185 protein-coding genes (1 of these 185 cut by a window edge) are annotated in these 230,686 nt (G+C 49.5%); 150 read left to right on the top strand and 35 right to left on the bottom strand.

Annotated elements, in window-relative coordinates; translation table 11 throughout:
• The 7 genes in view from ruvX to H8S80_RS14655 are tightly spaced (at most 47 nt apart) and all read left to right on the top strand, a layout consistent with a single transcriptional unit that may run on beyond the window.
• On the top strand, positions 1-100 hold the 3' portion of the coding sequence (gene ruvX / locus H8S80_RS14685) for a Holliday junction resolvase RuvX (RefSeq protein WP_029466884.1). Its footprint begins 341 nt before the window's first position; only the last 100 of its 441 coding nucleotides appear in the window; its start codon lies beyond the left edge, outside the window; it ends in the stop codon at positions 98-100.
• Between the two features lie 6 nt (positions 101-106).
• Positions 107-385, top strand: a complete 279-nt coding sequence (locus H8S80_RS14680; RefSeq protein WP_002602487.1) for a DUF1292 domain-containing protein — start codon at positions 107-109, stop codon at positions 383-385.
• Positions 386-430: 45 nt separating this feature from the next.
• The gene (locus H8S80_RS14675; protein ID WP_002602488.1) at positions 431-898 is read left to right on the top strand and encodes a Fur family transcriptional regulator; all 468 of its coding nucleotides are present in this window, start codon (positions 431-433) and stop codon (positions 896-898) included.
• A 22-nt stretch (positions 899-920) separates the two neighbouring features.
• Entirely contained in the window at positions 921-2,588 is a 1,668-nt protein-coding gene (locus H8S80_RS14670) for a ribonuclease J (RefSeq protein WP_002602489.1), read from the top strand.
• A 47-nt stretch (positions 2,589-2,635) separates the two neighbouring features.
• Complete coding sequence (locus H8S80_RS14665; RefSeq protein ID WP_002602490.1) at positions 2,636-3,031, top strand: MltG/YceG/YrrL family protein; 396 nt, start codon at positions 2,636-2,638, stop codon at positions 3,029-3,031.
• Entirely contained in the window at positions 3,028-3,687 is a 660-nt protein-coding gene (locus H8S80_RS14660; protein ID WP_002602491.1) for an O-methyltransferase, read from the top strand. The genes H8S80_RS14665 and H8S80_RS14660 overlap by 4 nt, the downstream gene beginning before the upstream one ends.
• Positions 3,684-4,919 carry a peptidase U32 family protein gene (locus H8S80_RS14655; RefSeq protein WP_002602492.1) on the top strand — a complete coding sequence of 412 codons (1,236 nt, stop codon included), beginning with the start codon at positions 3,684-3,686 and terminating at the stop codon, positions 4,917-4,919. Before H8S80_RS14660 ends, H8S80_RS14655 begins: the two co-directional genes overlap by 4 nt.
• A 98-nt stretch (positions 4,920-5,017) precedes the next feature.
• On the opposite strand, the gene H8S80_RS14650 is transcribed toward H8S80_RS14655, so the two are convergent.
• Positions 5,018-6,907, bottom strand: a complete 1,890-nt coding sequence (locus tag H8S80_RS14650; protein WP_181987943.1) for a sensor histidine kinase — start codon at positions 6,905-6,907, stop codon at positions 5,018-5,020.
• Positions 6,908-7,081: 174 nt separating this feature from the next.
• On the opposite strand from H8S80_RS14650, the gene H8S80_RS14645 reads away from it, so the two are divergent.
• Entirely contained in the window at positions 7,082-7,384 is a 303-nt protein-coding gene (locus H8S80_RS14645; protein WP_117631879.1) for a helix-turn-helix domain-containing protein, read from the top strand.
• Positions 7,314-7,811, top strand: a complete 498-nt coding sequence (locus tag H8S80_RS14640) for an RNA-guided endonuclease TnpB family protein (protein WP_051446869.1) — start codon at positions 7,314-7,316, stop codon at positions 7,809-7,811. Before H8S80_RS14645 ends, H8S80_RS14640 begins: the two co-directional genes overlap by 71 nt.
• Positions 7,812-7,945: 134 nt before the next feature.
• On the opposite strand, the gene H8S80_RS14635 is transcribed toward H8S80_RS14640, so the two are convergent.
• Both H8S80_RS14635 and H8S80_RS14630 read right to left on the bottom strand, forming a co-directional pair.
• Positions 7,946-10,399, bottom strand: a complete 2,454-nt coding sequence (locus tag H8S80_RS14635; protein ID WP_117631882.1) for a hypothetical protein — start codon at positions 10,397-10,399, stop codon at positions 7,946-7,948.
• Complete coding sequence (locus H8S80_RS14630; RefSeq protein WP_117631884.1) at positions 10,396-11,118, bottom strand: LytR/AlgR family response regulator transcription factor; 723 nt, start codon at positions 11,116-11,118, stop codon at positions 10,396-10,398. Before H8S80_RS14630 ends, H8S80_RS14635 begins: the two co-directional genes overlap by 4 nt.
• Before the next feature lie 255 nt (positions 11,119-11,373).
• On the opposite strand from H8S80_RS14630, the gene H8S80_RS14625 reads away from it, so the two are divergent.
• From H8S80_RS14625 to H8S80_RS14575, 11 genes are all read left to right on the top strand, one after another.
• Positions 11,374-12,087, top strand: coding sequence for a LytR/AlgR family response regulator transcription factor (locus tag H8S80_RS14625; RefSeq protein ID WP_117631888.1), 714 nt, complete (start codon positions 11,374-11,376; stop codon positions 12,085-12,087).
• Positions 12,088-12,410: 323 nt separating this feature from the next.
• Entirely contained in the window at positions 12,411-13,235 is an 825-nt protein-coding gene (locus H8S80_RS14620; protein WP_002602499.1) for a YdcF family protein, read from the top strand.
• A gap of 324 nt (positions 13,236-13,559) precedes the next feature.
• Positions 13,560-16,484: an insulinase family protein gene (locus H8S80_RS14615; protein WP_117632100.1), complete on the top strand. Its 2,925-nt coding sequence runs from the start codon at positions 13,560-13,562 to the stop codon at positions 16,482-16,484.
• Between the two features lie 62 nt (positions 16,485-16,546).
• Positions 16,547-17,452, top strand: a complete 906-nt coding sequence (gene era / locus H8S80_RS14610; RefSeq protein WP_117631892.1) for a GTPase Era — start codon at positions 16,547-16,549, stop codon at positions 17,450-17,452.
• A gap of 15 nt (positions 17,453-17,467) precedes the next feature.
• The gene (recO, locus tag H8S80_RS14605) at positions 17,468-18,130 is read left to right on the top strand and encodes a DNA repair protein RecO (protein ID WP_029466872.1); all 663 of its coding nucleotides are present in this window, start codon (positions 17,468-17,470) and stop codon (positions 18,128-18,130) included.
• Positions 18,131-18,686: 556 nt separating this feature from the next.
• Positions 18,687-19,451: an ATP-binding protein gene (locus tag H8S80_RS34275; RefSeq protein WP_243010358.1), complete on the top strand. Its 765-nt coding sequence runs from the start codon at positions 18,687-18,689 to the stop codon at positions 19,449-19,451.
• Positions 19,452-19,524: 73 nt separating this feature from the next.
• Positions 19,525-20,151 (top strand): hypothetical protein, encoded by a 627-nt coding sequence (locus H8S80_RS14595; protein ID WP_002602504.1) that lies wholly within the window; start codon positions 19,525-19,527, stop codon positions 20,149-20,151.
• A gap of 43 nt (positions 20,152-20,194) precedes the next feature.
• Positions 20,195-21,583: a glycine--tRNA ligase gene (locus H8S80_RS14590; protein ID WP_002602505.1), complete on the top strand. Its 1,389-nt coding sequence runs from the start codon at positions 20,195-20,197 to the stop codon at positions 21,581-21,583.
• Positions 21,584-21,683: 100 nt separating this feature from the next.
• Entirely contained in the window at positions 21,684-22,577 is an 894-nt protein-coding gene (locus tag H8S80_RS14585) for a MurR/RpiR family transcriptional regulator (protein ID WP_002602506.1), read from the top strand.
• 161 nt (positions 22,578-22,738) lie between these two features.
• Complete coding sequence (locus H8S80_RS14580) at positions 22,739-24,616, top strand: beta-glucoside-specific PTS transporter subunit IIABC (protein ID WP_117631896.1); 1,878 nt, start codon at positions 22,739-22,741, stop codon at positions 24,614-24,616.
• An 11-nt stretch (positions 24,617-24,627) separates the two neighbouring features.
• Positions 24,628-26,034, top strand: coding sequence for a glycoside hydrolase family 1 protein (locus H8S80_RS14575; protein WP_117631898.1), 1,407 nt, complete (start codon positions 24,628-24,630; stop codon positions 26,032-26,034).
• A gap of 29 nt (positions 26,035-26,063) precedes the next feature.
• Here H8S80_RS14575 and H8S80_RS14570 read toward each other — a convergent pair whose 3' ends face one another.
• The 5 genes from H8S80_RS14570 to H8S80_RS14550 form a co-directional block, all read right to left on the bottom strand.
• Positions 26,064-26,591 carry a Fic family protein gene (locus H8S80_RS14570; protein ID WP_117631900.1) on the bottom strand — a complete coding sequence of 176 codons (528 nt, stop codon included), beginning with the start codon at positions 26,589-26,591 and terminating at the stop codon, positions 26,064-26,066.
• Positions 26,592-26,751: 160 nt separating this feature from the next.
• Positions 26,752-27,705 (bottom strand): ABC transporter permease, encoded by a 954-nt coding sequence (locus tag H8S80_RS14565; RefSeq protein ID WP_029466867.1) that lies wholly within the window; start codon positions 27,703-27,705, stop codon positions 26,752-26,754.
• Positions 27,702-28,811 carry an ABC transporter permease gene (locus H8S80_RS14560; protein WP_025531635.1) on the bottom strand — a complete coding sequence of 370 codons (1,110 nt, stop codon included), beginning with the start codon at positions 28,809-28,811 and terminating at the stop codon, positions 27,702-27,704. The genes H8S80_RS14565 and H8S80_RS14560 overlap by 4 nt, the downstream gene beginning before the upstream one ends.
• Positions 28,808-30,346 (bottom strand): ABC transporter ATP-binding protein, encoded by a 1,539-nt coding sequence (locus H8S80_RS14555; protein ID WP_002602512.1) that lies wholly within the window; start codon positions 30,344-30,346, stop codon positions 28,808-28,810. The genes H8S80_RS14560 and H8S80_RS14555 overlap by 4 nt, the downstream gene beginning before the upstream one ends.
• A gap of 100 nt (positions 30,347-30,446) precedes the next feature.
• Positions 30,447-31,631 carry a BMP family lipoprotein gene (locus H8S80_RS14550; protein ID WP_002602513.1) on the bottom strand — a complete coding sequence of 395 codons (1,185 nt, stop codon included), beginning with the start codon at positions 31,629-31,631 and terminating at the stop codon, positions 30,447-30,449.
• A gap of 179 nt (positions 31,632-31,810) precedes the next feature.
• On the opposite strand from H8S80_RS14550, the gene H8S80_RS14545 reads away from it, so the two are divergent.
• The gene (locus tag H8S80_RS14545; protein ID WP_117631902.1) at positions 31,811-33,154 is read left to right on the top strand and encodes an MATE family efflux transporter; all 1,344 of its coding nucleotides are present in this window, start codon (positions 31,811-31,813) and stop codon (positions 33,152-33,154) included.
• Here H8S80_RS14545 and H8S80_RS14540 read toward each other — a convergent pair.
• Positions 33,132-34,514 carry a B12-binding domain-containing radical SAM protein gene (locus H8S80_RS14540; RefSeq protein ID WP_117631904.1) on the bottom strand — a complete coding sequence of 461 codons (1,383 nt, stop codon included), beginning with the start codon at positions 34,512-34,514 and terminating at the stop codon, positions 33,132-33,134. The two genes, H8S80_RS14545 and H8S80_RS14540, sit on opposite strands and share 23 nt — an antisense overlap.
• A 79-nt stretch (positions 34,515-34,593) precedes the next feature.
• Here H8S80_RS14540 and H8S80_RS14535 point away from each other — a divergent pair, with 79 nt between their 5' ends.
• The 6 genes from H8S80_RS14535 (at position 34,594) to H8S80_RS14510 (ending at position 42,912) form a co-directional block, all read left to right on the top strand.
• Positions 34,594-35,274: a hypothetical protein gene (locus H8S80_RS14535; RefSeq protein WP_117631906.1), complete on the top strand. Its 681-nt coding sequence runs from the start codon at positions 34,594-34,596 to the stop codon at positions 35,272-35,274.
• A gap of 279 nt (positions 35,275-35,553) precedes the next feature.
• Positions 35,554-38,178 (top strand): pyruvate, phosphate dikinase, encoded by a 2,625-nt coding sequence (gene ppdK, locus H8S80_RS14530; protein WP_002602517.1) that lies wholly within the window; start codon positions 35,554-35,556, stop codon positions 38,176-38,178.
• An 810-nt stretch (positions 38,179-38,988) separates the two neighbouring features.
• Positions 38,989-39,642, top strand: coding sequence for a hypothetical protein (locus H8S80_RS14525; protein ID WP_243007896.1), 654 nt, complete (start codon positions 38,989-38,991; stop codon positions 39,640-39,642).
• A gap of 178 nt (positions 39,643-39,820) precedes the next feature.
• A complete protein-coding gene (locus H8S80_RS14520; protein ID WP_117631910.1) occupies positions 39,821-40,885 on the top strand; it encodes an LCP family protein in 1,065 nt (354 codons plus the stop codon).
• A 9-nt stretch (positions 40,886-40,894) separates the two neighbouring features.
• Positions 40,895-41,611, top strand: coding sequence for a LytR/AlgR family response regulator transcription factor (locus H8S80_RS14515; RefSeq protein WP_117631912.1), 717 nt, complete (start codon positions 40,895-40,897; stop codon positions 41,609-41,611).
• Entirely contained in the window at positions 41,608-42,912 is a 1,305-nt protein-coding gene (locus H8S80_RS14510; RefSeq protein WP_117631914.1) for a sensor histidine kinase, read from the top strand. Before H8S80_RS14515 ends, H8S80_RS14510 begins: the two co-directional genes overlap by 4 nt.
• On the opposite strand, the gene H8S80_RS14505 is transcribed toward H8S80_RS14510, so the two are convergent.
• From H8S80_RS14505 to H8S80_RS14485, 5 genes are all read right to left on the bottom strand, one after another.
• The gene (locus H8S80_RS14505) at positions 42,866-43,783 is read right to left on the bottom strand and encodes a PHP domain-containing protein (RefSeq protein WP_117631916.1); all 918 of its coding nucleotides are present in this window, start codon (positions 43,781-43,783) and stop codon (positions 42,866-42,868) included. The genes H8S80_RS14510 and H8S80_RS14505 overlap by 47 nt on opposite strands.
• An 80-nt stretch (positions 43,784-43,863) precedes the next feature.
• Positions 43,864-45,186, bottom strand: a complete 1,323-nt coding sequence (locus H8S80_RS14500; RefSeq protein ID WP_117631917.1) for an MFS transporter — start codon at positions 45,184-45,186, stop codon at positions 43,864-43,866.
• Positions 45,183-46,229 carry an ROK family transcriptional regulator gene (locus H8S80_RS14495; RefSeq protein ID WP_117631919.1) on the bottom strand — a complete coding sequence of 349 codons (1,047 nt, stop codon included), beginning with the start codon at positions 46,227-46,229 and terminating at the stop codon, positions 45,183-45,185. Before H8S80_RS14495 ends, H8S80_RS14500 begins: the two co-directional genes overlap by 4 nt.
• 145 nt (positions 46,230-46,374) lie before the next feature.
• Complete coding sequence (locus H8S80_RS14490; RefSeq protein WP_117631921.1) at positions 46,375-47,640, bottom strand: Gfo/Idh/MocA family protein; 1,266 nt, start codon at positions 47,638-47,640, stop codon at positions 46,375-46,377.
• A gap of 16 nt (positions 47,641-47,656) precedes the next feature.
• On the bottom strand, positions 47,657-49,360 hold the full coding sequence (locus H8S80_RS14485; protein WP_117631923.1) for a sensor histidine kinase: 1,704 nt from the start codon (positions 49,358-49,360) through the stop codon (positions 47,657-47,659).
• Positions 49,361-49,548: 188 nt separating this feature from the next.
• Here H8S80_RS14485 and H8S80_RS14480 point away from each other — a divergent pair, with 188 nt between their 5' ends.
• The 35 genes from H8S80_RS14480 to H8S80_RS14310 all read left to right on the top strand — a co-directional run bounded on the left by H8S80_RS14480 (position 49,549) and on the right by H8S80_RS14310 (position 87,239).
• Entirely contained in the window at positions 49,549-50,910 is a 1,362-nt protein-coding gene (locus tag H8S80_RS14480) for an ABC transporter substrate-binding protein (RefSeq protein WP_117631925.1), read from the top strand.
• An 80-nt stretch (positions 50,911-50,990) separates the two neighbouring features.
• Positions 50,991-51,869 (top strand): carbohydrate ABC transporter permease, encoded by an 879-nt coding sequence (locus H8S80_RS14475; RefSeq protein WP_117631927.1) that lies wholly within the window; start codon positions 50,991-50,993, stop codon positions 51,867-51,869.
• A 23-nt stretch (positions 51,870-51,892) separates the two neighbouring features.
• Entirely contained in the window at positions 51,893-52,723 is an 831-nt protein-coding gene (locus H8S80_RS14470) for a carbohydrate ABC transporter permease (protein WP_117631929.1), read from the top strand.
• A 13-nt stretch (positions 52,724-52,736) separates the two neighbouring features.
• Positions 52,737-54,326 carry a glycoside hydrolase family 43 protein gene (locus H8S80_RS14465; RefSeq protein ID WP_117631931.1) on the top strand — a complete coding sequence of 530 codons (1,590 nt, stop codon included), beginning with the start codon at positions 52,737-52,739 and terminating at the stop codon, positions 54,324-54,326.
• Between the two features lie 28 nt (positions 54,327-54,354).
• Positions 54,355-55,131: a response regulator transcription factor gene (locus tag H8S80_RS14460; protein ID WP_117631933.1), complete on the top strand. Its 777-nt coding sequence runs from the start codon at positions 54,355-54,357 to the stop codon at positions 55,129-55,131.
• 209 nt (positions 55,132-55,340) lie between these two features.
• Positions 55,341-56,945, top strand: a complete 1,605-nt coding sequence (pckA, locus tag H8S80_RS14455; RefSeq protein WP_002602533.1) for a phosphoenolpyruvate carboxykinase (ATP) — start codon at positions 55,341-55,343, stop codon at positions 56,943-56,945.
• Positions 56,946-57,267: 322 nt separating this feature from the next.
• Complete coding sequence (locus tag H8S80_RS14450) at positions 57,268-58,062, top strand: transketolase (protein ID WP_117632102.1); 795 nt, start codon at positions 57,268-57,270, stop codon at positions 58,060-58,062.
• A 1-nt stretch (position 58,063) separates the two neighbouring features.
• Positions 58,064-58,999, top strand: coding sequence for a transketolase family protein (locus H8S80_RS14445; RefSeq protein WP_025531508.1), 936 nt, complete (start codon positions 58,064-58,066; stop codon positions 58,997-58,999).
• Positions 58,996-59,979 (top strand): nucleoside hydrolase, encoded by a 984-nt coding sequence (locus tag H8S80_RS14440; RefSeq protein WP_117631935.1) that lies wholly within the window; start codon positions 58,996-58,998, stop codon positions 59,977-59,979. The genes H8S80_RS14445 and H8S80_RS14440 overlap by 4 nt, the downstream gene beginning before the upstream one ends.
• Positions 59,972-60,934 (top strand): nucleoside hydrolase, encoded by a 963-nt coding sequence (locus H8S80_RS14435; protein WP_117631937.1) that lies wholly within the window; start codon positions 59,972-59,974, stop codon positions 60,932-60,934. The genes H8S80_RS14440 and H8S80_RS14435 overlap by 8 nt, the downstream gene beginning before the upstream one ends.
• A gap of 110 nt (positions 60,935-61,044) precedes the next feature.
• A complete protein-coding gene (locus tag H8S80_RS14430; RefSeq protein ID WP_117631940.1) occupies positions 61,045-61,734 on the top strand; it encodes a ribulose-phosphate 3-epimerase in 690 nt (229 codons plus the stop codon).
• Positions 61,735-61,781: 47 nt separating this feature from the next.
• Complete coding sequence (locus H8S80_RS14425) at positions 61,782-62,813, top strand: LacI family DNA-binding transcriptional regulator (RefSeq protein ID WP_117631942.1); 1,032 nt, start codon at positions 61,782-61,784, stop codon at positions 62,811-62,813.
• A gap of 86 nt (positions 62,814-62,899) precedes the next feature.
• Positions 62,900-63,337: a ribose 5-phosphate isomerase B gene (gene rpiB / locus H8S80_RS14420; protein WP_117631944.1), complete on the top strand. Its 438-nt coding sequence runs from the start codon at positions 62,900-62,902 to the stop codon at positions 63,335-63,337.
• A 197-nt stretch (positions 63,338-63,534) separates the two neighbouring features.
• Complete coding sequence (locus tag H8S80_RS14415) at positions 63,535-65,340, top strand: sensor histidine kinase (protein ID WP_181987944.1); 1,806 nt, start codon at positions 63,535-63,537, stop codon at positions 65,338-65,340.
• A complete protein-coding gene (locus H8S80_RS14410) occupies positions 65,333-66,916 on the top strand; it encodes a response regulator transcription factor (RefSeq protein ID WP_117631948.1) in 1,584 nt (527 codons plus the stop codon). Before H8S80_RS14415 ends, H8S80_RS14410 begins: the two co-directional genes overlap by 8 nt.
• A 247-nt stretch (positions 66,917-67,163) precedes the next feature.
• Positions 67,164-68,645, top strand: a complete 1,482-nt coding sequence (locus tag H8S80_RS14405; protein ID WP_117631950.1) for a sugar ABC transporter ATP-binding protein — start codon at positions 67,164-67,166, stop codon at positions 68,643-68,645.
• Between the two features lie 19 nt (positions 68,646-68,664).
• A complete protein-coding gene (locus H8S80_RS14400) occupies positions 68,665-69,621 on the top strand; it encodes an ABC transporter permease (protein WP_034534724.1) in 957 nt (318 codons plus the stop codon).
• A gap of 26 nt (positions 69,622-69,647) precedes the next feature.
• Positions 69,648-70,664, top strand: coding sequence for a substrate-binding domain-containing protein (locus H8S80_RS14395; RefSeq protein WP_117631952.1), 1,017 nt, complete (start codon positions 69,648-69,650; stop codon positions 70,662-70,664).
• A 65-nt stretch (positions 70,665-70,729) separates the two neighbouring features.
• Entirely contained in the window at positions 70,730-71,497 is a 768-nt protein-coding gene (locus H8S80_RS14390; protein WP_029466855.1) for a GolD/DthD family dehydrogenase, read from the top strand.
• A 17-nt stretch (positions 71,498-71,514) separates the two neighbouring features.
• Entirely contained in the window at positions 71,515-72,522 is a 1,008-nt protein-coding gene (locus tag H8S80_RS14385; protein ID WP_117631954.1) for a dihydroxyacetone kinase subunit DhaK, read from the top strand.
• 2 nt (positions 72,523-72,524) lie between these two features.
• Positions 72,525-73,166: a dihydroxyacetone kinase subunit DhaL gene (gene dhaL / locus H8S80_RS14380; protein WP_029466853.1), complete on the top strand. Its 642-nt coding sequence runs from the start codon at positions 72,525-72,527 to the stop codon at positions 73,164-73,166.
• A 48-nt stretch (positions 73,167-73,214) separates the two neighbouring features.
• Entirely contained in the window at positions 73,215-73,676 is a 462-nt protein-coding gene (gene rpiB / locus H8S80_RS14375; protein ID WP_025531519.1) for a ribose 5-phosphate isomerase B, read from the top strand.
• A gap of 36 nt (positions 73,677-73,712) precedes the next feature.
• Positions 73,713-74,975: a 6-phosphofructokinase gene (locus tag H8S80_RS14370; protein WP_117631956.1), complete on the top strand. Its 1,263-nt coding sequence runs from the start codon at positions 73,713-73,715 to the stop codon at positions 74,973-74,975.
• 329 nt (positions 74,976-75,304) lie between these two features.
• Positions 75,305-76,207, top strand: coding sequence for a carbohydrate ABC transporter permease (locus H8S80_RS14365; protein ID WP_117632104.1), 903 nt, complete (start codon positions 75,305-75,307; stop codon positions 76,205-76,207).
• A 15-nt stretch (positions 76,208-76,222) separates the two neighbouring features.
• On the top strand, positions 76,223-77,098 hold the full coding sequence (locus H8S80_RS14360; RefSeq protein WP_002602556.1) for a carbohydrate ABC transporter permease: 876 nt from the start codon (positions 76,223-76,225) through the stop codon (positions 77,096-77,098).
• A gap of 35 nt (positions 77,099-77,133) precedes the next feature.
• Positions 77,134-78,423: an ABC transporter substrate-binding protein gene (locus H8S80_RS14355; RefSeq protein WP_117631958.1), complete on the top strand. Its 1,290-nt coding sequence runs from the start codon at positions 77,134-77,136 to the stop codon at positions 78,421-78,423.
• A gap of 33 nt (positions 78,424-78,456) precedes the next feature.
• Positions 78,457-79,470 carry a glycoside hydrolase family 76 protein gene (locus H8S80_RS14350; RefSeq protein WP_117631960.1) on the top strand — a complete coding sequence of 338 codons (1,014 nt, stop codon included), beginning with the start codon at positions 78,457-78,459 and terminating at the stop codon, positions 79,468-79,470.
• Positions 79,471-79,655: 185 nt separating this feature from the next.
• Positions 79,656-80,756 (top strand): GntR family transcriptional regulator, encoded by a 1,101-nt coding sequence (locus tag H8S80_RS14345; RefSeq protein WP_025531359.1) that lies wholly within the window; start codon positions 79,656-79,658, stop codon positions 80,754-80,756.
• Positions 80,757-80,865: 109 nt separating this feature from the next.
• Positions 80,866-82,158, top strand: a complete 1,293-nt coding sequence (locus tag H8S80_RS14340) for a glycoside hydrolase family 125 protein (protein ID WP_117631962.1) — start codon at positions 80,866-80,868, stop codon at positions 82,156-82,158.
• 63 nt (positions 82,159-82,221) lie between these two features.
• Positions 82,222-82,434, top strand: a complete 213-nt coding sequence (locus H8S80_RS14335; protein ID WP_117631964.1) for a phosphotransferase — start codon at positions 82,222-82,224, stop codon at positions 82,432-82,434.
• Between the two features lie 192 nt (positions 82,435-82,626).
• Entirely contained in the window at positions 82,627-84,033 is a 1,407-nt protein-coding gene (locus tag H8S80_RS14330) for a sulfatase-like hydrolase/transferase (protein ID WP_117631966.1), read from the top strand.
• A gap of 70 nt (positions 84,034-84,103) precedes the next feature.
• Positions 84,104-85,483: an MATE family efflux transporter gene (locus H8S80_RS14325; protein WP_082196296.1), complete on the top strand. Its 1,380-nt coding sequence runs from the start codon at positions 84,104-84,106 to the stop codon at positions 85,481-85,483.
• A gap of 92 nt (positions 85,484-85,575) precedes the next feature.
• Positions 85,576-85,776, top strand: coding sequence for a hypothetical protein (locus H8S80_RS14320; protein WP_002602563.1), 201 nt, complete (start codon positions 85,576-85,578; stop codon positions 85,774-85,776).
• Positions 85,777-86,119: 343 nt separating this feature from the next.
• A complete protein-coding gene (locus H8S80_RS14315) occupies positions 86,120-86,665 on the top strand; it encodes a PadR family transcriptional regulator (RefSeq protein ID WP_117631968.1) in 546 nt (181 codons plus the stop codon).
• A 205-nt stretch (positions 86,666-86,870) separates the two neighbouring features.
• Complete coding sequence (locus tag H8S80_RS14310; protein ID WP_117631970.1) at positions 86,871-87,239, top strand: DUF4180 domain-containing protein; 369 nt, start codon at positions 86,871-86,873, stop codon at positions 87,237-87,239.
• Positions 87,240-87,256: 17 nt separating this feature from the next.
• Here H8S80_RS14310 and H8S80_RS14305 read toward each other — a convergent pair whose 3' ends face one another.
• Positions 87,257-87,883 carry an acetyltransferase gene (locus H8S80_RS14305; protein ID WP_117631973.1) on the bottom strand — a complete coding sequence of 209 codons (627 nt, stop codon included), beginning with the start codon at positions 87,881-87,883 and terminating at the stop codon, positions 87,257-87,259.
• A gap of 479 nt (positions 87,884-88,362) precedes the next feature.
• On the opposite strand from H8S80_RS14305, the gene H8S80_RS14300 reads away from it, so the two are divergent.
• From H8S80_RS14300 to H8S80_RS34630, 11 genes are all read left to right on the top strand, one after another.
• Positions 88,363-89,106, top strand: a complete 744-nt coding sequence (locus H8S80_RS14300) for a hypothetical protein (RefSeq protein WP_147338543.1) — start codon at positions 88,363-88,365, stop codon at positions 89,104-89,106.
• Complete coding sequence (locus H8S80_RS14295; RefSeq protein ID WP_002602568.1) at positions 89,081-89,752, top strand: response regulator transcription factor; 672 nt, start codon at positions 89,081-89,083, stop codon at positions 89,750-89,752. Before H8S80_RS14300 ends, H8S80_RS14295 begins: the two co-directional genes overlap by 26 nt.
• Entirely contained in the window at positions 89,749-90,846 is a 1,098-nt protein-coding gene (locus H8S80_RS14290; RefSeq protein ID WP_117631978.1) for a sensor histidine kinase, read from the top strand. The genes H8S80_RS14295 and H8S80_RS14290 overlap by 4 nt, the downstream gene beginning before the upstream one ends.
• Positions 90,843-91,391 (top strand): hypothetical protein, encoded by a 549-nt coding sequence (locus H8S80_RS14285; RefSeq protein ID WP_025531369.1) that lies wholly within the window; start codon positions 90,843-90,845, stop codon positions 91,389-91,391. Before H8S80_RS14290 ends, H8S80_RS14285 begins: the two co-directional genes overlap by 4 nt.
• A gap of 143 nt (positions 91,392-91,534) precedes the next feature.
• Complete coding sequence (locus H8S80_RS14280; protein WP_029466839.1) at positions 91,535-92,107, top strand: putative ABC transporter permease; 573 nt, start codon at positions 91,535-91,537, stop codon at positions 92,105-92,107.
• A gap of 107 nt (positions 92,108-92,214) precedes the next feature.
• Positions 92,215-92,493, top strand: coding sequence for a hypothetical protein (locus tag H8S80_RS14275; protein ID WP_002602572.1), 279 nt, complete (start codon positions 92,215-92,217; stop codon positions 92,491-92,493).
• Between the two features lie 112 nt (positions 92,494-92,605).
• On the top strand, positions 92,606-93,100 hold the full coding sequence (locus tag H8S80_RS14270; RefSeq protein WP_025531370.1) for a hypothetical protein: 495 nt from the start codon (positions 92,606-92,608) through the stop codon (positions 93,098-93,100).
• 47 nt (positions 93,101-93,147) lie between these two features.
• A complete protein-coding gene (locus H8S80_RS14265) occupies positions 93,148-93,519 on the top strand; it encodes a hypothetical protein (protein ID WP_002602575.1) in 372 nt (123 codons plus the stop codon).
• A gap of 183 nt (positions 93,520-93,702) precedes the next feature.
• Positions 93,703-94,242, top strand: coding sequence for a PadR family transcriptional regulator (locus tag H8S80_RS14260; RefSeq protein WP_117631980.1), 540 nt, complete (start codon positions 93,703-93,705; stop codon positions 94,240-94,242).
• Positions 94,243-94,303: 61 nt separating this feature from the next.
• Complete coding sequence (locus H8S80_RS14255) at positions 94,304-94,699, top strand: hypothetical protein (RefSeq protein ID WP_117631983.1); 396 nt, start codon at positions 94,304-94,306, stop codon at positions 94,697-94,699.
• Positions 94,680-94,805, top strand: coding sequence for a hypothetical protein (locus tag H8S80_RS34630; RefSeq protein WP_278321543.1), 126 nt, complete (start codon positions 94,680-94,682; stop codon positions 94,803-94,805). Before H8S80_RS14255 ends, H8S80_RS34630 begins: the two co-directional genes overlap by 20 nt.
• Before the next feature lie 77 nt (positions 94,806-94,882).
• On the opposite strand, the gene H8S80_RS14250 is transcribed toward H8S80_RS34630, so the two are convergent.
• The 3 genes from H8S80_RS14250 to H8S80_RS34270 form a co-directional block, all read right to left on the bottom strand.
• Positions 94,883-95,071, bottom strand: coding sequence for a cysteine-rich KTR domain-containing protein (locus H8S80_RS14250; RefSeq protein ID WP_002602578.1), 189 nt, complete (start codon positions 95,069-95,071; stop codon positions 94,883-94,885).
• A 38-nt stretch (positions 95,072-95,109) separates the two neighbouring features.
• Positions 95,110-96,090 carry a serine hydrolase domain-containing protein gene (locus tag H8S80_RS14245; RefSeq protein ID WP_117631985.1) on the bottom strand — a complete coding sequence of 327 codons (981 nt, stop codon included), beginning with the start codon at positions 96,088-96,090 and terminating at the stop codon, positions 95,110-95,112.
• A gap of 901 nt (positions 96,091-96,991) precedes the next feature.
• Positions 96,992-97,042, bottom strand: coding sequence for a hypothetical protein (locus H8S80_RS34270; protein ID WP_235622266.1), 51 nt, complete (start codon positions 97,040-97,042; stop codon positions 96,992-96,994).
• Positions 97,043-97,447: 405 nt separating this feature from the next.
• Here H8S80_RS34270 and H8S80_RS14240 point away from each other — a divergent pair, with 405 nt between their 5' ends.
• The 21 genes from H8S80_RS14240 (at position 97,448) to H8S80_RS14140 (ending at position 127,570) form a co-directional block, all read left to right on the top strand.
• Positions 97,448-98,488, top strand: coding sequence for a PDDEXK nuclease domain-containing protein (locus tag H8S80_RS14240; protein ID WP_181987946.1), 1,041 nt, complete (start codon positions 97,448-97,450; stop codon positions 98,486-98,488).
• Positions 98,489-98,508: 20 nt separating this feature from the next.
• Entirely contained in the window at positions 98,509-102,117 is a 3,609-nt protein-coding gene (locus tag H8S80_RS14235) for a hypothetical protein (RefSeq protein ID WP_117631989.1), read from the top strand.
• Between the two features lie 365 nt (positions 102,118-102,482).
• Positions 102,483-102,617 (top strand): hypothetical protein, encoded by a 135-nt coding sequence (locus tag H8S80_RS35115; protein ID WP_412313586.1) that lies wholly within the window; start codon positions 102,483-102,485, stop codon positions 102,615-102,617.
• Between the two features lie 174 nt (positions 102,618-102,791).
• Positions 102,792-103,262: a low molecular weight protein-tyrosine-phosphatase gene (locus H8S80_RS14225; RefSeq protein ID WP_117632108.1), complete on the top strand. Its 471-nt coding sequence runs from the start codon at positions 102,792-102,794 to the stop codon at positions 103,260-103,262.
• Positions 103,263-103,430: 168 nt separating this feature from the next.
• Positions 103,431-105,035, top strand: coding sequence for an FAD-dependent oxidoreductase (locus tag H8S80_RS14220; protein ID WP_117631990.1), 1,605 nt, complete (start codon positions 103,431-103,433; stop codon positions 105,033-105,035).
• Positions 105,036-105,171: 136 nt separating this feature from the next.
• Entirely contained in the window at positions 105,172-106,533 is a 1,362-nt protein-coding gene (locus H8S80_RS14215) for an ABC transporter substrate-binding protein (protein WP_117631992.1), read from the top strand.
• Positions 106,534-106,619: 86 nt separating this feature from the next.
• The gene (locus tag H8S80_RS14210; RefSeq protein WP_002602583.1) at positions 106,620-107,486 is read left to right on the top strand and encodes a carbohydrate ABC transporter permease; all 867 of its coding nucleotides are present in this window, start codon (positions 106,620-106,622) and stop codon (positions 107,484-107,486) included.
• A gap of 11 nt (positions 107,487-107,497) precedes the next feature.
• Positions 107,498-108,337, top strand: coding sequence for a carbohydrate ABC transporter permease (locus tag H8S80_RS14205; protein WP_002602584.1), 840 nt, complete (start codon positions 107,498-107,500; stop codon positions 108,335-108,337).
• Positions 108,338-108,369: 32 nt separating this feature from the next.
• The gene (locus H8S80_RS14200; RefSeq protein WP_117631993.1) at positions 108,370-110,109 is read left to right on the top strand and encodes a glycoside hydrolase family 9 protein; all 1,740 of its coding nucleotides are present in this window, start codon (positions 108,370-108,372) and stop codon (positions 110,107-110,109) included.
• 1 nt (position 110,110) lies between these two features.
• A complete protein-coding gene (locus H8S80_RS34265) occupies positions 110,111-112,576 on the top strand; it encodes a helix-turn-helix transcriptional regulator (RefSeq protein WP_117631995.1) in 2,466 nt (821 codons plus the stop codon).
• Positions 112,577-112,593: 17 nt separating this feature from the next.
• Entirely contained in the window at positions 112,594-113,670 is a 1,077-nt protein-coding gene (locus tag H8S80_RS14190; protein WP_002602588.1) for an SIS domain-containing protein, read from the top strand.
• Positions 113,671-113,679: 9 nt separating this feature from the next.
• The gene (locus tag H8S80_RS14185; protein WP_117631997.1) at positions 113,680-114,630 is read left to right on the top strand and encodes a BadF/BadG/BcrA/BcrD ATPase family protein; all 951 of its coding nucleotides are present in this window, start codon (positions 113,680-113,682) and stop codon (positions 114,628-114,630) included.
• 9 nt (positions 114,631-114,639) lie between these two features.
• Positions 114,640-115,935, top strand: coding sequence for an MFS transporter (locus H8S80_RS14180; RefSeq protein WP_117631999.1), 1,296 nt, complete (start codon positions 114,640-114,642; stop codon positions 115,933-115,935).
• Positions 115,936-116,185: 250 nt separating this feature from the next.
• Positions 116,186-117,613: a deoxyguanosinetriphosphate triphosphohydrolase gene (locus H8S80_RS14175; protein WP_117632001.1), complete on the top strand. Its 1,428-nt coding sequence runs from the start codon at positions 116,186-116,188 to the stop codon at positions 117,611-117,613.
• A 452-nt stretch (positions 117,614-118,065) separates the two neighbouring features.
• Positions 118,066-119,811 carry a ribosome small subunit-dependent GTPase A gene (rsgA, locus tag H8S80_RS14170; RefSeq protein ID WP_117632110.1) on the top strand — a complete coding sequence of 582 codons (1,746 nt, stop codon included), beginning with the start codon at positions 118,066-118,068 and terminating at the stop codon, positions 119,809-119,811.
• A 250-nt stretch (positions 119,812-120,061) separates the two neighbouring features.
• The gene (locus tag H8S80_RS14165; protein WP_002602594.1) at positions 120,062-120,916 is read left to right on the top strand and encodes a MerR family transcriptional regulator; all 855 of its coding nucleotides are present in this window, start codon (positions 120,062-120,064) and stop codon (positions 120,914-120,916) included.
• 157 nt (positions 120,917-121,073) lie between these two features.
• Positions 121,074-122,114 carry an NAD(P)H-dependent amine dehydrogenase family protein gene (locus H8S80_RS14160; protein ID WP_117632003.1) on the top strand — a complete coding sequence of 347 codons (1,041 nt, stop codon included), beginning with the start codon at positions 121,074-121,076 and terminating at the stop codon, positions 122,112-122,114.
• Between the two features lie 151 nt (positions 122,115-122,265).
• Entirely contained in the window at positions 122,266-122,544 is a 279-nt protein-coding gene (locus H8S80_RS14155; protein WP_117632005.1) for a hypothetical protein, read from the top strand.
• Positions 122,495-123,985 carry a sulfatase gene (locus H8S80_RS14150; RefSeq protein WP_117632007.1) on the top strand — a complete coding sequence of 497 codons (1,491 nt, stop codon included), beginning with the start codon at positions 122,495-122,497 and terminating at the stop codon, positions 123,983-123,985. Before H8S80_RS14155 ends, H8S80_RS14150 begins: the two co-directional genes overlap by 50 nt.
• A gap of 20 nt (positions 123,986-124,005) precedes the next feature.
• Entirely contained in the window at positions 124,006-125,001 is a 996-nt protein-coding gene (locus H8S80_RS14145) for a DMT family transporter (RefSeq protein WP_117632009.1), read from the top strand.
• A gap of 79 nt (positions 125,002-125,080) precedes the next feature.
• Positions 125,081-127,570, top strand: coding sequence for an FAD-dependent oxidoreductase (locus tag H8S80_RS14140; RefSeq protein WP_117632011.1), 2,490 nt, complete (start codon positions 125,081-125,083; stop codon positions 127,568-127,570).
• 93 nt (positions 127,571-127,663) lie between these two features.
• Here the strand turns inward: H8S80_RS14140 and H8S80_RS14135 are convergent, their stop codons facing one another.
• The 3 genes from H8S80_RS14135 to H8S80_RS14125 are packed head-to-tail and all read right to left on the bottom strand — an operon-like array spanning position 127,664 to position 132,052.
• Positions 127,664-129,040 (bottom strand): sulfatase family protein, encoded by a 1,377-nt coding sequence (locus H8S80_RS14135; protein ID WP_117632013.1) that lies wholly within the window; start codon positions 129,038-129,040, stop codon positions 127,664-127,666.
• A gap of 34 nt (positions 129,041-129,074) precedes the next feature.
• Positions 129,075-130,670, bottom strand: coding sequence for a sulfatase family protein (locus tag H8S80_RS14130; protein WP_117632015.1), 1,596 nt, complete (start codon positions 130,668-130,670; stop codon positions 129,075-129,077).
• A gap of 14 nt (positions 130,671-130,684) precedes the next feature.
• Positions 130,685-132,052: an MFS transporter gene (locus H8S80_RS14125; RefSeq protein ID WP_002602601.1), complete on the bottom strand. Its 1,368-nt coding sequence runs from the start codon at positions 132,050-132,052 to the stop codon at positions 130,685-130,687.
• Between the two features lie 267 nt (positions 132,053-132,319).
• Between H8S80_RS14125 and H8S80_RS14120 the strand changes: the two genes are divergently transcribed.
• The 18 genes from H8S80_RS14120 (at position 132,320) to H8S80_RS14035 (ending at position 149,294) form a co-directional block, all read left to right on the top strand.
• Complete coding sequence (locus H8S80_RS14120; protein WP_117632017.1) at positions 132,320-133,084, top strand: Crp/Fnr family transcriptional regulator; 765 nt, start codon at positions 132,320-132,322, stop codon at positions 133,082-133,084.
• Between the two features lie 104 nt (positions 133,085-133,188).
• The gene (locus H8S80_RS14115; protein WP_117632020.1) at positions 133,189-134,211 is read left to right on the top strand and encodes an aldo/keto reductase; all 1,023 of its coding nucleotides are present in this window, start codon (positions 133,189-133,191) and stop codon (positions 134,209-134,211) included.
• A gap of 254 nt (positions 134,212-134,465) precedes the next feature.
• Positions 134,466-135,164, top strand: coding sequence for a peptidylprolyl isomerase (locus H8S80_RS14110; RefSeq protein ID WP_025529971.1), 699 nt, complete (start codon positions 134,466-134,468; stop codon positions 135,162-135,164).
• A gap of 314 nt (positions 135,165-135,478) precedes the next feature.
• Positions 135,479-135,625, top strand: a complete 147-nt coding sequence (locus H8S80_RS14105; RefSeq protein WP_118033198.1) for a helix-turn-helix domain-containing protein — start codon at positions 135,479-135,481, stop codon at positions 135,623-135,625.
• Between the two features lie 340 nt (positions 135,626-135,965).
• The gene (locus H8S80_RS14100; protein WP_009243658.1) at positions 135,966-136,490 is read left to right on the top strand and encodes a cysteine hydrolase family protein; all 525 of its coding nucleotides are present in this window, start codon (positions 135,966-135,968) and stop codon (positions 136,488-136,490) included.
• Between the two features lie 27 nt (positions 136,491-136,517).
• Positions 136,518-136,886: a VOC family protein gene (locus H8S80_RS14095; RefSeq protein WP_009243659.1), complete on the top strand. Its 369-nt coding sequence runs from the start codon at positions 136,518-136,520 to the stop codon at positions 136,884-136,886.
• A 52-nt stretch (positions 136,887-136,938) separates the two neighbouring features.
• Positions 136,939-137,220, top strand: a complete 282-nt coding sequence (locus tag H8S80_RS14090; RefSeq protein WP_009243660.1) for a DUF5963 family protein — start codon at positions 136,939-136,941, stop codon at positions 137,218-137,220.
• A gap of 26 nt (positions 137,221-137,246) precedes the next feature.
• Positions 137,247-137,417: a hypothetical protein gene (locus H8S80_RS14085; protein ID WP_009243661.1), complete on the top strand. Its 171-nt coding sequence runs from the start codon at positions 137,247-137,249 to the stop codon at positions 137,415-137,417.
• Between the two features lie 377 nt (positions 137,418-137,794).
• Positions 137,795-138,961: an XRE family transcriptional regulator gene (locus H8S80_RS14080; protein WP_004614023.1), complete on the top strand. Its 1,167-nt coding sequence runs from the start codon at positions 137,795-137,797 to the stop codon at positions 138,959-138,961.
• Positions 138,962-139,614: 653 nt separating this feature from the next.
• Positions 139,615-139,842, top strand: a complete 228-nt coding sequence (locus H8S80_RS14075) for a hypothetical protein (RefSeq protein WP_042741427.1) — start codon at positions 139,615-139,617, stop codon at positions 139,840-139,842.
• Positions 139,843-139,953: 111 nt separating this feature from the next.
• Positions 139,954-141,567 carry a recombinase family protein gene (locus H8S80_RS14070; protein ID WP_117518367.1) on the top strand — a complete coding sequence of 538 codons (1,614 nt, stop codon included), beginning with the start codon at positions 139,954-139,956 and terminating at the stop codon, positions 141,565-141,567.
• A 58-nt stretch (positions 141,568-141,625) separates the two neighbouring features.
• Positions 141,626-143,029, top strand: a complete 1,404-nt coding sequence (locus tag H8S80_RS14065) for a hypothetical protein (RefSeq protein ID WP_118033304.1) — start codon at positions 141,626-141,628, stop codon at positions 143,027-143,029.
• A 135-nt stretch (positions 143,030-143,164) separates the two neighbouring features.
• The gene (locus H8S80_RS14060) at positions 143,165-144,577 is read left to right on the top strand and encodes a L,D-transpeptidase family protein (RefSeq protein ID WP_243007901.1); all 1,413 of its coding nucleotides are present in this window, start codon (positions 143,165-143,167) and stop codon (positions 144,575-144,577) included.
• A gap of 311 nt (positions 144,578-144,888) precedes the next feature.
• Entirely contained in the window at positions 144,889-145,653 is a 765-nt protein-coding gene (locus H8S80_RS14055; protein WP_117632112.1) for a nucleoside phosphorylase, read from the top strand.
• The gene (locus H8S80_RS14050) at positions 145,646-146,248 is read left to right on the top strand and encodes an ECF transporter S component (RefSeq protein WP_117632025.1); all 603 of its coding nucleotides are present in this window, start codon (positions 145,646-145,648) and stop codon (positions 146,246-146,248) included. The genes H8S80_RS14055 and H8S80_RS14050 overlap by 8 nt, the downstream gene beginning before the upstream one ends.
• A gap of 33 nt (positions 146,249-146,281) precedes the next feature.
• Positions 146,282-147,055: an energy-coupling factor transporter transmembrane component T family protein gene (locus tag H8S80_RS14045; protein WP_025529967.1), complete on the top strand. Its 774-nt coding sequence runs from the start codon at positions 146,282-146,284 to the stop codon at positions 147,053-147,055.
• A complete protein-coding gene (locus H8S80_RS14040; protein ID WP_117632027.1) occupies positions 147,046-148,767 on the top strand; it encodes an ABC transporter ATP-binding protein in 1,722 nt (573 codons plus the stop codon). The genes H8S80_RS14045 and H8S80_RS14040 overlap by 10 nt, the downstream gene beginning before the upstream one ends.
• Positions 148,767-149,294 (top strand): transcription repressor NadR, encoded by a 528-nt coding sequence (locus H8S80_RS14035; RefSeq protein ID WP_117632029.1) that lies wholly within the window; start codon positions 148,767-148,769, stop codon positions 149,292-149,294. The genes H8S80_RS14040 and H8S80_RS14035 overlap by 1 nt, the downstream gene beginning before the upstream one ends.
• 40 nt (positions 149,295-149,334) lie before the next feature.
• On the opposite strand, the gene H8S80_RS14030 is transcribed toward H8S80_RS14035, so the two are convergent.
• Positions 149,335-149,832 (bottom strand): hypothetical protein, encoded by a 498-nt coding sequence (locus H8S80_RS14030; RefSeq protein ID WP_002602612.1) that lies wholly within the window; start codon positions 149,830-149,832, stop codon positions 149,335-149,337.
• A gap of 269 nt (positions 149,833-150,101) precedes the next feature.
• Between H8S80_RS14030 and H8S80_RS14025 the strand changes: the two genes are divergently transcribed.
• The 5 genes from H8S80_RS14025 to H8S80_RS14005 all read left to right on the top strand — a co-directional run bounded on the left by H8S80_RS14025 (position 150,102) and on the right by H8S80_RS14005 (position 158,174).
• Positions 150,102-151,022, top strand: coding sequence for a DegV family protein (locus tag H8S80_RS14025; RefSeq protein ID WP_117632031.1), 921 nt, complete (start codon positions 150,102-150,104; stop codon positions 151,020-151,022).
• The gene (locus H8S80_RS14020) at positions 151,019-151,609 is read left to right on the top strand and encodes a hypothetical protein (RefSeq protein WP_117632033.1); all 591 of its coding nucleotides are present in this window, start codon (positions 151,019-151,021) and stop codon (positions 151,607-151,609) included. The genes H8S80_RS14025 and H8S80_RS14020 overlap by 4 nt, the downstream gene beginning before the upstream one ends.
• The gene (locus tag H8S80_RS14015) at positions 151,599-153,257 is read left to right on the top strand and encodes a GH3 family acyl-acid amido synthetase (protein ID WP_117632035.1); all 1,659 of its coding nucleotides are present in this window, start codon (positions 151,599-151,601) and stop codon (positions 153,255-153,257) included. The genes H8S80_RS14020 and H8S80_RS14015 overlap by 11 nt, the downstream gene beginning before the upstream one ends.
• The gene (locus H8S80_RS14010; RefSeq protein WP_117632037.1) at positions 153,250-155,769 is read left to right on the top strand and encodes an HD domain-containing phosphohydrolase; all 2,520 of its coding nucleotides are present in this window, start codon (positions 153,250-153,252) and stop codon (positions 155,767-155,769) included. Before H8S80_RS14015 ends, H8S80_RS14010 begins: the two co-directional genes overlap by 8 nt.
• A 665-nt stretch (positions 155,770-156,434) precedes the next feature.
• Positions 156,435-158,174, top strand: a complete 1,740-nt coding sequence (locus H8S80_RS14005; RefSeq protein WP_117632041.1) for a L,D-transpeptidase family protein — start codon at positions 156,435-156,437, stop codon at positions 158,172-158,174.
• 229 nt (positions 158,175-158,403) lie between these two features.
• Here H8S80_RS14005 and guaA read toward each other — a convergent pair whose 3' ends face one another.
• Positions 158,404-159,711: a glutamine-hydrolyzing GMP synthase gene (gene guaA / locus H8S80_RS14000; RefSeq protein WP_002602618.1), complete on the bottom strand. Its 1,308-nt coding sequence runs from the start codon at positions 159,709-159,711 to the stop codon at positions 158,404-158,406.
• 242 nt (positions 159,712-159,953) lie between these two features.
• Here guaA and H8S80_RS13995 point away from each other — a divergent pair, with 242 nt between their 5' ends.
• From H8S80_RS13995 to H8S80_RS13960, 8 genes are all read left to right on the top strand, one after another.
• Complete coding sequence (locus H8S80_RS13995; protein ID WP_117632043.1) at positions 159,954-161,681, top strand: ABC transporter ATP-binding protein; 1,728 nt, start codon at positions 159,954-159,956, stop codon at positions 161,679-161,681.
• The gene (locus H8S80_RS13990; RefSeq protein ID WP_117632045.1) at positions 161,681-163,543 is read left to right on the top strand and encodes an ABC transporter ATP-binding protein; all 1,863 of its coding nucleotides are present in this window, start codon (positions 161,681-161,683) and stop codon (positions 163,541-163,543) included. The genes H8S80_RS13995 and H8S80_RS13990 overlap by 1 nt, the downstream gene beginning before the upstream one ends.
• Positions 163,544-163,695: 152 nt before the next feature.
• Entirely contained in the window at positions 163,696-164,139 is a 444-nt protein-coding gene (locus H8S80_RS13985; RefSeq protein WP_002602621.1) for a MarR family winged helix-turn-helix transcriptional regulator, read from the top strand.
• Between the two features lie 3 nt (positions 164,140-164,142).
• Entirely contained in the window at positions 164,143-164,424 is a 282-nt protein-coding gene (locus H8S80_RS13980) for a GNAT family acetyltransferase (RefSeq protein WP_117632047.1), read from the top strand.
• A 438-nt stretch (positions 164,425-164,862) separates the two neighbouring features.
• A complete protein-coding gene (locus tag H8S80_RS13975) occupies positions 164,863-166,560 on the top strand; it encodes a glutamine--tRNA ligase/YqeY domain fusion protein (protein ID WP_002602623.1) in 1,698 nt (565 codons plus the stop codon).
• Between the two features lie 207 nt (positions 166,561-166,767).
• Positions 166,768-168,228, top strand: a complete 1,461-nt coding sequence (gene pdxR / locus H8S80_RS13970; protein WP_117632049.1) for a MocR-like pyridoxine biosynthesis transcription factor PdxR — start codon at positions 166,768-166,770, stop codon at positions 168,226-168,228.
• A gap of 3 nt (positions 168,229-168,231) precedes the next feature.
• Positions 168,232-169,161, top strand: coding sequence for an MORN repeat-containing protein (locus H8S80_RS13965; RefSeq protein ID WP_002602626.1), 930 nt, complete (start codon positions 168,232-168,234; stop codon positions 169,159-169,161).
• 183 nt (positions 169,162-169,344) lie between these two features.
• Positions 169,345-170,349 carry an AraC family transcriptional regulator gene (locus H8S80_RS13960; RefSeq protein WP_029466814.1) on the top strand — a complete coding sequence of 335 codons (1,005 nt, stop codon included), beginning with the start codon at positions 169,345-169,347 and terminating at the stop codon, positions 170,347-170,349.
• Between the two features lie 169 nt (positions 170,350-170,518).
• On the opposite strand, the gene H8S80_RS13955 is transcribed toward H8S80_RS13960, so the two are convergent.
• Positions 170,519-171,133, bottom strand: a complete 615-nt coding sequence (locus H8S80_RS13955) for a YesL family protein (RefSeq protein ID WP_117632051.1) — start codon at positions 171,131-171,133, stop codon at positions 170,519-170,521.
• Positions 171,134-171,147: 14 nt separating this feature from the next.
• Positions 171,148-173,244 (bottom strand): heparinase II/III domain-containing protein, encoded by a 2,097-nt coding sequence (locus H8S80_RS13950; RefSeq protein ID WP_117632053.1) that lies wholly within the window; start codon positions 173,242-173,244, stop codon positions 171,148-171,150.
• A 353-nt stretch (positions 173,245-173,597) separates the two neighbouring features.
• Between H8S80_RS13950 and H8S80_RS13945 the strand changes: the two genes are divergently transcribed.
• From H8S80_RS13945 to H8S80_RS13915, 7 genes are all read left to right on the top strand, one after another.
• The gene (locus H8S80_RS13945) at positions 173,598-175,250 is read left to right on the top strand and encodes an extracellular solute-binding protein (RefSeq protein ID WP_117632055.1); all 1,653 of its coding nucleotides are present in this window, start codon (positions 173,598-173,600) and stop codon (positions 175,248-175,250) included.
• Positions 175,251-175,259: 9 nt separating this feature from the next.
• Positions 175,260-176,216, top strand: coding sequence for an ABC transporter permease (locus tag H8S80_RS13940; RefSeq protein WP_207662633.1), 957 nt, complete (start codon positions 175,260-175,262; stop codon positions 176,214-176,216).
• An 11-nt stretch (positions 176,217-176,227) separates the two neighbouring features.
• Positions 176,228-177,112 carry a carbohydrate ABC transporter permease gene (locus H8S80_RS13935; protein ID WP_117632060.1) on the top strand — a complete coding sequence of 295 codons (885 nt, stop codon included), beginning with the start codon at positions 176,228-176,230 and terminating at the stop codon, positions 177,110-177,112.
• Positions 177,113-177,173: 61 nt separating this feature from the next.
• Complete coding sequence (locus H8S80_RS13930; protein ID WP_117632062.1) at positions 177,174-179,438, top strand: helix-turn-helix domain-containing protein; 2,265 nt, start codon at positions 177,174-177,176, stop codon at positions 179,436-179,438.
• A gap of 2 nt (positions 179,439-179,440) precedes the next feature.
• Complete coding sequence (locus H8S80_RS13925) at positions 179,441-180,562, top strand: glycoside hydrolase family 88 protein (RefSeq protein ID WP_117632064.1); 1,122 nt, start codon at positions 179,441-179,443, stop codon at positions 180,560-180,562.
• A 43-nt stretch (positions 180,563-180,605) separates the two neighbouring features.
• A complete protein-coding gene (locus H8S80_RS13920; RefSeq protein WP_117632066.1) occupies positions 180,606-182,024 on the top strand; it encodes a sulfatase-like hydrolase/transferase in 1,419 nt (472 codons plus the stop codon).
• 142 nt (positions 182,025-182,166) lie between these two features.
• Positions 182,167-183,297, top strand: coding sequence for a glycoside hydrolase family 88 protein (locus tag H8S80_RS13915; RefSeq protein ID WP_117632068.1), 1,131 nt, complete (start codon positions 182,167-182,169; stop codon positions 183,295-183,297).
• A gap of 83 nt (positions 183,298-183,380) precedes the next feature.
• Here the strand turns inward: H8S80_RS13915 and H8S80_RS13910 are convergent, their stop codons facing one another.
• The 8 genes from H8S80_RS13910 to H8S80_RS13875 all read right to left on the bottom strand — a co-directional run bounded on the left by H8S80_RS13910 (position 183,381) and on the right by H8S80_RS13875 (position 192,012).
• Entirely contained in the window at positions 183,381-184,052 is a 672-nt protein-coding gene (locus H8S80_RS13910) for a hypothetical protein (protein WP_117632070.1), read from the bottom strand.
• Positions 184,045-184,761 (bottom strand): ATP-binding cassette domain-containing protein, encoded by a 717-nt coding sequence (locus tag H8S80_RS13905; RefSeq protein ID WP_063828863.1) that lies wholly within the window; start codon positions 184,759-184,761, stop codon positions 184,045-184,047. The genes H8S80_RS13910 and H8S80_RS13905 overlap by 8 nt, the downstream gene beginning before the upstream one ends.
• A gap of 71 nt (positions 184,762-184,832) precedes the next feature.
• Positions 184,833-185,192 (bottom strand): GntR family transcriptional regulator, encoded by a 360-nt coding sequence (locus H8S80_RS13900; protein WP_025529957.1) that lies wholly within the window; start codon positions 185,190-185,192, stop codon positions 184,833-184,835.
• Between the two features lie 313 nt (positions 185,193-185,505).
• Complete coding sequence (locus H8S80_RS13895) at positions 185,506-187,161, bottom strand: ABC transporter permease (RefSeq protein WP_002602631.1); 1,656 nt, start codon at positions 187,159-187,161, stop codon at positions 185,506-185,508.
• Entirely contained in the window at positions 187,151-188,242 is a 1,092-nt protein-coding gene (locus H8S80_RS13890) for an ABC transporter ATP-binding protein (RefSeq protein ID WP_117632072.1), read from the bottom strand. Before H8S80_RS13890 ends, H8S80_RS13895 begins: the two co-directional genes overlap by 11 nt.
• A gap of 27 nt (positions 188,243-188,269) precedes the next feature.
• Positions 188,270-189,376 (bottom strand): ABC transporter substrate-binding protein, encoded by a 1,107-nt coding sequence (locus tag H8S80_RS13885; RefSeq protein ID WP_025529956.1) that lies wholly within the window; start codon positions 189,374-189,376, stop codon positions 188,270-188,272.
• 159 nt (positions 189,377-189,535) lie between these two features.
• A complete protein-coding gene (locus tag H8S80_RS13880; protein WP_117632073.1) occupies positions 189,536-190,312 on the bottom strand; it encodes a response regulator transcription factor in 777 nt (258 codons plus the stop codon).
• Positions 190,300-192,012, bottom strand: coding sequence for a sensor histidine kinase (locus H8S80_RS13875; protein WP_117632074.1), 1,713 nt, complete (start codon positions 192,010-192,012; stop codon positions 190,300-190,302). The genes H8S80_RS13880 and H8S80_RS13875 overlap by 13 nt, the downstream gene beginning before the upstream one ends.
• 229 nt (positions 192,013-192,241) lie before the next feature.
• Here H8S80_RS13875 and H8S80_RS13870 point away from each other — a divergent pair, with 229 nt between their 5' ends.
• The 5 genes from H8S80_RS13870 to rhaD all read left to right on the top strand — a co-directional run bounded on the left by H8S80_RS13870 (position 192,242) and on the right by rhaD (position 201,129).
• The gene (locus H8S80_RS13870) at positions 192,242-196,783 is read left to right on the top strand and encodes a doubled motif LPXTG anchor domain-containing protein (protein WP_117632076.1); all 4,542 of its coding nucleotides are present in this window, start codon (positions 192,242-192,244) and stop codon (positions 196,781-196,783) included.
• Positions 196,784-197,140: 357 nt separating this feature from the next.
• Positions 197,141-198,595 (top strand): rhamnulokinase, encoded by a 1,455-nt coding sequence (gene rhaB, locus H8S80_RS13865; protein ID WP_117632078.1) that lies wholly within the window; start codon positions 197,141-197,143, stop codon positions 198,593-198,595.
• A gap of 14 nt (positions 198,596-198,609) precedes the next feature.
• Positions 198,610-198,924, top strand: a complete 315-nt coding sequence (gene rhaM / locus H8S80_RS13860; protein WP_002602638.1) for an L-rhamnose mutarotase — start codon at positions 198,610-198,612, stop codon at positions 198,922-198,924.
• 40 nt (positions 198,925-198,964) lie between these two features.
• Positions 198,965-200,215, top strand: a complete 1,251-nt coding sequence (locus H8S80_RS13855; RefSeq protein WP_117632080.1) for an L-rhamnose isomerase — start codon at positions 198,965-198,967, stop codon at positions 200,213-200,215.
• Positions 200,216-200,301: 86 nt separating this feature from the next.
• Positions 200,302-201,129: a rhamnulose-1-phosphate aldolase gene (gene rhaD, locus H8S80_RS13850; RefSeq protein ID WP_055654392.1), complete on the top strand. Its 828-nt coding sequence runs from the start codon at positions 200,302-200,304 to the stop codon at positions 201,127-201,129.
• Here rhaD and H8S80_RS13845 read toward each other — a convergent pair.
• On the bottom strand, positions 201,089-202,003 hold the full coding sequence (locus H8S80_RS13845) for an aldose 1-epimerase family protein (RefSeq protein ID WP_117632082.1): 915 nt from the start codon (positions 202,001-202,003) through the stop codon (positions 201,089-201,091). The genes rhaD and H8S80_RS13845 overlap by 41 nt on opposite strands.
• A 134-nt stretch (positions 202,004-202,137) precedes the next feature.
• Between H8S80_RS13845 and H8S80_RS13840 the strand changes: the two genes are divergently transcribed.
• The 5 genes from H8S80_RS13840 (at position 202,138) to H8S80_RS13820 (ending at position 208,049) form a co-directional block, all read left to right on the top strand.
• Positions 202,138-203,301 (top strand): ROK family transcriptional regulator, encoded by a 1,164-nt coding sequence (locus tag H8S80_RS13840; RefSeq protein ID WP_117632084.1) that lies wholly within the window; start codon positions 202,138-202,140, stop codon positions 203,299-203,301.
• A 135-nt stretch (positions 203,302-203,436) separates the two neighbouring features.
• Complete coding sequence (locus H8S80_RS13835) at positions 203,437-204,501, top strand: tripartite tricarboxylate transporter substrate-binding protein (RefSeq protein ID WP_117632086.1); 1,065 nt, start codon at positions 203,437-203,439, stop codon at positions 204,499-204,501.
• Positions 204,502-204,521: 20 nt separating this feature from the next.
• Positions 204,522-204,965 carry a tripartite tricarboxylate transporter TctB family protein gene (locus H8S80_RS13830; RefSeq protein WP_002602644.1) on the top strand — a complete coding sequence of 148 codons (444 nt, stop codon included), beginning with the start codon at positions 204,522-204,524 and terminating at the stop codon, positions 204,963-204,965.
• A 10-nt stretch (positions 204,966-204,975) separates the two neighbouring features.
• Positions 204,976-206,505 carry a tripartite tricarboxylate transporter permease gene (locus H8S80_RS13825; protein ID WP_002602645.1) on the top strand — a complete coding sequence of 510 codons (1,530 nt, stop codon included), beginning with the start codon at positions 204,976-204,978 and terminating at the stop codon, positions 206,503-206,505.
• A 14-nt stretch (positions 206,506-206,519) separates the two neighbouring features.
• On the top strand, positions 206,520-208,049 hold the full coding sequence (locus tag H8S80_RS13820) for a PHP domain-containing protein (protein ID WP_117632088.1): 1,530 nt from the start codon (positions 206,520-206,522) through the stop codon (positions 208,047-208,049).
• A gap of 215 nt (positions 208,050-208,264) precedes the next feature.
• On the opposite strand, the gene H8S80_RS13815 is transcribed toward H8S80_RS13820, so the two are convergent.
• Positions 208,265-208,879, bottom strand: a complete 615-nt coding sequence (locus H8S80_RS13815; protein WP_002602647.1) for a hypothetical protein — start codon at positions 208,877-208,879, stop codon at positions 208,265-208,267.
• Positions 208,880-209,143: 264 nt separating this feature from the next.
• Here H8S80_RS13815 and H8S80_RS13810 point away from each other — a divergent pair, with 264 nt between their 5' ends.
• The 8 genes from H8S80_RS13810 (at position 209,144) to H8S80_RS13775 (ending at position 230,605) form a co-directional block, all read left to right on the top strand.
• Positions 209,144-209,434 carry a co-chaperone GroES gene (locus H8S80_RS13810; RefSeq protein WP_002602648.1) on the top strand — a complete coding sequence of 97 codons (291 nt, stop codon included), beginning with the start codon at positions 209,144-209,146 and terminating at the stop codon, positions 209,432-209,434.
• A gap of 71 nt (positions 209,435-209,505) precedes the next feature.
• Positions 209,506-211,125: a chaperonin GroEL gene (gene groL, locus H8S80_RS13805; RefSeq protein ID WP_002602649.1), complete on the top strand. Its 1,620-nt coding sequence runs from the start codon at positions 209,506-209,508 to the stop codon at positions 211,123-211,125.
• A gap of 289 nt (positions 211,126-211,414) precedes the next feature.
• On the top strand, positions 211,415-211,924 hold the full coding sequence (locus H8S80_RS13800; protein ID WP_002602650.1) for a DUF6106 family protein: 510 nt from the start codon (positions 211,415-211,417) through the stop codon (positions 211,922-211,924).
• A 517-nt stretch (positions 211,925-212,441) separates the two neighbouring features.
• On the top strand, positions 212,442-213,461 hold the full coding sequence (locus H8S80_RS13795; RefSeq protein WP_187049055.1) for a coiled-coil domain-containing protein: 1,020 nt from the start codon (positions 212,442-212,444) through the stop codon (positions 213,459-213,461).
• Positions 213,462-213,936: 475 nt separating this feature from the next.
• Positions 213,937-214,794 carry a CPBP family intramembrane glutamic endopeptidase gene (locus tag H8S80_RS13790; RefSeq protein WP_117632092.1) on the top strand — a complete coding sequence of 286 codons (858 nt, stop codon included), beginning with the start codon at positions 213,937-213,939 and terminating at the stop codon, positions 214,792-214,794.
• Positions 214,795-215,346: 552 nt separating this feature from the next.
• Entirely contained in the window at positions 215,347-216,801 is a 1,455-nt protein-coding gene (gene guaB, locus H8S80_RS13785; RefSeq protein ID WP_025529642.1) for an IMP dehydrogenase, read from the top strand.
• A gap of 1,117 nt (positions 216,802-217,918) precedes the next feature.
• A complete protein-coding gene (locus H8S80_RS13780) occupies positions 217,919-218,725 on the top strand; it encodes a hypothetical protein (protein ID WP_243007903.1) in 807 nt (268 codons plus the stop codon).
• Positions 218,726-218,740: 15 nt separating this feature from the next.
• Complete coding sequence (locus H8S80_RS13775; protein WP_187049054.1) at positions 218,741-230,605, top strand: doubled motif LPXTG anchor domain-containing protein; 11,865 nt, start codon at positions 218,741-218,743, stop codon at positions 230,603-230,605.
• Positions 230,606-230,686: the final 81 nt, after the last annotated feature.

Raw genomic sequence — 230,686 nt, 5'->3', positions numbered from 1 at the left:
ACGGGAAAACCGGAAGGCGGTCATCGACAAAGTGGCGGCCGGATTGATTCTGCAGGGCTATTTGGACAGTCTGCCAGGCGGCACGACCAGAGGAGAATGACGAACGATGAGCAACGAAGAAAAGAAGATCACATTGGTGACAGATGACGGCGGAGCCGTGGATTTTTACGTTCTGGAAGAGACCAGAATTAATGGAATGAGTTATCTGCTGGTGACAGATGCGGCGGATGACGAAGAAGGAGAATGTTACATTCTGAAGGACTTATCGGAGAGCGACGATGCGGATGCTCTTTACGAGTTCGTAGAGGATGATAACGAGATAGATTATTTATTTAAAATATTTTCCGAACTGCTGGAAGACGCGGACGTGGATATTGAAAAGTGATGAAGATTTCATGTTAGGAAATAACGGATTTTGAGGGACTCGTATATGGAACAGGAAGTTTTTAAAGACATGCTTCGTAAAAAGGGACTCAAAGTGACAAATCAGCGCATGCTGGTACTGGAAATCATGGCGGAGCGCCCGGGTGAACATTTAACGGCGGAGGACATCTATGACCTCGCGAAAAAGAAATGCCCGGAGATCGGACTGGCCACGATATACAGGACCGTGCAGGTACTGGTGGATCTGTCGGTAATCGATAAGGTGAGCTTTGACGACGGTTTTGCCCGCTATGAATTAGGGGGCCTTGAAAGTGAGTCCAGACATCACCATCATCACGCAATATGCAGCCGCTGCGGCAGAGTATTTTCATTTGAAGGAGACCTCCTTGATACACTGGAGCAGACCATTTCCGATACCATGGGATTTAAGGTGACGGATCATGAGGTAAAGCTCTACGGGTACTGCAGGGATTGTCAGAAAATCATGGAAAAAGAAAAACAGGACGGAAAATAGATAGAAAAATGGAGGTAACAGATTGAAGAAACAGGACAGTAATGCAAAAATTAAGATCATTCCCCTAGGTGGAATGGAACAGATTGGTATGAATATTACCGCGTTTGAATACGAGGACAGCATCATCGTAGTGGACTGCGGACTTGCTTTCCCCAGCGACGACATGCTGGGCATCGACTTAGTCATTCCGGACGTAACGTATTTAAAACAGAACATCGACAAGGTGAAGGGATTTGTGATCACCCACGGCCATGAGGACCATATCGGGGCCCTGCCATACATTTTGAAAGAGGTCAACGTGCCGGTCTACGGTACGAAGCTGACCATTGCACTGATCGAGAATAAGTTAAAAGAGCACAATTTATTAAAGAATACGAAGAGGAAAGTAATCAAGCACGGACAGTCCATCAACCTTGGATGCTTCCGTATTGAATTTATAAAGACAAACCACAGTATCGCAGACGCTTCCGCACTGGCCATCTATTCACCGGCGGGCGTGATCCTGCACACCGGCGACTTTAAGATCGACTACACGCCGGTCTTCGGTGAACCGGCCGATTTAGAGCGTTTCGCGGAGCTGGGCAAGAAGGGCGTTCTGGCTCTGATGTGCGACAGCACCAACGCCATCCGCCCGGGATTTACCCCATCGGAAAAGACGGTGGGAAAGACATTTGACAATATCTTTGCAGATCATAAATTTAACCGTATTATCGTTGCCTCTTTTGCCTCCAATGTGGACCGTGTGCAGCAGGTGATCAACTCAGCGGCCAAATACGGACGCAAGGTCGTGGTAGAGGGACGAAGCATGGTGAACGTCATCGGAACGGCCAGCGAGCTGGGCTATATCGACATCCCGGAGGGAACCTTAATTGATATCGACCAGCTGAAGAATTATCCGGACGAGCAGACCGTGCTCATCACCACAGGAAGCCAGGGAGAATCCATGGCGGCCCTTTCCCGTATGGCGGGAAGCACCCACAAAAAGGTATCGATTAAACCGACCGATGTGATAGTGCTCAGCTCCACTCCGATTCCCGGCAATGAGAAGGCCGTGTCCAAGGTTATCAACGAACTGGCCATGAAGGGCGCCGAAGTAATCAATCAGGATACCCACGTATCCGGCCATGCATGTCAGGAAGAGATCAAGCTGATCTACGCTCTGGTGCGTCCGAAATACGCGATTCCGGTTCATGGAGAGTACCGCCATTTAATGGCTCAGAAGAATCTGGTACAGGCTATGGGTATTCCGAAGGACAACATCGTTATCATGTCCTCTGGAGACGTGGTGGAACTGGGACAGGAGTCCTGGGGCATCGTGGATCACGTTTCAGCAGGCGGAATCCTGGTAGACGGACTGGGTGTCGGCGACGTCGGCAATATCGTGCTGCGTGACAGACAGAACCTGGCTCAGAACGGTATCATCATCGTCGTGCTGACGCTGGAGAAATACAGCAATCAGCTGCTGGCCGGCCCGGACATCGTGTCCAGAGGCTTCGTCTATGTGAGAGAATCCGAGGATCTGATGGAGGACGCAAGAGCGGTCGTGAATGACGCCGTGATGGACTGCCTCGACCGCCATGTCAACGACTGGGGCAAGATCAAGAATATTATCCGCGACAGCTTAAGCGATTTCTTATGGAAACGGATGAAGCGGAATCCGATGATTCTGCCGATTATTATGGAAGTATAGGATAAGCATCAAAGAATCAGGACTTTCGTGTTGAAAGGGATGACAGTATGAGCCGTGCTACAAAAGAGATCAACAGAATAACGGGAGCCATCATCGGGATATCCGGAAGGCTGATTGTCTGCGCACTGGTCGTGCTGCTTCTTTACGAAGGCGTGACAAAGGGCTATGAATTCGGCCATGAAATTTTTTACGCCACGTCTGTGGAAGCTGCGCCGGGAAGAGACAGGAGTATCACCGTGGAGGAGGGAACCTCCATCACGGATGCAGCGAAGCTCCTTAAGTCGTACGGGCTGATTGCGAATGAATATTCATTTGTCATACAGGCCATCTTTTTCGACTACGAAGTGAACCCCGGGACGTACACCGTGAACACCTCTATGACCTCCAAGGAGATTCTTCAGATGATGAACGAAAATACCGGAGAAGAGGAAGAGAAGGAATGATAGGGAACGACAGAGTCACGGACTACATCAATTCGCTGGAGAGAAGCCGGGGAACGCTCCTTTCGGAGCTTGCGTCAAAGGCCCGGAAGGAACGGGTGCCGGTCATCCGCGAGGAGACCGCCTCATTCCTGATCTCTCTGGTGGAGGCGAAGCGGCCGGCGGCTATCCTGGAGGTCGGCACCGCGGTGGGCTACTCGACACTTTTAATGGCGGGGGCCATGCCGGAGAACTGCCGCATAACAACGATTGAAAAATATGAAAAACGGATACCAGAAGCCCTGGAAAACTTCGAGAGAGCGGGGGAGAGTGAACGAATCACCCTGCTCCCCGGCGATGCCGGAGAGATCTTGAAGAAACTTACCGGTCCCTATGATTTTATATTCATGGACGCGGCGAAGGGCCAGTATCTTGTATGGCTTCCCGAAATCATGAGACTCATGGTTCCGGGAAGTATGCTTGTCTCGGACAATGTGCTGCAGGATGGCGATATCATCGAATCGCGCTATGCGGTGGAACGGCGCAACAGGACGATCCATGCGCGCATGCGGGAATATTTATACGAATTGAAACATACGGACAGCCTGGCCACGTCGATCATACCCATCGGGGACGGCGTTGCATTAAGCGTTTTTAGAGAAAGAGATGTAAAAAGATGAGAAAGACAGAACTGCTTATTCCGGCTGGAAGTCTCGAGGTGCTGAAGACCGCCGTGATTTACGGTGCGGATGCGGTCTATATCGGCGGTGAGGCCTTCGGTCTGAGAGCGAAAGCAAAGAATTTTACGAATGAAGAGATCAAAGAGGGAATCGCCTTTGCCCATGAACACGGTGTAAAGGTCTATATAACAGCCAATATTCTGGCTCACAACGATGATTTAGCGGGTGTGGAGGCGTATTTTGGAGAACTGAAGGAGATCGGTCCGGATGCGCTGATTATCTCAGATCCGGGAGTATTCGCCATCGCCAGGCGGGTGATACCCGATATGGAGATCCATATCAGCACCCAGGCTAATAATACGAACTACGGAACGTACCGTTTCTGGTATGATCTGGGGGCAAAGCGCGTGGTAACGGCGCGTGAGCTTTCTTTAAAGGAGATTAAGGAGATCAGAGAACACATTCCGGAGGATATGGAGATCGAGAGCTTCATTCACGGAGCCATGTGCATCTCCTACTCAGGGCGGTGTCTTCTGAGCAATTTTATGACGGGCCGGGACGCCAACCAGGGGGCCTGTACCCATCCCTGCCGCTGGAAGTATTCCATCGTCGAGGAGAAGCGTCCGGGTGAGTACATGCCGGTTTATGAGAATGAGCGGGGCACGTTTATCTTTAACTCCAAGGACTTATGTATGGTCGATCACATACCGGAGATGATCGATGCCGGGATCGACAGCTTTAAGATCGAAGGGCGCATGAAGACGGCGCTCTATGTGGCGACGGTGGCAAGGGCTTACCGAAGGGCCATCGATGATTACCAGAGGGACCCGAAGCTTTATGAGGCGAATTTAGACTGGTATCGGGAAGAGATCGCCAAGTGTGTCAACCGGGAGTTTACCACAGGCTTCTATTTCGGAAAGCCGGACGCATCGTCCCAGATCTACGAGAACAGTACGTATGTGAAGGATTACACGTATTTGGGAACGGTTGCTTCGGTGGATGACCGGGGCTATGCGAGAATCGAACAGAAGAATAAGTTTTCGGTGGGGGAAACCATCGAGGTGATGAAGCCGGACGGAACGAACAGCGAGATAGTCGTCAAAGCGATTTACGCGGAAGACGGAACCCCGCAGGAGAGCGCACCCCATGCGCGCCAGATGGTTGATGTGGATCTGGGGATTGCGATGGATCCGTATGATATACTCCGGCGTTGTGAGGTTGGAGGGGAATAGACAGAAGCGGCCAAAGCAATGGCAAAAGCGTATCAGTAAGATGTGACGCTTTTGCCATTTTTGCTGTCCAAGAAAGCGCATAAACCGGCTATATGCTCTTAGACCTGCTTCCACAACACAAGAGAAACTTCAAATTCATCTTCATCAGGAGTCAGATAGAACTGGCCCCCGTTTGCCTCTGCCATGCTGCGGACACTGGAGAGGCCGATTCCGGCTCCTTCGTGTTTGGTAGAGTAAATCCGGCCTTCAAGGACGGTAAATTCTCCATTCCAGTGGTTTTTCACGGTGATCAGCAGGTTGCCCTTTGCAATCTTTGCGTATATTTTTACGGAGCGGAGCTCCTGGGGCAGCTTTTCAGAGGCTTCGAAGGCATTTTCCAGGAGATTGCCAAGCAGAACTCCGAGGTTCCAGGCTTCCAGCTTTAATTCCGCCGGGAGAGAAACATGAATGGAAAGTGGTATCTGCTTCTGTAATGCGCGCTGCCGGTAGTAGGTGAGAACCGCGTTAGCTGCGTGGTTATCGCAGAGAACCGGCCATTCGGTCTGCTCAGAACTGTTCTCGTAGCCTTCCAGATAGTCCTCCAGCGCATCATACTGCTTCTGGTTGGTAAGTTCCTTGATTGCCGTGATATGGTGGCGCAGGTCATGCCGCATCTTACGTGTCTCTTCTATGCTTTTTGACAGGATCCGATAGTTTTCTTCCTGGAGGGCGAACTGTCCCTTCATCAGCCGCATATTCTCAGCGAGTGCGGTACGTTCCGCATAGGCCCGGATCGTATCAAACCAGAGTCCGCCGGCCAGGAGAAGGATAAAGAGGAATCCTGCATTTTCTGTCTGCCATCCAAAACGTACTGGCTCAAAGACCGGAGCGGCCGCCTGAACCAGAAGGGCGACGGCGATTGTACAGAGACCCGCCAGGAGCAGGCTTCGCATGGTCTCCGTCTGTTCCCTGTTAAAGAATGCAGTGGTAATGAGCCAGCTGAAAAGAACGAGTTTGAAGCCGTCTAAGAAGACTGAGTAGAGCAGCATAGCAGTTAAGCTTCCGTTTAACAGCAGAGCGGGAACCACAAGAGAAGCCAGAGCTGCAGCTGCACAGACGAAAACGGCAAATCGCTGCGGCCTGCCTTTGATACCGCAGAGACTGCAGTGCAGCGCACAGATTGCGGTAAGAAACAGGTAAAAGCTTAAATCTTCCAGATAATAGGTCCAGTATCCGGCGCCAAATAAATGAAAGAGCGGATACATGACATGCATGGTGAAGAACAGGCATACAAGAGAAAACAGTATCATGCGTCTCCGTTCCCCGCCGGTTTTGATGCCAATGAAAAGATACAGGATTCCGATGGTCAGTGATGCAATGACCATGATACATGTGCGCAGAAATCGGAGGGAAATTAAATCGGATACTGCATCTGTTGATCCGAACGCCGGAGGATAGACCATGCCGCTGTAATAGTGACGTGTATCCGCGGCCTGTACGACCAGCTCTGCCTTTCCAGCCGCGGAGAAGGTAATCATACCTGTGCGGATGGAGGGGGACGGATTGACGGAGGTTACATCACCTAAGATGCTGACAGGCCGGCCATTTACCCAGATTCGTGAGGCGGAATAGATTTCAGGCAGCTCCAGCGCATATTCGTTTACTTCCGGAGGAAGCAGGATGGTCAGCCGATACGTGGCGCAGCCATGAGGATTGCCGTTTTGATCACCGGCTTCAAAACCTCCGTACTGTCCCAGATAGATAAAATGAGGCTTCTGCCCGTTAAATTCGCCGGGGGCAATCAGCTTTTGCGGATAGATTTCCCAGCCATAGGTCAGAACAGATAATGGCTGCCTGTCTGACCGCAGATCAAGAATCCCCTGCTCTCCCTGTATTCCGGGAAAATGATATTTGTTGTCATACCGGTATTGCAGGAAAAACAGAAGGATCGTGCATAGTACGACGAGCAGAAGCAGGCAGAGCCGCTTAAGGTAAATGTTTTTCTTCATAAACTGCACATGGAGACTCGTGCCTTTAGACATGAGAGGAATTGTGCCCCTCCTGACTCTTTCGCAAGCTCCTTCTCCTTTTTGTTTTTTAACTTCTCGAACGTTTGTTTGATTTTTACTTCTGATTGTGGTAAAATATATTCAGTCCATAATCTATTATGAGGTATAAAATCTATGAAATCTATTACTATTACTGCTAAAGTCAAACTATACCCTACATCAGAGCAGATGATTATTTTGAATAAGACACTGTCCGTTATCCGGGATGTGCTGAACTTTGTCTCCGCATTCGTTTTTGGACAGGAAGGCATCCGCTATCTCGAATTAAACCATGCCTTATACTACCCGGTCAGACAACAGTTTGGACTCCGCTCTCAGATGACACAGAGTGTATTTAAGACCGTCCTTGCAACGTGCAAAAGCCCTTGCCCTGCGCAAGCGCCTGCAGACATGTGGAACAAAATCAGCAAAGCGTAAGCTTAAAAAGCTCCGTGAGAAAGAAAACCGTTACGTAACCGCGGTAAACCATGCGGTTACGAAGGCACTTATCTCACAGTATGGAGCAGGTACGCTTTTTATTATAGAAGATTTAACCGGGATTCGTACTGTCACGGAGCACGTCCGTTTCAAATCCCGATACGTAATAGTCTCCTGGGCGTTTTACCAGTTCCGAGAGATGCTGGAATACAAAGCAGCGCTGTCGTATTCAGAAGTCCTTGCGATAGACCCGAAGTACACCAGCCAGAGCTGTCCGGTCTGCGGTAATACAACAAAGGCTAACCGTAACAGAAAGAAGCATGAATTTTGCTGCACTGTCTGTGGTTACCGGAGTAATGACGACCGTACCGGAGCCATAAACATTTACCGTAAAGGATGTAACACTCTGTTCGCAGAGGCCTGTTAGGCAGAACCGAAGCAGGCGGGCTGCCGTCAATCAGCCTGTTGTAGCCAATGTTTGAGGTAGGAGACATGAATCACATGTCGTACTACGTGTAGTTGAGTTACAAGCCCGTGCCTTTAGACATGGGTAATTGACGATTATCTTTTCCTTATCATTCGCAGGCCTGCGAATGCACCGCCTGAGACTGCCGCGATTCCCACGAGCAGACGCAGAGGGAGAAAGAGAGAACGCGGTGACGCGGTATGAATTTCATCTGTTTTGTCAGGAACCGTCTCTTTCACCGTGTTAGCCGGGGCATTAGCCGGTATATCGGAGACGGATTCAGTAGGATCAGACACGTTCTCCGACTGGGAAACTGGTGCTGGGGGCTTGAGTACGGCAGTTTGGTATGGATTGTCGTCATGTTTGTTTGGAACAGTGAAGATGGTGCCGGATTCTGAAGTATTATCTTTTCCGCCCCCGGATTTGGAGGCATTCCTTTCGGTAGTTTTCGTGGGAGGAGCAGTCGGTGTCCCGTTGGGAGGAACCGTCGGTGTTCCGTTAGGTGGATCAGCGGGTGTATTCGTGGGTGGAATCGTCGGTGCTTCAGTGGGAGGAGCAGCCGATGTATTCGTGGGAGGAACCGTCGGTGTTCCGCTGGGAGGAGCAGTCGGTGTATTCGTGGGAGGAGCAGTCGGCGCTTCAGTGGGAGGAGCAGTCGGTGCTTCCGTGGGTGGAATCGTCGGTGCTTCCGTGGGCGGAACCGTCGGTGCTTCCGTCGTCGGCTCTGTTGGATTGGAATCAGGTCTATCCCCCTCATCGTTCTTGTCAAACAATCCTTCCGGTGGTTTCTCAAACCGCTTTCCGCCGCCGCGGTCACCTCCAATATCGGTAGAGTATTCAAACCGTCCTGTTGCTGCATTGTGGGTAACCGTTACGTAAGCAGAGTAGCGCTCCAGATCGGAAGCCTCCGCCTGCTCAATTTGAAAGGAATAGCCCATATGATCCAAGGAGGTATCTTTTAAATAGGAGACGGAGAGAGAATCGTTACGAAGCGCCGTGCTGCTGCTGTCTGTAATGTCATACCAATTTTCGCCCCAGTCGGTGGAACACCAGACAGTCAGACTGGTAAGATCGTCAAATGTCAGAGGGATTGTGTCTTTCTCAGTCACGGAGAAGAAATTCAGCTTCACCTGATTCTTTCCCTCGGGAGTATCTTCCGATGGGGATAAAACAAAATCACAGTTTTCCGAATAAATCGAAATCGTCAGCGTAAGCTCAGGCATGGATTCAAACTTCAGAAGATAACCGTACTCCTCTTTCATTTCGTCAGAGAACTCTCCATGTATGATCGTATCGCCTTTCCGATTCCAATCAACGGCGTCCAGCTCATCCTGATTCCATTCCACCGGAATCAATTTTTTTGCTTTCCACAGGCCGTTCGGTTTGTCCCCATAGAAAACCGAGATTGTATTATAAAAGCCCCAGGCGATATCTTCCTGGCAGCCGATGGCAGCCCGGGCGATGAGCGGCAGGGGATCGTAAACATAAGGGTTGCCAATCCGGTAATCCAGAATCTGGTAAGGACCGTTTTCGCTGGGATCGTCATCCCAGTTACTGTTTCCCCAGTCCGCTCCGCCCATTTCGCCGTCAGACGGAATGATGGAGACGGTTTCAATCATTCCGTCGCCTCCGATATCGGCCTTCACAATGTCGGAATGGTATGACAAAACACCGCCAAGGCGAAGGTCCGTGACCTGGAATAAGCTGTCTTCCTCCACACCGGAAATCGTAAGATGGTCTTCCTCCGCCCATACCCGGTTGTCTCTGGTAATATTGCGCCAGTTTGTTCCGCCGTCACGGCTTTCGTAAAGCTCATAGTTTAAATCGGATATGGTATAGGGGTCTCCATTCATGACATAGGAGAGTGTCAGGATATTCCCGTCTGTTTCAGGAGTAAAGCTCAGCGTGCCTCCCTGGTCCACTTTGATGATAAACGAAAGGAGCGGCGCATGATCCCAGTCGACCGGAACTTCACAGGAAGCGGTATCCAGAATGCCCGTTACCCTGTATTCTCCCTCACGGTTAAAATCCACGCCAGACAGGTCCCAATCTACAGCCAGCCAGAGCGGATCATAAAGAAAACCGTCAGGCCCCTCTAAGTATACGTCGATACAGATTGGAAGCTGTTCTGCATCAGGATTAAATTCGGCCCCCATTTTGACAAGCATCGGCTGAGATAGGCACCAAAAATCATAGGAAGAGACGGTGTAGAGGATGCCGTCTGATTCTGCGGGGGATTCCGCTCCCTTTCCGTCTCCCCGGTCTGGGTCGGAGGCCGCGTTACCTGGAGTGGCCCGATTCTGGTCAGTACTGTCTCCGGTTTCCGTTTCCGTCCCTTTCTCTGTATCTGATGCGGTTTCTGTATCTGTATCTGAGGAGGCGTTGCCTGTATCTGAGGAGGCGTTGCCTGGAGTAGCCGGATTACCGTTTACTGTAGTACGTTTGACTTCCGCCGAGTTGGCGAGAGCACTTACAAAAGTTCCCGCCATGGCGGAGAACAGTACGGTGGCGGTCATCACGGCGTATACTGCAAAACGATGCTTTCTCATGTTTTATCCCCTGTTATAGTAACGGTCAGGTAACGGCCGTATTCTCTCTCAAATGTTTTTTCACAGGTCCGGCTTAAGGGGACCTTATCACCTGAACTTAAGTACAGATCATTTCCATTCCTTTTTGTAATGTAATCCATGTTTACCAGATAACTGCGGTGGGTGCGCAGAAAACGGCTGTCAGAGAGCTGATGCATCACTGCATCCAGTGTGGAGCGGAGCGTGATGTCGGAATCAGCATGAATCACGGTTTGATTCCGGAATACTTCTACAAATCGGATTTCTCTGAGGGGGAGGCGAATTTCCTTCCCTCCCGCAGAAAAGAAGGCAAATTTAGAAGAAGCTGTTAGCACTTGTTGACACCGGTCCAGTGCCATTTTCACCCGGCCATAGGTGACCGGTTTTACCAGGTAATGCGCGGCATCGACCTCGTAGCTTCTGGCGTAATGCTCGGTACTGACAGTGACGAAGATAATAGCGCAGTCATTACCATTTGCCCTCAGAATTTCTGCTAAATCCATGCCGGACAGAGGAGACATATAGATATCCAGAAATAGTATTTTGATATCCGGATCCTGACTGGCCGCTTCCAAAAGCCTCTCACTTTTATTAAATTCTAAAATTGTATAATCGAAAAGATTATCAAGAGCATATTGATTGATGAATTTGCGCAATTGATTGAGAACAGGCTGCTCATCGTCACATATTGCTATTTTCATACAAAAATCCCCTCTCTGTTTCCACATATTACAGTCTATTTAATCATAGTAGCAGGATTGCCGCAAGATAAAAATTACCAATTGTCCCTTTTTCCTGCCAATTGTCCCATTTTTATTTCTAAAAAAGTAATTTGGATTTATTTTTAAAGAAATATTATAAAAATATGTTTAAAACAAGTGAATAAAATATGTTTTAAACGATAAAACAAAGGAATTTGATAAGACCTGAAAACGGACAGGTATGGAGGGGCAGCTATGCAGGTGGCAATTTGCGATGATGATGTGACAGACCGCGTAAAGGTCGGGGAGTTGCTGGCACAAAAGATGAGGAAACGGGGAGAATCGTTGGAGATCACCTATTTTGACTGTGGAGAGGATTTGGTGGATCAGTTTGAGAGCGGAGAAGGGCGTTACGACCTGATATTTTTGGATATTTATATGAAATTTATGAATGGTATGGAGGCGGCACGGCAGATTCGGCGCTGGGACCAGCGGGTTGCACTTATATTTCTCACAGCCAGTCGGGAGTTTGCCGTTGAGGGGTATTCTGTCGGTGCCAGCGGCTATCTGCTCAAACCGGTCGAGCAGGAAACGTTTGAGGAAGCCCTCAACCGGTTCTTTGCAGAACGCTATCCCAGGCTGCGTAGGAGCCTTCTGGTGGTCAACGGAAGCGCAGGCAGACGAATTGCCTATGATGATATCATGTATATTGAAAGCCGGAGGATGAATGTACGGATAGTGTGCTGCCATGGTACAGAGCATTCAATACGGAAGAAACTGGATGAAGTGCAGGAAGAACTGTCCGGCTGCCGGTTTTTAAGATGCAACAGGAGTTATATAGTCAACATGGATTACATTACTGATGCCGATGAAGATTTTACAATGGAAAACGGGGACAGGATTCCGATTAAGGTGAGGGAGAAGAAGCAGATTAGAAAGCGGTATTTTGACTATATGATGAAAAATTGAAAAGGATTTTTCTGTTAATGGAGCCTGGAGCTACAGGCTCCATTGAATTAAAAGAGGGCTGTGACATAACTATGGAAATGGCCGGAGGAATCTATGCAGCCGTCCGTAAATAAAAGAAGGACTGAAACTGGAGAGAAGTATTTTGCCGGGTTCGGTCCTTTTACTTTTCTGGTCTCTTACAATCAATTCTTTTTGCAGGAAGCCGAACATGATACTGCTTTTTCTTGTGGAAAATCTTCGGTTATGGTATACTATGAGCACTTAGTGAGGTATTCCACGAACTTAGCGGGTTCTGAACTCTGATGGAAGCGGAGGTTTCAATCATGACATGGATTTTATGGCTTTTGGCGGCTGCCTGTGTCATATACTATGTAGTTATCGTCATTTATTCAGGTTTTACCACTTCATTTTCCTTTATCTGGATGGTATTTGCAGCAGCCTGTCTGCTGCTGGCGCTGGGCTGGGAATACTATATGAAGCATAAGGACCGGGTGCCGCTCTGGCTGCCCGTGTCGGTTATCACATTCTGCTGCACGGGGATTCTGGTGTTTTCCATGGTAGAGATCCTGATCTTTACCGGTGTGGCCAGCCGGGATACGTCGCATCTCGACTATCTTATCGTGCTGGGAGCCAGAGTAAAAGAAGACGGGCTCAGCAAATCGTTAAAGAGCCGTCTCGATAAAGCGATCGATTATCTGGAGGAGAATCCGGGAACCGTGCTCGTACTCTCCGGCGGGCAGGGCGAGGATGAGCCGGTCAGCGAAGCGGCTGCGATGCGGGACTATCTCCTGTTTAACGGTGTGAACGAGCGTCAGCTGATTCTGGAGACGCGTTCCTTCAGTACTGTGGAGAATATTGCCTACAGCAGAGTCGCGATCGAGGAAGATCAGTTGAGGAGAAAAGCGCATCATGCCAGGTCAGACATCTCGATGGATCCGGGAACCTATGAGGTGATCGAGGATAAGCCCTTGAAGATTGGCGTTCTGACCAGTGATTATCATGTGTTCCGAGCGGAGCAGATTGCAAAAAAGTGGGGAATACCGGATATTTATGGAGTTTCCTGTGAAACCGACCCGGTGCTTTTGGTACATTTTTGCGTACGGGAATGCGCGGCGATATTAAAAGATAAACTGGTAGGCAACATGTAATTATGGAAATATGAACAGAAGAGTATGTAATTTGTACCGGGCGGAAGCACCGGCTGCCGCAGGCGGGGATATTTCCCCGCTGTTTTGCTACAGTTAAGGGGTGCACACCGCCCGTCATTTTATACAATAAGGATGGAAAAAAATGGTAATATGTCTGCAGAACGCCATATTTCCATTCTGTTGTAGAACCGCCCTACTTGTGGTATGCTATATTGGACTGGAAAAGTAAAGTTCCGTTCTTCTTTTACACATAATAATGAAAACGCCAGAGAATGGGCAAGATGGTAATAAAGAGAAAATGTTAAGGAAGGAATGAAGAAATATATGAGACAGTTAGAAAATTTGGCAGCCTATGAGGTTGTGGAAGAAAGACAGTTGGATGAGATGAAAGCCACAGGAACCGTGCTGCGCCACAAGAAAAGCGGAGCGCGGATTTTTGCTGTATCATGTGACGATGAGAATAAGGTATTTTCCATTGGATTCCGCACGCCTCCGGAGGACAGCACCGGCGTGGCGCATATTCTGGAGCACAGCACCTTATGCGGTTCTGAGAAGTTTCCGGTAAAGGATCCGTTTGTGGAGCTGGTAAAGGGATCCTTAAACACGTTTTTAAATGCCATGACGTATCCCGATAAGACGGTTTATCCTGTGGCGAGCTGCAATGAAAAGGACTTCCAGAACCTGATGGATGTCTATATGGATGCCGTTTTTAATCCCAATATTTATAAGGAACCGAATATTTTCATGCAGGAGGGCTGGCATTACGAGCTGGAGAGTCCCGAAGCAGATTTAATCTATAACGGCGTCGTCTATAATGAGATGAAGGGGGCGTTTTCCTCCCCGGAGGAGGTCCTGGACCGTTATACGAGAAAGGTTCTGTTCCCGGATAACTGCTATGGGCAGGAATCGGGCGGAGATCCCGCGTTTATTCCGGATCTGACGTACGATCAGTTCCTGAATTTTCATAAGAGATATTACCATCCCTCCAACAGCTATATCTATCTGTACGGTGACATGGATATGGCAGAGAAGCTGGAATGGCTGAATGACCAGTATCTCTCCAAATACGATATCGCTGAGATCGACTCCAGGATTCTGCCGCAGGAGCCGTTTGACCGGCCGGTGGAGGAAGAGACCCATTACTCCATTACTGACGGAGAGTCCGAGGAGCAGGCCACCTATCTTTCCATCAATACCGTGGTTGGCAATGACTTGGATCCGCAGCTTTACGTGGCGTTCCAGGTTCTGGAATACACCCTTTTGGATGCGCCGGGAGCACCGCTTAAGCAGGCGCTCATCGATGCCGGAATCGGCCAGGATATTCTGGGCGGATATCAGAACGGCATCCTTCAGCCCTATTTCTCCGTAATCGCAAAGAATGCGGATAAGGAGCAGAAAGGGGAGTTCCTCGCAGTAGTAAAGGGAACACTCCGCAAGCTGGCCGATCAGGGAATCAACAAAAAGAGCTTAAAGGCCGGATTGAATTTCTATGAATTCCGTTACCGCGAGGCAGACTACGGTTCCGCGCCCAAAGGGCTGATGTACGGCCTTCAGTGCATGGACAGCTGGCTCTATGACGGAGATCCGATGATGCACCTGACCTATCAGAAGACCTTCAGTTATTTGAAAACTGTGGTGGATGAGGGCTATTTCGAGCAGCTGATCCGTGATTATCTGCTGGATAATCCGTTTGAAGCCGTATTGGTGGTCAGCCCGGAGAAGAATCTGACGGCTAAGGAAGACGAGAAGACGGCCAGACGCCTGGCTGCCTACAAGGCCTCGCTTTCGGAGGAAGAGATCGATGCTCTCGTCGAGCAGACCAGGGCGCTTAGGGAGTACCAGGAGACGCCGTCTTTGCAGGAGGAATTAAAGAAGATTCCCATGCTTTCCAGAGAGGATATCGGCAGAGAGCCGGAGGAGATTATCTGGGAAGAGAAAGAGGTCGAAGGCGTGAAGGTGATTCATCACGAGATGTTTACCTCGGGCATCGGCTATCTGAAACTGCTGTTTGACACCTCCCGTGTGCCGGAAGAAGACTTATGTTATGTCGGCCTGCTCAAATCCGTGCTGGGATTCGTAGACACGGAGCATTACACGTATGGGGATCTGACGAGTGAGATCCATTTAAACAGCGGCGGCATTAATTTAAGTGTTACGTCCTATCCGAATTTAAAGAACAGCGCTGATTTCAAAGGCGTATTTATCGCCAGCGTCAGAGTGCTGTATGACAAGCTGGACTTCGGTTTCTCCATTCTCGGTGAGATTCTGAAGAATTCCATTCTGGACGATGAGAAACGGCTGGGAGAGGTAATCAGTGAGACCAGATCCAGAGGCAGGATGAAGCTGGAGGGAGCATGCCATTCGGCGGCTGTAGCCAGAGCAACCTCCTATTTCTCACCGACCTCCTATTATAATGACAACACCGGAGGAATCGGATATTACCAGTTCCTGGAGCAGTTAGACCGGGATTACGCGGATCGCAAGAAGGAGATTATCGCCAGATTAAAGCAGGTGATGGAGCGCCTTTTTACCGTGGAAAACCTGCTGGTCAGCTACACGGCTGATGAGGAAGGCTTCCGGCAGCTTCCCGCGGCGCTTCGGAAATTAAAGGAAATGCTTCCGGAAGGCAGCAAAGAGACGTATCCATTTGCGTTTCCTGCCGGCAACCGGAACGAAGGCTTTAAGACGGCCTCCCAGGTCAATTACGTGGCCAGATGCGGCACCTTTGCCGGAAGCGGATACGGCTATACAGGCGCGCTGCGCATCTTAAAGGTCATCTTAAGCTATGATTACCTGTGGATCAATTTAAGGGTAAAGGGCGGCGCCTACGGCTGTATGAGCGGCTTCGGACGTTCCGGTGAAGGGTATTTGACCTCCTACCGCGACCCGAACTTAAAAGAGACGAATGAGATCTATGAGGGCATTGTGGAGTATCTGGAGCATTTCGAAGTGGATGACCGTGACATGACGAAGTATGTCATCGGCACCATCAGCGATATGGACGTACCGTATCCGCCTTCTACGAAGGGAAGCCGCGGCCTGTCCGCATACTTGTCCGGCGTGGATGAGGGTATGATGCAGCAGGAGCGGGACGAGATATTAAATGCAACAAAGGACGATATCCGTGCGCTGGCGCCGATCGTGAAGGCGGTCCTTGCCACCGGAAGCTTATGCGTGATCGGCAACGAGGAGAAGATAGAAGCGAATAAGGCGCTGTTCCACGAGACAGAGACCTTGTTCCACTCATAAAGATGAGCCGTCTGAACTGTTGCAAAAGAATGAAAACTGACATCGACTACGAAGGAGAACGAATGGACAATCAATATAAATCGGGTTTTGTAACAATGATCGGACGCCCCAATGTGGGAAAATCTACGCTGATGAACCATCTGATCGGCCAGAAGATCGCCATCACATCAGATAAGCCCCAGACCACCAGAAACCGCATTCAGACCGTCTTTACGGACGAGAGGGGACAAATCATCTTTCTGGACACTCCGGGGATCCACAAGGCCAAGAACAAGCTTGGCGAGTATATGGTGAGTGTGGCGGAGCATACCCTGAAGGAAGTGGACGTGGTGCTGTGGCTGGTGGAGCCGACCACGTTTATCGGAGCTGGAGAGCGTCATATCGCGGAGCAGCTTCAGAACGTGAAGACACCGGTGATCCTGGTTATCAACAAGATCGACACCATAAAGAATCAGGACGAGATTCTGGAATTTATCTCCGCCTACAAGGATGTATGCAGCTTTGCGGAGATCGTTCCGGTATCGGCGCTGAAGGATAAAAACACGGATCTGATGCTGGATTTGATCTACAAATATCTGCCCTGCGGACCTCAGTACTACGATGAGGACACCGTTACGGACCAGCCCATGCGCCAGATCGCTGCGGAGCTGATCCGTGAAAAAGCGCTGCGGCTGCTGAGTGACGAGATTCCCCACGGAATTGCCGTCACCATCGAGAAGATGACAGAGCGGAAAAACGGCATGATGGACATCGAGGCCACGATTATCTGTGAGCGCGACTCCCACAAGGGAATCATTATAGGCAAGGGCGGCGCCATGTTAAAGAGAATCGGCAGCGCGGCGCGCCGGGAGATCGAGGATCTGATGGACACCCAGGTGAACTTACAGATCTGGGTCAAGGTCCGGAAGGAATGGCGTGACAGCGAACTGTATATGAAAAACTACGGATACAATGAAAAAGAAATTTAGAAACGGGTGATCGAAGTGAGAGAGGCTGTCAGGCTTACAGGGATGGTGTTAAAGGCCGTTCCGTCCGGGGAGATGGACAAACGTCTGGTGATCCTTACGAAGGAGCGCGGTAAAATCACGGCGTTTGCCAGGGGCGCCAGAAGGCCGGGCAGCATGCTCATGGCCTGCGGCCGTCCCTTTGCCTTCGGGCAGTTTACGTTATATGAAGGGCGGGATGCCTATTCCCTGCAGTCGGCGGAAATCTCCAATTACTTTGATGAGCTTTCCACGGACGTGGAGGGAACGTGCTACGGCTCCTATTTCCTGGAGTTTACGGACTACTACACAAGGGAGAATATGGACGGTACGGCCATGCTGAAACTGCTATACCAGTCGGTGAGGGCCCTTTTAAAGCCGGCGGTTCCCAATGAGCTGGTCCGGCGCGTGTACGAACTGAAGGCCATGGCCATCAACGGGGAGTACACGGAGAAGCCCCCCAGAGAGGTCAGCGACTCGGCCAATTACGCATGGGAATTCGTCGTGCTGTCGCCGATCGAGCATCTCTATACCTTTGCGCTGACCGACGCCGTCTCCCAGGAATTTGGGCGGTGCGTGGAGATTAATAAGAAGCGCTTTATCGACCGGGAATTTCATTCCCTGGAAATTCTGGAGGCGATGACGGGGCGGCGGCCTCTGTGAAAAGTGCTGTCTGATCTATTGGAAAGGTATGGCGGAGGGACTCGGCTGTGCCTTTTCTTTAAAAAGAAAAGGGGAATGCGGGTGAATATAAAAGAACTGATAGGTGAGACAAATGTTTATGATAAAAAGCAGGATAGACCCAATCCCCAAGTTTGATCTGGTTATTCAAACTGTAGACAATAAAGAAATTATCATTCTGGAAATCAGCAGAGGACTGGAGACTCCTTATTATTATGTGAGTGAAGGGACCCGCACTGCGTATCAGCGGGTGGGAAATGAGAGTATACCGGTTGATGCCAGGGGTCTTAAGGAACTGATATTACGGGGAATTGATTCTACTTATGACAGCAGCATTTCACGATACGAATTTGAAAATTATTCGTTTACTAAACTGAAGGCGGCCTATAAACAAAGAACTGGAGAAAACTTTGACGAGGACGATTTTATTTCTTTTGGCATTGTTTCGGAGGATGGAAAATTGACAAATGCCGGGGCATTGCTGGCGGATGAATCCCCGATCAGACACTCTCGCTTATTCTGTACGAGATGGAACGGAGTGGATAAAGCGGCAGGAACTATGGATGCGCTGGATGATAAGGAATTTACAGGAAGTCTGGTGGTGCTCCTGGAAAATGGGCTGGACTTTGTAAGGACTAATTCAAAAGTGAAATGGAAAAAGACTGGGGAAGAGAGAATTGAACTGCCGGACTATCCAAGAAGAAGTGTTTTGGAGGGACTGGTAAACGCATTGATTCATCGCCAGTATTTGGATTTGGGGAGTGAAGTACACATTGATATTTTTGATGACCGGCTGGAAATTTACTCGCCGGGTGGAATGTGCGATGGTTCGTTTATACAGGAGCGGGATATTAATAAAATTCCATCAAAGCGCAGAAATCCGGTTATTGCAGATATTTTTAACCGTTTGAAGTATATGGAAAGAAGAGGAAGTGGATTTAAGAAAATCCAAAGTGTATATCAGTCTCAATATTTATATACGGATAGGCTGAGTCCCCAATTTTATTCAGATAAAGAAAATTTTATTCTGACGTTGAAGAATCTTAATTATGAAGGAGCCGAAAAAGGAGCCGAAAAAGGAGCCGAAAAAGGAGCCGAAAAAATGAAGATTCAAAAAATGGAGGAGCGAAAAGAAAAAATACTGTCATTGATAAAAGCAAATCCCAGTATCACACAGGGTGAAATTATGGAAAAATTAAATCTGTCCAGAAAGCAGGTACAAAGTTTAATGAAATTATTAAACAATCAGGGACAGATCCGAAGGATTGGCTCTAACAGGAATGGTTATTGGGAGGTTTCTTGACTATAAACTATTGAAATGACGGAATGCATTTGGTATAATGCTTTCATATGCGCCAAATGCAGGAGGATGATGAATGAAAAAAATGAAAGCGGTCCTGGCGGTTCTCATCACAGCGGGGATACTCGCCGGATGTGCCGGAAGAGGGGGAACAAGTACCTTTGAGCCTAAGAGCAGCGGCATTTTCGTGACGGATGCGGGAACATTTTCGACGGCTACCGTTGAGACGTATGACAACCAGGATTATTATAATGAAGAGGAATGGAAGAACTTCCTTGAAGAAAACGTGGCGGCGTATAACGCGGAACACGGAGAGGGAGCGGTTACCTTACAGACATGCAGTTTAAAGGAAGGCACTGCCAGCATGATCTTTGATTATGCGACAGGAAGCGACTTAGCCCAGTTTACGGCCCTTTATGAGGACACAGCCAACCAGGTGAACTCCATCGATATCATTCCCGTGGCTCAGGCCCTGGAAGAAGCGGGGGCGGCCGGAACGATCTTTGTTAAGACGGCGGACGGCAAGACGGCATCTACGGATGAGATCGCAAAGAAGACCGATTACCACGTCGTAGCCGTGGACGGCGGACCGATAAAGCTTCAGACAGAAGGAAAGATTATGTACACCTCCGACGGAGTAAAATTAAACAGCAGCTTCATCGCAGAGATCTCCGAAGGAAAGAATTACATCATATTCAAATAAAGAATCCGGATTGGATGGAATAAAAGAAGAGAGGTTTGAGGACATGGAAAAGACAATGGAAAAAATTGTAGCGCTGGCAAAATCGAGAGGATTCGTTTATCCGGGTTCTGAGATTTACGGCGGCCTTGCGAATACCTGGGATTACGGCAACTTAGGTGTGGAGCTGAAGAACAATGTAAAGAAGGCATGGTGGCAGAAATTTGTCCAGGAAAGCCCGTACAACGTGGGCGTGGACTGTGCGATCTTAATGAACTCACAGACCTGGGTGGCATCCGGCCATTTAGGCGGCTTCTCCGATCCTTTAATGGACTGCAAGGCCTGCAAGGAGCGTTTCCGCGCAGATAAGCTGATTGAGGATTACATGGCCGAGCACGGCATCACGATCGAAGGCTCTGTAGATGCCTGGTCTCAGGAAGAGATGAAAAAGTACATCGATGACAACAATATCTGCTGCCCCAGCTGCGGAAAGCATGATTTCACTGACATCCGCCAGTTCAACTTAATGTTTAAGACCTTCCAGGGCGTTACGGAAGACGCTAAGAATACAGTATACTTAAGACCTGAGACAGCACAGGGAATCTTTGTAAACTTTAAGAACGTTCAGAGAACCTCCAGAAAGAAAATTCCGTTCGGCATCGGACAGGTCGGTAAATCCTTCCGTAACGAGATTACGCCGGGCAACTTTACCTTCCGTACCAGAGAGTTTGAGCAGATGGAGCTGGAATTCTTCTGTGAGCCGGGCACCGACTTAGAGTGGTTCTCCTACTGGAAACAGTTCTGTATCGACTGGCTGAAGGCGCTGGGCATGAAGGAAGACGAGATGCGCGCCCGTGACCACGCTCCGGAAGAGCTCTGCTTCTACAGCAAGGCTACCACGGACATCGAGTTCCTGTTCCCATTTGGCTGGGGCGAGCTTTGGGGTGTTGCGGACAGAACGGATTACGACTTGACGCAGCATCAGAACACATCCGGCCAGGATATGTCCTATTTTGATGATGAGAAGAAAGAAAAATATATTCCATACGTAATCGAGCCGTCTCTCGGCGCCGACCGTGTGACACTGGCATTCTTATGTTCAGCGTACGATGAGGAAGAGATCGGCGAGGGCGATGTGCGTACCGTTCTCCATTTCCACCCGGCTATTGCGCCGGTGAAGATCGGTGTGCTTCCGCTTTCCAAGAAGCTGAACGAGGGTGCAGAGAAGGTTTACTCCGAGCTTTCCAAGTATTACAACTGTGAATTCGACGACAGAGGCAACATCGGCAAGCGTTACAGAAGACAGGATGAGATCGGAACTCCGTTCTGTGTAACGTACGACTTCGATTCCGAGGAAGATCATGCAGTTACGGTTCGTGACCGCGATACCATGGAGCAGGTGAGAGTTCCGATCACCGAACTGAAGAACTACTTTGAGGATAAATTCCGTTTTTAACGTGGATTCCTTGTGACTGAGCCGGGCCGACCGTCTCCGGATAAGAATACAGATCCGGGGCGGCCGGCCTTTTCTCTTTACTTTCGGAGGGAGTGATCGGATGATTCTTGAAAAATTAAAACGCATGGAGGACTTTACCCACCAGGAGCAGGCGGTGGCGCGGTACATCCTGGACCACGTGGAGGAAATCCAGCAGATGTCCACCGAGGAACTGGCCAGGGTATCCTATACCAGCAAGGCCACGGTGGTCCGGCTGTGCAAAAAGCTGGAGGTGGAGGGCTATCAGGAGCTGAAATTAAAGCTGGTCTCGGAGATGGTGCAGAACATAAGGGTCAATCAGCTCCTGAGCAAGGAGCCGATCACGGAGAAGAGCACGTTTCCGGATATCATCCACACGCTGCCGAAGCTGTACGACAAGGCCATCACCGACACGGAGCTGTGCATGGACAGAAACGTCATGATCCGCATCTGCAACCGGATAAAGGCGGCGGACCGGATCGATATCTATGGCAGCGGGATCAGCTATATCCTGGCTCAGTCGGCGGCGTTTAAGTTTGCCACTCTCGGAATGGAGTGCGCGGCGTACGAGAGCGTCAACGCTCATTATCTGTCCGCGGGAAAAAAGAAGAAAACGGTGTCCTTCGTTATCACATTTACCGGGGCCAACAAGAACATGATCGAAACCGCCCGGTATTTGAAGGAGACGACGGAGACGTACGTCGTGGGAATCGTAGGCCGTCACAACGAGGAGATCCGCAAATGGTGCCACGAGATCGTGGAAATCCCCTCCAGGGACTCCCTGCTCAGCTTAAAGGTGATCACCTCCTTTACGGCCACCACCTATGTCCTGGATATCTTCTTTTCCATGCTCCTGGCCCAGACGTATGAAAAGCATGTGAAGTCCTCTCTCGAGATGGTTTGCCATGAGACGCTCCGGATCGGTGTGGACTACTGGAATCTGAAGGAACCGCCGGAGGACGGGGGAAACTCTTGATGAAAGGCACGATAAGAATCTGTTTTGAACCGCTGTTTCAAAAAAACAGCGGTTTTTTTGATGATTTTTGAAACGGCGAACCATTTCCCGTTTTCCGTAGTGAAGAAATGGGTATGATGTGTTACGATGAGTCCATCAAAAGAAAAGAGGGGACCGAGTAAATGGATTATAAAAAACTTGCAGAAGAAATCCTTATAAAAATCGGCGGAGAAGAAAATATCTCCGGGCTTACCCACTGTGCCACCAGACTCCGTTTTAATTTAAAGGACGAGGGAAAGGCGCAGACGGAGGCCTTAAAGAAAGTGAACGGCGTCATGGGCGTCATCAGCAAAGGCGGCCAGTATCAGGTCGTAATCGGCAGCGACGTGGCCAGCGTATACAAGCCGCTGACGGAGATGTGCGAGCACACGGCGGAAGACGAGAGCGGATCAGGGAAAGAAAAGAAGGACGACAGGAAGATCGTAGCGCGGATGGTGGACACACTTTCCGGCATTTTCACACCGATTCTTCCGGCCATCACCGCGGCCGGTATGATCAAGGCGATCCTGGCGCTTTTAACGGCGTTCAGCCTCGTGGACAAGACGGGCACCACCTACCAGACCCTGAATTTTATGGCGGACGCGGCGTTCTATTTCCTGCCGATTCTGCTGGCAAATTCCGCGGCTAAAAAGTTCAAATGCAATCCTTACCTGGCGATGATGCTGGGCGGTATGCTGCTCCATCCGGATTTTATCAATATGGTGGCGGCCTCGAAGGAGAGCGGGGAAGCGATCCGAATCTTCCTGCTTCCAATCACCAATGCGGGATATTCATCCTCCGTACTTCCGATTATCCTGATCGTATGGTTCATGTCCTATGTAGAGCCGATCGCAGACCGGATTTCTCCGAAACCTGTGAAATTCTTTACAAAGCCTCTGATCACAGCCATCGTGACGGGAATCGTGGGCCTGGTGGTCATCGGACCGATCGGGACCATTATCAGCAACTTAATCGCCTCCGGCGTACACAGCTTAAACAATTACTGCAGCTGGCTGGTACCGGCCCTGGTAGGTGCATTTACACCGCTTTTAGTCATGACAGGAACCCATTACGGACTGATCCCTATCGGCATCAACAACCGTATGACCATGGGCTACGATACCCTGATCTATCCGGGTATGCTTGGCTCCAATGTGGCGCAGGGCGGCGCGGCTCTGGCGGTAGCATTCAAGAGCAAAAAATCTGAGATCAAGCAGCTGGCCTCCTCGGCCGGAATCACGGCAGTCTGCGGAATTACAGAGCCTGCACTTTACGGTATCAACATCCGCTTCAAGACACCGCTGTACGCAGCCATGATCGGCGGCGGTGTGGGCGGCTTTCTGATGGGAATCTTAAATGTTAAGAACTATTCAGGCGGTTCCCCGGGATTTTTGACACTGCCCAGCTATTTAGGCGGCGACACACTCACCAGCTTTTACTTTGCCTGTGCAGGCGCGGCGGTCAGTGTCGTGATTGCGTTCATCATTTCTTATGTACTGTATAAGGATCCGCAGGACGAGGACGGCAAAACGAGTGCCAAAGACCAGCCTCAGGCTTCCTCAAATACGAAGACGGTTTTGGTTGCTGCTCCGCTTACCGGCGAGGCCGTATCTCTGGAAAGAGTCAATGATCCCACATTTGCGGAAGGCATTCTGGGAAAAGGCATTGCGATACAGCCGTCGGAGGGGCGCGTGGTATCTCCGGTGAACGGAACCATTGCCACGATCTTTGAAACCGGCCACGCCATGGGGCTTGTGTCGGAGGACGGGGCGGAGATTCTGATCCACGTGGGCCTGGACACGGTAAATTTAAAGGGAAAACATTTTCATGTAAAAATGAAGTCCGGCGACACGGTAAAAGTTGGAGACTGCATTCTGGAATTTGATTTAGAAGCGATAAAAGCAGAAGGATACGATGTGATCACACCTGTCATCATATCCAATCATTTTAACTACAGTTTTGTCGACGCGGCGGCTGAAGGCCATGTGAAGACGGGAGAACCGCTTTTGAGGCTGCATTGATGGAGGGACGAATGATGACATTTCCGGAAAACTTTTTATGGGGCGGCGCGGTTTCCGCCAATCAGTGTGAGGGAGCGTATAACGAAGACGGGAAAGGTCTTTCTGTCCAGGATGTTCTTCCCCACGGCCTGCGGGGAGAGCGGACGGAGGGTCCCACCGCAGATAATCTGAAGCTGGAAGCGATCGATTTCTATCACAGCTACGAAGAAGACATCCGTCTCTTTGCAGAGATGGGATTCAAGGTGTTCCGAACCTCCATCGCCTGGTCGAGAATCTTTCCGGAGGGAGACGAGGAGACGCCCAATGAGAAAGGGCTGGAATTTTATGACCGCCTGTTTGACGAATGCTTAAAATACGGGATAGAACCGCTGGTTACCATATCCCATTATGAGACTCCGCTGGGGCTGGCGGAAAAGTACGACGGCTGGAGAAGCCGGAAGCTGATCGGATTTTTCGAACGGTACTGCCGCACCATTTTCACCAGATATAAGGATAAGGTGAAGTACTGGCTGACCTTTAACGAGATCAATTCCCTACTTCACGCCCCGTTTATGAGCGGGGGCATTAAGACGCCGGCGGAACAGCTGACGGAACAGGATTTGTACCAGGCCATGCACCACGAGCTGGTAGCCAGCGCCATGGCTGTAAAGCTGGGCCATGAGCTGATGCCCGGTGCGAAGATCGGCTGTATGATTCTGGGAATTACGGTCTATCCCCTGACTCCCGATCCGGACGATATCATTGCGACCATGGAAAAAGACAGGGAAACGCTCCTGTTCGCAGATATTCACGCCCGCGGAACGTATCCGAAGTATCTCTTAAACTATTTTAAGGCTCATGGAATTGAGATCCGTATGGAGCCGGAGGATCAGAAAATCCTGAAAAACACAGTGGATTTCATCTCCTTCAGCTACTATTCCAGCGTCTGCGCAACCACGCATACAGAGCTGGGCGAGCCGACCGGCGGCAACTTGTCAAAGGGATATAAGAATCCGTATTTAAAGGCCACCGCCTGGGGCTGGCAGATCGATCCCAAGGGGCTTCGCTACACGCTGAACCGCCTCTATGACAGGTATCAGCTTCCGCTGTTTATCGTGGAAAACGGCATCGGCGCCGAGGATCAGCTGGTGACTCTGGAAAATGGGGAAAAGACGGTGCTCGACGACTACCGGATCGACTACCTGCGGCAGCATCTGATCCAGGTGCGCGAAGCCATATGCGACGGCGTGGAGATCATGGGCTATACCTCCTGGGGCTGTATCGACCTGGTGAGCGCCTCCACGGCCGAGATGAGAAAACGGTACGGCTACATCTACGTGGACCGGAATGATGACGGCACCGGAAGCCTGAAGCGGTACCGCAAGAAGTCGTTCTGGTGGTATCGGGACGTGATCGCAGGCAACGGTGCCAGTTTATAGATCATAGAATGGTGATTTGGTCTGCTTTATCAGAGGGGCTGTGAATCGAACTTCTTCCCCTCGTCCAGTATACACTCGGCAATCAGGCGGGAGAATGGCTCCATGTCGTACTCTTTTCTGGAAATGGTGAGCGCCTGCTGATACGCTTCCCGGCGTTCGGTACCGATGGTGATGGGGCGGTAGCCCTCGGAAACCAGTATCCGGTTCATGAGAAGAAACGCGGTCTCTTCATTGGCGCTGGTAAAGGGCTGAATATCGATCAGCCGTTTGCCGGCCATAGCCGCCAGCTCAATGGGATGGAGCGAGGATTTCGACGAACGGATCTGATCGGCTAAATGGCCGGTCAGCCTCGGGACGTCCTCCGGATGTGGCGGCTGGTATCCATAATCATCAATGGCCGACATACCGGTACGGTAGGAATCCGCTGGTGTCGTGCCGCCGCCTGTCAGTACTGTTCTGTGAAGCTCTTTTATGGTGTCTTCCGTAATGGTTATATCCTGATGGCGGCTGGTTTTCAATTGATCCGCCTGCTGTAAAAGTTCCTTTAATGGTGTCATGATAAATTCCTCCTTCGTGTATTATACCACAGAGAAAGAAAAGGGTGCAACGGGGGAGCACAATGATTCCGGTATGGACAAAGGAAGAAGTCCTCCCAGCCACGGCTGCGTCTGAAAGCGCCATGGCTGGGAGGACTTCTTTGATTTCTGTATAATCCGTTTATCTCTGTCCCTTGTCGTAAGGCACGCCCTCCGCCTTCGGAGCCTGGGAGTTCTTCGATGTGAATACCAGCACGATCAATGTGATGATATACGGCACCATCTTGTAAAAATAGCTGGGTATTCCGAGGCTGCTTAAGAACGGAATTCCGGAGTAGGCGGCGGCCACTGCCTTCATCAGTCCGAAGAACAGGGAGGCCAGCATGATTTTCACCGGTTTCCACTGGCCGAAGATCAGGACGGCCAAAGCCAGGAAGCCGTATCCGGCGACATCGGCGTTAAAGTTGGTGGAGGTCGGAACGACGAATACCAGTCCGCCTAAGCCTCCGAGAGCTCCTGAGATCAGGACGCCCGCGTACTGCATATGGTAGACGTTGATGCCCGCCGCGTCGGCCGCCTGGGGATGCTCGCCGCAGGAGCGCAGGCGCAGTCCAAACCGCGTCTTGTAGAGCACGACGGTGGAGAGCACGAAGATTGCGATACCGATGTAGGTGGTAATGTAGGCGTTCTGGAACAGCAGTGGTCCGATAAACGGTATTCTGCCGAGTATGGGAACCGAGGTGATCCGGAAGGTATTGGTAAACTGTACCTGCTGTACGCCCTGAATGACGCGGGCCACGAAGATGGCGAACGCGGGGGCGAACATGTTTAAGGCGGTACCGCTGATAACCTGGTTCGCCTTCATATTGATGGAGGCGTATCCATGGAACAGGGAGAAGAACATGCCCGTCGCCATGGAGATTAAGACTGCCAGAATCAGCTGCATCTGGCCGCTCATGGTGCCTCCCGTGAAATGGATAAACAGGATCCCGGTAAATGCGCCCATGGTCATGATTCCTTCCAGCGCGATATTGATGATACCGCTCCGTTCCGAGAACATGGCGCCCAGAGCCACGATCATAAGAGGAATCATGAAATACATGGTCTGCTGAAAGATAAAATAAATAACACTCATGCGTCTCCTCCCCCTTTCGTCTGTGCCTCTTCTTTTTCATGGCGCGCCTTCTGCACCTTTCCGATCAGCATCTTTACCATGAGGGCAAAGGCGCTGAAGTAGATGATAACCGCGACAATGATATCAATGATTTCCGTTGAAAATTCAAACAGCTGCAGATAAAATCCGCCCGCCGTTAAGTAAGCGATAAAGATGCCGGAGAACAGTACCCCGATCGGATTGCTTAAGCCCAGCAGGGCGACGGAGATACCGGTAAAGCCTTCGGAAGCCAGAACATCCTTGATCTCGATGTGCTTTCCGGTTCCGGCCAGATAGAGGAGGCCGCCGGCCAGTCCGGCGATGGCGCCAGCGATCATCATGGACATGATGATGCTTTTCTTCTCATTGATGCCGGCGTACTTGCTGGCATCGCGGTTGAAGCCAACCGCCTTCAGCTCATAACCGAAGGTAGTCTTGTTTAACAGCAGGTAAATCAGGATAACGACGATAATGGCGATGATGATGCCTCCGTTGACGCTGGAGCCGGGGAAAATCTTATCCAGTCCCATCTTCGGGATATTTGCGGTAGCCGCCACGTTTCTCGATTCATTTCTCAGATTGTTAAACAGGGGCTTGCTGCTCTTTACGGTCCAGTTGACGAGATACATGCCGATGTAGTTCATCATGATGGAGGCGATAACCTCATTGACGTTATAGTATGCCTTTAAGAGGCCGGGAACGAGTCCCCACACGGCGCCCGTGACGACGCTGGCCAGCAGCGCCACAAGCCAGTGCGCCGGCCCCAGGGAGGTCCACAGGATCCCTACGTAGACGGCTCCGAAGCCGCCCATGATGAACTGGCCCGGCGTCCCGATGTTGAAGAGTCCCGTCTTAAAGGCGAAACCAACGGAGAGACCGGTTAAAATGATGGGGGTCGCATAGTAGAATACCTGTCCGATGCCCTTGGCCCCGTGAGTAAATGCACCCGTCAGGATGGTTGCAAACCCCGGCAGTGCCTGGGACGGATTACAGAGAAACAGGATGATCAGGCCGACGATCAGTCCCAGCACGATGGCAAAGATGGAAGACAGGATGCCATTGTAATCCCGCGGTTGTTTCTGTTTCATGAGTTGCCACCTTCTTTCTTCGAACCGGCCATGTAAAGGCCTAATTCCTGTACTGTAACCTTCTTGGGATCTAAATCAGCCACAATGGAGCCCTCAAACATGACGAGAATCCTGTCGCTTAAGTTCATGACCTCGTCCAGCTCCAGCGATACCAGCAGAATCGCGGCTCCCGCGTCACGCTGCTTGATTAACTCCCTGTGGATATATTCAATGGCGCCCACGTCGAGACCTCTCGTGGGCTGTACGGCCAGCAGAATGTCGTGATCTCTGGAAACCTCTCTGGCCACGATCGCCTTCTGCTGGTTGCCGCCGGACATGCTTCTGGCGCTGGTGTAAGCCCCCTCACTGCTTCGGATGTCGTAATTTTCAATCAGCTTATCCGAATAGTCGTAGATGCTGTCATTCTTTAAGAAGGAATACTTCTGGAAGTCCTTCTCAAAGTACTGCTGGAGCACCAGGTTGTAGCCCAGATTATAGTCAAGCACAAGTCCGTGTTTGTGGCGGTCCTCCGGGATATGGGAGAGACCGTGGGTGTTTTTATAGCGGATGCTCTTTTTCGTCACATCCTCGCCGTTTAACAGGACGGTTCCCTCACTCATCTCGGCCAGTCCGGTGATGGCGTGGATCAGCTCTGTCTGGCCGTTTCCGTCGATACCGGCGACACAGACGATCTCACCCTTCCGGACCTGGAAGGTGACATTGCTTACCAGATTCTTCGTGTGGCCCTCTTTGGTGGCCTTGACGGACAGATTCTTTACCTCCAGCACCACGTCCTTGGGGGTGGCGGGGCCTTTTTCCACGGTCAGATTCACCTTGCGGCCTACCATCATCTCGGACATTTCTTCCGGCGTGGTGTCCTTTACCTCTACGGTTCCGATATATTTTCCACGGCGCAGGACCGTGCACCGGTCGGCAACCGCCTTGATTTCGTTAAGCTTATGCGTGATAAAGAGGATGGATTTCCCCTCCTTCACCAGATCCCTCATGATCTGCATCAGTTCGTCGATTTCCTGAGGCGTTAAGACGGCCGTGGGCTCATCGAAGATCATGATCTCATTGTCGCGGTAAAGCATCTTCAGAATCTCGACTCTCTGCTGCATGCCGACCGTGATGTCGGAGATGAGCGCGTCGGGATCGATGGTGAGCTGGTATTTCTCACTCAAATCCATGATTTTTTTCCGTGCGTCGTCCATTTTCAAAAAGCCGTGTTTCGTGGTCTCCATGCCGAGGACGATATTCTGGAGAACCGTAAAATTATGTACCAGTTTGAAATGCTGATGTACCATGCCGATGCCCAGCGCGTTGGCATCCAGCGGCCCGGTAATCTTTTCTTCTTTTCCTCTGACTTTAATGACGCCCGCTTCCGGCTGATAGAGGCCGAACAGCACGCTCATGAGCGTCGATTTCCCTGCGCCGTTTTCGCCGAGAAGGGCGTGAATCTCACCCTTTTTCAGCTGCAGAGTGATGTTGTCGTTGGCGATGATGCCGGGAAATTCCTTCGTAATATTCAGCATCTCGATAATATAATCATCCATGAGAACCCCCTTGCAGTGCAAAAAAGGAGATGCCGTAAGATACCCGTCTTCAGTTGTGACTGGGGAATCAAACGACATCTCCTTTCTTATGTAGACTCGATTATTCTACGAAGTTGATAGTTGTCTTTTCAAGCTTTAAGTCCTTGGTCGGATCGTTGTTGTCTTCAGACGGCTGTACGAGAGTGATCTTGCCATCCTTTAACTGGGCATAGACCGCGTCGTAATCTGCCTGTGTGAATTTCGTAAACTTGGAGGTCTCCATCGGAAGGCCGATGCCGTCGTTCTTCGCGGAGAAGATACTGGTCTTGCCGCCCGGGAAGCTGCCTGCATAGAAATCTCTTACGCCGTCGTAAACAGATACGGAAAGCTGTTTCATAGCGGAGGTGACCACGGTGTCGGATTCGTAACTCTGGTCAACGTCAACGCCGATTACCTTGGCGCTCTTTTCTTCTGCTGCCGCCATAACGGAGTTTCCAACTGCGCCGCCGCATCCGAAGATGACTTCCGTGCCGTTCTGATACCAGGATGCAGCCATGGACTGCGCTTCCGGTGTCGCGGCAAATGCGCCTGTGTAGTTGTACATAATCTCGATGCCGTCCACGCCCATCTCATTGGCCGCGTAGTCAGCGCCTTCTGCAAAGCCGTAGCCGTAACGGATTACGGCCGGAACTGCCATACCGCCTAAGAATCCCAGCTTGGTATAGCCGTCTTTTACTGCCGCATAGCCTGCGAGGAAACCAGGCTCATCTTCCTGGAACAGAATCGGCATCACATTGGCTTCGGTTCTGTATTCCGAGTAGTCGCCGCTGTGAGGCTCGCCATCCAGAAGAATGAAATGTACGTCCTTGTACTGGTCCTGTGCCAGATAAACAGGCTCTTCAAATAAGAATCCAGGGCATACGACCAGTTTTGCACCGCCTTCAATTGCCAGACCGATGGTCTCTAAATAAGAGTCCGTCGTTCCTTCCTGAGGCTGGTAGTACTTGTAGGAAATACCGTTTTCTTCCGCGTATTTCTTCATGCCTTCCCATGCGCCCTGGTTGAAGGATTTGTCGTCGATAGTACCGAGGTCGGTAACAAGAGCCAGTTCATAACCATCGGAAGTTTCCGATTTTACTGCGGTATCGGCTGTCGTCTCGGCCTCTGTCGCTTTGGCTTCAGCGGCAGTCGTCGTCTCAGCGGGAGCGGCTGTCGTGCTGCCCGAACCGGAATTCGAAGAACCGCATGCGCTTAAGGATGCAGCCATCATGACCGCCAGTGTTACTGCTAATGCTCTCTTTTTCATAATACGTAATTCCTCCTATCGTTTTGAAAGATTGTTATTAGAGCTAATTCTACTTTACCATATTTTGGTAACAGAAACAATGTAAAGTAGGGCAATTTTACAGAATTATTATAAAGTAGCTTGTTATTTAAAGAAAAAATGGTAAACTGATAAAGGATTTAAACAGAAGGAGGAATATTGTGCAGAAACTAAATCTCTTGGAAGAGCCGGTACAAAAGCTGTTTATCAAGTATCTGATGCCGTCCATCAGTGCTACACTGGTTACTTCTATTTATATTTTGGCCGATACGCTGATGATCGGCCGGGGCGTGGGGCCTGTGGGAATCGCGGCCTTAAACCTGCTGCTTCCCTTATTCAGCCTGTTCTTTGGAACGGGCATGCTCTTCGGCGTCGGAGGCGGCGTTCTCCTCTCAATCTCGAAGGGACGCCGGGACGAGCAGGCGGCAAAGGAGTATTTTACGGTGGCACTCTGGCTGGCCGTGGCCTTTGCGGTCTTTTACATTGCAGGCGGTCACCTGCTTTTTAAGCCTGTGACGGAATTTCTGGGCAGAAATGATACCATGGGCAATTATGTCGACGAGTACGGCCGCGTTCTGGTTACGGGCGCTCCGGTCTTCCTGTTTTCGGCCTTTTTACAGGCATTTGTCAGGAACGACAGGGCGCCGAAGGTATCCATGGTGGCGGTCGTGTCCGGCGGTGTGACCAATGTGGTACTGGATTATATTTTTATATTTCCAATGAAAATGGGAATGGCCGGGGCAGCGATCGCCTCGGTGATCGGTTCCCTCCTGACGGTTGGAATCCTGCTGACCCATCTTTCCTCCCCGGACAACACGCTGAAGGTGGTGGCCCGCCCCGAGTGGAAGAAGGCGTGGGAGGTCGTGGTCAACGGATTTGCCAGCTTCCTGCTGGAGATGTGCAACGGCGTGGTGACCTTTTTATTCAACCGCCAGCTCCTTGTCTACGTGGGCGATTTGGGGGTGGTCGTGTACGGAATTATCTCCAACAGCGCGCTGATCGTGGCATCCATCAGCAACGGCATCTCCCAGGCCGTACAGCCGATACTCGCCACCAATTACGGTGCAGGCAGAAAGTCCAGATTAAAAGAGACGCGCCATATGGGAGAGATGGCAGTGACCATATCGGGCATTCTGTTTACGGGAATCGGCCTTCTTCTGCCGGCCCTGGTGACCGCGGCCTTCGTGAAGCCGACGGCGGAGATCCTGGCCATGTCGGTTCCGGCCGTGCGGATCTATTTCCTGTCATTCTTCGCCATGGGCTTTAATATCCTGTACGGCACCTATTTCCAGTCCGTGATGAAGCCGGGATACTCCCTGTTCATCTGCATGATGAGGGGGATGGTGATAAACGGAATTCTCGTGTTCCTTCTGCCGGTCGCTTTCGGCGTTACCGGAATCTGGTCCGTCATGCCTGTGACGGAATTTGTAACGCTGATCATCTGCCGGTTTCTGCTGGCAGGCCAGAATAAAAAACTGCCGTCTACCGGCGTGTCCGGTGCTTAAAGCTGTCTGTAAAGAGCAGCTTCAGAAAAATATTCTTATAGTCTTCTAATCGCAGAAAGCTGTATATCCCGGCTTTCTGCGCAATTCGGAACAAATCCATAACGAGAAGATAGTATTCAAAATAAAAATGGAAGCGGCTCATGCATTCCGGTTTGACCACCAGATGCATGAAGTCCCATTTTTCACAGTTCTCCGTGGTCAGTCTGTCCCGGTATTCGTTAAACAGCGCCGTGCCCGGTATGGGCGTGAAAATGGAGACTCCCGTATAGGTAATCCGGTGCGTGTGGATAAAACGCCGCATATTCCGGAAATCCTCTTTCTTGAAACGGCTGTCGATGATGAAGAGCCCCACCAGATGAATGCTGTATTTTTGAAGCATCCGGATGGTCTTAATGTTGAGAGACTGGGAGGAATGCTTCTGATAGGAGTCCAGAAAGCTGTCGGAAACCGCCTCCAGGCCGACCATGATGTAACGGAAGCCGGCCTCCGCCAGTTCCCGGATCAAGTCCTCATGAACGGCGATAAAATCCGAGCGTCCGTAGCAGATAAAGGTCTTCTTGATATTCCGCTCCCGGAGCAGCCGCATAAATTCTTTCAGCCTCGGAACATCGTACAGGAAGTCGTCATCGGCGATCTGGATATTGCCGCAGGGGATGGTCTCCAGCTCCTCGATGATCTTTTCCAAGTCCCGCTGGCAGTAGGTGCCGCAGTTGAGCTCCCGGCCATAGCAGAAGGCACAGTGGTAGGGACAGGAAGATGAGGTCTTTAAAAGGGCTACAGGGGAGACGTCTAAGTAGCGGTAGTGGTCCTGATAGGTGGAAAAGGCACTTCGGTCGGGGATTGGGAGTTTGTTTAAATCAAACGGTTTCATGGGATTTTTGTGCCAGCCCCCATTCTCCGGATAACAAAGTCCGTCAATCACAGACAGCTCCGGCGGATAAAAACCATTTTCCGGCGGAATGAGCCCCTCCGCCTTCAGTGCCTCCGCAACCGCATAGATATTGTCGGAACGGCATATGTAGGACACGGCGGGATCGAAGAAACGCTCCGGGTTCAGCTGGGCATGGGAGCCGCCGATGATGGTGACGCAGCCGGGGCGCAGCGCCTTCGCACGCCGGGCGTAGGAGAGCATTAATTTTTCCTGCGTGATATAGCCGGTGACGGCCACCGCGTCGGGGGTGTATTCATTAAAAATTTCATCAAAGCTGCGCCTGTCGAAGGAGGCTTCATAGATCATGCTTTCCACATTATATTCCTTCAGCATGGCTTTTATATACTCCAGTTCCAGCGGCTCCGTCTTAAGAGCCATATCCAGGCTGAAGCCGTTGTCTGCGGCCTCCGGTTTTACCAGCAGTATCATACCATCCCTCCTTCCAATTGCGCTGTCCTCTGATCAAATTATATGGTAGAATAGGGAAAAAGGCAAGAAAGGAACTCCGATGGAATACATCTATATTCTTCTGCTCTACCTCCCCTCCGGCTTCGGCCGCCTGACACAGCGGGCGACGGGCTACCAGTACACCCATGCGGCGGTGTCGCTGGACGATACGTACACCCATTTTTATGCATTTTCCAGGCTCCGGGCAAAGACGCCTCCCATCTCCGGATATATTGAGGAGAAGAGGATCTATTATACGCTGGGGGAGGATGTGCCCATTTACACGAAGATTTTCCGGGTGCCGGTCACCAAAGAGGGATACCGGAACGCTATCCGATACATGGAAGACGTGAAAAATGATCCCGAGATCATGTACAATTTAATCCATATGCTTCTGATCCCGGTCTTCGGAGGTCATTCGCTCTATAAGGCGTTTCACTGCGGCGAGTTTGTCGCGAAGGTTCTGGAGGCGGCGGGAATCAAACTCCACCAGCCTTATTACCGTTATACGCCAAAGCTGTTTTCCGAACTGCTGGAGCCGTATTTCTTATACGAGGGAACTCTGGATAATTCCAGCCGCGACGGAATGGAGGACGACTTTTTCCGGGAAACGCCGAAAAAGGAATACCTTGCAAAAACGCTGTATATTATAAAGGAACTGCTTTTCCGCCAGGTCTTTCACCGCGCCTCCGGACACTTCCGTCCTGAAAAGGTGCGTTTTCGTGTCACGGACAAAGTGTGAGATTATATAAGAGGAAGAAATGGGATATCTGATAATAGCAGGGACATGTCAGATAATGGAAAATCGTATATACGAATAAAAATCGCATATCAGAAAATGACAGAATTTGAAAGTGCTTTCATAAAATTGTACTGAAAAAAGAGCGAATTTTTGCCGGTAAATCAAGAAAACCTCTTTACTAGAAATTGAATTATGATATAATATTGACAGGTCTTTTGCGCGTTTTTTTTATTCCGGCGCGAAAGCGAACCGATAACTTTATTTGAGGAGGAAATACTTATGGCAACAAAATGGGTTTATTTGTTCAAAGAAGGCAGTGCCGACATGAAGAACCTGTTAGGCGGTAAGGGAGCTAACTTAGCGGAGATGACTAATTTAGGTCTTCCGATTCCACAGGGCTTTACTGTAACGACAGAAGCTTGTACAGACTATTATACCAGCGGCAAGAAGATTACTGATGAGATTCAGGGACAGATTTTTGACGCTCTGAAGACATTAGAGGAAATTCAGGGTAAAAAATTCGGTGATACCGAAGATCCGTTATTAGTATCTGTACGTTCCGGCGCAAGAGCATCCATGCCTGGTATGATGGATACAATCTTAAACCTGGGACTTAACGACGTTGCAGTGGAAGGCTTTGCCAAGAAGACAGGCAACCCAAGATTTGCATACGATTCTTACAGAAGATTTATCCAGATGTTCTCCGACGTTGTTATGGAGATGAGCAAGACTTTCTTCGAAGGCATCCTTGATGAAGTAAAGGAAGCTAAGGGCGCTAAGTACGATACAGACTTAACTGCCGATGATTTAAAGGAAGTTATCGCAAAATACAAATCCATCTACAAAGAGAAAATGGGCGAAGAGTTCCCGCAGGATCCGAAGGTTCAGTTAATGGAAGCTGTTAAGGCTGTTTTCCGTTCCTGGGACAACCCTCGTGCGATCGTTTACAGACGTATGAACGATATTCCTGGCGACTGGGGCACCGCTGTCAACGTACAGGCCATGGTATTCGGAAACATGGGCAATACCTCCGGTACAGGCGTTGCATTTACACGTAACCCATCTACTGGTGAGAATGGCATCTACGGCGAGTATTTAATCAATGCTCAGGGCGAGGACGTTGTTGCTGGTATCCGTACACCACAGCCGATCACAAAGCTGGAGCAGGATTTACCGGAATGCTACAAAGAATTCATGGCAATCGCTCATAAGCTGGAAGACCATTACCGCGATATGCAGGATATGGAATTCACGATCCAGGAAGGCAAATTATACTTCTTACAGACACGTAACGGCAAGAGAACTGCTCCGGCAGCCATCAAGATTGCCTGCGATTTAGTAGACGAAGGAAAGATCACACCACAGGAAGCAGTTTTAAGAATCGAAGCAAAATCCCTCGATCAGTTACTGCATCCGACATTCGATACCGCTGCATTAAAGGCAGGCGAAGTAATCGGTTCCGCTCTTCCGGCATCTCCTGGTGCTGCAGCTGGTAAGGTTTACTTCACAGCTGAGGACGCAAAGGCTCATCATGAGGCAGGCGAGAGAGTTGTTCTCGTTCGTCTTGAGACCTCCCCTGAGGATATCGAAGGAATGCACGCAGCAGAAGGTATCTTAACCGTTCGCGGCGGCATGACCTCTCACGCAGCAGTTGTTGCACGTGGTATGGGTACCGCTTGTGTATCCGGCTGCGGCGAGATCAAGATTGATGAAGCAGCTAAGTACTTCGAACTTGGCGGACATACCATCAAAGAAGGCGATTACATCTCCTTAGACGGTTCCACAGGTAAAATCTACCTTGGCGATATCGCTACTGTAGAAGCTACCGTAAGCGGTGACTTCGGCAGAATCATGGGATGGGCTGATGAGTTCAGAACACTCCATGTAAGAACAAACGCGGATACTCCTGCGGATACATTAAACGCAGTGAAGTTAGGCGCAGAAGGTATCGGCCTCTGCCGTACCGAGCATATGTTCTTCGAAGAAGACAGAATCCCGAAGATCAGAAAGATGATTCTTTCCGATACGGTTGAAGCAAGAGAAGAAGCATTAAATGAACTGATTCCGTTCCAGAAGGGCGACTTCAAGGCGATGTACAAGGCTCTGGAAGGCAGACCAATGACCGTTCGTTACTTAGATCCGCCGTTACATGAGTTCCTTCCGACAAAGGAAGAGGACATCGAAGCTTTAGCTGCTGATATGGGAATCACTGTAGAAGCAATTAAAGAAAAATGCGATGGCTTACATGAATTCAACCCAATGATGGGCCACAGAGGCTGCCGTCTGGCAGTTACTTATCCTGAGATTGCCAAGATGCAGACAAGAGCCGTTATGGAAGCTGCAATCGAAGTAAAGGCAGAAGAAGGATACGACATCATTCCTGAGATCATGATTCCACTCGTAGGCGAGAAGAAGGAATTAAAGTTTGTAAAAGATATCGTAGTTGAGACTGCAGAAGCAGTTAAGGCAGAAAAAGGCTCTGACATCCAGTACCACATCGGTACCATGATCGAGATCCCGAGAGCTGCATTAACAGCAGACGCTGTTGCGGAAGAAGCAGAATTCTTCTCCTTCGGTACCAACGACTTAACACAGATGACATTCGGATTCTCCCGTGATGACGCTGGCAAGTTCTTAGATTCCTACTACAAGGCTAAGATCTACGAGTCTGATCCATTTGCAAGACTTGACCAGACCGGTGTTGGACAGCTTGTAGCTATGGCTGCTGAAAAGGGCAGAAAGACAAGACCTGACATCAAGCTTGGTATCTGCGGCGAGCATGGCGGCGATCCGTCCTCCATCGAGTTCTGCCACAAGGTAGGCTTAAACTACGTATCCTGTTCTCCATTCCGTGTGCCGATCGCAAGACTGGCTGCGGCTCAGGCGGCTCTGAACAATAAATAGTGACCGTTTGTTCGGTGAAAAACCATACTTGATTTTGCAAGTAATGTTTGATATAATGGTAGCAGGCAAAAGAGAGAAGTTCTAGATGTATGTACAAAGCGAAAACCCCAGGAGTACCAGTCCTGGGGTTTTCATTAGGCTAATTGTCGCGATTATCTTCTATCTAGCCATTTGCAAATGAAGTAGGCAACGACACTTGCTGTGATAGAGAGAATAAAAGAGAAAAGTTCCATTATGTATGCACCCCCTTCCTGTTGCCAGTGTAGGGTGCGACAACAAATAAGCAGTTAAGTATTGGTGTTTGATACAGGAAATTAATATGGACGAGTTATTTGATATTTTATCAAATAGCTCGTTTTATTGTGCGCGATTAACAGTAGAATACGAGAAATTCCGATTGTTGAATATTAAATAAATTTAGGTTCTGAATAAAAGTGAAAACCTCAGAGGCGCTGATCAGAGGTTTTCTTTTAATACCGTTTTAAATTTGAAACATATCCGTATGATATTTAAGATCAGGAACAGGTATAAAATCATAGAGAAAGTTCGAAAGATGTTACCGTAACAAGTTAAATGTATGGTAAATAGTGGAAAATATATTTGCTTACAAGAAGCAAAATAACGGAAAAGCTGCCTGAAACCATGGAAATATCGAAGGATGAAGGCCTATGGCATACCTTTTCAGCAATTGGACCGGGATTCCAGGGTCTGTGTTGGCGGTTGTGTAATACCATTTGATCGAGTATAATAGTTTAGAAGAAGCAGTATGACAAATGAGGCAGCGATGCCGGAAAACGGGGGATAAAGAGGATGAGGAGAAGAGGGGCAAGGCGTTTGGTATTGAGATATGGAATCGTTGGTCTTTTGGCTGCGGGGCTGCTGTCCGGGTGCTCCGGCACGGGGGAACTGGAGGCTCAGAACCAGGAGCTGAAGTCGCAGGTGGAGAGCCTGTCAGTGGTAAAGGAGAGTCTCGAAGGCGAGAAGGAAAGCCTTTCCTCCGAACTGGCATCGGCGAAGGAGCAGAAGGAAGAGGCCGGGAAGAAAGCCGCGGCGCTGCAGGCGACGATCGATGAGATGGCTAAGGAAGCGGAAATCCAGGCTGGGGATGTCGTCGTCAGACTGATTGGGAAAGAGGACGTGGAGAAAGACTCCTCCAAATGGATCTTTAACAGCTACAGCAATTTGAAGTTTGAGATTACAAACAATACGGACAAAGATATACAGGGAATCGAGGGAAAATTAAAGATCATGGATCTGTTCGGTAAAGAGATTTTAACAGCCGGATGTGATTTTACCGGACATACCATACCGGCGGGGGAGACTGTGGTCAACGATGATCTGAGCTTTGAAATCAATGAGTTTATCGACGAGCATATGAATCTGTATACGACAGCGTATGAAGACTTAAAATCAGAGTATACGGTGACACAGATCGTATTTACAGACGGGACAGTAAAGGAATAGGTGAGCAGCCGCACTGGTGTCTGCGCGATTACATAGAAAACCTCGGGCTGGTCCTGAGGTTTTTCGCTGTCTGCATAAATTACGGCAAAAAAATGGTCATTCGCGGTCAGATCATACGGCCCTCGCCGGAAAAGACTATAATAAAACCATCAAATGACCCGGAAAGGAATGACAGTTTATGTATGAACTCAGAGAAAAGAAAGAAGAAGGAACAAAGAAACCCGTATGGAAGAAGGCGGCGGCATGTATTCTGGCGCTGTTGTTATTTTTTGCCTGCTCCGCGCTGCTTTATGTGACGAAGCTGGCGACATCCACACAGAAAATCCCGGATGCGGACATCAAGGCGATCAGCAATGATTATCTGAATGAAGCGACGGAGAAGCAGATGGACGATTACTGGACAGTGGCTATTTTCGGCGTGGACAGCCGCAACGGCAACATTGGAAAAGGAACCAGCGCGGACACGCAGATGCTTCTCACGCTTAACCGCGCCAATGGAGAAATCCGGCTGGTATCCGTTTACCGCGATACGCTGCTGATGAGCAATGTGAAGGAAGGAAAGTGCCGGAAGATAAACTCCAGTTATACGGAAGGCGGGCCGGAGCAGGCCGTCACGGCATTAAATGAAAATCTGGATTTGAAAATCGGGGATTACGTTTCCTTTTCCTGGAAGGCGGCTGCCGACGCGGTCAACCTGCTGGGGGGAATCGATATGGATATCACAAAGGCGGAGTATGCGTATATCAATGCCTTTATCACAGAAACCGTGGATAGTACGGGAATCCCTTCGGTACATTTAACGGGCCCGGGGCCGGCTCATCTCGATGGAGTCCAGGCCGTCGCCTACAGCCGGCTGCGTCTGATGGACACCGACATGAACCGGACGGAGAGACAGCGGAAGGTGATCGAGGCCGTATTGGAGAAGCTGAAGCAGGCGGATCTTCCGACGATCAACCGTCTTCTGGAGACGGTGCTGCCACAGGTTGCAACCAGCATAGACGCAGGCGACTTTCTGGAACTGGGAAAGAACGCCGGAAATTACCATATTGTAAAAACCGAAGGCTTTCCGACCGTATACAAGGCGGCCACGCTTGGAAAGCTGGGAAGCTGTCTGATTCCCAACACGCTGGAATCCAATGTGACGGCGCTTCATGAATTCCTATACGAAGATCAGGACTATCAGAACTCAGACCGGGTGAAAGAGATCGGGGGAGAAATTATTAAACAGGCATTGGGAGAGTGAGGTGACACTATGATTCGGATAGCAGTTTGTGATGATGAGCCTGCGTTTGCAGAGCGGGTGAAGACGCTCATTGAAGCAGAGTGCCGCGCGCTTTCCGTTTCGTCGGAGACGGTTCTTTATACCGACAGCGGCATGCTGGCCTATGACATCGGGGAGAAGCGGTATTTCGATATGCTTTTCCTCGATATCGAGATGCCTGGTTTCTCCGGCATGGAGCTGGCGGATTTAATAAAGGATTCGCTGCCCCAGGCGCTTGTCTCCTTTATAACCTCCCATACAAAGTACGCGGTCAAGTCCTTTGAGCTCTCCATCTTCCGCTATATACCGAAGGCGGAGGTGGAAAGCTGCTTATCCATGGCGGTTTCGGATGGGATCCGGCTGCTTTCCTGGAAGGTGAAGGAGTGTTACGTGGTGGAAACACCGCGCCAGATCATGAAGGTGGCGATGAGCGACATTCTCTATATCTATAAAAAACAGAAATACTCTTGTCTGGTTTTGCCTGGGGAGGAGGTGCCGGTCCGAAAGGCGCTGGGACAGGTAAAAGAGGAGCTTGGCAGAGAGGAGTTCCTGACGATTGAGAGAGGCTACATGATTAACCTTTACCATGTCAGAAAAATGGAAGGCACATCTGTGGTTATGGACGATGGGACCGTGCTGCCGGTGAGCCAGAGCCATGTAAAAGAAGTGAGAGAGACCATTACCGGTTTCTTCCGGAGGCATCTATGAATACCATATTTCAGCTTTGTGAACTTGCGGCCTATTTTTTGGAGGCATTGATCTGCTATTTTTTTATTCAGCTGTTTTTCCCTGAGAAAGCGAAGGGGAAACTCAGCTTTTTCCTGTTGTCCGGTGTTCTGCTTCTGACGCTGCAGCTTGCGGATTCTCTCCATGTGTATCCATTTCTGGTTACCCTGTGGTTTGTCTTTTATATCTGTATGACGACGGTTCTCATTTTCCACGTGGATGTGTTTTATGCCGTCTCCCTGGTGAGCTTCTATATTCTGTGTGTCTATATTATTGATTTCTTCTGTATTTCGGTGATGGGGGTATTTTTGAAGAACCAGCAGTTCGCACAGATGGTCATCGCACAGCTGTCGCAGTGGCGTCTGGTGTATCAGGCTGCGGACAAGCTGCTGCTGACCGGAGCGTATTTTCTGGCGAGGAAAGCATTTCGCCGGGAGCTGGCCTATAATCCCCGGATGATGTTCCTGACCTCGGGGCTGGGGCTGTGCGGCGTCGGATTTCTGTCATGGCTCACGATTCAGGAGACGAGCCTTCATGCGCTGTTCGGATGGAGCATGTGCATTATCTTGCTGTTTCTCATCTATTTCCTTCTGTTATTTTACTCGAAATACGTGGGAGAGCAGAAGCAGCGCCTCGCCCTGGAAATGAAGGAGCAGATGATCGACAGGGAGTACGATCTGATGGTCCGGCAGCAGCAGGAGCAGGAAGAGCTGTCGCATGACATGAAAAATCATTTGCTTGTGCTTTCTTCCATGATCGGAGAGGGGAAAATGACAGAGGCGGAAACGTATCTGGAGCGAATGGGAGAGCCTCTGCGCCAGCTGGAGATGATGGTGTGGACGGGCAATCCGGTGCTGGATGTGCTGTTGAACAATGCCAGAAACAGCGCGGCAAAGAAAAAAATCCGCTTTACCATTCAGGCGGATGCGCTGACGCTGGGAGATATGGAAGACCGGGAGACGTGCAGCCTGTTTTCCAATCTTCTGGACAACGCCGTGGAGGCAGCAGACCGGGTGGAGGAGGGAGATCGCTGGATTACCGTTAAAATGCGAAAGGCGGGAGACATGATATTCATCGAACTCTCCAACTCCATGACCGGCAGGCCCTCCGTCAAGGACAACCGCCTGGTGACGACGAAACGGGAGGGAACCGGCCATGGGCTGGGACTTAAGAGCGCGGAGCGCGTGGTGGAAAAGTACGGCGGCAGTCTGGTCTGCGAATACGGAGACGGTGTTTTTACGGTTCTGGTGTCCTTCCTGGAAGGGCTGCGAGACCTCTCATAATCCGGCCGTCATCCCAGAAGGCGCCGTGGCCACCGAGACGGATTGCAGGCTTGTGTTTGCCGTGAAAGTCACTGCCGCAGGTGATAAGAAGTCGGTTTTTCTCAGCGACCTCCACGTAATAGGCCGCTGTCTCCTCATCGTGATAGGAGGAAAATGCCTCGATTCCGTCAATTTCGCGAAAGAGCAGACTCTCCAGCAGCTCGGTTTCGCCGCGGTCGAGATTCTGACCGGGGTGGGCCAGGACGCTGATTCCTCCGGCATCGTGGATCAGAGACACGGCGTCGGCAAGGGAAATGTAGTGGACCGGTACATAGGCGGCCTTACCTTCTGAGAAGAAATCCCAATAAAACCGCACATTTGGCATGTCGCTTTTTGCTCCGCCCGGAAGATATGGGCGGAGTATTTCATATTGCGGGGCTTCTTTTTTGGCGAGGAGAATATCCGCGATCAATTCGCCTGGAACGACGCCGTCGCTGGAGGCCGCCAGGACCTCATCCTCATCGACCGGGATTCCTGTGGCGCTCTGAAATAATCGGATTTTCTCTCTGGCCGCCATTTTCTCCTGCTCCAGAATATCCTGTTCAATCTGCGCGAATTCCTTTCGCGTATGGTCGAAGCAGTATCCAAGCAGGTGGAAGTTCCTGCCTTTATGGGTGCAGTCCAGCTCGACTCCGGAGATGACGCGAAGGCCGGAGGCGGCACAGGCCGAAAGGGCTTCTGACTGGGCCGCGGCGACGCTGCGGACTGAGTTGTGATCCGTTATGGCGATTAACTCCATGCCCTGTGCCCTGGACATTGCAACGATTTCCTGCGGTGTGTATTCTCCGTCGTCACTGGCGGCTGAATGGATGTGTAAATCAAGCTTTGACATTGAAGATCTCCCTTCTGTTTCTTTGATGGATGTATTATCTGGTATGGCTGGGACTCTGTGAAGGTTAAAACCGAGGCGGTTTAATGTTTCTGCGATTCCCGAATTTTCTGCCGCCTGCGGAAATAAAAGTAAGTAAACTGCAGGAGAAGAATTCCTGCGGTTGAAATCAGGTAGAGCACCCGGATACCGGTAAATGCGGCGGAACCGGCCACTGCGGATCCAATCGCAGCAGAACCGGCCGCTGCGGTGCGGGCGTCGATCAATCCTTTGACTGCGCCTCCGGTCAGCGGGCCGAGGATGGAGCCGAGACCGATGGCTGCCGTATAAAAATTATCATAGACAATCCGGTTATCCGCTGGCATCAGTTCGTATCTGCGGTTAAATACGGAGATCACAAATCCGGCGTTGGCGGCCGAGGATATGAGAAACGCGGCCGGAATAAAAAGGTACCAGTTCTGAGCGTTGGCGAAGGACATGAACAGAGTCTCTCCTGCAAAGAACCATATGGACATTTTTAAAGTGAATTCATGGCCGCAGCGGTCGCTTAACCTTCCCCAGAAACTGAGCAGAACGATCTGCGGCAGAGAGATGATCATGTATAGTCCGGTCACGATCTGATAGGGGAGCGCCAGATATTTCATCATGTAAACCATGGTATAGCTGTCGGAAATGGTAAGCAGCAGATAAAAGATAAAGATGTAAGCCACAAAGCCTGTAAAGCATCGGTTTTTGAGAGGCAGTCCGGCGATGTCCCGGAAGCGGCAGCCTCTGCTGGAGGACTGGTACGGTTCCCCGTCGGGTGTTCCTGCCAGGAGAATCACTTCAAAGATTCCCATTAGGGCCGCAGCGGCAAACAGGATGGCGAAACCGATGTATTTTCCTCCCATGAGATCCATAAAACGGCCGCCAGCCAGCGACAGAACCACTGTGACCGTGAGCGTCAGCGTCTGTCTTAGGGAAATGTACCGGCCGCTCCTTTTTTCATCGATAAAACCCAGCATCCACTGGTTCAGCACCACTGTCGTCTGGGCCTGAAGTGCGAAGGCAGCGACAACGGTGGGAACGAATACGTAAAGCTGCATCCTGGCTGGAAACAGAACCGGTATGGTGACAAGGAAAAGTGTTGCCAGGCGGGAGAGGATCGTGAGTGCTACCGTCATCCTTTTGCGGCTGGTGAATCGCTCCAGAAATGCCGGGAATATGAGGATCAGCACACCGCAGATATTGACGATAACGCTTAAATAACTGACCAGAATGTCACCGGCTCCCATAAGAATCGCGAGGCCGCTTAAGAAAACGCCGCTGGTCAGATACGTGAACGCTGTGCCGAATCCGGCCTGGACGAGAAAGCAGGTACGGGGACGGGAGTCCGGCAGGCCCTCACCCCCGGGCCGGGGGTTCATGGCTGCTCCTTTATAAACTGAACGTCTTCAAAGATTTTCCCGGCTGTTAAGTACGCCATGCCGTCGTGATAGTCGTGCCAGAGATCGGCCGAATACAGAATCTCCGCGGACATGTGTCTCGGAAGAAGAGCGGAGAAGCCGTCGCTGATGGGACCGATACAGCCTTTGCGCAGATCGGGGCCGCCCAGGACGACATACTGGGGATTTAAAATGCCGCAGATCCAGCCGATGATACGGATCATCAGATTGGTGTAAGCTTTGTCATCCACTGCTTCCATCAGCCACTCGTCGAGAATCCGGCCATCCTCCATGGGAACCAGTCCCAGCTCCCCGGCAAAATTGCGAAAGCCGCGGACGACCCGCCCGCCGACGATGAAACCGGCGCTGACACACGTTTTTTCCAGGTGAAGATACGCCATATTCGTGAGATCCGGGGCCTCGCAGGGAAATTCCCTGGCATAGCAGCGGCCGAAGCCGATGGCTGTGGCATTTAAGTCATTCTCCATAACAATGGGAATGTGATACCGCCCGGCGAGGCGGTCTCCTAAGTCATGGCGGCATAATTCGTCGCTGCTGCCGCTCCCTTTCCAGAACGAACCGTCTTCGACGATGCCCGGAACGCCGATTCCGATGGACTTGATATCCTTTCGCGCCATGAGTTCATCGAGGTATGCGGTGATGGCTGGCTCGTAGTCGTCGCCCGTAAACTCCAGTCTGCAAGTCTCTAAAATCTCTCCACAGATTCCTACAAGCAGCCCGTGCATCTCACTGCCCGAGATGCAGATCGCTGCGCCGTAGTACTTATCCGGCTTAAAGCGGTACCGTTCCGCCTTTCGTCCACCGCTGGATTCGTCGTGTCCAATGCTTTCGATTTCCCCGTTTTCCATCATCTCGGCCAGGAGAGAGCGGACCGTCGTAGAGCTGATCTGTGTCTCACCGGCGATTTCCGCCCTGGTCGCAGTGCCTCTGTTTTTGATCACTCTGCGGATCAGCGAAAGATTCGCCTGTTTTAAAAGCCGTGGTCTGGCGGTTAATGTATCCATAAGAACGCCTCCTTGAAACTTTTGTTGGAAACTTTTATAAGTTTATAATAAAAGTATATGCGGGAACGAAAGAACTGTCAATAGAGAAAAAATATTTTTCTCTGTTGACAGTTCTGGAGATCAGTAAAATACTGAGGTTATTTTTCTAAATTTCAATCACTTTCCCCTTGGAAAGTCTCGACTCTTCCGCCGCAAATGCGACGAGGTGGCTGCCTACGGACTGCTCCAGCGAGGTGATCCCCTCCGGTTCTTTTCCGGTCTGAAGCATGTCGAGGAATTCTTCCAGCATGCGGTTGTCGCCGCCGGCGTGGCCGCTGAAATCCTCGGCCAGCTGGGAGATGTCGATAATCTGACGCGGTTTTCCAAAGAGACCGATCTCGATGGTGTTTTTGTACATGTCGCCGGTGAGATCGCCTTTGGTGCCCATGATCTTGCAGTATCGGGAAGCGCCGTCACTGGTAAAGCCGCTCATGGTGAAATTAATGGTGCTCCCGTCGGTGTTTTCGATGTTGGTCACCTGATGGTCCACCACATTGTTGTCACAGTGGTAGACACAGCGGCCGTAAGGACCTGTCTTTATGGCTTCGTAGATCGTGTCCATCGTCGGATGGAGAGCTAAAATGTCCACCGGCCATTCGGTGTGGCCGCAGGCGATTCCGGTCTTTTCGTTGGTAACGTAGATTTTTTCCGCGTCGAAGGGACAGGAGTCTTTGGCGGCACAGCCGTCGAGGCAGCGATGCGCAGCGCCTTCCGGGGCACAGGATTCCTTGAATAAATAGGTGCTGCCCATGGACGTAACGCGGAGCGGCGTCTTGTCCGCCAGCCATAAGTAGAGGTCGAAATCGTGGCACGTCTTCTGAAGGCACATGGGACTGGTCGTCTCGCTGTTTCTCCAGTTTCCGCGGACAAAGCTGTGTGCCTGATGCCAGTAGCCCACGTTCTCGATGGCCTGGATGGTGACGACGTCACCGATGATGCCGGAAGCAATCAGTTCCTTCATCTTCGAGAAAAATGGCGTATAGCGGAGCACGTGACAGACAACGATTTTCCGGTCGTATTTTTTCGACGCTTCCAGGAGCTGACGGCACTCAGTGGGATCGGGGGAGATGGGTTTTTCCATCAAAATGTGGTATCCTCTTTCCAGAGCGGTAAGCGCCTGGGAGACGTGATCGCGGTCCTGGGTGCAGATAAAGACGGCATCGGCCATCTTGGGCTGGGCCAGCAGCTCCTCCGCACTGGCAAAGCAGCGCTCCTCTGGAATGTGGTACGTCTCGGCGGTCTCCCGAAGAGCGCCGGGATCGATATCCGCGGCTGCGGTAATCTCCATTTTGTCCGGGTGAAGCGAGGCAAATGGCGCATAGGTGATTCTTCCCCGGCTTCCAAGGCCGACGATGGCTACGGTTGTTTTCATGTGAATTCCTCCTGTTTTATGATAAATTGTTTGTATGAATACGCATGGTTACGGTGGTACGGCGGCTTCCCGGTTCTGACTCGATGGTGAGCTCCGACGACTTTTCAAAATAGAGCTTGATCCGCTTATAGAGGTTGGCCAGGCCGTAGCTCCCCGAGACTGAGCCTACCGGATTCGTATTTTTAAAGGATTCCTGGATCCGCTCCATGGTCTCCTGATCGATGCCGGGGCCGTTGTCGGTGACAGATATGACACAGCCATTGCCATTTTCCACAATGCGAATGACGATGTGAACCGGTGAAGAGGTGGTTTCTACCGCGTATTTCATGGAATTTTCTACTAACGGGTGAATAAGCAGCTTGGGAATCTGTATGGAGCGCACCTCCGGCTCCACCTGGTATTCCCAGGTCAGACGGTCCCCGAACCGGAACTTCTCCACCTGCAAGTACTGTTCCACAAAGGTCAGCTCCTGATCAATGGTGATGCGGTCGCTCCCCTTTAAAATGTACTGAAACAGCTTGGCCATGGCCATGAGAATTCCGGCGTTGTCCATGTCATTTTTCTGGATCAGGCTCCAGTAGACCGATTCCAGGGCATTGATGATGAAATGAGGGTTGACCTGGGACTGCAGCGCGGTGATTTCCGCTTTGGTCCGCAAAATCTCTTTTTCAAATACCTGCTCGATCAGACAGTTGTTCTTTTCCACCAGAGCATTGTAATGGATGTTCAGTTCGTTGATGTCGGAATTGGAGTAATGCCGGTCGTTGGCCTGCAGCTTTCCATCGGCAATCACCATGGACTTTCTCATGTCCGACAATGGCTTTGAGATCATACGCGCAATGAAGAGACTGCAGATCAGGAATACGCCGGTCCCGATGAGAAAGCCATAGATCACGATGCCGCTCATCCAGGAGATATCATTGGAGGTCAGTTCCTTCGGAATATAGATGGAAAATGTCCAGCCGGAGTACGAGGAAGTGGAATCGGCCAGCTGGTAATTCCGTTCGAAGGCTTCCGGGTTCATGTCCTTTAGCGTCTTTCCATAGGAAACACGGGCGCCGGCGCAGTCGGTCAGCTCCAGCGTGCAGTCGCCCAGCGCGTTTAAATCCTGGGCGATGGAGTCCATCAAATCCGGCTTCAAATGAACCACGACGTATCCGCCGTGTTCAAAGGCGTAGTCCGCCAGGAGAATCCGCTTGACCGCCATGATGGTATGGCCCCCTCCGGACTCCGATTCGGACAGCAGCCATACGGCCTTTCCGTTGTATTCGTCGGCCAGGGCGAGGGCAGTCTCCGGGATAGCGGCAGAGAGCGGCTCCTTGGTGTAAGGATAGATCTGGGCCTTTTTACTGTAGAGTTCGATGGATTCTAAGTTGTCCGCGTAATTGATCGTATTCATGGTCTTTAACCGGAGAGTGGAAAAACTCTCCGAGGAAAATGACGCATTCTGATTATAGTCGTTTAAAATGGTCTGAACCGCCAGGTCGTTGCAGAGACGCTGAAGAGATGAATCCATCTCGGTCAGCGAGGAGTTAAAACGCTCCTGAGCCTGCTTGACTGTGATTTCTATATATTTGGAAGACTGCTGAAGGATGTAGCCGGACATATTTTTATATAAGTAACCGCCGATGCAGAGAAAGGCGATGGCCATCACCAGCATGGAGGAGATGAAGATCTGCCCCGATGTGGTGTTTCCCAATAATTTCAGTTTCTGTTTCATGGCACCTCCGGTTGCGTATGGACCATCGTATGTTTGTGTTACAGCATCATCATACCAAATTCATATGGTAAAATCAAAAGATATGCATCAAGAAGAAAAAATAGTGGAATTTTACAAAAAAATAGTGTGGTTTCTTTCTTTGTTGTCTATTATATACTAAATGTATCTTATAAAGGAGGGATTTACAGATGAAAAAAAGATTAGCAGCAATCGTCTGTGCAGCCGCGCTGGGGGTTACAGCACTCACTGGCTGTGCATCAGGAAAGCAGGAGACTACGGCAGCAGGTACGGAGACGACCGCAGCGGCGGCCACGGAGAAGGCGGCAGGCGAGGAGAGTAAGGCGGAGACGACCGGGGAAACAGCGGCCAGCCAGGAAGCCGCGGAGATTACATATTGGGATACGGTCGGCAGCGTGTCGGACCGTGAGGCCAAGCTGGCCATGATCGGGCGGTTCGAAGCACAGAACCCGGGAATCAAGGTAAAATATGAGGGAATGGAAGGCGAGGCCTACAAGACTAAGATTAAGACTGTGGTAAGCGCCAACAATCTGCCGGATATCTTCGGATACTGGGTGGGAGAGCAGTTTAAGACGCTTGTAAACTCCGGAAATGTGGAAGATTTGTCTTCCGTTTTTGAGGAGGACACGGCATTTCGCGATACCTTTGTGCCGGGCAGCTTAGACGCGGTATCCTATGACGGCAAGGTCTACGGCGCGCCGACCTCCATTACCTGTATGGCAGTCTGGTACAACAAGGCCATCTTCGAGGAGAACGGAGTGGAAGTTCCGAAGACATATGAGGACTTAAAGGGCGTGATCAACACACTGTCCGATAAGGGCGTGACACCGATCATCGTGGGAGCCAAGGACCGCTGGCCGCTTCTCGGCTGGTATTCCTACCTGGCACAGAGAATCGGCGGTGTCGATCTGTACAATGAGGTGTGCTCCGGAGATAAGAATTTCACGGAAGACGCATATGTACAGGCTGGCGAGGAAATCAAGGCTCTGGCGAAAAAGGGCTTTATCAATGGCTGCATGTCCGTAGACGCCACGACGGCGGAAGCCTTGTTCGCGGCAGGCAAGGGCGCAATCTTAATTACCGGTTCCTGGTCGATTCCGACCTTTACGGAAGACCCGGAGCGCGCAAAGGATTTCTCCTATTTCCCATTCCCTGTGGCAGAGGGCGGAAAAGAGGACGAGGCCGGCTACTTATACGGCGGCGTTGCCAATACCCTGGCAATCAGCAGGTCAACGAAGAACAAAGACGCGGTTGTGAAGTTCTTAAAGTACATGATGAGTGAGGAAGAGCAGACCTTAAGTGTAGAGCGCACAGGAACCTTCTCGACTGTGAAGGTATCCCCGAAGGAAGAGAACATGGATCCTCTGGCATACCAGTTCAGCCAGTACGTATCCGACGGTGTGGAAGGCTTCATTCCGTATACGGATCAGGCCCTGCCTCCGGAACAGGCGGAGAACTTATTAAACGCTTTAACCGCTATCGTTGCGGAAGACAACGCCGACGTTAAGGCGGAGCTTGCAAAGATCAAATAGATTTCACTAATTGGTACAACATTGGGGCCGCGCACGGAACACCTCCGAATACGCGGCCCCGAAAGGAATAGGTGCAGAGTATGAAAAAAATACATCCTGCGGTGCGGTGCCTCTTCATATTGCCTGCGGTCCTGTGGTTTTTTGCGGCGGTGATCGTACCGGTCCTGATGGCGGTCTATTACAGCTTCTTCAGCTGGGACGGGGTGACTGCCAAGGTGTTTATCCGCTTCGATAATTACAGGGAACTGTTTAAGGATCCGGTCGTCTGGAAGTCCCTTACCAATTCCCTGAAGATGGTATTCTGGTGCGTTCTGCTTCAGCTGCCCATCGGCATGGCGTTTTCCGTCATTCTTTTTAACCGGAAGCTGAAGGGACGGGGATTTTTCCGGACCGTGTACTTCCTTCCGGTGGTGCTGTCCTCCTCCATGATCGGTATCTTATGGGGACAGATCTACGATCCCAACTTCGGACTGTTAAACGGTCTTCTGGAGGCGGTGGGATTAAAACAGCTGCAGCAGATCTGGCTGGGGGACATGAAGCTGGCGCTGGGCTGTATCATTGCGGTGGTGGTCTGGCAGTTTATCGGCAATTATATTCTGATCTACTATACGGCCCTGCATAATATTTCCGAGGATGTGCTGGAGTCGGCCAGGCTGGATGGAGCCGGTGTCCTAAAGCTGTTCCGTTATATTGAACTGCCTCTGATGTGGCCGGTGATCCGTCTGACCCTGATACTGGCCACGGTCAACTCCTTAAAATACTTTGACTTAGTCTACATCATGTCAAACGGAGGACCGAACCACGCCAGCGAGGTTCTGGCTTCCTATGTGGTAAAGAATGCGTTCAATTCCATGAGGATCGGCTATGCGAACACGGTGGCGGTGCTTCTGCTGGTTCTGGGAATCTTCTTTATTGTTCTTTATAACAAAATACTGGCTCCGTCATCGGCCAGCGATTAAATATCACCGAAGGAGGTTTCCTAATGAAAAAAAGCAGTATATCACCAGGCAAATGGATTCTGTACCTCATTCTGGCAATTCAGGCGGCAGTCACCACGTACCCGCTGATCTGGATGATCGTGTCCTCTTTAAAGGACAACGTATCCTTTTTTGCAGATCCGTGGTCCATACCCAAGAATCCCCAGTTTGTCAATTACGTGACGGCCTGGAAAGAAGGAATCCAGGACTATATGATAAACAGCATTGTGATCACCATCGCAACGCTTTTTATCGTCATTATTCTAAGCTGTGCGTTCTCCTTCATGGTCGCCCGTTTTCCGTTTAAGGGGGGCGGACTTCTGGTTGGAATGTTTTTTGCAGGCATGATGATTCCGGTTCACTGTACTCTCGTTCCTCTATACAGTATGATGAACGGACTGGGATGGCTGGACAGCTTATGGGCCCTGCTCTTTCCCTATGTGGCGTCGGGACTGCCGCTGGCCATCTTCCTGACTTACGGCCACTACCAGCAGATTCCCATGGAACTGGAGGAGGCGGCGAGAATGGATGGATGCGGTGTCATCCGGATGTTTCTCTACATCTTTCTGCCGCTGGCCAAGCCGGTGATTTCCACCATCGGGATCCTGACGGCCATCAGCGTGTGGAACGAGTTCATATTTGCCAATATCATCATCTCTGACCCGCTTAAGAAGACGCTGCCGGTAGGCCTTCTGGCGTTAAAGGGAACGTACAATACGAACTACGCTGCGGTCAGTGCGGCGTTGACTATTTCCGCGATACCGATTATCATAGTCTATATCCTGATGTCAGGAAAGATTCAGGCTGGTATGGTCTCGGGCGCGGTGAAGAGCTGAACGGGGGAATACGATGGAAAATTATATTGTTAATCCGGTTTTACCCGGATTTCATCCGGATCCATCCATCATTCGGGTGGGGGCGTATTACTATATGGCCGTATCCACGTTTGAGTGGTTTCCGGGTGTCTGTATCTACCATTCCACAGATTTACAGAACTGGGAGCTGGCGGCCAGGCCTCTGGACCGTGTCTCCCAGCTGGATATGAAGGGCAATGATGCCTCCGGCGGAGTGTTTGCCCCCTGCCTTTCCTATGACAACGGCGTGTTCTACCTGGTTTACACCAATGTGAGGACACACTGGTACGAATTTATGGACTGCCACAATTATCTGGTAACGGCCGCGGATATCCGGGGAGAGTGGTCGGAACCCGTCTATCTGCACAGCCTGGGCTTTGATCCGTCGCTGTTTCACGATGATGACGGGAGAAAATGGGTGGTCAGCATTGTGAGGCATTACCGGAAGATGCGCGTTCAGAAGATCGCCCTGCAGGAATACGACCCTGTTTTAAAGAAAATGACGGGGCCGCTGACGGAGATCTTCGGGGGCAGCGGGCTGACGGCTCCGGAAGGACCTCACCTCTACCGGAAGGATGGCTTTTACTATATCATGACTGCGGAAGGCGGGACGGAATACGGCCACGCGGTCACCATGGGCCGGTCGGAGAAGATCGGCGGTCCCTACGAGCTGTCGCCCTATAATCCGGTTTTAACGTCGCGGAATGATCTGACACTTCCCTTACAGAAGGCCGGGCACGCTGATCTCGTGGAGGCGCCGGACGGGGAGTGGTATATGGTGCATTTATGCGGCCGGCCGCTGCCGCCGTTTCGCCGGTGCATTCTCGGGAGAGAGACGGCGGTCCAGCATGTGAGATGGACAGAGGACGGATGGCTCTGTCTTGCAGACGGGGGAAAGGAACCGCGTGTACGCGTTCCGGTATCGTGGCCGGTGGAACGGAAACTGGAGGAGGAGATCCGGTATTTGTTTCAGGGACCGGATTTAAGCCCGGATTTCTTTTCACTCCGAGTGCCCCTGGGGGAGGCTTTATCACTCACAGAACGTCCGGGCTGGCTGCGGCTGACGGGAAAGGATTCGCCCAATTCCAGGTTTGAACAGAGCCTGGTTGCGCGGAGACAGGAGGACTTCGCGTTCAGCTTTGAGACCGAACTGGATTTTGAACCATCCTCGGAGCGGCAGATGGCGGGAATTCTGTATTTTTATGACGAGTGTGATTTTTACTACCTTCGTGTGACCTGCGGACAGAGCGGACAGAAGATCCTCGATGTGATGCGGATGAACCGGGGAAAGACGGAGTATGTGCCTGACTGCGGTATTGCGGTGCCGGAGGGGCGTAGCATCCGGCTTAAGCTGGTGGTGCGCCGGACAGAGGCTTCCTGCTACTACAGCCTGGAGGAGGGGGTGTGGCAGCAGGCGGGAAATACGCTGGATGCCTCGCTGCTTTCTGACGAGTATCCGGAGGAAGGGGCTTACACGGGAGCCATGGTTGGCCTGGGATGCCATGACATGGCGTACCGCAGCGCCAGGGCGTATTTCAAGTATGCAGTGTACCGCAGAGAAGGGACCGGAATGGGAACAGACTGATAAAGACGGACGGAGAAGGGGGGAAACCATGGAACGGACCTATACACTAATGCTGGTGGAGGATGAGCGGAATATTCTGTATGGCATGAAGAATGCCATCCTCTGCTACAAGCCCCAGGTTTCTGATATTCTGACCGCTGAAAATGGCCGGGAGGCGCTGGAGCTTCTGGAGGAACGGGTTCCGGATATCATCATTACGGATATCCGCATGCCGGAGGTAGACGGTACCGAGATGGTCCGCCGGATTCGTGAACAGGGGTATGAGATGCCTGTGATCATCCTGACGGCCATGACGGACTTTGCCATTGCCAGGGATTTGATCCATTACCAGATTCAGAATTACATCGTGAAGCCATTTTCGATTGAGGAGATCTTAAAGGAGACGGAGGTGGCCATCGAAGAACTGAAGAAGCGCAGCCAGATGAAGATGGCGCAGAAGATCGTGAAGGAGTTTCCGGAACTGGTGGAAACTCCGCCCTCCAGCGAAAACCAGCTGATATCCCAGGCCGTGGAATACATAAGCAGCCACTTGGATGGCGCAGCCTCTTTAAATGACATTTCCGGGGCGCTCCATGTGAGCAAGGCGTATCTGTCCACGCTGTTTAAGCGGGAGATGAATACGACCGTGACGGATTTTGTGACGAAGCAGCGGATGAAGGAGGCGAAAAAGCTTCTTCTGGAGACCGATATGCTGGTATCAGAGATCTATTTAAAGGTAGGCTATCAGAGCGATAAGTACTTTATCAAGGTGTTTAAGGAGATGGAGGGGGTGACACCTCTGGCCTACCGGAAACGGTGGAAATGAAAATCACTATCAGATTTGCCTCATTTTCACGGATGAAGCTGGAAGATTGTAAAAAAAATAACAAAAGAAATGAAATGGATTATTGACTATTTCGATTATTTGTAATAAAGTAAGTATTAGCCTATGGCATGTAACTTACAAGGTATAGGTAATATCAAATAAACTATTTGGTTACTATACACTAATACAGAAAAGAGAGGTTGAATAAAATGGCAGAAATCGATTTAAGTCAGTATGGTATCAACGGAACAACAGAAATCGTCTACAACCCTTCATTTGAAACATTATTTGAAGAAGAGACGAAACCAGAACTGGAAGGCTATGAAAAAGGCCAGGTAAGTGAACTTGGTGCAGTTAATGTTATGACGGGTATTTATACAGGACGTTCACCTAAAGATAAGTACATTGTCATGGATGAGAATTCAAAGGACACTGTATGGTGGACCTCTGATGAATATAAGAATGATAATCACCCGGCCAGCCAGGAAGCCTGGGATACAGTAAAGAAAATTGCTCAGGAAGAGCTTTCCGGCAAGAGACTTTTCGTTGTAGACGCATTCTGCGGAGCGAATAAAGATACACGTATGGCAATCCGTTTCATCGTTGAGGTTGCCTGGCAGGCTCATTTCGTAAAGAACATGTTCATCCAGCCTACAGCAGAAGAACTTGAGAACTTTACACCGGATTTCGTTGTATACAATGCTTCCAAAGCAAAAGTAGAAAATTACAAAGAGTTAGGTCTGAACTCTGAGACCACTTCCATGTTCAACATCACCAGCCGCGAGCAGGTAATCGTAAATACATGGTACGGCGGAGAGATGAAGAAGGGTATGTTCTCCATGATGAACTACTATCTGCCGTTAAAGGGCATTGCTTCCATGCACTGTTCTGCCAACACAGATTTAAACGGCGAGAATACCGCTATCTTCTTCGGTCTTTCCGGAACAGGCAAGACCACACTTTCCACAGACCCGAAGCGTCTTCTGATCGGTGATGACGAGCACGGCTGGGACGACAACGGCGTATTCAACTTCGAAGGCGGCTGCTACGCTAAGGTTATCAACCTGGATAAAGAATCCGAGCCGGATATCTACAATGCAATCAGGCGCAACGCTCTGTTAGAGAACGTTACCCTTGATTCTGAAGGCAAGATCGATTTCGACGATAAGAGCGTGACAGAGAATACCCGTGTATCCTACCCGATCGACCATATCGAGAAGATCGTTCGCCCGGTTTCCGCAGCTCCTGCAGCAAAAGATGTAATCTTCCTGTCAGCAGATGCGTTCGGCGTACTTCCTCCAGTATCGATCCTGACACCAGAGCAGACTCAGTATTACTTCCTGTCTGGATTTACAGCAAAGCTTGCTGGTACAGAGCGTGGAATTACAGAGCCTACACCTACCTTCTCCGCTTGCTTCGGCCAGGCTTTCTTAGAGCTGCACCCGACAAAGTATGCAGAGGAGCTTGTTAAGAAGATGGAGAAGAGCGGCGCAAAGGCTTACCTTGTCAACACCGGATGGAACGGTACCGGCAAGCGTATCTCTATCAAGGATACCCGCGGCATCATCGACGCGATCCTGGATGGTTCTATTGCAAACGCACCGACAAAGCAGCTTCCGTACTTCAACTTTGAGATTCCGACAGAGCTTCCGGGCGTAGATCCTAAGATTCTTGATCCTCGCGATACATATGCTGAAGTTTCCGAGTGGGAGACAAAGGCAAAAGATCTGTCCCAGCGTTTCGTTAAGAACTTCGCAAAATATGAGGGTAATGAAGCAGGAAAAGCTTTAGTTTCCGCAGGTCCTCAGTTATAAGAATAAGATGTGTCAGATTGGCCCCCGGCAGTTGCTGCCGGGGGCTTTTTTCGCTGCCTTACTTTTTAAGGGATTGCGTATCAGAGCGTGTTTGATGTAACAAAAACATACAGGTTGCATAAAAATCATTTCACAAATGCTCCGAAAAGAATAGGATTGCTGTCAGAATTTACAAAAAAAATAGAATCTATTGATTTAAACGTTTAAATGAGTTATAATGTGCCCATAGGAAAATAGTAGTTATGGGATAACAGAAGTTTCATTGGAAGCAGATAATGCAGCATATTTATGAGGAGGTCGCGAATTGAAATCTTATGAAGCAATGGAAGAAGAAGCTCTGGCAGTGCGCAGAGACATTGTTGAAATGCTTTACCGGGCGGGAAGCGGTCATCCCGGCGGATCCCTGTCGGTGACTGATATTCTGGTGTGTCTTTACAACCGGATCCGCGTGGATGCAGAGCATCCGGACATGGAGGACCGGGACCGGGTGGTGCTCAGTAAGGGACATGCAGCCCCTGCGCTGTATGCCGTGCTCGCGGAACACGGCTTTTTTTCAAAGGAAGCGTTTAAACGTTTAAGAAGATTAGGCGGAATGCTCCAGGGGCATCCGGATATGAATAAGACGCCGGGGATCGATGTCTGCACCGGGTCTCTGGGGCTTGGGGTATCGACCGCATGCGGGATTGCGCTGGCCGGGAAGGTGAGAAAGAAAGACTACCGCGTGTATGCGGTCCTGGGAGACGGGGAGCTGCAGGAGGGCATCGTGTGGGAAGCCATGGCGGCAGCGGTTCACCATAAGCTGGATAACTTGACGGTGATTGTGGATTTAAACGGGCTTCAAATCGATGGTCCGGTGGAAAAAGTAATGGGCTCCGGCAACTTAAAGGGGAAATTTCTGGATTACGGTTTTAAAGTGGCAGAGGTGGACGGCCATGATTTTGAGGCTTTGGACGCGGCCATCGCGCTTAGGGCGGACAGCGTTCCGGTCTGCATTCTGGCGAAGACAGTAAAGGGAAAAGGCGTTTCCTTCATGGAAAATCAGGCCGGATGGCATGGACAGAAGATCAGCGGAGATGACTATAAGTCAGCAATGGAAGATTTGAAAGGAGGAAGATGAGATGGCTGAACCAGCAATGAGAGAGGCTTATGGAGACGCCCTGTTAAAGATGGGAGAGGACGAACGCGTAGTGGTTCTGGACGCAGATTTGGCGAAGGCCACTTCCTCCTGTAAATTTGCCGCCAGGTATCCGGAGCGGTTTTTCGATATGGGAATCGCGGAGCAGAATCTGATGGGAACGGCGGCGGGGATGGCGATCAGCGGGCTGAAGCCATTTGCATCGACCTTCGCTTTGTTTGCGGCAGGACGCGCCTATGAGCCGATCCGCAATGCAGTCTGTTACGCAAAGGCTCCGGTGAAGATTGTGGCTACCCACGCGGGACTTTCACCGAATTCCGACGGAGGAAGCCATGAGACGATCGAGGATATCGCGCTGATGCGGGTGCTCCCGGGAATGACGGTTTTAAGTCCCTGTGATTACAGACAGGCGTTTGACATGGTTTTACAGATGAAAGAGATGGATCACCCGGTCTATATCCGGATGTCGAGACACCCGGTGGAGACGGTGACGGCGGAAGGAAGCCGCACAGAGATCGGTAAGATCGACGTGCTCCGCGAGGGCGGGGACGTGTGTTTCGCAGCCACGGGCATTATGACAGCAGAAGCGCTGCATGCGGCGGAGATCCTGGAGACTAAAGGAATACACGCAGCGGTGTTAAATGTACATACCATCAAGCCTCTGGATAAAGAGACTCTGATCCGTTACGGAAAATCCTGCAAACGGATGGTGACGGCGGAGGAGCACTCGGTAATCGGCGGTTTAGGATCAGCGGTGGCGGAGGTTCTCGCCGAAAGCGGCGGATGCCGTTTGAAACGCGTCGGCATCCAGGATCGATTCGGACAGTCCGGCGATCTGGCTGAACTGATGGAATGCTATGGGCTGACAGCGGGAAATCTGGTGGAGACCGCTTTGAAAATAATGGAGGAAGACGTATGAGAAAGATCCCGGTAATCATAGACTGCGACACAGGAATCGACGATATGATATCCTTCGCCGTGACACTCACCTCAGACAAGTTAAATATTCTGGGGATCACCACGGCGGCTGGAAATCAGGTGGTGGATATCACCACACAGAACACATTGAACGGAGTGACCATCATGGGAAGATGCGGCATTCCGGTGGCGAGGGGAGCGGAAAAGCCACTCTCGAGACCGCTTCGGGATGCCGGTTACATACACGGTGAAAATGGCCTGGGGACGTACCAGTTTGCTGAAATGACATCGAAACAGCCGGAAGATATTGATGCAGTGGAGCTGATGAGAAGCCTGCTGGCCGCGTCGGAGGAAAAGGTCGTGATTCTCGCAATTGCTCCGCTGACCAATGCAGCCAGACTGCTGATGGAACACCCGGAGGCGGGAGCGAAGATCGAGAAGATCGTGTTTATGGGAGGCTCTCTGCGGACCGGCAATCCGACACCGGTTTCCACCTTCAACGTGCTGGCCGATCCGGAAGCCGCAAGATATGTGATGAAGAGCGGTGTTCCCTTCCATATGTGCCCTCTGGATACGACGAGAGATTTATATTTGACCATGGACGATATCGAATTCATCGGAACGATCCTGAATCCGGTTGCTCAGATGAATTACGAGATGTGCCGTTTTTACAACGATGCTGTGAATAAGAACAACAACGCGGCCAGGCGTTTTAAGGGGCTGTGTATCCACGATCTCTGCGCGGCTGCGTACGTGACGAATCCTGAGCTTTTTACTACTGTGAAATACCAGGGGGACGTGGAGACAGAGGGAGAACTGACTCTGGGATTTACGGTTCTGGACTATGAGAATATCAGACAGGTGCCGGAGGAAGAGAGAAATGTAACCTTTATCAATTCCGTGGACCGGGACGGCGTTCTGAAGATCTATTTCGAGGCTCTGAAAAGCTTTGGAGAACAGGGGGAAGAGATAAATGGATAAAATACCGGTAATCATAGACTGCGATACTGGAATTGACGATATGATATCTTTTGTATTGACACTCGCGTCAAAACAGCTGGATATCCGGGGAGTGACCACTGTGGCGGGAAATGTCTCCCTGCCGCACACGACGTACAATACCGTCAACGGCCTGGCGTTTATGGGCAGAGGCGAGATCCTGGTGGCGGCTGGAGAAGCGGCTCCGCTTGAGCGTCCGTACCGCGACGCAAGCGAGATTCACGGGGACAGCGGGCTGGGAGCATTTTCGTTTGAATATCCCGTGGACTATGGGCCAGTGGAGACCGGCGGGGTGGAATTTTTATATGAGAAGCTGATGGAATCGGAGGAGAAGATTACGATTCTGGCTCTGGCGCCGCTGACAAATATTGCGAAGCTGTTTCTGGAACACCCGGACTGTAAGGAAAAGATTGAGAAGATCGTGTTTATGGGCGGATCCATTTTCAGCGGAAATCCGACGCCGGTTGCCACGTTTAATGTGTGGGTGGATCCCGAGGCGGCAAGGATCGTCATGAAGGGCGGCGTCCCATTCTTTATGTGCCCGCTGGATACCACCAGGGAGGCCTATTTGACAGAAGAAGAGCTGGAAGTCATCGGAACCATCGATAATCCGGTGGCGGCCATGGTTTATACCATGTTAAGCTTCTATTGGAGCCAGGAGAAAAAGAATGTGAACGGACATAAGCGGTTTAAGGGATTGTGCATCCATGACCTGTGCACGGCGGCCTATGTGACGAACCCGGAGCTGTTTCATTCGGTGAAATACTACGGAGACGTGGAGACGAAAGGGCCGCTGACAGAGGGCTTCACCATGATCGACTATGAGGAGATCTTAAAAAAGAGGGAAGAAGAGAAAAATATCGACTACATTGATTCCGTTGACAGAGACGGTGTGATGAAGGTTTTCTTTGAGGCTCTGAAATCTTATTCAAAATAATAATAAGCGGGCCGGCAGCGCCCGCTTATGTGCTTAATGCTGCGGTATGTTACGGTATGTAACGGTAAATCGCGCGTAAAGCGAACGACCGTTAGAAGGAGGTAGCTGTTATGAGACAAGGGGAGCTGATCGTCAATCCCACACTGGCCTGCGGGAATCCCTTGAATTTTAAGAAGGATTTAGATATACTTGAGAATACAGGAATTAAGATTCTGCATATTGACATTATGGATGGCCATTATGTGCCGAATCTCTGCTTCGACACCGGGATGGTGGGGCTGATCCGGAAAAACTATTCGTTTCTTCTGGACGTCCACTTAATGGTGACGAACCCGGCGGACTATATTCTGCCGCTGGCCGCCGCCGGGGCGGATTATGTGAGCTTCCATCTGGACGCGACCCATTTTCCGGTCCGCACGCTGAACCAGATCAGAGAGAACGGCATGAAGGGCGGCGTGGTGCTGAATCCGGCACAGTCTCCCGAGCTGCTTCGGGAGACGCTTCCCTACCTGGATTTTGTGCTGGTGATGGGCGTGGAACCCGGATTTTCCGGTCAGAGGTTTCTGGAAGGAACGGTGGAAAAGGTGAGCAGACTGCGGGATATGCGGGAGCAGCTGGGCCTCTCCTATCTGATCGAGGCCGACGGCGGCGTGGACAGGGAGAATACCGTAACCCTGCTGGAAAACGGGGCGGACATCCTGGTGTCAGGCGCGTTTGGTGTGTTTGAGGGCAGAAATGGTCTTGAACAGGATTGCAAGGAGTATCAGGAACTGGCGCTTCGGGCGGCCGGGGAGCGGTAGGCAGCCGGAACAGAACAAGCAGCAGATTGACGAAGGGGGGAAATGGTGTGGCGACAATTAAAGATATCGCAAGACTGGCGGGCGTGTCCACCGCGACGGTGTCCATGGTCTTAAACGGAAAAGACTGCATTACCAAAAAGACGAAAGAGAAGGTGATGGCGGCCGCCAGGGAAGTAGACTACATACCGAGTATTGCGGCCAAAACACTGAAGACGAAGCGCAGCTATACCATAGCCCTGTTTGTGGGAGATATCGCAAATCCATTTTTCCCGGAAATCATCAAAGGGGTGGAGGGCGCTGCCAAAGACAGGAATTACAGCGTCATTATCTATGACCTGTCCGGGCAGGATCAGGACTTTGTGGAGCAGATCGACAAGGCGGCGAGCCAGAAGGTGGACGGCTTTTTTATCACCGGCAGCACGCAGATTTCCGAGGAGGCGAGGAAGCGCCTTTTGATGATTGCGGACTCGGGGATCAAGATGATTTCCTGCAACCGGTTTATGAACTGGGGCGAATTTCCGCTGATCTGTACCTCCGAGGAAGAGCAGGTGGATGGCCTGCTGAGCAAGCTGGCGGCGTTGGGACATAAGCACATCGGCTGCATCTCCGGTTATCCGGAATACTGGGTGGCGGAGCGCAGGGAAGGCTTTTACCGGAAGACACTGGAGCAGTACGGCCTGTACCACCCGGAGTATATCGTAAACGGCGGATTCTCCATAGAAGACGGGATCCGCATTACAAAGAAACTTTTAAAGAAACAGCCGCAGATTACCGCGGTGATGTGTGTGAATGATACGCTGGCGATCGGCTGCAACGCGGCGGCCAGGGAACTGGGACTTTCAGTCCCGGAGGACTTGTCCATATTCGGCGTGGACGGTGTGGAATGTCTGAAATATTTCGCCCCGCAGATTACAACCGTGGATACCCACCGGTATGAGTACGGCTACAGGGGGACCGTCAGGCTGATTGACCTGATCGAGGATGACGGAAGCAGGAAGCAGGAGCTTTTAGAGACTATGGTATGCCCCTGTTCTATACGGCAGGGTGATACGATCGCCCCGCCCGTTAATGGAAAATAAAAAATAGAAAAGTAAAGAAATAGAAATAGAACTAGAAGCAGAACTAGAAACAGAAACAAAAATAGAAATAGAAAGGCTGGATAAAAATGAGAATCGGAATTGGATGTGACCACGGCGGATACGAGATGAAGGAAGAACTGAAAAGGCGGCTGACCGCCGCCGGCCATACGGTTGCAGATAAAGGTATTTACAGTGTCCACGAGGTGGACTATCCGGACGTGGCCGTGGTAGTGGCAAAGGGAGTCGTGGCGGATGAGTATGACTGCGCGATTCTGGTATGCGGAACGGGAATTGGCATGAGTATCGCGGCAAACAAGGTGGAGGGTATCCGCGCCGCACTGGTGACGGATACGTTTTCCGCCAGGATGGCGAGAGAGCATAACAATGCGAACATGATCACGCTGGGAGCCAGGACCGTGGGAATCGAGCTGGCGTGGGAGCTGGTGAACGCGTATCTGGGAGCAGAGTTCCTTGGGGGCAAGCATCTGGTGCGGGTTGAGAAGATTATGGGGCTGGAGAGATGACCGGGGGAAGATAAAGAATCCTGACGGTGCAAATGAAAATCATTTGCACCGCCAGGATCTTTTTTTTCGATTAATTTTTGCATATAATGAATATTGTTAAAAAATAAACTAAAAACAGGAAAATATTTCCTTGAATTATTGTGCACAATGCTGTAACATAAACGCTGTAACAATTTATGAGAAAGGGATGCAGCCGTATGAGATGGATGAAAAACAGGGGCGTAATAACGAAAATTACATGGATGATCGCCGTGGTCCTGATTATTCCTACAGCCGTGGTCGGGATTTTTTATTATAATTCCTATAAAAAGACGCTGCTGAAAGATGCGGGCATCCAGATGGAAAGAGAGCTGGAAGGGCTTAAGACCACCATGGACAACAACCTGGATGCCATACACGCCGTGATTAATGAGCTGAGCTACCGTCAGGAATTTGCTTATTATCTGGATGGGAAGAACATCCTGAGCGAAAGAGAAAGGCAGCATTACGCATCCGGGATGGAGGAGGAGCTGATCAATATCCGGTACCTCTATCCAAACCTGTTTTATCAGATTGTGGTATACGGGGATAATGAGTCTCTTGATTTAAACAATGACTGGCAGTTCAGCATGGACATCCTGAAGAAAAAGGCGTATTACGATGAAATTCTGCACTCTGACAGCGATCTCGTATACGGGAGCGTGAGAAAAGCGGATTTTTTGATCTCGACTCTGGATGTAGATAACTTAAATATTGTTAAAGATGGGAAATTGATCCTTCCCGTTTATTTGAAAATCAGAAATTTAAGTACGAAAGATGTGGTCGGCATTCTGGAGGTGGACATGTCTGTGGAAAAGCTGGCGGGGAACCTTTTTCAGAAGCAGGACAGGGATACGGATTATCTGATCTTTGACAGAGACGGGACGCTGCTTCACCAGACCGGGACGTATGAAACTGCGGATTTCGAGCAGTGCCTGTTTAAAGAAAACGAAGGAAAAGAGAGTGTCTCTGTGGCGGAGGAGCCCTACCTTCTTACCTACAGCCGTTCGAACCGCTGCGGCCTGATCAATGTAGTCCTGAAATCCCGGAAAGGGGTGCTGGAATTCGCCTCCGAGATGATGCTCCGTGTCGTTGTGGTGGCGATTGTCTGCGGCGCGTGTGTGATTGGGCTGACGTATCTGCTGCTGAAGCGGATGTTAAAACGGCTGGTGGTTCTGGACGACATGATGAGCCAGGTGGAAAGCGGTCACTTCGATTTTGCGATCCGGGAGGAAGGCCCTGATGACGAGATCACCAGGATTATCCGGCGGTTTAACCAGATGGCTTCTCATTTGCAGGCCGTGATCAACTCCGCGGTGGAGAAGGAGCAGGCGCAGAAGGCGGCGGAACTCAGTGCACTTCAGGCGCAGATCAATCCTCATTTTCTCTACAATACCCTGGAAAATATGCGGATGCAGTGTGAGATCGACGGATATTACGCCATCGGGGACAGTCTGGCGGCGTTGGGGGATCTGTTCCGTTACAGCATAAAATGGGGCAGCAATGAGGTGCCGTTTCGCCTGGAGTGGGACAATCTGAAAAACTATATTTCCATCATGAACATGAGGTATCAGGAAGATTTAAAATGCATCATGGAGATTGGCGAGGGCGTGGGAGACGTCATGGTTCCAAAGATGCTGCTGCAGCCTCTGGTGGAAAACAGCTTCAGCCATGGATTTAAGCAGGTGCTCCCGCCGTGGCTGATCGTGATCCGCGCGTTTCGGAAACGGGACATGCTGGTCATCATGATTGAAGATAACGGAAGCGGCATTGAACAGGAGCGGCTTTTAGAGATCCGGCAGTGCTTAAAGAATGATACGCCCTTAAGGGGGGAGAAGAAGAAACGGTCCATAGGGCTTATTAATGTAAAGCAGCGGCTTTTGCATATCTGCCGGGGAGGGGCAGAGATTTTTATTGACAGCCAGCCCGACCGTGGCGTGAAGATTGTGATTGAAATCAAAATGGAGGAGGAGTCAGATGTTTAAAATATTGATCGCTGACGACGAAAGATTCATCCGGAAAGGAATTATTGCGATCCTGGAACGGGGGCTGGAGGAAGAAATTCAGTTTGTGGAGGCGGGAAATGGAATCGAGGCCATTGACCTGGCGCAGAAGGAGCACTTTCACCTGGTTATCTCCGACATCAGCATGCCGGGCAGCAGCGGGCTGGAATTTATCAAAGCCCTGAAGGACTCGGGACAGACCGCCACGGTCATTATCCTGTCCGGCTATGAGAATTTTGAGTACGCGAGGGAGGCGGTCCGGCTGGGGGTTCGGGAGTATGTGATGAAACCCGTGAAAAAACCGGAATTTCTGGAACTGGTCCGCACCTGCCTGGAGGAGACCAGGCAGAAGCAGGAGCAGTCGGTGAAGGAGGCCAGGGAATCCATCGCAAATGAGAAAATATTAAATCAGGTGAAGGAAGAGGTACTGGTCCAGCTTCTCAACGAGAACAGGAAGGAAGTGGTCGCCCAGTGTCTGGAACGGCTGGAGAAGTTCGGGATCACCTTTCATTCGTCCCTCTTCATCTGTGCGGTCATCGAATATGAGGTTACGGACAGCAACCGGGAGTACATAGATTTTGTGGCAAAGAACATGGTGGACGAATTTTTTAAGGACTCCTTCTTTCCTGCGGTGACGGTGGAGTACAGCGAGGGAAGGCTGGCTGTCATTATGGAGTTTCAGGACCAGAACCGTTTTAAAGAAGAGAAGGCGACCGCCCTGCGCAGTGTCACGGGACTGATTAAAAAATACTGCAAGGTGCGTGCGGTTACGGGCGTCGGTGATATCGCCTTTGACGCATACTGCTTAAACAAATCCCTGCGCCACGCCATCAAGGCGGCAGAATTTAAGATCTATGATACGGGGAACGACCTGTTTTTCTACAGCGATTTGGCCAGAGGGCATGATTATGATCCGGTGCCGGCGGAGTCCCTTTTAAAAGAATTCGATGAGGAGCATGCGGTGATGCTTCTCAACGCCTTAGAACCGCTGATCGCAGCGCCATGCTCCAGGCATTCTCTGGAGGCGGTCAGAAAATGCTACGAGGAGGTATGCGGTTTGCTGAACGAGCGGACACAAAAAGCGGCAGGCCTCTCTCCAGAGCCGCCTGTCCGCTATCAGGAGTTCCGCTATTTCTGGAATTTTATCCAGATGAAGCAGGAATTAAAAAAGATGATCCGCCAGGCAGGAGAGCTGATGCAGCAGGGGGAGGAATCCTTAAATTATAAGCTGATTCACGATATTCTTCAGTATCTGGAAGAAAATATTACGAAGGATATCGATCTAAACACGGTGGCAGAACAGTTTTCCAGGACGCCGGGCTATATCAGCACCCTGTTTAAGAAATCGATGAACTGCGGGTTCAATACCTATGTGACGGAGCAGCGTATGAGTATAGCCAGAAAACTGCTGGAGGACAGCAGCATTCCAATCCAGAAGGTAGGAGAGCTGTGCGGCTATCCCAATTCCAAGTATTTCTCTGTCGTTTTCAAAAAGAGCACGGGAGAAAATCCCAAGCGGTATCGGGAAAAGATAGAAAAGCATCCAGGGAAGGATTAAAGGCACCAGAAAAAGAGTAAAACGTACCAGGAAAAGAGTAAAATGTACCAGAAAAAAGAGTAAAACGTACCAGGAAAAGATGAAAAACGCATCCAACAAAAGAGAAAAATGCAGGCCGGAGCATCGGTCTGCATTTTTGAATTCATAAAAATCAAACCTTTTTCAACTTTTTTGAACCTCCGCGGTCTGATTATTTTTTTATAATAGAATTACAGACGACAAACAGAGAGGAAAGGAGTTGAAGACATTGAGTTTACTGGATATGAAGCAGATAATCAAGAGCTTTAACGGCGTGGAAGTGCTTCATGGGATTGATTTTTCACTGCGGGCCGGTACCGTCCACGCGCTGATGGGAGAGAACGGAGCGGGCAAGTCCACGTTGATGAAGGTTCTTGCCGGTGTACATAAATGTGACGACGGGGAAATATGGCTGAAGGGAAAAAAGACAGAAATCCAGTCTCCGAGGCACGCACAGGAGCTGGGAATCGCCATGATTCATCAGGAGCTGTCGCCGGTGCCGGAGATGACCGTAGCCGAGAACATCTTTCTGGGGCGGGAACCGAGAAAAGGGCTGTTCGTGGATTACAAAAAGATGTACGCGGATACGGAAAAGCTGCTGGGTGAAATGAAGGTCCGGGTAAGTCCCAGGGCGAAGATCGGACGATTAAAGGTAGCGGACCAGCAGCTGATCGAGATATCAAAGGCCATTTCCCTAAATGCGGATATCATCGTAATGGATGAGCCGACCTCCGCCATTACGGATCAGGAGGTGGAGATCCTGTTCAAAACCATTGCGGATTTGAAGAAAAAGGGGACCGGCATCATTTACATTTCTCACAAAATGGATGAGATATTCCGAATCGCAGATGATATCACGGTTCTGCGGGACGGAACGTATGTAAACAGCTGGGAGGCAAAGGACATCGACAACAATACCCTGATTAAGAACATGGTAGGCCGGGAGTTAAATGAAATCTTCCCAAAGATCAAGGTTCCGGCGAAGGACGTGGTGATGGAGGTCAGGCATTTCACGAAGGAAAACCAGTTTGAAGATATCAGCTTTTTAGTGCGGGAGGGAGAGATCCTGGGGATCGCCGGGCTGATCGGAGCGGGAAGAACGGAGTTGATGAACGCCATCTTCGGTCTGGAAAAACCGGATTCGGGTGAAGTGTTCTTCGAAGGAAGGAAAGTGGAGATCAGGCGGCCTTCCGATGCCATCCGCCACGGAATCGCTTACGTGACAGAGGACCGGAAGAATGAGGGCCTGGTGCTGGAGATGGGAGTGGGACAGAACATTACCATCGCCTCCATGAAGACGCTTAGCAGCGGCATGTTCATCAAACGCCAGGAAGAAAAGAAGACGATCGACGATCAGATCAGGGCATTGAGGATCAAGGTGCATTCACCGAGACAGCTGGTCGGAAAGCTGTCGGGCGGGAACCAGCAGAAGGTGGTTCTGGCTAAGTGGATGATGAAAAATCCCAAGCTGTTAATCCTGGATGAACCGACGAGGGGGATCGATATTGGAGCCAAGTCGGAGATTTATAAGCTGATGGGAGAATTTGTGGAGAAGGGCAACTCCATCATCATGATTTCCTCGGAAATGCCGGAGGCCATGGGAATGTCCGACCGGATCCTGGTTCTCAGCAACGGACGGTTAAGCGGAGAGCTGAGCCGGGAGGAATTTGCCCAGGAGGATATCATGAAAATGGCGGTCTCCTATATCTGATAACGAAAAGGTGAATGAAATGATAAAAACAGAGAAAAAAATAAATATAAAAAGCTTTATTGCTCAATACGGTGTTATCGTTGGTCTGGCGGCGATCCTGATATTCTTTACGGTCATGAAGGCAAAGTTTATGACCGTGGATAACATCGTTAATATGCTCCGCCAGACGTCGATTAACGGGCTCCTGGCAATCGGCATGACTTTTGTGGTGCTGACCGGCGGCATTGACTTATCCGTGGGTTCCATCGTCGGAGCGGCCGGCATGTTCTCCGCTCTGGCAGCCAGGGCGGAAACCGGAATCCCATGGCCAATCGCCGTACTGATCGGCCTGGGAGTAGGACTGCTGCTTGGTGCAGTCAACGGGATTGTGGTCTCTTACTTAAAGGTCCCTGCATTTATCGCTACGCTGGGAATGCTGAGTATTGCCAGAGGCGTAACCTTCATGGCCAGTGACGCCAAGCCGGTTCCGGGACTCAGCAAGGGATTTTTAAAGATCGGCGGTGGAAGCGTCGGAATCCTTCCATACCCCGTACTGATCTTAATCGTGGTTCTGGTCATCTGTTTCATCGTGCTGTATAAGACGAGGTTTGGGCGGTATGTGTTTGCCACAGGCGGCAACCCGTCATCGGCCAGGGTTTCAGGAATCAACGTAAAACGCATTATCTGCTCTGTCTATATGATCTCCGGTCTCCTGGCGGGTCTGGCGGGAATCATCTTAACCTCCCGCGTTACTTCGGGTCTGGCACAGAGCGGCAACGGATATGAGGTAGACGCTATTGCGGCCGCGGTTATCGGCGGTACCAGTTTATCGGGCGGGCGCGGCAGACTATGGGGAACCATTGTCGGTTTCCTGATTATGGGAGTTATGAACAACGGTCTTGATATGATGGCGGTCTCTTCTTACTGGCAGCTGGTTATCAAGGGGTTGATCATTATCGGCGCCGTCATGCTGGATTCTTTAAATGGCGGGAAATAGAAAATCTTAAATTCAGGAGGAATAAAATGAAAAAGAACAAAAAAGTATTGGGAATCGTGTTATGTATGGCAATGGCAGTCACCGCCCTTGCAGGCTGCGGAGCGGCAGACACCAGCGCAAAAAAATCGGATGACACAAAGGCGGCAGACGGCGGCAAGACCACGGACGGAAGCCAGACAGCAGACAGCGGAAAGAAACTGAAGCTGGGTATCACCTTATACAGCTTAAAGAATGAATACACTGTCCGTCTTGCCAATGCGGCGCAGAGGAAGGCGGATGAGATGGGCGCGGAGCTGATGGTTTACGACGGCAACTACGATCCCAGCACACAGATCAGCCAGGTGGAGACCATGATTTCCGACGGATGTGACGGTATTATTTTAAATCCGCAGGATTCCGACGCGTGCTCCCCGTGCGTAGACAAGGCAGTGGAAGCAGGGATTCCCATCGTGGCGGTCAATACCCGCGTCAACAACGATAAGATAACCAGCTACATCGGCTCCCAGGATGTCATTGCCGGGGAGATGATCATGCAGAAGATCGCGGATACGTTAGGCGGAAAAGGCAAGATTGTCATTATCGAAGGCCCTATGGGACAGTCCGCTCAGATCGAGAGACGGCAGGGAATCCAGAATATCCTGGATAAGTATCCGGATATCGAGGTGCTGGCTGAAAAGACAGCCAACTGGTCCCGCTCAGAGTCCATGACCGTTATGGAGACCTGGATGCAGGCATTTGACCAGATCGATGCCATTGTAGCGGAAAATGACGAGATGGCTCTTGGTGCAAGGGAAGCCGTCAAGGCGGCAGGCAAGGATATTCCGGCAGTGGGTGTGGATGGGATTAATGACGCACTCGCGGCAGTGGAGGAAGGCAATATGCTGATCAGCGTATTCCAGGACGCAGCCGGACAGGGAAGCAAAGCGGTTGAGGTGGTAATCGATGCCATCGATAAGAAACCGGTAGAGAAGGATTACTGGATCGATTTTGAAGAAGTCAACAAAGAGAATGTAGCGGAGTTTAAGCAGAGAGCACAGCAGTAAATATAGCAGTTAATATAGCAGTAAATATAGCCGTAAGTACAAAGCAATTAAGGAGGAAGATCATCATGTTACAATATTACGGAGCAGACCCGGAATTTTCATTAGAAGGAAAGACCGCTGTTATTACAGGCGGAGCAGCAGGAATTGGTTATGAAACAGCGAAGTTTTTCGCAAAAAAGGGTGTGAATCTGGTCCTGGCAGACTTAAATCCGGGGGTGGATGAAATCGCTAAGGAACTGGATCCGAAGGCCGTTGGAATCGCAGGCGATGTGACGAACGGTGCTTACCGCCAGTCTGTGGTGGATCTGGGAGTGAAGCAGTTTGGACAGATCGACATTCTGGTCAACTGTGCGGGGATTGTCGCGCTGGAAAAAGCAGAGCTGATCAGTGAGTCCGACTGGGACCGTACCATGAACATCAATCTGAAGTCCTCATTTATGATGGCGCAGCTTCTTGGAAAGTATTTCATTGACAACCATGTGAACGGCTCCATTGTCAACATTGCCTCCCAGGCCGGCGTGATCGCCCTGGATAAACATGTGGCCTACTGTGCGGCAAAGGGCGGAATTATTGCCATGACGAAGGTGATGGCTCTGGAATGGGGAAAATACGGCATTCGCGTCAATGCGGTGGCGCCGACCGTTGTGCTCACGGAACTGGGACACAAAGCCTGGGACGGCCCGGCTGGGGACGCCTTCAAGAAGGAGATGCCGTCAGAGCGCTTTGCAGAGCCGGATGAGGTTGCTGGTGTTATTGCATTCCTTTGCAGCAATGCGGCGGGTATGATTACGGGACACAATCTGCTGATCGACGGCGGATACACCATTAAATAGAGCGGGAGGTTTTGGAAATGCAGAGAATACTGAATAATCCGGATGATATTGTAGATGAGATGCTGAAAGGTTTTTTGAAAGTGCACGCAGATATCGTGGAGGCCACAGATAATGGACGTGTGGTAAAGGCCAGAAACATTCCGGCAGATAAGGTAGGCGTGGTAACCGGAGGCGGTTCCGGCCATAAACCGGCATTTATCGGCTACATAGGCGAGAATATGTGTGATGCGGTGGCAGTCGGGGAGATCTGTTCTTCCCCCACCGCGGCTGCGTTCTTAGATGCGTTTAAGGCAGCAGACCAGGGCAAAGGTGTGGCGTGTCTCTACGGCAATTATTCCGGAGACAACATGAACGTGAAGATGGCTGTAAAAATGGCAAAGAAGCAGGGAATCGAAGTGAAGACCGTGGCAGCCAATGACGACGCGGCATCTGCGCCCAGAGACCAGAGGGAGAAACGGCGCGGCGTGGCAGGCGAGATCCTGATGTGGAAGGTGGGCGGTGCTAAGGCGGCCATGGGCGGCAGCTTGGACGAGGTGATCGAGGCGGCCAGAAAGGCCATAGATAACACAAGAAGTGTGGGAATCGGCCTGACGCCGTGTACCCTTCCGGCCGTAGGCCACCCGAATTTTGAGATAAAAGACGGGACCATGGAAGTGGGAATCGGCCATCACGGAGAGCCTGGAATCGAGGTATGTGAGCTGGAAACAGCCGCTCAGATGGCGAAACGCATGGTTGACGTCGTGATACCCGATTATCCGTTCCAGTCCGGAGATGAGGTGGTCGTGCTGGTATCCGGACTGGGGGCAACTCCGGTCATGGAACTGTACGTCTTATATGATGAAATCGACCGGCTGCTGGCTGATCAGGGGATAAAGACGCACAAGGCATACGTGGGCAATTACTTTACCTCCCTGGATATGATGGGGGCGACCCTGACCGTGATGAAGCTGGATGAGGAGCTGAAGGAACTGATTGATATGGCGGCATACAGCATGGGCTTAAAAGAGAAGCAGAAGGGAGCATGAATATGGACACTTTCAGGAACGGGGACGGTAAATCCATCCTGCTTAAGATGGTAAAAGCCATTCAGGACAACAAGGCGTATCTGGGTGAGGTGGACGGTCTGATCGGAGACGGCGACCACGGCATGAATATGAATAAAGGATTTACGGTATTTGAGACCAGATTTGCGGATAAAGAGTTTTCCTTTACAGACGGCCTCTATGAGCTGGGAACCATTTTGCTGAATGAAATCGGCGGTTCCATGGGCCCTATCTATGGAACCATCCTGATGGATATGGCGGAAGCCGGGGAGGAGTTAGACGAAATCTCCCTGGAGGACATGGGTAATATGATGGAAGCCGGACTGAACGGCCTGTGCGGCATTGTAGACGCCAGAGTGGGTGACAAGACTCTGGTGGATACGCTTTCCCCGGCGGCAGACACGCTGAAAAAAGGAGCCGCGGAGCACGCGGGATTCGCGGAAACGCTGGAGGCGATGAAGGAGGCTGCGGCCGCGGGCAGGGATTCCACAAGAGAGATGACGGCTAAATTCGGCCGCTCCAGCCGTCTGGGAGAGCGCTCCAGAGGAGTCCTTGACGCAGGGGCAACTTCCTGCTGCATCATTCTGACAGCCATGGCGGATGGGATTCTGGAAAAACTGGGTTGATCGTCGTTTTGGGGATTTTTGTCTGTGTCTGAAAAGGAGAAAAATGTCATGAAGATAGCAATTGGCTGCGATGAGGCAGCATATTCCTTAAAAGTAGAAATTATGAAGCATCTGGACAGCAAAGGGATCGAATACCACGATTTCGGAGCAGATAAGGGGGAAATTGTGCTGTACCCCGATGTGGCCGTAAAGGTGGCGGAAGCGGTAGCCGCGGGCGCGTATGAACGGGGAATCCTGGTCTGCGGGACAGGGATCGGCATGGCCATCACGGCAAACAAAGTCCCGGGAATTCGGGCAGCTGTATGCCACGATCCATTTTCCACTGAGAGGTCCAGGAAGAGCAACGATGCCCAGATCATGTGTATGGGAGAGCGGGTTATCGGTGTAGAACTGGCCAAGTATCTGGTGGATATCTGGCTGGGGTGTGATTTTTCCGGCGGCGGCTCCGCACCAAAGGTGGACCGCATCATGGAGATCGAAAAAGAGTATAAAGACAAGAAAATATCCTGAAACTGAAAACAGAGGATATTAAAAACGGAGGAAATTATGGGGAATTTACTTGCAGCCCAGTCCGGCGGCCCTACCACGGCTATAAACGCCACCTTGAGAGGAATTTTGGAGGAAGCTATGGTATGCGGCCGTTATGACCGTGTCTACGGAGGGCTTTACGGAATCAAGGGAATCCTTGAGGAACAGCTGGTGGAGTTATCGGATGTATTTTTAAGTCCCATGGATCTGGACCTCCTTTCCAGAACTCCGTCGTCGGCGCTGGGGTCCTGCCGGTATAAGCTGGGAGATATAAAGACGGATGAAACGGTCTATGCGAAGCTGGTCTCCATCTTTCGTAAATATGATATTACCGGTTTTATTTACATTGGCGGCAACGATTCGATGGACACGGTGAATAAGCTGTCCCGGTATTTAGAGCAGCGCGGGATCACGGATATCTGCGCAGCGGGCGCACCGAAGACGGTAGACAACGATCTGACGGAGACAGACCACTGCCCGGGATTCGGCTCGGCAGCAAAATATATCGCTACCACATTTTCTCAGCTGGAGCGGGACCTGGCGGTCTACGATACGTTTGGAGTGACCATTGTGGAGATCATGGGGCGTAATTCCGGCTGGCTGACTGCCGCCTCCGCGCTGGCGAGACAGAACGGAGACCGCGGGCCTGACTTCATCTATCTGTGTGAAAAGCCGTTTTCTGTGGAACGGTTTCTGGAGGATATCAGAAGCCGGCAGTCAGAGAGGCGCGGCATTCTCATCGCCGTCAGCGAGGGTGTCCGGGATGAAGACGGGAAGTACGTAACGGAGATCCGGAAGGACAGCCGGACCGATGTCTTCGGCCATAGGGATATCGCCGGGACGGGAAAGGTTCTGGAGGAGATCGTCAGGCAGGAGATTGGCTGCAAGGTGCGTTCCATCGAGCTGAATCTGATGCAGCGATGCGCCTCCCAGGCGGCCAGCAGTACGGACCTTCTGGAGTCGCGGCTGCTGGGAGCCATGGCGGTTCAGTGTATCCTTCAGGGAAAAAATGGCCATATGGCCGTTGTTAAACGGGTGAAGAATCACCCTTACCGTGTCGCCTACACGTCTGTACCCGTAAGTCTTGTGGCAAATAAAGAGAAGACGGTTCCGCTGGAGTGGATCAATGAGCAGGGAAATGATATTGAACAGCCGCTCATGGATTACTTGCAGCCATTGATTGCAGGGGAGGTTCCGCTTAGTCTTAGCAATGGGCTTCCTGTGTATTTTAAGATTGGTGCGGTGAGCCGTGTGGATGGAAATGTCGGAAACGCTTTGTAAAAGTGCGAAAGTAAGAAAAAGTAAAAGACAGCAGTAAAAAACTAAAAAGAGCAGTGAAAGGTTCTGGCCTGACAAATTTTTTTGTTTGTTGGGGCAGGGCCTTTTTTGGATTGGTGATATTCTTTTTGTGTTTTTGTAAGAGGTTTGAAGTACTGCAGAGATAAGATTTGATACAGAAAATGATATAAATGATATAAAAAACATAAACGATATAATAAATGTTGACTTTGATATATGACAATGCTATATTGTATTTAAATGAAACAGCTGCTGTACAGAAATATACCATCTATTTGGAACATTTTACCATGAGAGAAGGGGGAGGTATTTTGAATTACATAAAAAATGATGAAAGAAGAAGGAACAGGCACGGATTTGGAAATCAGAATGTTATGGGAAGAGTCTTTACTGCACCGCCGGTTTTTCTGTTTTTTTTATTCACCTTTATTCCGATTATTATGGCGGTGGTGATCAGCTTTACCGACTACGATATTGTGAACGCGCCCCAGTTTGTGGGGCTGTACAATTACAGGAAGATGATAAATGATGAATTTTTCTGGATTGCCCTCAAGAACACGTGCGTATATACGCTTCTGTATGTGCCGGGCGGCCTGCTCCTCTCTCTGGGAGCAGCCCTGTACTTAAATGTAAACCGGAAGTTCGTGAGTGTCTTCCGAACGCTGTTTTATCTGCCGGTGCTTTCCTCCACGGTGGCGACCGCCACGCTGTGGTTCTGGATCCTGAATCCGCAGCTGGGCCTGTTGAACGGAGTTCTGGAGTTGTTTGGCATTTCGGGGCCTGCCTGGCTCTACGACAGCCGGTGGGCTATGCTGGCCGTGGTTATGATGAGTCTCTGGGCGGGATTCGGGACAAATATGATGATCTTCTTATCCGGTTTGAAGGGGGTATCCCAGTCTCTGTATGAGGCCGCCAGAGTAGAAGGCGCCAACCGGTGGCAGATTTTTACGCATATCACATGGCCGTCCATCTCCAAGACCACGTTTCTGGTGACGACGATGCTGATTATCTCCAGCTTTCAGGTGTTTGACCAGGCGTTTATCCTGACGAGAGGAGGCCCTGGCAATGCCACGATCACACTGGTCTATTACATTTATAACAATGGCTTCAATAATCTGAACATGGGCTACGCCTCCAGCATTTCCATGGTCCTGTTTCTGATTATCCTGGTGTTTTCCGTATTGAATACCAGGCTGAACAATGCTGATATTTAAGAGAGGAGGAAGAAGATGAACAGCCGTGAAGTGAAAAGACGTACAAAGAGTATTTTATGGTATACGGGAGCGGTCCTGATATCTCTTGCCACCGTATATCCGTTCCTGTGGATGGTATCCACATCGTTTAAGCCGGAGGCGGAGATTTACTCCAACTCCCTGTCCCTGCTGTCCTCGAAGTTTACACTGGCCAATTATGCGAAGGTGTTCAGAACCATGCCGTTTGCCAGGTATTTTATGAATTCCTTTATCCTGGCGGCCAGCGGTGTGGCGACAAACTTATTCTTCGGTGCGCTGGCGGGATACGGGTTTGCAAAGCTTAAATTTCAGGGAAGAAAGGTGTCGTTTTTGATCCTGCTGTCGTCGATGATGATCCCGGCGGTCGCCACCATGATTCCCCAGTTCCTTGTCTTAAAATTCTTCCCTCTGGTGGGAGGCAACAACTTATTCGGACAGGGCGGAAACGGTTTTATCAACAGCTACTTTGCCATCATCATTCCGGGCGCGGTAGGGGCATTTGCAGTATTTTTTATGAAGCAGTTCTTCGAGACGCTGCCGGACGAGCTGGCCGAGGCTGCCAGAGTCGATGGCTGCGGAGAGTTTAAGATATTTACGAAGATTTACTTTCCGCTGATCAAGCCTGCGGCTATTACGCTGGCGATCATGACATTCCAGTCGGGCTGGAACAGCTTTATGTGGCCTCTCATCGTGCTGAACTCCGATAAGATGAAGACGGTTCAGGTGGGGCTGGCCACGTTTCAGTACCAGTATGACACCCAGTACGGCCCGCTGATGGCAGGCACGGTGATCGCCACCCTGCCTATGGTCCTGCTGTTCTTATTTGCACAGAAATACTACGTGGAAGGAATTGCCTTCAGCGGAGGAAAATAAATAATATTCAAACAAGAAAAAAGGAGAAAACAAATATGAAAAAGTTAATGGCGGCCGTTCTGACGGCCACGGTAGCAACAGGTCTGCTGGCCGGATGCAGCACGGGCAATGGCGGAAATGGTGAGAAGGGCTCTGAGGCGGCTGGAAAGCAGGAAGTGACCATGTGGGGCTCCATGAGCGGCGACGCAGTGGAATACATCAACCAGATGACTGAGAATTACAACAATTCCCAGGAGAAGTACTACGTGACATACGCGGTACAGGACAGCATGGAGGAGAAGTTAGTCACCGCCATCGCCGGAGGGGACGTGCCGGACATCGTCATGTGGGACCGTTTTACCACGGCCACATACGCCGCAAAGGGAGCGTTTATGCCGCTGGATGACTACATAGCAGGCGACAAGGTGGATATGGACCAGTTTTACCAGCCCACAGTCGAAGAAATGAAAGGAAACGACGGCAAACAGTATGGCGTTCCCCTGACGGTGGATACGAGAATTCTCTTCTATAATAAAGACCTTTTAAAGGAAGCCGGAGTGAATCCGGAGGAAATCAGTACGTGGGATGCCTTAAAGACCGCCGCAGCGGCACTTACAAAGAGAGATGCAGGCGGAAAGCTGGAACAGTCCGGTTTTTCCCTGTCGGATCCGGGGCTTTTCAATAACTGGATTCTCCAGGCGGGCGGAAAGATGGTGGATGATACGGTGACGCCACCGGTTACCGCATTCAATTCTGAGGCGGGACTGGCTGTGCTGAATTACTGGGATGAACTGCTGAATCAGGAGAAGGTCTATGAGCTGGGCTTCGAGGATGGCTTCGGAGGAAACGGCTTTAAGGCAGGCAAGGTAGCCATCTGCTTCAACGGGCCGTGGGCGCTCAAATCCTTAGATGAGTCGGGAATCTCCTACGGTGTACTGGAACAGCCCGAGGGGCCCGGAGGAGTGCGGTCCGCAATCATGGGCGGATTCGGCCTGGTAATTCCGAGCAAGGCAAAGAATCCGGACGCTGCCTGGGACTTCATCAAATGGTGGACGACACAGCCGGAAAACGGTGTGGAATTTGCGAAGCTCAGTGCCAATCTTCCAGCCAATAAAAACGCGGCGGCAGACGATTACTTCATGAACGACGAGATTTTATCCGTATTTTCCAGGACCATGCTGTATGCTACGACGAGAATGCCGGTTCCGGGATACTCCGATGTGGAAGGTCTGGCACTTCGGCCGCAGCTGGATCTGTTTGTGGGCGGAACGCTCTCCGCAGAGGAGGCTCTGGCCACGGCTCAGAAACAGGGCGATAAGATTTTGGCGGAAGCAGCTTCCAAATAACGCTTCCTGCGAGAATAAAGAGGAGACAGAACGATGGCAAACTTGAACGATGCATTAAACCTGGCCCAGGAAGCGCTGGAGCGCTGTTACTGGGATGAAGAGAAGCAGTATTATGAGCACCATTTTCCGAGAAAAGAGGAGGAAGCCTTTGTATACTGGTGGCATGCCCATACGGTGGACGCCCTGCTGGACGGATACCTGCGCACCGGGGATGGCGTCTACATGGAACGGATCAGGAAGGAGCTGACCGGCACCTGGAACGCCAATCACCAGACCTTTCTCCACAACTGGTATGATGACATGGAGTGGATTGCCCTTGCGCTTCTACGTCTCTGGGATGTGACGGAAAACGACGCATGCAGAGACCAGGTATTTACGATCTGGGAAGACGTGAAGACGGCCTGGAATGACCACATGGGCGGCGGACTGGCCTGGCAGAAAAAGCAGCTGGATTATAAAAATACGCCGGCCAACGCACCGGCTGCGATCCTGGCATTCCGTTTATACCAGAGATTTGGAAGGCCAGAGGATTTGGAGTGGGGCGAGCGGATCTTTCAGTGGAACTTACGCCATCTGGTGGATCCTGACAATGGATTTGTCTGGGACGGGATCAACCGGCTGGGCGACGGAAAAGTAGACTATGAGTGGGAGTTTACGTACTGTCAGGGCGTATTTATGCAGGCAGCTCTGGAGTACTACCATATTACAAAGGATGAGGCATATTACGAGATGGCGCTTGCCACCTTTCGGGAGGCGAAACGGAGGCTGGCCGACAGCCACGGCGGTTTAATCCCATATGAGGGACCGGATGACTGCGGGCTGTTCCGGGGAATTTTCTTCCGTTACTGCCGTGAGCTCTATGGGGAGAAGAAAAATGAGCCCGAGATCCGGGAGATGATTCACTTCCACGCGGATACTGTGGCGAGCCGGGGAATGAACCGGGAGGGGCTGATCGGCGGCAGCTGGGATAAGCCGGAGACAGGCACTGTGGATCTGGCCCAGCATCTGAGCGGAATCATGGTGATGGAGATGGCGGCAAGGTGCTGACCAGGGAACGGGAGCCGTTTGACTCCTGTAAGGACACATGGTATTATATAAATGATATATCATTTATATAATACCATGCAGTCTGGATGAAACGATAGAAAACGGCGGGGCTGAAAGAGAAGGAAGGGGAGCTTTCTTCTCCTTGGCCCGTCTGCGCACAGGTTGTGTGAAGAATGGAGGAAGTCATGAAGGGAAAGCCATTATATGAAAGAATTTATCTGGAGATATTAAATGACATACGGTCAGGGAAGTATGAGACCGGTGTGCGGCTCCCTTCTGAGAAAGAACTGTGTGGAATCTATAATGTGAGCAGGATAACAGGAAAAAAGGCGATGGATATGCTGGCGGAGCGGAACATTATCATCCGGATGCCGGGGAAGGGATCGTTTGTCAATGACTCCTGGGAGCAGGCGGCAGAGTCGCTTCCGCAGGAGACAAAGACGGATTCTCCGGTGATCGGTGTGATCATGGACGGTTTTGGCGGCAGCTACGGGTATAAGCTGATTCTGGGAATTGAGAAGACCTGCAGGGAACTGGGATATTACATGGTGCTTCACTGTACCAATGGCAGCAGGGAAGAGGAGAGCCGGGCAGTGGACCGGATGCTTTCCCTGGGCGCACAGGGAATCATCATCATGTGTGTGCACGGAGAGAATTTTAACTCGACTGTGCTGAAACTGGCGGTGGAGGAGTACCCCATCGTACTTTTAGACCGGAGGCTGAAAGGCGTTCCGGTATCGTACGTGGGGACGGACAACCAGAAAGCGGCCAGGGAACTGACGGACTGGCTCCTGGACCAGGGCCACCGGAATATCTGCTTTGCGTCCCACTGCGGAGTGGACACCCCTACGATCGCAGACCGTCATCTGGGCTTTCTGGACAGCCATTTAGAACACGGTCTGACCACGAATGAGTCCATGTGGCTGACGGATTTAAAGGCGACGCTGCCGTCCCACCGCACGGAGGAATCGCTCCGCGAGGACTATGATAAGGTGAAGGCATTTATCGGAAGCCATCCGGATATCACGGCATTTTTCGCGGTGGAATACGATATTGCCAGAATCATCCGGAGTTCTCTCGTGCAGCTGGGCGTGGAGGAGAAGTATACGATTGTATGCTTCGACGGCTATGACAATATAACCGGGGAAGAGGAATTTACCCATATCAGCCAGGACGAGATCGCCATGGGACAGACGAGTGTATCCCTTGTGAGAGATCAGTTAAATGGCAGCCGGAATATCGAGCCGGTGCTGATTCCGTATAAGATTATTCCTGCGAGCAGTTAGTACAGCGTTGCGTAATGCTGTACCAGGAATTTGACTGAGACAGTTTAGCAGCCACTAAGATGGGTGTAAGAAAATTTTCAAGAGCACTCACAGGCTGAATGGAGGAAAAATGATAGAGAGACCGGAAATACTGACAGAGACAGCTGACGAGCTGGAAAATTACTATAAGAAAGCGTACCCGCCGCTGGCGCCGCTTGTGAAACCATGTTTTTTAAATACCATTGATACGACAGTAAAGAAGCTGGGGGAAGAGGAGTATTTCGTAATCACCGGAGATATCGAGGCCATGTGGCTCCGCGACTCCTCTTTTCAGGTGATGCACTACGTGCCGTTTGCAGCAAAGGACGAGAAGCTGCGGGCAATTCTGCGTGGCATTATAGGAAAACAGGCGAGTCAGATTTTGACGGACCCGTATGCCAACGCGTTTAACGAGGTTCCGGACGGCAGAGGCCACCAGGATAAAACGCAGTTAAACGACTGGGTATGGGAGCGGAAATACGAGCTGGATTCCCTCTGTGCGCCCCTTTATCTGGCACATGCCTACTGGAAGGAGACTGGCTGCGCCGATATCTTTACAGAAGAATTTGAGCGGATGATGGCCGTACTCTTAACGGTGGTAAAAACCGAGCAGGACCATGATAATTCATCCTATACCTTTGAGCGGTCCGACTGCCCGGAGACCGACACCCTTCCGTGCGGCGGACTGGGGAATCCGGTGGGACGTACGGGAATGTCCTGGTCTGGCTTTCGCCCATCCGATGACTGCTGCACGTATGGCTATCTGATTCCTTCCAATATGATGGCAGTGGTTGCGCTGGGGTATGGGGAGGAGATTCTCCGGAAGGTATTAAAGAACATTTCCCTGGCAGAGGAATGTGCGAAGACGAGGAAGCAGATCCAGGAGGGAATTGAAGCGTTTGGAATGGTGGAGCATCCGCGCTGCGGGAAGATGTACGCCTACGAGACAGACGGACTGGGCCATTATAATTTGATGGATGACGCCAACTCTCCCAGCCTTTTAGCCATGCCGTACTTAAATTACTGCGGCTGTGAGGATGAATTTTATGTCAATACGAGAAAATTCATACTGTCCGGGGATAACCCGTTTTACTATCGCGGCGCCTGTGCGGATGGTGTGGGAAGCCCCCATACGCCGGAGGATTACATATGGCATATTGCCATCGTCATGCGCGCGCTGACCTCGGCTGACCGGGAGGAGATACTGGCCTGCCTGGAGCAGCTGGCCGGAACGCACGCGGGGCTGAACTTTATGCATGAGAGCTTCCACAAAGATGATCCCACCCAGTTTACCCGCTCCTGGTTTGCCTGGGCCAACAGCCTGTTTTCCGCGTTGATGCTGAAACTGAAGGAAGAAGAGTTTTTCGCGTTTGGAGAGAAATAGGATCGAAATATCAACAGAGTTAGTTCGTAAATGAATTGACACGCAGTTTCCCCAGAGAATCTTCTGGTAAAGGACGAAAGCCTTTGCGGTGTGATTGATTTCGGCATTATGGGGACAGGCGATCCCGCCTGTGATTACGCAATGGCCTGGACGTTTTTTGACAGCCGCAGCAGAAAGCGTTTTTTGCAGGGACTGCACAGCGATACGATTGACAGAGCGAGAGGATGGGCGCTGTGGAAGGCGCTTATCACCTTGAATGCAATTTTAGAGGAATAGATTCGCGGATGTTTTTATGAGGAGAGACCGGGACAAAGGCGGAGGCAGACCGGAATTTTGCGGCGAAGGCGTACAGATTTCAGCAATGGCTGGGAACGAAATCTGTGCGCTTTTCTGATTGACGCGGCGGCTTGTGCAGAGTGTGTGCGGGAGATCGTTAAAACTGTTTGACACTATTTATGGAGGGGAAAGATGGGATTATCAGTTGGAGAGGAAACGAGATTCGGAATGAATCACGCGGCCGAAGAGGGGCCGAAGGAGAGACGGAAAAATGTTATCTGGTTCATCAGCGACCAGCACAGGGGGCAGGCGATGGGAATTCACGGTGATCCCAATGTGTCAACGCCCAACATGGACTGGCTGGCCCGCACCGGCTGTGACTTTGAAATGGCGTATTCCGGCATGCCGCTGTGCAGCCCGTTTCGGGGTTCCATGCTGACAAGCCGCTATCCGCACCACTGTGTGCCGGGCCATGAATATCCGCTGGATCCGAAGCTGCCGACGGTTGCCAGTGTATTCCGGGAACATGGTTACGAGACTCTTTACCTGGGAAAATGGCATCTGGATGGATTTCACGAGAGCGAGGGCAGGGCGGCATTCCATCTCATCCCGAAAGAGCGGAGAGGCGGTTTTGAAAAGTGGCTGGGATATGAGAATAACAACAGTCCATGGGATTCCTATGTACACGGAGACATGGGGGAGGGCGAGGTGATGAAGAAGCTGGAGGGCTATGAGACCGACGCCCTTACGGCTCTTTTGCTCCAATATCTGGACGAAGACAGGGAACGGCCATTTTTTGCAGTGATCTCGGTTCAGCCGCCCCACGATCCATTTATTGCGCCGCCTGAATTTATGGGAGGCAGGAGCAGAGGAAGCGTTGAATTCAGGCAGAATGTACCGTCGCTGCAAAAGGTCAGGGACCGGGCGGCCGAAGATCTGGCCGGGTACTATGGAATGATTGAAAATGTGGACTGGAATCTGGGACGGGTGATCCGCAAGCTTCGTGACAGGAAGCTGTTGGAACAGACACATGTCATGTACTTCAGCGATCACGGAGACATGATGGGATCCCACGGACAGTTCCGAAAGATGACGCCTTACGAGGAAGCGGTGAGAATTCCGTTTTTGATTGGTGGAGAGATTCCGATGGATTACGGTACAAGGGGCTGCAAGGCGGTGAAGCGGGTGATGATAAACCATGTGGATATCGCCCCGACCACGCTGGGATTGTGCGGCATTGAGAAGCCAGACTGGATGGAGGGCTTTGATTACTCCTTCTGCCGGTTAAACCGGAGCGAAACGCACGACGATATTCCGGATTCCGTATATCTCCAGTCGGTGGCGCCCAACGGGGGACCGGACAGCGTGGATCAGCCGTGGCGTGGAATCGTGACCATGGATGGCTGGAAGTATGTGAGATTTCACGGAATGCCGTGGCTTCTGTACCACCTAACGGAAGATCCGCTGGAAGAGGTGAACCTGGCACACAACGGGGAATTTCGGGAAAAACGTCTGGAGCTGGAGGCACGGCTCCGGGAGTGGGAGGAAAAGACCGGGGATTTCGAGAGCTCCCGCATTGTAAGAGAGGAAAAAGTATGATATACTTTGGAGACAATTAAGAGACTGTTATAAGGGGGGACTGCGGACGCGGATTCCGCAGCATATACGGATGAAAAAATATATTGGAAACAGGGCTTTTTATCGGATGATACTTGCGATCGCGGTGCCGATCATGGTTCAGAACGGCATCACGAACTTTGTGGGGCTTCTGGATAATATTATGGTCGGAATGGTGGGAACGGAGCAGATGTCCGGCGTGGCCATCGTGAATCAGCTGATGTTTGTGTTTAATATCAGCATTTTCGGGGCGATTTCCGGCGCGGGTATTTTCAGCGCGCAGTTTTATGGCAGTGGAAATCATGAGGGCGTGCGCCATACGTTCCGCTTTAAGCTTATCTTCAGCGTCCTGATTATCATCGTGGCGGGCCTTCTGTTTCTGGTATGGGGAGAAGGTTTTATATCCATGTATCTTCACGGTGAAGAGGATGCGGCGGGGCTGGCTCTGGCGCTGGATCAGGGGCGCAAGTATATGCTGGTCATGATTCTGGGGATGATTCCGTTTGGCATCGAGCAGGTTTACACCAGCACCTTGAGGGAGTGCGGTGAGACGGTTATCCCCATGAAAGCGGGAATCGTGGCCGTTCTTGTGAATCTCGTCTTAAACTATATCCTTATTTTTGGAAAGCTCGGCGCACCGGTGCTGGGCGTAGTAGGCGCGGCGGTAGCTACCGTGATATCCAGATTTATCGAGGCAGGGATTGTCATTCGGTGGACGCACTGCCATAAAAAGAAGAATCCATTTATCACAGGGGCGTATCGCAGCCTGTACATACCCGGAAGTCTGGTGAGGCAGATCGTTATCAAGGGGATGCCCCTGATGGTCAACGAGGTTCTGTGGGCCGGCGGCATGGCGACGTTAATGCAGTGTTACTCTGTGCGCGGACTGGCGGCAGTGGCGGGAATCAATATTTCCTCCACCATCGGAAATGTATTCAATGTGGTGTATCTCGCCTTAGGCAACTCGGTGGCCATCATCATCGGCCAGCTGCTGGGGGCAGGAAAGATGGACGAAGCACGGGATACGGATACGAAGCTGATTGCATTTTCCGTGTGTCTCTGCCTTGGAATCGGCGCTGTGCTGGCGCTTCTGGCCCCTCTGTTCCCGATGATTTACAATACGACGGATGAAGTGAAGGCGCTGGCGACGGCATTTATCCGGGTGATTGCGCTGTATATGCCGATGGGGGCATTTCTGCACGCGTCGTATTTTACCCTGCGTTCCGGCGGGAAGACGATTGTGACCTTTGTCTTTGACAGCGTGTTCATGTGGGTGGTCAGCATTCCGTGCGCCTACGTGCTGAGCCGCTACACGGCGGTGCCGATCGTTCCCCTCTATTTCGCATGCCAGATGATCGAGATTATTAAATGCGTGATCGGGTATGTGCTGGTGAAAAAGGGGATATGGCTGCAGAATATTGTGGAGGCGTAGAGCGCGTCTAAAATTGCTTTCCGTCAGCTGCGCTCCAGGCTGAGGAGGCAGAAACGGCGTGCCGGACACGGTGCCCGGGTCAGGAGGTCAGGATGAAAAAGAGGAGAGGTGCGGTAACTTTAATCGGAAGCGGCAGGCCGGAAGTGAAGGTGTGCGATATCATAAATGGAATACCGAAGGTGAAACGGGTGGAAAAGGGGGAGTATATTGAGTTCCGTCTGAGGTATTCCCTGTTTCACAGAGAGATCAAGCGGTATGATAAGGAGACTTTTGAGGAAATAAAGAGGCGGTAGCGGTAGAGGCTATTGCAGAGCAAGTAATGCAGCTGGACGGTTTTCTGTCATTGGGACGGAGGGCGTTTGGCTGTTTTTTTCTTGACACGTGTGTGGGAGAGGGGGAGATAAAAATAAAAGGGGTTGACATAGTAAATAGTTATATGTTATAAATAACATAGATAAAAGGTAACATAGATGAAAGATAACATACAAATGGGATGATATATAAAGAGATGACATATAAAGAGATGACATATGGGAGCATTGATGGGTGAACCCAACAATACCCGTCCCCAACCCCAACGATAAGCGGCTAAAATGCCGAAAGACCGTTTCATCATCACAAAGGAGGCTTATTACCATGGTAACAATCGATTACACAATTTTAGGAATGCTGAGCTGGAAGCCGATGACTGGCTACGACATGAAGCGAATGATGCAGGATTCGCCGGTCATGTACTGGTCGGGGAATAACAATCAGATCTATAAAGCATTGGTACAGCTTCTTGATATGGGCTATGTTACAAACGAGCTACAGTACCAGGAAAGCGCGCCCAACAAGAAGGTTTATTCGATCACGGACAGTGGGAAGGCGGCCCTGGAAGCATGGATTCTGGAGACAGAGCCGGAAATTCCGGAGTTTAAGAAGGCGTTTCTGATTCAGATTTCCTGGGCCGGACTGATGGAAAAAGAAAAGATTGACCAACTGCTTGCCCGGTATGAGGAACAGGTCAGAGAGCAGATTGCAATGCGGCAGGAGGAGAAGCGGCGTCAGAAATATTTTCCAAACCGGTCTGAGCAGGAGCACTATGTATGGGACCAGATCTATGATAATCTCTGCCAGTCCTATGAGGCTGAACTTCAATGGACTGTCCAGTTCCGCGAAGGACTGAAGGCATTGAAATGACGACTGAAAAATGCGTGAAAATGAAGTAATGAGGAAAATACCAGGCCCCATCAGTTGTTTGTCAGGGAGTCAACCGTTATGTATCAAGTAGTTATCGGACAGTCGCTTCCGAAATAATTAATTACCTGGTAATAGATCTCTGCATTTAATGAACAAACAAGTAATGAATCACCACAATAAATCAAAAGAAAGGTAGAAATATGGTATGCAGACAGAAATTATAACGATGAATCAGGCAAAAGCCGCAGTCATTTACAGCGAAGAGTGCATTCTCAAGGACGCACAGTCGGCGTTGGACTTCATTATGAGTATCAAATATGAGACTGATTGTGAAAGGATTGCGCTGAATAAGAAGGCGATCGCAGAAGAATTTTTCATTCTCAGCACAGGGCTGGCAGGCGAAATCTTGCAGAAGTTTATAAATTATGGGATAAAGTTCGCGTTCTACGGAGATTTTTCCAGATATACAAGCAAGCCCCTGAAGGATTTCATATACGAGAGTAATCATGGAAAGGATGTGTTCTTTACCAGCGACCGGGAAGAGGCGGTAAAAAGGCTTACCGAAATACGGTAAGCCCGGAGAAGCCCGGTCTATCGGATTGCCTTTGCCGGAACGCCTGCAACAACCGCATGATCCGGAATATCCCGGATGACAACGGCGCCGGCCCCCACTATGGTTTCGGTCCCTACCCTGATATCGTCGATGATCGTACATCCGATCCCTAAATATGCTTTTCGGCCGATCTCTGTGTGCCCTGCCATGGCGGCTCTGGGACAGATATTGACAAAGTCTCCGATCACACAGTCGTGTTCGATGACAGCTCCGGTATTTACAATGCATCCGATGCCAACAGAAGCGTTTGTATTAATGACGGCTCCGGCCAGCACGGTACAGCCTTCCGAGATTACGGCGGAGGGACTGATCACCGCTGTGGGGTGGAGGAGGGATGCCGGGTGAAGCCCTAAAGAAGCCAGCTTCGCAAGCTTTGCCTCGCGAAGGTCATTGCTGCCGGTTGCGACGATCACTTCATTATAAGCGCTGAGAATATCAAAGAGATTCTCGTCTGTTTCCTCATAGATTTTGTGGCCGGGTATCTGCCGGGTTTCCTTTTCACGGATCGTTAAAAAATCAATCACGTCATATCGTTTCATTGCCAGAGCGCATTCTGCTGTTACCGTTCCCTGGTCTCCGGCTCCCCAAATCAATAATCTCTTCATTCCAAATCCCCCTTTGACGTCTGCCAGACAGCAGGAATACAGTTCTTAAGCGTCTGCGCAAATCTGGATTCACACTCTTTGCACCTGGTATCGGCCCAGGGGCTTATTCAAAATAACCATCTGTCCTATGTAGGTTATCGTTTGATTTTAGCAGTGATGGTAATAGATTTATACCTCATAATAGATTTACTATCTGAGTATATTTTACCATAAATAAAAGTAAAAAGCAAACAAATGTTTGACAATCGGCCGCTGTCTCTCTGAATTACTTTGGAATGGACCGGGGCATGGTCTGTGATCGATCGGATTTCAGGCTTGCAGCAGCCTGAAGATGGGATTTGTGGTCTGCAGCAAGGATCGGGATGCTTGTGCACGGTATGTGACGGTAAAATTTTAAGGATAATTGCAAGAATACCTCAAACTCAAACAAAACTGAAACAAAACTATGCTATAATAAGAAAAAAAGTCGGAAAAGGAGGATGAAGATGCGCATCCTGTACCAGTGGATTGGGGACGGAAGCCAGAGAATCAGGGAAAATTATAACGCGTCCGACAGCAGGTCCCTGCACATTACGGGGGCGGCGGGCGCTTTTTGCATGCTGCTGGGGCTGGGGAAAATTATCTCCGGCGCGCTGTCGCTTTCGGTGTTTGCCTGCATGAACGGCTGTTATACCCTGGGTATGACGGCAGCAAGGTACTGCGCCCTGGCAGGAACTGTGCGGTCTAAGGAACGGAAGAATCAGTATTTCTATTACCGTCTTGCCGGCGCCGCCATGGTAGCCGCCAGCCTGTTGTATGTTGCATATTCCCTTTGGACAATCCGCCATCCGAAAACAGTCAATTATGGAAAGATCACGGCTATCACCATTGCAACGATCACCTTTACGGAGATCGGTGTCAATGTATGGGGCGTAATAAAATACCGGAAGTACCATTCCCCTCTGCTTCACGCGCTGAAGATTATCAGCCTGGGGACTTCGCTGATCTCGCTGGTGCTGACCCAGTCAGCGATTCTTGCGTTTGCAGATGAGGCTCAGGATCCGTCGGTCAACGGTTTTCTGGGAACGGTAACCGGAATCTGTGCGGCCCTGCTCGGTGTTTATATGATCCGGCGCATCAACCGGATTGAGGCTGAGGACCTGTATAGAGAGGACTCTTATAAGGAAAACACTTATAATATGAAGGGAGACGATCTTTATGATTCACATACTGGTGGTAGATGATGACGAGAAACTGACGCAGAGTATCTGCAGTTACTTAAATAACTGCGGTTATGAGGCGAAAGGAATGCTGTCTGCGGAAAGTGCCTATGACGAGATGTACAGCAGTCTTTATGATCTGATTATTTCTGATATCATGATGCCTGGAACGGACGGCTTTGCATTTGCCGAAACGATTCGCAGGCTGAATAAAAGAATCCCAATTCTGTTTGTCAGTGCCAGAGACGATCTGTCCTTTAAACAGAGGGGGTTCGATCTGGGGATCGACGATTATATGGTCAAACCTCTGGACTTAAGCGAACTGCTGATGCGGGTGCGGGCGCTGCTCCGCAGGGCTAATATCGAGGCCAGCCGCAGACTGACGGTGGGAAGTCTGGTTCTGGACGCCGATGCCATGGAGATCACACAGGGCGAACAGGAGATTCCGGTGACCACGCGGGAGTTTAACATCATGTTCAAACTGCTGTCGTACCCCAATCATACATTTTCCCGCTCCCAGCTGATGGATGAGTTCTGGGGCGTGGACAGCGATACCAGTCTGCGGGCCGTGGATGTCTATATCACGAAGCTGCGGGACAAATTTTCCGCCTGCAATGAGTTTGAGATCAGGACGATCCGGGGGCTGGGGTATAAGGCGGTGCTGTTATGACGATAAACAATGGTACGGAGGATGCACGGGTCACCCGCCGTTATTTCTTTTTTCCCGCCTATGTTGCCCTGGTGTTTCTGCTGGCGGTTCTAATGATGCTGCCGACGATCTTCTACGGCGGCGCCCATCTCATACTGGAGGAATCAGGCCCCTATATAAAATGGTACTTTCTGTATTGTATTGTTCTTGCGGCTTTCGTATCCGGCGGGCTGGCCCTGCGGAAGTATCTGAATTTTGACCGCCCGATTAAGAAGCTGAGCGCTGCCGCCAGACAGGTGGCGGAGGGGGATTTTTCCGTCTACATTCCCAAGCGCCATACCTCCAATGACATGGACTATATTGACGCGTTGTTTGTGGACTTCAACAAGATGGTGGAGGAGCTGGGATCCATCGAGACGCTGAAAAATGATTTTGCGGCCAACGTTTCTCATGAGTTGAAGACGCCTTTGGCGGCCATCCAGAACTATGCGCAGCTTCTTGGCACCACGGAGCTGACGCCGATACAGCAGGAGTATACAGACCGGATTCTGTCGAGTACACAGCGCCTCACGTCGCTGATCTACAACATTCTGAAGCTGAACAAGCTGGAAAGCCAGAAAATACAGCCGAAGCCGGAGCCATACGATCTCTGCCGCCAACTCAGCGACTGTGCTATCGGCTTCGAGGCTATCTGGGAGCAGAAAAACATTAATTTTGAAGCGGACATGGAGGACCGTGCCGTAATCGAAGCAGATGAAGAGCTTATGGAGCTGGTATGGAACAACCTGCTGTCCAATGCCTTTAAGTTTACAAAAGCGGGGGGAACGGTGAGCCTGCACCAGTTTTCTGACGGAGAGCGCATCATCACAGAGGTGGGGGATACCGGATGCGGTATGACGCCGGAGATGATGAAGCATATGTTTGACAAATTTTATCAGGGGGATACGTCCCATTCCACAGAGGGAAACGGCCTTGGCCTGGCCCTGGTGCTGCGCGTCCTGGAGATGAGCGGCGGGACGATTACCGTGAACAGCACAGAGGGGAAGGGCACCGTCTTTACGGTCTCGCTGCCCCGCACAGCACTGGCACAGAAGGAGGAATCACAGACATCATGACAAGAATCAGAAAAGACGGCGCGGAATACGTGGGATATGAATACAAGGAAAAGTCTGTCCCGGCCTCATTTGCATCGCTGTATCTGGACAGTTATCCCTGTTTCGGATGGGAGGAAGATCCAAACGGTGTGAGCCGTAAAGAGAATGCGGAAACCGCGGGCCGTGCAGTTCTGCGCTTCCGGAGAGACAGAAAAATCTGCAACAGGGCGGAGCTGACCCGTCTGCAGAGGAACTTTGACAGCTGTGTCGCTGAGATCGACGCTCTGGAGCAGTCCAAACGCTCGGGCGCTGTCATAGGAGCCCTTGTTACCGGAATCATGGGAACCGCGTTTATGGCCGGTTCGGTGTTCGCTGTTACGGCTGAACCGCCGATGGTGGTTCTCTGTATTTTACTGGCGGTCCCCGGTTTTACCGGATGGATTCTTCCATACTTTTTATACCGGGCGCTGCTGAGGAAAAAGTCGGCAAAGGTATCGCCATTAATAGAAGACAAGTATGAAGAGATTTACGAAATTTGTGAAAAGGGCAGTGACCTTTTGATTTGAAACAGCATGAGCGGCAGCTTCTCCCGTAAAAGTAAATGATTACGTGAGAAGCTGCCGCTTTTTAATATTACAGAAACAAAAATCAAACAAGAAAGAAATACAGAGGGGCTATACTCTCTATATCCCATTGAGAAAGGCGGTGAATGATAATACACAGACGAAAGACAGGGCCTGTGAGTAAGAGCGATGACAGGCTGACTCTCATGCTGCTGTTTTATATTGCGGCTGTCTGCGGTTGGCTGTGGGAAGTACTGGTATACTGGGGCACAAGTGGATTTGCTGGTTCGCTGACGGAACTTTTAGTTTTTTACCGGGGTGTTCTGCATGGGCCATGGGCGCCGATCTATGGCACAGGCGGTATCCTGCTGGTTTTGCTTTACCGGGCAGTACAGGAGAGAAAGGGATATTTTTTTATTGCCGCCATGGCGGTTTGTACGGTGGTGGAATATGGAACCTCGTGGATTCTGGAAGTATTCTTCCACGCCAGGTGGTGGGATTATTCCGGGCAGTTTTTAAATCTGCACGGAAGGATCTGTTTCGTCAGCATTGTGGGCTTTTCCCTGATTGGACTGTGGGCGGTACAGGCCGTCGTGCCTGTCTGCGCCGGATGGATTCAAAAGCTGACGTATGAGACCAGAAAAAGGCTCTGTCTGTTGGTATCATTGCTGTTCTTTCTGGATGTAATTGTTTCTGTTTATAAACTCAGCATTTCATAATGAAAATGCACTGCTCATAACGGGTGTCATGGGAGATGTAGTTGCGTTAAGAGATACTGTATTTCGGAATCGGCGTATTGCCGGTCGGATCGTGAAAGGAGATTAAGATGGCTGAATATCGTTTAAAACCTGGTAAAGTCGGGGAAAAAGTAATAGGTGCTTATGAGAAGGTGGAGAAGAAATTTACGGATGCATTTCTGGAGGAGGATGCGGTTTCCGATTCAGGATACCGCTTGAAGACAGGAAAAACAGGAGAGTCGGTCAAAGGAGCGTACAAGAAAATCGAGGATGGCGTGGTGGGAGCGTATAAAAAGGTGGAAGATGCCTTTGTCGATGCGTTTCTGGAACGATGTGATGAGGAGGAGAGCGGGGAGGTGGACAAATGAATAAGATAGCGGTTGGTATGGTGATAACAGCCGGCGCCGCGGTTATGGCGGTTGTGGCTGCGGCTGCGGTCCTTCGCAGAAAAGGCAGTACGACACTGCATAAACTCCTGTGATGAAGCAGATATGTATTTTACTTACAAAGTATTCCGACTGGATTTCCAGTCTGGTTTACTACATCGGAGGACAGGGGTATACCCACAGTTCGATTGCGCTGGGAGGCCAGCCGACACAGTTTTACAGCTTTAATTACCGTGGCTTTGCCGTGGAAACAACGGAAAAACACAGGCGTCGGGGAGTCCGGTGCAGCCGCCTCTATCGCCTGAATGTTTCGGATACCGTCTATGAACGAATCGAGGAGAGAATCCGGTATTTTCTCGAAAACAGGGAGAACTACCGGTATACCCGTCTGGGAGTACTATGCTGTGTTCTCCGGCTGCCGTTGTACTGGAAGAATCATTATTTCTGTTCTCAGTTTGTGGCAGAACTCTTATCAGAGTCGAAAGCGCTGCGGCTGTCCCGCAAGCCGTGCTTCTACCTGCCCAATCATTTTATACGCCTGTTGGAGACACAGCCCTGCCTGGCAGGAATGGAACAGGATATTATTTAAAATAAAAATAGAATATTAAATAAAAATATTAAATATGGAGGTTCGATATGAAAAAAAGTAATTTCGTAGCATTGATTCTTGGCACCGTCGGTATTGTATTTTTTGCACTGGGAATGTGCATGGCACTGGTTGAAGAGTGGGGAATGTTCCAGAAAGGCATCATAGCCGGTGTGGCCGGCCTTATCATTCTTCTGATTACTGTAATTGTATGGCGCAGAATGGAAGGAAAGAGCCCCATCAGGCTGAATGCAAAGACCGTCGGATCGGTACTGGCCGGTGTGCTGGGGGCGCTGCTGCTGGGCGTTGGCATGTGCCTGTGCATGGTATTTGACAAAATGATTCCGGGTGTCATCATTGGCCTGGTGGGAATACTTGCACTTCTGATGCTGATTCCGATGACAAAGGGAATTCACGATTAAATGGATTACTGCAGCAGTTTTGCGTTCCGGCTCTTGCCCTGGGGCTTTGCCGAAACACGGAACTGCTGCGTATTTTTGTGCAGGTTTTAAAATAGAGATTGACATTTTCGTTTCTCTCTATTATGATATATCTAATAGATATATCTGTTAGATATATAGAAGCTTAATTCAGAAGGAGGAGCCATGCTCGAATCATTGATCCTGGGGATTGTATATGATGAAGATTTAACCGGATACGATATTAAGAAGAATATCGAGAAAAGCTTCGGAGTCTTTTATAAGGCCAGCTTTGGAAGTCTGTATCCCGCGCTCAAGCGGCTGACGGGCAAGGATTTTGTGACGACGTATGAACAGCCGCAGGGCGGCCGTCAGAAGATCTTTTATCACATAACGGAAGAGGGGAAATCCAGTTTTTTAGAATGGCTGTCGTCACCGATGAATATTCTGGACGGCACGAACCTTAATCTGGCGAAAGTATTCTTTTTCGACAGACTGCCGGCAGAGATCCGGGACACCCAGCTTCTTCTGTATGAGAACAACAATATAAGCTATCTGCGCGAACTGGAAGCCTTAGAGAAGAGCCTCAGTCATATGGATCATCTCGACAGCTGTTACTATAAAATGTCGACTCTTTATTACGGAATAAGTGTTACGGAGAAGACCATCGAGTGGTGCCGCCATATACGGGAAGGGAAAGTGCTGAAGGAACTGACTGCGAAATAGGAGCAGGCCAGCATGAATAAGCGAAAGTCCGGTGAGGCGGATCGGGAAATGGGGGAAACTTATGTCAGGAAAGTCACCGAGCGGTGCTTTAAGCCCTTACTATTACAAGGGCGGTTATTTTCACGGAATCCATTATGGAAGCTATTTTGACGATGCGGAGTCTCTGTATAAAATGATTGAGAAAGAAGAGCATTTTATCCTGGAATCTCCGGAACGGCGCAGGATTATGATTGATCTCTATGAGACTTCTTTAACGCCTGAAGTGCTGGAGGCTGTGATACGGCACATAGGCCGGCTGAGTCCCAGAATCGTAAAACTATCCATTGCCGCGGACAGGAAAAATCTGAGAGTCTTACGCTGTGCCATGAAAAAGGCGGGAGTATTGGACGACGGGCGATATTATCTGTGCACGGATATGGAGGAGGGGAAGACCTGGCTTGTCAGCGACCATTCATGAACAGAAGGATAGATGGAATCACTGTGTAAAACGCCGGGGCAGCCATCTGAAGTTTGCAGTAAACTGCATGGATGATTTTGAGGAGGCGAAAGGCTGGCTTTTATGATAACCAGATGGCCTGCTCCGGCGGATGGAGTGCAAAATAGAAAGAGCCGGTAATTCGAAGTTTTATAAACTTCTGAATTATCGGCTCTGCGTCTTTGCGTCTGGCTCTTTTATGATTGTTATTTGAAGCTGTTTTAGATCAATCAGACTTTCCTGTCTGCATTTGGGGCAGTACAGGGGGAAATTCTTTAGTTCGGTGTCATCTCTTACTTTCATTCGTGTCTTGTTCCCACAAATCGGACACAGTAACCACATGGCGTTCATCATTTACTATCACACTCCTAACCGGCAATTCCATGTCCGGATTATGCAAACATGGGTTCCACACATTCTTTTATGAAGTCCATTCTGTCCCCGGTATTTTCTTTGAAAAGAGAAGCGATGGCGATGACAAGCTTTTTCTCCCGGTTGACGTAAATTGTATTACCGCTGTCTCCCATGGCTGCAAATGCATTATCATCTGCGATCCACCACAGATATCCGTAGGGCAGATTTAACTCCTCCCACCGGCTGTGCTCCCTTGTGCTTTCGGCAATCCACTGGGCAGAGACGATCTGCTTCCCCTCCCATTTGCCGTCGTCTAAGTAAAGCTGGCCGATCTTCGCCATGTCCCTGGCTGTGAGCGTCAGCCCCCATCCCGCCGCATGAATCCCCTTCGAGTCCATCACCCAGCCGCTTACGTCTCTGGCATTCATAAAGGCGTAGTGTGCTTCTTCATTTTCCAGGGTTACATTGCCTTTCACCGTAATACCGAGCGGCGCGAAGAGATGTTCCGCCGCAAAATCGAGCACGGATTGTCCGGTTGCCTTTACCAGAATGCCGGACAGGATATCCGGGCCAATAAAGGGAGTGTAGCGGAATTTCCCTGCCTTTTCCGGTCCTCCCAATAATTCCAGTGCGGTGCTTACCCAGTTATCCCTTGTAAAATATTCCAGATACGGCTCTTCCTGATGCTTGTACGGGGCAGTCATTGTCATCAGATCCCGAAGCGTTATATCCCGTATCGTTGTTTCCCCTTCGTTGTAATTTTCAACCGGGAAGTCCGGGAAAAAGTCCAGCACCTTCTGGTTGACGCTCTGGATTTCCCCTCTGTCGGCGGCGATGCCGATCAGGATAGAAATAATACTTTTTGTTACCGAAAAAATGTTGATGCAGCTGGCGGCCGTGCATACGTTAAAATAGCCCTCGTACTGTGTTTCTCCATTCTTTAAAACAATCATGCCGGCAGTATTACTGTAACGATTATCAATGATCTCTTCCAATGCAGCGATCTTTTCCTGATTCATATTGTTCGTCTCCTTTGTCATTAGGCGCCGTTGTCGGGCAGCCATGATCAGGTACCTTTTATCAGATACCCATTTGTTGGTGTCGTTTCAGCCTGATTCTGCCTCCTCAAATGATGGGATTACCTCCTCATATCTATAGGGTAAATGCATTAAAAATGTTTTTCAACAACTTTTTTAAAAATTTTATGTTTAGTATCGTGAATAAAGAGGAAAAGGGCACACTTAGCTTTTTAACAGCAGGCATAAAGCCTGCTTCTAAAGAGGGCCGTTTCTCCCACCGTCTGATACCATTTGACACGTATTCCTTCAAAAGTTCAGGAGGAAACTGTGTCCCTCAAACGCCGATGATATCCGGCTGGAGGTTCGAAAGAACCAGGGAGATATGCGTCTGCCCCATATTCCAGACCAGGAGAGAGTATGAAATCTATACAGACAAAATTTATTACATTAATATTCAAGCCCGGTAGATGAATTACGGCTGTAGCGAGCCGGCGTGCGATGCGGAGGTCATGTTCTTCAGGATTGAACAGTCGGTCAAAACCCTGGCGGGCCGGAATTCACGGTTGTGGTGCTGGATATTAATAACCTGAAAATCATCAATGACCGCTAAGGCCTTGAGGACGAAACGCGTCACGGCAGAACCGGAAAGAGAGATATGGTTGTTATGGAAAATTTCAACATGAAAGAGATGTCCAAGCCGCTATTGTAGAAGGAGAGTGATTTTATGGCGAAGAAAGCTAATGAATTAAAAGTCAAGAAAAGCACTGAAAAATCGTGATTGACAGATAAATCAAAATTGGTTTATAATAAAGGTACAAAAAAGGCAGTTCACTCCAGCGAGTGGCTTCCAAAAAGTTATGTTTCTACAAAAATAGTCACATTTGCTTTGGACGGCGGGTGACTATTTTTTTGTACCTATAATCATAACGATAAGTACCCCAAACGCAATCATCAAAGAAAGTGTCTCATATGTACTCATGTTATACCACCCCCTTTCGGAGATGGAAGTCACCCAGCAGTAGGAACTGCCTGCGTTTATTATACGAAATGGAAATCCGCTTGTAAATGGTATAAGTACAAAGCTATACTTGTCCATGCTATATATTTATAGTAAGATTAACATATCAAAATTAAACGGAGATTTTATCAATGACTAACAAAAATGTTAATACTATCAAAATACTTTTCGTCTGCCACGGCAACATCTTGAAAAGTCCTGAAAAAGCCAGTAAAATCAATAGTTTCATGGCAGAGAAAGGCGTTTACTACACCACTACTACACCATTTTTGAAAGAGCCTTGATATGACAGGAAAAGCAAGTTAAAATATAATTATTATGGAAAATCGAGGTGACGTGATGGAAAAACATTTGACGCCATACCAATCAGTTATTACAGAAATTAAAAACATTATTTCTTCTGGACAAGAAGCAGCCTATAGTGCTTCCAGTAAGGCAATGCTGCTTACCTATTGGAATATTGGCAAACGAATTGTAGAACAGGAATTGGGTGGCAGCGAACGTGCAGCGTATGGTAGAAATCTGATTTCTGCATTGGCAGAAGATTTGACAAAAGAGTTTGGAAAAAATTATTCCAAAAGAAATTTGCATTATTATATCAAATTTTATCAGTGCTTTCCTGATGAGCAGATTGTGAACGCATGCGTTCACAATCTTAATTGGACGCATATTCGGAGCCTTCTTCGTGTTGCGGATGAAAATGCACGATATTGGTATATGAAAGAAGCAGTTGATGAAAGTTGGAGTTCAAGAACCTTAGACCGTAATATTAGTACACAATATTATCATAGACTTCTTCAAACCCCAAAAAAAGAAGCTGTAATTGAAGAAATGAAGCGGAAAACTGCGGAATTTCAAAAAAGTCAATTTGAATTAATAAAAAGTCCAGTGATTGCAGAATTCCTCGGATTTAAAAATGAGGACACTTACTTAGAGGGGGATTTAGAATCTGCTATTCTTTCACATATTAGAGATTTTTTGATGGAGTTGGGTAGAGGCTTTGCTTTTGTTGCTCGTCAGCAACATATTGTAACGGAAACTTCGGATTACTATTTAGATCTCGTTTTTTATAATATCGAACTTAAGTGTTATGTACTTATCGATTTAAAGATGGGGAAGATTACGCATCAAGATGTAGGACAGATTGACATGTATGTGCGCATGTATGATGATTTAAAGCGAGGGCAGGGAGATAACCCTACCATTGGGATTTTATTGTGTTCAGAAACGGATGAGGATATTGCCAGATATTCGGTGCTTCATGATAATGACCGATTGTTTATGTCAAAGTATCTGACTTATTTGCCTACGAAAGAGCAGTTGAGAGCAGAGATTGAGCGGCAGAAAGAAATATTCTCTATGCAACATCCAGACCTTTGAGAGAAATGGAGGTGGCAAAAATGATAAATACAGAGGTGTTTCCAGCCATTCAAATGAAAATTGACAGATTATTAAAGATTACAAATGAATATCAATTTTATGATCTCGTGAAGGCGATATACTGTATTAATTTGTGTATTAATAATAGATCTGTTTTGGAATCTTGTTTGGCATTAAATGCCTGCCTGATTGAATATGAAGAAAAAGGCAGTCAGAGAATTGAAACATTTGATGAATTCAAGAGTTTTTTTTGCAAAATATATGATGTTATGAAACCGGGAATGACGGATGATTATACAGTAGAAGATTTTGGAGAAGTACGGATTAGATATAACGATAAATTCTATCGTGTGATAATTGGAACTGGTCATAATAATGTTTTTGCTTGTCTTAATTTTTTGCCTACTTTAGCAAGAAAGATTTCGCATGAAGAAGAGCTTAGTCTGGCATTAGAGTATTCAGCGGGGGTTCTTGATTATTTTATTGAAGAGAATAAGAATGATGGTATTGTAGAAAAAAGGTTTGTTCTTCCACAAAAGGAATTATTTTATAAGGTGCAGAGATTCTTTAAGGAAGAGTGCAAGAAATACAACATTCTTGAACTTGATTCTTTGATAAAAAATGATAAAGCTACTATTGAAAAAAGTCATTTTGTGTGTAGAGAGGATAATATTTATCCTTTATACAATGTTTCTTTGCTAATTGATTTATATGATATATGGGAGAACGAAATTGATTTTAAAGAGAAGATTTCCATTGCAAATATTGGAATCATAGACAGGATTTATAGCCTGTTTGAAACGGATCGGTCAAATGGATGTTTAATGTTTGCACCAGCTATGATATTTCCGAATCAAAAATATGATTCAACTCAGAGAACGTATACCTTTATAGCAAAGGCGTCTCATGGAGTAGTTGTTGCAATTAATGCAGATGAATATGAAGAGGGGCAGTTAGAAGAGGAAATTGTATATATAGAGGAATATCATAAAAGTGGTACGCTGCAAATTGCGGAAATATATAATCGCTTTGAGAAAAATGGATTAAGAGGGCTTCATATTCCGGCCGATGTGCCAATAGAATATTTAATCTATAATAGTTTTATGAATCCGAATCAAATGTACATGTCTCTGGGAGAGGTAGGAAAGAAGGAAGGAAAAACTTGTACAGCATTGGATGTTATATATTATCTGAATTTTGCGGATGACGCAGATGAATTATTTGAGTACTTATCTTACTGTAAAGAGAGGGATTACGAAAGTTCATTTGGATTTGGAAGTGATGCTGCTTTGTATTTTACATGGAGAAATCAAGGACGGTATATTGCAAAAGGTGCAATTGTATTTAATATGCTTGATGTAGGATATGATACAGAAAATGAAGCCGTTGTTGACTATTTTAAAGAAGAATTGAAGGACTATCCATTCCACATAAAGGATTATCTTTTCCGGGAACCATTTTCGTGGAAAATTGAAAAAAGAGAATTCGGTTTATATGAATATACAGCTAAACACGGAATGGGATTTGGAGGCATATATTTCACCCTGCCTCAAAATAATTATGTTTTTTTGACAAACAATGTGGAGTTTTACAAAGATGTAAAAGATTTTGGGGAATATCGTCAGTGGATACAATTGTTGGAGGAAATTATAACAGAAGGATTTGTTTCGATAAAATGTATATTTGAGGACGATAGTGCAATCTGCAATACAGGAATACAAATAGCTTTTATGCCTATTGAGTATGCCATTCATGCGGGACATGAATCTTTTTTGCATGAAGACCGGATGTATGTGTATAGCGACGCTCAATATCATAACCATAAATGGATTATAAGATATGTTGTGAAAGATATAAAACGAATTTTTGAGGATATTCAAGCTGCGAAAGACAGAAGCGTAGAACTTAATATATTAAAAGAAATACTTCTGCCTCTGTTGGTTAGAATGCCTGCTTTAAATGAATTGTTTGAAACAAAAAAACAATTCATTTCTCTTGATAAAAAGAAGGTGGGAGTTTTTTCGGCTTCTGTAGAATACAAATGGGATAATAATGTACAGAATTTTTCTCCTGAGGATTATCACTATCACGAAGTTCGGAAAAGAATAGCAAATGTTTGTTATGGTAATATGATAAAACCGGGAATCTACCGTGGACAAGAGGCAAATAAAATTATACGCGCTATGCAAAAGGCTATAATTGAAGATTTCGAGAGTGAAGTATCAAAATATTCTTGGAGTGAATTACATTGCTCGTTGCTAGATTATCATTCAACATTACTGCATGATATAAATATTAACTGGAAAAGATATGGATCATATTCTGAATTAGATGAGAAGAAAGATAAAGAAGTCAGAGATCGTATTATTGACCAAAGAGAAAAAGCAAAGCATGATGATAGAAATGCACTTTACCTAATAGAAACAAATTTATACTTGCACCATGAATCAGAAACACTTGCAATCAGAGATGATATTAATCTTTTGTTAGCATATGCAAATTGGTTAGTTGTCTTAAATGATGTAGCAGATATGTGCTACTTTGCGGATAACGAAGCCTATATAGAAATAACAGATGAGTATGTAGTGGATACATTATCAGATGATCAAGATGCTGAAAAATTAAATGGTTTGCATCATAGGATATATTCATATTCAGAGGGGGTAAAGCGGAATCTTGAAACAGATTCTGAATATCTTGAGAAGGTGAAGGAAACATTTAAGGAAGATATGGGATTTACTTTCCCCGACTTTTTGGATATCTTATCGTATTTCAGTTATTCATTTTCTGAGGAAATCGTTAAAAAGGTTGGTAATAATGTATTCAGAGCACCTATGAAAGAATTGTTGAGTGATTTCCTCATGCAAATGAATGGTGTTATTACAGAAGAAGATGCGACTAATCTTTTTAACTATTTAGTAGTAACGTTTCAAAATCTTAAGACAGAAAATGGTAGGGTAGATTTTTATCTTCCAATTGGTAAAAGAAGAACAAGAGACACCAGGTTTGAATTAATGCCACTTGTAAGCATTAATGGAGATATTATATTTTCGCCTATTACAATGGATTATTTGAAAAAAGATTGGCTCAACGGAATAATGGATTTCGTTCTACCATATGAAGTTGGTATGAATAAAACTAAACAATTGATACTAAGGTGGAAAAATTTATACGAGAAACAGATAGTTTATGATATAGCAAATTCATTTAAGCAAAATAAATTTGATATTGTAAAGACAAATTTTGAATTGAGGAAATTAAACAAAGCTCATCCGCAGTGGCTTGGAGATTATGATGTGTTTGCTGTGGATGTTAAAAATAAGTCTATCTGGATTGTCGAATGCAAGGTGATTGAAAAAGTAGCCACTTTCTATGATATGTACCGTCAGCAGAACAGATTTTTTAATGAACATAAGGAAGATGAGAAGTTTCAAAAAAGAGTTGATTATTTACATGAAAAGGCTGATCAAGTTATCCAAGAACTGGGATGTTCAGAACATATGGGATATAAAGTGATGCCTTACATGTGTATGAATAAGGTGCTGGTTTCTAGATATAAAAAAGTAGCATTTCCTATTGTGTCATATCCAGAGTTGGTGGAACTTATTTCTGAAGTTACAAGGAAATGATGTATGCATACATAAAGGCTTTGTACAGACCAGTCATCCGACATTATCCTGTATGTTTTTCAATATACATTCTGTATAACTATGGAAAATATTGGTGTATTAGTACGCTGCAATATCTGATGAGGAATTTAGATGTGGGGGTTACACGGAATATTTCTAATTGTGCAAGGTATAACGAAGATATTGGAATGATGGCGAAAAACTATAGACTTTATCTAGTGTGACTGGAAATCCTATGTCAGAATATACGATTAAATGTGAGGACATTATGGTTATGTTCAAAAGTTTGGTTAGCAGTACTAGCCAAGGTAACGATAATTCCGTAGTTACCCACATCTTGAAAGTGATACAAAAAAGAACCAACGCTGTCTCAGAAAAAGATTGCGGATGTCATTGGAGAAAAGTATAGTACAGTGAAGTATAATATGGAATCGATGATAAAATCTGGAATTATAAAAAGAGAAGGTTCCAGTCAAAAAGAAAAGTGGATTATTTTATAGAAGATATTTTGATGCTCTCTGGTTTAGAGGAACACCAATTACTACACCATTTGCCTGGTAATTTACGCAGATTTATGTAGATATGCGTAGAGAGAGGCAAAAACAGAAAATCAAGAAAACGCCGAAAATTCAGTATTTACAGGCGTTCGAAGACTTATGAAGGAATATAAAATCATGATAAAAATACTATTTATCTGCCACGGCAACATCTGCCGCTCCCCCATGGCCGAGTTCATCATGAAGGACATGGTAGAAAAACGCCGTCAGGCCGACCGTTTTTATATTGCGTCCGCGGCTACCAGCCGCGAGGAAATCGGCAATCCGGTTCATCACGGAACGAGGAACAAACTGCGCCAGTACGGTATTTCCACAGAGGGAAAACGGGCAGTGCAGATGACGAAGGCCGATTATGACAAGTACGATTATCTCATCGGGATGGAGCAGTGGAACATTACCAACATGATGAGAATTCTGGGAAGCGACCCGGAGAGAAAAGTCTCGAGGCTTTTGGACTTTGGGCCGAATCCGAGGGATATCGACGACCCGTGGTATACTGGAGATTTTGATTCTACCTACCGGGATATCTGTGAAGGATGTGAGGCGCTGCTTGACTATATTGACAGATGTGAGCCTTTAAACCGCTGAAAATAGCAAGCCTCCTGTTTTCCGGAACTAAGCGGAAGGGAGACCTTTTATGAAGAGGGGATGCAAAATACCCCTCTATTTTCTTGTGAAAATATACTATCAGTTGTGATAGTTGTGGATATAAATTGTGCATTATATAATAAGAAAAAAGAAACGGAGTGAACAGCCTTGAATCAATATAAAGGGGAAGCGTGGCTGGGAGAAGAGCCACAGATCAGGGAAGAAACCATAACCGAAACAGTGTCCGCGGATATCATTGTGGTAGGCGGCGGTCTGGCCGGAGTGGCGGCCGTCAGGCAGGCGGCGGAGATGGGACAAAAGGTTCTTCTCTTTGAAAAATGCAGATGTGTTCAGGCCAGATCCGGAGACTTCGCCGTCATGGACAGCAAGGTGGCGAAGCGCTGGGGACGGGATCATCTGAATAAAACAGAGATTGTCAACAATCTGATGCACGACATGGCCTATAAGGCCAGTCAGAATATTTTGAAACGCTGGTCGGAGGAAGCTGGAAAGGCGTTCGACTGGTACCTGGAGGGGCTGGAAGATATTGCAGTTCTGGACCGTACCGATCAGGCCCCGCCAAAAGGCGTAAAATGCTATGTACAGCCGAGGCGTCTGCCTCTTCCGGAAGGTTTTGACAACGCCCAGGAGAATTTCAAATGCTACCAGGTGACTGCATGGATCCGTCCATCCCATATCGCCCTGTGCCGCGGTAATTTTGAACTGGCGGAGAAGACGGGAAATGTGACCTCCTTCTTCAATACACGGGTAAAAAAGCTATTGAAAAACGGTGACGGCCGGGTGGAAGGCGTGATCGCCGGGACCAGGGAAAGCGGCCTTATAAAGGCTTACGCCTCAAAGGGTGTCATTCTGGCTACGGGAGATTACATGAGCGATGAAGCAATGCTGAGACGGTTCCTGCCCGGAATGATGGAGACGCCGAAGCAGTGGACCAGCTACGACATGGACCGGCAGCCATCCAACACGGGTGACGGCCATAAGATGGCACTCTGGGCCGGAGCGAAGCTTCAGGACAGCCCACACGCGCCCTGCGCTCATCATATGGGGAGTGTATTCGGCGTAGCGGATTTCCTGCTTCTAAATACCCGTGGAAAACGGTTCGTCAATGAGGACGCGCCGGGACAGCAGATGGGCAGTCAGATCGAGAATCTGCCGGACAAAACGGCGTGGCAGATCGTGGACGGGAACTGGAGAAGCTATATACCGAAGGAGTATCCGAACCACGGCTCTGTGTGCTTCGTCATGGAAGATGAGGAGCTGGAGAGCGGGACGGTTTATGATAAGCTTTGCTTTATCGACAACTACATCGCACCGAAGTATGTCCGGAAAGCGGTGGAGGATGGCGTTCTTCTGGAAGCGGAGACGCTGGAGGAGCTGATTGTGAAAACGGGTCTTCCTGCGGATACGGCGCTTGCGTCGGTGGAACAGTACAACCGTCTCTGTGAGCAGGAAGAGGACACGGACTACGGCAAGAGAAAGGACCGGCTGTTTGCAGTAAAACAGGGGCCATTTTATGCAGCAAAATTTACACCGGCAGTCATGATTGCGGCTATGGGAGGAATCCAGAGTGATGAGGAGGCTCACTGCTACGACACAGAAGGAGCGATCATTCCCGGTCTATACGCTGCGGGAAATGTGCAGGGAAACCGGGTAGCCGTGGATTATCCTCTGACCGTGCCTGGCCTGAGCCATTCGCTGGCTCTGGTATACGGAAGAATCGCTGTAGAGAGCGCGGTAAGGGAGAGCCGGTAAAGCTCCAGATAAATAAGGCAGACAATAAATCAATATAAATATCAATTCAATATAAATATCAATTCAACATATATACCAAACCAACATAAATAGCAAAAACTGCGCAGCTGCGCATGAAAATGGAGGAAAAGGAATCATGAAAAAAGCAGGAAAAGCTGTGGTACTGATGACGGCTCTGGCGGTAACCGGAGCACTGCTGGGGGGCTGTGCGGGCGGCACGGCGGACAGCAAGACGGAAGCGGGGCAGACCGAAACGGGAAAGACGGAAGCTGGTAAGGGCGCAGAGGATTCCGCAAAGACGGAAGCAGCCGGGGGAGATGCTGCAGAAGGAACTGTAAAAGAAGATATCCGTGTCGTCACGTATTTCGCAGGTTCCGATGCCTACGCGCCGGTCTGGAAAGAGGTGTGTGCCGATTACATGAAGGACCATCCGGGCATCACCATCGTTGACGAGTCCCAGCCGACTTCAGGAAGCAACGATTTATTCAAGACGAAGGTTCAGGCCGATCTGGCAGCAGGCAATCCGGCGGATCTGGTACTTTACTATACAGGCGAGGCTTATACGAAGACCTTCGAGGACTCAGGGCTGTTCGTGGATTTCGGAGACATTTTGAAGGCAGACCCGGAATGGGCAGGAAACTTCAAGGAGTCCCCGCTGGAAAATGTTCAGTATCAGGGAAAGCAGTACGCACTTCCCTTCATCGGATATTATGAAGGAATGTTCTACAACAAGGCGCTGTTTGAACAGTATGGACTGGAAGAGCCGACCACATGGGAAAATATCATGAAGGCAAACGAAGTATTTTCCCAGAACGATATCGTGACGCTGTCCATGTCCCTGGGAATGCCGTATATCACCACGGAAAACTTCATTATGGGCGCTTCAGGCAAGGAAAACCACAGAAATTACTTTGACGACAGCTGGGGCATTGCCATCGACTGCATTGCAGAGCTTTACCAGAAAGGCGGACTGCCGAAGGACACCTTCACCATCTCAGAGGATGATGTAAGACTGCTCTTCTCAGAAGGAAAAGCGGCTATGATGATCAATGGCTCCTGGTGTACAGAGAGCCTTCAGGGCAATCCGGACATGAGAATCATCTCCATGCCGACGCTTCCGGGCGGTACAGGCGGTGAAAACTGTGCGATTGCAGGATTTTCCTCCGGATGGCATATGACAAAAGCGGCCAATGAGAGAAGCGGAGAGACTTTAAAATTCTTAAAATATATGACATCACCGGAGACCATGGCCAGATTCATCGCCTACGGCGGAAGCCCTGCCATCGTCTGCGACGCACCGGAGAATTCCAGCGAACTCTTAAAGAGCGCAGTAACCATGCTGGAGAAGGCGCAGTACCAGGATGCGGCTCTCGACTCTCAGGTGAATCATGAGGCGTATGAGACCTTAAACAATGGAATCCAGTACGTCTGCGAAGGCCAGATGACGAGCGCGGAGGTGCTCAAACAGGCCAAACAGCTGAATGAGTCCGGTCAGTAAGGCAGACGGGAAAGACAGTGATGAAAGCCGGGGGTTGTGCTCGAACGGGTACAGCCTCCGTGTGCTCATAGCAAGGAGGAAAAAACGTGGCACTGAAAGGTAAAAAATATGTTTGGATCTGCATCGCGCCGGCCATGATCCTGATTATGGCGTTTTTGATCTATCCACTCATAAAGACGGTAATATACAGCTTTTCTTCCTGGTATAATTTTGCGCTTACCAGTGAATGGATTGGTCTCGACAATTATAAGCGGATCTTCTCGGACATGGTCATGCCCGTGGCATTTAAAAATACGGCGATTCTGATCGCGGGCGTGCTGATTTTCCAGGTGGGATTTGCGCTTTTGCTGGCGATCATGGTGGACAGCGCCCATCACGGATTTAAACTGTTCCGGACGGTTTACTTCTTCCCGATCGTCATTTCCGGTACGGCGATCGGCCTGATGTTCACTCTGATTTACAAGTATGAATACGGACTTTTAAATTACTTTGTCACACTTCTGGGATATGACAAGCAGGTGTGGATCACGCCTAAGACCGCGATCTATCTGGCCCTGATCCCTGTTTTGTGGCAGTATATTGGCTTCTATTTCGTGATTTTCTTAACCGGTATCTCCAAGATTCCGGAGGACATCTACGAATCCGCCATGCTGGATGGCATAACCCCGGTGAAGAAGATTTTCTATATTACGATCCCGATGTTGAAAGATGTGCTGGTATCCACCGTGGTGCTCGTCGTATCCGGGTGTTTCCGCGTATTTGACACCATCTACGTGATCACCAAGGGCGGCCCCATGAATTCCAGCCAGCTGCTAAGCACCTATATGTACCAGACTGCTTTTGAGAAATACAACGGCGGATACGCCAGCGCCATCGCGGTGGTGATGATCATCATCGGCGTATTGCTGACCATCGGGCTTCGGAAGCTTTTGAAGGCCGATGTCGAAGAGTAAGGAGAGACGGCATGGGAAATAAAAAACTAAAAATCAGCAGTATCCTGTTATACGCGGTTCTCATTTTCTGGCTTCTGATCACCGTGATTCCCATTCTGTGGGTATTTGAAAATTCGTTTAAGCCTTCGGAAGAAATTCTGTTAAATGGAGTAGCCTTTCCGAAAAGCCTGGATTTTTCCAATTACCGTTCCATCTTTTCGTATCCGGATGTGAATATGTTCCGCTCCTTCTTTAACAGCTTCCTGATATCCGGAGGCGTGGTGGCGGGAGTGGTCTGTTTCGGAGGCCTGGCTGCATTTGGTCTGGGACGGTTCGATTCGGGAGTCGGAAAGGTGGTGGAGGCCGGCATGGTAGCCTGTCTTCTGGTTCCGGCATTTGCAACTATGATCCCCAACTTCGTTACGGTAAGCCGCCTTCCGATCCGGGAAACGTACCTGGCGGTTATCGTCCCCCAGGTGGCAGGCAATCTCTGTTTCGCCATCATGCTTCTGTCGTCCTATATGCGCTCCCTTCCAAACGAACTGGATGAGGCGGCCATCATCGACGGCGCGGGACCGTTTCAGGTCTTAAAGCACATCACGGTGCCGCTGTCGAAGCCCATGTTTGCAACCGTGGGAATCATGGTATTTATCTGGTCCTACAATGACCTGATTACGTCCCTGGTCTACATATCCGATCAGAAGCTGAAGCCTGTCTGCGTGATACTGACTATGGTCAGCAACATGCACGGCACGGATTACGGCGCCATGATGGCGGCTATCTTTATCACGGTGATCCCGGTTCTCATCCTCTATATGATGTCCCAGGAAATGGTCATCAAGGGGCTGACCGCGGGTGCGGTAAAAGGATAAAACGGTACTGCAGTGAAAAAAGGAGAGTTTGGATGAGAGTATTTGTCAATCATATTGGATTCGACGAGACGGATTATAAAACAGCAGTTCTGGAGCTGGAACAGGAGGCGGCGGAGATAACCGCCTGGCTGGAAGCGGATAACGGGGAACGGCATCACGCGGCGGTGAGCGGCCCGGAACGGATCCCGGACTGGTCGGAGGGCTGCTACTGCGTCCTGGACTTTTCCGATGTCAGACGGGAGGGGACGTACCGGCTTGCCGGATATGCCGGTGGAAAGGCATTTCGATCGGAGATCATCACGGTCACCGGCGATTTCCTGAACCTTCGCATGGTGAATGCATCCAGAGCTTATCTAAAGGGGGAGCGGTCTTCCGGTGAGTGGATGAAGGCCGACCGGAACGTGCCGTTTGCGGGGGCGAGGGAGGGGACTCTGGATTTACACGGAGGCTGGTATGACGCCACCGGTGACTTTGGAATCCATCTGACCCAGCTGTCCCACACGGCTGTCTATAACCCCATGCAGTCCCTTCTGCCTTCCTATGTCTGTTTCGATATTGCGGACCGGATGGAAAAAGAGGAGCTAAGAGACTGCAGAATCTTAAAGAAGGAGCTTCTCGACGAGGCGTACTGGGGCGCGGATTATGCGATGAGACTTCACCGCGAAGGCGGCGGATTTATCCGATCGGTGGACCGGGGGGAGGCGTTTTCCGAGGAACAGCGCCGTTCGGTGGACTATGAGTATTTCCGGTTCAGCGGGCATGAAGAGGATGAAAGCTACCTGGCAGAGACCATTGAAGAGAAGCATTATGAGACGTGTATGCGAAGCGGAGCCGGACTGGCGGCCGCGATATTGGCCTCCGCTGCCCGGCATAACGGTGCTTCGGGGGAGTATCCCTGCGGCCGGTATCTGCAGGCGGCGGAAGAGTCCTTTCAGTATATGACGGAGCACAACGAACAGTATTCCAGCGACGGAACCTGGAATTTCCTGGACCGGTACTGTGCCCTGGCGGCGGCAGCCGAGCTGTATGAGGCCACGTGCTCTGAGAAATACTTAGAGGAGTGCAGACGATTTTTCCGCGGGATGAAGGACAGCGCTGTCTCTATGGAGCAGGGCGTCTGGTTCACGGCCAGGGAGGGAGAACTGTATTTCCATCCTTCTGATGAGGGATTTCCTCTCATTGCCATGATGAAATACGGTAGTCTGGAACCGGAGGAAATGCGGAGAAAAGAGGCGATGGACCTGGTGGCACAGGCGTTTGTCCATGTGCTTTCCATCAGTGGGAAACCGTTTGGATACGCGGCATTTACACAGAAGATGGGGGAGACAGAGACCAGCCGGTACTTCTTTCCTCACGATACGAAGGCGGCGCCCTGGTGGCAGGGGGAAAATGCCAGAATCGCATCTCTGGCCGCGGCGGCACTCCGTTTTTCCTGGCAGAAGGAAGCGGGGGAAATGTCCGGTGCGCTCCGTAAGTTTGCCGGGCACCAGCTGGACTGGATCATGGGATGCAATCCCTTCGACAGCTGTATGATCGACGGCTTTGGCAGAAACAACATTCAGTATTTCTTCCGGAACCAGTATGATTTCATGAACAGTCCGGGGGGAATCTGTAACGGAATCACGTCGCGGGAAGCGGATGACAAGGGGCTTGAGTTTATCATGGTCCCCACCGCGGAATGTGACGACAACTGGAGATGGGCGGAGCAGTGGCTTCCCCATGCCTGCTGGTATTTAAATGCCATGGGCTGGAAACTGAAACGGGTGAAATGATATGGCTTCCAAATATATTGAACGCAAACGAATATTAGTGAAAATGGAGAATATCGAGAGGTATCCTCTTTCCATCGTTCACGCCCCCATGGGATATGGAAAGACTGTGGCGGTGCGGGAGTATTTAGACACCACTGAGGCGGACTGCGTCTGGGTCTCCCTGGCAGGCTCGGAGGGGGAAGCCGACTATTTGTGGGCGAGACTGTGCGATGCCTTAAACGAGGTGAATGAGGACCTGGCGGCGCGGTTTTCTGCCATCGGATTTCCCTATGACTGCTTTAAAACCGACGCGCTCTTAGACGTTCTCATGGACTATGATTATAAAAATCATCTGATTCTCGTATTCGATGATTTTCACACAATTGAGGAAAACAGCGTATTTGATCTGATAAAGGCCATCGTCCGGGAGCGGCTTTCCGGCCTTCATATCGTGCTCATCACCAGGGAACTGGCAAAACTGGATGCGGCGGATTTATACCAGAAGCAGCTGTGCTTCACTATCACGGAGAAATCCTTAAAATTCAACCGGGAAGAGGTGTTCCAGTACCTGGATTTCATGGAATGCCGGATGAGCGAGGAAGAACGGGAGCGGGTCTACCAGATTACCGACGGATGGGAATCCATGCTTTATATCACCGCAAAGGGAATCAAGCAGGGACTTCCCGTGGGCAAGAGTGCCACTGCAGATGACATCATTGAACAGAACTTCTACCATGACTTAAGCCCGGCGGAAAAGGAGGTTCTGTGGCGGCTGTCGGTCCTGTCATCCTTTACGAAGCGCATGGCGGCCGCAGTGCTGGATAATTCGGAGCTTTACGACGCCTTCGAAATGCTCATCAGCAAGAGTGTATTTTTCGTCTTTCATGAACCCGGCCACACGTACCGGCTGAGAAATATATTAAGAGACTACATCTACGAGCGCGCCCTGATCGACCGGGTGGATTTTACGGAGGTTTACAGAAAGAGCGGGCAGTGGCTGCTGGCCGACGGCCAGTACTCCAAAGCCTTTGAATGCCTGTACCGGGCGGGAGAGCTGGAGGAGATTCTCTCCATTTTAAACCAGGATACCCAGAACGACAAGGGAATCTGGAGCAGCGGAAATATCCGCCAGGTGTTTGAAAAGGCCGGCAAGGAGCTGTGCTACCGGTATCCGTTCGCCTATTTAAAATACCTGCTGGCCTGTGCCATGGACAGGAAGCGCAACTACATTCCCCGGGTAAAGCTCTGCCTCGACCGGCTGGAGGAATACTGCCGCGGTTCTGAGTGCAGGGATGAGATGCGGGAAATGGTTCTGGGAGAAATCTGCATGGTGCGGAGCCGGATTTCCTTTAACGACATCGCGGTCATGGCGGAATATGCCAGAAAGGGCGCGGAATATTTCGGCGGCGGCTGTTCCTGCATCGTGACCAAGGAGACGGAATTTACCTACGGGCTTCCCTGTATGCTGATGGGATACGTGAAGGAGCAGGGAAGTGTGGCGGAGGTGCGGGACGCCTTTTGCACCCAGGGGATGAGCTTTGCGGAATCCACCGACGGCTGCGGAATTGGCTGCGACTCCCTGGCTGCGTCCGAGGCTGCGCTGGAGACGGGAGCATGGGAGCAGGCGGAGCTTCACGCCTATAAGGCGTATTTTAAGGCGAAGGCGGCGGAGCAGCTGGGCATCATGATTTCTTCCAAGCTGGTGCTGGACCGTCTGAATCTGATACAGGGGAGCAGCAGGGACCGGATCCTTTCGAACAGTACGTTAAAGGACGAGGTGATCGCGGCCAACAACCCGGTTTTAAACACCACCTTTGATTTGTGCGGCGCCTATATTAACGGATGCTTAGGAAGGGTGGACAGCATTCCGGAGTGGATCAGGAAAGGGGATATCGAAAAGGGAAATTTCCTCTTTCAGGGAACCGGATTTTTCTATGTGGTCTATGGAAAATGCCTCCTGCTGGGAAAAAAATACATTGAACTGGACTCCCTCTGCGAATCCTTTTCCACCTTCCTAAAGCCGTTCCAGTACCACCTGATCCGGATTTATTTCATGATTTATGAGTCTGTGACGAAGAGCTATTTAGAGAGCCGCCCCAGGGGCGGGGAGATCTTGAAAGAGGCGCTTAAGCTGGCGGAGAAAGACCATCTCATCATGCCTTTTGCCGAGAATACGGGCCATGTCAGGCTGATGCTGGAGGCGCTGTTAAAACGGGAAGAGAATCCCTATATCCGGGAGGTGCTGGAGGCCTGCAGGCGGTACAGCAGCCAGCTGAAGCTTTTTCACGCCTGCGAGGTATCGCTGACGGACCGGGAGCTGGAGATTTTAAAGCTGCTGGACGAGGGCTATACCCACGAGGAAATCGCCGGTGAGATCTATATTTCCATCGCCACGGTGCGGTACCACGTCAAAAATATCTACCAGAAAATGGATGTGAACAACAAAATACTGGCGTTAAGAAAAGCGAAAGATCTAAATCTTATTTAATAAAGGAGAAACCCATTATGGAGAGCAATGCGCATATTGTAGAATACTGGAAGACACAGCCGGAGGTCCTGGAGGCGTGTTTAAAGAACAGCCTGCCGCTTACGGAGAACTTCGTAAAGCTGTATAAGGAGGTCAGCCCGACCCACTTATATCTGGTGGGAAGCGGCACTTCCTTAAATGCGGAGGAAACGGCAGTCTCCTTTATGAAAGAGATGCTGGATATCGATGTGATTTCCATGCCGTCGTCCTACGTACATAATATCCGCGGAGAACGGCCGCTGCTGGTGTTTCTGTCTCAGGGCGGTTCCTCGACCAACACCTTAAAGGCGATGGAGGAGATGGCGGCATATCCGTATATTACGGTTACGGGGGAAGAGACGTGTGAGATCGCGGCGCGAAGCCCTCACCACATGATTATCGGATGCGGGGAAGAGCCGGTAGGACCGAAGACCGTGGGCTATACGGCGTCGGTCATGATCCTGTACTTGATGGCCATGGAGGCGGCGAGGGCCGTCGGGATCATCGGGGAAGAGAGATACGCTGCTGTCCGCACCGGACTTTTAGCAGGGATATCCCATATGCGGTACAATATGGAGGCCATTTCCGGATGGGCGGCCGATCATAAGGAGAAGCTTAAGGAGATTGAAAAGTACATCTTTATCGGCCATGGAACGGGAGCGGCCGCATTAAAGGAAGGCTGCTTAAAGGTTCTGGAAACCATTAAATATCCCGCATTCAGCTATGAGTTTGAGGAGTATTTACACGGCCCGATCCTCGCGGTGGACGATCACACGGGAGCATTTCTCTTTCTCTCAGGAAAGCTGGGAGAGCGGGAGCGTTTCAAGCGGCTGGCAGAGTGTCAGAGCAAGTACTCCGAATACACCTTCCTGATTACCGACGAGGAGGGGGATTCAGACGAAAAGACGTTAAGGATCAAAAAGACGGGAGCCATGTACACGGAAGTCTTCGAAATCGTGGTGATTCCCCAGTACCTTGCCGCTGTGGTCCAGGGATATCTAGGCATTGTGGATGGGTCGCCCCTGTACGACGAGTATACAGCGCTCTGTCCAACAAAATACAGGAATGGTAAATAAGGTGACGATATGGATTACGTATTAGGAATTGACTCTGGGGGAACAAAATTTCTCGTGAAAGCGGTGGGAATGGACGGAAAGGAACTGGCGGAGTACGAAGGGCATCCGGCGGGGCTGTACCGTTTTTCCAGAAATGAGGCGGTTCGCACCATTCAGGACAATTTGGAATGGTGCATCGGTCAGGCCGGGCTGGCGAAACCGGACTGCCGGGCGATCGTCTGCGGGACCACCGGCATTGACAGCGAAGAGGACCGGCAGGAGGTGGAGGAGATCTACCGGCTGCTTCCGGGATTTTCCTGTCCTGCCCTGTGTGTCAATGATGCCGAGGTGGCCCTCTATGCGGTGACCGGAGGAACGGGCGTCGTAGTGATCTCAGGAACCGGCTCCATCGCATTTGGGCGGAATGGCGGCGGCAGGACGGAGCGCAGCGGCGGATGGCCTCCCTGCATCTTCGGGGACGAGGGCTCCGGCTCATGGCTTAATCTGAAAGCGCTGGAGTACATGAGCCGCGTCCTGGATGGAAGGAAAGAGCGAACGCTGCTCTACGACCTGCTGAATCAGGAGCTTGGAATCAGCGGGCCCAAGGATTTAATCCGCATCTGCCAGAGAATCGAACGGGAGAACACCGGCTTTTTAAAACTGGGACCGGTCGTGATGAAGGCACTGCGGGAAGGCGATGAAAATGCCGGGGAAATCACCCGCACCGAGGCGGAGCTGACCTTTGAACTGGCGGATTCGGTGGTGCAGAAGCTTGAAATCTGGCGGGAACCGGAGTTTACAGTCGGGGCATGGGGGAGCGCTATCGTGAAAAATCCGTATCATTTTGAACTCTTTAAGGAACGGTTTCTGGAGAAATACTCTAATGTGACGGTGACTGTGGCGGTTCGTGACGCGGCATACGGGGCATGCAGGATCGCCCTCGATATTCTGGGCGGTGAAACCGGAATCTACCGGTTTTAGGAGGCGGCTATGAAGAAGAATCCATGGTTTCGTTTTCTGATCCTCCAGTGCTGCGCCGTGACTGTCAGTGTGTCCCAGCTAAAGGTCTCGGCAGTTATGGAGCAGGTGGCCCAGGGCTTTTCCATCTCCATGGGCGCTGCTGCCAGACTGATGTCATTTTTCACGGTCGCCGGCATCGTGCTGGCGATACCCGGAGCGGCTCTGATGGAGCGGATGGGAGCAAAGCGTCTCCTGCTCCTTTTAATGGCCTGTCTGTTTGCCGGAAATGCAGTGGGGGCCGTGGCAGGGGCCTATCCCCTGCTGATGGCCGGAAGGCTGCTGGAAGGTGTGGCTTACGCCATGATCATCATGGTTGGCATCGATCTGATTAACACCTGGTTTCCCCACGGCGGCGCAGGAACCGCCACGGGAATTTTCAATACGTTTGCAGCAGTCGGCAATTTTATCACGCTGAACGGCGCTCTGATGGTAGTTAAGAGATGGAATGTGAGGACGCTGTGGTGGATCGGCGCGGCGCTGGCGGCTGTAGATCTTATTCTGGTTTTGGCGTTTATCCCCGCGAGCAACGAGCCAAACGGACACGCTGGCGCGTCCATTTGGCGACTGCCGCGAGGGTCAAAAACTCCGCTGCTCGCAGTGGGGGTTTTGACTCTGGAGGAAAAGCCAATTCCGGACCGAAGCAGGAACCGGGAGAACGATGGTAATACGGCCGCGTCTTCCACGGGAGCTATGGTGCGTGAAGCGTTTCGGGACAAGCGTCTCATGAGCCTGGGCGCGGCTCAGATGCTTATGGCGTTTATCCTGTTTGGATTTATCACCTGTTATCCGCTGCTTTTTACCGGCTACTACCATCTGGCGCCGGAGAAGGCCAACTTCTATTCCAGCCTGAATGGCCTGTTTGGCATTCCGGCCTGTATCGTATGCGGAATTCTGGCGGAAAAGACCGGAAATCCCTGCCGTGCGGCCATGGTTGGAGCCGTGGGAACCGTTATTGCCGGACTCACCATGCTGATCCTGACACCCGGAACGTACGTGGTTCATGTGCTGGCCAGCGCTGTATTCCCAGGCGGACTTGTGATGACCTCCATCTTCTGCATGGTGCCCGCCATCGCAAAGCGAAAGGAGTCAGTTGGCTACTATATGGCGGTTGTAAACCTGCTGTACTACACGGGGGTATTTTTTGCAACGCCGGTTATGGTGAAACTCATGGAAGTATCATGGCCGGCGGCAGCCGGAACCGTTGCGGTCATGGCGGCGGCATCGCTCGTTTTTTTATTTCACAGTAAGGTACAGCCTGCGAAATAAAAACCCTCCGGGGGATGCGCACTTCGCGCTGTGCGGCGGAAGAAAGGGCGGCAGGAAGATCCTGAAATAGAGTTGACAGCTGATTCTGTATACGATTATAATAAGTGCAGAAAAAGGTTCATTTCGGAAACGTGAAATGAAGTTGGAAATTGTAACAGTTCAGACGGCGGATGTCTGAACTGTTACGGAAAATCAACAAAAATAGTCACTGAGCCTGCCGGCGGGTGGCTATTTTTTTAGGAGGTATACCATGGAATGGAGTACACTGTTATGTGAGGACAGAATCAGGAGTCTGGTGAAGAGACCGACGGGAACGGATTTAAGGACGGAGTTTGAAAAGGATTACCACCGCATCATCGGAAGCGCGTCATTTCGCCGCCTGCAGGATAAGACGCAGGTATTTCCGCTGGACCGCAGCGACTTTATCAGGACCAGACTGACACATTCGCTGGAGGTATCGTCATTTGCAAAGTCGCTGGGGCAGAATATCTCCGCCAGCATCCGGACCGTGATTAAGGATGAGTCGTTTCTGCCGGAGCACGCACTGGCCATGTGCGATATTTTACAGTGTGCCGGGCTGATTCACGATATTGGTAATCCGCCTTTCGGTCACTTTGGAGAGACCGCCATTCAGGACTGGTTTAAGAGGAGACTTCCCGAGCTGCGCTTTCAGAGGAGCGGGGAGGAGGAGGCGCGGCCGCTTGACGAGGTGCTGAACCGCCAGATGGTGGAAGATTTCTATCATTTTGAGGGAAATACCCAGGCGCTCCGGGTGGTGACCAAGCTGCATTTCCTGGTGGACGAGCACGGCATGAATCTAACAAAGGCGCTTCTGGCTTCTATCATTAAGTATCCGGGATCGTCTCTGGAGGTGGATAAGCACAGCGGAAACATCAAGACGAAGAAGATGGGGTATTTCTATGCTGACCGGGAGGCATTTGACGATATTCAGGCTTCCTGCGGGACGAACGGGGCCAGGCATCCGCTGGCATTTATTCTGGAGGCGGCCGACGATATCGCCTATGCCACTGCGGATATTGAGGATGCGGTGAAGAAGAACTGCCTGACCTTCGAGCAGCTGGTCCGGGAACTGACGGAGTATAAAAAAGAGAGTCAGAATGAACGGTATCGTGATATGGTGTCATGGCTGACGGACAAATACAACCGGGCCGTGAGTAAGGGCTACAGCCGCCCGGATTTATATGCGGTCCAGAACTGGGTGGTCACCATGCAGGGGCAGATGATCGGCGGGGCCACGGAAGGCTTTACCAACAATTATCAAGAGATTATGGCGGGAACGTATAAGAAGGAGCTGACCGCGGGTACGGATGCGCAGCTTCTCATGGAGGCGCTGGGAGACATCGCCTACCGGTATGCGTTCGTATCCAAACCGATCCTGAAGCTGGAAATTGCGGCGGAGACTATTTTCAATTTCCTTCTGGATAAGTTTGTGGATGCAGTGCTTTATTTCGATACGGGAAGAAAACAGAGCGCGGTACAGGAGAAACTGGTCTCGCTCATCTCCGATAATTACAAGAAGCTGTATTTTATCTGTTCGGATGGGAAGAGCGAGGAGGAGAAGTTGTATCTGAGACTTCTGCTGGTTACCGATTATGTGTGCGGGATGACGGACAGTTATGCGAAGGACTTGTATCAGGAGTTGAATGGGATTGCGTAAAAAGCAGGGAGTAAAGCAGGGACTGAATCCAAAAAGTCCTTGCTTTTTCCCATCATATCATGTATGATAAAAAAAATAATTCTTAAAAAAGAAGATTAGAAGGAGTGTAGTGCATGTTATCGGTAGAAAAGGCAGCTTTCCTCTAAAACAGAATACGGCGGAGCGCAGCAGGAAACCGGAGAGAATACCGGTGTTTTGTGGCGTGATCCACTACCTTTCGTGAATACTGTCGCGCTGTGCGCTTTGCAGGACACGTCTGGCGTGTCTTTTTTTGTACCCATTTTTAAACGGGCGGCATGACAGAATAATCCCGCGGAGACAGACTGGAAGGTTTGTTTCCGCGGGATTTTTGCGTCTGTTTTGAGGAAAGTAATGAGCATCAGAAGGAGAAAAAACAATGAGAGAGAATGGATTTTTTTATGAGAAACGAAGTAATACGGAGGCTGACAGAAATGAATATAGAACAATATGGATACCAGAAAGCGGATACGATTGACTGCGGGACAGGAATTCCTGCCAGAGTGACAGCAGTTCACCGCTCCCATTTTGAAATCGTCTGTGACAGGGGAACGGGACTGGCTCGTTTAAAGACGGGAGAATACTACGGCGGTAATGAGAATGTCCCCGCCACAGGGGATTTTGTGCTTGTAAACTGGCAGGAGGGCAGTGAAAGTCTGATATTAAAGACGCTTCCGCGAAAGACGTATTTTGCGCGTCTGGATCCGTCCTCGTCGGGATACGGGGAACAGGCCGTTGCAGCCAACTTTGATTATGTCTTTATCATGCAGGCTTTGGACCGGGATTTTAATCCGCGGAGGCTGGAACGGTATTTGACACTGGCATGGCAGTCGGGAGCGACCCCTGCGGTGATTCTCACGAAGGCGGACGAAGCAAAAGACCCGGCTGTCCACGTGCTTGCGGCTGAAAAAATAGCCGCCGGTGCCGATGTATATGCGGTCAGTGCGAAAACTGGCCAGGGGATTTCCGAACTTTCAAAATATATGAAGCCGGGCCGGACCACAGTCTTCCTTGGTTCCTCCGGGGTGGGAAAGTCGACGCTGGTCAATGCCCTCGCCGGAGAAACGATTATGGAAACGGGAGCGATCCGGGAAAAAGACGGGCGCGGCAGACATACGACCAGTCACCGGCAGCTGGTCCTTTTAAAGAATGGAGCTATAATTATTGATACACCGGGGATGCGGGAACTTGGCATGTGGGATGTCAGCGAAGGGCTGGGGCAGAGCTTCGCCGATGTGGAACAGTATCTAGGACGCTGCAGATTCAATGACTGCCGCCATCAAAGGGAACCGGGCTGTGCAGTCAAGGCGGCCATCCAAAGCGGCGAACTTCCTGCAAAACGGTGGGAGAGCTATTTGAAGCTGCTTACGGAAGCGAGGTTTGCCGACGATAAGGCCGGCTATCTGAAGGAAAAACGCCAGTGGCACAAGAGCATCTCGAAAATGCAGAAGTCAGGAAGAAATGCAGATTACAGAATTGAACCGTGCACGGAGACATTTACCTGCCGGGCCTGCAAAAGGCTGATCGCGCCGGAAGACGCGGGAAGCAGCCACCGCAACCACTGTCCGTACTGCCTGACCAGCATTCATGCCGATAACCAGCCGGGAGACAGGGCGTCGCTCTGTAAGGGAATGATGGAGCCTGTCAGTGTGTGGGTGAAAAAGAACGGCGAATGGGCGGTCATTCACAAATGCAGATCCTGCGGAACCCTAAGCTCGAACCGGATAGCCGCGGATGATAACATGTATCTGCTGATGGAGATTGCAATGAAGCCATTGTATGCGCCGCTTTGCCGGCCGGGTGAGGCGGAAGAAGAGGGAACGAAAAGCGCAGAATCAGCAGCAAAGGCAAACAGCCGCTGTCAGGTATGCGGCTCCCCAGTGAACCTGGACAGAGAAAAACGCAGGCATTGTCCTGACTGCCTGTCCGGCGTTCACACCGATGAGGACCGGCCGGGAGATGGGGCATCGCTATGCAGAGGTGTTCTGGAGCCAGCCGGTGTGTGGGCGAGAGAGGATGGACGGTGGGAGATCATTCACCGCTGCCGATCTTGTGGTACCTTATCATCTGATCCGGTGGCCGCCGCCGATAACACAACGCTGCTCCTGTCCATCGCAATGCGGCCGCTGGCATCGCCGCCGTTTCCTTTATGGCAGCTGAGAAAAGAACCGGCGGACTGATCGGAGGCCAGGGCGTCGAGGCGAATAAATTCCGTGAGTTGAGACGAATATATTTCGTGCATTGAGGCCAATATATTCCGTAGATCAAGGCGAGTAAGCCATTGCAGCCAGTCGTAGGATTCCGATCCATGCAGATACAGATATGATAAAGATTGTCAGAAAAATATCAAAAACATTATTGCAGGTATAAGGTTTATTTTGTATAATAAAGATAGATCACGGCGTAATTTTTAAATAAGGATTGTGAAAAATGATAAAACTGACAAATCTGGATGTGAAAAAGATGACGATTGGCCAGATGGCCAGAATGAACCATATTTCGGAGCAGACGCTGCGGCTTTACGACCGGGAGGGCCTGCTCTCACCTCTGGGACGGGACGAAAAAAACGGCTACCGCTATTATGACATCCGCCAGAGCGCCCAGCTGGATATGATCCAGTATATGAAGGCTCTGGGGATGCCGCTGAAGGAAATCCGGGTCCATATGAAAAAATGGGACACCGGGCGTTTAAAACAGCTGCTGGTGGAAAACCGGGATGCCATTGACCGCAGAATCGAGGAGCTGAATTTACAGAAAAGGGCGATTGAGCGGACTCTGGACAGTTACGAGCGGTATGAGGCGGCTCCGCCTGACGGTTCGATCGTGCTGGAATATATTCCAAAGCGCCAGATGTACGTAAAGAACACGAATGTGAACTTTTATGACTATGAAATTGATGAGTATGAGCGTATTCTTCGGGATTTGAAAGAGGATATGGCCGCACACGCCATCTCGCCGTTCTTCTTCGCCAACGCGGGTACCATCCTGCGGAGAGAGAATTTCATGAAGCGGCGTCTCTATTCTGCGGAGGTATTCGTGTTTGTAGACCGGGAGTACGTGGACGAGGAGCTCATAACGGTGATCCCGCCCAGCCCCTATCTCTGCATCTACTGTGACCGGTTTGAGAAGGAAAAGGAGTACATCGACCGGCTGCTGGTAGAGATCGAAGAGAAGCATTATACCGTGACCGGAGACTATATCTGCGAGGTGATTGTAGAAATGCCTCTGGATTACACGGAGCGCGGGATGTTTCTGCGCCTCCAGGTGCCGATCCGGATGGGGTAAGACTGCGGAAACTGCGCATGAATCCGGCATTTCAGCCAGATCCGATTTGGTGATACTGCTCAATTGACCTGATACCGTATATAAGCCTTATAATGAAACCAACAAATGGGGCATGGCCCTGAAACTGTCGACTTTTTATAAGAAAGGAAGCGTTTTTATGATGAATTATGAGAAGATTCGTGTAGTACAGTATGGCTGCGGCAAGATGGCAAAATACATCCTGCGTTATTTATACGAGAAGGGCGCGGAAATCGTAGGTGCTATCGATGTGAATCCGGCAGTAGTTGGAATGGATGTCGGCGAATTCGCAGAACTGGGATTTAAGATTGGTGTGACAATCAGAGACGATGCGGATGCGGTTTTAGACGAGTGCGACGCTGATATCGCGATAGTGACGCTTTTCAGTTTCATGGATGACTGTTATTCTCATTTTGAAAAGTGTGTTTCCAGAGGCATTAACGTTGTGACTACGTGTGAAGAAGCGATCTACCCGTGGACAACCGCTTCCTCCATTACCAATAAACTGGACCTGCTTGCAAAAGAAAACGGCTGCACCATCGTAGGCGCCGGTATGCAGGATATTTACTGGATCAACATGATCGGCTGTGTAGCAGGCGGCGTGCACCGCATCGATAAGATCGAGGGCGCGGTGAGCTATAACGTGGAAGATTACGGTCTGGCCCTGGCGGAAGCTCACGGAGCAGGACTTACACCGGAAGAGTTTGAAGCCCAGATCGCACACCCGACGACGCTGGAACCGGCTTACGTATGGAACTCCAACGAGGCGCTGTGCAACAAGATGGGCTGGACCATCAAATCCCAGAGCCAGAAATGTGTACCGTATTTCTATGATACCGACCTTTATTCCGCAACACTTGGAAAGACGATTCCGAAGGGCAACTGCATCGGCATGAGCGCAGTCGTTACCACAGAAACCTTCCAGGGACCGGTGATTGAGACACAGTGTATCGGCAAGGTTTACGGACCAGATGACGGAGATATGTGTGACTGGAAGATCATCGGTGAGCCGGATACCACATTCTATGTAACAAAACCGGCGACTGTGGAGCATACGTGTGCAACCGTGGTCAACAGAATTCCTACTATATTAAATGCACCGGCCGGATATGTAACGGTGGAGAAGCTGGAAGAATTACGGTATCTTTCCTATCCGATGCAGATGTATCTTGATAATTAACAGAATAACGGTATGAATACATGGGGTCTGCCGCACGGAAAGAAAGTGCGGCAGATCCCTTTTTAATTACGCTATACGTTATACTAGACATGGCGGAACAGAATTTTCGGTCAGGGGCCGGATCAGATGGCTGGGATTTAACAGATGCCTTATGATGGACAATGGAAATGAACTTATGTATAATGGAATCTGTATGGTCAGAAACGACAGAAAGCTCCTTTTTGTTTTAGAAGCATCCCCGTGCCGGGAAAGCAAAAAGCATATTTCTGACAGTAGAATATATATAAATTTTACCGCAGGCAGAGTGTGGAGAAGACGCAATACATACTATTCCGCAGGGGGAAGAACGTTTTTGGTGAGTAGGATGAAGGAGGAAAATTATGAAGACAATATTTCTGTTGATGGATTCCCTGAACCGGCATTATCTTAATTCGTATGGCTTTGATAAGGTGAAAACTCCGAATATTGACCGGCTTGCCAGCCGTGGTATCGTATTTGACAGCCACTATGCGGGTTCCCTGCCGTGTATGCCGGCCCGCAGAGAGTTAATGACTGGGCGGCTTAATTTCCTGGAGACACCGTGGGGGCCTGTTGAGCCGTGGGATACCTGTATGCCGGTAGAGCTTCGTGAGCAAAAGGGGACGTACTGTCACATGGTAACCGATCATTACCACTATTTTCATAGCGGCGGCGAGGCGTATCATACCTTGTTTGACAGCTGGGAGCTTGAGCGGGGGCAGGAGGGGGACCGATGGCATCCGCTGGTAAAGGAGCCGGAGGTTCCGGAATTTAAAGGTAAAAACCGCAGGGCATACTGGGTAAACCGGGAGTTTTATGACCGGGAGGATGAAACCCAATACCCTACGCCGAGATGCTTTATGAGAGGTATGGAATTCCTGGAAAATAACTGCCGGGAGGATAACTGGCATCTCCACCTGGAAGTGTTTGATCCTCACGAGCCCTTTGTGTGTCCGAAAAAATATACCGATCTGTATGGTGACCAGTGGGAAGGGGAGTATCACTTCGACTGGCCTCCGTACCAGGAGACAGAGGAAGGACCGGAGGCCATAGAGCATATCCGCAGGAGTTACGCAGGTGTTTTGACTATGGCGGATGTCTGGCTTGGTAAATTCTTAGATAAGATGGATGAGCTGGATCTGTGGAAGGATACCGCGGTGATCTTCACCACCGATCATGGCCATCTGTTGGGGGAGCACGGTTACTGGGGGAAAAACTATATGTTTGATTATCAGGAATTAGCGCATATTCCACTGATTATCTGCACACCGGAAACTGCATATTGCCATCGGCGGGTGCCTGCATTGACGGCGACAATGGATTTGATGCCGACGATCATGGAACTGCATGGAGCCCAGATACCGCCTGATGTACACGGAAGCTCCCTGCTCCCGCTGTTGGACGGCAGCGAGGAGCGGCTGCGGGACAGTGTGCTGTATGGGTATTTTGGAAAAGATATCAACTTATTTGACGGGCGTTACAGCTATTGCCGCCAACCGGCGGAGGGATCGAAGCTGTATCATCACACATTGATGCCGCGCAGCTTTAACGATTTTCTGTCCCCGGAGCAGCTCACAAAAGCAGAGCTTGGATTTTATATTGAGAATCAGAAGGCCATTCCGCAGCTGCGCATAGAGGCAGAATCCTACAGACATAAAAACGCAGGGGAGTCCAACCTGATCTACGATATTCAGATGGATCCTGGGCAGGAACATCCGATTGTGGACAGCGAACTGGAGAATAAGCTTGCAGAGAAAATGGTACGTCTTTTGATAAAATACGATGCTCCCGAATGCCAGTATCAGAGAACCGGTTTGGAGCATTTGCGCTCTTTGGGATTCAGTGTTCCATGACACACAGAAGGAGAATAAAAATGAAGTTTTTAGAAAAGCATCCCATGATTATGATTGTGATCGGCATCATCGGCATATCCCTGTCGGCGATCTTTGTGAAATATTCGGAGGCACCGTCGGTGGTAACAGCGGCTTACCGGCTGCTCTGGACGGTGGCGCTTATGACTCCGGTGGTATTGGGAAAGAAGGAGATCAGGCGGGAACTGGCGGGATCGGATAAGAAGACGGTGGCACTCTGCGCGGTCAGCGGTATTTTCCTGGCACTGCATTTTACATCCTGGTTCGAGTCGTTAAACCAGACGTCGGTAGCCAGTTCCACGGCGATCGTCTGCACCGAGGTCATATGGGTGGCACTCGGCTTCTGCGTGTTCTTAAAAGGCCGGCTTTCAAAGGCCGCGGTGGGAAGTATTGCGGTTACGGTAGCGGGAAGCCTGCTCATTGCACTGTCTGATTATTCCGCAGGCGGAAATCATCTGGCCGGCGACGGGCTGGCTCTGGCGGCGGCCGTGTTCTCCGCTGTCTACACACTGATCGGCAGAGAGGCGAGAAAGCATATGTCTACGACCGTTTATACGTATATTGTATATGTGTTCTGTGCGCTGGTGCTCTGCATTTCCACGGCGGTCAGCGGCCTTTCCTTTACGGGGTACGGCGCGGCTTCCGTGGTGGTGGGACTTTTACTGGCGGTATTTTCCACGCTTCTTGGGCACAGTATTTTCAGCTGGTGTCTAAAATTCCTGTCCCCGTCCTTCGTATCAGCATCCAAGCTGTGTGAACCGGTGGTGGCGGCCGTATTCGCAGCGGTTTTATTTGCCGAGATTCCGACGATTCTGGCTGTGGCAGGCGGATTCGTGACGATTGGCGGTGTGCTGCTTTATTCCCGCGAGCAACGAGCCCAACGGACACGCTGGCGCGTCCATTTGGCGATTGCCGCGAGGGTCAAAAATCCCGCCGATTGCGGCGGGGTTTTTGACTCGAGAGTTGAATCGCACAGTGAAGCACAGGAGAAAACGTGATATGTGACTTTATCACGGAAATGATTTTGTATCCCCGCTATAATTACCTCATGATAAAAACAGAGAGGTGAACCATGTGATGGGAAATAAAACAGTAATTATCGGAGGTGTGGCGGGCGGAGCCACGACGGCGGCCCGCTTAAGAAGGCGTGATGAAAAGCGGCAGATCATTCTGCTGGAGCGCGGGGAGTACATCTCTTACGCGAACTGCGGACTTCCTTACTATATAGGCGATGTGATAAAAAACAGGGATTCCCTTCTTTTACAGAAGCCGGAGGTCATGAAAGCCCGGTTCGATATCGATGTGAGGACTTCGAGCGAGGTGACGGCCATCCATACAGACAGAAAATCCATTGAAATCAAGGATAAGAAGACAGGAGAGACGTACGAGGAATCGTACGATGATCTTGTCATAGCCACGGGATCATCACCGCTGGTACCGCCCATTCCGGGGATTGACGGACCGGATATTCACACTCTGTGGACCATACCGGACACGGATCAGATCAAGCAGGTGCTGGTGGAAAAGAAGCCGCGGCGTGCCGCTGTCATCGGAGGAGGCTTTATCGGCCTGGAGATGGCGGAAAACCTGGTCCATGCAGGGGTGGAAGTGACGCTGATCGAGATGCAGAACCAGGTGATGGCGCCTCTCGACCCTGAGATGGCGGAACTGCTTCATGAGAATCTGACCGCAAACGGAGTCAGACTGGTTCTGGGAGACGGTGTGTCCTCGTTTGAGCGGGAAAACGGCCATACGGTCATCAGACTGGGAAGCGGCAAAACCGTAGAAGCGGATCTGGTGCTTTTATCCATCGGTGTACGCCCCAACAGCAGCCTGGCGAAAGAGGCCGGGATTACCTTAAATCAGCGCGGCGGCATTGTGGTGGACTCTCATTTGAGAACTTCTGCGGATCATGTCTATGCAGTGGGAGATGTGATCGAGGTGGAGCACTACGTTCTCGGAACAAAGACGATGATTCCGTTAGCGGGGCCGGCCAACAAGGAAGCGAGAATCTGCGCCGATATTCTGGTGGGAGACGAGAAGGAATACAAAGGAACCATGGGAACCTCGGTCGCCAGAATCTTTGACTATACGGCGGCGCTCACCGGAGTGAACGAAAAGACGCTTAGATCCATGGGAAAGGTGAAAGGGACGGATTATGAAACCGTGCTGATTAACCAGAAATCCCATGCGGGCTACTATCCGGGAGCCGTTTCCCTGATCCTGAAGCTGATATTTGGAATGAACGGAGAGATTTACGGCGCGCAGATCGTGGGGCAGGAGGGGGCTGACAAGCGGATTGATACCATTGCCTCGGTCATGAGGATGAAAGGATCTGTCAGCGATTTAGAGGAGTTGGAGCTGGCCTACGCGCCGCCCTATTCTTCGGCCAAGGATCCGGTCAACATGCTGGGATTCACAGCAGAAAATGTTTTAAATCATTACGTATCATTTATGAGCTGTGACGAGCTGGACCGCTTATCAGCCTCTGAGGCGGAGGGTGACCGTCCGCTGGTCCTCGACGTGGCCGAGGAGGTGGAGCGGATGGTGTACCATATACCGGGTTCGTACCACATTCCGCTGGGGCAGCTTCGGAAACGCCTGGGAGAGCTGGACCGGGAGAAGCAGATTGTCGTATACTGCGCCATTGGAGTCAGATCCTATAACGCGGCGAGAATCCTTTCACAGAATGGATTTGAAAATGTGAAGGTTTTGGAAGGCGGTATTTCCTTCTATAAGTCCATGCATCACCGTGATTTCGAGGAAAAGGACCGGGAAGAACCGGATCAGGGAGAGCAGGTGGAAGAGAGGGAAGTGATGAGAAAATCCGTGAAAATTGTAGACTGCTGCGGCCTTCAATGCCCAGGCCCGATCATGAAGGTTCATGAATCGATCGGTGAAATGGAAGATGGCGATATTCTGGAGGTCTCCGCCACAGATATGGGATTTTCCCGCGATATCGCATCCTGGTGCAGACAGACCGGCAACACCCTGGTGGGGACAGAACGGAAGGGGCAGGAGAGCATCGTTCTGATCCGTAAGGGAATGGAGAACCGGGAAGCTGAGCAGGAGACGAATCCCGCCGCTTTTCCCGCACCTAAGGGAAAAACGATGGTAGTATTTGACGGCGATATGGATAAGGCGCTGGCTGCATTTATCATTGCCAACGGCGCAGTCGCCATGGGAAGTCCGGTCACCATGTTCTTTACCTTCTGGGGGCTTAATATCTTAAGAAAACCGGAGAAACGCAAAGTGGAGAAGTCTCTGATTGAAAAGATGTTCGGAGCCATGATGCCGCGGGGCGCCGGAAAGCTGAAGCTTTCTAAGATGAACATGGGCGGTATGGGAACCAGAATGATGAAGAAGGTCATGGCAGATAAAAACGTGGATTCCCTTGAAAAACTGATGAACCAGGCCATGAAAAACGGCGTAAAGCTGGTGGCGTGCACCATGTCCATGGATGTCATGGGAATCCGGAAGGAAGAAATCATCGACGGCGTGGAGTTTGCCGGTGTGGCGACGTATCTGGGCGATGCGGAAAACTCGAATGTGAACCTCTTTATTTAACAAAACTTTGGTTGACTGCAAAAGGATCCCGTGAAGGCATGGAACAGGCCTCACGGGATCCCTTTGCAGTTTTTAAACAGTATCCTTTACTTCTCATTTCTCCCATTTCCACTCATCATAAGAGCAGCGAAGCTTTTTCTCTATCTCCGCAGCTTCCCGTGTACCTGCCAGATTAAATTGTTCTTTCGGATCTTTGTTTAAATCAAACAGCAGATAAATCTCCTCCGCCTGATTAAATACTGCTTTAAATGAATCTTCCAACAGCATCGTCTCACCGAAGAGCTGTGATATCACACGCTTTTTGGCATTTCCGGTGCCGCTCATAAGCGGCAGCAGGGAGCTGGAATGTCCTGTTTCCTGGGAAATTCCCAGTAAATCGCAGAGCGTAGCTCCTAAATCCATCAGCTCGACCGGAGTATGGATGCTCTGGCCATTTTCTGAGGGAATGGAAATCATCAACGGTATCCTCACGGAGGTTTCCAAAAAGGTTTGTTTAAAAAGAAGTCCGTAATCGCCGTTTTGTTCTCCATGATCAGCGGTAAATACAATCACTGTATTTTCCAGAAGTCCGCGCTTTTCCAGGCAGCCGATGATCCGTCTGATCTGGCCGTCAATCAGTGTGACATGGCCATAGTAGCTGCGGCGCAGTCCAATGATATCCTGCTCCGTCATATTCCGCACATCTTCAGTGAGGCCGGGATCGTATTTTCCATTTAAAATCTCATCATATACTCCCTTCGGACGATTGGGATTTAAGGAATACGGTGCTTTTAAGGGCGCCGGCGGCGTCATATTCCGATAGAGATCCGCATATTCTTTCGGCGTATCCCAGGGATCATGCGGTCCTCCGAAGCCAACGGTGCAGAACCAGGGGCTTTCCTTTGAAACCTGTTCCAGGTACTCGACCGCACGGTCCGCGATATACACGTCTGCATAATCGGTTACCTCCAAAGGTGTTGGACTGCAGTCATATACGTGGCCTTTTTCATACCGTTTCTCCATGTCCCTGCAATAGCACTCGAGCAGCCCCTTTTCCTTCAGGTAATCGTAGTAGCTGGATTTTTTAATCCCATATGTACGCGGCCCCGGCAGCTCATCTACGATGTCGTAGCCATACCCTTTCGTCTGCCATTCCATGTCTCTTAAATCAGAGGCAAATTTATGAAGATGCGCTTTTCCGAAAAGAGAGGTCTCATATCCTGTATCCCGAATCTTCTGCATCCAGGTCTTCGATTCCGGCGTCAGACCGGCACAGAAATTGTCATCAATCCCCAGCTCTCCGGGATAGAGGCCCGTCGCCAGCGACGCCCGTGCCGGCATACACAAAGGTGCGTTTGTATAACAGTTCGTAAACCGTATGGATTCTTTTGCCAATTGATTGAGACAGGGCGTCCGGATGCCTGGAGTTATGTAACCCAGTGCATCGTAGGCAAACTGGTCTGCCATCAGGAATAACAAATTTTTTCTCATCTAATGTCTCCTTGTCAAAGATTCTGCCAGCCGTTCAAAACTTCTCCCGGCCGCTGTCTCTCAACAATTCCTCTCTTTTAAGAACGCCCCGTTCCGTATAATAAGGGATATCCAGCTCTTCCAGCTTCACGACGCTTTCATGAGCCACCGCCCGTTTTACTTCCTCCTCCAGGCTCATATAGTCACCTTCCTGTCTCTTGGAAAACAGCGGCGGGTTATTTTCATGATACTTGAACCGCTTGAATTCCTCCTGTTCCACAAACTGGCCATTTTCGACGTAACCTTTCAGTCCATACTGCGCCTCAAATGCGGTCAGCTGAGATTTTAACTTCTCTTTGACCACGAGCGTTTCGGCGTCCGGGTCATGATAAAGCAGATTTGTCGTTTCATCCGGATCAGTTTCCAGATCAAACAGTTCTTCTTGACCGCCTCCATAGTAGTAATTGTATTTATAGTTCTTCGTTATAAGGCTTATCCAGCGCAGCTTTCCGTGGCTGTGTTCCACATATTCCACCGTTCTGTCCTTTCTCCCATCCTCAGCGAAAATCGATTCGCCCGGCAATCTCTCAGGATTTGGATAGGAAACTCCCGCCACGTCCAGAACAGTAGGAAGAATATCGTTGATATCAACGAATCTGTCGTCATTACTTCCGGCTTTTATCTTGTCCGGATACCTCATAATCCATGGAATCCTTACAGAGCCGTCATACGGAAGCATCTTCTGGAAGGTTCCGTGATCCCCTAACATTTCTCCGTGATCGCTTGTAAAGAGAATCAGGGTGTTATCATATTCTCCCATATCCTTCAGCTGCTGAATGATTTTACCGATATTATAATCTACAAATGAGACAGACGCATAATAGAGTTCTCTTGCTCTTCGAAGATAAGATTCCCTGGGATAGTCTGCAACATACTTTTTCCATTCTGCAATCTCGGAAATCGGAGTTTTCGACTCCTTTAACGGAGGAAGCTCTTTTCCTTTATAGAGATCCGCCCATTTTTCCGGTACATCAAAGGGCGGATGAGGCGCTATAAAGCTGCTCCACAGGAAAAATGGTCTCTTTCCCGCATTTTCCTGCAGATGGTAAATACTCCTTTTTGCCACCCATGTGCTGCCGTGATGCTCTTCCGGAATCAGGGACCTCTGAGGCAGCATATATAACAGATGGCGCACTCCATGGGGACTCTGCAAATGTCCATACCCGTTTTCTTTTAAATACTTCGTGTATTCATCATCCTCTAAGTATCGCGGGATTTCTTCCATCAGCTCCATTTTCGTAAATCCGTTATGCCTTCTGCACGGCTGAAAATGCATCTTTCCTATCGCAATCGTATCATAACCTGCATCGGACAGCAATTGCGGAAGCGTCGGGAGATCGTAAGGGATCATCTTTGGATCACTTTCAAAATAGTTGTCGTCAAATCCGTGATACCTGGCCGTCAGGCCTGTGATGATCTGGTGCCTGGCCGCCATACAGACGGGATTGCTGGAAAATGCATTGGGATAGCAGCAGCCTTCCGCGGCCAGCAGATCTAAGTTGGGGGTCTCCATAAAATCATATCCCATGGCGCAGATGGTATCGTATCTCTGCTGATCTGTGGTAATCAGTAATATATTTGGTCTTTTCATCCGTTGTCTCCTCTTTATAACTGTGCCCGTTCGTCTAAAGCGTGCCTGATTTCCATGTTTCTCTCATCTGTCAGCTCGTAGAAGTGCATCGAAAGCAGCGACGCAATATATCCTAGAATCGGGATTCCGAATCTTAAGACAACGATGATAAACAATACGGTCTGTGTCTGTTCCTGATTCGCGGCAAATCCAAATATACCAAGCAGGTAGCTGGCCAGAAACGCGCCTATGGCGCCGCAGAATTTATTCATAAATGAAAATGTGGATGACACAACGCCATTTCCTTTGACACCGGTGATATACTCCGCATAATCCACACAGTCAGGAAGCATGGCCCAGGCCAGCGCACTCGGAACCGTGGAAATAAGGCCAAACAGGGTGATCAGCACGATCAATGCAGCGCTGGGAACCACTGGTTTTAGCAAAAGGACAGCCAGCGGGACGATGGAGAAAAGACTTCCATACCAGTAAAGTCTCTTTTTTCCAACCTTTTTTGTTAAAAACGGGATCGCCAGGTTGGACAGGACGCCTGTCACGGTCAATGCCACGGAAGTGATGGGAACTAAATCCACTCTTCCCAGGACGTATTTAAAATAGTACATATTGACTGCTAAAAGTGCGGAGTTTGCAATCATATCCGTACCAAAAGCCGACATCAGCATGAGCAGCGGTTTGTTTTTGGTAATCAGCTGCGTCTCTTTCAGCAGATTGACCTTTGGCCTTTCAATTTTTAAATCGATGGTATCATATGGCTTCAGCCCCCACGCGACACACCAGAAGCACAGGGTAATGAGAACGCCCACCAATGCTCCGAATCGCCCCCAGCCGGTGGCTCCGCCGCCAAACACCTCGACTAACGGTAAGGCGAACGTTGTAATGAAAAAACGGCCCACCTGAATCATGACATTTTTCCATGATACGACCATGGTTCTCTCCGTAGAGTCCTTCGCCAGAACCGGAACCAGTGAGGTAAACGGAACTCCGACTACGGTGAAGGCCAGTGAATACAGTATGTAGACTACGTAAATAAATACCACTTTCATGGTGGAAGAAAGCTCCGGCGCACTGAACAGCAAATAGATCAGCGCTCCCAGAACCGGCGCTCCATAGATCAAGTATGGCCGGTACCGTCCCTGCTTCGTCCTGGTCTGATCCGCAAGAAAGCCCATGATCGGATCTGTTATGGCATCAATGCCCTTGGTAACAAGCATGAGACCTGCCACCGTCAAAGAACTGATACCGAAAATGTCGGTACAGAAGAACGTGAGATATACCATTACGATTTGATTGGTCATACTAAATCCGATGCCGCCTGCCGCGTATTTTCCGAAATTGAAATAATCCGGCCTTCCAAATTTCTTACTCCCTGCATGTTTCCCCATTAAAATATCCTCCTCTTACCTTTCCACTACTGTGTAATTGCTTTTGCTGAAACCCATTTTATAGGATTTTTCCGGGCAGTTATGATGCCATTTGGCACACTGGGAATATATTGTGTATATTGTGTAATCTGAGAAGTTGAAATTGTGCACTTTTACTATATGGTGGCCTCTTTGCTGCACGATTCTGCAATCGATGATTGCGGTCACGTTTTTCGACAGAAAGTGCTATAATGATTATAACAAACATTTTCAAGGAGTGAAGACGCTATGATTAATACGACCGAAAATACTCTGTATCAAATCATGCAGTTCGTACAGGAACAGCACAGACTGGGGAATCCGCTGACCAGTGATATTATAAATCCATTTCTCAATCGTATGCTCACCGTACGTATGGTTCCGAAAGACGGATATATCACTACGGTCCATACACCGATAAAAAAAGTCTACTACGTCATGTCGGGGTCTTTCTCCATGATAAGAAGCTCTGTTGACGGAAAAAACACGATTCGGATTCAAAAGGCCCCAACATTTTTAGGGGTTGACTTTACCGTACTGTCCCTTACCGGTTATTTTGCGGACAATCTTGCACTGGAGGACTGCCTGGTCCTTGATATCGATCAGAAATATTTTTTAGAGAGTGTGAAACAAAACGGCGAGATGTGTTATGAGGTCTTATACTCGATCTGCAGCAAGTTTTTTCAAACGTCTTTCCGCTATGACCATACGCTCTTCTACGATCCATGCACGAAGCTTATGATCTATATCATGGATCACTGGATTACCAATCACAGACAGCAGACAAAGTACACGATAGCGGTTCCCAATACCCGCATTGCCGATGAGATCGGCGTCAGCATAAGGACGTATTACCGTGCGGTCGGCAAACTGAAAACAGACCATTTCATCTCCATAGCTGCCGGCAATATCTGCGTTACCTATGAGCAAATACAACAGATCAGGTCCTATCTGCAAAATGCAAAGGCGGTCACAGCGCTGCCGGCCTTCCTTGAAAATAGTACGCTCGTGTAAATGATTGAGATTTTATCCTGAAAAATGTACCCTTGGCCATAACAGTGTGATACAATTTATAGAAATGAAACAGAATCTATTTGTATACAAAGGAGAGAGCGGATATGGCGGAGGTAACACTGGGAAGAACCATGATTACGGTGAACAAGAACGGCTTCGGTGCGCTGCCGGTTCAGAGGGTTTCGGTGGAAGAGGCGGGGAGGCTGTTAAAAAAGGCGTTTGATCATGGAATTACATTTTTCGATACGGCCAGGGCCTACAGTGACAGTGAGGAAAAGCTGGGACTGGCTTTTGAGGGGATTCGTGAAAAGATATTCATTGCCACGAAGACAGCGGCAAAAACGGCGGAGGAGTTCCGGCGGGATTTAGAGGAGAGCCGGCGGCTTCTGAAGACGGATTACATAGATCTTTACCAGTTTCATAATCCGGCAGTCTGTCCGAAGCCGGGAGACGGCAGCGGTCTTTACGAGGCGATGCTGGAGGCAAGGGAGAACGGGAAGATCCGTCACATCGGCATTACCAACCACAGGCTGAATGTGGCGGCCGAGGCTGTCGCATCGGGTCTTTATGAGACGCTGCAGTTTCCATTTTCCTATCTGGCATCTGAAAAGGAACTGGAGCTGGTGGAAGCGTGCAGGATGGCGGACATGGGATTTATCGCGATGAAGGCGCTGTCAGGAGGACTCATCACCAATTCCGCCGCGGCCTATGCCTATCTGGCAAAGTTCGATCATGTGCTGCCTATCTGGGGAATCCAGCGGGAAAATGAACTCGATGAATTTCTGTCCTACATCGGGAATCCGCCAGTAATGACAGCGGAACTGGAGGCGGTAATCGAACACGACAGAAAGGAACTGCTCGGGGAGTTCTGCCGCGGCTGCGGATACTGTATGCCGTGTCCCGCTGAGATCGAGATCAACACATGCGCCCGGATGTCGCTCCTGATCCGCCGGTCGCCATCCGCGGGCCATTTAACGGAGGCGTCACAGAATATGATGATGAAGATCAAGGACTGCCTGCACTGCGGCCAATGCAGCAGCAAATGTCCCTATGGCCTGGATACGCCGTCCCTTCTGGAGCGGAATCTAAAGGATTATGAGGAGATTCTGGGCGGAAAGGCTTACTAGTACCGCATTGCGTAATTAACTGTGATAAAACACCCGCTATCTACGCCAGAGGCGTGTCTGCAAAGCTAGTCGTAGGGTCCACTACGCCGTCGCTTTGCAGACACGCCTCTGACGCAGATATCAGGCATTTTATTCACAATTAATTACGCTATGCAGTACTAGGACACAAGAAATTCATTTGATATTTTTCTTATACGGCTTTATAATATGATACGTTAGCAGAGAACACGATATTATGACAGGAGAGATGGATTATGAAAAAACGTATCATGCTGCTCATGGTTCTGACAGCGGCCGTACTGGCCGGATGTTCCGGAAAAGCGGGCGCGGCAGACCAGACAAAATCCTCCGCCGCCACAGAGACATCTGCGGAGGAGACAAAAACAGACGAAGGTACAGCAGAAGGTACTGCGGAGACAAAAACGGACGCCGGTACAGCGGACGGCACAGGGGAAGCAGCGAAGCATCATGTAAAGATTCAGGTAAAGGACTACGGTACCATTTCAGTGGAACTCGACCCGACGTACGCCCCGATTACCGTCGAGAATTTTCTGTCTCTGGCGAAGTCCGGCTTCTATGACGGACTGACGTTTCACCGCATCATCGACGGCTTTATGATTCAGGGAGGAGATCCGCTGGGTACAGGGCTGGGCGGTTCCGATACCACCATCAAGGGTGAATTTTCCAGCAACGGAGTGGATAACCCGCTTTCCCATACACGCGGAGCCATTTCCATGGCGCGTTCCCAGGATAAGAACAGCGCAAGCTCCCAGTTCTTTATCGTACATCAGGACAGCCCCCACCTCGACGGTGATTACGCGGTGTTTGGCTACGTGACGGACGGGATGGATATCGTTGATAAGATCTGTGAGGACACGAAAGTGACAGACAGAAACGGAACGGTGGCAAAGGAAAATCAGCCGGTGATTGAGAGCATTGAAGTGGTAGACTGAGATGTAATTGGCAGAGTAAGACTCAAGCAGCAGGGAAGCCTTAAATTCGTTTGGCTTCCCTGCTGCTTTTTCAGATGAATACTCCCTTCAGAGCCATTTAATTGTCTGGATTCCATGGTTTCATGCCAAATCTGGGTACACAGCAGGCGAAAATCCGCAATTCTACTGACAGTCGGTTGCTATATTTCCCCAAATTTTGTACACTTCACTTGCTGGATCACGACTGGAATATGGTTAAGGCCGGCTGCACTCCGCGGATCTGGCGTACAGCATTGTTCAGGCATGTTCTGATAAAGCAGGAAAAGAGGGAATTTATGGATAATGAGAAATTCGGACAGTTCGTGCGGTCCATGCGAAAAGAGAGACAGATGACACAGCAGCAGTTAGCGGAACGCCTCCATCTGACGGATAAAGCGGTATCCAAATGGGAGCGGGGAGTTTCCCAAACAAAAGGATATTAAGGAATAACCTGTGTTTACCTGCTTGCGAATAAAAGAATAATGCTGTTAAGTTAGAGATACTGCATAAATGTGCTGGTATCTCTTTTTCGTTGGCTTGAAACAACAGACTATTTCATTTCTGCTTGATTACTCTAAACTTATCGGGATATGATTTGTCAAGGGCTTGTTGCGTAAGCAATGCTTAGCACCCTTTACAAATTATGGACGGATAAGTAGCTTTTCAAAAGCAGAAAAAATAGTAGTCTTAAGATTTTGAAACATTGTAGCAGGTATTGGAAAATGGTATAATGTAAATACAGAGAAACATATAAATTGAAATTTATTAAGGGGGAGTGGAAAAATGGTCTTATTGGTTGTAGATACACAAAAGGCACTTGTTAATGATGAATTATATAATTACAATGAGTTTATTGATAATATTCAACTGTTAATTAAAAAAGCACGAGAAAACAATGTTGAAGTCATTTATGTTGTACATGATGATGGCATTGGGAGCGGTTTAACAAAAGGTACTGATGGTTTTGAAGTATTTGAAAAATTTAAGCCATTATCTAATGAGAAATTGTTTGTTAAAAGTGTGAACAGTGCATTTAAAGATACTGGTTTAGTTGAGTATTTAGCAGAAAATAATGAAAAAGACATAATTATTGTTGGACTTCAAACCGATAAATGTATCAATGCAACAGTAATAAGCGGATTTGAATATGGCTTTAATTTGATTGTACCTGCATTTGCAAATTCGACGATAAACAATAATTATATGGATAGCCAAAAAAGTTACCGATATTATAACGAATTTATGTGGCATGAACGTTATGCTGAATGTATTTCCATAGAGGAAACTATAAAAAGAATGAACAGCTAAATTAGAATTTGAAAGGATGTTAAAAATATGGTAGATGAAGTGGTATTAGGGAATGTTATGGTTGATTGTGATGATGAAAGAAAATTGCAAAGATTCTATGGAGAATTATTAGGTTGGGAAATGTGTGAACTATTTGCAAGACCGGCTGTCAGTAGTTCTTCGGGGATTGTTTTTTTGTTTATTGAGGAAAAAGATTATGTTCCTCCTGTATGGCCAGAAGATACAGGAAAACAACAAAAACAGATGCATTTTGATTTTCAGGTTGATAATGTTGCAGAAATGGTTAAGAAAGCGGAATCATTGGGAGCCAAGAAAGCGGAAAGTCAATTTGGAGGAAATGATTTTGTAACCATGTTTGATCCGGCAGGACATCCGTTTTGTTTATGCCGGAAGTGACAATTCCAGTTTATAGAACTAAGAAAAGTGGAATTTATCGGGGAGAAAATATATGAAGAAAAAAATTAAAATTCTGATTGCGCTGATAGTTGGATTTGCTCTTGCAATGCTATTGATGAGCGTCGCAATTTACTTTGGATATACTAACGCATATAGTACAGATGTAAATACACTAACTGTTAAAATACTCGGAATACCTATTTACGAACTTACAAAGTCTGGAACAGAGTATATTGGCAAATCAATAGGAGTTTATATGGGGGCAGTATGTGGTATTTGTATGGCACTCAGTGTTATTGCTGAAGAACTTATCAGCAAAGCAAGACACAAATAAATCCCAGATTGGAGAGTAATAAAATTATGGAAGAAAATAAAACAACAATAGTACAAAAAACTGTTAAATCAGGTATTACATTCGGTAGTGCTTTAGCTATGGTCATAAGTTATACAACATGGAAATCAGTTGGGTGGGCAATTTTTCATGGCTTGCTTAGTTGGGTATATGTAATTTATTTTGTTTTACGCTATTAAATTTCAGGTTATACAAAGATAAGTTTAAAAATTTGCAAACCGACGGAGTGATCCAGACACGGTGGCGGTCGAAGACATAGAGCCACGCCAGCTTGCTGGCGAGTGTCTGGTTCACTTTGGCGGTTGGGCGAGCGTTAGCGAGCCGTTCAAAGCCCCCGTTATCTAACAGGGGGGTACTATTACAAAAGACAAGAGCAAAAACAAATACAAAACTGCTGATATGCAACGATTTATAAGGTTATAAGAACTTATTTCACTTCACACCCTATTTTTTCTACCCGACAGGTCTAAAACAGCATATCAATAGAAAATAAATATAAGATACAAGGTGTATGCTCCTATGAGTATATGCCTTTTTTTGATTGGAGGAATAAAGCATGAATGATATAAAATTTATTGAAACATTAAAGCAAAAGAGAAATGCCTGTGATTACTCGCAATCACGACTGGCACAGGAACTACAAATCAGCAGGCAGAACTTAAATGAAATTGAAAACGGAAAAACAAAAGCCAGTAAAGAAATGAAACATATACTTTTGCATTATCTTGATTATTGTAATTGTACTCAGCCTTTCACTTTAACGATTGACTATCTGCGTGTTCGTTTTCCTACCACAGACGCATTGGAAATTATAAAAAATATACTGGCAATGAAGAGCGAATATTTTATCCATGAAGATTATGGAATGTATGGTTATGAAGAACAGTATGTCTATGGGGATATTAGTGTAAATGCTTCTAAAGATAGTTCTATGGGTGTTTTATTGGAATTAAGAGGTATGGGGTGTCGGAACTTGGAATATGTTTTACAGGCAAGAGGGATAGACTGGTATTGCTTTTTAAGCTGTTGTATAGATTATCAAGGTGTTTTTAAACGCATAGATTTGGCAGTCAATGATATGGGTGGATTGCTGGATATAGAAATTCTAAGAGAACGCTATTATGCCAACAAGGTATGGAAACGTTCAAGAACCCATGAAGCAGTAGACAGCGGAAAATTATCGGGTACAAATGGAGATACTGCAAAAACTTTTTATATCGGTTCAAAGAATAGTTCTATCTACTTTTGCCTATATGAAAAAGAAAAGGAACAAAAAAGCAAAGGCATAAAAACAGACATTAAGAACCGCTTTGAAATTCGTTTGAAAAATGAAAAAGCAGGACAAACGATAGAACAATTTGTTTTTTCAAGAAATCCCGAACAGACCATAGCGAACCTTATTCTCACACAGATAGATTTTCCCGATTATATTTTATGGGATATATTTTTAGATAATGTAATGACTTCACTTCCATTTGTTATGACACCTGTCGCAGTCAATATGGATAAAACAAAACGCTGGTTAGAAAGACAGGTAATGCCCTCTTTATTGATGATAAAAGAGATTGAAAAGAAAACAGGGGCAAATTATCTGGAAGAAATCGACAGACATACAAGACTAACAGAAAAGCAGGAATTAAAAATCAAACAAATGACAACAGACATAGCAGATATGATTGAGAAAGATACCGCTGTTCCACAAGGGAATGACGGTATTTTTTAATTTCTTCAAAAAATCTGCAACAAAACGGTTACTTGCGTACAGATATGGTGCAAGGAAAGGAAATCTGACTTTTTTTGAAAACAGGTCATTAAATCGGTGGTTGCTGTCCCTATATGATGTGAAAGAAGAAACGATTTTCAATTTCAACTTAACAATCCGTAGTTTCCGTTCCCTATATGGAGCAAAGAAAATCTTTCATTCCATAGTTGGTAGTAATAGTGTTGCATGGGTAGTTAGGGTGTGAAAAGAAAATCAGATTTTTTCATCACCAACTTAGCAGAATGACACTTTCTTTCCCTATATGGTGCAGGAAAAGAGAAAAGTTTTGAAGATTGGTTACGCTTCTGCTCTTTTCCAACGCGGTATATTAGGAAAGACGATTTTCTTCTTTCATGTTCTTTGACAACTGAATAAAGCAATTTAATACGTTTGACAGACAGCGAGCCGTTGAAACAGATACGCCATGACCTTTTCCCTGCTAAAGTGAGCGAGCCTTATCTGTGTTCCTGTAAGAAACTTGTCCTTTCCTACCGCCATGACCTGTCCTGTCTGATAATGATACTCCCGTACAGCCACAGCTTGAGCGTTCAGAGCGTCGCACGCAATGGGTACGGCTACATAAGAACTATGCAGAGGTGGAACTCCTGTGGGCTATGACAAAAGCCGTTGAATTGCTTAGAAAAGATTTTTACAGAAAGGGGGTATGTGTTATTGCTGATATTGTAAAAACAAGGCAGGAAAAGACAGATAATAAGCGTGGCATTGGCAACAGAGGAAAAACAAAGATTGTTGTAAAAGAGCATTTTTCCGAAAAGGGAAAGACAATGGAAGAACTTCTGACGGATGTTATGCTGGAAAAAGCAAAGCAGACAATCGCATAAAATCGGTGCAGTTGTAAGAAATAGATTGAATGACAAAAAGTACCCGTGTTATACTTTACTTGCAAGCAGGTATTGTAAACACGGGTTAGTTATAAAGGAGGATAACTGACAATGAAACAACAGATTTACAATACTGCACTTTATCTTAGGTTAAGCCGAGATGATGAATTACAGGGCGAAAGTTCCAGCATTACCACACAAAGAAGTATGTTGCGTCTATATGCAAAAGAACATCATTTGAATGTGATTGATGAGTATATTGATGACGGCTGGTCGGGAACAAATTTTGAAAGACCGAGTTTCCAGAGAATGATTGAAGATATAGAGGCAGGAAAAATCAACTGTGTTGTAACGAAAGACCTTTCCCGACTTGGCAGAAATTATATTATGACAGGACAATATACAGAATTGTATTTTCCCAGCCATAATGTCCGTTACATAGCGATTGACGACGGTGTAGACAGCGAAAAAGGCGAAAGTGAGATTGCACCATTTAAGAATATCATCAATGAATGGGTGGCAAGAGATACAAGCCGTAAAGTGAAATCTGCATTTAAGACAAAATTTGCAGAGGGTGCGTATTATGGGGCTTATGCTCCGTTAGGATATAAGAAACACCCCGACATCAAAGGAAAACTGCTGGTTGATGAGGAAACAAAATGGATTGTTGAAAAAATCTTCTCCCTAGCCTATCAAGGTTACGGTAGTGCCAAAATCACAAAGGTACTGCGAGAAGAAAAAGTTCCGACAGCGTCTTGGCTGAATTTTACAAGGTATGGTACTTTTGCACATATCTTTGAGGGAAAGCCCGACAGCAAGCGTTATGAATGGACGATTGCTCATGTTAAGGCAATTTTAAAAAGTGAAGTCTATATCGGCAACAGCGTTCATAATCGACAGTCAACTATTTCTTTCAAAAGCAAGAAGAAAGTACGAAAACCCGAAAGTGAATGGTTTCGAGTAGAAAACACGCATGAGCCGATTATTGACAAAGAAGTATTCTATCGTGTGCAGGAACAGATAAAATCAAGGCGTAGACAGACAAAGGAAAAAGCAACGCCGATATTTGCAGGGCTTGTCAAGTGTGCGGATTGTGGCTGGTCTATGCGGTTTGCGACAAATAAGGCAAATAAAACGCCTTACAGTTATTATGCTTGCAGTTACTACGGACAGTTTGGAAAAGGTACTTGTTCTATGCACTATATCCGTTATGATGTGTTGTATCAAGCAGTATTGGAACGATTGCAATATTGGACTAAGGCAGTACAGCAGGACGAAGAAAAGGTGGTGAATAAGATACAAAAGGCTGGCAATGCAGAGCGAATACGGGCAAAGAAGAAAAAGGCAAGTGCTTTGAAGAAAGCCGAGAACCGACAAAATGAGATTGACCGCTTGTTTGCGAAAATGTATGAAGATAGAGCCTGTGAGAAGATAACGGAACGAAACTTCATCATGCTGTCGGGGAAATATCAAAAGGAGCAGATAGAACTGGAACAGCAGATAACCAACCTAAGAGAAGAATTAAGTAAAATGGAACAGGATATGATAGGTGCTGAAAAGTGGATTGAGTTAATCAAGGAGTATTCCGTACCAAAGGAACTGACAGCACCGTTATTAAATGCAATGATAGAAAAAATCCTTATTCACGAAGCAACAACGAATGAGGACAATGAAAGAATACAGGAAATAGAGATATACTACCGATTTATTGGAAAAGTAGACTGATAAATAGGGTTCATATCTTTAACTAAGGGAAACTGGGCTGAGCCTTCCGGATATATCGATGCTGGAGCAGTTGGCGAGGGAGCTTGACGTCAGCGTGGTGGAACTTCTCTGTGGGGAGAGGAAGGAGGAGAATATCCGGAAAGACGCCGTGGAAGAGCTTCTGGTGGACACTATGAGCGATTCCCTGAGAAAAGAGAAAAGGGTGCGAAGGCGCTGTTTGATTCTTTTGGGCACCGTGATTGTTCTGGCTGTTCTGACTGTTTTCTATGGAAGGACCGTGATCAACTTTGCGCTGGACCGGTTTTCAGAAAAATACGAGACGTCGTACCATACCAGCGAGTTCGAGATTGTGAGGAAGAGAGAACAGAAACCGGAGGGCTGTTTTATTTATAAAGAGCCTGCCGGACAGTTCAGGAACAACTATCATGTGATGGAGATCACAACCGACGGAAGTATCCGGGAGTTGTTTGTATTGGAAGAGACGGGGATGGATTTGGACCGGGCGCCTCTTCTTAAAATGGACGACGACTGCCTTTACGTCCTGTTTGACGGCATGGACAACGAGGACCGGACGGAGCGGGTCTATCAGGGGGCTATCGGGGCGGATCCCCAGGGATTTCTGCCGCGGCTGTTCCGGTACGATTTTCAGTCGGGGCAGGTGAAGGCGGTGCCTTTGCCCGATGAGAAGCACTCACTTCTCATAGATGCATTTACGTATCAAGGAGAACCTGTGGCCGTCACGCAGAAGTTCAAGGGGCTGCTGTTCGGCATCAATCTGGGATTTTATAAAGGAGACCGGCTCTGTATATCGGCAATGGACGCCGCGGATGGGCAGCAGGGGACCTCTGTACAGTGGAACCAGTACTTTGAAAATCTGACAAAAGACGGCGGGATCCGGTCAGCCGGATGGCTGGATGGGGACTCCTACTATCTCGCGGCTCCAGACGGAATCAGGGAGCTGGATCTCAAGTCAGGAGGTACAAAACTGGTGAAGGAGATGGATCTGCGGCTCTGCGGGCGCGCGGAGCTTAAGAAGACGGCGCTGCCGGAAGGCCCGGAATGGGCGGTTGTATGTTCCGTGGCGGAAACGGTGGGGGAGTATGGCTATCCGCAGGAATGGAAGACGGTTGTCCTGGGGTTGGACGAGTCTTTTGAATCTATGGGCCAGGTGGAACTGCCCCTGTATGCGTCTGCCGTGGAATGGGGGAAAACCAGCGTAATGATATCCGACGGAGGAGAGGAGTTTCAGAGTATACTGGTGGACTTAAAGTCCATGACGGGCCAGGATGCGGTCCGCGCCGGACGCGGGGAACTGAAGAGCAGCCTGTATGGAGCATCCTGGCAGCAGAGGAATCCGTACCGGACAGATGCGCTGGAGGAAAGTACCATTCAGTGGGTCTATTTGGAGGGCAGCGGGGAGTACCGCCTGTCCGGGACGGAAAAGGGAATAAAAGAGAAATAAAATATTAAGTAATTCTTACATTTAAAAAAGGGGTTGTACTTTTACCCTATATGGTGTTAAGGTATAGAAAGAGCAGACGGCGGTAGTTTTAAACCGGACGGCACTCAATTCTTAAAAGGTTTTAAGGTAAGGTGAATGAGTATCAGAATGAAGAAAACAGGAATGCTTGTAAGAAGTGCCCTGCTGGCGGCAGTATTTATCATAATGTCGGCGCAGGCTGTACTGGCAGATGACACGACCAGATTCGTACCAGGAACCAGGGTAAACGGCATCGGGATCGGCGGACTTACCGTGGATGAAGCGAAAACACAGATAGAAGGCTTTTACAGTGCAGAATACAAGTTGACGATAAAGGAGAGAGACGGGAAGACTGAGACTTTAAAGGGCAGTGATGTCGGATATAAAGCGGCGGCACCGGAAGGGCTTTCGGCCATTCTCGACGAACAGAATGCCTCGGGCCGTGTGTCCGGGCCTTCGGCGGATAATTCCCACAGCGTGAATATGAGCGTACAGTTCGATGAGAGTGCTGTGATGAACGCGGTGAACGGACTTTCCTGTATCAGCGGGTCGGATATTGTAGTGACCCAGGATGCCCATATTACGGCATATCAGGAGGGAACCCCCTTTACGATTATCCCGGAGGTGCAGGGCAACAACGTGGATAAGGACAAGGCGGCGGCTCTCATAAAGGAAGCTGTGAAATCAGGCAGCAGTGAAGTGGATCTCGTGGCCTCCGGCTGTTATGTGACTGTCGGCGTGACCGCGGAGGATGCGGCTCTTAAGGATCTCTGCGACACCATGAACCGGTGCAGGGACATGGTTATTACGTATCAGTTTGGAGAGCAGACAATAAAGCTCGAAGGTGAAACTATCTGTACCTGGATTCTCGGAAGCACCCAGGATGGGCTTGTGGATGTGAATTACGACAAGGCCGCGGCGTTTGTAAAATCCATGGCAGATCAGTATGATACGGCCGGAAAGACGCGGGCGTTCCATACGACAACGGGAAAAGATTTGAATCTGACCGGTCCCTATGGATGGCAGATTGACCAGGCGGGCGAGACGGCATCACTGATCGCCATGATCCGGACCGGACAGAGCCAGCTGAGGGAACCGTTATACAGCAAGAAGGCTCAGGACCGGACCACGGACTGGGGAAAGACGTATGTGGAGATTGATTTGACGAACCAGCATGTCTACATGTATCAGGATGGGAATCTGGCCTGGGATGCGCCCTGTGTGACGGGGAATGTATCCAAGAATTACACGACTCCGGAGGGGATCTACAGTCTGACCTATAAGCAGACAGACAGAGTGCTCCGCGGCGAGAAGAAGGCAGATGGCACATATGAGTATGAGAGCCATGTGGATTACTGGATGCCGTTTAACGGAGGCATCGGACTCCATGACGCCAGCTGGCGAAGCAAATTCGGCGGCACCATTTACCAGTACGGCGGAAGCCATGGCTGTATCAATCTGCCTTCGGGAAAGGCGCAGACTCTTTACGATATGGTTTACACCGGCATACCGGTTATCTGTTATAATTAATTGAGCAGAATATTTTTTTAGAATATTAAAAAGTCCGGGCCATCCGGACACGCTGACGGTCGGCGTGTCCGGATGGCCCGGATTCTTTATTCTGCCTCGCGGCATTCCGCCGAACGCAGGTAAATGGATCTCAAAAAATGAACTGTCTTGTCAGCTGCCGTTTTGATTGACAAGACAGATGGATTATGGTAAATTTAAACAAAAGGGCAGTACTGTTTTTGGCGAAAGTGTCAGAGAGATAAAGGAAGTACAGCCCTTTCTGAACGTGATAACAGAAAACAGAAATGAGAAATAAGAAGGGAGATGGGAACATGGATGAGATCATGCCTCATATCAGGCTGTCAAGGGAACAGGCCGCGGACTATGTGCTTCTGCCCGGGGATCCGCAGAGGCTGGACCGGATTGCGGAGTGCCTTGAAGAGGTGGAAGAACTGGCTTATAACAGGGAATACCGGAGCCTGAGAGGTGTCTACAAGGGCGTTTCGGTCATGGCGGTATCCACGGGGATCGGCGGAGCGTCCACCACCATAGCGGTGGAGGAGCTGGCGAGAATCGGTGCGAAGGCGATGATCCGGATCGGAAGCTGCGGCGCTTTAAAAAAGGGGATCCGGCTGGGGGACTTAATTCTCGTAAACGGCGCCGTGCGGGATGACGGTGCCTCGGTCACGTATGTGGACAGTATTTACCCGGCCATACCGGACACGGAACTGTTAGTGGCATGTATGGAGAGCGCAGAGGAGCTGGGGGCGAAAACCCATGTGGGAATCGCCAGGAGCCATGACAGCTTCTATATCGACGACGAGGAGGCGGTCAGCACCTACTGGGGAGAGAGGGGCGTGCTCGGCTCCGATATGGAGACGGCGGCGCTGTTTGTTGTTGGAAGGCTGCGGGGCGTGAGGACGGCCTCGATCTTAAACACGGTCGTGGAGTGGGAGGATTCTCTGGAGGAGAACATTAACAGCTATACAGGCGGAGAGTCCGCCATGATGCAGGGGGAACGGATGGAGATTCTTACAGCGCTTGAAGCGTTTGTACGAATAGATAAAAACAAACAGGGAGGCAATTCGTATGAGTAATATTTTTAAAACCAAATTGAATGCAGCATGTATCGTTCTGATTCCGGCCTGTATCGGAATCAACTATTTAGGGAAGCTGTTCGCGTCAGTCCTGAAGCTGCCGTTATGGCTGGATTCCATCGGAACCTGTATCGGCGCGGTGCTGGGCGGTCCGATCATCGGAGGAATCTGCGGCGCGGCGAACAACTTAATCTATGGCTTTACCACAGGCGATTCCATCACCCTGGTCTATGCGCTGACCAGCCTCGGTATCGGCATTGCAGTCGGAATCATGGCAAGGCTCGGACGCATGAAGAAGCTTTCCGGCGCTGTTTTAACGGCATGCGTGGCCGGATTTGTGGCAGTTCTCATCTCCACACCGCTCAACATCCTGTTCTGGGGCGGTACTACCGGCAACCTCTGGGGCGACGCGGTATTCGCATGGTCTCAGGCTTCCGGCCTTCCGGTAGCGTTGGGCTCCTTCCTGGACGAGGTGATCGTCGATGTCCCGGATAAGCTGATCACACTGTTAATTGTGTTTGCCATCATCAAGGGACTGCCGAAGAAGCTGACCTCCCTCTATGAGATGGGCGATGAGGTGGAAAGCCTCGATTAATCATGAAATTTTAAATGAAGGATGGAGCGTTTTATGAAAAGTATCAGCCTTTTTGTGGACAAAGATACGTATTTGACCAGGCTGCATCCCTTTGCCAAGATGCTTTACATCGTGGCGGCCATCAGTGTGCCCTTAATCACGGGCACACTGTGGATGTTCGGCGTGTTTATCGCAGTCAGCCTGGGACTGCTCATCAGCGGAAAAATCATTAAAAAGGTCTTTCCGCTGATCGCTTTTTCGTTTACCATCATCATCACGGTCTTTCTGATCCACGGTCTGTTCAACCGGGAGAATCAGAATGTCCTGGCGGCCTTAGGGCCGCTTAAGTTCTATAAGGAAGGGCTTCTCTACGCTTCCAGGATCGGGCTTAACATTTTAAACATGCTTCTGGCGTTCGCCATGTTTGTGCTGACTACGAAGCCGGCCACCCTGGTGGATGATTTAGAGCAGGCGGGCTTTTCCCCGCGTTTCGGATATATGATCAGTTCCGTGTTTCAGATTATTCCGCAGATGATGGGAACGATGAATACCATCATGGATGCACAGCGGAGCAGAGGGATGGAGACGGAAGGAAGCCTGTTCGTGAGGGCGAAGGCATTTATCCCGCTGATCTCTCCGGTGGTAAGCAGCTCCCTCATCAATACCAGGGAGAGGGCCATCGCGCTGGAGGTGCGGGGCTTTGATTCGAAGACAAAGAAGACGTTTTTAAGCGATCACAAGATCAAGGGGCGCGACAGGGCATTTATGGTTCTGATGGTCCTCCTGATTGCAGGTTCTATCGTATGGAGGGTGATAAGATGGCTCTGATTGAAGTGACAAATTTGAAATACCGTTACCCCCATACGGAAAAGCTGGCGCTGGACGGCCTTGATTTTTTAGTGGAAAAGGGCAGCTTTATCGGGATTGTAGGTGAAAACAAGGCTGGAAAGAGCACGCTCTGTCAGGCTCTCGTCGGCCTGGTGCCCACGATGTTTAAGGGGGCTTATGGCGGAAAGATCGTGATCGACGGGCAGGAAGCGGCCAAAACACCGGTGGCGCTGCTCTGTCAGAAGGTGGGACTGATCTTTCAGAATCCATTTAACCAGCTTTCCGGGGCGAAGGATACGGTATTTGGAGAAATTGCCTTCGGCCTGCAGAATTTAGGCGTGCCGCGGGAGGAGATCGTGCGCCGGGTGGAAGAGAATTTAAGGCTGCTCGACATTGAACAGTACCGCGACAGGAACCCCTTCGATTTATCGGGAGGACAGACGCAGAGAGTCGCTATCGCCAGCATTCTGGCCATGCAGCCGGAGATTATCGTGCTCGACGAACCGACCTCCCAGCTGGATCCTCAGGGAAGCGAGGAGGTGTTCCGGGTGGTGGATAAGCTGTCCAAAACCGGAATTACCATCATTATGGTGGAGCATAAGATGGAAAAACTGGCCTCCTACTGCGATAAAATCCTGCTTCTCCACGATGGGAAACAGATTGCGTACGATACGCCGGAGAAGATATTCTCCAGAGATGATTTAGAAGAACTGGGCGTGGAAGCGCCTGTGTTTACAAGAGTCTGCCGGAAGCTTTCCGTGTGCAGAAAAGAGGAGGGAAAGCGCCTCTATCCGGTGACGATGGAGCAGACCATGGCCTTGCGGGATCAGTTTCCGGCGGGGTTAAGCGGAAAGAGAGTGGGGGCAGAAGGGCTGCCAGCTGCCGCCGACAGAATGTCAGGGGAAATCTTCCGTATAAAGGACCTGTCGTTCCACTATCTGGAGCATGTGCCTGTTTTGGAAGGCCTTGCCATGGAGCTGGATACGAGACCCACTGCGGTGATCGGCCAGAACGGTGCCGGCAAGACGACGCTGGTCAAGCTGTTAAAGGGGCTTTTGAAGCCGGTTTCCGGGTCAATCCTGTTTGGTAATGAGGATATCTCGGAGCGGACGGTGGCGCAGCTGGCCGGCAGTGTGGGGTATGTATTTCAGAATCCGGATGACCAGATTTTTAAAAACCGTGTGATGGACGAAGTCATGGTGGGCCCCCTTAATATCGGCATGAGCCGGGAGGCGGCAGAAAAGCGGGCCAGAGAAGCCCTTTCCATGGTAGGACTCTTAGATGCGGCGGAAGAAAATCCCTATGATCTGGATTTATCGGAGCGGAAGATGGTGGCAATCGCGTCTGTTGTGGCCATGGATACACAGGTTCTGATTCTGGATGAGCCGACCATTGCCCAGGATGCCAGAGGACGCGCAGTCATAGGATCAATTGTAAGAAAACTGAGTGATTCCGGAAAGTTTGTGCTGGCGATTCTCCATGATATGGATTTCGTGGCGGAGTATTTTGAGCGGGTCATCGTGATGGCACACGGAAAGGTGCTGGCCGATGGACCGAAGGAGTCCGTATTTTATGAGGTAGACGCCCTGGCGGCTGCAAAGCTGGAACAGCCCCACATGGCGGCCCTCTGCCGGAAACTGGGGTATGAGGGGGCATTTATGACAGTGAATGATATAAACGACAGAAAAGATGGGACTGCGGAACAGGAGTGATGGATCGAGTGGACGGAGATAAGAGAAGACAGCAGATCATGGAGATACTGAATCAGGAGACGTCTCCCGTGTCCGGAGCGGAGCTGGCGAAGCGGGCGGGAGTGAGCCGTCAGGTCGTGGTTCAGGATATCGCCCTTCTGCGGGCCGAGAATAAGGAGATCATGTCCACAAATAAGGGCTATGTTCTCTATAAACCCCAGCAGGGGGCAGAGAAGGCGCGCGTCCGCGTCTTCCGGGTGAATCACGATACGGAGCACATGCTGGACGAGCTTCAGACGATCGTGGATTACGGAGGAAGAATTCTGGACGTATCTATTGAACACGCACTCTACGGCCAGATCAGTGTGGATTTAATTATCAACAACCGGCTGGATGCGCTGGAATTCGTGAATCAGATGGCGATGAGCAGGGATCAGCCGTTAAAGGCCCTGACCGGCGGCTGCCATTACCACACGGTGGCCGCGGATTCGGAAAAGAATCTGGATATGATAGAGATGGAGCTCCAAAGAAAGGGATATCTGGTCTAGACCGGATATCCCTTTTTGACGGCCGGCGGCAGCCTTCAGGCTATTCGCTGCAGAATACAATGATCTTTTCCGGCGTGGTCATGGCCGGGATGCTGCGCGTGGTGGTACTGTAGAGTACCAGCAGGTAGTGATTCGCCGGTGTGCCGTAGTAGATCTGTCCGTTGGCCATAAGTACTTCGGTCCCGCCTCTTTCCGACAGGTTTAATTTGAGCGTCGCATCTGAATTAACCAGATTTTCGTCAAAATAGTCGAAGGCGGCAAAGAGACCGTCATCCGTCTCTGCAATCAGGACTGCGTGATAGCGGGGCGGATAAATGAGTGGGGTGGGGACTGAACTGTCATAGAATGCGACAATGGGGTCTCCTGGCTTTAACGTCTCCTGGCCTTCCACATAGGTGAGGGGGGTGACAGTAAAGGTAACAGGGCCGATATCCTGCGTCATGACGAAAAATAAAAGGGTGCAGTCCTGCGTGCCGTCTGCTGTCTGCATGGGGGTGATGGAGGTGATGGTTCCATAAACCGGTGTAAACTGTGCCATGTGATATTCCTTATGCATACACTTTCTATTTATCATATGAAAGGGGACGGCGATGCGTGAAACGGAATAAATATGAAAAATTTTAAGGTTACAAAAATATTTAGAAAATGGCTAAAAATGGCGAAAAGTGACTAGAATTTTGTCAGATATCGAGCAAATTACAATGGACAGGTTGTGATAGGTTTAGTATAATGGAAGTGTCGCGTAAATATTTTCAGTCTTTTTGTGAGATGCGTGACAGCTGTATACGGAGGAGAGGAGAATCAGACATGGAAAACAGCAGGTTTGCAGTGATCAGTGACAGCTCCTGTGATTTACCCGGTGAGCTGACTGCAGCGAAGGAGATCACGGTGGTGCCGTTCTATGTTTCTTTTGACGGAGAAACCTATAAAAAAGAGGGCACGGAAATCGGCATCCGCGAATTTTACCGGGAGATGGTGGAGCAGCCCGGTGTATATCCCAAATCTTCCATGCCGTCGATCCAGGATTATGTCGACGTATTTCAGCCGTTTGCGCAGGCGCACATTCCTGTTCTGTGTATCTGCATCACGACGAAATTCAGCGGTTCCATGCAGTCCGCGCTGAATGCGAAGGAGATGGTGCTGAGCCAGTATGAGGATGCGCAGATTGAAGTGATAGACGCAACCGTGAACACCGTACTTCAGGGGCTTTTTGTGCTGGAGGCCGTCTCGATGAGAGAGGAAGGGATGACCCTTTCGGAGGCCGTGGCGGCACTCGACGAGATCAAGGAGAGCGGCCGGATTTTCTTTACGATCGGAAGCATGGATTATCTGCAGCACGGCGGAAGAATCGGGAAAGTGGCCGGAGCCGCGGCTTCTGTGCTGGGGATCAGGCCCATCATTACCCTGAAGCAGGGAGAGATATTTCCAAGCGGAATATCGAGGAGCAGGAGAAAATCGATCGATAAGGTGATCGCTCTTCTGCTCGATTATTTGAAGGAAAACGGGCGGCCCATGAGCAGCTACCGGTTTACCATAGGCTTTGGCTATGACCGTGAAGAGGCGGTTTTATTTAAGGAACAGGTGCTTGCAGCGCTCAGAACCGGGGGGTATGAGATGGAAGATGCCTGGATCAACCAGATTGGTGCGACGATTGCCGTTCACACGGGGCCGTATCCGCTGGGAATCGGAATTATCAGACGTCATAAAAAAGAAAGGCAGGGAGAATGAGTTATCTTGCAGCAGGCGTGATTGCTTTTGGTATGTTTTTACTCTATGATCTGAACAGCTTTACCTGGAAAAACCGCATTCTGCACACCTTTTTCCTGATCGGGAACGTGATTCTGCTGGCGTCTACGGCCGCCTGTTTCGTCACACTGATCCGGGCGTACGGAGCGCCGGTCTGGAGAATTGTGATTTTTGGTGCGCTGGCCGTGAGCCAGGCAGCACTGCTGATCTACACACTGTTTTTTGCATTGCCGTTTGAGAAAACGTATACCAGGCTGGAAGAAAATCCGCCAGTGTACACAGAGGGCGTTTATTCCCTCTGCAGACACCCGGGGGTGGTGTGGTTTTTCTTTCTGTATCTCTTTCTCGCCCTTTTAACCGGGCAGAGACTGATGATGGCTGTGTGTATCTGTTACAGTGGGCTCAATGTTTTGTATGTCTGGTTTCAGGACCGGGTTACATTTAAAAGGACGCTTTCAGGCTATGAGGCGTATCAGAGGGAAACGCCATTTCTGATACCCACCGGAAAGAGTGTCCGCAAATGTGTCGGGTACTTCCGGACAATGGAGGAGGACGGGGATGAAATTTGAAGAAAAACTGAAGGAGCGTAAGGATTGGGAGCTCTGGAAGGAATACTGCGGTTTTCTGGATTTAACCATAGATGAGTTTATGGCGATTCAGAACCGGCTTATGCTGGAACAGATTCGTAAATGGAGGGCCAGCGGGATCGGTAAGACGATTTTGAAGGGCAGGAATCCGGAGACGATCGAAGAGTTCCGGAAAATGGTGCCATTAACCTCTTATGAAGACTATGCGGACAGTCTGTCCTTAAAGGACAAATCCATACTTCCGGATGATCCTGTGGTCTGGATTCAGACGACGTGGGAGGGCGGAAGGCATACGATCAAGCTGGCTCCCTATACCCGGAGCATGCTGGAGACGTACCAGAATAACATGCTTGGCTGTCTGATGCTGTCCACCAGCAGCGGGCGGGGAGACTTCGATGTCAATCCGAAGGATACCATTCTCTACGCGCTTGCACCACTTCCCTATGCGACGGGAATCTTCCCTCTGCTTCTCAACGATGCGATCAGCATCGAATTTCTTCCACCGGTCAAGGAAGCCCAGAAGATGTCATTCAGTGAACGGAATAAAAAGGGCTTTAAAATGGGCTTAAAGAAAGGGATTGACTTCTTTTTTGGCGTTGGAAGCGTCACGTATTACGTCAGTCTCAGCATCGCGTCTCTCGGTTCCGGACATAAAAGCGGAAGTGGTTCGGCAAGCGGAGACGGCAAAAAGAAGATTTCCATCAGTCCGGCTATGGTGGTCCGGCTGCTTAAGGCAAAGCATCTATGCAGAAAAGAGGGGAGAGACTTACTTCCAAAGGATTTGTTCCGTCTGAAGGGCTTTATGTGCGCCGGAACGGACAACCGCCTCTACCGTGACGATTTGGAGAAGCTGTGGGGCGTGCGCCCCATGGAGATATTTGCCGGAACGGAGCCGACGTGTATCGGAACGGAGATCTGGAGCCGGGATGGCATGTACTTCTTCCCGGATGCCTGCTTTTATGAGTTCATCCCGGAAAAGGAGATGGAGCGGAGTCTGGCGGATCCCTCCTATGAACCGCGCACCTGCCTCATGAATGAGGTGGAGGAGGGCGAGAAGTACGAACTTGTGATCTCGGTGCTGAAGGGCGGCGTCTTCATGCGTTACCGTGTGGGGGATGTCTATCGATGCATCGCCCTGGAAAATGAGCGGGATCAGGTTCGATTCCCCAGATTCGAATACATAGACCGGATTCCAACGGTGATCGATATTGCCGGATTTACAAGAATTACGGAGAATTCCATCGGCCGGGTCATCGGATTGTCAGGACTGAAGGTGAAGGACTGGGCGGCGGCTAAGGAGATTACGGAGAATAAGCGGCCATTTCTGCACATGTATGTGGAGATGGAGCCGGAGTGCCTGTTTTCATCTGCCGTAACCGTCAACATATTAAAGGAGCACATGGGGGTCTATTTCAAATACGTCGACGAGGACTATAAGGACTTGAAGAAGATACTCGGAATCGACCCTCTGGAGATCACGATCCTGCGGTGCGGTACGTTTGACACGTATTACCGCGGGGGCAAGGAGAAGATGCGGCGGATCAACCCCACCCAGTATGAGATCGGAGAGCTTTTAAAGAGTCAGGAACTGGTTTCCGCTTTTGGAAGGAGGCCTGAGAGAAGTGTATAACTACTCATTTATCTCTGTGACGGCTCTGTTTTGCTACATGATCTTATTTGTGGCGTTCATGGCCGCGCAGAAGACGAAAATCATCCACTCATTCCTGGTAGTGCTGGCCGCGTTTTTACTGTGGACAGGCGGTTCCCTCGCCATGCGTATGGAGCTGTGGCCGGAAGTGGAATTCTGGTTCCATTTTTCCATAGTGGGCCTGATTATTCTGCCCTTTACGTTTTTTAACTTTATCTATGCGCTGGTGGATTCGGATGACACCATCCTGTGGTGGTCGTGGCTCATACTGGCAGTGATCAATAATGTAGCCAACATCAAATGGGGCTTCTATATTCCATGCCCGGAAGTGATAAGGCTGGCTAACGGATCAGCCGGATTCGTGTACCATATCGGCTGGCCGATTATTATCCTGTTTATCACCATGTCGTTTCCGATCATCCATATGTTTTACCTGGTGCATAAGTCGTACAGGAAGAACACGGTGGAACGAAATCAGCTGAAGCCGATCTTTGCAGGAATCGTCATTCTGTTTATCGGCCATGCCGGAACTCTGGTGCCGGTGTTCCGCGGATTCCCGACAGATGTCCTTTCAGGCATCATTAACGCGGGATTCATGTTCTATGCATTATATAAAAAGCATTTATTCCGGCTGACACTCCTGGTTTCCAGGGGAGTGGTCTACGGAATCAGCACGTTGCTGGTGGCACTGCTGTTTGCCAATTACATCAATCCGATCCAGGAGTTTATTCAGAGGAATATGCCGGTATTTGCGGGAAGCAGCCTTCTGATCGTGGCGGTGAGCTTCGCGCTGGTTACGTTCTTACTGTCTTCGGTGGTGAAGACATTTATCGATATTCTGTTTACTAAGGGGGAACTGGTCCAGACGGAGAATTTAAAGAAATTCAGTACAGCAGTGTCTAAGAGCCTTGAGGTGGCTGATATCGTGGAGGAGATCTCGACGGTTATCCAGGAGACGCTGGCGGTAGAGACTATCTATATCTGTCTGGCCGACCAGGCGGGAGAGAATTATGAGACGGCGCACCGGTCCCGTCCCATCAGCGGCGTAAACATTACCATACGGGGGGACAACCCGATGGTGGAGTGGATGCGCCAGAACAGGCGGTGTATCCAGATATCGGAATTCCGCAGGACCGTCCTTTTTAAGTCCATGTGGGAGGAGGAGAAGCAGCTGATCCGGGAACTGGGAATCCAGTGCATGCTTCCGCTGCAGGACGAGGAAAGCCTGGCTGGAATCGTGCTTCTGGCTTCGAAAAAGAAGGGGAAATCCTACGGCTACGATGATTTGAATTTCCTGGAATCAGTCAGTTCCATCGCGTCTATCGCGGTCCGCAATTCCAGGCTGTATGAGAAGGCCTGCATGGAGGCCCGGACGGATGAGCTGACCGGACTTTTAAACCGGAAGTATTTCTATGAGCTTTTGAATCAGCAGTATGAGAAGAAGCCGAACAAGGAGCTGGCCCTGATCATCATCAACATCGATGATTTTAAGCTGTATAACCAGCTCTACGGCATGAAGGAGGGGGACGCTGCCCTTCAGAATGCGGCGAAGATTATCAGCGCCACGGTGGGAGAGCGCGGTTATGTGGCCCGCTACAGCGGAAAGGAATTCGCGGCGGCGCTGCCTGATTTCGATGTGCTGGCGGCCAGGAATATCGCGGAATCCATACGGATGCAGATTTTAAATATGAACAAGAGGGCCACGGATTACGCCTTAAAGGTGCTGACCGTGAGCTGCGGGATCTGTACCATCCCATATTCAGCCAGCAATATCAAGCAGCTGGTGGAGAACGCAGACATGGCTGTATTTTCCGTGAAGCGGAAGGGGAAAAACGGCGTCATGGTCTATGACATCGGATCCCATATAGACGGAAATGCAAAGGGCGGTGAACCGCTGGTGAGAGAGGATGTCTATACCTCGTACCAGTCCACCATCTATGCGCTGACTGCGGCCATCGACGCCAAGGACCACTATACCTTCAGCCATTCCAGGCATGTGGCGGAGTACGCGGGGATTCTGGCGGAAGAGTACGGCATGAGTGAAGACTTCATCGAGCTGGTGAGGGAGGCCGGGCTTCTCCATGATATCGGAAAGATCGGGATCCCGGAACATATTTTAAACAAGCCCGGAAGGCTGGAGCCGGAGGAGTATGAGACCATGAAGGGCCATGTGGAAGCGGCCATCGGCATCATCCGGAACCTGCCGTCTCTGGACTATGTAATACCGGCCGTTATCGGCCACCATGAGCGGTATGACGGCAAGGGCTACCCAAGGGGAATCGCGGGAGAAGATATACCGCTCTCCGCAAGAATTCTCTGCATTGCAGATTCCTTTGACGCTATGATATCAAAAAGGTCCTACAAGGACCGCTGCTCCCTGGAATTTGCCATGGAGGAGATCTTGAAACAGGCCGGTAGGCAGTTTGATCCGCAGCTGGCGCCGCTGTTCGTGGAGGCGGTCAGGAAGGGGAAAATCAAACCCGAAGAGGAGTAAGGGTGGCTTCGCGCACAGAAAGGTTCTTCCCCGCCTCCGGGTGCGTCCCGGCACAGGGGGAGTTGATATCCCGTGTCCGCCTTGCTTCCTACTCGCCATAAAAATGAACGTGACTGACGGACACATAATGCGTGTGTTCGCCAGTCACGTTCATTTTTATGACTAGTGCCTCCCGGCGTAAATATGTCGGTATATAGCATCTGATATCCGCGTCAGGTGTGCGTCTGCGAAGCGACGGCGTAGTGGGCGCTACGACTAGCTTCGCAGGCGTGCACCTGGCGTGTAGAGCGGGTGCTATATGCTGGCGTATTTACGTCGGGAGGCACTGGTATCCAGATGGCGGCACACTGGGATATCAACTCCCCCTGTGCCGGGACGCACCTGGAGGCGGGGAAGAACCTTTCTGTGCGCGAAGCTTTGAATTTAGAAAAAGCGAAAAGCGAAAAGCGAAAAGCGAAAAGACGAAAAAGCGAAAAGACGAAAAAGCGAAAAGCGAAAAAAGTAAAAGTTGGAAGCGGGGGATTGAAAATAAAATTTGTTTTTATATGAGAGAGGATCGTAATAAAAATGTCATAAAATCTTATCAGAAAAGGGTTGGACATCATGCATGGCCATGCGTTATAATAAACACATTAACTAATTGCTAGTAAAGAGGTAGGAATTAAATGGAAAGAGAAAAACCACGCAGCAGAAAGAAAAAGCGGCTGGGCGTAAAGTTCTGGGCAGCTGTCTGCGGCGGTATCGCAGTGGCCGCGGCCGCCACGGTTACCGTGTTGTACATACAGACGGGAAAGCAGTATCGTACTGTGTTTTTCCCAAATACGACTATTAACGGCATTGATGCGTCGAAGAAGACTGTGGATGAAGTGAAGCAGCTGATTGCTTCGGGCATCGACGGATATACGTTGACCATCAAGGAGCGGGGCGGCGCAGAGGAAGTGATATCGGGCGATGAGATCGGCCTGGAATCGGTGTTTGACGGCAGCCTTGAGAGGCTTCTGGAGGAACAGGAGCCCAACGACTGGTTCCGCCATCGGAAGGCGACTCAGACTTTTGAGATTGATACTATGATCCAGTTTAGTGATGAGAAGCTTACGGGCGTGGTGGCTGCGCTGAACTGCTTTGATGAGGCGCAGGTGGTGAAACCACAGGATGCGGTGATGTCAGAGTATGTGTCAGGCCAGGGATATAGTGTGATTCCTGCAGTAGAGGGAAGCGAACTGGATAGAGAGAAGGTGATGGCCGGTATCGCGGAGGCGGTAAACGGCTTACAGAGAGAGCTGTCCCTGGAGGAACTGGATGCCTACGTGAAGCCGGGAGTTCCCAGTGACGACGCAGAGCTCCTTGCCCGCGTGCAGGCGCTTAATAAATTTGTGAATGTCAGAGTGACATATACCTTTGGAGACAGCCGGGAGGTGCTGAGCGGCGATACCATCAAGGACTGGATCGGCATCGGTGACGATGGAAACGCTTATGTCAGCAGCGGAGCGGTCACGGAGTATGTGAAGAGTCTGGCCTCCAAATACGATACCTATAATAAGGCAAAAACTCTTAATACCTCCTACGGAAAGACCGTTAGGATTACGGGTGGAAGCTATGGCTGGAGAATCGATCAGTCCGCGGAGGCGGATGAACTGGCAGCCATAATCCGTTCAGGCGAGAGTCAGACGAGAGAACCGGTCTACAAGCAGAAGGCGGTCAGCCATGGGGCCAATGATTATGGCAGCACCTATGTGGAGATCAACTTGACGGCGCAGCACCTTTTCTATTATAAGGACGGCAGTCTTGTGGTGGAATCTGACTTTGTGTCGGGCAATGAAGCCAAGGGCTGGGCGACTCCGGCGGGAGTTTATCCGCTGACCTATAAGCAGAAGGACGCGGTTTTAAAGGGCGAAGATTATAAGACGCCGGTGGATTACTGGATGCCGTTTAACGGCGGGATCGGTCTCCATGATGCGACATGGCGTTCCAGCTTTGGAGGCACGCTGTATAAGAACGGCGGATCTCACGGCTGCGTCAACCTGCCGCATTCCGTAGCACAGAAGATATTTGAGAACATCTCGGCGGGGACTCCGGTACTCTGTTACCATCTGGAGGGAACCGAGTCGAAGACCACCTCAACACCGGCGGGCAAGCCAATACAGCCGACGACCGCGGCACCGGAGACAACGGCGGCCACCACTCCGGCGGCTACTACCCCGGCAGCTACGACGGCGTCTCCCGAGACCACGGCCCCGTCTGAAGCTCCTGCGCCCAAGCCAACAGAGAGCCAGACTGCGGCCCCTACAAAGGCCCCGGAGACGGAAGCCTCGACTACGGCGGCTTCACCGGAGAGCGGAGAGAAGGGACCTGGAGTACCAACTGGGAGTTCAGGGAATAAAGAGATTGGACCGGGCGTCTCATGACGCCTGGCGGAAGATACGACAAAGGGATTTATGCTGTGAAAACTGTCAGAGCATGAAGAATGGACCGTAGCACGAATGTTACTTGATTATTCGTGCGGCGGTCCATTTTTTGGGTAATCCGGCATTTGTGTCTGGGATCATGATTTGCGGGTAAAAGCAGGTCATGATGCAGATATGGCAGGTAATCACAAGGATTGCCTGCCATTTAAAAAATCGGTATCTTTTTGTATTATTCCCACTCAATCGTAGCCGTAGGCTTCGGACTCAGATCATAGCACACACGGTTTACATTCTTCACTTCTTTTAAGATCCTGTCTGTAATCTTTAACAGCACGGCGTAGTCGATCTGTTCAATCGATGCGCTCATGGCGTCGATGGTGTTGACGGCGCGGAGGATGACCGGATAATCGAAGCATCTGGCGTTGTCGCGGACGCCGACGGATTTGAAATCAGGTACGACGGTGAAATACTGCCATACGGTCTTGTCCAGTCCGGCATTGGCAAATTCTTCGCGCAGGATGGCGTCGGATTCGCGGACTGCTTCCAGACGCTCTTTTGTGATGGCTCCGAGACAGCGCACGCCCAGACCAGGACCCGGGAACGGCTGGCGGTATACCATCTCTGCTGGAAGTCCCAGTTCTACGCCGCAGGCGCGGACCTCATCCTTGAACAGCTGACGCAGCGGTTCTACCAGCTGGAACTGTAAATCTTCCGGGAGACCGCCTACGTTGTGATGGGATTTGACCATCTTCGCCGTCTTGGTTCCGCTCTCCACGATATCGGGATAGATCGTTCCCTGTGCCAGGAATTCGATTCCCTCCAGTTTTCTGGCTTCTTCCTCGAAAACGCGGATAAATTCCGCACCGATAATCTTTCTTTTCTGCTCCGGATCGGCAACACCGGCCAGCTTGCCAAGGAAACGATCGACAGCGTCCACGTAGACTAAATTAGCGTCAAGCTGATGCTTGAATACGTCGATAACGGACTCAGACTCTCCCTTGCGCATCAGGCCGTGATTGACATGGACGCAGGTGAGCTGTTTGCCGATGGCCTTGATTAAAAGGGCGGCTACAACGGAGCTGTCCACACCGCCGGAGAGTGCAAGAAGAACCTTCTTATCGCCTACCTGGCTGCGGATCAGTTCTACCTGGTCGGCAATGAAATTCGTCATGTTCCAGTTGGCCTGCGCATGGCAGGTGTTAAATACAAATTCTCTTACCAGTGATACTCTTGTCTCTTCGTCCTCTGGCCATTCGGTTACGCTGTTCTCACAGGCTGCCGGTTCGTGGCCGGCGGCCATGACTGGATAACCCGCCTCGTAGATTTCCGGCAGTACGTCGATCCGTACGCCGTCCACGATATGGTTAGGTCCTCCGTTTATGATCACGCCCTTGACATTGGGAAGTTTTTTGAGCTCTTCCGCGGTAATGTCATGGGGATAAATTTCGCTGTAGACGCCGACCGCACGGATTTCCCGCGCCAGCCTTGTATTATCTGTACTTCCCAAATCCAGAATGACTATCATATCCTGTTTCATAAGTGCCTCCTTTAACCTTCTCTGATGTATTCCTTTTCATAACATAACTTGTAATGCTGTGATTGTAATTCTGTAATTGCAATCCTGTAATATAGTGTAGCAGAAAATGAATCGAAGGTAAATGAATTTTTCATGATTTTGGCAGACTTTCAGTAGACAAATGCAGAAATTAGCCGTATAGTATATGATGAATTGTTGCGATTGCAACAGTTGAAACTGCAAGTGAAGAGATGGAGGCAGACATGTTTCGAAGATTCTACGGTTACATGAAGGATTACCGGAAATACGGGCTTTTCAGCTGTGCCTGTGTGGCGCTGGAGGTCATGTTCGAACTGGTGATTCCGCTCGTTATGGCGGATATCATCGATGTCGGCGTGGCAAACGGAGACAGAAGGTATATTATTACAAAGGGAATCGAGATGTGCATACTGGCGCTTATAGCGCTGGGGCTTGGCGCCGCGTATTCCAGATTTGCGGCGCTGTGCGGCCAGGGGCTGGGAGCGGAGCTTCGGAAGGCGGAATATCAGAAGATCCAGAGCTTCTCTTTTTCCAATACAGACCATTTCACCACATCGTCTCTCGTTACGAGGCTTACCAGCGATGTGACGGTAATTCAGAACGCGGTAACTACCGGCCTCCGGCCCATTGTGCGTGCACCTGTGATGATGGTGACGGCTCTCTGCCTGTCATTTTCCATCAATGCCAGGCTGGCGCTGATCTTCCTGGTGGCGGCTCCGCTTCTGGGGATTATCCTGTTTCTCATCATCAGCCATGTGAGGCCTCTGTACTCCCGGCTGCAGAAGAGCATCGACCTGGTCAACCGGATCGTGCAGGAGAATTTAACGGCGGTCCGCGTGGTCAAGGCCTATGTCAGGGAAGGCCACGAGATGGAGAAATTCGACGCGGTCAACTCGGAACTGCAGACCGTATCGGAGAGGGCCTTTGGCCTGGCATGTATGAACATGCCCGCCATGCAGTACGTGATGTATGCGACCATCGTGTCCATTCTGTGGTTTGGCGGCAACCTGATTTTTATCGGAGGAATGCAGGTGGGGGAACTCACCGGATTCTTAAGCTATGTGCTTCAGGTCCTCAATTCCCTGATGATGATCTCCAATGTCTTCATGATGGTGACCCGGTCCATGGCCTCCGGAAAACGTATTCTGGAAGTCCTGGATGAGGAAATTGAGATTCAGGATGAGAGCAGAGAATCACTTACCGTGGAAGAAGGCGGAATTACCTTCGATCACGTGTCATTTAAATATAAGAAGAATGCGAAGGAGTACGTCCTGTCCGATGTCAGTCTCGACATCAAACCGGGGCAGACCGTGGGGATTATCGGCGGCACCGGTTCGGCCAAGACGACGCTGGTCCAGCTGATTCCGAGGCTTTATGAAGCCACGGAGGGGGAAGTACTCATCGATGGAAAGCCGGTGAAAGCGTATCCGCTGGAGCATCTGCGGGACGCGGTAGCCGTGGTATTGCAGAAAAATACCCTGTTTACCGGGACGATTGAAGATAATCTGCGATGGGGAAAAGAGGATGCCACGAAAGAGGAAATTGCATGGGCGTGTGATATCGCCGGGGCGGCCGAGTTCGTGGAACGTTTCCCGGAGGGTTACGATACGTATCTCGATCAGGGCGGCGTGAACTTATCGGGAGGCCAGAAGCAGCGTCTCTGTATCGCAAGGGCTGTCTTAAAGCGGCCGAAGATCCTGATTCTCGACGATTCTACCAGCGCCGTGGACACGGCTACTGAGGCGGGAATCCGGAGCGGTCTTAAGGAGAGCCTTCCTGACATGACGAAGATCATCATAGCCCAGCGGATCACCTCCGTCTCGGGAGCAGATCAGATCATTATCATGGACGACGGAAAGGTACACGCATCAGGCAGTCACGAGGAGCTGCTGGCGAAAGATCCCATTTACCAGGAAATCTATTATTCTCAGCAGGAAGGGGTGGGCTTATAATGGCGAAATACATCGGTTACAAGAAACCGAGGAACACGAAAAGGACGCTGCTGCGGCTCATTTCCTATATGGGAAGACATAAATTTTCCATGTTTGTCGTGGGACTCCTGGTGATTGTCAGCAGTCTTGCCAGCGTATTCGGTACGTATATGCTGAAGCCGATTATCAACCAGTACATCATCCCGAAGGATATTCCGGGACTTGTGAAGGCACTGCTCTTCATGGGGATCCTGTATGCGGTGGGAGCATCGGCCACGCTGGGGTATAACCGGCTGATGGTGAAAACGTCACAGAAGATCGTAAAGGAGATACGAAAGGATCTTTTCAATCACACGCAGACGCTGCCGCTGGCGTATTTTGATGCCCATACTCATGGAGAGCTGATGAGCCATTTCACCAACGATGTGGATACGATTGCCGAGGCACTGAACAACAGCTTCACACTGCTGATCCAGAGCTTTATCACGACGGTCGGCACCATGGTGATGATCGTGATCTTAAGCTTCCGTCTGTCTCTTATCGTGCTGGGCTGTATGGCGCTCATGTTCCTGTTTATCCGCTTCAATGGGAAACGGAGCCGGAAATATTTCATGGAACAGCAGAAGTATTTGGGCGAGATCAACGGATTTATCGAGGAGATGGTGGCAGGACAGAAGGTGGAGAAGGTCTTCAACCATGAGAAGAAGGATTTTGAAGAATTCTGCAGGAGAAATGAGCGGCTTCGTCAGGCGTCCACCAATGCGATGGCGTATTCCGGCCTGATGGTGCCGGTAGTCGTCAGTATTTCCTATTTAAATTATGCTGTGTCGGCCTGCGTGGGCGGTTTATTCGCACTGGCAGGACTCATGGACATCGGAAGCCTGGCTTCCTACCTGGTCTATGTCCGGCAGAGCGCCATGCCGATCAATCAATGCACCCAGCAGGTGAATTTCATCCTGGCCGCATTGTCCGGCGCGGAGCGCATCTTTGAAATGATGGACGAGGAGCCGGAGGTGGATGAGGGAACCGTGACGCTGTGCCGTGTGGAGGAGAAGCCGGATGGCAGCCTCTGCGAATGCAGCCGGAAGAGCGGCCTCTGGGCCTGGAAGATGCCGGACGAAGAAGGAAGAGACAACACCCTTATCCCCTTGACGGGCGACGTTCGTTTTGAGCATGTGGTGTTCGGCTACAATTATAAGAAAAAGATTCTTGATGACATCAGCCTCTTTGCCAAGCCGGGGCAGAAGATCGCATTTGTGGGTTCCACGGGAGCCGGGAAGACGACCATTATCAATCTGATCAACCGGTTTTATGAGATTTCAGGCGGCGTGATCACCTATGACGGAATCGATATCACAAAGATCCGGAAGGCGGACCTGCGCCGCTCCCTGGGATTTGTCCTCCAGGATACCCACTTATTTACCGGGACCATCGAGGAGAATATCCGCTACGGAAACCTGGAAGCTGCAGAGGAGGACGTGATCAATGCGGCGAAGATCGCCAATGCGCATTCCTTTATCCGGCGTCTGCCCGAGGGGTACCAGACGGTTCTGGAAAGCGACGGCGCGAATCTGTCCCAGGGCCAGAGGCAGCTTCTGGCTATCGCCCGGGCCGCGGTGGCTTCTCCGCCTGTGCTGGTACTGGATGAGGCAACCAGCTCCATCGACACGAGGACGGAGTACCTGATTGAGAAGGGCATGGACGCGCTGATGGAAGACAGAACGGTGTTCGTCATCGCGCACCGCCTTTCCACGGTGCGTAATTCCAAGGCCATCATGGTCCTGGAGCACGGGAAGATCATGGAGCGCGGAAGCCACGAGGAGCTGTTGGAACAGGGCGGACGGTATTACCGGCTCTATACGGGCCAGTTTGAACTGGAATGAGCGGCCTGCCGGGATCCGGCCGTGCTCCGGGCAGTAACTGCTTTACATGGATTTTACAAAAAAATATGGATAAAATCTTGAAATCCGGCGAGAAAAAAGGCATAATAAGTGGCGTTGGATTGTGATCGATAAGAAAGGCGGTAACAGAGAAAATGGACCGAAAGCAGGAGGTCAGGGACTTAATGTTCCGTACCGAGATGGCCAGGAAGAGGCGGATCCATCCGGTATGGACCGATATGGGGCTGATCGCGGGACAGCCCAGGGTGTTAAGCCAGCTGTTCATCAAAGATAAAATCACACAGAAAGAGCTTGCAGAGGCGTGCTGTATCGAGCCGGCCACGCTGTCACGTGCGCTGGACCGTCTGGAAGCCATGGGATATATTATCAGAAACGACAATCCGCAGTGCCGTCGTTCCTTCTTAATTTCCCTGACAGAGGCTGGGAAGAAGATGGCGGTAAAGGTAAAAGAGACCTTCGAGGGACTGGAGGAAGAGATGATGGAAGGCATTTCCGATGAAGAGATGGATACGATCATCTCCCTGGTCTCCAGAATTTACGATAATCTGCGAAATGAAGAAGAAAGCGGGGGCATTTAACGTATGGGAGCATTAAAAAAGGAAACATTTGTGCCGATGGCCTTCTTCAAGAAAGAGGCCTACACAGGCAGCTTTAAGGGAATGCGTTACCGCGTAGTAAAAGCCGATGACCAGTTCGAGGCAGTCGTCTACCCGGAACCCTACTGTTTCGAAGCAACCCCGGACGAGAACAAGGTAAAGAACACCTTCCCCTTTACCGAAGAAGGCAGAGAATCCGTCGTAAACTGGTTAAACGACCAATACGACTCCCGCAAATCAGAATGGGACGCTGCCGCCCGCTATTGATTAGAGGCAGTAGAACACGCTGCAGCCTTTCTCCCATATAAAGCCAGTACACAGCCCCAGTGATTGCGGAGAGGGCGAGGAGGCCGGGGAGGAGGAGTGTACAGCTTCCTTTTCCGAGGTTCGCAGGAACTTAAGCGGGAAGGCAGGAAAAATGGGTGGCGAAAGTTGGCCTCCAAGCCGACTTTCGAGGGCACACGGAGGAAAAATCCTTCAGGATTTCTTCCGTAGTTTGCCCGATCCGCCCATTTTTCCTGCCTTCCCGCTTTAGTTCCTGCCACCGAGGAAACAAGAAGCTGTACGCTCCTCCTCCCCGGCCTCCTCGCCCTCTCCGCAATCACTGGGGCGTACCCCCCACAAAATTCTCATTCCCCCTTTCCTATTTCTCCCAAATATGATATGATACCATATTATTGGGACTATTTATATGGAGGAAACAAGATGGAAGAAAACAGAGAAGTATTAGAAACTGCGGAAAAAGAAGAGGTTGTTTCTAAAAACTTTATCGAGCAGGAGATAGATAAGGATCTGGCAGAGGGCGTTTATAATCACGTTCAGACCAGATTCCCACCGGAACCTAATGGATATCTGCATATCGGACATGCAAAGTCCATTCTTTTAAACGATGGACTGGCTAAGAAGTATGGCGGAAAGTTTAACCTTCGTTTTGATGATACGAATCCGACGAAAGAGAAGACGGAATTCGTGGAGTCCATTATCGAGGATGTGAAGTGGCTGGGCGCTGATTTTGAGGACAGGCTGTTTTTTGCCTCCAATTACTTCGAGCAGATGTATGAGTGCGCGGTCTTCTTAATCAAGAAGGGCAAAGCATTTGTCTGTGATTTAACCGCGGAGGAGATTCGCGAATACCGGGGCGATTTTAAGACACCGGGTAAGGAAAGCCCTTACCGGAACCGGAGCATTGAAGAGAACTTAAAGCTCTTTGAGGAGATGAAGGAAGGAAAGTATCAGGACGGAGAGAAGGTGCTCCGCGCCAAGATCGATATGGCTTCCCCGAATATCAACATGCGTGATCCGGTTATCTACCGGGTGGCCCGTATGAGTCATCACAACACAGGCGATAAGTGGTGCATCTATCCGATGTATGATTTTGCCCATCCGATCGAGGATGCGGTTGAGCATATCACACATTCGATCTGTACGCTGGAATTTGAGGACCACAGACCGCTGTATGACTGGGTAGTGAGAGAATGTGAATTTGAGAACCCGCCCCGCCAGATTGAGTTTGCCAAGCTGTACTTGACGAATGTGGTTACCGGCAAGCGCTATATCAAGAAGCTGGTGGAAGACAGGATAGTGGACGGCTGGGATGACCCGCGTCTCGTATCCATCGCCGCTCTGAGAAGAAGAGGCTATACGCCGGAAGCCATCCGCATGTTTGTGGATCTGGTAGGTGTGTCTAAGGCGAACAGCTCCGTGGATTACGCCATGCTGGAATACTGTATCCGCGAGGACTTAAAGCTGAAGAAGCCGAGAATGATGGCTATTTTAGATCCGGTGAAGCTGGTAATCGATAATTATCCGGATGACACGATAGAATATCTTGATGCTCCTAACAATTTAGAGAATCCGGAGCTGGGAGAGAGAAAACTGCCCTTTGGAAAAGAACTCTACATCGAGCGGGAAGATTTCATGGAAGAGCCGGTTAAGAAGTATTTCCGTCTGTTCCCGGGCAACGAGGTCCGTCTGATGAACGCCTATTTCGTGACCTGTACCGGATGCGAGAAGGATGAGAACGGTAATGTAACCGTGGTTCACTGTACGTACGACCCGGAGACGAAGAGCGGTTCCGGATTCACAGCCAGAAAGGTAAAGGGAACCATTCACTGGGTAGCCGCCAGGACTGCCGTTACAGTAGAGTGCCGTCTCTATGAGAACATCGTGGATGAGGAAAAGGGCAAGTTAAATGAGGACGGAAGCCTGAACCTGAATCCGAATTCTCTTACCATTATAAAGAACTGCTATGTGGAACCGGCGCTGGCCGAGGCGAAGCCGTACGACAGCTACCAGTTTGTGAGAAATGGCTTTTTCTGTGCCGACTGCAAGGACAGCACTCCGGAGCATCTGGTATTTAACCGGATCGTGTCCTTAAAGAGTTCCTTTAAGATTGCGAAATAAAGGTTTCGCTGTTTGATACCATTTTGATAAACAGGCAATTAGAAATGCCGCGGGGGATATAATGTTTGACCTGGCCGGACCGTTCTGCGGTGACGGGCTGGAAGAACCTGATCCCGCGGCACTTTTTATACCTGCGATATGCTTTACCAGTACGCTGGCGTGTGTTTGGCCATTGGGTCCGCACACCAGTCTTAAGGAGGCGGAGACGTGGAACTGATGATCCCTCTGGACAGCCATTCAGAGATGCCTTATTATGAACAGATATACGAATATATCAGAGAAGAGATTAAAAAGGGGAATTTAAAGTCCTCCGCCCGTATTCCCTCGACCCGCCTTCTGGCGGAGCATTTAAAGGTCAGCAGGAGCACGACGCAGATGGCCTATGAGCAGCTGCTGTCGGAAGGGTATATCGAATCGGTACCGTGCAAAGGATACTTTGTGTCGCGTATCGAGGAGCTGGTGGTTACGGGGCAGGAGAACGGGGGAGAAAACCTGTTTTTCGGCATGTATCCGTGGGAAGTACCGGGGGACAGTCACCCGGCGGCGGCCGGAGAGGCGGAATACAAGGTGGATTTCTCACCGCGCGGCGTCGATCTGGACAGTTTTCCCTTTAATACATGGAGAAAGATCACGAAGACTACGCTGGTGGACGACAACAAGGAGATGTTTGCGACCGGAGATCCCCAGGGGGAGCCGGCATTCCGTGAGGCGATCCGGGGCTATCTCCATTCGGCCAGAGGCGTGAACTGCACTGCGGAACAGATCGTTGTCGGTGCAGGAACGGAATACTTATTGATGCTGCTTTCCCGTATTCTGGGGCCGGATCATACCATAGCCATGGAAAATCCCACATACAAGCAGGCGTACCGCGTCTTTAAGAGCCTGGGATATCCGGTAGTGCCCGTGGAGATGGATGGCTCCGGTCTGGAGACTTCCCTGCTCGAGAGAAGCGGGGCAGATATCGCCTATGTGATGCCGTCTCACCAGTATCCGACCGGAATCGTGATGCCGGTAAAACGGCGGCAGGAGCTGCTCTCCTGGGCCTGCAAAAAAGAGGGACGTTATCTGATTGAGGATGATTACGACAGTGAGTTCCGCTATAAGGGAAAACCGATTCCGGCCCTGCAGGGAATGGATGGAAGGGAACGGGTTATTTACAGCGGAACATTTTCAAAGTCCGTAGCGCCGGCTATCCGTGTCAGCTATCTTGTGCTGCCGAAACCGCTGCTGGCGGTCTACCGGGAGCGGGTGAATTTTTATACATCCACGGTTTCGAGAATCGACCAGAATATCCTGTACCAGTTTATGATGGGCGGCTATTATGAGCGCCATTTAAACCGGATGCGGGCCGTGTACAAGGCGAAGCACGATACGCTGATTGGGGCGCTGAAGCCATTTGAAAAACAATTTACGATAAAAGGAGAGTATGCAGGCCTCCATCTGCTTCTGACGGATAAGAAAAACCGGACGGAGGAGTGGCTGGTAGAGTCTGCGAAACAGGCGGGGGTAAAGGTTTACGGCCTGTCTTCCTATCTGATCAGGGAGGGGAAGGCCGTGGTGGTGCCTACTGTAATCCTGGGGTATGCGATGCTCAGTGAAGATGCGATTAAAGAGGGAATCCGGCTGCTTAAGACAGCCTGGTCATCAGATGGAGAACAGGAGGAGTAATATATGAAGAATAATAGGGACTTTCCGCTCAGGACCGCCGGAGTTGCCGCCGTAATTGCGGTGTTGCTGCTTGTTTTAAGCATTCTTGGAAATGTCCGGATATCCGGTTACTTAAAGGCCAGCATGGAGGAATCCATCCATCAGGTCGAAAGTGAGATTGCCAGCAAAGAGGTACAGGAATCCATCGAGGAATCGAAGATGGAAGAGACTGCGGTTCACGAGATTTCGCTCACTTATACAGAGGAGCAGCTTTTAAATCTGCTGGAGGGGAAGATGCACGCCAATGATTTGGAGGGCGCTGCGAGAGTACTGAACGAAAATGATACGGCATTTCAGGATTTATTTTTTGGAAAGCTGGCGGATGAGACGTGTCTGTATTCCTCGCAGGTCGACGCCCAGGGGGCTGATCCGCATACCGGCGGCGTGATGAAGGACGAGGCGGATGGCCACGGCCTCGTGTTTCAGCGTGCGGGAACCATCTTCTACGGCGATTTTAAGGACGGTAAGCCGTCTGGCCAGTGTGTGGCCCTTCAGGCGATTACGCTGGATGAGGGAGTCCGCTACGATTATTCCGTCGGTACGTGGACGGATGGCGTCATGGACGGCGCCGGAGAGTGCGGATACGATTACTATGAAGGCGTGACCGGAGACGGGGCGAAAAAAACGGTGAAGAAAGGAAACTTTGCAGACGACCTGATGGAGGGAGAGATCTCCTATACCAGCGTCAACGGGGATGGGGAATCGACTTCGTGGACCATGACAGTGGAAAATGGGGTGATTGTTCCGGACGCAAGGTGGATTTCCGATACATCCGATGATGGAACGCCTGTCTTTCGGCTGATGGCCGATACGGACGATGTCCACGCCTATGTGGTGGAGGCCGATGCCATGGAGGAAGTGCGCTGGAAGAATATGATTGAGTGGGGAGAGTAGCGGAAGAACTATGAGCCGCGAAAAATGCAGCATTAGTATAACGTATCATAAGTCCTTGTGCATATAGCACCCGCTGTCCACACAAGGACTTACAATACGTTATACTAGTACCGCCGGACCTAAATACGTACTATGCAGTACGCATTTAAGTCCGGAGGCACTAGAGAAGAGAGGGGCGGTGCAGTGAATCAGGAAATGCTGGAACGTCTCAGTGTGATCACGGAAGAAGAGCGGGAAATCTTAAACGGGCGCACAGAGATTGACAGGACAAGGTACACAAAGGGCGATGAGCTTATTACTTCCCGCCGAACGGAGGTGAGGGAGGCTTTCCATATTGACAGCGGGAAGATGCTGGAGCACGGCAAGCTGATCCGAATCCGGCCTCATACCCGGTTCGTTCACTTCCCGAAACACAAACACAACTACATTGAAGTGATCTATATGTGCAAGGGGGAGACGACCCACATGATCGACGGGGAGACGGTTATCTTAAGAACCGGCGAGCTGCTCTTTTTAAACCAGCATGCCACCCAGGAGATTCTGCCTGCCGGAGAGGGAGATGTCGCTGTGAACTTCATCATTTTGCCGGAGTTTTTTGATACTGCCTTTGAGATGATGGGGGAGGAGGAAAATCTGCTGCGGGATTTCCTGGTGGGCTGCTTGTGCAATGACACCCGGTACGCCAGCTTTCTGCATTTCAAGGTGGCTGATGTGCTCCCGGTGCAGAATCTGGTGGAAAACATGGTCTGGACACTGCTCAATGACCAGCCTAATAAGCGGAGCATCAACCAGGTCACCATGGGGCTCCTGTTTCTTCAGCTGATGCACTATACAGATAAGATCAGCCACACCCGGGAGGGCTTCGATCAGAGGCTGATCTTCCAGGTGCTGGGATATATCGACGAGAACTACCGGGATGGAGAACTGACGGAGCTGTCCTCCATGCTGGGATACGATATCTACTGGCTGAGCCGGATGGTGAAACGGCTGACCGGAAGGACGTACAAGGAACTTTTGCAGATCAAACGGCTGAACCAGGCCGCGTTCCTGCTTTTAAATACGAGACTGGCAGTGGCGGATGTGGCTCTGGCGGTGGGATATGACAATACCAGTTATTTCTATCGGATTTTTAAGGCGCGGTACCAGATGTCGCCGAAGGAGTATCGGAAGAATAACAGGGCGCTGTAGAGCGGGGCTATTGATCTTAAGAAGAGATACCAGAGCGTAAAATGGGCGCCAGATAACTAAATAATGAATGGCGGATAAGAGGTCATTGCGAAACAAAGAATCCCCCTGGTTCTAAATAAATGAACCAGGGGGATTCTTTATGTATAAAGGCATATTCAGTTTTCTAAGATTAAGCGGTTGCCGTATACTTTTCAAAAATACGGGTCAGCTGCTTCGTATTCAGATAGCAGATCACAGCCGGAGCGCAGAACAGCAATGGTGGGAAGATCAGGAAACCAGACGCCAGGATGAGCAGTGTGATCGCAAGCATCAGTACGCTGGTAGGCCAGTGGTAAAGTGCCATAATCCAGGAATTGGTGATAATTCTGAACAGGGTATTCTGGAATTTCGCCAGAACCGCGTAGACGTACAGATTCATAAATGCAAAGGACAATGATACGCCAAATCCCAGGATCATGAATAAAAAGCCGGCAGTTCCTTCCTGTTCCAGGCGGTTATAAAGAACGAAATTGATGGTGAGAAGGAGTCCGGCAGGCAAGAGCAGAAGCCAGACTGCCGTCGCCTGCCTGAAATTCCGGCGAAAGGCGCGGAAGTAGGAGGTGGTCAGATAGCCTTCCTCGTTTCGAACGTATTTTAACATAACCTGATAGAGGGCTGCTGTGGACGCACCGACGGTAATAACCGGAAGGCTGCAGAGAAACCACAGAAGGCTCAGCCACAGGAAATTTAGAATCTTGTTGGTTATATTCCAGAGAGGACTGTTATTAGAGAACAGAGAATTCATGCTTTACCTGCCTTTCAACATAACGTGTTGGTATCGGGAAACTGACATAAAGCGGAATCCAGAGCTGATAAGTCCTGAATACGCGCCATCTCCTTTCGAATCTCTTCGACCGCTTCCTTCTTCAGTACCATATCTGTGACATCCAGAAAGCAGACATCCTGGCTTACGGTGTTCACGTCCGGTTTGGCATCGGGTGCAACGCGGAAGCAGGCATCTATGATGGTGGAGAGCTTCTCTTCTTCCGCGATAAATTCAGGGCAGAGGGTTGTGTTTCTGTAGACCCGGATATCCGGATTGCCGGACCAGACTGCCAGAATCCGAACACCGTTCTTTTCCAGGAGGACAGACCCTTCATCCGGCCGTGAAAATGTCACATCCGGGAAGAGATTCCACCGCTGGATATGGGGATTGGGAAGGCGGGTAGCCCGCTCGATCGTGTCCCGGACCAATAAGCCCTTTCGGCGGTGGAAGAGTAAGCTTCTCTGGTGGCGGCAGTTGGTGTAGGCGTCGTGGAAGGCGCTGGCAAAACAACCGTCCTCTGAGGAAGAAAAGCCGTTTACCGGGGAATCGGGGCGGTAGACGCCGTACCATTTGGCGTACATCTCGTCCGGCTGCACCGGCCGCTCATAGGCCAGGACCGTGTTGTGGGAACCCATGTTGTAGAGATAGCCTCTCATGGGGCTTCCCATCCGAATGTTGTGATAGAGCTGGCGGGCATGAGGTTCTCCGATAAATTCCTGTCCATGGAAGGTGAGGAACAGGGAGAGCAGATCCATATGGTTATGACCGGAATTTCCACATGAGGTTTTGGCGGACATCAGGATATAGGTTCCGGTCTCGCTAAAGGAATTTCTGGTGCATACGAATCCTGTTTTGTCATTGCAGTAATCCAGCGAGAGAGAGGCGGGATCAGTACTGTACAGGCCTTTTCGAAGGTTTAAGAGCTCCTTGCAGCACTCACTGCCGCAGGCATCCACTCCCAATTGAAGGACCGGGTTCACCATGGCCCCGCCATTGTCACCGAGGCTGGGATAATAGGCGCCGGGCGGGCAGATTTCGGAGAGAATATGGAAGGTATTTTCAATTCTGGTCATGGCGTCGTGATCCAAAAGGGATTCTTTGTTTACCAGTGCCAGATAGATGCCGCGGCAGATCATCTCACCCAGCGAAGCACCGGACCAGTAGGAGATGGAGTGCTCATTGTATCCGCCGTATTCGTTGTAATCTTCTTTGACATGGCGGCATACGATTTTGGCCCCCCGGCTCTTCATCTCTGCAAAGGCGGGAATCTCCGGAAACAGGCTTCCCAGCATGAAAGGTACCAGACCGCGTTCCCACATATGATGGTTAAATCCACGATAAGTATCGGTATCGAAACGCCTGAACTGAACGCCCAGAAACCAGATCCGGCGGATGAGTTCAAAGGCCAGTTCATAAGGCAGTTCGTAAGGAACCCGGGTGTAGAGGAGACTGATATAGGAAAAAGTCAGCCAGCCTACGCTCATCACATCACGATCCTGGGTGAAGACGAAGTTGTTGGCATTAGGAGCCGTGTTTTCTATTTCAATGGCGTATTGCTCGAAGAACATGGTAAGTACTTCTTCTATTTTATCAAGAACCTCCCGGTCTCCGGTTTCATGGTAGAGAACGGTTAAATATTCAAAAAATTGTCCGCGGACGAAGATATCGTGAAGGGTCCGGTGTGTCTTTCCCTGATCATTCAGGAAGGAAAAATGGGGCAGATTTTCATAATGTTTTCCCAGATCGACTTCGGCCCGTTCCCGTCCCGGTCTTACATAGATGTTCTGCATCATTTTTTTTCCTGCAAACAGGGTAAAATCCTTCACGCTTCCGCCAAAGCCAAGAGAGGCCTGGAAGAAATAGGGAGTCCGGTCCATGTCAATCTTCTGTAAGGGCTCCTGTCTGTAGTCAAAGAGATACCGGACATTGGTGCGGTCCTGGAAGTATTGTACAAGCTCTTTTTTCGCCCGTGCATTATCTCCGGATTCCAGTGCCTGCCGTACGGGTGAGAGTTCCGGCGTCTCAAGGCGGAATGCAGAAAAAACCTCTTCATCACTCACTGCTTTTTCTATAGTTGGTATGGCGATCATAAAAAATCCTCCTCTGTGTTTAATACAATCAGTATAGAAAAGCCTGCCGAAAGCTTCAATGTCACATTCTTGGGGGATGATAGTTTCTTGTTGTGGAAGAGGGAAATGCAGGGGAGAAATGCCTGCATTTACGGAAGATTCAGAGAAAATGACAAGAAAAACAGCGGTTTTTTGGTCCTGCAAAAAATTGTTATTTTGCAATTTTTTATGGATTGCCGGTTCTGAGGTGATGTGCTATCCTCACATTAACGGTACACGACGTACAAAACCCGTTCATGAGAAAGGCGCCAGGCGGGACCGGTATGAGGTACCAGAGCTTAATACCTAATTAAGAAAGCAAGAAAGGATCAAGAATGATGAAAAGAGGATGGAAAAGATGGACGGCGGCTGCATTAACAGCAGCGATGGCAGCAGGCCTTCTCGCCGGATGCGGTTCCGATAAATCAGCGCAGACGGGTTCTGCAGCAGAAACTACTAAGAATGGAAGCACCACAGAAGCAGCGAAGGAGGGAACCACTGCGGGGGACAGTAAGGAAGAACCGGTACAGATGTCATTTTTATACAGCCGCACCTCAGCGGAGGTAGATGATAACGCCGGAGTAGTCAAAATGATTGAGGACCGTTTTAATATTGATATGAAAGGCTTCTATGTAGATGCCAATAATTTTGAACAGAATTTAAATGTCAAGTTTGCAGGCGGAGAGATGCCGGACGCGCTGGTGGTTGATACACCCGCTCAGCTGGCTACTTATGTGGAGGGCGGCATTATAGGGGAGCTGCCCATTGAGCTGATCCGGGAAAAAGCGCCGAATTTTGCAAAGTGTGCGGATGCAAACGACGACGGCTCCCTCTGGAGCACTATGATTTATAAAGGAAAGAACTACGGTGTGGGAAATCCGATGAACGTGATCCCAATGGCCATGTTCTGGAATAAGGACTGGCTGGATAAGCTGGGATTAGACGTTCCAGAGACACTGGAAGAGTATGAGGAGGTACTGACTGCGTTTGTAGAACAGGACCCTGACGGAAATGGAAAGAAAGACACTGCCGGTATGGCGGAGCGTTCATTTGGCGCGGTCTTCGGAGCGTTTGGACTCCGCTGCGTAACCGGAAATACTCCGGGATTTGTTGTGGAAGAGATGCAGCTGGGCGAAGATAATATCCCGTTTTTCCCGTATATCCGCCCGGAAGCCAAGCAGGCCCTGGAGGTGCTGCACCGCTGGTATGAAAAAGGAATCATTGATAAGGAGTTTATTACAGGTGAGAATCATGGAGGCTACAGCTGGCTGTCCCATCCATTTATGAACGGGCAGATTGGTCTGACTTCCGCTCAGCCACGCCATTATTTTGCATATAGCGAGGATACCAGCGATCAGGATAACTGGGGAATCTGTCTGAAAGAAATGAAGGCAGTGAATCCCGAGGCTAACATTGTGGCGGGTCCGGCTCCTGTCGGTCCGGAAGGAAAATCCGGTACCGAGGCATGGTCCAAGGTGGGCCATCTGACCTGTCTGACCACTCAGGCTGTTTCTGATCCAAGAAAGGTAGATGCATTTCTGGCTATGCTGGATGCCTATTATTCTGATCCGGATTTTATGGAATTATCCAACTACGGTCTGGAAGGAAAGCATTTTAAGAATACTGAGCACGGAAGAATCCGGCTGATCGACGGCACGGATCTGCGCAAGGAAGGAGTACTGCAGGTGGACTTCGACGATACGGTCCTTTATGCAAAGGAAATGAACCCGGAAAAAACAGCGTTTGGCAAGAGTATTACCGGAAACGGCTACTACCGCTTCAACACTCCGGCAACCGAGGAATTCTCCAATGTCGTGGCAACCCTGGATACTCTGACCGAGCAGGCATATTTTGACATCATTACCGGCGAAAAGCCTCTGGACTATTTTGACACCTTTGTAGAAGCGTTTAAGAAGGCCGGCGGAGAAGCAGCAGAGAAGGCGGTTCAGAAGGTCTATGCCGAGAACCTGGCTTCCATGCAGAAATAGGAGAGCAGCATGTCAGGAGGTAAAGCGATGGCGTCATCGAAGAGTGTGGCCGGCGGAAAGAAGAAAGGACTGCTTAAGAATTTAATGCAGTACAGGGAGTATTACATCATGCTGATTCCGGGATTTCTGTTCTTTTTAATCTTCTGTTATGGGCCGATGTACGGGCTGGTAATTGCATTTCAGGATTACTACCCGTTAAAGGGAATCAGCGGGAGCGCGTTTGTGGGGCTCAAGCATTTTAAAAGCCTGTTTTCCAACCCGTTTTTCATATCCGTGTTAAAAAATACGCTGATTATCAGCGTGTACAAATTATTAATCTGTTTCCCGGCACCTATCTTTCTGTGTCTGGTTCTAAATGAGATTAAAAGCGTAAGGTTTAAAAAGATTGCCCAGTCCGTCTCTTATCTGCCGCATTTTATCTCCTGGGTTGTGGTATCCGGCATCATCATTGAGTTTTTATCGCCTTCCAGGGGACCGGTGAATATCCTTCTGCAGAATTTGGGATTCAATTCCGTGTTCTTTGTGGCGGAACCGAAGTATTTCCGGGGCGTGCTGGTGGCTTCCGATATGTGGAAGTCCATCGGCTGGGGCTCCATCGTCTATCTGGCGGCTGTGACGGCGATCGATCCCTCCCTCTATGAGGCGGCCGAGATGGACGGTGCGGGCAGGATCCGGAAAATTCTGCACATCACCTTTCCGGCCCTGGTTCCGATCGTGACGGTCATGCTGATCATGGAGTCTGGAAAGATCTTAAATGACAGTTTTGAACAGGTCTACAACTTTTTAACGCCAACCACCTACGGGGTAGGAGATGTGATCTCGACCTTTGTATACCGCATGGGTATTCAGAACATGCAGTACAGCTTTACGACGGCGGTAGACTTATTTAAAAATATTATCTCGTTTCTTCTCGTGATGCTGACGAACTACGTCGCGCGCAGGACGAACGACTATGCATTGTGGTAAGGAGGCCGGTTATGAATAAGAAGAACAGGAAGCGGAAAAGAACTGCAGAGGACTGGCTGGTAGATGGAGTGGCATACGTATTTGCCCTGTTTCTGATGGTTTCAATCCTGCTTCCATTTATGCAGGTAATCACAATTTCCATGAGTCCGGCCTCGGTGGTCAATGCCACAGGCTTCCACTTAATTCCATTAAAGTTTGATTTTTCAGGGTATGAACAGATTTCCACGGATCCCAACTTCTGGCGTAGCTATCTGGTCACAATCGTGAGGACTGTGATCGGTACGGCGGCCGGTGTTCTGGTTACGGTTTTGACGGCCTACCCTCTGGCAAAAACGAATCTGCCGTACCGCAGAGGGCTGATGATGTTTGTGGTATTTACTATGTACTTCTCTGGCGGCATGATTCCCAAATACCTGCTGATCAAGAATATCCACCTGACCAATCATTTTATGGTGTATATCCTGCCTTGCCTGATGACTGGATTTGCGCTTATCATTACGAGAAATTTCTTCATGGGCATTCCGCCGGCGCTGGAGGAATCAGCCAAGATCGATGGAGCCACCAATCTGCAGGTGCTGTTTAAGGTGTATTTTCCGCTGTCCACACCGGTGATGGCGACCATCTCGCTGTGGTACTGTGTGCAGCACTGGAATTCATGGATGGACAATATGCTGTATGTCTCCAAAAAGAGCCTTTATGTGCTCCAGTATGTGCTCCAGACGATTCTGGCTAATGGCCAGACGGCGGACATGGAGACTGCCATAGATGTGGTCGTCCACACGGAGACGATGAAAATGGCTGCGCTGGTTCTGTCCCTGATCCCGATCGTGTGTACCTACCCATTCCTCCAGAAATATTTTGTAAAGGGAATGATTGTCGGCTCTGTCAAAGGGTAGGGATTGTGTTATACTTTAGCTGAGCAGAAGTAAATAGACGGGTTTTAACGAGGAGGAGACTATGAAACATAAGTGGGCTGTAAAGGAAAAGCGATTTTCATCATCGGTATTTGTAGTGATTTTATGGCTCAATTTATTCAGTATCATCATAGTCTCCTGTTTCAATTATTTTGTGTTTCACCGGATGAGCAACAACGCTTACTTAAAAAGCTTTTTAAACTACAACAGCCAGATGACAGATCTGGCATTTAAAAATGTGGACCGGCAGATCATACTGCCGGTGCTCCATATCCCGCAGCTCTATTTTTCCGCGATTGAGGAGAATGGGGATCTGTTATATCCCCAGGAGCATGAAATAACCGGCTCCGCATCGAAGATCACGGCTCTGGCTTCTGCGATGCGGCGGATTCAGAAGCAGCACCCTTACGTGGTGAGTATGGATCTGTACTATGAGGGAACGGGAACCGTGGTAACTGGTTTTGGCAAGGTTCATTTTCCAGAGACAGAGGATAAGAAAAAACACTATATTCCGTGGCTCTCTCAGATGGAGCAGCAGGGGATAACCAGGGGCTTTATAAGACGCCCGGCCGCTCCCTACGCGGTGGATGAACCAGTCATCACCTACGCAGCAAAGGTAACACAGCCCAAATGGCAGGGAAAGTCCATCTATATGGCGGTTCATATCGCCCAGTCTGCCTTTGGGGAATATATACAGGAGCAGGAAGGCTCCCTGGCGGTAATGGCAAAGGACGGGGAGGTGATCTATGACACCCTGCTCTATGCGGAGGAACGGATGTCGGCGGGGGCCGTCATGGCGGAAGCAGGCAGACAGGGGGTAACCTTCGAGGAAGAGGGGCCTCCCGTTTCCTTAAATGTCAGCGGTGATCTGATTACTGTATTTCACACGGTGTCCCCGGACACGGGACTTCGATATCTGTACCGGATCGCGGACAACAGCTTCTATCGGGAATACAATGCCACAAAGCGTGTATTTATTATGGGATACTTAATCTCCATTGGCTTTAACCTGCTGGTTCTGATTATGATCTCTTATTCCAATCACGCCGCATACCGGAAACGGGTACAGGACGCGTCACGGCAGGCAGGAATTGACGCAGGGCAGGATAACAGAAGCTTTGACGCCTCACTGCGAGTGCTGACAAGGGAGATAAGCAGTCTCCATAAGTCGATCGATTCTTCCAAGTCTCTGGTATTTCAGGGAGCCATCCGTTCTATAATTCTGAACAAAAGGCGGGATAAGGATTCCGGGCTTTTAAAGGAGTATCTGTCGGGTGATACTGTGTGCATATTCCTGATCCAGCTTTCGGAGCGGGAGGCGGGAGGCCTGTCCGTTGAAAGCCTGCAGCAGAGGTACGAGCCTGGTCAGAGACGCTACAATATACTTTTTACCACCATGGACAGCGATAACCTGGTGGCGGTGTTCTTGGGTGATGGAACGTATTTAAAAGAAGATTCGGAACAGTTTTTAAAGGAAATAGATGAGATATTCACCGACTGCCATGTCGCCGCAGGCCTGCCTTGCCCGGCGGGAGGAGATGGCGTCAGCAGGAGCTACAGGACGGCGGCAGAAGCCTCAAGGTACCGCTATATCTACCGGCAGGAAAAGTATCTGAGCTATGAACTGCTTAAGCCGGACAAACGAAAAAATACGGGAAGCCATTTAAAGCTGTTTGAACTTATGGAAAAGGATATTAAAAATGAAGATTTTCTGGATTTTAAAATCCGCATGGAAGGCCTGATCTATTCGTTCCAGAACGGAGGCTATACGATTGATTACTGCAGCTCCACGCTGCGTGATCTGGTGACGCTGTTTTATCAGACGATCCAGCAGTACCAGATGGATATGTGGGTGGTGTTCGGTTATGATATCCGGGAGCATTACAAACAGATTCGCGATATCGATACGTTTCACCAATGGGGAAACGACATATGCGAGATCCTGTTAAAAAATGTACAGCAGAAGAAAAATGCCGGAGGTATTGATTTAAAGGATAAAATGATCCGTATCATCGATGAAAATCTGGAAAATGTGTCTCTGGAGTATCTGGCGGATGAGCTTCACATGCGCCCGGACGCGGTCAGTCGGATGTTCCGGCAGATTATGGGGAAAGGCTATGCCGAATATATCAGGGAACAGAAGCTGGGGAGAGCCATCGAACTGATGGACCGGGGACTGAATATCAATGCGGTTGCGGAACAGCTTGGGTACAGCTCTGCCCAGTATTTCATCAAGGTATTTAAGGAGGAGTACGGAATTACTCCGTATCAGTTTAAGAAGAACAGGGAGAAAGAAAACAGGGATTAGTTATGACAGATAAAATTTTTATAGAGGCATACAATGACGCTGCTGCTAAAGTAGAACGAAACAGTGGCCGGATTGGCCTGGCATTCCCCCAGGCTGTCCCCGACGGCGAGCGGGAGTATAATCGGGAGGAGCCGGATTACTGGACCGGCGGCTTCTGGGGCGGTCAGCTCTGGCTGGCCTACCGGGCGCTGAAAAAGGAGCCGCTGCGTGAACTGGCCCGTGCCATAGAGGAGGCCCAGGACGTGCCGCTGAACGAATTTACGAAGCTGCATCACGATGTGGGATTCATGTGGCTGCCTACCGCAGTCCTCGATTATCGGCTGACAGGCCGGGAAGAATCAAGAGTGCGCGGGCTGAAGGCGGCCGCCATCCTGGCCTCCCGTTTTAATTTAAATGGGCGTTTCATCCGGGCCTGGAATGAGGAAAACAGGGAGAACAGCCAGGGACTGGCCATTATTGACTGCCTGATGAACCTGCCGCTTCTCTATTGGGCGTCCAGGGAACTGAACGATCCCCGCTATGCGCAGATTGCACGCGCACATACTGACACGGTTCTTGCGCATTTCGTGAGAGAGGATGCGACGGTGCCTCACATCGTGGAATTTGATGCCGGCACAGGTGCTTATCGGGGGCCGGCTGTGGGGCAGGGGAAGAGTCCCGATTCGGCCTGGTCGAGAGGGCAGGCCTGGGCGGTCTATGGCTTTGCCGCTGCTTACCGTGAGACCGGGGAGGCGTGTTATCTCCGGACGGCAGAGCGGATGGCTAAACGGTTTTTCGAAAACCTGCCGGAGGATGGGATTCCGTACTGGGATTTCTGCTCCGATGAGAAAGACCGGTATGCCAGGGATTCCACGGCGGCTTGTGTGGCGGCCAGCGGGATGCTGGAGATTGCCGGGCTCACAAAGGAAGACCGGGAAAAAGAATATTTTACGGGTTGTGCAGGGAAGATTCTTGAGAATATCATAACAAATGTCGCGGATTTTGGCGATGATACCCAGGGAATCGTGAGAATGGGGACCGTCAACTACGCTCAGAAGCGCTACATCAACACCTCCGTTATCTACGGAGATTTTTACTTTATAGAAGCTCTGGGGAAAATGCAGGGGCTTACGGGAGCGTTCTGATGGAGACAGAAGCTTCCCTGTGACAGGAAAGGAGAATTTGGTTATGCAGCCAAATATTGTACTGATTAATTGTGATGATTTAGGTTATGGAGACTTAGGATGCTATGGCTCGGAGAAGAATGACACTCCCTGCCTGGACGCCCTTGCAGCCGGAGGACGAAGGTTTACCGATTTTTATATGGCTTCTGCGATCTGTTCCCCCTCCAGAGGCGCTATGATGACCGGCTGTTATCCGCCACGAATCGGTTTTGGATCGTTTCATGGGGAGATCGTCCTGTTCCCCGGAGACTGTATGGGGCTTCATCCCGATGAGGTGACCATGGCGGACGTGTTAAAAAATGCGGGCTACCGGACTATGCACATCGGAAAATGGCACTGCGGCGATCAAAAAGAATTTCTTCCCACCAGCCATGGCTTCGATGATTACTACGGACTTCCGTACAGCAATGACATGGCAATCTCGGAGAAAAATGTGAACTATCCGCCGCTTCCGCTGGTCCACGGAACGGTTGTGATCGAACAGCAGCCGGACCAGCGCTCCCTGACGGAACGCTACACGGAGAAAAGCATTGAGTTCATCCGGGAAAGCGGAAGGAATCCCTTTTTCCTCTATCTGGGGCATCTGCACGTACACTTGCCTCTCTATGCGCCGGAACACCTGGTGAAAAAATCCAGAAACGGGGATTACGGCGCCTGCGTCATGGCTGTTGACTGGTCCACGGGGGCGATTGTGGAGGCGCTGAAAAAGTATGGTGTCTATGAGAACACGCTAATCCTGTTTACCTCCGATAATGGTTCGAGAAATGATTTTGGGGAGAGCAACGGGATCCTGCGCGGTGGCAAAGGAGAGACCTGGGAAGGCGGTCTGCGGGTGCCGTTTATCGCCCATTGGAAGGGGAAAATCAAACCGTCTGTCAGCAGCGAGATGATCTGTTCACTGGATCTTCTTCCATCGCTTGCGAAGATTGCCGGCGGGGAGGTGCCAGGAGACCGGATTCTGGATGGCCAGGACCTATCGGACCTGATTCTGGGAAATACAGAGAAATCGGCTCGAAAAGTATTTTTTTATTACCTTCACAATACACTGGAGGCGGCCCGGGCGGGCGAGTGGAAGCTTCATGTGGCAAAGCCCCGGGTATCCAGAGACGACGAGGAGCTTACCCGGGACAGTTCCGCCGTGCCGAAGCCCAGGGTTGATGACAGCGTGGAAGTAAGAGAACTCTACCATCTGGCCGTGGATCCTTCCGAAACCCATAATGTGTATGACGAGTATCCGGATATTGTGGAAGCGATTATGAAGGAAATCCGGCGATGCCGGGAAGACATCGGGGATGCACTCACTCATACGGCCGGAAAGAACGTTCGCGCGATCGGCTATGCAGAGAACCCGAAGCCTCTGACCGAGTATAAGGAGGACTACCCGTATCTTGTGGCTATGTATGACAAGACAGAGGTCGGATGAGATTCCGGAGAAAAGCCAGAAGTCCTGCATAGAGGCTCAGTTTGAGCTGATGATGGATACATATAAAAAGGTGGAAGAAAGAGGGGCGTCCCGGAGATGAGCGCCGCTCAGATTGCACTTTTGGCGGCAAGGAGGAAGAGAGATGGAAGCCTGGATAACTGAGGCATTTGAGAGGATAAAGGAGAAGCTGTCGGCAGAGTGCGGCAGATGGGGCAGCCGCATTCCCTATCAGACCGAGAACGGCAGATACGTAACGGATTACGCCGAGAAAGATATTTACTGGTGGACCAATGGTTTCTGGCCGGGGATTCTTTGGCAGATGTACTACGCCACCGGGGAAGAAAAATACCGGATGGCAGCCGCGGAGACGGAGGAGAAGCTGGATCAGGCATTGTATGGATTTACCGGCCTGCATCACGATGTGGGATTCATGTGGCTTCACAGCGCGGTGGCGGACTGGCGTTTGACCGGATCGGCGAAATCCAGGGACAGGGGGCTGATGGCGGCCAGCGTCCTGGCAGGGCGCTTTAATCCCGGGGGAGGCTTTATCCGTGCATGGAACCCGGAATGCGTCGAGCCGGGAGAGGACTGTACCGGCTGGATTATTGTGGACTCCATGATGAACCTGCCGCTGCTTTACTGGGCCAGTGAGCAATGGAAGGATCCCAGATTTTATAATGCAGCGGTAAGGCATGCGGACACTGTCCGCAGGACGCTGGTAAGACGGGATGGATCGTGCGGCCATATCGCCGCGCTGGATCCCTGCACCGGAGAGTTGGAACGGCTTCTGCCTGGGCAAGGGTATTCGGCGGATTCCGCCTGGTCCAGAGGCCAGTCGTGGATCATCTACGGCTTTGTGCTGAGCTACCGCTATACGAAGGATGAGAGGTATTTGGAGACAGCGAAGCAGGCGGCCCACTATTTTATAGCAAATGTGGCACTGAACGGCAATATCCCGCTTTGTGATTTTCGCCAGCCGGAGCGCCCGGCGTTGATCGATACATCGGCGGGACTCTGTGCGGCCTGCGGTCTTATGGAGCTGGCGGACTGGCTGCCGGAGGGAGAGCAGGCGCTTTACCGCCGCCATGGGGAAGCTATGGTGCGGGCCGTATTCGAATCCCACTGCGACTGGGATATCGGCAGGGATTCCATTGTCAGGGATGGAAAAGTGGAGTACCATGGGGACAAGAATAGCACAGATTTAATCTATGCGGATTACTTCTTTGTGGAAGCTGTTTTTAGATTAATGGGAAAAGCCTTTTTTATCTGGTAAACGGTTCCGGACCCTTAAAATCTAACAGATCCGCAGTACGAGATATCCCCGCCAATGGCGGGGACTTTTTCGAACATTATACTTTATGGCACATCTCTCCCCTCCTCCAGCTTACCGGACTGCCAGAGCAGGAAGAAGAGAAGCGCAATTCCTGCCGGGACACCGGCTATGAGGGGGAGGCTCTTTAACGCATCGCTTACCATCTGGCCGATGAACAGTGCGGCGATCAGCGTAAGGGCTTTTCCGTGGCCGTTCTGCCTCCTGCTGGAAGACAGTGTCAAAAAGAGATAAAGGAGCGGAAGCAGCAGCGCGAACTGCAGGAAAGCGCCGGGAATATCATCCTTCATCTGCATTCTGAAATAGGAATGGTTTGCGTCCGCGAATTTCTGCATCAGGATGGTGCCGGCCTGCCCATTGAAAAGGGAAAACGCCATGACCGCCGCGACCGCAGTCAGACGCGAGAAGATCCGCAGCCATGGATTGGGCTCGGCCAGGCGCCAGAGCTCATTCTGCCGGGCGTCCGGCTTTTCCAGCATATGGTTCATCCCGTAAAACAGTCCCAAAAGCAGGGAAGCTGCGTAACAGATACTGATGAGCAGGACGAGTAATCCCGCTTTTTTATCGATGACACGGCAGGCGGAAAGCGGGAGAATCAAAAGCAGCCCATTCAGAATGATGAAAAATGCCGCCGCTGTCCGTATCTCATAAAATACTACCTGAAGCTGCCATTTTATAGATTTCCATACTCTAATCATGTTTGATCTCCTCCAGATAATACTGTTCCACGGATTTGTGGTGCCTCATTCTGATTTCTTCCGTTTCCATCTGCCAGACACGTCCGTCAGCGAGGAATATGACCTCATCGAACAGAGACTCCAGATCCTTCAGCAGATGAGTCGCCATGACGATGGAGCTGTTGTCTGCCATATTCTCCAGGAGGAAGCGCTTCATATCTTTCTTGAAATACGGGTCGATTCCATCAAAGGGCTCGTCGAAAAGATAGAGGCGGCTTTTCCTGCACAGCCCCAGAATCATGCAGAGCCGTTCCTGGTTTCCCCTGGAAAGGCGGCAGAGCCGTGTCCTGCGGTCGATCTTCGACTGCTCCAGCAGCATCAGGGCGCGTTCCCGATCAAAGTCGGGATAAAAATCCCGATAGAAGCCTGCACAGTCGTCCGCGGTCATCCATTCGTAAAAGTGACTCCCTGAAAGAATGTAGGAAGGGGGTGCTTCCTCGCGGATGATCTGCCCGCCATCCGGCCGGAGCAGACCAGCCATCAATTTTAAAAGCGTGGACTTTCCGATTCCGTTGTCACCCACGACTCCGATAATCCGGTTTTCCCGGACCGTGACAGAGGCGTGATCCAAGACCCTCCAGCCATTTCGTTTTTTAATGACATCCTGCAAACGCAGCAGACAGGTAGATGCCGCTGTTATATCCTCAGTTCTTATATCATCTTTTCTCATATCCTCAGTCCTCATATCCTCAGTCCTTATATCCTCAGTCCTCATATCCTCAGCCCTCATATCCTCAGCCCTCATTTCGGGCCTCCCTCCAGTTCCTGTGAAACCGCAGCTCTGATCTGGTCATCTGTCAGCCCGCAGTTTCTCATGCGGCCTATAAAGTCCTGTATCAATCCAGTTACCATGTCTTCCGACAGCTTCTCCTGTATATCAGGTCGGACAAAGCTGCCGATGCCCTTCCGGGTCACGATGATTCCCTCCGCCTCCAGATACTGGATAGTCCGGTGGATCGTGAGGGGGGAGACCTCGAAAAGCACTGCGTATTCCCTCACGGAAGGCAGTTTCTCTCCGGGCTTTATGGTTCCGTTTATGATTTGTTCTTTTATGAAGGTTCCGATCTGGATATAGATCGGCTGGTCATTTTGAAAATCCATGGAGAGGCCTCCTGTTATACTGTTATATATATGTATAACAGTATAGCGAAAAAAGACGGAGCTGTCAAGTTTGAATCGGATTCAAAGTTTGCAGGAAATACGGCGGAAGCAAAAATAATCCTCCTGTTTCCATAGCAGAGCGGCTGAGGGGTAAAAAATAGTTCCCGGCCAGCTCATCACATTTTCGTGAGCCGGCCGGGAACTATATGGCTTTGTCATGGTATTAGATTTTTACATCAGGCCAGGAGCCTGTTTGTATATTCATTCCTGCTCTCTGCACGCCCTGGCACCCTGTCAGACAACCGTCTGTCATCTACAGGCTCAGATCCTTTCCGCCATTTACCCGGTTGAAGATCAGCAATGAAACGACCGTTAGAACCGTCAGTATGGTGGACAGCGCTGCCGCTATGCCGTAGTTGCCTCGTACTACCTCCGTGTAAACGGCGACCGTCAGTGTCTTTGTCTTGCCTGTATACAGGATGATGGCCGTGGACAGCTCGCTGATCATGGTAACCCAGCTTAAGATTGCGCCGGAGACGATTCCGGCCGTCATCATGGGTACGGTAACCTTGAAAAATGATTTCATCTTCGATGCGCCGAGGGAGATGGCCGCTTCCTCGATGCTCATCGGAATTTGCTGCAGGATCGCTACCGAGGAGCGGATCGTATATGGAAGCCGCCGGATTACGAGGGCAACGACCATGATCAGCATGGTACCGCTTAACATGACAGGCTTTTTATTGAAGCCGGTAAGAAGCGCAATACCGAGAACGGTGCCGGGCACGATATAAGGAATCATGGAGATGATATCCACCGTGCTGGTGAGCGCGTTCTTTCTGCGGACGACTAAGTAGGCGATCATGATCGCCAGCAGGACTATGATGACGAGGGCGCAGATCGGGATGATAATCGTGTTCTGAATACTCCGTCCCAGCTTTCCAAACGCGGAAGCGTAGCTTTCCAGCGAGTAGCCGGGGACGAAGATCTTTCCCTCCGTCTTTTTGAATGAGGTGTAGCTGACGTATATCTGGGGCAGAATCGCGATTCCCACGACCAGATAGGAGGCCGCGTGAGCCAGGAAGCCGGCCAGCCCTTTGGGCGCCTTCTCCTCGATGGGATGCAGGGCATTTAAGGAAAATGCGTTCTTATTGGACACGTATTTCTGCGCCAGGAAGACGACAGTGGTGACGACGATGGCGATAACCGCGATGGCCGCCGCAAATCCGTCGTTGCCGCCCACCTCGTTGATAAACTCCGTATAGAGGACGACCGGGAAGGTCCGGTACCCTTCGCCGATCAGCATCGGTGTTCCGAAGTCCGCGAAGGAACGCATGAATACCAGCAGGGCCGCGGCCAGAAGCGTTGGCATGATTAACGGAATGACAACCTTGAAAAAGCATTTAATGCCGGAACAGCCCAGGTTGTTGGCCGCCTCCACCAGGGAATTGTCGATATTTTTGAGCGCGCCCTTGGCGTAGAGGAATACCAGCGGGAACAGCTGCAGCGTCATGACGAGCACGATCCCGCCGAAGCCGTAGATATCCGGTATGGTAATTCCGATATTCTTGAAAAATGTAGTGATGACACCGCTTCTGCCCAACAGAAGGATCCAGGAGTAAGCGCCGATAAACGGTGCGGACATGGATGCCACGATGATCAGGATGTTCAGCAGAGATTTTCCTTTTATCTTATAAATGGAGAAGATATAGGCTAACGGCGTTCCAATCGCAATGGACAGAACCGTCGCCGCGATGGACACCTTAAAGCTGTTGAACAGGGTGTTGAAATAGTAACTCTTAGAAAAGAATTTGGTAAAGTTGGCCATGGAGAACTGGCCTGTTTCGGCATCTATGACAGACTGCTGAATTAAGTGGGCCATAGGATAAATCAGAAACAGGGCATAAACTGCGATGGTGCACAGCGTTATGATTCCCCATATGTCCAGCCGGAATTTGCTATTATCCTTCATAGAATGCCTCACTCCTTACGAGATTTACACTGCCTTCCTTGTTAAAGATATTGATTTTATGCTTTTTCACCTGGAGCAGTACCCTCTGTCCCGGCTTCAGCTCGTCTTCGATGGAAGACTCCTCGACGATTTCTACTGTCTTCTGCCCGTCGTCAGTCTCCACAAAATAGTGTGTATTTAAACCGAGATACGTATATTCCTTTACGACGCCGGAGATGCCCTCTGTTCCATCCGGGGAGATGACGAATTCCTCCGGGCGCACGGAGCATAAGACCTCCTGGCCGGCCGTCTGTTTTAAGCAGTCCATCTCCACCCGGTATCCGTTGCCGAAAACGATAGAGCCGTTCTCCACCCGGGCGGGAATGATGTTGGTTCTGCCGATAAAGGTGGCGACGAAGACATTCTTTGGTCTCTGGTATATGTCCTTGGGAGTGCCGACGTGCTGAATGACGCCGTCCTTCATGACTGCGATGGTATCGCTGATGGCCATCGCCTCCTCCTGATCATGGGTGACATAGACGGTGGTGATGCCGACATCCTTCTGGGTGTGGCGGATCACGATTCTCATCTCCAGACGAAGCTTGGCATCCAGATTTGACAGTGGTTCATCCATCAGCAGAACGTCCGGGGTGATGACCAGCGCCCGGGCCAGCGCAACACGCTGCTGCTGGCCGCCGGAAAGCTGGTTGGGCATACGCTCGGCAAACTGCATGATCTGCATCAGATTTAAGTATTTATCTGTCTCAGTCTTAATCTTTTCTTTTTCAATCTTTCTGTTTTTTAAACCAAAAGCAACGTTGTCGCGTACCGTCATATTGGGGAATATGGCATAGTTCTGAAAAACCATGCCGATATTCCGCTTGCTGGGGTCCATATCATTGATGCGGGTGTCATTGAAATAGATATCACCGCCCTCAATGGAGTTGAATCCAGCGATCATACGAAGAAGTGTGGTCTTGCCGCAGCCGGAAGGCCCAAGGAGGGTAAAGAGTTCCCCGTCCCTGATGGTGGCATTTAAGTCCGGGATGACTGTGTTATTACCATACTTCTTAACTGCGTCTTTTATAATAATTTTACTCATCTTTAACCTCCGGCCCTCTCATTTACTCTACTTGGATGACTCTATGCTTGTGAAAATATCGGTATACTTGTTCACGAGCTCTTTCTTATGAGCGCTCACATACGGGATATCCTCTTCGATTACATAGATGTCAGACATTGGTGTCATGAAATCACTGGTTTTCGCGTCTTTTAATACCGGACGGTTGGTCAGGGTTGTTCCCCAGATATTCTGAACTTCCTCGCTGATTATGAAGTCGATAAACAGCTTTGCATTATCCATGTTCTTCGCACCTTTTACGATGGTTGCGGATGCCGGAAGATAAACACTGCCTTCCTTTGGATAGATGATCTTGACCGGAGCGCCGTCCTTTACAAGCTGCGCGCACGGATCTTCATAGGAAAGGCCCACCAGATACTCGCCGTCCGCGACTCCCTTGTATACACCTGAGGAGCTCTCGATGATCTTTCCGTCGATATTGGTAAAGAGATCTTCCACGTATTTCCAGGCTGCGTCGTCCTCATATCCGCCCATAGCCAGCAGAATGTTGGTCAGCTGCGCAAATGCGGAGGAGGAGTTGGCCGGGTCGGCCGTTGCGATCTTGCCCTTTAATTCCGGATTTAACAGATCGGCATAGCCCTCGACCTTGATATCCCCGATTAAGTCGGTGTTGACGATTAAGCAGCTGCCGTCGAGTACGTTGCCAGTGATGAAGCCGCAGGTATTCTTGTAGGCGTCGAGTACGCCGGAATCGTTAGGAGATACGTATGGTTCCCAGAGGTCTTCATTGTCAAATGCCAGGGACCAGGAGCCGCCGAAGAGTACGTCGGCGTACGGATCATTTTTCTCGGACTGGATTCTCTTGACCAGTTCTCCGGTGCCGGCCTGGATCACTTCCACGTCAACGCCGTACTTTTCTTCAAACAGCGGGATTGTCGCGTTCATGAGTCCTTCGGAGTTGGGAGAGTAAACCACCAGCTTGCCGCCGCCCTTTTTCGCTTCAGGCTCTGCCGCCTTTGTATCGCCCGCCGCCTCGGTGCCTGCTTCTGCCTTCGGAGCCGCCGTTGTCGCCGGTGTGGAAGAGGAAGAAGAACAGCCCGCCAGAGCCGCTGCCGTCATCGTGAGCGCCATTGCCAATGCAATTGTTTTTTTCATAGTAAATCCTCCTTCGATTGTTGTTTGTATCTCTATTTTAGTAAATATGCATAAAAGATAATACCTGAATTTCCGAACAAACAGCAAAAATACCGAACACATCAGAGAGATCTGTTCGGTATTTTTGTATGTATCCACGGTGTACAAGTTCAAATGCCTTTATATAATCTTTATACGGTATTCTTTTGGGGAGCAACCCATGTATTTCTTGAAGACGTAGCTGAAATACTTATAGTCCCCGATCCCGCATTTCCATCCGATATCGGAAATGGCATTCCCCTCGTCCGTCAGCATGGCCAGGGCCTTCTGGATGCGGTACCGGTTCAGATACTCGATTACGGTGGTGCCTAACGCCTTCTGGAACCGCTGGTTTAAATAGCGCTCCGAGTAATGCAGCTCTTCTTCCAGGTCGGCCAGCGCGATCTTCTGATCGTAGTTTCTGGCGATGAAATCGAGAATCTGAGAGGCGACCGGGTCCATACCGCCCATGGAGTCCGGCTCCGGTATCAGAACGGAATGCTTCAGCTTTTCCCGATCCTCCATCTCACGGCGGAGAATTCCGATGTTTTTCAGTTCCAGGGCCGCCCGTTCCAGCGCCTCCTTCATTTCCTCCATATCCAGGGGTTTTAAAACGTAGTAGGAGACGCCGTTTCGGATGGCTTCCCTGGCATACTCAAAGTCGGAGTAGCCGGTCAGGATGATGGCGACGTAATCATAGGCACATTTCGTCCTGGCGATCATCTGGAGTCCGTCCTCCACCGGCATGTTGATATCGGTTATGACGATGTCCGGGTTCCGCTCTGCGATCAGAGCGCCGCCCTCTTCCCCGTTTCGTGCCTCCCCGACGACACTGCAGTTAAATTCCTCCCACGGTACGGAGTTTTTGATTCCTCTTCGGATGATGTCCTCATCCTCTACCAATATTACACTGTACAAGGTTTCCTCTCCTTATTTTTTAATCTGATATCCACCCGGAAATATTCCCCTTCCCGGCTGTCTATGGTCATCTCGCTGTTGTCCCCGTATTCCAGCACAATGCGCCGGGCCAGATTCTGGAGGCCGTTGTGCTCAGTTTTCAGTTCTTCTGATTTTAACATGGCCCGCAGGGTCTCCAGCGTGGAGCGGGGAACGCCTGGGCCGTCGTCCTCGACGCTCAGATAGAGGTAGTCTTCCTCACACCATCCGCGTATGGCGACACGGATTTCCATCTTCTTCTTAAAACCGTATTTAATGCTGTTCTCGATGATGGGCTGTAAAAGCAGCTTCGGAACACGGTATCTCATGCACTCGTCCGCAAGGGCGGTCTCGCAGAGAAAACGGTCTCCGAACCGGGTCCGCTGGATATAGAGGTAGTCTTCTATGTATCGCATATCCTCAAGCAATATGACATCCTGCTTCGTGTTGTTGATGCTGTAGCGCAGAATATGCGTGAATTTCTCGATGAGGTGAGCGGCTTTGTCGGGCTCCGACATGATCAGGTACTTGATGGTGTCCAGTGTGTTATAGATAAAATGAGGATTGATCTGGGTCTGTAGGTTGCTGATCTCGATCATGCTGTTTAAACGGATTAAATCGGTGTTGCGCGTGTTCAAATCGTTGATGCTCTTAACCATGCGGTTGATCTGGCTGGCGATCTCCTCGAATTCATCTCCGGTATGGATTTCGATCACATGGCCGCTGTCGCCGTGGCGTATGATCCTCATCTCATCGGCCAGCATGCCGACCGACCGGGCGTTCTTTTCCGCCATGAGTTTGGAGAGCCTCAAGGTCATGATAAACCAGATCACGCCCAGAAACACGATGGTCAGGATACCGATGGTAAGATAGAGCACATTTTTCGGGTAATAGATAAAGGAATAGAGAAACACGCCCTCGTCCTTCATAAAATGGGACGAAAGCAGGTACCGGTTTCCGTGAAGGAAGACCATGCGCTCCTGTGATTCATTTCTGAATTTATTGGTATTCCGCTCTGGCAGAAATCCCTCGCGGGAGCAGAAGATGATATCCCCGTTTGCGGTGGTGATGATGTTGTCGTACTGATAATCGGAAAACAGCCGGGCCCAGTCATGGCCGTTTAAATAGGCGCCCACGAACCCGATGAGTTCGCCGCCGCGGTAAAGGGGCTTGGAGAAGACGTATTCCGAGGTGTCCCCGGTAAAATAGTAGACGGTGTGATAGAGGTCCGGGCCATTTTCGGCTGCGTTGTCGCAGACAATGCCGTTAAATGCGATCCGGTGCAGGTTCATATCATCGGCGCCGTAGCTGGTATAGACGATATTCCGGTCCCGGTCTGCCAGAATTAAGTTCAGGCGGATCGGGCTGTCTACATTGTACTTGCTTAAGGAGTAATGCACCTCGCTGCCATCCGTCCCATCCTCGATACACTTCGTAAAAACGGAGTTATTTTCCGTGTCGTTCAAGTAGGAATCCGTGGCGTAATAAGCCGTTTGAAAGGTGCTGGACAGGAATTCAATGTGTGCCTGCACATTAAACCGAGTGTTTAAATAGTTAATCCCGAAAATGGCGGCTGAAAAAAACAGGCATCCGATGAAAACCAGGAAAACAATATTTCTGGTTGCCGCTTTTTCCAGCTGTTTTTGAAAAATAGTCTGTTCCCGTTTCTGTTTTAATGCCATGACGGCCTCCCATCGAAGGGCCTGCGGACAGTAACGGTCCGCAGACAGATATTCATACATGCAGTATAGCACAAGAATAAAAGGGTGTACACAAGCGGCGTCCAAATCTATTTGAGTAAAAAAATATCGACTTAAGTAAAATGGAGAAAATATCCCGTTTTGTAACCGGTCTGTAACTGAACGTCCCTATAATCAGAAACCGGACTTCAATGGAAACAGGAGGAAATGGATGAAAGGATATTCGTATTTAAAGAGGGCGTTTACATGGCTGCTTACGGTTGTCATCACAGTATCGTATGTGCTGCCGGGGACTGCGGTAACGGCATGGGCGTCAGAGAAAGAGGAGGCGGGAGAGTATCCCCTGCTGGGCTATATAGATGACATCACCGTTCTGTTCGACGGGAAAGAAGCGGCGCCGGGAGATGAATTCAGTGATCTGGACCCGGAGGAAACGTATGTCGTATCGGCCTCGTATCAGAGCGGCGACATTGCGGAAGCGCTGCTTGGCGGAGCGCTGGCGGCGGGAGTGGAATATAAGATTCCGCTGCCGGATGTATTTCCGGTTTCCGGCAATCAGGAAACGCTGGAGCTTGTCCTGAAGAAAAATGAGACAAATGCGGAGCTGTATGACCGCCTTGGAGAAAACAACCACGTGATAGGAACCGTGACCTTCACCTTCCGTCAGGCGGTGCCGGCCACGGCTTCTGACAGTACCGCCAGCCGCGGCAGCTTTGCGTCTGTGCGGTTCAACCGCTCTTTTGTTGAAAAGATTCAGCGGCTGAACGGGAGAACACAGCAGAAGAAGGCATCTCCGTCGGTGGCCACGGTCTCCCAGCTGTCGGACGACGAGCCGGAGGAGGACATCATCGAGGTGAGCGACATCTGGTTCTCCTTCCGGGTATCGGGGAGTGTGGAATGGAGCAATATCTGCAGTAAGGATGTGTATGAGACGGTTCTTCCATTTGAGGGCTTCGGTGACATTTCCCTTCAGTTTCAGGAGCCTGTTCTGGATAAGAAGGAGCAGATAAAGATATCAAAGGAATTTTCCTTCCGGGACTCGAGAGGAGCCGCGGTCTGGGAGATTACCGCAAAGACCACAAATGGTGCAAAATTTCCGGAGGGTACCGTGATCCATGATACCTACAGCGACAATTCCGTCTGGCTGGAGGATGAGGTAACGGTCGTTTCAGACGGGAAAGCACTTGGCACTGAGGACTATGCAATCGAAGCGATACCGGAAATACACGGTTTTGCGGTGACACTCCTCCGGGATACGGTCTCTCCGGTGACCATGACCGTAAAGACGAAACCGGTTATGGATCTGGATGCCGTAGACAAACCGGTTATGGATCTGGATGCCGCCGGCGTCGTAGACAAACCGGTGACAATTAAAAATCAGGCCGGTATTACCGTCGGCGATCTGGCGCTTGATACGGCCGATCAGACGTATACCTATCCGGCGGCATTGCTGCAGAAAACGGCCGGGGAGATGAAAAACGGGATTCTGCCGTGGACGCTGACGGTGAATCCCGGCGGGGCATATCTGGAGGAAGGCTTCACCATTTCAGATGAACTGAATGAGAAACTGACTTATAGCGGCAGTTTCAAAGTGTATTCCTATGAGGGAAAAGACAACAGTTTGAAGCTGACTGAGCTTTCCGGACACGGAATCACGGACGCCTACGATGAAGAGAGCAGGGTATTAAGCTTCGATATACCGGAAGGGCTTGAAATCCCCCTGAAAATAGTATTTGAGACTGCGTATCAGGAGGGATTAAACGGAGGCGAAACGATCACCAACGTGGCGACGGCCTATGTGGCAGACCATGTGATCCGCTCGAAGCAGGCAGCAGGCAGTATCCCGGGCGGCCAGGTCCTCTCCAAAGAGGGAAAATGGGATGGGCGTCAGATTACCTGGTCCATCCATATCAACAAACAGGAAATGCCGCAGAACCACGTAATCATCACCGATTTGCTTCCAGTCGGCCAGGAATTTACCGGAACCGTCACAGTCAGTGACGAAGGACAGCCTGGCGGAGCGGTGGAGCTCTATCGTTTCGGCGGTGAGGAACCGGAGAGTACCATGGCGGTGGAGCTGGAAGGAAAGGAAACACAGCTTACCTTTACCCGCGGGATCGTGGAAGAGGACGGGGAGGATAAGGGAAAAGAGTACTTTACCATTGATTTTGGTGAAGATTTCGTGATGGAAAAAGCCCATGTCGTGACTGTACACACCTTTTTAAACGGGCAGGACAACGTAACAGACAACCAGCAGCGGGCATACGTAAACCATGTGGAGCTGGAAGCCGATGAGAAAAAGATCGTCATGGATTACGATGGCAGCGTGAAGCTGACGCCGCCCGTTGTGCTCAAGAAGACGGGAGCCTATGACGGCAGTACCCAGAAGCTTAACTGGACCATAGAGGTCAATGGGGGAGAGTTTTTACGCAAGGGCTATGTGTTGAAAGACTGTCTGGCACAGCCCCATGCCAACAGCGGCTCCTACCCGGTTGCGGATGGAGGGAAGCTTAAGGACCACACCGATATTTCGTCAGTCAGGATAGAAGTGAGGGAAAAAAGCAGCCCGGATGGACCAGCTTCGAAAACCTGGCATACGGTGCTGGATACAGAGACGGGAACCTGGAATCCCGCGGCAGTTTCCGAAGGCTTTGAACTCACGTATCAGACAGGAAGCTACGAAGCATTAAAAGGAGCCGGGCCGGTAACGGATGGAACCGTGGTAGCTTCCGCGGAAGCGGTGGAAGCCATGATCCGGAATATCATGAACGACGGAACGCCGGAAGTGCTGGCATTTTCCTTCGGCGATATTGATCAGTATTTCAAAGTGACCATAGGAACCACATTCAGAAAGACCGCGGGTGAAACCATCAATCATCACGATGAGATCACATACAGAAACCGGGCGGAAAGCTGGTACGAGGGGCTGAAGGGAACGATCGGAGCGGATGGACTTTATCAGTACAAGGGCATGCGCCACATGATCGATTTCCGGAAGAGTTCCAAAGTGGAAGGCAAAGATGCCATTCTGTGGAATATCAATATCAACGACGATAAGTTCCCGGTGGATATAGAAAATGACTGTGACCATGCGTCGCTTGGACTTGAGCCGGGACTCTGTATCACGGATACGCTTCCCAGAGGAATGGAACTCAAAGACGGCCGGATCACCGTAAAAAAGAGCGGCCGGGAAATAACAATGACCGAGGGTGTTCATTACGTTCTCACCGGGGAGCCGGGAGAGCAGACGCTGATTATCCACATTCCGGCTGAGTTTAATGAGGAGGGCCAGGCGCGTCTGGCAGATTCCTTTGTCGTGACATACCGCACGCAGGTGATGACGCTGGAAGGAATGCTTCTCAATACGCCGGTGGTCTACCAGAACGCGGCAAAATGGAGTTATAACCAGTACGTTTCAAAGGAGACCTCCAGTTCACAGAAGATCATCATGTATGACATGTCCGCCGATGCCGGAGGCACGGGAACCGGACTGAAAAAGGCGGAGATAACAAAGTATAAGGTCGATAAACACGGAAAGAACCGCGTAATATTCCCGGGAGTGGAATTTACTCTGGAAAAGAAGGTTGACGGAAGCTGGGTGAAGGTGACTGCGGCCAGAACCGGAGACGATGGAAAAGTGAGCTTTGCAGCTCTGAATCCCAAGACCGAATACCGGATCCGGGAGACGGGCGGTTATGAGGGATATGAACCGTCAAACGATGTCCATATCGACTTTTCGAAGGGGAATTTTGCGGAGGACGTGATCAATTATCCGATTGATGAGGAGCCGGAAACGCCACCTGAAACGCCGCCGGTGACAGAGCCGGAGACGCCGCCAGTGACGGAGCCAGAGACACCGCCGGTGACGGAGCCGGAGACACCGCCGGTAACTCAGCCAGAGACACCGCCGGTGACAGAGCCAGAGACACCGCCGGTAACTCAGCCAGAGACGCCGCCAGTAACGGAGCCAGAGACACCGCCGGTAACGGAGCCGGAGACACCGCCGGTGACCCAGCCTGAAACGCCGCCGGTGACAGAGCCAGAGACACCGCCGGTAACTCAGCCAGAAACGCCACCGGTGACAGAGCCAGAAACGCCGCCGGTGACCCAGCCAGAGACACCGCCGGTAACTCAGCCAGAGACACCACCGGTAACTCAGCCAGAGACGCCGCCGCCAGTAACTCAGCCAGAAACGCCGCCAGTGACAGAGCCAGAGACACCGCCGGTGACCCAGCCAGAGACACCGCCGGTAACTCAGCCAGAGACACCGCCGGTAACTCAGCCAGAAACGCCGCCAGTGACAGCGCCTGAAACACCGCCAGTGACAGCGCCTGAGACACCGCCAGTGACTCAGCCAGAGACACCGCCAGTAACAACACCGGAGGCCACACCGCCAGTATCCCCTGAAACACCGGAAAACGGGGGCGGGAGCAGTCACGGAAGCGGTCATAATTCCGGCGGCAGTGTACCGAGGCCGGGACAGACCGGTACCGTAACGGAGGGGCCGGGATATACTGGCCATACGGAGACGATTCCGGATTCGGAGATTCCGTTAGCGGCAATGCCGACACCGGATTTACCGGGAAATACGGAGATTACCATAGACGATGGAAATGTGCCGCTATCAGGTCTGCCAAAGACGGGAGAGCGCAGACGGCCTGGCTTTAGCCTGTTTATTGCCGCCGGAGTACTTGGCCTGGCGGGGCTGGGACTGACCGGCAGAAAAAAACGGAGAAATCGGACTGAGCGCTAGAGGAATCAGACGCATCAAATGAGTATAATACAGGGATCTGTGAAAGCAAATGCATACAGATCCCTGTATTTTTTATGTAATAGTGAAGTTCCCCTATTACATAAAAAGCCCTCCGGGCAGGATGCACACATCGCGCCAGGGAAATATGGCTGCTGAAGCAGCTGCGCTCCGGCGCGAGCGTCTAGCGAGCCGGACTCTTTGTTCTATTTAGACTAAAAACCAAGCCATACTATGAAACAGAAACTCCCCGGCGCCTCCAACCTGCAAATAAGGACACATTTTTTAATAAACCGAGACCTTTTTTTCTGCCTGATAATTCGATAAAATATGATTAGAAAATATCGGAGGGTGATACAAATGGAGAACTATTACCTTGCAGTGGACATCGGCGCCTCCAGCGGCCGCCATATCCTCGGCACAGTGAAGGACGGAACAATCAGCCTGGAAGAGATCTACCGTTTTGAAAACGGCATGGAGAAGAGAAACGGCCATCTCTGCTGGGATGTGGAATCCCTGTTTCACGAGATCAAGATGGGAATGAAGCAGTGCGCGGCGCTGGGAAAGATTCCGTGCAGTATGGGAATCGATACCTGGGCGGTGGATTTTGTCCTGCTGGACAGAGACGGACGGAGGCTGGGAGACGCGGTCGGCTACCGGGATGACAGGACGAAGGGCATGGACGAAAAGGTATACGAAGTCATTTCTCCGGATGCCCTGTATGAAAGGACTGGAATCCAGAAGCAGATATTCAACACCATCTATCAGCTGATGGCGATGAAAGAGGAACAGCCGGAGGCACTTTCCGGCGCGGAGTCCCTGCTGATGATCCCGGATTACTTCCATTATATGCTGACCGGCGTGAAGAGACAGGAATATACTAACGCGACGACCACCCAGCTGGTCAGTCCGGTGACGAAGACGTGGGACTATGAGCTGATTCGTCAGCTCGGATATCCTGAAAAACTGTTTACCGAGCTGTCCATGCCGGGAACCGTGGTAGGGACGCTGACGAAAGCCGTGCAGGACGAGGTCGGCTTTAACTGCAAGGTGGTTCTTCCTGCGACCCATGACACAGGCTCCGCGGTTATGGCGGTCCCGGTTCCGGAAAACGGGGAAAGAAAAGGCCATGAGACTGAAAAAACACATGATACGGACGGCGGCCTGTTATACATCAGTTCCGGCACCTGGTCCCTGATGGGCACCGAGTTAAGCGAGGCCGACTGTTCTGCAGAAAGCCGGAAGGCCAATCTGACAAACGAAGGCGGTTATGAGTATCGTTTCCGCTATTTGAAGAACATCATGGGCCTGTGGATGATTCAGTCTGTAAAAAAGGAGCTTGCCGCGGCCGGAGAAGCCTATTCTTTCGCCGAACTTTGCCGCATGGCGTCCCATGAGACCATAAAGTCCATTGTGCCCTGCAACGACGACGTATTTCTCGCGCCGGAGAGCATGACGGAAGCGGTAAAAGCGTATTTAAAAGAATCCGGCCAGGAAGTACCGGAGACGGCCGGTGCGCTGGCGGCGGTCATCTACAACAGCCTGGCTCAGTGTTACAAGGAGACGGTGGAGGAACTGGAAGCCATCACAGGCAGGACGTATCAGGCTGTGAATATTGTGGGAGGCGGTTCCAACGCAGAGTATTTAAACCAGCTGACTGCAAAGGCCACGGGGAAAACGGTATACGCGGGTCCGGGCGAGGCAACCGCCATCGGCAATCTTCTGGCTCAGATGATCAGAGCCGGAGAATTTCAGGGGCTTACGGAAGCGAGAGCGGCCGTATACCATTCATTTGAGATCAGCACATACGAATAACGGAGGAACTGAGGATGATACATAAATCATTTAAAATGCATCTGTATGAAGGCATGGCCGAAGAGTATGAGAGGCGGCACAACCTTTTATGGCCGGAGATGAAGGACATGATCCATGAGTATGGCGGCCATAACTATTCTATTTTTCTGGACAGCGAGACGAATGTGCTCTATGGCTATATCGAGATTGAAGAGGAAGCAAAATGGGCGAAATCAGCAGACACGGCTATTAACCGCAAATGGTGGGATTATATGGCCGACATCATGGATACAAACCCGGACAACAGCCCGGTGAGTGTGGATTTAAAGCCGGTATTCCATCTGGACTGACCGGCGGTACAGATAAAATCAGAAAGAGGAGAATGATATCATGACAGTAAAAGAGAGATATGAAGCCGCAAAGGAAATTTACCGTGCAGCCGGTGTGGATACGGACGCCGCCCTGGAGGCCCTGAAAAATATTCCGGTTTCCATGCACTGCTGGCAGGGAGACGATGTAATTGGATTTGACGGGGCAGGCGCACTTTCCGGCGGGATTCAGGCGACCGGAAACTACCCGGGACGCGCAAGGACACCGGAAGAGCTGATGGCCGACATGGACGAGGCGCTCAGCCTGATTCCGGGAACACACAGAATCAACCTTCATGCAAGCTATGCCGTATTTGAAGAGGGCGAGTGGGCAGACAGAGACAAGCTGGAGCCGAAGCATTTTGCAAAATGGGTGGAATTTGCAAAGGAAAGGGGCCTCGGAATCGACTTTAACCCGACCTTATTCTCCCACGCGAAGGCGGAAAATGCCACATTATCCAGTGAAGTTTTAGAGATCCGCAAATTCTGGATCGACCATGTGAAGGCATGCATCCGCATTTCCGAGTATTTTGCAAAAGAGCTGGGGACGCCATGTACCATGAATATCTGGATTCCTGACGGATTCAAGGACATTCCGGCGGACCGCACGGCTCCGAGAGCGAGACTGAAGGATTCCCTGGATCAGATCCTTTCCATCGATTACGACAAGTCCAGCGTGTTTGTGGCGGTTGAGTCCAAGGTGTTCGGAATCGGTATGGAAAGCTGCACGGTCGGTTCCCATGAGTTCTATATGAATTACGCTTCCAAGAATGATATTTTATGCCTGCTGGACAGCGGTCACTATCACCCAACAGAGGTTGTTTCCGACAAGATTTCTTCCATGCTTCTGTTCTTTGACAAGGTGGCTCTTCACGTGACGAGACCGGTGCGCTGGGACAGCGACCATGTAGTCTTATTTGACGATGAGACGAGAGCGATCGCGGGGGAAATCATCCGCGGCGGCGCAGACCGCGTCTTACTGGCCCTCGATTTCTTTGATGCCAGCATCAACCGCATCAGTGCCTGGGTTGTAGGCATGCGCAATATGCAGAAAGCGCTGTTAAACGCATTGCTTCTTCCGAGCGCCAGGATGGCGGAACTTCAGAACAACAGGCAGTTTACGGAATTAATGATGCTTTCCGAGGAAATGAAGACCTATCCGTTAGGCGATGTATGGGATTACTTCTGCGAGCAGAACGGCGCCCCGGTTAAGGAAGCATGGTTTGAGGAAGTAAAGAGGTATGAGGCCGACGTTCTGGCAAAGAGAAGTTAAGGATGCAATGCGGCCTCCGTGCCGTTATGGAATAGAAAAAAACGAGAATAAAAATTACAAGAACAGAAAGAACAGGTGTAAATAAAATGAAAGTAACAGAAGCAGAATTTGTAAAAGGCTTTATCCGTCTCTGTGACGACGGTTTCAAACAGAACTGGCATGAAAGAAACGGCGGCAACTTGAGCTACCGCATCAAACCGGAAGAAGTGGAATCCGTGAAGGAAGAATTAACAGACACGAATCCATGGCAGCCGATCGGAACCAGCGTTCCGAAGCTGGCCGGCGAGTATTTCATGGTAACGGGAAGCGGAAAATACTTCCGCAATGTAATCCTTGATCCGGCGGCCAACAGCTGCATCATCGAGGTAGATGAGGCGGGAGAGAACTACCGCATCTGCTGGGGCCTGGTGAATGGCGGACGCCCAACCAGCGAGCTCCCATCCCATCTGATGAACCATGAAGTGAAGAAAGAAGTTACCAATGGAAAGCACCGCGTGATTTACCATGCGCATCCGACCAATGTCATCGCCCTGACCTTCGTTCTTCCGCTGGAAGACAAGGTATTTACGAGAGAATTATGGGAAATGGCTACCGAGTGTCCGGTCGTATTTCCGGATGGCGTCGGCGTAGTCGGCTGGATGGTTCCGGGCGGACGCGACATCGCCGTGGCCACCAGCGAATTGATGAAGAAGTACGACGTTGCCGTATGGGCTCACCATGGCCTGTTTGCCTCCGGCGAAGATTTTGATCTGACCTTCGGCCTGATGCATACCGTGGAGAAGTCCGCTGAAATCCTGGTAAAGGTTCTGTCGATCCGTCCGGATAAGCTGCAGACCATTACGCCGCAGAATTTTAGGGATCTGGCAAAGGATTTTAAGGTAACACTTCCGGAAGAGTTTCTGTACGAGAAATAAGAGGCCTTACTGCCATGGAGAGGTCGTGGGAGGCGCCTGGTTCCAGTCTTCGGACATGATTTTTATGAATCAGCTCGTCCCCTTCTCCTGTGCGGGCTCCGGAACCGTTCCAGGGCTCGATGCAGAGAAACGGCGCCCTGTCCGGGTACACGGTCCAAAATGCAATCGTCTCAAAGTCCGGATAGGAAACCTCGACGCCACGGCCGCTTTCCCGATGGACGAGAGAGACACGGCGTGAGGCGATTTCGGGAAAATAGAGGGCATTGTCCTGGAAGAGTTCCCTGGAAAGGGGAATGATACGGCCATGCAGTTCGTATCCGCTTCCGCCGGAGAGATACTCTCCCAGGAGACTGTCAAAGGGCATGGCATAAGTGGATTCCTCTTTCTCAAATACAAGACAGTAGTCCTCGAAGGCAGCGTCTTCCTCCATAGGACAGCAAAAGCCAGGATGGGCTCCGATGCAGTAATACAGGGCAGAGGAGTCCTTGTTGGTGACCCGGTATTTCAGGAGGAGGCTCCCATGCTGCAGCTCATAGGTCAGCGACAGGCAGAAGGACCAGGGATACATGGTTTTTGTGTATTCGCTGTCCTGAAGAAGGAAGGATACGCTGCAGTCTGTCCGTGTGGTCCTGTGAAACTCCATATCCTTGCAGAAACCGTGCTTTGGCAGGCTGTATTCGCTTCCGTCTATCACGATCCGGTTGTCCCGGCAGCCTCCAACCACGGGAAAGAGGAGCGGAGAACAGCGGTCCCAGAAGCGCGGATCCCGCTGCCAGATGTATTCTTTTCCACTGCGGTCTTTTAAAGAAACAAGCTGTGCTCCTGCGCTGTCAATCACCGCGGTCAATTCTGAATTTCTAATTGTAGTCAACATAAATCTTCCCCATTTCTGTAAATTGATACGAATACTATACCATCCTTTTTGCTTGCCGGAAACAGGAATATCGAGTATGATAGTGATAGTGAGTGCTCCCGGGAGTACTCTAGCCAGGAAAGGAGGCTTGTCCTATGCTTCGCATTGAAAACACCGGAAAATCTCAGATGAAATCCAGAAACAGGGTTCGCGTATTTCGCGAAATTTTAAATCATGAAGGCATTTCCAGAAAACAGCTGGAGAAGCGCCTGGGCCTTTCTGCGCCGTCCGTCACGCGGGTAGTGGAGGAACTGCTGCGGGAGGGGCTTATTTGTGAGGAAGGCACCGAACAGACCCATATGGGGCGCAGGCCGGTTATGCTCTGCGTCAAAAAGAATGCCTATTACAGCGTCGGAATGAATTTAAGCAGATCGAGGCTTTACTACTGTATCAGGAACCTGGGAGGAGAACCGGTGCATTCCGGTGAGATAAGGCTTTTAGGGAAAACGAAAGGGGATCAGCTCTTAAGCCTGATGGAACATGCCGTCCAGGACTGCTTAGAGTCTGCAGGCATTGAGAAGAAACACCTTCTTGCCATTGGTATTGCCTCCCGCGGAACGGTAAACGAAGGAAAGGGAAGCGTAATCTATTCACCCGACTCAGGAGAGGAGATCCATGTTAAGGAATACATGGGAGCGCGGTATGACTGCGAGATTCTCGTGGAAAACAACGTGATTGCCGACTTAAAAGGGCAGTATCTGGACTTGAGCGGCACCAACCGGAATCTGGTGTATCTCTACATTTCCGACGGTGTCGGAGGCAGCATTATCTGCAATGGCCAGGTGATCGACGGCGAGAACAGCATGGCAGGTAAGTTTGCCCACATCCTTGTGGAGAGCGGAGGAAGACGGTGTGCCTGCGGAAAAAGAGGGCATTTGGAATCGTATGTGTCAAAGCCGGCCATGGAAGAGGCGTACTTCGAAGCCAGCGGGAAACGGCTGGAGCTGCCGGAGATCTGCAGACTGGCTGGCGAGGGGGAGAAGGCTGCGGCCGCGGTCCTTAAGGATGCCATTGACAAGCTGGCGATCGGCATTAATCAGATTCTTCTGGTTGTGAACCCCGGAACGCTTGTGTTGTATGGCGATCTGTTCGAGAGCGTCGATGGGATTCTGGAGCGTTTGAAGCAGAAGACGAAGGAACTGGCCTTTACGGAGGAGATCGCCGACAACTGCTGGATGGTGAGAGAGACGAAAAATGTCCGCATTGAGGATAGCATTGCCAGACTGTCTGTGGAGCGGGCTTTGGAGATTATTGTCTAAACTCAATAAAAAAATATAATTTCATATTGAAATAATATAGAGATGTGATATAATGATAAAAAGACAACGGGGTGTGTCTTAAAAATTTAACTAATTAATTTCAAAATGAAATTATATGAAAAGGAGAGGCAGCAAATGAAAAGAAGAAATTTGATGGCATTGGTACTTGCGGGAGTTATGGCGGCGTCGGTTATGGGATGCGCCAGCCAGAGCGGAGCGAAGAATCCGTCTGAGACACAGAAGGAGGCGGCCAAAGAGGGAGCGTCTGATGAGAGTGGAGCCGCCGACAGCGCCGTCGTACCGGCCGGCAGCTGGAAACCGGACCATGACATCACGATCCGTGTTCCCAATGCAGCAGGGGGAACCATGGACACGATCACGAGGATTTTGGGACAGGGAATTCAGCAGAGCACGGGAACGACGGTTATGATTAATAATCTGACCGGAGCGTCAGGAGCTATTGCAGCCAATGATCTTCTTGCCAAGGACGCAGATCCCTGCGAGCTGATGACGTCTGGAATCGCGCTCTTTACACTGGCGCCTCTCTTTAATCAGGATATTAAGGTCAGCCTTGACGATTTCGCCATTGTATCCGGCATGGTATCTGAGGATTTTGTACTCTGTGTGAACCCGGAGAAGAGCGGCATCCATAACTGGGAGGAACTGAAGGCCTATGGAGAGAAGGAGCGGATTCTGTTCGGCTCCAATACACCTGGAGGAACGACTCATATGCTGGGCACGGCGCTGTTCGGAGAAGCGGGCTTAAACGCGGAGGCCGTGACATCGGGCGGAACGAATAAGGATATGCTGGCCCTGACCTCCGGTGACGTAGTCTGCGCCATTGGCAATGCCAGTGCCTGTCAGCAGTTTATCGAAGAGGGGACGGCCGTTCCCATCGTGGTATTTTCAGCGGATGCCTATGAAGGATTCGAAGGTTTTGCCGTTCCGTCTGTCGTGGATTTGGGATATGATATTCAGTTCAAATCCTGCAACTTCCTGATGGCGAAAAAGGGAGCGGATCAGGCGGCTCTGGATCAGATTCATGACATGATTCAGGCCTATACGGAAACAGAGGAATGTAAGAAACTGGCCGAGAGTGCAAAATACGTCCCGGATATTGCCGACGGCGATACCGTCCGTGCCATGATTGAGGATTCCGCAAAAATGTGCCAGGAAATCTACGAAAAATATTATCACTAATAAGGCAGGGAGAAAGCGATATGAAAGTGAAGTACAGGACAAATCTGTGGGCCGGAATCGTAAGCGTGATCTTCGGCCTGGCAGTCCTCTGGCTGATTCCGGCTCAGATAGGTACAGAATATTCGTCAGGAAACAGCCTGACTTCCAGGGCCGTTCCCGGCGGAGCAGCCATTCTGTTTATCGTATGCGGCGCGGCGCTGATCGTCCAGAGCCTCATTTTAAAGAAGGACACGGTCCGGGAACTGAATCTGGCAAAAGAAGGCAAGGCGTTCCTTTACATGGCGGTGTTTGGGATCTATGTGATCCTGTTTGACTACAGCTTTATTGTGGCTTCCATATTCCTGGGAGCCGCAACCCTGCTTTTTACAAAGAGTAAGAAGAAGCTGTATTATATGATCGTAATTATCACGGTTTTCGTCCTGTATCTGCTGTTTACGCAGGTACTTCACGTGAGACTGAAGTAGGAGGCCGCAAATGAAGGAAATTATATTTCAGGCACTGCCCCAGCTGTTTACTCTGGAGAACTTTGTATTTGTAAACCTGGGGATTTTTATCGGAATCATTTTCGGCTCCATACCAGGGCTGAATGGCAATCTGGCCATTACCGTTCTGATTCCATTTACATTTAAATTAGGCAGTGTTCCAGCCCTGCTGATGCTGACCGCTATCTTTTTCGGCTCGAATTTCGGAGGCTCCATAACGGCGATTCTGATCAATACGCCGGGAACGAACGCAGCGGCAGCCACCCTGCTGGACGGATATCCCCTGTCGAAAAAGGGAAAGACCAGGAAGGCCCTGGACATGGCCCTGGCGGCGTCCACCTTTGGCGGACTGGTGAGTGCGTTGTGCCTCCTGTTTTTCGCGCCGCAGATCAGCAAAATTGCCATTCATTTCGGAGCACCGGAGTACTTTGCACTGGCGGTGTTCGGGCTGTCCGTTATCGCCTCAGTCAGCGGAAGAAGCATCTTAAAGGGTGTGATCAGCGGGGCTTTCGGCGTACTGATCGCCACGGTGGGAATCGATGCTGTCAGCGGCGTCACCCGTTTTACCTTCGGCAGTCTTCAGATGTATAACGGAATCAAAATGCTGGCGGTTTTACTGGGTGTTTACGCGATTGCACAGATGATCAGCCGTGTAAACGGTACGGAAGAAGAGGAAGCGGGCACAGAACTGAAGAAGGCAGATCCCTCGGACCGCCTGACGCTCGGCGAATTAAAGAGTACCGTTCCCACCATGCTGAAATCCTCCGCGATCGGAGCGTTTATCGGAGCCATTCCGGGCACAGGCGGGGCGATCGCCTCCTATATCGCTTATAACGAGGCCAAACGCTGCGCGAAACCGGGCGAGAAGTTCGGTGAGGGAGAATTAAAGGGAATCGCCGCGCCGGAGTCCGCCAACAATGGGGCGACCGCGGCCACGCTGATTCCGCTGCTTACACTGGGAATTCCGGGAGATGCGGTGGCGGCCACGCTGTTGGGCGCATTCACCATGCATGGGCTGGTGGTTGGTCCGAAGCTGTTTTCCACTTCGGGGCCGGTCGTTTACGCCATTTTGATCGGATGCGTGATTTCTCAGATTGTGATGTTTTTACAGGGAAAATATCTGCTTCCCCTGTTCGTAAAAATCACACACATTCCGCAGGAGCTTCTGACGGCGCTCCTGGTCGTAATCTGCTGTACGGGAGCATTTTCACTGGCGAATTCTTCCTTTGACGTGAGGGTCATGCTGATTTTCGGCTGTATCGCTTATTTCATGCAGAAGGTGGAACTGCCTCCCGTACCGATTATTCTCGGAATCGTTCTTGGCCCCATCGCAGAGGCCAATTTAAGAAATTCCCTGGTCCTTTCAGACGGCTCCTGGACCATATTCTTTAAACGCCCAATCTGTCTGGCGTTTATTATTCTGACCTTTGTTCTGATCTGGCTTTTAAAGAAGAACGACAAAAAGCAGCGGAGCATGGAAGCAGAATTTCTGAAAAAATACGGAGAAAATACGGAGAAGTAAGGAAAGGAACCACTATGCATTACAAAAAACTATGGACGGATTTACACAGCAATATTCATCACAATCAGATGGGAGAGCTGAACCAATGGATTGAACACGCAAAAAAGACCGTTGATTTCTGGCCGGTCGCCTACTATCCCTTCTATATGAAGCGTACCGAAACAGGGGCAGGCCTGGAGGATCTATATGACAGGGAACAGATCGAACAGGACTGGGAACAGCTCCGCGAGGCGGTAAAACAGCAAAATGAAGCCGGTTATCCGATGTTTATGGGCTATGAGTGGCAGGGCTCCGGAGATGACGGAGACCATAATGTGTTCTTTTTGGATAATGAACAGCCAATGCTCCATCCCATGCGGTACGAGGAACTCTATCAGGCGTATAAGGACAGGCCGGCGATAGCCATCCCCCACCATGTGGCCTACCAGCTGGGCAGCAGGGGGAAAAACTGGGAGACGCACCGGGAAGCCTTCTCTCCGTTTGCGGAGATCTATTCCAGCCATGGCTGCAGTGAAAATGATACAGGCCCTTTTGATATGGAGCGCCATCTCCACATGGGGCCAAGAACCGGAGAGACCTGTTATGAGAGGGGGCTCGAGAAGGGGTATCTGGTCGGCATGATTGCCTCTGGAGACAACCACAATGTACCGGCGGTTCACGATCATGGAACCATGTGCGTGCTGGCGGCGGACGGCTCAAAGGAGGCGATCTGGGAAGGCCTGCAAAACCGCCGGGTATATGGCGTCAGCAGAAGCCGTATGGATATTGATTTTACCATAAACGGAAGCCCGATGGGGTCTGTGGTGAAGCCGGGAGAAGGGACGCTTGCATTTGCCATTGAGGCGGCGGACGCCATTGACCGGGTAGAGATCCTTCGGAACAATGTTCTGGATACCATGGCGGTTCATGCGGGAACCTGGGAAGAGACTGAGTATACCGGCGTAAGAAAGTATAAGTTTGCAGTGGAGTTTGGCTGGGGGCCGAATCCCAAGTTTTATAAGGACCGTCTGATGAAAACATGGGTTGGGTCTCTGGAAGTTCCGGGCCGTCTCTGCTCGGTGCAGAAATGCTTTAACAGCTTTGGTCAGGAGCTTTGCAATGTGACGGAGAAATCCTGTGAATTCCATATGACTACCTATATGAGCACCACCACAGGCCACTGGATGGGACCGAGTACGGTCGTGAAGGAAGGTTTTGTGTTTGAAGTGGAGGGAAAGCCGGAGGATGAGATCGTGCTGAAGGTGGACCGCTACGTCTACCGCTTTACGCTTAAGGAATTGATGAAATCCTCGAGAATTCTTGCCCAGTATCAGGAGAGCATGGATCTGGCAGCAGAGGTCTTTGGAAATGTGGAACACTACCGCGATGATTTCTATTGGCACAACGCCTATAAGACCAGAATCCGCCAGGCAGTGCCGGAAGAGGCGTATACGATGAAGTATGAAAAGAAGGTGACACTGGAGGCGGGAAGCTGCTACCGGCTCCGGGTGCACTTGAGAAATGGAGACACCGCCTGGGTTTCCCCGATTTTTGTGCGGGAATAACAGATAAAAAGAGTTACGAAGAGTGAAGGCGGATTCCTGGAAATGGAATCGTGAGAGTGGCATTCACTTTTCGGGACTCTTTCTTATTAATATGTAAACTTAAATTGTAATCTTAAATTGTAAACTTAAATTGTAGTCTTAAAATGTAAATTTAATGGCGCAGAATGGAATACCACTCTGCGCCGTCTGATTACCGGTTGGCTGATTTTAATTCATTATGGTTCGTCTGCCGTGTCTTCCACAATCGTAGTGGATTCCTCTGCGGCAAATTTCTTCAATGCATCTCCGGTTCCCTCATATATCTCTTCGACTTCTTCTGAGTCTGCTTCTTTATCTTCTGTATCTGCGGCCTGCTCCGGTTCTTCTTTGAACCCTTCTGTGGCGCCGGCTGCGTAGTCGAGTCCGCCGTCTTCGGTAATATCTTCTTCCTCCTCGTCGTCCTCTGAACGGTCCATGGCGGAATCAAGCATATCCTTGGCGGTATCGGCAACTGCGGAAGCGGCTTCCCTGGCCGTGCTGTTCACGATGCTGGCTGCGTCTTTCACGAGGTTCTTCGCGGCAGAAGCTGCATCCTTGGCTGCGTCGGCCATATCGGCGGCGGCTACCTTGAATTCATCTTTGTCTGCGTGAAGGGATACGTAGTTCCTGTTCATTGTGCTGTCAATCTTGGAAATGTCATCATTCCCGTCATCTTCAAAATCATGAAAATCTTCTTCCAGTTCTTTATGGAAAGATTTATATTTCGTAAAATAAGAGATACCGGCCGCAACGGCACCCGCGATGGTGGCGAAAGCCACTAACTTCCCAAAACCATTACCCTTTTTTGCCATGTGAAACACTCCTTTCATTTGATTCTTATTGTAATACTTATAAAGAAAAAAATAAAGGTATATAATAAGAAAATTTCTATAAACTATGTAGGAACGGGAAAATGCTCTCAGTTATGGAACGAAATTGTAAAAAATATATAAAATTAGCACTCAACTATTGACAGTGCTAATAATGAGTGATATAACTTAGTATGTGAATAAAAGAAGTTTCCATTGCGAAACAAAAAGAAAGAATCAATAGAAACAGTATGAGGAGGAATTGCAATGAAATTAGTACCATTATTTGACAGGGTAGTATTAAAACCATTGGTTGCAGAGGAAACGACGAAATCCGGAATCGTTTTACCGGGTCAGGCAAAAGAAAAACCGCAGCAGGCGGAAGTAATCGCAGTTGGACCAGGCGGCCTGGTTGATGGCAAGGAAGTAACCATGCAGGTAAAGGTCGGCGATAAAGTAATCTTTTCCAAGTATTCAGGAACCGAAGTGGAAGGCGAAAACGAAAATGACAAGCTGGTTATCGTAAAGCAGAACGATATCCTGGCTGTGATCGAATAAACCGTATCCCTAAGGCAATACCGAAATCATAACAAAAACGATAGATAGAAAGAAACTGGAGGAATGAAATCATGGCAAAGCAGATTAAATATGGTGTAGACGCCAGAAAAGCACTGGAAGCCGGCGTAAATCAGTTAGCAGACACAGTTCGTGTAACATTGGGACCGAAAGGAAGAAACGTTGTTCTTGACAAATCCTTTGGCGCTCCGCTGATCACCAACGATGGTGTGACCATTGCAAAAGAGATCGAGCTGGAAGATCCATATGAGAACATGGGCGCACAGCTTGTGAAAGAAGTTGCGACAAAGACCAACGACGTAGCAGGTGATGGTACTACTACAGCGACGGTACTGGCTCAGGCGATGATCAATGAAGGCATGAAGAACGTGGCTGCAGGCGCTAACCCGATCGTTTTAAGAAAGGGTATGAGAAAAGCTACTGAGGCAGCTGTAGAAGCAATCGCAAAGATGAGCGAGCCGATTAAGGGCAAAGCTTCTATCGCGAGAGTAGCGGCAATCTCCGCAGCAGACGATGGAGTCGGCGAGATGGTAGCTGATGCGATGGAGAAGGTTTCCAACAACGGTGTCATCACCATTGAAGAATCCAAGACCATGAAGACGGAGTTAGACTTAGTAGAAGGTATGCAGTTTGACAGAGGATACGTTTCCGCCTATATGTGCACCGACATGGAGAAGATGGAAGCCAACTTAGACGATCCGTATATCCTCATTACAGATAAGAAGATTTCCAACATTCAGGAGATCCTTCCATTATTAGAGCAGGTTGTACAGTCCGGCGCAAGACTCTTAATCATTGCAGAGGACATCGAGGGCGAGGCTCTGACCACATTAATCGTAAACAAATTAAGAGGTACCTTCAATGTAGTAGCTGTTAAGGCTCCTGGCTACGGCGACAGAAGAAAAGAGATGCTTCAGGATATCGCTATCTTAACAGGCGGCAAGGTAATTTCCGAAGAGTTAGGCTATGAATTAAAGAGCACCACAATGGATATGCTTGGACGTGCAAAATCCGTTAAGGTTCAGAAGGAAAATACCATTATCGTAGACGGCGAAGGCAGCAGAGACGAGATCGAAGCAAGAATCGGCCAGATCAAGGGTCAGATTGAAGAGACCACATCTGATTTTGATAAAGAAAAATTACAGGAAAGACTTGCGAAGTTATCCGGCGGTGTCGCTGTTATCCGCGTAGGTGCGGCTACCGAGACCGAGATGAAGGAAGCAAAGCTTCGTATGGAAGATGCTTTATCCGCAGCAAGAGCAGCCGTTGAAGAGGGCGTTATCGCCGGCGGCGGTTCCGCTTATATCCACGCTATGAAGGACGTTCAGAAAGTGATTGACAGTCTGGAAGGCGAAGAAAAGACAGGTGCAAAGATTATCTTTAAGGCTCTGGAGTCTCCGTTATACCACATTGTGGCAAACGCAGGTCTGGAAGGCGCCGTTATTATCAGCAAGGTAAAAGAGGCTCCGGTTGGCACAGGCTTTGATGCTTATAAGGAAGAATACGTAGACATGATCGAGGCTGGTATCCTGGATCCGACCAAGGTTACGAGAAGCGCATTACAGAATGCGAACAGTGTTGCATCTACCTTATTGACAACTGAATCCGTTGTTGCTAATATAAAAGAAAAAACACCTGCAGCTCCGGCTCCAGGCGGAATGGATATGATGTAATAACGGAAGCAAAAGCGACGCATGCGTAATGAAAAGAGGGTTTGCAGTGCTTGCATTGCAGATCCTCTTTATTTTGTTTCATAGGAAAGTTCATCCTGTGATACAAAAAACCTCCGGGTGATGCACAACGCGCTAAGAAAATATGGCCGCTGAAGCGACCGCGCTCCGGCGCGAGTCCGGCTTGCCGGATTCTTTGTTCAGGAAAGTACAACCTGTAAGATCATCGCCCTCCGGGGATGCGGACCGTGAACTATATCATCTCCCTTCACAGAAGAAAGGACATCAGTCTATGAATGAAATGTATGCAGAATGGCTCGTAAAACGAAAAGCACCAGCTTATATGATGCTTGTCAAGGTATTGATGGTTCTGGTATGTGTGGTGGCATTCTTTGTTGCTGTATCCCCGCTGCTCGGAATTTTCGGAATCCTGGTTCTCTTTGCGGCAGCAGCGGCAGCCTACTTTGTCTTCCGCAACAGCGAAGTCGAATTTGAGTACCTCTATGTAAGCAATCAGCTGACGATTGACCGGATTTACGGAAAGACCAAGAGAAAAAAAGCCTGGGAAGGTTCCATGGATGAGATTCAGATCGTTGCGCCTACCGGTTCCACGGAAGCGAAAGATCACGAGACAAATAATATGAAGGTTCTGGATTTCTCTTCCCACACCCCGGACGCCAAGACATTTACACTGATCAGCCAGTCCGGCAGTGAATCCATGAAGATTATTTTCGAGCCGAACGATAAGCTTCTTCACTGCATGAAGATGACGGCTCCACGAAAGATTGTGGACCGCGTTTAAGGAGATGCCTTGAACGTCGTTTGAGGATTTGTTTCAGGATAAGCTTTATAAGGATAAAATAAAAAGGACAGATACATGATGCGGATTAGGCCGCGTAGTGTGTTTGGCCTTTTTTTGTGGTCTTTGGGAATGGGGAGGAGAAGTGAAGCTAAAATGGCTGGATTGGTGAAGGGGATGAAATATTTACGGACGAATTAAGCGTAGATGATTTGTAAAAGTATGTATTGATAAGGCGTATGGGAGATTTTTATAGGAATTTTTGTAAAACCTAACATCGATGCTTGACAGGTGTGATTCGAATATAGTAAGATAGAAAACAAGTTCCACAGCATTTTCTTGCCTGTAAGATTCTAAAATTCTTTGTTTCAATGCGGTTTCCGCAAAAAAATCCTATGTTTAGCTTCAGGAGAGTTGGTGATGTGTATGATTGCTTGAGAAAAAGTCTTGTAATGGCAAAGCTTTTACAGTATAATAAGAACATCTAAATGACGTAAAAACTAAAGATAGGAGGAGTGAAATGACAATAGATGAAAAGTTGGATTTACTCTGTGGAAATGTTCAGAGTATAAATGATAATGTAATTGTGATGAAAAATGATATGGCTGTGATGAAGGGCGATATAGCAGAGCTGAAGAGCGATATGACTGAGGTAAAGGGCGATATCGTGGGGTTAAAAAGTGATGTAGCAGAGCTGAAGAGCGATATGGCTGAGGTAAAGAGTGATATCGTGGAGTTAAAGAGTGATGTAGCAGAGCTGAAAAGCGATATGGCTGTGGTAAAGAGCGATATCGTGGAGTTAAAGAGTGATGTAGCAGAGCTGAAAAGCGATATGGCTGTGGTAAAGAGCGATATCGTGGAGTTAAAGAGTGATGTAGCAGAGCTGAAAAGCGATATGGCTGTGGTAAAGAGCGATATCGTGGAGTTAAAGAGTGATGTAGCAGAGCTGAAAAGCGATATGGCTGTGGTAAAGAGCGATATCGTAGAATTAAAGAGCGATATGGCTGTGGTAAAGAGCGATATCGTAGAATTAAAGAGCGATATGACTGAGGTAAAGGGCGATATCGTAGAATTAAAGAGCGATATGGCTGTGGTAAAGAGCGATATCGTAGAATTAAAGAGCGATATGGCTGTGGTAAAGAGTGATATTGTAGAATTAAAGAGCGATATGACTGTGGTAAAGAGTGATATTGTGGAATTAAAGAGCGATATGGCTGTGGTAAAGAGTGATATCGTGGAATTAAAGAGTGATATGACCGTGGTAAAGACTGATATCATAGACCTGAGAAATGATATGAACACCATGGAAGGCAGAATTGATGCTAAGATGGAACAGTTAAATGAAAATGTGAAGGGGATTCGTTTTACCATTGAAAATGAAATCCGCCCGAGTATTGCTCTTATTGCAGAATCACATTTCATTCTGAACAGAAAACTGGATGAGGCGATAAGAGTAGCGGGAAGTATCGAAATGACAAGAATTCGAGTCAGCATACTGGAAGATGATGTAAAGAAGCTGAAAAGAGCAGTAAATATGTGATCTATATCATAAGATACGAGAAATTGGTAGATTATGAAGAGAATATCAGTTATACAACAGAGCTTACTATAATTAGAAAAGAAAACAGTAAATAAATGAATGCAGCTTACTTCGGCAAATGTGCCGAAATAGGCTGCATTTTTGATTATAAGCTTCTATTTTTAATTTGGATCTTAAAGGCATAAAATAAAGACCAGCAATATACAATAACAAAAGATTTCTAAATAAATCAGATACAAATCATAAATAATAAAATGTTATTATGTGTTAACATTTACTGATATATAAATAAAGGTGATGGAATATAGATCGAATGTGTTAACAGCATTTCCTATAATTTCATAGATACAAACCAGGAGTAAGTAAGACAGCTTGACAGGCCCCAGATTAACATATAAAGTATAAGAAACATATCGTTTCAAAATCAGGTGAGGCGGCCAAATAAATCCAAGTCAAACGGCAGAAGGAGCTCTACATGAAAAAGCTAAGAAGTCCCTTGTTATCGGTGCTCGCAATTTACATACTGTGTTTTATCTTTCGAATGATAGAATATTTTATGATTCGTACAGATCAGACCTTATTGGGAGAAGCGATCATACATAAGATTGCGGGCATCATAATTCTCTGGATTGCAATAAAAATTCTATCTACTGATTTCGAGTTTATTGGATTTAAACGTAAAGGTATATTCAAAAATTTTGCATTCGGTTTACTGTTTGGTATTTCTGTGTTTGCGGCCGCATATGGGGCAGAAATCCTGATTGCAGTTTCGCAGGGGAATTTCCAGTCCCTTCAATTTTATGTCAGCAGCTATGCTGTGGATAAAAATATAGGAAATCAGACCGGTATCCTGTTCTTCCTTATTTGTATTGTTGGTAACATCGTTAATGTACTGATGGAGGAAGGCGTCTATCGAGGGCTTTTTCAAAAAATTCTTCAACAGAAATACAAATTTATTGCAGCAGCAATTATTTGCTCCATTTTATTTGGTGCGTGGCACGTCATAGGCCCGATTCGCAGTTATTATGACGGTATGAGCAGCATGGGAGGGATGGTGGCTAACATTTTCATGTTGGTAATCACAAGCGGTCTTGTTGGTTTTAAAGAGGCTATGATAACAAGATTGACCGGCTCACTTTATATGGCTATGGGGGATCATTTTGTCAATAATACAATCGTAAATATTTTACACGTTACCTCCTATACAGGTGCTGATGAATTGATGTTTGTGCGAATCACAATTGCTCAAAGTCTCTCATTCCTGTTGGTCCTTATTTTCTATATCTGGAAACAGAAGAAGATTAGTTCAGGCAGCGCTCCCTCCGGAAATTAGTCAGCCGTATCAAATGAGGAATGGCATCATTAAACGATAAATTTTGATTGCGGGCAGTGCATTTGTCTACATACTTATGCATTGCCCGCTTGATGATTATGCGCATTTGGACAGGAAGAATTTATCCTGTCTTTTTCTTGGCTTTTATGAGCTGAATATAGTTTTTCTTATATAGGAAACAAATATTGTGGAAACATGTTTAAAGCATGGCAGATAGAAACGTAAACGTGGGTGAAATACAGGGAGTCTGGCATTAGCATAGAAAATATAAAGCCGCACAAAAAATATGATCATAAATGACATACAGCTTAAATTAAAAGCAAAAGGCTGAACAAAGGAAATATAAAGTATTTCTCACAAACTCCCAAATAATGTAAATTTATAAGCCGCGATGAATATATTAAATACGCTGGAAATTATGTCTTTCACACACGGAAAACAGATTGAAATTGTCCGTTGACAAGTGACGCAAAATTTGTTAAACTATGTAACTAACAAGCAAAAATATATTAGTTACATTAATAAAAAGGACAAGAAAGAGAGGAAAATTTAATGGGTACAATTATTGGCGACGGCATTACTTTTGACGACGTACTTTTAGTTCCAGCTTATTCAGAAGTAATCCCCAATCAGGTTGATTTGACGACCTGCCTCACGAAAACCATCAAGCTGAACATTCCCCTGATGAGTGCTGGTATGGATACGGTTACCGAGCACCGTATGGCAATTGCCATGGCAAGACAGGGAGGTATCGGTATTATCCACAAGAACATGTCGATTCAGGCGCAGGCAGATGAGGTTGATAAGGTAAAGAGGTCGGAGAATGGCGTCATTACGGATCCATTTTATCTTTCCCCAGAACATACATTAAAGGATGCGGACGAGCTGATGGCGAAGTTCCGTATTTCTGGTGTGCCGATTACAGAAGGCAAAAAGCTGGTTGGTATCATTACCAACCGTGATTTAAAATTTGAGGAAGATTTTTCCCGCAAAATTAAAGAGTGTATGACTTCCAAAAACCTGGTGACGGCGAAGGAAGGCATTACCATGACAGAAGCGAAGAAGATTCTTGCCAAGGCGAGAGTGGAAAAGCTTCCGATTGTTGATGATGATTTTAATTTAAAGGGACTCATTACAATTAAGGATATTGAAAAGCAGATCAAATATCCGTTATCTGCAAAAGACAGCCAGGGAAGACTTCTGTGTGGTGCTGCCATCGGAATTACTGCTAATGTTCTGGATCGTGTGGCCGCTTTGGTCGCTTCCAAGGTCGATGTGATTGTCCTGGATTCCGCTCATGGCCATTCTGCCAACGTTTTAAACTGTGTACGCATGATTAAGGAAGCATACCCGGATCTTCCGGTTATCGCTGGAAACATAGCGACCGGAGACGCGGCAAAGGCCCTGATTGAAGCCGGTGCAGATGCGATTAAGGTCGGTATCGGACCTGGTTCTATCTGTACAACCCGTGTGGTTGCTGGTATCGGTGTGCCGCAGATTACAGCAGTTATGGATTGCTATGCGGTAGCAAAAGAATATGGAATTCCAGTTATTGCAGATGGTGGTATCAAGTATTCCGGAGATTTAACAAAGGCCATCGCAGCGGGCGGTAATGTCTGCATGATGGGAAGTATGTTTGCCGGATGCGATGAGAGCCCGGGAACATTTGAGCTGTATCAGGGAAGAAAGTATAAGGTATATCGTGGCATGGGTTCTATTGCAGCCATGGAAAACGGAAGCAAGGACCGTTACTTCCAGTCTGATGCCAAAAAACTGGTTCCGGAAGGCGTGGAAGGCCGTGTTGCATACAAAGGTCTCGTCGAAGATACCGTATTCCAGATGCTGGGCGGACTCAGAGCAGGAATGGGCTATTGTGGTGCTTCTGATATTAAGACACTTCAGGAAACAGCTAAATTTGTAAAGATTACCGCAGCATCCCTGAAGGAAAGCCACCCGCATGATATTCATATTACGAAAGAGGCTCCGAACTACAGTATTGATGAGTAGGATCGGTTGTGACGGAATTGTGGCATTTTTATAAATAGTATAATTATAATAGGAAGAGACTCTGTTTTGAGAAAAGCAGAGGCTCTTTTCATTTGAAGGGCAGGAATATATTAGAGAAGTTTTTAATATAGTTAATCCAAATGTTCGCTTTTATGGATATAGGGTGATGAAGGATCAGCCGGATAAATTAGTCCTTAATGGGCAGGAAAAGGCTGGGCAGACCGTCTATTATGAATATTAAATTGATTTAGTGACTACAAGTAAATTTTATTGTAACAATGTAAAAGAATACCGTGAAACACTTAGACCCTTTCATGCAGTCTATGGCGTGCAGAGATTACCGTGCTGAGCAGCAAGAAGAGGGAAGAAGAGAAATAAAGTTTTACAATAAAAATGATTAAAAAGGCGAAGGCCTGGCAGAAGTAATAATCTGTCAGGTCTTCGCCTTTTCATGTCGAAAATCTTTTTAAAAGGTCAAATATTCTATAAAAATAAATAGATTTCTATAATTTAACGCTATAACTAAGTCTCTGATTTCCTCCATCTTAAGTATTTCGTTATAGTTTCTTTTAGGCAAAGTTATATCTGCCTAAATTTTTTCGTGAAGTTAATTTATGACCTTATTTTCGCTTATGTAACAAAAAATCATGAAAATTACGATAAATAACACAAAATAGGGCGCAGTAAACAGTAAAAAAATTAAAATATAGGGGTTAAATAGAAGATACAGATTAAAAATAAAGACAATATTGTATAGACTAAAGTCTACTTGTATGATATGAATACTAAAAAAATAGAGGAAAGTAAAAAATAGTACATATAATTTATTTTATTATACAGTTATTTGGATTTTTTAAATTTGTTTTATTTCTATATCTTACGAAAACATTAATTATAAGAGCATTATACAGTGCCATGGTCACAAAACGGTTACATTTCAAGATTTTTCCATAATTTATTTTTGTTTTTTTGCTTTTTTTAATGCCAGGTTGGCTGTTTTAAAACTCATAAAATAAATTATAGGAAGGTGAATAAATTGTCGATAGCAAAAATGAGCATGATTCATAATTCATATCGTTATTTTACCATTTCTGTAGATAAATATGAAGATCGATGTATGAAGGGAGTTATCTATCATGCGGGAAAAACTCCGGGAATCCGATATGATAATTTCCTTGAAATGATAATTCAAATGAATCGTATTTTTGACAGCATGTCATGTCCCAAACAGGCTATGGAACTGAGGCGATTTACAGGAATAGAGTATCCGGAACCGGTAATACGGGAATGCAACCGGTATCAGAATGGCAGACTGGCGACGTTTCAGATTTATGTGAAATTTCGCTATAACGCCAGTTGGCAGGGAGATATTACCTGGCTGGAAGGTGAACAGACAGAAAGCTTTGAAAGTCTTTTGCAGATGCTTCAGATGATTGATCGAATCTTTACCGGTCAATCGGAGGAGAGAGGAACGAGGGTCACAAAAATCTGCCAGATTGCGATTAATTCCTGCGAAAAGGGATTGGTGACAGGAAGAGTACAAAACGCTTTTATCAATCATCTGGAGCGATTTAAAGGAATCATGGGTCTGGCTGATGCTATGGTACGTCTGTTTGAAGCAGGCGTTGGAGAAAACGATTCCGGAAAATCTCTGGAAGGAAAAATTATTTCAGAGGAAACCTGGGATTCCTATCGTTTAGGCGGGAAGGAAGCGACCTTTCTGATCAAGATCCTGTTCAGGGAACACTCAACCTGGCAGGGAGTAATTTACTGGCGTGAAACCGGTGAGAAACAGGCTTTCAGAAGCTTTTTGGAGATGATCATGTTGATAGCTTCAGCATTGGAAAGCGTTAAGGAAGAGAGTGAGTTTGAAGATAGATTTACAACAACTAATAATAGAGAAAAAGCCCGGATGGAAGGGTAAGGAAGGAGAGAAAGTATGAAAGGACTTAGAAAAAAGTTCAGACGAGGGCTTGCCGCGTTCCTGGCATTTGTTCTGACCATGACCTCCGTGAACACGGTGTCATTGGCAGATGTATCAAATGCACTGGAAACAGAAAAAGCTACCTTTGTCATGAGCGGAGAAGATATAGTGGAATCCGCTCAGGCTGCTATTGATAATGGCAGTACCTTTACTTACGAGGATCTCGGAATCGAGGAGACAGGAAGTACCGCGAAAGAGTATCAGAAGCTATTTACAAATGGCACGGTATATGAAATCGCCCCTTCTTATGACCTGGACGAAGAGGAAAACGCAGACGGAGCGAATCTCCGGATGTTTATCCGAGTAAAAGGTGAAACAGAAGGATATCAGATAACTGGTGAGGAAGAAATTATTTTCCTTTATATCAATGACTCTGAATCCAAAATTGCATTTCGTTCCAGAATTGATGATTATGTAACGGATAAGGTTACGGTTAAAGGAAATTCTTCTTTGGCAGAAACCGAAAAGCCGGTACTCGATGAGAATGGAAATGCAATAGAAGGCGATAAGCCGGCACAAACCCCGGAAGAATCCACTGTACCCAGTGGGGAAACCGGAAGTGTAGAAGAGACGAAGGAGCCGGAGACTGAGGCACCGGCACAGGTACCGGAAGAATCGATGCAGGAACCGGAGTCGGAGGTACCTACGCAGGAACCGGAAACAACAGCACCGGCAGAAGAGCCAAAGACAGAGGCTCCTACGCAGGCAGAAACCGAAAAGCCAACGCAGGCCCCGGTACAGGAACCGGAAACACAGGCCCCAGTGCAGGAGCCAGAGACACAGGCACCGGAAACTGATGCGGCAACACAGGCACCGGAAGTGCAGGAACCAGATACAGAAGCTCCCGCACCGGAACCAGAAGCACCGGCACAGGAACCAGAGGCGGCAGATACAGGAAATGAAACCGTATCTATAATAAGAAACAACACCTACGTATTGACAACTGCAATTGAGCCGACTTCAGAAGAGTCAGACGTATCAATTGTAGATGAAGAGGTTCCGAAAGCAGATAGTCCGAAAGAGGATACAGAAGCAAATACGCCTGCCGATAATCCGGTTTCAGTAAGCACAGGAAGTAATGCGGATAAAGGTGATCATGCCGATCATGAAGAGAATAAACCTTCAGAGAAAATCGAAGGCAAGACCTATGGCCATGTATTACTCAATGAAGAAAGTTATGCGAAAGCATATGTAACGACCCTTGATAAAATGGGGATATCTGTTGAAGTAGCAGAAGGATTAACTCTTACGATTCATCATAATGCATTTTATAATGATAAAGATATATCAGAGGATGAAGTGATTAGAGGTCTGAAGGAAGGGGATGTGATTAATCCGGCGGATTATGCCTGGGATAAAGAGTCTCTTACCTACTTAGGCAGTATGCCAGAGCAGATAACAATCAGTGCTGAGGCGGAAAATAAAGTTGAGTTATTTTATGATGAGATACCGGTGGAAAGGGAAGAAGAAGACGTACAAATTCTGAATGCTGTTCCAAGAAATTATTATCGTTCGAGACTTGCTGATGATAATACGACACCTGGTAAAGTATTTCCTACCAAAACAGCAGAATGGGTGGATGAAGTAAATGGTTTGGCCAAAATTAATTTTACCATTTATGGAAATCCGGTCCGCCAGGGTAGTGATGTTATTTTAATTGTCGATAGTTCTGGTAGTATGTCAGGAACAAAATGGTCGACAGCTAAAAGTGGAGCAAAAGGATTCGTAGATAATTTATATGAATCAGTTGATGGTGTTCCATCTGACAATCGAATTGCTATCGTTGATTTTGATAGTAGTGCAATAGCTTATCCAGGTATCAATAATTCGACAGAAACATTTTTAAAAGCAGATGAGACAATTAAGGTTGGAAAGAAAAAACCTGTAACCTATTCTGCGACAGATTATTTTAAAACTTATGTTATAGACAATCAAATGAGTGCTTCAGGAGGTACAAATTATGATTATGCCTTCCAAGCAGCAAAAAAAATTATAGATGGACGAACAGATACTTCTCGTCCTGTATATATCGTATTTATGAGTGATGGTGAACCTCGTGATTATGATTGGTCAGATTATCATACAGGACAAAAAGATGCGGCTGACTTACGGGAGCAGGGCGTTACTATTTATTCAATCGGTTTAAATATTGGAGATAAAAAATTTAACAATTTTATCGTTCCGTTAGCCTCTTCCCCTAAATCAACCTATGCTATCAATATCGAAAAAACAAGCGATCTGGTAGGCATCTACGACGCCATCGCCAGCTCCATCAAAATCGCCGGAACAGAAGCGACAATTACAGATGTCATCAACACAGAGGCGTTTGAGATTGCAACGGACTACAACAATGGCATGTGGTATGAAGCAAGCACAGGCACCGTAAACAGGAGTTCCGATAATAAGACAGTTACATGGGATTTCGGTAATATTTCCGCCAATAAGGAAACCCTTACTATCTATATTAAAGTAAAGGATTCGGTACCAGGCGGCACTGCACCGGATACCAACAAAGAAGCAAAAGTAGATTACACGGATCCAAATGAACAGTCCCAGACTCAGGATATTCCGAGCCCCAACCTGGCAGTTGGAGATGTGGGTACCATCACATTAAACTATTACCTGGTTAATGAAGACGGTATTACAATCAACGGAACCGGCGAAGCGATTGATTTCGAGCGCCGCCAGCAGCTGGGAACCAAACTTTATGGGGATGCACCTCAGGAGTTTGGCAGCTATACCGTGAATGCACCATCGACCATTGAGTACAATGGTATCAAATATCAGTATGTAGCGGCAAGTGCATCAAAGGATGGAAGTGCGAATCCTGCAAATGTAGAGCTGAGCCCTGCCAAGAAGGCTGTTAATCTGTACTATGGCTATCAGGAAATCAAAGATGTCACAGTAACCTTTCACGGCAACGGAGGCACGCCAAGCGTTAGCAGCGTGACCGTGCCTAAGGATACCGCTTTAGGCGGCCAGATAGCAACCGCAGCAAGAGAGGATCACAATTTCCTTGGCTGGAATACAGCAATGGATGGTTCAGGCAGCGCGTTCACTTCCAACACGATCGTTACAGATAACATTACTGTATACGCACAGTGGCAGAAAAAACAGGCGCTGACCATCAAAGCAGCCGATACAGAAAAAGTTTATAATGGTGAAATGCAGTATGCATCGGAAACAGGATATGAATCGACTGGTTTAAAAGCAGGTCACAGAATTACCAACATAAAAGCCAGTGGTTCCGGACGTGATGTTCAGGAAGATGGCTATCCAATCACCATTACAGGTAGTGTAAAAGTTGTAAATGAATCGGGTGTCGATGTAACACATGAATACACGATTACAAAAGAACCGGGAACTTTGACAATTAAACCAAAAGAAGTGACAATTACGGTAGATAACAGTTCAAAGGCCTATGGTTCCCTGGACCCGAAGTTCACCGGTAAAGTAGAAGGTCTCGTAAACGAAACAGACCTTGGTACCGTATCATTTGTGAGAACAAATGAGGCTGAGGAAGTCGATGTTTACAAGGAAGTACTCGCTGCAGAGTATAAAGCAAATAAAAACTATACTGTATCAGAGCACAGAGGCGACTTTGAAATCAAGGTAGCTACGATGCCGGGAGCGTCTTTATCGGCTAAGGGCGGCAGCTGGGAATACGATGGAAATGCACATTACGCAGCAGCAACTCTTAATAAGGCGGATGGCTATACCGTATATTACAAAGTGAATGACGGTGACTGGACAGTAAATCCGCCGAGTGTAACAGAGGTATCAGAAGGTATTGTAACGGTATCTGTAAAAGCAACGAAACATGGCTATGTAGACCTGGAGACTGAGAATGTCACGCTGCAGATAACACCGAAGCCAGCGACAATTACAGTAAAAAATGCAGAAAAGACCTTTGGGGAAAGCGATCCAACCTTTGAGGGAACTGTACAGGGACTTGTTAATAGTACAGATCTTGGAACGGTTACTTATAAACGATCGAATGATACCGAGAGCGTGGGAACGTATAATAAAGTCCTGATTCCAGAATACAAAGAAAACACCAATTATAAGATAACTGTAAAACCAGGTGATTTCAAAATTAATCCGGCAAAGGATCCTGAGGCGGACTTAAAGATCGCCGGAGGCAGCTGGCCGTATGACGGAAAAGAGCATAAAGTAAAGCTGAATGTCATAGATTCTGCACTGGCTGCACTGAAGAGATATACGATTGAATACAGTACGGACGGAGGCCAGACCTGGTCTAAAAATGTACCGGGAGTGACCAATGTATCCGACGGAACGCTTACCGTTATTGCAAGAGGTACTCGTGAAGGATATGAACCGCTGAAATCGAATGAAGCTGCGATTTCAATTACTCCGGCGCCGGTAACGATTGTTGTTGACAATGCAGAAAAATTCTACGACGAAAAAGACCCGGCATTTACAGGAAAGATAAACGGACTTGTAAAAGCGGGAGATCTTGGAAACGTAATTTACAGCAGAACCAATAACGATGAAGAAGTAGGCGTATATCAGGACGTATTAACTGCAAACTATACTTCAAACGAGAACTATACAGTAGAGATAGAAAAGGGCAATTTCGAAATTAAGAGCGCATCACTCGAAGGCGCAGTGCTGACAGCAGTTGGCGGAGAGTGGACTTATGATGGAAATGCACATGCCGCCACAGCTGCATTGGAAAATGCACCCGGCTATACAATCTATTATAAGACCGGAAACGGCGAATGGACTACAGAAGCACCGAGTGTGACAAACGTAGCAGATGGGCTTGTAACCGTATCGGTTAAAGCAGAACGCCATGGATACGAAGCCCTGGAGGCAGAGGATGTAACGCTCAAAATACTGCCGAAGGAAGTCATCATCCAGGTAAAGAATGCAGAGAAGTTCTTTGATGAGCCGGATCCAAAATTCGAAGGAACCGTGTCAGCGTTAGTAAACCAGGAAGACCTTGGAACGGTAACGTATACCAGAGAGAATACGGAAGAAGCAGTTGGTATATACAACGAAGTACTGACAGCAAACTATACTTCAAATGGTAACTATGAAGTGACCATTAAAAAAGGCGATTTTGAAATCAAGACAGCGACTTTGGAAGGTGCTTCTCTAAGTGCAGCCGGCGGAAGCTGGACGTATGATGGAAAAACGCATTACGCCAACGCAGAACTTACAAATGCGGATAACTACACCATCTATTATCGTGTAGGGGATGGTGAATGGACGACGGATATACCAGGTGTCACCAATGTATCCGAAGGCGAATTGACAGTATCTGTGAAAGCAACGAGAACCGGCTACGTGGATCTTGTGACAGAAGATGTCAAACTCGTCATTACACCAAGAGACGCGACTATCACTGTAAATGATGCAGAAAAATTCTACGACGAAAATGATCCGTCATTTACAGGAACAGAGACTAATCTGGTAAAGGCGGGAGATCTGGGAACGGTTACTTACCGCAGAACCAACGATGACGAGGAAGTAGGAACCTATGAAGAGGTATTGACGGCAGATTATACCGCCAACGACAACTATAAAGTAACCGTAGTAAATGCAGATTTTACGATAAAAACTGCTTCTATCGCAGGTGCGAAATTAACCGCGGCCGGCGGAAGCTGGATCTACGATGGCGAGGCCCATGCAGCAGCCGGAAGAGTTGAGAACGCAGACGGCTACACTGTATACTACAAAGTCGGAGACGGCGAGTGGACCACAGAGGCCCCGAGTGTAACCAATGTACTGGACGGAACCGTGACAGTATCCGTAAAGGCGACAAGAACGGGTTATGAAGAACTGACGACTGACGCGGTTGCTCTGGAGATCATTCCGAAAGATGCAGCCATTGTCGTAGACGATGCAGAGAAGTTTTATGATGAAGCAGATCCGAAGTTTACAGGAACCGTGACAGGACTTGTAAAGGAAGGCGATTTAACAGGGCTGACCTACATCAGAACAAACAATGACGAGGCAGTCGGCATTTATCCGGAAGTACTGGCCGCAGCCTATATTAAAAATGAGAACTACAATGTAACCGAGCATAAGGGAACGTTTGAAATCAAGACAGCGACCATGAAGGATGCCAAAATGACGGCAGACGGCGGAAGCTGGGTATACGATGGAGCGGCACATGCGGCGACCGCATCTCTTAAGAACGCAGACGGCTATACTGTATATTACAAGGCTGGAGACGGCGAATGGACCACTACAGCACCGAGCGTCACCAACGTGGCAGAAGGAATCGTAACCGTATCCGTCAAGGCAACGAAGACGGGATATACAGATTTAACGGCTGAAGACGTAACCATTCAGATCACAAAGAAGCCGGCAACGATCACGGTAAACAATGCGGAGAAGTTCTTTAACGAGGCAGATCCGGTATTTACCGGAACCGTAACAAAACTGGTTGCAGACAGCGATCTCGGAACGATAACCTATGTGAGAACCAATGACGCAGCAGGTGTGGGAACGTATGAGAATGTACTGGATGCAGTTTACACAGACAACACAAACTACGAAGTAACCGTAAAACGCGGCGACTTTAAGATTAAAGAAGCGACGGACCCGGAGGCAGATCTTAAGATTGTCGGAGGAAGCTGGGTATATGACGGAGATGAGCACAGAGTAAAACTGGATGTCATCGATTCCGTTCTGGCAGCACTGAAGAAGTATAAGATCGAATACAGTACGGATGGAGGAAATACCTGGTCTGAGACTGTACCGGGAGTCACCAATGTAGCAGATGGAACCGTAACTGTGATCGCAAGAGGTACCCGTGAAGGTTATGAGACCCTGGTATCCAATGAGACAACAATCCAGATCACAGCCAGAACCGCAACGATCCGGGTACATGACGCGGAGAAGTTCTTCGATGAATCTGACCCGGCATTTACGGGAACAGAAGAGAACCTGGTAAAAGCAGGGGATCTCGGAACCGTAACCTACAGAAGAACAAACGCAGACGAAGCGGTAGGAAACTATCCGGAAGTACTGACTGCGGACTACACGGCAAACGGCAACTATATTGTAAATGTGGTAAATGGAGACTTCGAAATCAAGACCGCATCCATAAAAGATGCAAAGCTGGAAGCAGCCGGCGGAAGCTGGATCTATGACGGAGCAGCCCACGCGGCCTCCGGAAATGTAACGAACGCAGACGGCTACACAGTATACTACAAAGCAGGCAATGGCGAGTGGACCACAGAGGCCCCGAGCGTCACCAATGTACTGGAAGGAACCGTAACTGTATCCGTGAAGGCTGTGAGAATCGGCTATGCAGATTTAACGACAGAGGATGTAACCCTTAAGATTACACCAAGGGAAGCAGTCATCACAGTGGATCATGCGGAGAAGTATTTTGATGAGCAGGATCCGGAATTTACTGGAAAGGCAGCAAACCTTGTGGCGTCCGGAGATCTGGGAACCATTACCTACAGAAGAACCAACACAGAAGAGGCAGTAGGAACCTATCCGAAGGTACTGACAGCAGATTACGAGTCAAACAGCAACTACATCGTAACCGTAGTGAAGGGAGACTTTGCTATTAAGACCGCTTTCATTGAGGACGCGGAACTGGCGGCAGCAGGAGGAAGCTGGACCTACGATGGAGCAGCCCATGCAGCGACAGCCAAACTGAAGAATGCTCCTGGCTATACAATTTATTATAAGGCTGGAAACGGCGAATGGAGTACAGTGGCTCCGGATGTAACCAACGTATCGGAAGGACTCGTAACCGTATCTGTAAAAGCAACGAAAACAGGTTATGAAGACCTGACGACTGACGATGTAACCCTGCAGATCACACCAAAGACAGCGACGATCACGGTAGACAATGCAGAGAAGTTCTTTGATGAAGAGGATCCGGCATTTACAGGAACTGTAACAGATCTTGTAAATGAGAGCGATCTTGGAACAGTAAGCTATAAGAGAACAAATGCAGAGGAAGCGGTGGGAATCTATAAAGAAGTCCTGACTGCGGAATTTACAGATAACAGCAACTACAATGTGATTGTTCAGAAGGGTGATTTCCAGATTAAGACAGCAGCTATCACGGGAGCAGCCTTGACGGCGGCCGGCGGAAGCTGGGTATATGATGGAAATGCCCACAGGGCAGAAGCCATTGTCGAAAATGCAGATGGATACACCATTTACTATAAGACAGAAGGCGGCACCTGGAGTACGGAAGTACCGAGTGTTACAAATGTCTCAGATGGAAAAGTAACCGTATCTGTCATGGCAGTAAAGACCGGCTACGAAGATTTAAATACGGAAGACGTTACACTTGAAATTACGCCAAGAGACGCTACAATTGTTGTCGATGACGCGGAGAAGTTCTTTGATGAAAAAGATCCGGTATTTACAGGAACCAAAAATAATCTGGTTAAAGAAGAGGATTTGGGAACTGTCACCTACCGCAGGACCAATACGGCAGAAGAAGTAAGAACGTATCCCGATGTACTGACTGCAGACTATGTTGCAAACAGCAACTATCACGTGACTGTGGTAAATGGCGACTTTACGATTAAGACCGCCTCGATCAGCGGCGCAGAATTGACGGCAGCAGGCGGAAGCTGGATCTACGATGGCGAGGCCCATGCGGCAGCCGGAAGAGTTGAGAACGCAGACGGCTACACAGTATACTACAAAGTCGGAGACGGCGAGTGGACCACAGAGGCCCCGAGTGTAACCAATGTACTGGACGGAACCGTGACAGTATCCGTTAAGGCAACAAGAACGGGTTACGAAGAACTGACAGCTGACGCGGTTACTCTGGAGATTATTCCGAAAGACGCAGCTATTGTCGTAGATGATGCAGAGAAGTTCTTTGATGAAGCAGATCCGAAGTTTACAGGAACCGTGACAGGACTTGTAAAGGAAGGTGATTTAGAAGGACTGACCTACATCAGAACAAATAAAGACGAGGCAGTCGGCATTTATCCGGAAGTACTGGCAGCAGCCTATATTGAAAATGCGAACTATAATGTAACCGAGCACAAGGGAACGTTTGAAATCAAGACAGCGACCATGAAGGATGCCAAAGTGACGGCAGACGGCGGAAGCTGGGTATACGATGGAGCGGCACATGCGGCGGAAGCATCTCTTAAGAACGCAGACGGCTATACCGTATATTACAAGGCTGGAGACGGCGAATGGACCACTACAGCACCGAGCGTCACCAACGTGGCAGAAGGGATCGTAGCCGTATCCGTCAAGGCAACGAAAACCGGATATACAGATTTAACGGCTGAAGATGTAACCATTCAGATCACAAAGAAGCCGGCAACGATCACGGTAAACAATGCGGAGAAGTTCTTTAACGAGGCAGATCCGGCATTTACCGGAACCGTAACAAAACTGGTTGCAGACGGCGATCTCGGAACGATAACCTATGTGAGAACCAATGACGCAGCAGGTGTGGGAACGTATGAGAAGGTGCTGGATGCAGTTTACACAGACAACACAAACTACGAAGTAACCGTAAAACGCGGCGACTTTAAGATTAAAGAAGCGAAGGACCCGGAGGCAGAGCTTAAGATTGTCGGAGGAAGCTGGGTATATGACGGAGATGAGCACAGAGTAAAACTGGATGTCATCGATTCCGTTCTGGCAGCACTGAAGAAGTATAAGATCGAATACAGTACGGACGGAGGAAATACCTGGTCTGAGACTGTACCGGGAGTCACCAATGTAGCAGATGGAACCGTAACTGTGATTGCAAGAGGTACCCGTGAAGGTTATGAGACCCTGGTATCCAATGAGACAACAATCCAGATCACAGCCAGAACCGCAGCGATCCGGGTACATGACGCGGAGAAGTTCTTCGATGAATCTGACCCGGCATTTACGGGAACAGAAGAGAACCTGGTAAAAGCAGGGGATCTCGGAACCGTAACCTACAGAAGAACAAACGCAGACGAGGCAGTAGGAACCTATCCGGAAGTACTGACTGCGGACTACACGGCAAACAGCAACTATATTGTAAATGTAGTAAATGGAGACTTCGAAATCAAGACCGCATCCATAAAAGATGCAAAGCTGGAAGCAACTGGCGGAAGCTGGATCTATGACGGAGCAGCCCACGCGGCCTCCGGAAATGTAACGAACGCAGACGGCTACACAGTATACTACAAAGCAGGCAATGGCGAGTGGACCACAGAGGCCCCGAGCGTCACCAATGTACTGGAAGGAACCGTAACCGTATCCGTGAAGGCTGTGAGAAGCGGCTATGCAGATTTAACGACAGAGGATGTAACCCTTAAGATTACACCAAGGGAAGCAGTCATCACAGTGGATCATGCGGAGAAGTACTTTGATGAGCAGGATCCGGAATTTACTGGAACGGCAGCAAACCTTGTGGCGTCCGGAGATCTGGGAACCATTACCTACAGAAGAACCAACACAGAAGAGGCAGTAGGAACCTATCCGAAGGTACTGACAGCAGATTATGAGTCAAACAGCAACTACATTGTAACCGTAGTGAAGGGAGACTTTGCCATTAAGACCGCGTTCCTTGAAGACGCAGTGCTGACAGCAGCAGGAGGAAGCTGGAACTATGACGGAGCCGCCCACGAGGCAGCCGCTAAGCTTGAGCATGCACCTGGTTACACGATTTATTATAAGGCTGGAAACGGTGAATGGAGTACCGAAGCACCAAGCGTTACCAATGTAGCAGATGGAACCGTAACGGTATCTGTGAAGGCGACGAAAACCGGTTATGAGGACTTAACGGCTGAAGATGTAACGATTCGCATAACAGCAAGGCCGGCAACCATTGTTGTAGATAACAAATCGAAATCTTATAGTGACATTGACCCATTATTTACGGGCCAGATTCAGGGATTGATATCCGACGGAGATTTAGGGACTGTAGTTTACCACAGACTTGACGCGGATAAGAACAAAGAGGCGGTTGGCGCTGACATTACACTGACTGCAAGCTACAGTGATAATTCCAACTATAAGGTAGAGGTGAAGAACGGTAAGCTGGATATCATTGCATTAAATACGAATACCGTTAATGTAACCGGAGAAACCGTAACGTATGATGGAAAGACACATGGACTGAGAGAAGTAACCGCACTGAAGGAAGGCTCCACGATTCTTTACTCCGTGGATAATCAGAACTTTAGTGAGACAGTGCCTGTCTTTACAGAAGCGGGCAGCCACACCGTCTATGTAAAGGCTGTCAATCCAAATTATCACGACACAGCCGTTGTAACAGGTATTGTAGTCATTCAGAAACGTGCATTATCCATTACAGCAGCCAGTGCGGAAAGAAAATACAACGGAACAGAATTAACCGCACCGACCGCATCGATCACAGACGGAACGCTTGCAGACGGCCAGACACTGACGGCAGTTAAAGTGACAGGTTCACAGACCTCAGTTGGCAGCAGCGAGAATATAGCCAGTGATGCAGTGATCATGGCAGATAATGGAGAAGTTACCTCCAACTATAATATCACGTATTTAGCAGGCACCCTTAGAGTAACCTCAGGCAGCAGCGGAGGCGGTGGAGGCGGAGGCGGCAATACTCCGAATCCTGATAAGCCATACGTGCCGGAGGGGCCTGGAACTGATCCGGGAACGGTAACGATTGAACCGGGTGAGGTACCGTTGGCAAACTTACCTGAAAGCAGTTCGGCTGATAATTTAGTGCTGATTGATGACGGCAATGTACCGCTTGCAGGTCTTCCGAAGACCGGTGATCGTGCAGGTGCACACGCAGGATTAGCAGCACTGCTGTCCGGATTCCTGCTGGCAGCATTTACAGCGCTGAGCAGCAAGAAGAGGGAAGAAGAGAAGTAAAGATTTCGATACGAAATGTGTGATTATGGAAATGGCGGCGGCCTGGCAGGGAGCTGATGGAAGCGGTCCGCGGCTGCGGTG

This window comes from Hungatella sp. L36 (assembly GCF_014288035.1).
Note: the sequence above shows the minus strand (reverse complement) of the source record. Positions and strands in the feature narration are given on the sequence as shown.

What these genes read in the sequence shown, in the direction of transcription:
- H8S80_RS14635 (WP_117631882.1), bottom strand. Translation starts at nt 10,399, where the DNA reads ATGAGAAAGCATCGTTTTGCAGTATACGCCGTGATGACCGCCACCGTA.
- H8S80_RS14225 (WP_117632108.1), top strand. Translation starts at nt 102,792, where the DNA reads ATGATAAAAATACTATTTATCTGCCACGGCAACATCTGCCGCTCCCCC.
- H8S80_RS14565 (WP_029466867.1), bottom strand. Translation starts at nt 27,705, where the DNA reads ATGAGTGTTATTTATTTTATCTTTCAGCAGACCATGTATTTCATGATT.
- H8S80_RS13965 (WP_002602626.1), top strand. Translation starts at nt 168,232, where the DNA reads ATGAAGAATAATAGGGACTTTCCGCTCAGGACCGCCGGAGTTGCCGCC.
- H8S80_RS14150 (WP_117632007.1), top strand. Translation starts at nt 122,495, where the DNA reads ATGAAGACAATATTTCTGTTGATGGATTCCCTGAACCGGCATTATCTT.
- H8S80_RS14285 (WP_025531369.1), top strand. Translation starts at nt 90,843, where the DNA reads ATGACAAGAATCAGAAAAGACGGCGCGGAATACGTGGGATATGAATAC.
- H8S80_RS14095 (WP_009243659.1), top strand. Translation starts at nt 136,518, where the DNA reads ATGGTAGATGAAGTGGTATTAGGGAATGTTATGGTTGATTGTGATGAT.
- H8S80_RS13840 (WP_117632084.1), top strand. Translation starts at nt 202,138, where the DNA reads ATGCTTCGCATTGAAAACACCGGAAAATCTCAGATGAAATCCAGAAAC.
- H8S80_RS13890 (WP_117632072.1), bottom strand. Translation starts at nt 188,242, where the DNA reads ATGAGTAAAATTATTATAAAAGACGCAGTTAAGAAGTATGGTAATAAC.
- H8S80_RS13910 (WP_117632070.1), bottom strand. Translation starts at nt 184,052, where the DNA reads ATGATTAGAGTATGGAAATCTATAAAATGGCAGCTTCAGGTAGTATTT.
- H8S80_RS13940 (WP_207662633.1), top strand. Translation starts at nt 175,260, where the DNA reads ATGTCAGGAGGTAAAGCGATGGCGTCATCGAAGAGTGTGGCCGGCGGA.
- H8S80_RS14080 (WP_004614023.1), top strand. Translation starts at nt 137,795, where the DNA reads ATGAATGATATAAAATTTATTGAAACATTAAAGCAAAAGAGAAATGCC.
- H8S80_RS13990 (WP_117632045.1), top strand. Translation starts at nt 161,681, where the DNA reads ATGGCGAAATACATCGGTTACAAGAAACCGAGGAACACGAAAAGGACG.
- H8S80_RS14340 (WP_117631962.1), top strand. Translation starts at nt 80,866, where the DNA reads ATGATAGAGAGACCGGAAATACTGACAGAGACAGCTGACGAGCTGGAA.
- H8S80_RS14590 (WP_002602505.1), top strand. Translation starts at nt 20,195, where the DNA reads ATGGAAAAGACAATGGAAAAAATTGTAGCGCTGGCAAAATCGAGAGGA.
- H8S80_RS14305 (WP_117631973.1), bottom strand. Translation starts at nt 87,883, where the DNA reads ATGAAGAGATTATTGATTTGGGGAGCCGGAGACCAGGGAACGGTAACA.
- H8S80_RS14035 (WP_117632029.1), top strand. Translation starts at nt 148,767, where the DNA reads ATGGATCGAGTGGACGGAGATAAGAGAAGACAGCAGATCATGGAGATA.
- rpiB (WP_117631944.1), top strand. Translation starts at nt 62,900, where the DNA reads ATGAGAATCGGAATTGGATGTGACCACGGCGGATACGAGATGAAGGAA.
- H8S80_RS14110 (WP_025529971.1), top strand. Translation starts at nt 134,466, where the DNA reads ATGAAAAAACGTATCATGCTGCTCATGGTTCTGACAGCGGCCGTACTG.
- guaB (WP_025529642.1), top strand. Translation starts at nt 215,347, where the DNA reads ATGGGTACAATTATTGGCGACGGCATTACTTTTGACGACGTACTTTTA.
- H8S80_RS14485 (WP_117631923.1), bottom strand. Translation starts at nt 49,360, where the DNA reads ATGAAACAGAAACTGAAATTATTGGGAAACACCACATCGGGGCAGATC.
- H8S80_RS14190 (WP_002602588.1), top strand. Translation starts at nt 112,594, where the DNA reads ATGGAGAGCAATGCGCATATTGTAGAATACTGGAAGACACAGCCGGAG.
- H8S80_RS34265 (WP_117631995.1), top strand. Translation starts at nt 110,111, where the DNA reads ATGGCTTCCAAATATATTGAACGCAAACGAATATTAGTGAAAATGGAG.
- H8S80_RS14390 (WP_029466855.1), top strand. Translation starts at nt 70,730, where the DNA reads ATGTTACAATATTACGGAGCAGACCCGGAATTTTCATTAGAAGGAAAG.
- H8S80_RS14290 (WP_117631978.1), top strand. Translation starts at nt 89,749, where the DNA reads ATGACGATAAACAATGGTACGGAGGATGCACGGGTCACCCGCCGTTAT.
- H8S80_RS14505 (WP_117631916.1), bottom strand. Translation starts at nt 43,783, where the DNA reads ATGTCAAAGCTTGATTTACACATCCATTCAGCCGCCAGTGACGACGGA.
- pckA (WP_002602533.1), top strand. Translation starts at nt 55,341, where the DNA reads ATGGCAGAAATCGATTTAAGTCAGTATGGTATCAACGGAACAACAGAA.
- H8S80_RS14120 (WP_117632017.1), top strand. Translation starts at nt 132,320, where the DNA reads ATGATTAATACGACCGAAAATACTCTGTATCAAATCATGCAGTTCGTA.
- H8S80_RS14175 (WP_117632001.1), top strand. Translation starts at nt 116,186, where the DNA reads ATGGAATGGAGTACACTGTTATGTGAGGACAGAATCAGGAGTCTGGTG.
- H8S80_RS13775 (WP_187049054.1), top strand. Translation starts at nt 218,741, where the DNA reads ATGAAAGGACTTAGAAAAAAGTTCAGACGAGGGCTTGCCGCGTTCCTG.
- H8S80_RS13790 (WP_117632092.1), top strand. Translation starts at nt 213,937, where the DNA reads ATGAAAAAGCTAAGAAGTCCCTTGTTATCGGTGCTCGCAATTTACATA.
- H8S80_RS13795 (WP_187049055.1), top strand. Translation starts at nt 212,442, where the DNA reads ATGACAATAGATGAAAAGTTGGATTTACTCTGTGGAAATGTTCAGAGT.
- H8S80_RS13920 (WP_117632066.1), top strand. Translation starts at nt 180,606, where the DNA reads ATGCAGCCAAATATTGTACTGATTAATTGTGATGATTTAGGTTATGGA.
- H8S80_RS14445 (WP_025531508.1), top strand. Translation starts at nt 58,064, where the DNA reads ATGGCTGAACCAGCAATGAGAGAGGCTTATGGAGACGCCCTGTTAAAG.
- H8S80_RS13905 (WP_063828863.1), bottom strand. Translation starts at nt 184,761, where the DNA reads ATGAGAAAAGATGATATAAGAACTGAGGATATAACAGCGGCATCTACC.
- H8S80_RS14475 (WP_117631927.1), top strand. Translation starts at nt 50,991, where the DNA reads ATGAAAAAAATACATCCTGCGGTGCGGTGCCTCTTCATATTGCCTGCG.
- H8S80_RS14250 (WP_002602578.1), bottom strand. Translation starts at nt 95,071, where the DNA reads ATGATGAACGCCATGTGGTTACTGTGTCCGATTTGTGGGAACAAGACA.
- H8S80_RS14515 (WP_117631912.1), top strand. Translation starts at nt 40,895, where the DNA reads ATGATTCGGATAGCAGTTTGTGATGATGAGCCTGCGTTTGCAGAGCGG.
- H8S80_RS14155 (WP_117632005.1), top strand. Translation starts at nt 122,266, where the DNA reads ATGATGGACAATGGAAATGAACTTATGTATAATGGAATCTGTATGGTC.
- H8S80_RS14525 (WP_243007896.1), top strand. Translation starts at nt 38,989, where the DNA reads ATGAGGAGAAGAGGGGCAAGGCGTTTGGTATTGAGATATGGAATCGTT.
- H8S80_RS14140 (WP_117632011.1), top strand. Translation starts at nt 125,081, where the DNA reads ATGGGAAATAAAACAGTAATTATCGGAGGTGTGGCGGGCGGAGCCACG.
- H8S80_RS13885 (WP_025529956.1), bottom strand. Translation starts at nt 189,376, where the DNA reads ATGAAAAAAACAATTGCATTGGCAATGGCGCTCACGATGACGGCAGCG.
- H8S80_RS14500 (WP_117631917.1), bottom strand. Translation starts at nt 45,186, where the DNA reads ATGAACCCCCGGCCCGGGGGTGAGGGCCTGCCGGACTCCCGTCCCCGT.
- H8S80_RS14660 (WP_002602491.1), top strand. Translation starts at nt 3,028, where the DNA reads ATGATAGGGAACGACAGAGTCACGGACTACATCAATTCGCTGGAGAGA.
- H8S80_RS14665 (WP_002602490.1), top strand. Translation starts at nt 2,636, where the DNA reads ATGAGCCGTGCTACAAAAGAGATCAACAGAATAACGGGAGCCATCATC.
- H8S80_RS14360 (WP_002602556.1), top strand. Translation starts at nt 76,223, where the DNA reads ATGAACAGCCGTGAAGTGAAAAGACGTACAAAGAGTATTTTATGGTAT.
- H8S80_RS13930 (WP_117632062.1), top strand. Translation starts at nt 177,174, where the DNA reads ATGAAACATAAGTGGGCTGTAAAGGAAAAGCGATTTTCATCATCGGTA.
- H8S80_RS14415 (WP_181987944.1), top strand. Translation starts at nt 63,535, where the DNA reads ATGAGATGGATGAAAAACAGGGGCGTAATAACGAAAATTACATGGATG.
- H8S80_RS14015 (WP_117632035.1), top strand. Translation starts at nt 151,599, where the DNA reads ATGAAATTTGAAGAAAAACTGAAGGAGCGTAAGGATTGGGAGCTCTGG.
- H8S80_RS14615 (WP_117632100.1), top strand. Translation starts at nt 13,560, where the DNA reads ATGAGACAGTTAGAAAATTTGGCAGCCTATGAGGTTGTGGAAGAAAGA.
- H8S80_RS14535 (WP_117631906.1), top strand. Translation starts at nt 34,594, where the DNA reads ATGGAATACATCTATATTCTTCTGCTCTACCTCCCCTCCGGCTTCGGC.
- H8S80_RS14060 (WP_243007901.1), top strand. Translation starts at nt 143,165, where the DNA reads ATGAGTATCAGAATGAAGAAAACAGGAATGCTTGTAAGAAGTGCCCTG.
- H8S80_RS14440 (WP_117631935.1), top strand. Translation starts at nt 58,996, where the DNA reads ATGAGAAAGATCCCGGTAATCATAGACTGCGACACAGGAATCGACGAT.
- H8S80_RS14310 (WP_117631970.1), top strand. Translation starts at nt 86,871, where the DNA reads ATGCAGACAGAAATTATAACGATGAATCAGGCAAAAGCCGCAGTCATT.
- H8S80_RS13935 (WP_117632060.1), top strand. Translation starts at nt 176,228, where the DNA reads ATGAATAAGAAGAACAGGAAGCGGAAAAGAACTGCAGAGGACTGGCTG.
- H8S80_RS14300 (WP_147338543.1), top strand. Translation starts at nt 88,363, where the DNA reads ATGAAGATGCGCATCCTGTACCAGTGGATTGGGGACGGAAGCCAGAGA.
- H8S80_RS14200 (WP_117631993.1), top strand. Translation starts at nt 108,370, where the DNA reads ATGAGAGTATTTGTCAATCATATTGGATTCGACGAGACGGATTATAAA.
- H8S80_RS13830 (WP_002602644.1), top strand. Translation starts at nt 204,522, where the DNA reads ATGAAAGTGAAGTACAGGACAAATCTGTGGGCCGGAATCGTAAGCGTG.
- H8S80_RS14260 (WP_117631980.1), top strand. Translation starts at nt 93,703, where the DNA reads ATGCTCGAATCATTGATCCTGGGGATTGTATATGATGAAGATTTAACC.
- H8S80_RS14050 (WP_117632025.1), top strand. Translation starts at nt 145,646, where the DNA reads ATGAGTAATATTTTTAAAACCAAATTGAATGCAGCATGTATCGTTCTG.
- H8S80_RS13810 (WP_002602648.1), top strand. Translation starts at nt 209,144, where the DNA reads ATGAAATTAGTACCATTATTTGACAGGGTAGTATTAAAACCATTGGTT.
- H8S80_RS14585 (WP_002602506.1), top strand. Translation starts at nt 21,684, where the DNA reads ATGATTCTTGAAAAATTAAAACGCATGGAGGACTTTACCCACCAGGAG.
- H8S80_RS13900 (WP_025529957.1), bottom strand. Translation starts at nt 185,192, where the DNA reads ATGGATTTTCAAAATGACCAGCCGATCTATATCCAGATCGGAACCTTC.
- H8S80_RS14090 (WP_009243660.1), top strand. Translation starts at nt 136,939, where the DNA reads ATGAAGAAAAAAATTAAAATTCTGATTGCGCTGATAGTTGGATTTGCT.
- H8S80_RS14325 (WP_082196296.1), top strand. Translation starts at nt 84,104, where the DNA reads ATGAAAAAATATATTGGAAACAGGGCTTTTTATCGGATGATACTTGCG.
- era (WP_117631892.1), top strand. Translation starts at nt 16,547, where the DNA reads ATGGACAATCAATATAAATCGGGTTTTGTAACAATGATCGGACGCCCC.
- H8S80_RS14160 (WP_117632003.1), top strand. Translation starts at nt 121,074, where the DNA reads ATGATGAATTATGAGAAGATTCGTGTAGTACAGTATGGCTGCGGCAAG.
- H8S80_RS13950 (WP_117632053.1), bottom strand. Translation starts at nt 173,244, where the DNA reads ATGATCGCCATACCAACTATAGAAAAAGCAGTGAGTGATGAAGAGGTT.
- H8S80_RS14625 (WP_117631888.1), top strand. Translation starts at nt 11,374, where the DNA reads ATGCAGGTGGCAATTTGCGATGATGATGTGACAGACCGCGTAAAGGTC.
- H8S80_RS13845 (WP_117632082.1), bottom strand. Translation starts at nt 202,003, where the DNA reads ATGTTGACTACAATTAGAAATTCAGAATTGACCGCGGTGATTGACAGC.
- H8S80_RS14400 (WP_034534724.1), top strand. Translation starts at nt 68,665, where the DNA reads ATGATAAAAACAGAGAAAAAAATAAATATAAAAAGCTTTATTGCTCAA.
- H8S80_RS14165 (WP_002602594.1), top strand. Translation starts at nt 120,062, where the DNA reads ATGATAAAACTGACAAATCTGGATGTGAAAAAGATGACGATTGGCCAG.
- H8S80_RS14265 (WP_002602575.1), top strand. Translation starts at nt 93,148, where the DNA reads ATGAAAAAAAGTAATTTCGTAGCATTGATTCTTGGCACCGTCGGTATT.
- H8S80_RS14065 (WP_118033304.1), top strand. Translation starts at nt 141,626, where the DNA reads ATGCTGGAGCAGTTGGCGAGGGAGCTTGACGTCAGCGTGGTGGAACTT.
- H8S80_RS14490 (WP_117631921.1), bottom strand. Translation starts at nt 47,640, where the DNA reads ATGAAAACAACCGTAGCCATCGTCGGCCTTGGAAGCCGGGGAAGAATC.
- H8S80_RS14480 (WP_117631925.1), top strand. Translation starts at nt 49,549, where the DNA reads ATGAAAAAAAGATTAGCAGCAATCGTCTGTGCAGCCGCGCTGGGGGTT.
- H8S80_RS14450 (WP_117632102.1), top strand. Translation starts at nt 57,268, where the DNA reads ATGGAAGAAGAAGCTCTGGCAGTGCGCAGAGACATTGTTGAAATGCTT.
- H8S80_RS14410 (WP_117631948.1), top strand. Translation starts at nt 65,333, where the DNA reads ATGTTTAAAATATTGATCGCTGACGACGAAAGATTCATCCGGAAAGGA.
- H8S80_RS14645 (WP_117631879.1), top strand. Translation starts at nt 7,082, where the DNA reads ATGAAATCTATTACTATTACTGCTAAAGTCAAACTATACCCTACATCA.
- H8S80_RS14030 (WP_002602612.1), bottom strand. Translation starts at nt 149,832, where the DNA reads ATGGCACAGTTTACACCGGTTTATGGAACCATCACCTCCATCACCCCC.
- H8S80_RS14555 (WP_002602512.1), bottom strand. Translation starts at nt 30,346, where the DNA reads ATGGATGATTATATTATCGAGATGCTGAATATTACGAAGGAATTTCCC.
- H8S80_RS14135 (WP_117632013.1), bottom strand. Translation starts at nt 129,040, where the DNA reads ATGAGAAAAAATTTGTTATTCCTGATGGCAGACCAGTTTGCCTACGAT.
- rhaM (WP_002602638.1), top strand. Translation starts at nt 198,610, where the DNA reads ATGATACATAAATCATTTAAAATGCATCTGTATGAAGGCATGGCCGAA.
- H8S80_RS13925 (WP_117632064.1), top strand. Translation starts at nt 179,441, where the DNA reads ATGACAGATAAAATTTTTATAGAGGCATACAATGACGCTGCTGCTAAA.
- H8S80_RS14100 (WP_009243658.1), top strand. Translation starts at nt 135,966, where the DNA reads ATGGTCTTATTGGTTGTAGATACACAAAAGGCACTTGTTAATGATGAA.
- H8S80_RS14130 (WP_117632015.1), bottom strand. Translation starts at nt 130,670, where the DNA reads ATGAAAAGACCAAATATATTACTGATTACCACAGATCAGCAGAGATAC.
- rpiB (WP_025531519.1), top strand. Translation starts at nt 73,215, where the DNA reads ATGAAGATAGCAATTGGCTGCGATGAGGCAGCATATTCCTTAAAAGTA.
- H8S80_RS14275 (WP_002602572.1), top strand. Translation starts at nt 92,215, where the DNA reads ATGGCTGAATATCGTTTAAAACCTGGTAAAGTCGGGGAAAAAGTAATA.
- H8S80_RS14595 (WP_002602504.1), top strand. Translation starts at nt 19,525, where the DNA reads ATGAAAAAAATGAAAGCGGTCCTGGCGGTTCTCATCACAGCGGGGATA.
- H8S80_RS14395 (WP_117631952.1), top strand. Translation starts at nt 69,648, where the DNA reads ATGAAAAAGAACAAAAAAGTATTGGGAATCGTGTTATGTATGGCAATG.
- H8S80_RS14070 (WP_117518367.1), top strand. Translation starts at nt 139,954, where the DNA reads ATGAAACAACAGATTTACAATACTGCACTTTATCTTAGGTTAAGCCGA.
- H8S80_RS13945 (WP_117632055.1), top strand. Translation starts at nt 173,598, where the DNA reads ATGATGAAAAGAGGATGGAAAAGATGGACGGCGGCTGCATTAACAGCA.
- H8S80_RS14560 (WP_025531635.1), bottom strand. Translation starts at nt 28,811, where the DNA reads ATGAAACAGAAACAACCGCGGGATTACAATGGCATCCTGTCTTCCATC.
- H8S80_RS14005 (WP_117632041.1), top strand. Translation starts at nt 156,435, where the DNA reads ATGGAAAGAGAAAAACCACGCAGCAGAAAGAAAAAGCGGCTGGGCGTA.
- H8S80_RS13815 (WP_002602647.1), bottom strand. Translation starts at nt 208,879, where the DNA reads ATGGCAAAAAAGGGTAATGGTTTTGGGAAGTTAGTGGCTTTCGCCACC.
- H8S80_RS13975 (WP_002602623.1), top strand. Translation starts at nt 164,863, where the DNA reads ATGGAAGAAAACAGAGAAGTATTAGAAACTGCGGAAAAAGAAGAGGTT.
- groL (WP_002602649.1), top strand. Translation starts at nt 209,506, where the DNA reads ATGGCAAAGCAGATTAAATATGGTGTAGACGCCAGAAAAGCACTGGAA.
- H8S80_RS14345 (WP_025531359.1), top strand. Translation starts at nt 79,656, where the DNA reads ATGAAGGGAAAGCCATTATATGAAAGAATTTATCTGGAGATATTAAAT.
- H8S80_RS14630 (WP_117631884.1), bottom strand. Translation starts at nt 11,118, where the DNA reads ATGAAAATAGCAATATGTGACGATGAGCAGCCTGTTCTCAATCAATTG.
- H8S80_RS14020 (WP_117632033.1), top strand. Translation starts at nt 151,019, where the DNA reads ATGAGTTATCTTGCAGCAGGCGTGATTGCTTTTGGTATGTTTTTACTC.
- H8S80_RS13870 (WP_117632076.1), top strand. Translation starts at nt 192,242, where the DNA reads ATGAAAGGATATTCGTATTTAAAGAGGGCGTTTACATGGCTGCTTACG.
- H8S80_RS14435 (WP_117631937.1), top strand. Translation starts at nt 59,972, where the DNA reads ATGGATAAAATACCGGTAATCATAGACTGCGATACTGGAATTGACGAT.
- H8S80_RS14570 (WP_117631900.1), bottom strand. Translation starts at nt 26,591, where the DNA reads ATGACACCATTAAAGGAACTTTTACAGCAGGCGGATCAATTGAAAACC.
- H8S80_RS14430 (WP_117631940.1), top strand. Translation starts at nt 61,045, where the DNA reads ATGAGACAAGGGGAGCTGATCGTCAATCCCACACTGGCCTGCGGGAAT.
- H8S80_RS14495 (WP_117631919.1), bottom strand. Translation starts at nt 46,229, where the DNA reads ATGGATACATTAACCGCCAGACCACGGCTTTTAAAACAGGCGAATCTT.
- H8S80_RS13800 (WP_002602650.1), top strand. Translation starts at nt 211,415, where the DNA reads ATGAATGAAATGTATGCAGAATGGCTCGTAAAACGAAAAGCACCAGCT.
- H8S80_RS14245 (WP_117631985.1), bottom strand. Translation starts at nt 96,090, where the DNA reads ATGAATCAGGAAAAGATCGCTGCATTGGAAGAGATCATTGATAATCGT.
- H8S80_RS13915 (WP_117632068.1), top strand. Translation starts at nt 182,167, where the DNA reads ATGGAAGCCTGGATAACTGAGGCATTTGAGAGGATAAAGGAGAAGCTG.
- H8S80_RS14520 (WP_117631910.1), top strand. Translation starts at nt 39,821, where the DNA reads ATGTATGAACTCAGAGAAAAGAAAGAAGAAGGAACAAAGAAACCCGTA.
- H8S80_RS14235 (WP_117631989.1), top strand. Translation starts at nt 98,509, where the DNA reads ATGATAAATACAGAGGTGTTTCCAGCCATTCAAATGAAAATTGACAGA.
- H8S80_RS13875 (WP_117632074.1), bottom strand. Translation starts at nt 192,012, where the DNA reads ATGGCATTAAAACAGAAACGGGAACAGACTATTTTTCAAAAACAGCTG.
- H8S80_RS14370 (WP_117631956.1), top strand. Translation starts at nt 73,713, where the DNA reads ATGGGGAATTTACTTGCAGCCCAGTCCGGCGGCCCTACCACGGCTATA.
- H8S80_RS14180 (WP_117631999.1), top strand. Translation starts at nt 114,640, where the DNA reads ATGAAGAAGAATCCATGGTTTCGTTTTCTGATCCTCCAGTGCTGCGCC.
- H8S80_RS14105 (WP_118033198.1), top strand. Translation starts at nt 135,479, where the DNA reads ATGGATAATGAGAAATTCGGACAGTTCGTGCGGTCCATGCGAAAAGAG.
- H8S80_RS14330 (WP_117631966.1), top strand. Translation starts at nt 82,627, where the DNA reads ATGGGATTATCAGTTGGAGAGGAAACGAGATTCGGAATGAATCACGCG.
- H8S80_RS13985 (WP_002602621.1), top strand. Translation starts at nt 163,696, where the DNA reads ATGGACCGAAAGCAGGAGGTCAGGGACTTAATGTTCCGTACCGAGATG.
- H8S80_RS14465 (WP_117631931.1), top strand. Translation starts at nt 52,737, where the DNA reads ATGGAAAATTATATTGTTAATCCGGTTTTACCCGGATTTCATCCGGAT.
- H8S80_RS14125 (WP_002602601.1), bottom strand. Translation starts at nt 132,052, where the DNA reads ATGGGGAAACATGCAGGGAGTAAGAAATTTGGAAGGCCGGATTATTTC.
- H8S80_RS14385 (WP_117631954.1), top strand. Translation starts at nt 71,515, where the DNA reads ATGCAGAGAATACTGAATAATCCGGATGATATTGTAGATGAGATGCTG.
- H8S80_RS14075 (WP_042741427.1), top strand. Translation starts at nt 139,615, where the DNA reads ATGACAAAAGCCGTTGAATTGCTTAGAAAAGATTTTTACAGAAAGGGG.
- H8S80_RS14205 (WP_002602584.1), top strand. Translation starts at nt 107,498, where the DNA reads ATGGGAAATAAAAAACTAAAAATCAGCAGTATCCTGTTATACGCGGTT.
- H8S80_RS14185 (WP_117631997.1), top strand. Translation starts at nt 113,680, where the DNA reads ATGGATTACGTATTAGGAATTGACTCTGGGGGAACAAAATTTCTCGTG.
- H8S80_RS14040 (WP_117632027.1), top strand. Translation starts at nt 147,046, where the DNA reads ATGGCTCTGATTGAAGTGACAAATTTGAAATACCGTTACCCCCATACG.
- H8S80_RS14580 (WP_117631896.1), top strand. Translation starts at nt 22,739, where the DNA reads ATGGATTATAAAAAACTTGCAGAAGAAATCCTTATAAAAATCGGCGGA.
- H8S80_RS14270 (WP_025531370.1), top strand. Translation starts at nt 92,606, where the DNA reads ATGAAGCAGATATGTATTTTACTTACAAAGTATTCCGACTGGATTTCC.
- rhaD (WP_055654392.1), top strand. Translation starts at nt 200,302, where the DNA reads ATGAAAGTAACAGAAGCAGAATTTGTAAAAGGCTTTATCCGTCTCTGT.
- H8S80_RS14280 (WP_029466839.1), top strand. Translation starts at nt 91,535, where the DNA reads ATGATAATACACAGACGAAAGACAGGGCCTGTGAGTAAGAGCGATGAC.
- H8S80_RS14460 (WP_117631933.1), top strand. Translation starts at nt 54,355, where the DNA reads ATGGAACGGACCTATACACTAATGCTGGTGGAGGATGAGCGGAATATT.
- H8S80_RS14240 (WP_181987946.1), top strand. Translation starts at nt 97,448, where the DNA reads ATGGAAAAACATTTGACGCCATACCAATCAGTTATTACAGAAATTAAA.
- H8S80_RS14675 (WP_002602488.1), top strand. Translation starts at nt 431, where the DNA reads ATGGAACAGGAAGTTTTTAAAGACATGCTTCGTAAAAAGGGACTCAAA.
- H8S80_RS14045 (WP_025529967.1), top strand. Translation starts at nt 146,282, where the DNA reads ATGAAAAGTATCAGCCTTTTTGTGGACAAAGATACGTATTTGACCAGG.
- rhaB (WP_117632078.1), top strand. Translation starts at nt 197,141, where the DNA reads ATGGAGAACTATTACCTTGCAGTGGACATCGGCGCCTCCAGCGGCCGC.
- H8S80_RS13825 (WP_002602645.1), top strand. Translation starts at nt 204,976, where the DNA reads ATGAAGGAAATTATATTTCAGGCACTGCCCCAGCTGTTTACTCTGGAG.
- H8S80_RS14320 (WP_002602563.1), top strand. Translation starts at nt 85,576, where the DNA reads ATGAAAAAGAGGAGAGGTGCGGTAACTTTAATCGGAAGCGGCAGGCCG.
- H8S80_RS14255 (WP_117631983.1), top strand. Translation starts at nt 94,304, where the DNA reads ATGTCAGGAAAGTCACCGAGCGGTGCTTTAAGCCCTTACTATTACAAG.
- H8S80_RS14550 (WP_002602513.1), bottom strand. Translation starts at nt 31,631, where the DNA reads ATGAAAAAGAGAGCATTAGCAGTAACACTGGCGGTCATGATGGCTGCA.
- H8S80_RS14295 (WP_002602568.1), top strand. Translation starts at nt 89,081, where the DNA reads ATGATTCACATACTGGTGGTAGATGATGACGAGAAACTGACGCAGAGT.
- H8S80_RS13820 (WP_117632088.1), top strand. Translation starts at nt 206,520, where the DNA reads ATGCATTACAAAAAACTATGGACGGATTTACACAGCAATATTCATCAC.
- H8S80_RS14085 (WP_009243661.1), top strand. Translation starts at nt 137,247, where the DNA reads ATGGAAGAAAATAAAACAACAATAGTACAAAAAACTGTTAAATCAGGT.
- dhaL (WP_029466853.1), top strand. Translation starts at nt 72,525, where the DNA reads ATGGACACTTTCAGGAACGGGGACGGTAAATCCATCCTGCTTAAGATG.
- H8S80_RS14055 (WP_117632112.1), top strand. Translation starts at nt 144,889, where the DNA reads ATGGATGAGATCATGCCTCATATCAGGCTGTCAAGGGAACAGGCCGCG.
- H8S80_RS14350 (WP_117631960.1), top strand. Translation starts at nt 78,457, where the DNA reads ATGGCAAACTTGAACGATGCATTAAACCTGGCCCAGGAAGCGCTGGAG.
- H8S80_RS13895 (WP_002602631.1), bottom strand. Translation starts at nt 187,161, where the DNA reads ATGAAGGATAATAGCAAATTCCGGCTGGACATATGGGGAATCATAACG.
- H8S80_RS14680 (WP_002602487.1), top strand. Translation starts at nt 107, where the DNA reads ATGAGCAACGAAGAAAAGAAGATCACATTGGTGACAGATGACGGCGGA.
- H8S80_RS13835 (WP_117632086.1), top strand. Translation starts at nt 203,437, where the DNA reads ATGAAAAGAAGAAATTTGATGGCATTGGTACTTGCGGGAGTTATGGCG.
- rsgA (WP_117632110.1), top strand. Translation starts at nt 118,066, where the DNA reads ATGAATATAGAACAATATGGATACCAGAAAGCGGATACGATTGACTGC.
- H8S80_RS13980 (WP_117632047.1), top strand. Translation starts at nt 164,143, where the DNA reads ATGGGAGCATTAAAAAAGGAAACATTTGTGCCGATGGCCTTCTTCAAG.
- H8S80_RS14025 (WP_117632031.1), top strand. Translation starts at nt 150,102, where the DNA reads ATGGAAAACAGCAGGTTTGCAGTGATCAGTGACAGCTCCTGTGATTTA.
- H8S80_RS14115 (WP_117632020.1), top strand. Translation starts at nt 133,189, where the DNA reads ATGGCGGAGGTAACACTGGGAAGAACCATGATTACGGTGAACAAGAAC.
- H8S80_RS14540 (WP_117631904.1), bottom strand. Translation starts at nt 34,514, where the DNA reads ATGATACTGCTGGTAAAACCGGAGGCCGCAGACAACGGCTTCAGCCTG.
- H8S80_RS14315 (WP_117631968.1), top strand. Translation starts at nt 86,120, where the DNA reads ATGGTAACAATCGATTACACAATTTTAGGAATGCTGAGCTGGAAGCCG.
- H8S80_RS13780 (WP_243007903.1), top strand. Translation starts at nt 217,919, where the DNA reads ATGAAGGGAGTTATCTATCATGCGGGAAAAACTCCGGGAATCCGATAT.
- H8S80_RS14620 (WP_002602499.1), top strand. Translation starts at nt 12,411, where the DNA reads ATGACATGGATTTTATGGCTTTTGGCGGCTGCCTGTGTCATATACTAT.
- H8S80_RS14650 (WP_181987943.1), bottom strand. Translation starts at nt 6,907, where the DNA reads ATGAAGAAAAACATTTACCTTAAGCGGCTCTGCCTGCTTCTGCTCGTC.
- H8S80_RS13995 (WP_117632043.1), top strand. Translation starts at nt 159,954, where the DNA reads ATGTTTCGAAGATTCTACGGTTACATGAAGGATTACCGGAAATACGGG.
- H8S80_RS14510 (WP_117631914.1), top strand. Translation starts at nt 41,608, where the DNA reads ATGAATACCATATTTCAGCTTTGTGAACTTGCGGCCTATTTTTTGGAG.
- H8S80_RS14145 (WP_117632009.1), top strand. Translation starts at nt 124,006, where the DNA reads ATGAAGTTTTTAGAAAAGCATCCCATGATTATGATTGTGATCGGCATC.
- guaA (WP_002602618.1), bottom strand. Translation starts at nt 159,711, where the DNA reads ATGAAACAGGATATGATAGTCATTCTGGATTTGGGAAGTACAGATAAT.
- ppdK (WP_002602517.1), top strand. Translation starts at nt 35,554, where the DNA reads ATGGCAACAAAATGGGTTTATTTGTTCAAAGAAGGCAGTGCCGACATG.
- H8S80_RS13855 (WP_117632080.1), top strand. Translation starts at nt 198,965, where the DNA reads ATGACAGTAAAAGAGAGATATGAAGCCGCAAAGGAAATTTACCGTGCA.
- H8S80_RS14575 (WP_117631898.1), top strand. Translation starts at nt 24,628, where the DNA reads ATGATGACATTTCCGGAAAACTTTTTATGGGGCGGCGCGGTTTCCGCC.
- H8S80_RS14355 (WP_117631958.1), top strand. Translation starts at nt 77,134, where the DNA reads ATGAAAAAGTTAATGGCGGCCGTTCTGACGGCCACGGTAGCAACAGGT.
- H8S80_RS14655 (WP_002602492.1), top strand. Translation starts at nt 3,684, where the DNA reads ATGAGAAAGACAGAACTGCTTATTCCGGCTGGAAGTCTCGAGGTGCTG.
- H8S80_RS14215 (WP_117631992.1), top strand. Translation starts at nt 105,172, where the DNA reads ATGAAAAAAGCAGGAAAAGCTGTGGTACTGATGACGGCTCTGGCGGTA.
- H8S80_RS14470 (WP_117631929.1), top strand. Translation starts at nt 51,893, where the DNA reads ATGAAAAAAAGCAGTATATCACCAGGCAAATGGATTCTGTACCTCATT.
- H8S80_RS13955 (WP_117632051.1), bottom strand. Translation starts at nt 171,133, where the DNA reads ATGAATTCTCTGTTCTCTAATAACAGTCCTCTCTGGAATATAACCAAC.